Source organism: Parabacteroides timonensis (genome assembly GCF_900128505.1).
In the GTDB taxonomy this organism is placed as follows: Bacteria; Bacteroidota; Bacteroidia; order Bacteroidales; family Tannerellaceae; genus Parabacteroides; species Parabacteroides timonensis.
The window spans coordinates 634388-865073 of record NZ_LT669941.1; the positions used below are offsets into that span (position 1 = coordinate 634388).

General features: G+C 42.1%; 182 protein-coding genes and 8 tRNA genes (2 of these 190 cut by a window edge). 127 read left to right on the plus strand and 63 right to left on the minus strand.

Features of this window, described 5'->3' with window-relative positions; all coding sequences use genetic code 11:
* From BQ7394_RS10155 to BQ7394_RS10195, 9 genes are all read left to right on the plus strand, one after another.
* Positions 1 to 2668 carry the 3' portion of an efflux RND transporter permease subunit gene (locus BQ7394_RS10155; protein WP_075557339.1) on the plus strand. The gene continues 509 nt to the left of window position 1, outside the view, so only the last 2668 of its 3177 coding nucleotides appear in the window; the start codon falls outside the window, past its left edge; its stop codon occupies positions 2666 to 2668.
* 2 nt (positions 2669 to 2670) lie between these two features.
* Entirely contained in the window at positions 2671 to 4032 is a 1362-nt protein-coding gene (locus tag BQ7394_RS10160) for an efflux transporter outer membrane subunit (RefSeq protein ID WP_075557340.1), read from the plus strand.
* A gap of 127 nt (positions 4033 to 4159) precedes the next feature.
* Positions 4160 to 5515 (plus strand): dipeptidase, encoded by a 1356-nt coding sequence (locus tag BQ7394_RS10165; RefSeq protein WP_075557341.1) that lies wholly within the window; start codon positions 4160 to 4162, stop codon positions 5513 to 5515.
* Entirely contained in the window at positions 5512 to 6822 is a 1311-nt protein-coding gene (locus BQ7394_RS10170; RefSeq protein ID WP_075557342.1) for a DEAD/DEAH box helicase, read from the plus strand. The genes BQ7394_RS10165 and BQ7394_RS10170 overlap by 4 nt, the downstream gene beginning before the upstream one ends.
* Positions 6819 to 8075, plus strand: coding sequence for an amidohydrolase (locus tag BQ7394_RS10175; protein WP_075557343.1), 1257 nt, complete (start codon positions 6819 to 6821; stop codon positions 8073 to 8075). Before BQ7394_RS10170 ends, BQ7394_RS10175 begins: the two co-directional genes overlap by 4 nt.
* Before the next feature lie 48 nt (positions 8076 to 8123).
* Entirely contained in the window at positions 8124 to 8945 is an 822-nt protein-coding gene (locus BQ7394_RS10180) for a purine nucleoside phosphorylase I, inosine and guanosine-specific (protein WP_075559965.1), read from the plus strand.
* A 137-nt stretch (positions 8946 to 9082) separates the two neighbouring features.
* A tRNA-Gly gene (locus BQ7394_RS10185) sits at positions 9083 to 9155 on the plus strand.
* Between the two features lie 49 nt (positions 9156 to 9204).
* A tRNA-Leu gene (locus tag BQ7394_RS10190) sits at positions 9205 to 9289 on the plus strand.
* 3 nt (positions 9290 to 9292) lie between these two features.
* A tRNA-Leu gene (locus tag BQ7394_RS10195) sits at positions 9293 to 9379 on the plus strand.
* Between the two features lie 78 nt (positions 9380 to 9457).
* Here the strand turns inward: BQ7394_RS10195 and BQ7394_RS10200 are convergent.
* Positions 9458 to 9982, minus strand: a complete 525-nt coding sequence (locus BQ7394_RS10200) for a TlpA family protein disulfide reductase (RefSeq protein WP_075557344.1) — start codon at positions 9980 to 9982, stop codon at positions 9458 to 9460.
* A gap of 754 nt (positions 9983 to 10736) precedes the next feature.
* Here BQ7394_RS10200 and BQ7394_RS10205 point away from each other — a divergent pair.
* The 7 genes from BQ7394_RS10205 (at position 10737) to BQ7394_RS10235 (ending at position 19077) form a co-directional block, all read left to right on the plus strand.
* Entirely contained in the window at positions 10737 to 11702 is a 966-nt protein-coding gene (locus BQ7394_RS10205) for a hypothetical protein (protein WP_075557345.1), read from the plus strand.
* A gap of 211 nt (positions 11703 to 11913) precedes the next feature.
* Positions 11914 to 12879 carry a helix-turn-helix domain-containing protein gene (locus BQ7394_RS10210; RefSeq protein WP_075557346.1) on the plus strand — a complete coding sequence of 322 codons (966 nt, stop codon included), beginning with the start codon at positions 11914 to 11916 and terminating at the stop codon, positions 12877 to 12879.
* Positions 12880 to 13071: 192 nt separating this feature from the next.
* Positions 13072 to 13156: transfer RNA gene (locus tag BQ7394_RS10215), tRNA-Ser, on the plus strand.
* Between the two features lie 68 nt (positions 13157 to 13224).
* A tRNA-Ser gene (locus BQ7394_RS10220) sits at positions 13225 to 13312 on the plus strand.
* 199 nt (positions 13313 to 13511) lie between these two features.
* Positions 13512 to 14540 (plus strand): peptide-methionine (R)-S-oxide reductase MsrB, encoded by a 1029-nt coding sequence (gene msrB, locus BQ7394_RS10225; protein WP_075559966.1) that lies wholly within the window; start codon positions 13512 to 13514, stop codon positions 14538 to 14540.
* Positions 14541 to 14611: 71 nt separating this feature from the next.
* Positions 14612 to 17029: a TonB-dependent receptor gene (locus BQ7394_RS10230; protein WP_075557347.1), complete on the plus strand. Its 2418-nt coding sequence runs from the start codon at positions 14612 to 14614 to the stop codon at positions 17027 to 17029.
* A gap of 233 nt (positions 17030 to 17262) precedes the next feature.
* Positions 17263 to 19077 (plus strand): glycoside hydrolase family 127 protein, encoded by a 1815-nt coding sequence (locus BQ7394_RS10235; RefSeq protein ID WP_235848828.1) that lies wholly within the window; start codon positions 17263 to 17265, stop codon positions 19075 to 19077.
* A 2-nt stretch (positions 19078 to 19079) separates the two neighbouring features.
* Here BQ7394_RS10235 and BQ7394_RS10240 read toward each other — a convergent pair whose 3' ends face one another.
* A complete protein-coding gene (locus BQ7394_RS10240; protein WP_075559967.1) occupies positions 19080 to 19967 on the minus strand; it encodes an AraC family transcriptional regulator in 888 nt (295 codons plus the stop codon).
* A gap of 94 nt (positions 19968 to 20061) precedes the next feature.
* Between BQ7394_RS10240 and BQ7394_RS10245 the strand changes: the two genes are divergently transcribed.
* The 11 genes from BQ7394_RS10245 to BQ7394_RS10295 all read left to right on the plus strand — a co-directional run bounded on the left by BQ7394_RS10245 (position 20062) and on the right by BQ7394_RS10295 (position 36541).
* Entirely contained in the window at positions 20062 to 21537 is a 1476-nt protein-coding gene (locus tag BQ7394_RS10245; RefSeq protein ID WP_075557349.1) for a rhamnulokinase, read from the plus strand.
* Between the two features lie 12 nt (positions 21538 to 21549).
* The gene (locus tag BQ7394_RS10250; protein WP_075557350.1) at positions 21550 to 22806 is read left to right on the plus strand and encodes an L-rhamnose isomerase; all 1257 of its coding nucleotides are present in this window, start codon (positions 21550 to 21552) and stop codon (positions 22804 to 22806) included.
* 4 nt (positions 22807 to 22810) lie between these two features.
* Positions 22811 to 23839: an L-rhamnose/proton symporter RhaT gene (gene rhaT / locus BQ7394_RS10255; protein ID WP_075557351.1), complete on the plus strand. Its 1029-nt coding sequence runs from the start codon at positions 22811 to 22813 to the stop codon at positions 23837 to 23839.
* A gap of 306 nt (positions 23840 to 24145) precedes the next feature.
* Positions 24146 to 24946, plus strand: coding sequence for a rhamnulose-1-phosphate aldolase (gene rhaD, locus BQ7394_RS10260; protein WP_075557352.1), 801 nt, complete (start codon positions 24146 to 24148; stop codon positions 24944 to 24946).
* An 81-nt stretch (positions 24947 to 25027) separates the two neighbouring features.
* Positions 25028 to 26788 (plus strand): alpha-L-rhamnosidase-related protein, encoded by a 1761-nt coding sequence (locus tag BQ7394_RS10265; RefSeq protein ID WP_075557353.1) that lies wholly within the window; start codon positions 25028 to 25030, stop codon positions 26786 to 26788.
* Between the two features lie 23 nt (positions 26789 to 26811).
* Positions 26812 to 29013 (plus strand): alpha-L-rhamnosidase-related protein, encoded by a 2202-nt coding sequence (locus BQ7394_RS10270; protein ID WP_075557354.1) that lies wholly within the window; start codon positions 26812 to 26814, stop codon positions 29011 to 29013.
* Positions 29014 to 29121: 108 nt separating this feature from the next.
* A complete protein-coding gene (locus tag BQ7394_RS10275; protein ID WP_075557355.1) occupies positions 29122 to 30129 on the plus strand; it encodes a DNA/RNA non-specific endonuclease in 1008 nt (335 codons plus the stop codon).
* A 161-nt stretch (positions 30130 to 30290) separates the two neighbouring features.
* Entirely contained in the window at positions 30291 to 31343 is a 1053-nt protein-coding gene (locus BQ7394_RS10280; RefSeq protein ID WP_075559968.1) for an efflux RND transporter periplasmic adaptor subunit, read from the plus strand.
* Positions 31344 to 31354: 11 nt separating this feature from the next.
* Positions 31355 to 34396, plus strand: a complete 3042-nt coding sequence (locus BQ7394_RS10285) for an efflux RND transporter permease subunit (protein ID WP_075557356.1) — start codon at positions 31355 to 31357, stop codon at positions 34394 to 34396.
* A gap of 5 nt (positions 34397 to 34401) precedes the next feature.
* Complete coding sequence (locus tag BQ7394_RS10290) at positions 34402 to 35682, plus strand: TolC family protein (protein ID WP_075557357.1); 1281 nt, start codon at positions 34402 to 34404, stop codon at positions 35680 to 35682.
* A 322-nt stretch (positions 35683 to 36004) separates the two neighbouring features.
* Positions 36005 to 36541 (plus strand): GNAT family N-acetyltransferase, encoded by a 537-nt coding sequence (locus tag BQ7394_RS10295; protein WP_075557358.1) that lies wholly within the window; start codon positions 36005 to 36007, stop codon positions 36539 to 36541.
* A 45-nt stretch (positions 36542 to 36586) separates the two neighbouring features.
* Here BQ7394_RS10295 and BQ7394_RS10300 read toward each other — a convergent pair whose 3' ends face one another.
* Positions 36587 to 37705 carry a hybrid sensor histidine kinase/response regulator gene (locus tag BQ7394_RS10300; RefSeq protein ID WP_075557359.1) on the minus strand — a complete coding sequence of 373 codons (1119 nt, stop codon included), beginning with the start codon at positions 37703 to 37705 and terminating at the stop codon, positions 36587 to 36589.
* A 110-nt stretch (positions 37706 to 37815) separates the two neighbouring features.
* A complete protein-coding gene (locus BQ7394_RS10305) occupies positions 37816 to 38997 on the minus strand; it encodes a glycosyltransferase family 2 protein (RefSeq protein WP_075559969.1) in 1182 nt (393 codons plus the stop codon).
* A 173-nt stretch (positions 38998 to 39170) separates the two neighbouring features.
* Between BQ7394_RS10305 and BQ7394_RS10310 the strand changes: the two genes are divergently transcribed.
* Genes BQ7394_RS10310 through BQ7394_RS10320 form a run of 3 tightly spaced genes read left to right on the plus strand, consistent with a single transcriptional unit; the run spans position 39171 to position 43580 of the window.
* Positions 39171 to 40334, plus strand: coding sequence for a glycosyltransferase family 2 protein (locus tag BQ7394_RS10310; RefSeq protein ID WP_087880598.1), 1164 nt, complete (start codon positions 39171 to 39173; stop codon positions 40332 to 40334).
* A gap of 7 nt (positions 40335 to 40341) precedes the next feature.
* Entirely contained in the window at positions 40342 to 42144 is a 1803-nt protein-coding gene (locus tag BQ7394_RS10315) for an asparagine synthetase B family protein (RefSeq protein ID WP_210436530.1), read from the plus strand.
* A gap of 11 nt (positions 42145 to 42155) precedes the next feature.
* Positions 42156 to 43580: a lipopolysaccharide biosynthesis protein gene (locus BQ7394_RS10320; protein ID WP_075557360.1), complete on the plus strand. Its 1425-nt coding sequence runs from the start codon at positions 42156 to 42158 to the stop codon at positions 43578 to 43580.
* Between the two features lie 63 nt (positions 43581 to 43643).
* Here BQ7394_RS10320 and BQ7394_RS10325 read toward each other — a convergent pair whose 3' ends face one another.
* From BQ7394_RS10325 to BQ7394_RS10380, 12 genes are all read right to left on the minus strand, one after another.
* Positions 43644 to 44963, minus strand: coding sequence for a right-handed parallel beta-helix repeat-containing protein (locus tag BQ7394_RS10325; protein WP_139317698.1), 1320 nt, complete (start codon positions 44961 to 44963; stop codon positions 43644 to 43646).
* 303 nt (positions 44964 to 45266) lie between these two features.
* Positions 45267 to 46280: an acyltransferase family protein gene (locus BQ7394_RS10330; protein WP_075557362.1), complete on the minus strand. Its 1014-nt coding sequence runs from the start codon at positions 46278 to 46280 to the stop codon at positions 45267 to 45269.
* A complete protein-coding gene (locus tag BQ7394_RS10335) occupies positions 46273 to 47160 on the minus strand; it encodes a glycosyltransferase family 2 protein (protein WP_075557363.1) in 888 nt (295 codons plus the stop codon). Before BQ7394_RS10335 ends, BQ7394_RS10330 begins: the two co-directional genes overlap by 8 nt.
* A 5-nt stretch (positions 47161 to 47165) precedes the next feature.
* Positions 47166 to 47774: an acyltransferase gene (locus BQ7394_RS10340; RefSeq protein ID WP_075557364.1), complete on the minus strand. Its 609-nt coding sequence runs from the start codon at positions 47772 to 47774 to the stop codon at positions 47166 to 47168.
* A 10-nt stretch (positions 47775 to 47784) separates the two neighbouring features.
* On the minus strand, positions 47785 to 48966 hold the full coding sequence (locus BQ7394_RS10345; RefSeq protein ID WP_075557365.1) for a glycosyltransferase: 1182 nt from the start codon (positions 48964 to 48966) through the stop codon (positions 47785 to 47787).
* 12 nt (positions 48967 to 48978) lie between these two features.
* On the minus strand, positions 48979 to 50091 hold the full coding sequence (locus tag BQ7394_RS10350) for a glycosyltransferase family 4 protein (RefSeq protein WP_075557366.1): 1113 nt from the start codon (positions 50089 to 50091) through the stop codon (positions 48979 to 48981).
* Entirely contained in the window at positions 50088 to 51326 is a 1239-nt protein-coding gene (locus BQ7394_RS10355; RefSeq protein WP_075557367.1) for a glycosyltransferase family 2 protein, read from the minus strand. The genes BQ7394_RS10350 and BQ7394_RS10355 overlap by 4 nt, the downstream gene beginning before the upstream one ends.
* A complete protein-coding gene (locus BQ7394_RS10360; RefSeq protein WP_075557368.1) occupies positions 51323 to 52777 on the minus strand; it encodes an O-antigen ligase family protein in 1455 nt (484 codons plus the stop codon). Before BQ7394_RS10360 ends, BQ7394_RS10355 begins: the two co-directional genes overlap by 4 nt.
* Positions 52778 to 52785: 8 nt before the next feature.
* Positions 52786 to 54942 carry a GumC family protein gene (locus tag BQ7394_RS10365; RefSeq protein WP_075557369.1) on the minus strand — a complete coding sequence of 719 codons (2157 nt, stop codon included), beginning with the start codon at positions 54940 to 54942 and terminating at the stop codon, positions 52786 to 52788.
* Between the two features lie 2 nt (positions 54943 to 54944).
* On the minus strand, positions 54945 to 55712 hold the full coding sequence (locus BQ7394_RS10370; protein WP_075557370.1) for a TolC family protein: 768 nt from the start codon (positions 55710 to 55712) through the stop codon (positions 54945 to 54947).
* 11 nt (positions 55713 to 55723) lie between these two features.
* A complete protein-coding gene (locus tag BQ7394_RS10375; RefSeq protein WP_075557371.1) occupies positions 55724 to 56890 on the minus strand; it encodes a sugar transferase in 1167 nt (388 codons plus the stop codon).
* Between the two features lie 34 nt (positions 56891 to 56924).
* On the minus strand, positions 56925 to 57290 hold the full coding sequence (locus BQ7394_RS10380) for a response regulator (RefSeq protein WP_075559972.1): 366 nt from the start codon (positions 57288 to 57290) through the stop codon (positions 56925 to 56927).
* Between the two features lie 193 nt (positions 57291 to 57483).
* Here BQ7394_RS10380 and BQ7394_RS10385 point away from each other — a divergent pair, with 193 nt between their 5' ends.
* Positions 57484 to 59952 (plus strand): alpha-L-arabinofuranosidase C-terminal domain-containing protein, encoded by a 2469-nt coding sequence (locus tag BQ7394_RS10385; protein WP_075559973.1) that lies wholly within the window; start codon positions 57484 to 57486, stop codon positions 59950 to 59952.
* 233 nt (positions 59953 to 60185) lie between these two features.
* On the opposite strand, the gene BQ7394_RS10390 is transcribed toward BQ7394_RS10385, so the two are convergent.
* Positions 60186 to 62534 (minus strand): family 20 glycosylhydrolase, encoded by a 2349-nt coding sequence (locus BQ7394_RS10390; protein WP_075557372.1) that lies wholly within the window; start codon positions 62532 to 62534, stop codon positions 60186 to 60188.
* Positions 62535 to 62706: 172 nt separating this feature from the next.
* The gene (gene glyA / locus BQ7394_RS10395) at positions 62707 to 63987 is read right to left on the minus strand and encodes a serine hydroxymethyltransferase (RefSeq protein ID WP_075557373.1); all 1281 of its coding nucleotides are present in this window, start codon (positions 63985 to 63987) and stop codon (positions 62707 to 62709) included.
* 177 nt (positions 63988 to 64164) lie between these two features.
* Between glyA and BQ7394_RS26625 the strand changes: the two genes are divergently transcribed.
* Positions 64165 to 64311 carry a hypothetical protein gene (locus tag BQ7394_RS26625; RefSeq protein WP_394333695.1) on the plus strand — a complete coding sequence of 49 codons (147 nt, stop codon included), beginning with the start codon at positions 64165 to 64167 and terminating at the stop codon, positions 64309 to 64311.
* A gap of 38 nt (positions 64312 to 64349) precedes the next feature.
* Here BQ7394_RS26625 and BQ7394_RS10400 read toward each other — a convergent pair whose 3' ends face one another.
* Together BQ7394_RS10400 and BQ7394_RS10405 are read right to left on the minus strand one after the other, a co-directional pair.
* Positions 64350 to 65408 carry a Gfo/Idh/MocA family oxidoreductase gene (locus BQ7394_RS10400; RefSeq protein WP_075557374.1) on the minus strand — a complete coding sequence of 353 codons (1059 nt, stop codon included), beginning with the start codon at positions 65406 to 65408 and terminating at the stop codon, positions 64350 to 64352.
* 34 nt (positions 65409 to 65442) lie between these two features.
* A complete protein-coding gene (locus BQ7394_RS10405) occupies positions 65443 to 66639 on the minus strand; it encodes a DUF4272 domain-containing protein (protein ID WP_075557375.1) in 1197 nt (398 codons plus the stop codon).
* A gap of 290 nt (positions 66640 to 66929) precedes the next feature.
* On the opposite strand from BQ7394_RS10405, the gene BQ7394_RS10410 reads away from it, so the two are divergent.
* The 14 genes from BQ7394_RS10410 (at position 66930) to BQ7394_RS10475 (ending at position 88448) form a co-directional block, all read left to right on the plus strand.
* Positions 66930 to 67988: a DUF362 domain-containing protein gene (locus BQ7394_RS10410; RefSeq protein WP_075557376.1), complete on the plus strand. Its 1059-nt coding sequence runs from the start codon at positions 66930 to 66932 to the stop codon at positions 67986 to 67988.
* Between the two features lie 104 nt (positions 67989 to 68092).
* Positions 68093 to 68917: a 3'(2'),5'-bisphosphate nucleotidase CysQ gene (cysQ, locus tag BQ7394_RS10415; protein WP_075557377.1), complete on the plus strand. Its 825-nt coding sequence runs from the start codon at positions 68093 to 68095 to the stop codon at positions 68915 to 68917.
* A 104-nt stretch (positions 68918 to 69021) separates the two neighbouring features.
* A complete protein-coding gene (locus BQ7394_RS10420) occupies positions 69022 to 70575 on the plus strand; it encodes an SLC13 family permease (protein ID WP_075557378.1) in 1554 nt (517 codons plus the stop codon).
* Positions 70576 to 70593: 18 nt separating this feature from the next.
* Entirely contained in the window at positions 70594 to 71202 is a 609-nt protein-coding gene (cysC, locus tag BQ7394_RS10425) for an adenylyl-sulfate kinase (protein WP_075557379.1), read from the plus strand.
* 28 nt (positions 71203 to 71230) lie between these two features.
* Positions 71231 to 72142 (plus strand): sulfate adenylyltransferase subunit CysD, encoded by a 912-nt coding sequence (gene cysD, locus BQ7394_RS10430; RefSeq protein WP_199715384.1) that lies wholly within the window; start codon positions 71231 to 71233, stop codon positions 72140 to 72142.
* Between the two features lie 10 nt (positions 72143 to 72152).
* Positions 72153 to 73616, plus strand: coding sequence for a sulfate adenylyltransferase subunit CysN (cysN, locus tag BQ7394_RS10435; RefSeq protein ID WP_075557380.1), 1464 nt, complete (start codon positions 72153 to 72155; stop codon positions 73614 to 73616).
* Positions 73617 to 73619: 3 nt separating this feature from the next.
* Complete coding sequence (locus BQ7394_RS10440) at positions 73620 to 74723, plus strand: sulfotransferase family protein (RefSeq protein WP_075557381.1); 1104 nt, start codon at positions 73620 to 73622, stop codon at positions 74721 to 74723.
* Between the two features lie 84 nt (positions 74724 to 74807).
* On the plus strand, positions 74808 to 75710 hold the full coding sequence (locus BQ7394_RS10445; protein WP_235848829.1) for a PCMD domain-containing protein: 903 nt from the start codon (positions 74808 to 74810) through the stop codon (positions 75708 to 75710).
* An 87-nt stretch (positions 75711 to 75797) separates the two neighbouring features.
* On the plus strand, positions 75798 to 77792 hold the full coding sequence (ligA, locus tag BQ7394_RS10450; protein WP_075557383.1) for an NAD-dependent DNA ligase LigA: 1995 nt from the start codon (positions 75798 to 75800) through the stop codon (positions 77790 to 77792).
* Positions 77789 to 78307 (plus strand): DUF6913 domain-containing protein, encoded by a 519-nt coding sequence (locus BQ7394_RS10455; protein ID WP_075557384.1) that lies wholly within the window; start codon positions 77789 to 77791, stop codon positions 78305 to 78307. The genes ligA and BQ7394_RS10455 overlap by 4 nt, the downstream gene beginning before the upstream one ends.
* A 53-nt stretch (positions 78308 to 78360) precedes the next feature.
* Positions 78361 to 79254 (plus strand): 4-hydroxy-tetrahydrodipicolinate synthase, encoded by an 894-nt coding sequence (dapA, locus tag BQ7394_RS10460; RefSeq protein ID WP_075557385.1) that lies wholly within the window; start codon positions 78361 to 78363, stop codon positions 79252 to 79254.
* A gap of 704 nt (positions 79255 to 79958) precedes the next feature.
* Positions 79959 to 80732, plus strand: a complete 774-nt coding sequence (locus tag BQ7394_RS10465) for a DUF4469 domain-containing protein (RefSeq protein WP_075557386.1) — start codon at positions 79959 to 79961, stop codon at positions 80730 to 80732.
* A gap of 190 nt (positions 80733 to 80922) precedes the next feature.
* The gene (locus BQ7394_RS10470) at positions 80923 to 84726 is read left to right on the plus strand and encodes a T9SS type A sorting domain-containing protein (RefSeq protein ID WP_075557387.1); all 3804 of its coding nucleotides are present in this window, start codon (positions 80923 to 80925) and stop codon (positions 84724 to 84726) included.
* A 2-nt stretch (positions 84727 to 84728) separates the two neighbouring features.
* The gene (locus BQ7394_RS10475; RefSeq protein ID WP_075557388.1) at positions 84729 to 88448 is read left to right on the plus strand and encodes an InlB B-repeat-containing protein; all 3720 of its coding nucleotides are present in this window, start codon (positions 84729 to 84731) and stop codon (positions 88446 to 88448) included.
* Positions 88449 to 88560: 112 nt separating this feature from the next.
* Here the strand turns inward: BQ7394_RS10475 and BQ7394_RS10480 are convergent, their stop codons facing one another.
* Together BQ7394_RS10480 and BQ7394_RS10485 are read right to left on the minus strand one after the other, a co-directional pair.
* A complete protein-coding gene (locus BQ7394_RS10480) occupies positions 88561 to 90123 on the minus strand; it encodes a sulfatase family protein (RefSeq protein WP_075557389.1) in 1563 nt (520 codons plus the stop codon).
* A gap of 20 nt (positions 90124 to 90143) precedes the next feature.
* Positions 90144 to 91808 carry an AMP-binding protein gene (locus BQ7394_RS10485; protein WP_075559974.1) on the minus strand — a complete coding sequence of 555 codons (1665 nt, stop codon included), beginning with the start codon at positions 91806 to 91808 and terminating at the stop codon, positions 90144 to 90146.
* Between the two features lie 329 nt (positions 91809 to 92137).
* On the opposite strand from BQ7394_RS10485, the gene hypD reads away from it, so the two are divergent.
* Together hypD and BQ7394_RS10495 are read left to right on the plus strand one after the other, a co-directional pair.
* The gene (gene hypD, locus BQ7394_RS10490; RefSeq protein WP_075557390.1) at positions 92138 to 94576 is read left to right on the plus strand and encodes a trans-4-hydroxy-L-proline dehydratase; all 2439 of its coding nucleotides are present in this window, start codon (positions 92138 to 92140) and stop codon (positions 94574 to 94576) included.
* A gap of 84 nt (positions 94577 to 94660) precedes the next feature.
* Complete coding sequence (locus BQ7394_RS10495) at positions 94661 to 95569, plus strand: glycyl-radical enzyme activating protein (RefSeq protein WP_075557391.1); 909 nt, start codon at positions 94661 to 94663, stop codon at positions 95567 to 95569.
* 98 nt (positions 95570 to 95667) lie between these two features.
* Here BQ7394_RS10495 and BQ7394_RS10500 read toward each other — a convergent pair whose 3' ends face one another.
* Entirely contained in the window at positions 95668 to 96120 is a 453-nt protein-coding gene (locus BQ7394_RS10500) for a NanQ anomerase/TabA/YiaL family protein (protein ID WP_075557392.1), read from the minus strand.
* A gap of 207 nt (positions 96121 to 96327) precedes the next feature.
* On the opposite strand from BQ7394_RS10500, the gene BQ7394_RS10505 reads away from it, so the two are divergent.
* The 3 genes from BQ7394_RS10505 to trhA are packed head-to-tail and all read left to right on the plus strand — an operon-like array spanning position 96328 to position 99432.
* On the plus strand, positions 96328 to 98538 hold the full coding sequence (locus BQ7394_RS10505; RefSeq protein ID WP_075559975.1) for a heavy metal translocating P-type ATPase: 2211 nt from the start codon (positions 96328 to 96330) through the stop codon (positions 98536 to 98538).
* 20 nt (positions 98539 to 98558) lie between these two features.
* Positions 98559 to 98765 carry a heavy-metal-associated domain-containing protein gene (locus BQ7394_RS10510; RefSeq protein ID WP_075557393.1) on the plus strand — a complete coding sequence of 69 codons (207 nt, stop codon included), beginning with the start codon at positions 98559 to 98561 and terminating at the stop codon, positions 98763 to 98765.
* 7 nt (positions 98766 to 98772) lie between these two features.
* A complete protein-coding gene (gene trhA / locus BQ7394_RS10515; RefSeq protein WP_075557394.1) occupies positions 98773 to 99432 on the plus strand; it encodes a PAQR family membrane homeostasis protein TrhA in 660 nt (219 codons plus the stop codon).
* A gap of 154 nt (positions 99433 to 99586) precedes the next feature.
* Here trhA and BQ7394_RS10520 read toward each other — a convergent pair whose 3' ends face one another.
* The 7 genes from BQ7394_RS10520 to BQ7394_RS10555 form a co-directional block, all read right to left on the minus strand.
* A complete protein-coding gene (locus BQ7394_RS10520; RefSeq protein ID WP_075557395.1) occupies positions 99587 to 99796 on the minus strand; it encodes a DUF6722 family protein in 210 nt (69 codons plus the stop codon).
* 129 nt (positions 99797 to 99925) lie between these two features.
* Positions 99926 to 101245: a TldD/PmbA family protein gene (locus tag BQ7394_RS10525; protein ID WP_075557396.1), complete on the minus strand. Its 1320-nt coding sequence runs from the start codon at positions 101243 to 101245 to the stop codon at positions 99926 to 99928.
* Position 101246: 1 nt separating this feature from the next.
* A complete protein-coding gene (locus BQ7394_RS10530) occupies positions 101247 to 102779 on the minus strand; it encodes a TldD/PmbA family protein (RefSeq protein WP_075557397.1) in 1533 nt (510 codons plus the stop codon).
* Positions 102780 to 102785: 6 nt separating this feature from the next.
* The gene (locus BQ7394_RS10535; protein WP_075557398.1) at positions 102786 to 104027 is read right to left on the minus strand and encodes an anaerobic sulfatase-maturation protein; all 1242 of its coding nucleotides are present in this window, start codon (positions 104025 to 104027) and stop codon (positions 102786 to 102788) included.
* A 96-nt stretch (positions 104028 to 104123) separates the two neighbouring features.
* A complete protein-coding gene (locus BQ7394_RS10540; RefSeq protein WP_075557399.1) occupies positions 104124 to 105137 on the minus strand; it encodes an N-acetylmuramoyl-L-alanine amidase family protein in 1014 nt (337 codons plus the stop codon).
* 321 nt (positions 105138 to 105458) lie between these two features.
* The gene (locus tag BQ7394_RS10550; RefSeq protein ID WP_075557401.1) at positions 105459 to 106283 is read right to left on the minus strand and encodes an exodeoxyribonuclease X C-terminal domain-containing protein; all 825 of its coding nucleotides are present in this window, start codon (positions 106281 to 106283) and stop codon (positions 105459 to 105461) included.
* 100 nt (positions 106284 to 106383) lie between these two features.
* Complete coding sequence (locus BQ7394_RS10555; RefSeq protein WP_075557402.1) at positions 106384 to 106944, minus strand: NUDIX hydrolase; 561 nt, start codon at positions 106942 to 106944, stop codon at positions 106384 to 106386.
* An 88-nt stretch (positions 106945 to 107032) separates the two neighbouring features.
* Here BQ7394_RS10555 and sucC point away from each other — a divergent pair, with 88 nt between their 5' ends.
* From sucC to BQ7394_RS10585, 6 genes are read left to right on the plus strand one after another with little or no spacing between them, the layout of a single operon-like run.
* Positions 107033 to 108181, plus strand: coding sequence for an ADP-forming succinate--CoA ligase subunit beta (gene sucC, locus BQ7394_RS10560; protein ID WP_075557403.1), 1149 nt, complete (start codon positions 107033 to 107035; stop codon positions 108179 to 108181).
* A 5-nt stretch (positions 108182 to 108186) separates the two neighbouring features.
* The gene (sucD, locus tag BQ7394_RS10565) at positions 108187 to 109050 is read left to right on the plus strand and encodes a succinate--CoA ligase subunit alpha (RefSeq protein WP_075557404.1); all 864 of its coding nucleotides are present in this window, start codon (positions 108187 to 108189) and stop codon (positions 109048 to 109050) included.
* Positions 109051 to 109091: 41 nt separating this feature from the next.
* Positions 109092 to 110540, plus strand: a complete 1449-nt coding sequence (locus BQ7394_RS10570) for an SGNH/GDSL hydrolase family protein (protein ID WP_075557405.1) — start codon at positions 109092 to 109094, stop codon at positions 110538 to 110540.
* Positions 110512 to 111900, plus strand: coding sequence for a GDSL-type esterase/lipase family protein (locus BQ7394_RS10575; protein WP_235848727.1), 1389 nt, complete (start codon positions 110512 to 110514; stop codon positions 111898 to 111900). The genes BQ7394_RS10570 and BQ7394_RS10575 overlap by 29 nt, the downstream gene beginning before the upstream one ends.
* Positions 111890 to 113419 carry an MBOAT family O-acyltransferase gene (locus BQ7394_RS10580; RefSeq protein WP_075557406.1) on the plus strand — a complete coding sequence of 510 codons (1530 nt, stop codon included), beginning with the start codon at positions 111890 to 111892 and terminating at the stop codon, positions 113417 to 113419. Before BQ7394_RS10575 ends, BQ7394_RS10580 begins: the two co-directional genes overlap by 11 nt.
* A 24-nt stretch (positions 113420 to 113443) precedes the next feature.
* Positions 113444 to 115057 (plus strand): energy transducer TonB, encoded by a 1614-nt coding sequence (locus BQ7394_RS10585; RefSeq protein WP_075557407.1) that lies wholly within the window; start codon positions 113444 to 113446, stop codon positions 115055 to 115057.
* 66 nt (positions 115058 to 115123) lie between these two features.
* Here the strand turns inward: BQ7394_RS10585 and BQ7394_RS10590 are convergent, their stop codons facing one another.
* Both BQ7394_RS10590 and BQ7394_RS10595 read right to left on the minus strand, forming a co-directional pair.
* On the minus strand, positions 115124 to 116395 hold the full coding sequence (locus BQ7394_RS10590) for a mechanosensitive ion channel family protein (protein WP_075557408.1): 1272 nt from the start codon (positions 116393 to 116395) through the stop codon (positions 115124 to 115126).
* 87 nt (positions 116396 to 116482) lie between these two features.
* Positions 116483 to 117652 (minus strand): mechanosensitive ion channel family protein, encoded by a 1170-nt coding sequence (locus tag BQ7394_RS10595; RefSeq protein WP_075557409.1) that lies wholly within the window; start codon positions 117650 to 117652, stop codon positions 116483 to 116485.
* Positions 117653 to 117856: 204 nt separating this feature from the next.
* On the opposite strand from BQ7394_RS10595, the gene BQ7394_RS10600 reads away from it, so the two are divergent.
* The 9 genes from BQ7394_RS10600 to BQ7394_RS10640 all read left to right on the plus strand — a co-directional run bounded on the left by BQ7394_RS10600 (position 117857) and on the right by BQ7394_RS10640 (position 129013).
* Complete coding sequence (locus BQ7394_RS10600; RefSeq protein ID WP_075559977.1) at positions 117857 to 120721, plus strand: M16 family metallopeptidase; 2865 nt, start codon at positions 117857 to 117859, stop codon at positions 120719 to 120721.
* A gap of 2 nt (positions 120722 to 120723) precedes the next feature.
* On the plus strand, positions 120724 to 121179 hold the full coding sequence (locus BQ7394_RS10605) for a DUF4268 domain-containing protein (protein WP_075557410.1): 456 nt from the start codon (positions 120724 to 120726) through the stop codon (positions 121177 to 121179).
* Positions 121180 to 121185: 6 nt separating this feature from the next.
* Positions 121186 to 123735: a M1 family metallopeptidase gene (locus tag BQ7394_RS10610; protein WP_075557411.1), complete on the plus strand. Its 2550-nt coding sequence runs from the start codon at positions 121186 to 121188 to the stop codon at positions 123733 to 123735.
* A 9-nt stretch (positions 123736 to 123744) separates the two neighbouring features.
* Positions 123745 to 124062 (plus strand): DMT family transporter, encoded by a 318-nt coding sequence (locus BQ7394_RS10615; protein WP_075557412.1) that lies wholly within the window; start codon positions 123745 to 123747, stop codon positions 124060 to 124062.
* 249 nt (positions 124063 to 124311) lie between these two features.
* Positions 124312 to 125163 carry an ATP phosphoribosyltransferase gene (hisG, locus tag BQ7394_RS10620; RefSeq protein WP_075557413.1) on the plus strand — a complete coding sequence of 284 codons (852 nt, stop codon included), beginning with the start codon at positions 124312 to 124314 and terminating at the stop codon, positions 125161 to 125163.
* Positions 125164 to 125166: 3 nt separating this feature from the next.
* Entirely contained in the window at positions 125167 to 126447 is a 1281-nt protein-coding gene (gene hisD / locus BQ7394_RS10625) for a histidinol dehydrogenase (protein WP_075557414.1), read from the plus strand.
* A complete protein-coding gene (gene hisC, locus BQ7394_RS10630; protein ID WP_075557415.1) occupies positions 126444 to 127475 on the plus strand; it encodes a histidinol-phosphate transaminase in 1032 nt (343 codons plus the stop codon). Before hisD ends, hisC begins: the two co-directional genes overlap by 4 nt.
* Positions 127476 to 127477: 2 nt before the next feature.
* On the plus strand, positions 127478 to 128605 hold the full coding sequence (gene hisB, locus BQ7394_RS10635) for a bifunctional histidinol-phosphatase/imidazoleglycerol-phosphate dehydratase HisB (protein ID WP_075557416.1): 1128 nt from the start codon (positions 127478 to 127480) through the stop codon (positions 128603 to 128605).
* A gap of 9 nt (positions 128606 to 128614) precedes the next feature.
* On the plus strand, positions 128615 to 129013 hold the full coding sequence (locus BQ7394_RS10640) for a lipocalin-like domain-containing protein (RefSeq protein ID WP_075557417.1): 399 nt from the start codon (positions 128615 to 128617) through the stop codon (positions 129011 to 129013).
* A gap of 238 nt (positions 129014 to 129251) precedes the next feature.
* Here the strand turns inward: BQ7394_RS10640 and ybaK are convergent, their stop codons facing one another.
* Entirely contained in the window at positions 129252 to 129734 is a 483-nt protein-coding gene (gene ybaK / locus BQ7394_RS10645) for a Cys-tRNA(Pro) deacylase (protein ID WP_075557418.1), read from the minus strand.
* Between the two features lies 1 nt (position 129735).
* Complete coding sequence (locus BQ7394_RS10650; protein WP_075557419.1) at positions 129736 to 131862, minus strand: Tex family protein; 2127 nt, start codon at positions 131860 to 131862, stop codon at positions 129736 to 129738.
* Between the two features lie 148 nt (positions 131863 to 132010).
* Here BQ7394_RS10650 and BQ7394_RS10655 point away from each other — a divergent pair, with 148 nt between their 5' ends.
* A complete protein-coding gene (locus tag BQ7394_RS10655; protein ID WP_075557420.1) occupies positions 132011 to 133519 on the plus strand; it encodes a PAS domain-containing sensor histidine kinase in 1509 nt (502 codons plus the stop codon).
* Here BQ7394_RS10655 and BQ7394_RS10660 read toward each other — a convergent pair.
* The 6 genes from BQ7394_RS10660 to BQ7394_RS10680 all read right to left on the minus strand — a co-directional run bounded on the left by BQ7394_RS10660 (position 133512) and on the right by BQ7394_RS10680 (position 139487).
* Positions 133512 to 134885: an ATP-binding cassette domain-containing protein gene (locus BQ7394_RS10660; protein WP_075557421.1), complete on the minus strand. Its 1374-nt coding sequence runs from the start codon at positions 134883 to 134885 to the stop codon at positions 133512 to 133514. The genes BQ7394_RS10655 and BQ7394_RS10660 overlap by 8 nt on opposite strands.
* On the minus strand, positions 134882 to 135799 hold the full coding sequence (locus BQ7394_RS10665; RefSeq protein WP_075557422.1) for a substrate-binding domain-containing protein: 918 nt from the start codon (positions 135797 to 135799) through the stop codon (positions 134882 to 134884). Before BQ7394_RS10665 ends, BQ7394_RS10660 begins: the two co-directional genes overlap by 4 nt.
* A 218-nt stretch (positions 135800 to 136017) precedes the next feature.
* Positions 136018 to 137577 carry a sodium:solute symporter family protein gene (locus BQ7394_RS10670; protein ID WP_075557423.1) on the minus strand — a complete coding sequence of 520 codons (1560 nt, stop codon included), beginning with the start codon at positions 137575 to 137577 and terminating at the stop codon, positions 136018 to 136020.
* Positions 137574 to 137714, minus strand: coding sequence for a symporter small accessory protein (locus BQ7394_RS26630; protein ID WP_195371355.1), 141 nt, complete (start codon positions 137712 to 137714; stop codon positions 137574 to 137576). The genes BQ7394_RS10670 and BQ7394_RS26630 overlap by 4 nt, the downstream gene beginning before the upstream one ends.
* A 14-nt stretch (positions 137715 to 137728) precedes the next feature.
* Positions 137729 to 138154, minus strand: a complete 426-nt coding sequence (locus BQ7394_RS10675) for an acetolactate synthase (RefSeq protein ID WP_075557424.1) — start codon at positions 138152 to 138154, stop codon at positions 137729 to 137731.
* Positions 138155 to 138185: 31 nt separating this feature from the next.
* Positions 138186 to 139487, minus strand: a complete 1302-nt coding sequence (locus tag BQ7394_RS10680) for a phenylacetate--CoA ligase family protein (protein ID WP_075557425.1) — start codon at positions 139485 to 139487, stop codon at positions 138186 to 138188.
* Between the two features lie 206 nt (positions 139488 to 139693).
* On the opposite strand from BQ7394_RS10680, the gene BQ7394_RS10685 reads away from it, so the two are divergent.
* The 3 genes from BQ7394_RS10685 (at position 139694) to guaD (ending at position 143414) form a co-directional block, all read left to right on the plus strand.
* The gene (locus BQ7394_RS10685) at positions 139694 to 141346 is read left to right on the plus strand and encodes an ATP-binding protein (RefSeq protein WP_075559978.1); all 1653 of its coding nucleotides are present in this window, start codon (positions 139694 to 139696) and stop codon (positions 141344 to 141346) included.
* Entirely contained in the window at positions 141343 to 141894 is a 552-nt protein-coding gene (locus tag BQ7394_RS10690) for a DJ-1 family glyoxalase III (protein WP_075557426.1), read from the plus strand. The genes BQ7394_RS10685 and BQ7394_RS10690 overlap by 4 nt, the downstream gene beginning before the upstream one ends.
* A 179-nt stretch (positions 141895 to 142073) precedes the next feature.
* Positions 142074 to 143414 carry a guanine deaminase gene (gene guaD, locus BQ7394_RS10695; protein ID WP_075557427.1) on the plus strand — a complete coding sequence of 447 codons (1341 nt, stop codon included), beginning with the start codon at positions 142074 to 142076 and terminating at the stop codon, positions 143412 to 143414.
* Here the strand turns inward: guaD and BQ7394_RS10700 are convergent.
* On the minus strand, positions 143379 to 144353 hold the full coding sequence (locus BQ7394_RS10700; protein WP_075557428.1) for a 4Fe-4S binding protein: 975 nt from the start codon (positions 144351 to 144353) through the stop codon (positions 143379 to 143381). The two genes, guaD and BQ7394_RS10700, sit on opposite strands and share 36 nt — an antisense overlap.
* Before the next feature lie 26 nt (positions 144354 to 144379).
* A complete protein-coding gene (locus BQ7394_RS10705; RefSeq protein WP_075557429.1) occupies positions 144380 to 144604 on the minus strand; it encodes a putative signal transducing protein in 225 nt (74 codons plus the stop codon).
* A gap of 792 nt (positions 144605 to 145396) precedes the next feature.
* On the opposite strand from BQ7394_RS10705, the gene BQ7394_RS10715 reads away from it, so the two are divergent.
* A complete protein-coding gene (locus tag BQ7394_RS10715) occupies positions 145397 to 146233 on the plus strand; it encodes a class I SAM-dependent methyltransferase (protein ID WP_082211845.1) in 837 nt (278 codons plus the stop codon).
* A gap of 75 nt (positions 146234 to 146308) precedes the next feature.
* Here the strand turns inward: BQ7394_RS10715 and BQ7394_RS10720 are convergent, their stop codons facing one another.
* Positions 146309 to 147577 carry a type IX secretion system plug protein gene (locus BQ7394_RS10720; RefSeq protein ID WP_075559979.1) on the minus strand — a complete coding sequence of 423 codons (1269 nt, stop codon included), beginning with the start codon at positions 147575 to 147577 and terminating at the stop codon, positions 146309 to 146311.
* Between the two features lie 132 nt (positions 147578 to 147709).
* Between BQ7394_RS10720 and BQ7394_RS10725 the strand changes: the two genes are divergently transcribed.
* From BQ7394_RS10725 to nqrF, 6 genes are read left to right on the plus strand one after another with little or no spacing between them, the layout of a single operon-like run.
* Positions 147710 to 149059 carry a Na(+)-translocating NADH-quinone reductase subunit A gene (locus tag BQ7394_RS10725; RefSeq protein WP_075557432.1) on the plus strand — a complete coding sequence of 450 codons (1350 nt, stop codon included), beginning with the start codon at positions 147710 to 147712 and terminating at the stop codon, positions 149057 to 149059.
* A gap of 22 nt (positions 149060 to 149081) precedes the next feature.
* On the plus strand, positions 149082 to 150284 hold the full coding sequence (locus BQ7394_RS10730; RefSeq protein ID WP_075557433.1) for an NADH:ubiquinone reductase (Na(+)-transporting) subunit B: 1203 nt from the start codon (positions 149082 to 149084) through the stop codon (positions 150282 to 150284).
* Between the two features lie 13 nt (positions 150285 to 150297).
* Positions 150298 to 151095: an NADH:ubiquinone reductase (Na(+)-transporting) subunit C gene (gene nqrC, locus BQ7394_RS10735; protein WP_075557434.1), complete on the plus strand. Its 798-nt coding sequence runs from the start codon at positions 150298 to 150300 to the stop codon at positions 151093 to 151095.
* Positions 151096 to 151099: 4 nt separating this feature from the next.
* Positions 151100 to 151729, plus strand: a complete 630-nt coding sequence (locus tag BQ7394_RS10740) for an NADH:ubiquinone reductase (Na(+)-transporting) subunit D (RefSeq protein ID WP_075557435.1) — start codon at positions 151100 to 151102, stop codon at positions 151727 to 151729.
* Between the two features lie 25 nt (positions 151730 to 151754).
* On the plus strand, positions 151755 to 152372 hold the full coding sequence (gene nqrE / locus BQ7394_RS10745) for an NADH:ubiquinone reductase (Na(+)-transporting) subunit E (protein WP_007656841.1): 618 nt from the start codon (positions 151755 to 151757) through the stop codon (positions 152370 to 152372).
* A gap of 27 nt (positions 152373 to 152399) precedes the next feature.
* A complete protein-coding gene (gene nqrF / locus BQ7394_RS10750) occupies positions 152400 to 153689 on the plus strand; it encodes an NADH:ubiquinone reductase (Na(+)-transporting) subunit F (protein WP_082211848.1) in 1290 nt (429 codons plus the stop codon).
* A gap of 819 nt (positions 153690 to 154508) precedes the next feature.
* On the opposite strand, the gene BQ7394_RS10765 is transcribed toward nqrF, so the two are convergent.
* Positions 154509 to 154964, minus strand: coding sequence for a type I restriction enzyme HsdR N-terminal domain-containing protein (locus tag BQ7394_RS10765; protein ID WP_075557439.1), 456 nt, complete (start codon positions 154962 to 154964; stop codon positions 154509 to 154511).
* A 58-nt stretch (positions 154965 to 155022) separates the two neighbouring features.
* On the opposite strand from BQ7394_RS10765, the gene BQ7394_RS10770 reads away from it, so the two are divergent.
* The 6 genes from BQ7394_RS10770 (at position 155023) to BQ7394_RS10795 (ending at position 162200) form a co-directional block, all read left to right on the plus strand.
* Complete coding sequence (locus BQ7394_RS10770; protein ID WP_075557440.1) at positions 155023 to 155799, plus strand: AMP nucleosidase; 777 nt, start codon at positions 155023 to 155025, stop codon at positions 155797 to 155799.
* Between the two features lie 16 nt (positions 155800 to 155815).
* Positions 155816 to 156838 (plus strand): DNA polymerase III subunit delta, encoded by a 1023-nt coding sequence (gene holA, locus BQ7394_RS10775; protein ID WP_075557441.1) that lies wholly within the window; start codon positions 155816 to 155818, stop codon positions 156836 to 156838.
* Positions 156839 to 157753: 915 nt separating this feature from the next.
* A complete protein-coding gene (locus BQ7394_RS10780; protein WP_075557442.1) occupies positions 157754 to 158203 on the plus strand; it encodes a helix-turn-helix domain-containing protein in 450 nt (149 codons plus the stop codon).
* A gap of 63 nt (positions 158204 to 158266) precedes the next feature.
* A complete protein-coding gene (locus tag BQ7394_RS10785) occupies positions 158267 to 159049 on the plus strand; it encodes a dihydroorotate dehydrogenase electron transfer subunit (protein ID WP_075557443.1) in 783 nt (260 codons plus the stop codon).
* Positions 159037 to 159948 (plus strand): dihydroorotate dehydrogenase, encoded by a 912-nt coding sequence (locus BQ7394_RS10790; protein WP_075557444.1) that lies wholly within the window; start codon positions 159037 to 159039, stop codon positions 159946 to 159948. The genes BQ7394_RS10785 and BQ7394_RS10790 overlap by 13 nt, the downstream gene beginning before the upstream one ends.
* Positions 159949 to 160040: 92 nt before the next feature.
* The gene (locus tag BQ7394_RS10795) at positions 160041 to 162200 is read left to right on the plus strand and encodes an alpha-galactosidase (RefSeq protein ID WP_075557445.1); all 2160 of its coding nucleotides are present in this window, start codon (positions 160041 to 160043) and stop codon (positions 162198 to 162200) included.
* A gap of 77 nt (positions 162201 to 162277) precedes the next feature.
* Here BQ7394_RS10795 and BQ7394_RS10800 read toward each other — a convergent pair whose 3' ends face one another.
* Positions 162278 to 163459: an MFS transporter gene (locus BQ7394_RS10800; RefSeq protein ID WP_075557446.1), complete on the minus strand. Its 1182-nt coding sequence runs from the start codon at positions 163457 to 163459 to the stop codon at positions 162278 to 162280.
* Between the two features lie 143 nt (positions 163460 to 163602).
* Here BQ7394_RS10800 and BQ7394_RS10805 point away from each other — a divergent pair, with 143 nt between their 5' ends.
* A complete protein-coding gene (locus tag BQ7394_RS10805; RefSeq protein WP_075557447.1) occupies positions 163603 to 164307 on the plus strand; it encodes an MgtC/SapB family protein in 705 nt (234 codons plus the stop codon).
* 4 nt (positions 164308 to 164311) lie between these two features.
* Here the strand turns inward: BQ7394_RS10805 and BQ7394_RS10810 are convergent, their stop codons facing one another.
* Genes BQ7394_RS10810 through serB form a run of 3 tightly spaced genes read right to left on the minus strand, consistent with a single transcriptional unit; the run spans position 164312 to position 166341 of the window.
* A complete protein-coding gene (locus BQ7394_RS10810; RefSeq protein ID WP_075557448.1) occupies positions 164312 to 164785 on the minus strand; it encodes a C-GCAxxG-C-C family protein in 474 nt (157 codons plus the stop codon).
* Positions 164786 to 164794: 9 nt separating this feature from the next.
* Positions 164795 to 165097, minus strand: a complete 303-nt coding sequence (locus BQ7394_RS10815; RefSeq protein WP_075557449.1) for a Dabb family protein — start codon at positions 165095 to 165097, stop codon at positions 164795 to 164797.
* Between the two features lie 17 nt (positions 165098 to 165114).
* Entirely contained in the window at positions 165115 to 166341 is a 1227-nt protein-coding gene (serB, locus tag BQ7394_RS10820; protein WP_075557450.1) for a phosphoserine phosphatase SerB, read from the minus strand.
* 156 nt (positions 166342 to 166497) lie between these two features.
* Here serB and BQ7394_RS10825 point away from each other — a divergent pair, with 156 nt between their 5' ends.
* The 3 genes from BQ7394_RS10825 (at position 166498) to BQ7394_RS10835 (ending at position 170349) form a co-directional block, all read left to right on the plus strand.
* Positions 166498 to 167019, plus strand: a complete 522-nt coding sequence (locus BQ7394_RS10825; protein WP_075557451.1) for a hypothetical protein — start codon at positions 166498 to 166500, stop codon at positions 167017 to 167019.
* A gap of 421 nt (positions 167020 to 167440) precedes the next feature.
* A complete protein-coding gene (locus tag BQ7394_RS10830; RefSeq protein WP_075557452.1) occupies positions 167441 to 167941 on the plus strand; it encodes a thioredoxin domain-containing protein in 501 nt (166 codons plus the stop codon).
* A 104-nt stretch (positions 167942 to 168045) separates the two neighbouring features.
* On the plus strand, positions 168046 to 170349 hold the full coding sequence (locus BQ7394_RS10835) for a family 20 glycosylhydrolase (protein WP_075557453.1): 2304 nt from the start codon (positions 168046 to 168048) through the stop codon (positions 170347 to 170349).
* Between the two features lie 511 nt (positions 170350 to 170860).
* Here BQ7394_RS10835 and BQ7394_RS10840 read toward each other — a convergent pair.
* Complete coding sequence (locus BQ7394_RS10840) at positions 170861 to 172234, minus strand: aminopeptidase P family protein (protein ID WP_075557454.1); 1374 nt, start codon at positions 172232 to 172234, stop codon at positions 170861 to 170863.
* Positions 172235 to 172347: 113 nt separating this feature from the next.
* Here BQ7394_RS10840 and BQ7394_RS10845 point away from each other — a divergent pair, with 113 nt between their 5' ends.
* From BQ7394_RS10845 to BQ7394_RS10870, 6 genes are read left to right on the plus strand one after another with little or no spacing between them, the layout of a single operon-like run.
* Complete coding sequence (locus tag BQ7394_RS10845) at positions 172348 to 172692, plus strand: hypothetical protein (RefSeq protein WP_075557455.1); 345 nt, start codon at positions 172348 to 172350, stop codon at positions 172690 to 172692.
* 18 nt (positions 172693 to 172710) lie between these two features.
* Entirely contained in the window at positions 172711 to 173133 is a 423-nt protein-coding gene (locus tag BQ7394_RS10850) for an ATP-binding protein (protein WP_075557456.1), read from the plus strand.
* A gap of 6 nt (positions 173134 to 173139) precedes the next feature.
* Complete coding sequence (locus BQ7394_RS10855) at positions 173140 to 174519, plus strand: [Fe-Fe] hydrogenase large subunit C-terminal domain-containing protein (protein WP_075557457.1); 1380 nt, start codon at positions 173140 to 173142, stop codon at positions 174517 to 174519.
* Entirely contained in the window at positions 174506 to 174844 is a 339-nt protein-coding gene (locus tag BQ7394_RS10860) for a DRTGG domain-containing protein (protein WP_075557458.1), read from the plus strand. Before BQ7394_RS10855 ends, BQ7394_RS10860 begins: the two co-directional genes overlap by 14 nt.
* Positions 174841 to 175590: a PHP domain-containing protein gene (locus BQ7394_RS10865; protein ID WP_075557459.1), complete on the plus strand. Its 750-nt coding sequence runs from the start codon at positions 174841 to 174843 to the stop codon at positions 175588 to 175590. Before BQ7394_RS10860 ends, BQ7394_RS10865 begins: the two co-directional genes overlap by 4 nt.
* Before the next feature lie 2 nt (positions 175591 to 175592).
* Complete coding sequence (locus BQ7394_RS10870) at positions 175593 to 176117, plus strand: ATP-binding protein (protein WP_075557460.1); 525 nt, start codon at positions 175593 to 175595, stop codon at positions 176115 to 176117.
* Here the strand turns inward: BQ7394_RS10870 and BQ7394_RS10875 are convergent, their stop codons facing one another.
* Positions 176118 to 177515, minus strand: a complete 1398-nt coding sequence (locus tag BQ7394_RS10875; protein WP_075557461.1) for an MltF family protein — start codon at positions 177513 to 177515, stop codon at positions 176118 to 176120.
* 11 nt (positions 177516 to 177526) lie between these two features.
* Positions 177527 to 178942, minus strand: a complete 1416-nt coding sequence (gene rlmD / locus BQ7394_RS10880; RefSeq protein ID WP_075557462.1) for a 23S rRNA (uracil(1939)-C(5))-methyltransferase RlmD — start codon at positions 178940 to 178942, stop codon at positions 177527 to 177529.
* A gap of 193 nt (positions 178943 to 179135) precedes the next feature.
* On the opposite strand from rlmD, the gene ppdK reads away from it, so the two are divergent.
* The 16 genes from ppdK (at position 179136) to BQ7394_RS10960 (ending at position 196891) form a co-directional block, all read left to right on the plus strand.
* Complete coding sequence (gene ppdK, locus BQ7394_RS10885) at positions 179136 to 181856, plus strand: pyruvate, phosphate dikinase (RefSeq protein WP_075557463.1); 2721 nt, start codon at positions 179136 to 179138, stop codon at positions 181854 to 181856.
* Positions 181857 to 182033: 177 nt separating this feature from the next.
* Positions 182034 to 182252, plus strand: coding sequence for a hypothetical protein (locus BQ7394_RS10890; protein WP_075557464.1), 219 nt, complete (start codon positions 182034 to 182036; stop codon positions 182250 to 182252).
* A 146-nt stretch (positions 182253 to 182398) separates the two neighbouring features.
* Positions 182399 to 183361 (plus strand): fimbrillin family protein, encoded by a 963-nt coding sequence (locus BQ7394_RS10895; protein WP_075557465.1) that lies wholly within the window; start codon positions 182399 to 182401, stop codon positions 183359 to 183361.
* Positions 183362 to 183574: 213 nt separating this feature from the next.
* On the plus strand, positions 183575 to 183973 hold the full coding sequence (locus BQ7394_RS10900) for a LytTR family DNA-binding domain-containing protein (RefSeq protein ID WP_075557466.1): 399 nt from the start codon (positions 183575 to 183577) through the stop codon (positions 183971 to 183973).
* Positions 183963 to 184616 (plus strand): FHA domain-containing protein, encoded by a 654-nt coding sequence (locus tag BQ7394_RS10905; protein ID WP_075557467.1) that lies wholly within the window; start codon positions 183963 to 183965, stop codon positions 184614 to 184616. The genes BQ7394_RS10900 and BQ7394_RS10905 overlap by 11 nt, the downstream gene beginning before the upstream one ends.
* A 131-nt stretch (positions 184617 to 184747) precedes the next feature.
* Complete coding sequence (locus tag BQ7394_RS10910; RefSeq protein ID WP_075557468.1) at positions 184748 to 184990, plus strand: hypothetical protein; 243 nt, start codon at positions 184748 to 184750, stop codon at positions 184988 to 184990.
* A complete protein-coding gene (locus BQ7394_RS10915; protein WP_075557469.1) occupies positions 184987 to 185502 on the plus strand; it encodes an FHA domain-containing protein in 516 nt (171 codons plus the stop codon). The genes BQ7394_RS10910 and BQ7394_RS10915 overlap by 4 nt, the downstream gene beginning before the upstream one ends.
* 14 nt (positions 185503 to 185516) lie before the next feature.
* Positions 185517 to 186320, plus strand: coding sequence for a PP2C family protein-serine/threonine phosphatase (locus tag BQ7394_RS10920; protein WP_075557470.1), 804 nt, complete (start codon positions 185517 to 185519; stop codon positions 186318 to 186320).
* A gap of 45 nt (positions 186321 to 186365) precedes the next feature.
* Positions 186366 to 188225, plus strand: a complete 1860-nt coding sequence (locus BQ7394_RS10925; protein ID WP_075557471.1) for a serine/threonine protein kinase — start codon at positions 186366 to 186368, stop codon at positions 188223 to 188225.
* A gap of 8 nt (positions 188226 to 188233) precedes the next feature.
* Entirely contained in the window at positions 188234 to 189175 is a 942-nt protein-coding gene (locus BQ7394_RS10930; RefSeq protein WP_075557472.1) for a hypothetical protein, read from the plus strand.
* Between the two features lie 11 nt (positions 189176 to 189186).
* The gene (locus BQ7394_RS10935) at positions 189187 to 191370 is read left to right on the plus strand and encodes a Kelch repeat-containing protein (RefSeq protein WP_075557473.1); all 2184 of its coding nucleotides are present in this window, start codon (positions 189187 to 189189) and stop codon (positions 191368 to 191370) included.
* Between the two features lies 1 nt (position 191371).
* Complete coding sequence (locus tag BQ7394_RS10940; protein WP_075557474.1) at positions 191372 to 192259, plus strand: serine O-acetyltransferase; 888 nt, start codon at positions 191372 to 191374, stop codon at positions 192257 to 192259.
* A gap of 102 nt (positions 192260 to 192361) precedes the next feature.
* Positions 192362 to 192760, plus strand: coding sequence for a (2Fe-2S) ferredoxin domain-containing protein (locus BQ7394_RS10945; protein ID WP_075559980.1), 399 nt, complete (start codon positions 192362 to 192364; stop codon positions 192758 to 192760).
* Between the two features lie 24 nt (positions 192761 to 192784).
* On the plus strand, positions 192785 to 194578 hold the full coding sequence (locus BQ7394_RS10950; RefSeq protein WP_075557475.1) for an NADH-ubiquinone oxidoreductase-F iron-sulfur binding region domain-containing protein: 1794 nt from the start codon (positions 192785 to 192787) through the stop codon (positions 194576 to 194578).
* 30 nt (positions 194579 to 194608) lie between these two features.
* Positions 194609 to 196399, plus strand: a complete 1791-nt coding sequence (locus BQ7394_RS10955) for an NADH-dependent [FeFe] hydrogenase, group A6 (RefSeq protein WP_075557476.1) — start codon at positions 194609 to 194611, stop codon at positions 196397 to 196399.
* Positions 196400 to 196402: 3 nt separating this feature from the next.
* Positions 196403 to 196891 carry an NADH-quinone oxidoreductase subunit NuoE family protein gene (locus BQ7394_RS10960; protein ID WP_075557477.1) on the plus strand — a complete coding sequence of 163 codons (489 nt, stop codon included), beginning with the start codon at positions 196403 to 196405 and terminating at the stop codon, positions 196889 to 196891.
* Positions 196892 to 197389: 498 nt separating this feature from the next.
* On the opposite strand, the gene BQ7394_RS10965 is transcribed toward BQ7394_RS10960, so the two are convergent.
* Positions 197390 to 198373: a TPM domain-containing protein gene (locus BQ7394_RS10965; protein WP_075557478.1), complete on the minus strand. Its 984-nt coding sequence runs from the start codon at positions 198371 to 198373 to the stop codon at positions 197390 to 197392.
* Between the two features lie 21 nt (positions 198374 to 198394).
* Positions 198395 to 198994, minus strand: a complete 600-nt coding sequence (locus BQ7394_RS10970) for a LemA family protein (protein ID WP_075557479.1) — start codon at positions 198992 to 198994, stop codon at positions 198395 to 198397.
* A 163-nt stretch (positions 198995 to 199157) separates the two neighbouring features.
* Here BQ7394_RS10970 and BQ7394_RS10975 point away from each other — a divergent pair, with 163 nt between their 5' ends.
* From BQ7394_RS10975 to BQ7394_RS26475, 10 genes are all read left to right on the plus strand, one after another.
* Complete coding sequence (locus tag BQ7394_RS10975) at positions 199158 to 200051, plus strand: HEPN domain-containing protein (RefSeq protein ID WP_075557480.1); 894 nt, start codon at positions 199158 to 199160, stop codon at positions 200049 to 200051.
* A gap of 525 nt (positions 200052 to 200576) precedes the next feature.
* Positions 200577 to 201950, plus strand: a complete 1374-nt coding sequence (locus BQ7394_RS10980; protein ID WP_075557481.1) for a cytochrome c peroxidase — start codon at positions 200577 to 200579, stop codon at positions 201948 to 201950.
* A gap of 26 nt (positions 201951 to 201976) precedes the next feature.
* On the plus strand, positions 201977 to 202441 hold the full coding sequence (locus tag BQ7394_RS10985) for a septal ring lytic transglycosylase RlpA family protein (RefSeq protein WP_075557482.1): 465 nt from the start codon (positions 201977 to 201979) through the stop codon (positions 202439 to 202441).
* A gap of 103 nt (positions 202442 to 202544) precedes the next feature.
* Positions 202545 to 203813 (plus strand): TolC family protein, encoded by a 1269-nt coding sequence (locus BQ7394_RS10990; RefSeq protein WP_075557483.1) that lies wholly within the window; start codon positions 202545 to 202547, stop codon positions 203811 to 203813.
* Positions 203814 to 203834: 21 nt separating this feature from the next.
* Complete coding sequence (locus BQ7394_RS10995) at positions 203835 to 204923, plus strand: efflux RND transporter periplasmic adaptor subunit (protein WP_075557484.1); 1089 nt, start codon at positions 203835 to 203837, stop codon at positions 204921 to 204923.
* 7 nt (positions 204924 to 204930) lie between these two features.
* Positions 204931 to 208056 carry an efflux RND transporter permease subunit gene (locus BQ7394_RS11000; protein WP_075557485.1) on the plus strand — a complete coding sequence of 1042 codons (3126 nt, stop codon included), beginning with the start codon at positions 204931 to 204933 and terminating at the stop codon, positions 208054 to 208056.
* A gap of 40 nt (positions 208057 to 208096) precedes the next feature.
* The gene (locus tag BQ7394_RS11005) at positions 208097 to 208774 is read left to right on the plus strand and encodes a response regulator transcription factor (protein ID WP_075557486.1); all 678 of its coding nucleotides are present in this window, start codon (positions 208097 to 208099) and stop codon (positions 208772 to 208774) included.
* Positions 208771 to 209949: a sensor histidine kinase gene (locus BQ7394_RS11010; protein ID WP_075557487.1), complete on the plus strand. Its 1179-nt coding sequence runs from the start codon at positions 208771 to 208773 to the stop codon at positions 209947 to 209949. The genes BQ7394_RS11005 and BQ7394_RS11010 overlap by 4 nt, the downstream gene beginning before the upstream one ends.
* 80 nt (positions 209950 to 210029) lie before the next feature.
* Positions 210030 to 210230, plus strand: coding sequence for a DUF6722 family protein (locus BQ7394_RS11015; RefSeq protein WP_075557488.1), 201 nt, complete (start codon positions 210030 to 210032; stop codon positions 210228 to 210230).
* 2 nt (positions 210231 to 210232) lie between these two features.
* The gene (locus BQ7394_RS26475; RefSeq protein ID WP_262497543.1) at positions 210233 to 210364 is read left to right on the plus strand and encodes a hypothetical protein; all 132 of its coding nucleotides are present in this window, start codon (positions 210233 to 210235) and stop codon (positions 210362 to 210364) included.
* A 20-nt stretch (positions 210365 to 210384) separates the two neighbouring features.
* On the opposite strand, the gene BQ7394_RS11020 is transcribed toward BQ7394_RS26475, so the two are convergent.
* Positions 210385 to 212382 carry a biosynthetic peptidoglycan transglycosylase gene (locus BQ7394_RS11020; protein ID WP_235848729.1) on the minus strand — a complete coding sequence of 666 codons (1998 nt, stop codon included), beginning with the start codon at positions 212380 to 212382 and terminating at the stop codon, positions 210385 to 210387.
* Positions 212383 to 212426: 44 nt separating this feature from the next.
* Between BQ7394_RS11020 and BQ7394_RS11025 the strand changes: the two genes are divergently transcribed.
* Entirely contained in the window at positions 212427 to 213425 is a 999-nt protein-coding gene (locus BQ7394_RS11025; protein WP_075557489.1) for a 2-hydroxyacid dehydrogenase, read from the plus strand.
* An 87-nt stretch (positions 213426 to 213512) separates the two neighbouring features.
* Positions 213513 to 214367: a patatin-like phospholipase family protein gene (locus BQ7394_RS11030; protein WP_075557490.1), complete on the plus strand. Its 855-nt coding sequence runs from the start codon at positions 213513 to 213515 to the stop codon at positions 214365 to 214367.
* A gap of 3 nt (positions 214368 to 214370) precedes the next feature.
* Here BQ7394_RS11030 and thiC read toward each other — a convergent pair whose 3' ends face one another.
* The 4 genes from thiC to thiD are packed head-to-tail and all read right to left on the minus strand — an operon-like array spanning position 214371 to position 218225.
* Positions 214371 to 216077: a phosphomethylpyrimidine synthase ThiC gene (gene thiC, locus BQ7394_RS11035; protein ID WP_075557491.1), complete on the minus strand. Its 1707-nt coding sequence runs from the start codon at positions 216075 to 216077 to the stop codon at positions 214371 to 214373.
* Between the two features lie 11 nt (positions 216078 to 216088).
* Positions 216089 to 216793, minus strand: coding sequence for a thiamine phosphate synthase (locus BQ7394_RS11040; RefSeq protein WP_075557492.1), 705 nt, complete (start codon positions 216791 to 216793; stop codon positions 216089 to 216091).
* Entirely contained in the window at positions 216784 to 217380 is a 597-nt protein-coding gene (locus BQ7394_RS11045; protein WP_075557493.1) for a thiamine phosphate synthase, read from the minus strand. Before BQ7394_RS11045 ends, BQ7394_RS11040 begins: the two co-directional genes overlap by 10 nt.
* Positions 217377 to 218225: a bifunctional hydroxymethylpyrimidine kinase/phosphomethylpyrimidine kinase gene (gene thiD, locus BQ7394_RS11050; RefSeq protein WP_075559982.1), complete on the minus strand. Its 849-nt coding sequence runs from the start codon at positions 218223 to 218225 to the stop codon at positions 217377 to 217379. Before thiD ends, BQ7394_RS11045 begins: the two co-directional genes overlap by 4 nt.
* A 243-nt stretch (positions 218226 to 218468) precedes the next feature.
* Here thiD and BQ7394_RS11055 point away from each other — a divergent pair, with 243 nt between their 5' ends.
* Both BQ7394_RS11055 and BQ7394_RS11060 read left to right on the plus strand, forming a co-directional pair.
* The gene (locus tag BQ7394_RS11055) at positions 218469 to 219017 is read left to right on the plus strand and encodes an AAA family ATPase (RefSeq protein ID WP_075557494.1); all 549 of its coding nucleotides are present in this window, start codon (positions 218469 to 218471) and stop codon (positions 219015 to 219017) included.
* 133 nt (positions 219018 to 219150) lie between these two features.
* Positions 219151 to 221703 (plus strand): DUF5686 and carboxypeptidase-like regulatory domain-containing protein, encoded by a 2553-nt coding sequence (locus BQ7394_RS11060; protein WP_075557495.1) that lies wholly within the window; start codon positions 219151 to 219153, stop codon positions 221701 to 221703.
* A gap of 65 nt (positions 221704 to 221768) precedes the next feature.
* On the opposite strand, the gene BQ7394_RS11065 is transcribed toward BQ7394_RS11060, so the two are convergent.
* The gene (locus BQ7394_RS11065; RefSeq protein WP_075557496.1) at positions 221769 to 223004 is read right to left on the minus strand and encodes a BamA/TamA family outer membrane protein; all 1236 of its coding nucleotides are present in this window, start codon (positions 223002 to 223004) and stop codon (positions 221769 to 221771) included.
* A gap of 82 nt (positions 223005 to 223086) precedes the next feature.
* Positions 223087 to 224703 carry a PAS domain-containing sensor histidine kinase gene (locus BQ7394_RS11070; RefSeq protein ID WP_082211853.1) on the minus strand — a complete coding sequence of 539 codons (1617 nt, stop codon included), beginning with the start codon at positions 224701 to 224703 and terminating at the stop codon, positions 223087 to 223089.
* Between the two features lie 195 nt (positions 224704 to 224898).
* On the opposite strand from BQ7394_RS11070, the gene BQ7394_RS11075 reads away from it, so the two are divergent.
* The 4 genes from BQ7394_RS11075 to BQ7394_RS11090 all read left to right on the plus strand — a co-directional run bounded on the left by BQ7394_RS11075 (position 224899) and on the right by BQ7394_RS11090 (position 227591).
* Positions 224899 to 227220 (plus strand): patatin-like phospholipase family protein, encoded by a 2322-nt coding sequence (locus BQ7394_RS11075; RefSeq protein WP_075557497.1) that lies wholly within the window; start codon positions 224899 to 224901, stop codon positions 227218 to 227220.
* A 76-nt stretch (positions 227221 to 227296) separates the two neighbouring features.
* Positions 227297 to 227373, plus strand: a tRNA-Arg gene (locus BQ7394_RS11080).
* 33 nt (positions 227374 to 227406) lie between these two features.
* Positions 227407 to 227483: transfer RNA gene (locus tag BQ7394_RS11085), tRNA-Arg, on the plus strand.
* Positions 227484 to 227517: 34 nt separating this feature from the next.
* Positions 227518 to 227591: transfer RNA gene (locus BQ7394_RS11090), tRNA-Arg, on the plus strand.
* A gap of 76 nt (positions 227592 to 227667) precedes the next feature.
* On the opposite strand, the gene BQ7394_RS11095 is transcribed toward BQ7394_RS11090, so the two are convergent.
* The 3 genes in view from BQ7394_RS11095 to BQ7394_RS25395 are tightly spaced (at most 34 nt apart) and all read right to left on the minus strand, a layout consistent with a single transcriptional unit that may run on beyond the window.
* Positions 227668 to 228957 (minus strand): ATP-binding protein, encoded by a 1290-nt coding sequence (locus BQ7394_RS11095; protein WP_075557498.1) that lies wholly within the window; start codon positions 228955 to 228957, stop codon positions 227668 to 227670.
* A 12-nt stretch (positions 228958 to 228969) separates the two neighbouring features.
* Entirely contained in the window at positions 228970 to 229515 is a 546-nt protein-coding gene (locus BQ7394_RS11100; protein WP_082211855.1) for an eCIS core domain-containing protein, read from the minus strand.
* A gap of 34 nt (positions 229516 to 229549) precedes the next feature.
* Positions 229550 to 230686: the 3' portion of a contractile injection system tape measure protein gene (locus BQ7394_RS25395; RefSeq protein ID WP_082211858.1), read on the minus strand. 1680 nt of this gene lie beyond the right edge of the window; 1137 of the gene's 2817 nt are visible here — the last part of the coding sequence; the start codon falls outside the window, past its right edge — the gene reads right to left on this strand; the stop codon is at positions 229550 to 229552.

The window sequence follows — 230686 nt, forward strand, 5'->3', positions numbered from 1 at the left end:
TGCCGGAGTAGGGCAGGTTATGCAATTCGGTTCCAATTATAGTATGCGTATCTGGCTCAAACCGGATAAGATGGCACAGTATAAACTGGTTCCGGGAGATATCTCGGCTGTATTGGATAAACAGAATATCGAGGCAGCTACGGGAGCATTCGGAGAGAATCATGATAATACCCATCAGTACACCATGAAGTATCGTGGACGTTTCTCTACGCCGGAAGAGTTCGGTAATCTTGTGATACGTTCTTTGCCGGGGGGCGATGTGTTACGGTTACGTGAGGTTGCTGATATTGAACTGGGAGATGAGGCTTATAATTATGCAACGGAGGTAAATGGTCATCCGGCTGCACTGGCAATGGTGTTTCAGACTGCCGGGTCGAATGCTTCAATTATCATTAATGAAATCGATGCCACACTAGAAGAGATAAGCAGTGATCTTCCTAAAGGAATGGAGTTTATAACACTGAACGACACGAACCGTTTCCTGTATGCTTCGATCCATGAGGTGATAAAAACGTTGTTGGAGGCTATCTTGCTGGTAATCCTGGTAGTATATGTCTTTTTGCAGGATATACGTTCTACGTTGATCCCGACTATTTCAATTTTTGTTTCCATTATCGGTACGTTCGCCTTTATGTCGGTAGCCGGGTTCTCGATCAACCTATTGACATTGTTTGCTCTGGTATTGGCCATTGGGACGGTGGTGGATGATGCGATAGTGGTGGTCGAGGCTGTCCAGGCGCGGTTCGATGTGGGATATCAGTCCTCTTATATGGCAACGAATGATGCAATAAAAGGAGTATCTTCGGCTATTCTTACCTCAACCTTGATCTTTATGGCTGTATTTATACCTGTGTCTATGATGGGAGGGACTTCGGGAGCATTCTATACCCAATTCGGTATAACAATGGCTGTTGCCGTCGGTATTTCGGCAGTCAATGCCTTTACATTGTCTCCGGCACTCTGTGCTTTGTTATTGACTCCTTATATAGATGAATCCGGAAATGTAAAGGATAATTTTGCAGCCCGTTTCCGTAAAGCGTTTAATGCAGCTTTTGATGTGATGACCAAACGTTATGTACAAGGGGTATTATTGTTTGTCAAACGTCGTTGGCTGATGTGGGGCACATTGGTGACTGCCCTTGTTTTACTTGTTTTTCTGGTACAACATACCAAGACAGGACTGATTCCAGATGAAGATACGGGAACCGTAATGATCAGCATGAACTCCAAGCCGGGTTCATCTCTGCCTCAGACTCAACGGGTGATGGAGCAGATGAACGAACAACTTAAAGGGATTCCTGAGGTAGAATACAATGCCAATGTGGTAGGTTATTCATTTTCAGGTTCGGGACCTTCCATGGGTATGTATTTCCTTTCGCTCAAACATTGGGACGAACGAAAGGAAGAAGGCCAGTCTGCTGCCGATGTAGTGAATAAGATTTATGGTTTGTCGACTGAAGTTCCGGATGCGCAGATATTTGCTATGACGCCACCGATGATCCCTGGTTATGGTATGGGTAGCGGTTTTGAACTTTACATACAGGACAAGACTGCCGGTGATCTGAACGCTTTCAAGAAAGTGACAGATAATTTTGTGGCCGCACTTAGCCAACGTCCCGAGATTGAAGCCGTTTATTCTGCTTTCGAGACAAACTATCCACAGTATTGGGTAGATATCGACGCGGCCCAATGCGAACAATCTGGAATTTCTCCGGGTGAAGTATTGGAAACGCTTTCAGGCTATTATAGCGGCGGATATGTATCCAACTTCAACCGTTTCTCTAAATTGTACCGTGTGATGATCCAGGCAGATCCTGAATATCGTGTCACATCGGAGTCGCTGAACCATCTTTATGTAAGGGTCGGTGAGGAAATGGCACCGCTGAGCCAGTTTGTGAAGTTGACGAAAACGTATGGCCCGCAGGATTTAATGCGTTTCAACCTCTATAATTCGATCTCGATCAACGGTTCACCGGCAAACGGTTACAGTTCGGGAGATGCATTACAGGCCATTAAAGAAACGGCGGATCAGGTGTTGCCGAAGAATTATGGATATGAATTCGGAGGTATCTCACGTGAAGAAAGCAAGACGACTAACAATGTCGTTATTATTTTCGGTATCTGCCTTTTGTTGGTTTATTTGATATTAAGTGCTTTATATGAGAGTTTTCTTATTCCGTTCGCAATTATTCTTTCGGTGCCTTGCGGATTATTGGGCAGCTTTTTGTTTGCCCAGTTGTTCGGGTTGGGGAATGATATTTATATGCAGACCGGATTAATCATGCTTATCGGATTGCTGGCTAAGACAGCTATTCTTCTGACGGAATATGCGACTAAGCGTCGGGAAGCAGGAATGTCACTGACGCAGGCTGCTCTTGCTGCTGCAAAAGTTCGTTTGCGTCCGATCCTGATGACGGCTTTGACAATGGTATTTGGCCTGTTGCCATTAATGGTGGCGCATGGGGTAGGTGCAAACGGAAGCCGTTCGTTGGCGTCCGGTGCGGTAGGCGGTATGCTTGTCGGAACGTTGGCTTTATTATTCCTTGTCCCGGGTCTTTTCATTGTATTTCAATATCTACAGGAGAAAGTCAGACCGATACAAGCCTCCAGGGAAGATGCCGATTGGTCTATACAAACGGAATTAGAAGAAATAGGAAAGAAAAAGTGAGTATGAAACAGTTATTTATTTTAAGTCTTGCAATCTGTCTGATGACAAGTTGCAGGATATATAAACCTTATTCTCGTCCGGAGGTCAATACGGACGGACTGTATCGGGATATGACAGTGGAAGATACGACAACAGTCGCTTCTCTTTCCTGGAAAGAACTTTTTACGGATAATTTATTACAGAACCTGATCGAAAGGGGATTGGAGTATAATACCGATCTGAATATCGCTCATCTGCGGGTGAAGGAAGCCGAAGCTGTCCTGATGAATGCCCGTCTTTCCTATCTTCCTTCTTTATCGTTGAATCCGGAGGGCGGAGTTAGCAGCTTCGATGGCTCTGCTCCTGGTAAGACGTATAATTTAGCTTTGTCGGCAAGCTGGGAAATAGATGTTTTCGGTAAAGTAACGAATGCGAAAAGAGGAGCGAAAGCTGCACTTGAAGGAAGCCGTGCGTATGAACAGGCTGTACAGACACAGTTGGTGGCTACCATCGCGAATAGTTATTATACTTTGTTGATGTTGGACAGACAACTTGTAATCAATAAAGAAACATTGGAAAGCTGGTCACGTACGGTAAAGACTTTGGAAGCATTGAAACGGGCAGGGGAATCGAATGATACTGCTATCCTTCAGGCAAAGGCAAATCATTTGGCACTCGAAGCTTCTATTCTATCCATACAGAAAAGTATCCGTGAAACGGAAAATAGTTTGTCTGTTTTACTGGCTATGGCACCACAAACGATTGAACGGAAGACGCTGGAGGAACAGTTGTTTCCGGAAGAACTAAAGGTCGGGGTTCCTTTGCAGCTTTTATCTAATCGTCCCGACATATGGCAGGCGGAATTTAACCTGATGCAGGCTTTTTATTCAACCAATGCAGCACGTTCAGCTTTTTATCCGAACATAATGCTTTCCGGTACTGCCGGATGGACAAATAACGGTAGCGGTGTGATTCTGAATCCCGGTAGTTTGTTATTGAGTGCAGTAGGATCGTTGGCACAACCATTATTTAATAAAGGTACGAATATCGCGAATCTGAAAGTGGCGAAAGCGCGGCAGGAAGAGGCCTCTCTTTCATTTCAACAATCTGTTTTGAATGCAGGAAAAGAAGTGAACGATGCTCTGGTGCAATGGCAGGTTGCCCAACAAAGGATAGAGATCGGAAAGCAGCAGGTTGGTGCTTTACAGGAAGCTGTACATAAAACGGAGTTATTGATGCAATATTCTTCTACGAATTATCTGGAAGTATTGACTGCACAAAAGTCCTTATTGGATGCGGAATTAGTACAGGCGCAGGATCAATTTGATAAAATACAAGGGGTTATTAACCTGTTCCATGCACTTGGTGGTAGTAGATTCCAGTAAACATAGGAATGGAAAGTTAACATTCTGATATATTTTATAGGACAATAAAAGGTAGATTTAAGTAATTTATTCGTAAACTTGTAACCCTAAATAAAAACGTTAAATTTAAAATTAAATCTCCAGTTTTATGACAGTAAAATCGTATATAGAATCCAATAAAGATCGTTTCCTGGAAGAGCTGTTCAGCTTGATCCGTATTCCGTCAATCAGTGCAAAACACGAACATAAACCGGATATGACAGCCTGTGCCCAGCGGTGGACAGAGTTGTTGTTGTCTTCCGGTGCAGACAAAGCGGTAGTTATGCCGACAGAAGGAAATCCGGTAGTTTATGGTGAAAAGATCATTTCGCCGGATGCACAGACCGTACTTGTTTATGCTCATTATGATGTAATGCCTGCCGAACCGTTGGAACTGTGGAAAAGCCAGCCGTTCGAACCGGAAATACGCGATGGTCGTATCTGGGCGCGTGGAGCCGATGATGATAAAGGCCAGTCGATGATGCAGGTGAAAGGTTTTGAGACAGCATTGAAGCTCGACCTGCTGAAATGTAACGTGAAGTTTATCTTTGAAGGAGAAGAAGAGATCGGTTCTCCCAGCCTGGAAACCTTCTGCCGCGAACATAAAGAATTGTTGAAAGCAGATGTGATCCTGGTATCTGATACCAGCATGGTTAGTTCTGAAACACCTTCATTGACAACCGGTTTGCGTGGTCTGGCCTATTGGGAAATCGAAGTGACGGGGCCTAACCGTGATTTGCATTCCGGTCATTTCGGTGGGGCAGTAGCTAACCCGATCAATGTATTATGTAAACTGATGGCGGATATAATCGATGCCGACGGACGTATCACGATCCCCGGATTCTATGATGATGTAGAAGAAGTTTCTCCGGCAGAACGGGAGATGATCGCACAGATCCCGTTCAATGAAGAAAAATATAAAGCGGCGATCGGTGTGGATGCCCTGTTCGGTGAAAAAGGTTATTCGACACTGGAAAGGAACAGTTGCCGTCCGTCATTCGACATCTGTGGTATTTGGGGTGGTTATACGGAAGAAGGAAGCAAGACTGTGTTGCCGTCGAAAGCCTATGCAAAAGTTTCCTGCCGGTTGGTTCCGCATCAGGATCATACGAAAATATCTCAGCTATTCGAAGATTATATAAACCAAGTGGCTCCTGCCTGTGTTAAGGTAAAAGTCACACCGAAACACGGTGGACAGGGTTATGTTTGTCCGATCGACCTGCCTGCTTACCAGGCAGCGGAGAGAGCCTGTACGGTTGCTTTCGGAAAGAAGCCGCTGGCTGTACGCCGTGGAGGAAGTATTCCTATTATCTCCACTTTCGAACAGGTATTAGGCATAAAGACCGTCCTGATGGGCTTCGGACTCGAACAGAACGCTATTCATTCTCCTAACGAGAGTTGCATGTTGGACTTCTTCTATAAAGGGATTGAATCGGTTGCCGAATTTTATAAAGAATACAAATGACACAAAATGAGATCGTAGCCCGTGCCTTATCGAATACAGGTATCGAGGCGTTGAATGAAATGCAGCAGGCCGTGCTCAATGCCGGTACAACCAAAGATATGGTTTTGCTTAGTCCTACGGGATCAGGTAAAACCCTGGCATTCCTGTTGCCTTTACTTACTACATTGACTGACGAGGAGAAAAAGATACAAGCGCTTATCATCGCTCCGTCGCGTGAACTGGCTTTACAGATAGAGACGGTATTCCGTTCTCTGGGTGCCGGATACAAGGTGAATTGCTGTTACGGCGGTCATCCGATCCGGACGGAAAAGAAGAGTCTGGAACATGCGCCGACCGTATTGATCGGAACTCCGGGACGAATTCTCGACCATCTGGAACGGGGTAATATCGATTTGGATACTGTCCGGACATTGATTCTGGATGAGTTCGATAAGTCTCTGGAATTAGGCTTCCAGGATGAGATGAAAGACATTCTGGCACACCTTCCGGGCGTGCGTCGCAGGGTGTTGACTTCGGCAACGGAAGCTGTCGAAATACCACCTTTTACCGGTATTACGGCACCGGTACGTTTGTCATTCCTGACAGGTGTAAAGGAAGCGAAAGGTTTGACTTTGCGTATCGTGAAATCTCCGATCAAGGATAAACTGGAAACGTTGTACAAACTGTTGGGCGAACTGAAAGGCGAATCGGCTTTGGTGTTTTGTAACCAGCGTGAGTCGGTGGAACGTGTCAGCAATTACCTGACCGAGATGGGTGTGGATAATGAATATTTCCACGGAGGTATGGAACAGCCGGAACGTGAACGAGCTTTGTTGCTTTTCCGTAATGGCAGTGCTTCTGTCTTTATTTCCACCGATCTGGCTTCCCGTGGACTGGATATTCCGGAAGTGAAGAATGTCATTCATTATCATCTCCCGATCAATGAAGAGGCGTTTATCCACCGAAACGGGCGAACGGCCCGTATGAATGCGGAAGGAAATGCCTTTATGATCCTGAACGAAGTGGAGACTGTCCCTGAATATATCACCCGTGAACCGGATGAGTTTTTCCTGCCGGAGAAAGCCAAGAAGCCTCTTCGTTCGGAATGGGTGACACTGACGATCAACCGCGGTAAACGGGACAAGCTGAGTAAAAAGGATGTTGTCGGTTTCCTTTTCCAGAAAGGCGGTTTGGAGAAAGAGGATCTCGGCGTTGTCGAAGTAAAGGAAAGTTGTGCTTATGCGGCAGTAAAACGCGATAAGAAAGCAGACTTGCTGGCACGTATCCGTGAAGAGAAGATAAAGAATATGAAAGCGAAATTTGTATGAGTATATTGATTAAAGAGGTAGAGCAGAATGGAGTTGCTACCGATATTTATATAGAAAACAAATACATCAAACAGATAGGTGCAAACCTTCCTGTGACGGCCGATACTGTTATAGACGGTCGTCGTAAAGCCGTAATTCCCGGTTTTGTGAATACACATGGTCATGCTGCAATGACTTTGTTTCGTGGTTTTGGCGACGATATGCCGCTGATGCCCTGGCTGGAAGAAAAGATATGGCCTAACGAAGCCAAGCTGACAAAAGAGGATGTTTATTGGGGAGCCAAACTAGCTTGTCTGGAAATGATAAAAAGCGGGACAACCACATTCTTTGATATGTATCATAAGTTCCATGCAACAGCAGAGGCTGTGGAAGAAATGGGGATCAGAGCCAACATCTCCAGTGCCTGCTTCGACCATTTTCAACCGGAGCTGGCAGAGAAAAGTAAAAAGACTGTCCAGAAGCTTTATGACGAGATGGACAGATATAGCACGCGTGTTCAGTTTTCTGTCGGTCCGCATGCTATTTATACTGTTTCCGGTGAATTGCTGCAGTGGGTACATGCTTTTGCAACAGAACATAATGTTTTGCTTCAGTTGCATCTGGCGGAAACGGAAGGAGAAGTGGAAAACTCTGTAAAACAATTCGGACTGACACCGGTACGTTATCTGTATAAACTGGGTGTATTATCTCCCAAATTACTTATTTCACACGGTATTTATATCGATAATGATGAAATCAGGATGCTGGCAGATCATGGAGTTAAAGTTGCCCATAATCCGGCTTCTAATATGAAGCTGGCATCAGGTATGCACTTCAAGTACAATGAAATGCTGAATGCTGGAATTACAGTCGGATTAGGGACGGACGGTTGTTCTTCCTCTAACAATCTGGATATGGTTGAAGCCATGAAGTTAGCCTCTTTGTTAGGAAAGGCCTGGCGGAAAGATCCGGAAGCTGTTACAGCCGGTGATATCTTTCATTCAGCCACGGAAAGTGGTGCTGTTATTGCGGGTCTTAAAGCAGGTCGGATAATAGAAGGTTATCTTGCCGATTTATCTTTAGTCGATTTGAATATACCGGCATTTACTCCAAACTTCAACTTTATCTCCAACCTGGTGTATGCCGCCAATGGTAATTGTATCGATACGGTTATTTGTAATGGAAAAGTCCTGATGCAAAACAAGAAAGTACCAGGTGAAGATGAGATCATGGAACGTGCGGCTCAAACTGCCTATGATTTAATGAAACGATAAATAATGTGATACGGCAATATTGACAATATGTCGATAATAGAAATGATTATGAACTATACGAACGAACAATATCAGGAAGCGGCAGCATTTATAGCTGCACGTATTACCGGGAATCCGGAAACAGCCATTATTCTGGGTAGTGGATTAGGATCTTTAGCCGACCGGATAGAGGAGGCTATTGTTATTCCTTATGCCGAAATCCCTCATTTCATGCATTCGACTGCTGCAGGACATAAAGGAAACTTTATCTGTGGTAAGTTAGGCGGAAAGCTGGTACTTGCTATGCAGGGACGCTTCCATTATTATGAAGGCTATTCCATGCAGCAGGTAACTTTTCCGGTTCGTGTAATGAAGTTGCTGGGTATTAAGAATCTGTTGGTGTCGAATGCTGCCGGTGGAATAAACAATACTTTCAAAGTGGGTGACCTGATGATCATTCGTGACCATATTAATATGATGCCGAACCCGCTGATTGGTCCGAATAATGAACTGTTCGGAACTCGTTTTCCGGATATGACCCGTGCTTATGATCGCGAATTTGTCCGTTTGGTGGAGGAGATTGCCGATTTGCACGCTATTTCTTTGAAAAAAGGAGTATATGTCGGATTGACCGGCCCGTCTTTTGAGACTCCTTCCGAATATACTTTTTATGGTCGCGTAGGAGGGGATGCCATCGGTATGAGTACGGTCCCTGAAGTTATTGTAGCGCGCCACGCCGGATTAAGAGTATTCGGAATGTCGGTTATCACGAATGAAGGATATCATTTTGCAGACGATTTTGTGAATGACGGAGCTGACGTAATCGTTGCAGCGAACAAGGCTGCAGCTGTTATGACAACTTTGTTCAGTGAATTGGTTTCCCGCATCTGATTTTTTTTTCAGAGTGGAAGTTGCTGTATTAAAATAAGATAGGATTTTGAACGGGTGAGGAAGGGAAAATTAGTATAAAAAAAGTATCTTCCGGTTTTGGAAAATAAAAAAATACCTATATCTTTGCACCCGTTATCGCGAAAGTAGCTCAGTTGGTAGAGCATAACCTTGCCAAGGTTAGGGTCGCGGGTTCGAATCCCGTCTTTCGCTCTCAGATAATAAGAGCGGTAAGAGGCCGCCTTTTTTATATAATGGAAATGCCCAGGTGGCGGAATTGGTAGACGCGCACGTTTCAGGTGCGTGTGTCGCAAGGCGTGCAGGTTCGAGTCCTGTTCTGGGCACCATTGGCGCGGATGGTGAAATTGGTAGACACGCTACTTTGAGGGGGTAGTGCCGGTTCCGGTGTGTGAGTTCGAATCTCATTCCGCGCACCATTCTTATAAAAAGTTGTCCGTAAAATTAATTGCAGAGATTAATTTTACGGACATTTTTGTTTTTATACGGTTGCTCTTCTATTTTAATCCTTTGATCTTCTGAATCAACTCTTTGGCGGAAATATCCAGAGATTCAACAGACATCCAGACAACTTTGTTATCCGGATTAATAACATATATTCGCGGAATAGTATTGTTGGCGAAGAGAGAGAAAACGTCACCATGAGTAGGATCTATATAGAAAGGCATTGTAAATTGATTGTCTTTCCAGTATTTGGATACGGTTTCGGTTGGTTCTTCACGTGAGATCGTTACCAATAAAAATTTAGGGTCGTCTTTTAGTTCTTTCCATACTTCTTCTATCACTGGCAATACCTTTTTGCAGTCAGGGCAATATGTTCCGAAAAACACCAGTAAAGACTCTTTGCCGAGAAACTGTTTAGAGTTGAATGTTTCCCCTTGAGCATCCTCTACGACAAATGGAGGGACTTGGTCGTTGATATTGACGTAGTTAATGGCGCCTTCGTCTCCATCCTCTTTGATACAGGAAGAAAGTAGGAGAGACAGTGAGAATATGAATAGATATGTTTTATTGATATTCATGTGTTGTATAATTTTAGTTTACGAAGATAAACAATGTCTTTTAATCTATGAAAGAAAAAGGACCGCCGTTTTGTAGATTTCACAACCTGTTATCAAAATGGACAGTCCTTTAAAGCAGCATCCCCTTTTTACCGCTTTATAATTACTAGTTCGCGATAATCTTTGCAATTTTTACTTACCACCGAGAATGGTTTTGATCAAATAAAATTGATTCGGATTCACATGTACTTGAGGTGAGGATGCCCGCTTGCTACTGGTATATAACATCTGTCCCCAGAGATTATATATCTGCAAGTTTTCGATGATCCTGTCTGAGATTTTATGTAGGGTTCCATTGTTCTTTCGCCTTTTATTCAAAAGTAAAAATATAGTCTTCTTTTTGATAAAAGACACCCAATAGCAAGTATTTAAATATGTATAAATAGCAAACTGAAAAAAGTAGGAATTTATTTACCGCCTATTTTGATGAATTAGGGAGCCTTCTTGCAAATGTTACGATTTCTGTCATTGAAAATGACAAACTATATTCTTTTAGTTGTTTTGATATAGATAAAATGATGCTGAATGTAAATATGGCTGTTTTTTATATCTTATTCATTAACAAACCGGATCTCTGGCCATATTATTTTTTTTAATGTAAAAATGGTCTGTTGTTTTATTTTTATATAGTCTGGTTTCCTGTGAATCTGACAGTTATATTTGTGATAACAAGAACGACAACCATTCCGGATTATCCGGAAAAACAGATTGATCTATGAAAAAGGATTTATTATATGATACTATCCTGAATGCAATACGGGAAAAGATTCCCAATAGGATCATACTTGCAAATACACTTGCAGAGCTGTTGAATATTGAGAAGGAGGCTGTCTATCGCCGTTTACGTGGCGAGGTTGCATTTTCTTTTGTCGAGATTGCTACAATATCGAGTTCTCTGGGCATTTCGCTCGATAATATAGTGGGGGCACGTTATATTAACAGTCGTCCTTTCCAGTTGAAGCTGGTAGAATATATTGATCCGGTAGACGTTGATTATCGTATGCTTGAACATTATATCTATATATTGAATTTGGGTAAGGATGATCCTAATTCGAAAGTGATGGATTGTACCAGTATTTTACCGCAATCGCTTTACCTGAACTATAAAACGATTGCACGTTTTTTTCTTTTTAAATGGATGTATCAGTGTAAAGATTTTGATGTAGTCCTGCGTTTTAAGGATATTCGTCCAACCGAACGGTTACTGAAAATACAGGAAAGGAGCGCTGCCTCCTCTCAATTGATCAGGCAAACATATTATGTATGGGATCCTCTGATATTTCATTACCTGGCCAATGATCTTAATTACTTTTTAAGTATCAATCTCTTGGAGCAGGAGGAAATGCAATTATTAAAAGAGGAACTGCTTTTATTTTTGGATGATATGGAAATTCTTGCAGCCCAGGGTAAATACTTTGAAACAGGCAACAGTATTTTCTTTTATATATCGAATATTAATTTTGATACCAGCTATCGTTGTGTGGAGGTTAAGCAATTTCGTGTTAGCCTGATTCGGGCATTCACCTTGAACGCTGCTGCCTCCCTGGATAAGAAAACGTATGAACGTATAAATAATTGGATTCAGGCAGTATTGAGATCGTCGACCATGATTTCCGTAAGTGGTGCAAAGCAACGCATACAATTTTTTGAAGAGCAGCGTGTAATTATAAATACTTTATAAACTTTTATGCGAAGAGAGTTATATATTATTAACGAAGGAACCATATTTTATAGGGTCACCCAAATTCAAAGGCTACTTGTTTTATTAGTCTTTTTTTAGATGACAATTATCCTGTTGTCAGGTTATTAAGGGCCATTTTTATAAGTTCCTTATCTATCTTTGCGTGAGAAAACGGTGAGTCCATTAATATCAAAACTTATAATTCTGTGGCATGAAAAAGGATCTTTTGTATGATAATCTACTCAATGCGGTCAGAGAGAAAATCCCCCAGAGAACAGTCCTTGTAAATACACTGGTCGATTTGTTGTGTATCGAAAAGGAAGCTGTTTACAGGCGTTTAAGAGGAGAGGTTGCTTTTACATTTGCAGAGATTGTCACAATAGCGAATGAATTCGGAATTTCTTTAGATAATCTGATCGGTACGGTAACAGCAAAAAGCAGACCGTTCCAGTTAAAACTGGTAGACTTTGTAAATCCGGTCGATATCGATTACGAAATGCTTGAGCAATATATTGATATACTTGGTTTGGCACGTGAAGATGAGCAATCGGAACTGATCGATTGTACGAATATCCTTCCGCAACAACTTTACATGAAATATAAGTATATCTCCCGTTTTTATCTTTTCAAGTGGATGTATCAGTGTGGAGGCCCCGGAAAGTCAAAGCGTTTTCAGGATATTGATGTAACGGAACGTTTTGAAGGAATACAACTGGCAGGGGTAGACGAGTCGAGATACATCCGGAATACTTATTACATACTTGATCCCTTGATCTTTCATTATTTGGTGAATGATATCAATTATTTTCAGAGCATCCATCTGATTACAGTTGAAGAAGTAAGATTGCTGAAAGAAGAGTTATTGAAGCTTCTCAATGAAATGGAAGTACTGGCTACCCATGGCTATTTTGAAGAGACCGGAAATAAAGTTTTTCTTTATATATCGAGTGTTAATTTTGACACCAGTTATTGGTGTGTACAGGTGAAAAATTATCATATCAGTATGATAAAAACCTTTATACTCAGCTCGGTAGCTTCACTTGATGAAGGTACCTACGATAAGTTACGCAAATGGCTACGTGCTCTGATCCGTTCTTCTATTATGATTTCGGTAAGTGGAGAAAGACAACGAATACTATTCTTTGAAAAGCAACGCGAACTGATCAGTAACTTATAATACCAAGATTATAAGAAACTTAAATGATATAAAGACGCTTTGTATCAATCGAAAGAGAAAAAAATATAGAAAATAGTTCCTAAATATTTGGAACGTATTATTCTTTTCTCTACTTTTGCACCCGTAAACAAGAGAGGCCAAGGCATTGAAAAGCAAGACTGGGAAAGGTTTTGGCGTTGATTTTGATTTATTGGAGAGATGGCAGAGTGGTCGATTGCGGCGGTCTTGAAAACCGTTGAACCGAGAGGTTCCTGGGGTTCGAATCCCTATCTCTCCGCAAAGCAGCATAAAAGCTGCTTTTTTGTTTTATGGAGGGCCGTATGTCCTTCTCCAACCTTCCCAAAAGGAGAGATGCTCGAGTGGTTGAAGAGGCACGCCTGGAAAGCGTGTAAACCCCTAAAGGGTTTCGCGGGTTCGAATCCCGCTCTCTCCGCGTAATTCCTTTTATTCTTATCATTTTATCCATTTTAAATTATCAGATATCCGAAGTTTGTTAACCTTTCGGGACTGATTTTTGTTTTATATTTGTGTGTAACATTCTTTTCAGAGAATAGGAATACAAATCATATATATATTCAAGATTTATGAAGAATGTAGTTATAGCTCTAGTATTAATGATAAGTGGTGTATTTATGTGTAATGCACAAAATGAAACAAGTAAAAAATCAAATAAACAAAATGATATGTTAATGAAGAATCTAAGTGAGATATACTTTGCAGGAGGTTGTTTCTGGGGTACAGAGCATTTCATGAAACAGATCAACGGTGTGAAAAGTACAGAAGTGGGTTATGCCAACGGTCATACGACAAATCCGACCTATCAGCAAGTTTGTACAGGTGATACAGGTTTTGCTGAAACCGTAAAAGTAAGTTATGATCCACAGGAAGTAGACCTTGCACTTTTGATAGACCTGTATTTTAAGACGATCGATCCGACCAGCCTGAATCGCCAGGGAGGTGATCGAGGGACACAATACCGTACTGGAATTTACTATACTGACAATAATAATCTGCCAATAATAGTGCAGGCAATAAAAGATTTGTCCGTAAATTATAAGAAACCGATTGTAGTTGAAGTGGAGCCTTTGTCTAATTTCTATAAAGCGGAGGGATATCATCAGGATTACTTGGATAAAAACCCGGGAGGATATTGTCATATCGATCCGTCATTGTTTGAATATGCCAAAAAAGCGAATGCCAATGTAGTCAAAGGGGTTACTTACCAAAAACCGGATGATGCCACTTTGCGTAAGAGATTATCCGACGAACAGTATGCCGTAACCCAAAAGAATGCAACCGAACATCCTTTCCGTAACGAATACTGGAATGAATTCCGAGAAGGTATTTATGTCGATATTACCACAGGAGAACCTTTGTTTATATCTACCGATAAATTCGACTCCGGTTGCGGTTGGCCCAGCTTTTCTAAACCAATCGACAAGAATCTGATAAAAGAAAACCTGGATAAATCCCATGGAATGACACGAGTAGAGGTGCGCAGTTATACAGGCGATGCTCACTTGGGACATGTGTTTACCGATGGTCCGTCCGAACTGGGTGGATTACGCTATTGCATTAATAGTGCTTCCCTGCGGTTTATTCCCAAAGATAAAATGGAAGAGGAGGGATATGGCAAATATCTCCATTTATTAGATAAATAGCCTGAATAATTGCAAAGAAGTGATGAAAATACTATCTTCGTGACTTGTTAACAAATGACTGATGTGAAGAAATGAAGAAGTGTTTTTATCTCATTGTGACCTTATTGTGTGTTTCTCTGTCTGCAACTGCCGCTCCCATATCCCGTATTAAGGGAAAAATTGTGGATGCCGGGACCAATAAGCCATTAGATTTTGCAGATGTTCTTCTTTTTAAGAAAGGAGATACCAATCCTGTGTTCCATGCTTTGCCCGATGTGGATGGTAGCTTTGGAATTGCAGATATAAAAAACGGTGAATATAACCTGATGATCCGTCTGGTAGGTTACGACCTGTTTACCCGGCTGGATATTGTCTTATCCTCTTCGTCTTCAGTGGTCGATCTGGGTACGATTGCCATGAATCCGCTGGAAGTAGGCCTGGCAGAGGTTGAAGTGGTGGCCCAAAAGAAGCAGGTGATATACAAACTGGATAAGAAAGTGATCGAAGCTTCGTCGAATATGCTGGCAAGCGGCGGTACGGCTGTCGATATCCTGGAGAATACACCGTCTATTCGTGTAGATGCAGAAGGGGAAGTATCCTTCCGCGGAAGTACCGGATTTACAGTTTATGTGGACGGAAAGCCAAGTGTGTTCAGTGGTACGCAGGCTTTGGAACAAATACCTTCCGGACATATTGAAAACATAGAGATTATCACAACCCCCTCTGCCCGGCATGATACGGGAGGCGATGTGGGTATCATCAATATCATTACAAAGAAGCATGCACAACATGGGTTCAGCGGTATGGTCAACCTGACTGGAAGTACTTTTCTCTCCCGGGGGGTAGACTTCTTACTAACCCAACAGAACAAAGCTTCCCGTCTGTATTTCGGCGGTGGATGGACCGACCGTTTGCGTAAGAGCCATTTCGATCAGGAAAAGACAACGATCGTAGCCGATACAGCAACGACATCACATTCCAACGGTCCACGCGAAAGTAATAACTTCAACTATTCTCTGAAAGCCGGCTGGATGTATACATTACCGAACACAACCTTCAATGTAGATCTGGAAGGTGGCTACGGTGGACGTACCCGCAAAGGAGACCTGGATTATACCGAAGAACGTGTCGTCAATAATAAACCTTTTGCCAACGGCGATTATTATAGTCGCGACGATTACGATCTCCACGAAACATATTTCCAGGGAAACGTAGGTTTCGATCATAAATTCAATGATAAAGGTCACCAACTGACCGGCAGCTTTTACCTCAAATATGGTGGTAATGCCATGGAGTATTTCCAGAGCGACCTGTTCAATAAAAAGAATGAGCGCGAGCAAGGTCACCGGGCCTGGGAGGACGAACATCGTTGGACGGTGCGTGGAAACCTTGATTACATCTATCCGTACAGCAAAACCGGACATATCGAAGCCGGTTACCAATATTTTTCTTATCTGGAGGATGGCGATTACAGCATGCAGTTCTGGAGTCCGGAGAAAAAAGAATTCTACTGGCGCGACGATATTTATAATACCTTCTATTTCCAGCACGAGATCAATTCGATCTATGCTATTGTGGGCGATAGTTATAAATCATTCGACTTTCAGGCTGGAGTAAGAGGGGAACATACGCATCGTGTGCTTCGCAGCTCCATCCCCGGCAAAGACCGTGAATATAATAAGTTCGAATTCTTTCCTTCGGTCCATTTAGGATATACTTTCCCGAAAGATCATAAACTGATGGCTTCCTATTCACGTCGTATCACGCGACCGGAGCTTTTCTTTATGGAACCTTATATTACCTATCGCGATTACTACTCTGCGGAGATCGGTAACCCGGATATCCGTTCCGAATACATTAACTCCTTTGAACTCAACTATAAGAAGAATATAGGCGAACATACCGTTTCCGCCACAGTGTTCCATCGTAGCCGTAAAGACAAGATTGAACGTCTGCGTGTCCCTTATGAGGCAGGTGTAACGCTCGACTCTATGGCCAATGTCGGTCACGACTATTCAACCGGGCTGGAACTGAGCGGCCAGGTACAGTTGACCCGTTGGTGGAATGTGAATCTGAACGGTAGCCTGTATCATTATAAGGTAAAGAACCAGTATAAGTTGAACGGTACGAACGAAAAAAGTACCAACTACGATATTATCTGGAACAATGCTTTCGATCTGGGTAAATCCACCCGTATCCAACTGGATGGAAACTTCGTGGGGCCTTCCGTAACCACGCAGGGACGTACAGATGCTTTCTGGTATGTCAATCTGGCGGTCCGTCAGCAGTTGATGAAACGTAAACTTTCGGCTACACTGGCTTTTCGTGACGTGTTCAACTCGGCCCGTTATGTAAGTAAGATCACCACATCCGACTTACAATCGATTACCCGCATCCGTCCGAATTACCCGCTTATCACTCTGACGTTAAGTTACACCTTCAATAACTTTAAAGCAAAGTCTTCGCAAAAGAAGGAAGATCACGACCTCTTTGAAGGGACGAATCATTAATACAAACCTGCTTCTCTTTTGTTATATTGAACAATAATAAAAGGAGAAGTAGTATGTATACTGTATCAGTATATATTATCTACAGAATAGCTCTATCAAATTTGAAACATATTTTGTCATTTTTATAAGTTTGAAAAATAGAGGGATATCTATTTTTGCTTTCATCCATTCTTAGATCGGTTATTATGAAAGCAAAATTAGTTATCCCTTCTTTTCTGTTAAGTGTGGCGACTATGTCTGCCTGGGCACAGGTCCCTACCCAATCATCTGTAACACATGTCACGATATCCGGCTATGTCGGAGAGCGTATCGACGATTGTATCGAACATCGTGTGAAAACACAGGATGTCGATCATCTGGTAGAACCATTCCGACACCGGGAAGAAAAATCGCGCTGGCAATCGGAGTTCTGGGGAAAATGGATACAGGGTGCGATCGCTTCTTATCGCTATAATCAAGACCCGGAACTTTATCAGATCATAAAAGATGCGGCTGAATCGTTGATGAAAACCCAGACGATGGACGGATATATCGGTAATTATGCACCGGATGCACAGTTACAGCAATGGGATATATGGGGTAGGAAATATACCACGCTGGGATTGATCGCCTGGTATGATCTTTCCGGCGATAAGAAAGCATTGAATGCTGCCTGTCGTGTCGTGGATCATTTGATGACACAGGTAGGGCCCGACAAAGTGAATATAGTCTCGACGGGTAATTATATAGGAATGCCTAGTTCCTCTATTCTGGAGCCGGTCATGTATTTGTATAACCGGACAAAAGAAACACGTTATCTGGATTATGCGAAGTATATAGTGGAACAATGGGAAACGCCGGAAGGTCCGCAATTGATCAGCAAGGCGATTGCCGATATTCCTGTCGCTAGCCGTTTTCCACATCCTAAAGTATGGTTTTCACGTGAAAACGGGCAGAAAGCCTATGAGATGATGTCATGCTACGAAGGTTTATTGGAACTATATAAAGTGACGGGTAATCCACTTTATCTGTCTGTTGTGGAAAAAACGGTAGGGCATATTGTACGGGAGGAGATTAATATAGCCGGGTCGGGGAGTGCATTTGAATGTTGGTATAGTGGGAAAGTACGTCAGACAATCCCTACTTACCATACGATGGAAACCTGTGTAACTTTTACATGGATGCAGCTATGTAACCGTTTGTTACAAATGACCGGAAATTCCCTCTATGCAGATTACATGGAAAGCGCCATCTATAACGCTTTAATGGCATCCCTGAAAGCCGATGCTTCACAGATAGCCAAATATAGTCCCCTGGAAGGTTGTCGTCATGAAGGAGAAGAGCAGTGTGGCATGCATATCAATTGTTGTAATGCGAATGGACCACGGGCATTTGCCATGATACCGCAATTTGCCTATCAGGTGAAGGATGATTGCATCCGGGTAAATTTCTACGGAGAATCGGAAGCGGAGATAATGTTGCCAGGGAAAAAGAATGTAAAGCTAAGACAGGTAACAGATTATCCGGTTGCGGATGAAATAATACTTCAGGTGGAGTTGGCAAAAGAGAGTTCGTTTACGATTGCATTGCGCATTCCGGCGTGGAGTCGTCTGGCTACGGTTCAGGTTAATGGAGAATCGGTAGAAGATGTATTGCAAGGAGCTTATCTGCCTATAACCCGGAAATGGAAAGCGGGAGATAAGATTACAGTCCGGTTAGACCTGCGTGCTCGTTTGGTGGAGATGAACCAGGCACAGGCCATTGTACGGGGGCCTTTGGTGCTGGCGCGCGACAGCCGTTTTAATGATGGGTTTATAGATGAAACGACAGTTGTCGTAAGTAAAGATGGCTATGTGGAGCTAACCCCGGTCAAAGCGCCTGATTTTGCGTGGATGACATTTACGGCACCACTGATCTTAGGAACCGATCTGGAAGGCAATAGTGTTGCACGTCCTATTCATTTCTGTGATTTTGCATCGGCAGGCAATACCTGGGACAAGTCACAACGTTACCGTGTATGGCTGCCCAGGACATTGAATGTGATGCATGCTCCTTATAAACCGTATTAATATTAATGTGCCCTTTCCCTAAACTCGGAGGGCGTTACGCCCTCTTTCTTTTTAAAGAAGGTAGAGAACTGGCCTGCATTCTCAAATTTCAGGTTATATGCGATCTCGGAGATATTCAGGTTACTTCCCGTAAGAAGTTCTTTGGCACGGAGGAGCTTTTGTTGCAACTGGTATTGGGCAGGTGAGACGCCAGTATATTCTTTAAACATACGGCGGAACCAGGAATAACCTAATCCTAATTGTGAAGCAATCTCTTCCGGCGACATCGGGTTTTCGATCTGCTCTTTCATCAGGATGCGGGCTTCGTTGATCTTGTCTACTACGTATGTATTCGTAAACGAACTATTCTTTTTCTTATAATAAACCGTTCCTAATATATGGAGTACGATACTGGATATCATCTGTTGATATCCCGATTTCTCCTGTGAGGCAAACTTTAATATATCTTCATATAACCCTACAATAGTGGCACTTAATCCGATTTTATGAAGCGGTTCTTCTTTTGTGAAGAAACGCTTTTCCACTCGTTTGTCTATATGTATACCACGAAATCCGACCCAATATTCATCCCATCCTGTGTCTTTATCCGGATAATAGCTATGCCATTCACCCGGGAAAAGCAGGATCATGGTACCGGCATTTATTTTTTGCATTTTGCAGGACTGGGAGGAGAAGTAGCCGCTTCCTTTCGTTATATAGACAAGCTGGTATTCGTTAAGGATACGTCCTGTCTGCGGTTTAAAATTATAGCTATCCGGATGGCAGGATAACGGATACTGACCTTTAGGAGGGATAAATTGATAACCGATGGTGGTGACAATAATTCCCCAGTCTTCGTCTGATGCTCCGATAGTCAGATAACGCAGTTGGTCGCTGATGTGTTTATTCATGTCAGAATTGAAAGGTTTAAAATCATTTTCGTAAGCAAATATAGTAATTAACCATATACTTTTGCTATCAATAAACAAATAACTTTGTTATATCATGAAGAAACATACCTTTTTAGCGTTTGATATAGGTGCAACCAGCGGACGAGCTGTCCTGGTAGTACTAATTAATGGCAAATTTGAAATGCGGGAGATTCACCGTTTCCCAAATAACCTGCTCGAATTACATGGGAAATACTACTGGAATATATATAGTCTGTATGAAGAACTAAAGAAAAGCCTTTCTCTTTGTGCACAGCAACATATCGTACCCGATTCGATCGGTATCGATACCTGGGGTGTCGATTTTGGTTATCTGGCCTCGGACGGCTCTTTATTGGGATTACCCCGGGCTTACCGTGATCCGTATACGGAAGGGGCACCGGAGGACTATTTTCGGCTGGTTTCACGGGAAGAGGTATATCGTCTGACCGGGATTCAAATTATGAACTTTAATAGTCTTTTTCAGCTTTACTGCGCCCGACAGGAGGAATATGCTCCTTTGAAAAATGCTAAAGAAATACTTTTCATACCTGATCTATTATCTTATCTATTAACGGGTAACAAAGTCTGTGAATATACTGATGCTTCTACTTCCCAACTATTGAATCCGGTTACCCGACAATTTGAAGCCTCCTTGCTGGAAGCTGCGGGGGTATCGCCTTCTATCGTGCGGCAGGTGGTATTACCCGGAACACTTGTAGGCGAACTGACAGATGCACTAGCTGAAGAGACCGGTGTCGGCAAAGTTCCTGTGATTGCTGTGGCAGGCCACGATACGGCATCGGCAGTAGCTGCTGTTCCTGCTCAGGATATACATTTTGCTTATTTAAGTAGTGGTACCTGGAGCTTGATGGGGATCGAATCGGAAGAACCTATAATTACAAAAGAATCATACGAAAATAATTTCACGAACGAAGGTGGTATTGAAGGTACGATCCGGTTTCTGAAGAATATTACGGGTATGTGGCTGTTGGAACAATGTCGGAAGGAATGGGAAAAGGCCGGTCGTACTTATACGTATCCGCAGATCGTACAGATGGCCGAGCAGGCAGTACCTTTTGTACGCTTCGTTAATCCGGATGATCCCCGTTTTGCTAATCCATCCTGTATGACTAAAGCTATTGTGGAGTATTGTGAAGAAACAGGGCAATCAATACCGGTAACGGATGCCGAGTTTATCCGTTGTATTTTCGAAAGTCTGGCACTTCGTTATAATGAAGTGATCCGGATGCTGAAAGAGATGGCTCCTTTCCGTATCGACCGTCTGCATGTGATAGGAGGAGGTTCAAAAAATGCTTTATTAAATCAATTTACAGCGAATGCGATCGGCATGCCGGTAATAGCCGGGCCGTCGGAAGCTACTGCTATTGGAAACGCAATGATCCAGGCACGTTCAGCAGGTATTGTCTCTACCCGCTGGGAAATGCGCCGGTTGATAGCCGATTCTATCCAAACGGAAACATTCATGCCACAGGATGAATCGATTTGGAAAGAAGTGTATGAACGATATATTCAGATAGTAAAACAATAAAAAACGAATATCATGAACACAGAAAAAAATGTAAAACAAGCCTTTGAGTTGGCGGCAGCACGTTATGCAGCCTTGAATGTCGATGTAAACAGTGCATTGGAGAAGTTACAAAAAATCAGCCTATCGCTTCATTGCTGGCAGGCGGATGATGTGACAGGCTTTGAAAACCCGGATGGATCGCTTTCGGGAGGTATACAGGTGACAGGTAATTATCCCGGTAAAGCCCGGAATATAGACGAGTTGCGTGCCGATGTGTTGAAAGCAAACTCTTTTATTCCTGGTACTCATCGATTGAACCTGCATGAGATATACGGTGACTTCGGCGGAAAGAAAGTTGACCGTGATGAAGTGGAGCCGGCTCATTTCCAAAGTTGGATGGAATGGGGGAAAGAAAATAATATGAAACTCGATTTCAACTCTACTTCTTTCTCGCATCCGAAGAGTGGGAACCTGACATTAGCAAATCCGGACAAGTCGATCCGTGATTTCTGGATCGAACATACGAAACGTTGCCGTGCCGTCAGTGAAGCGATGGGTGAATTCCAGAATGATCCTTGTATGATGAACCTGTGGATACATGACGGTTCGAAAGAGGTGCCGGCCAGCCGTATCCAATATCGTCAGTTATTGAAGGATTCGTTGGACGAGATATTTGCAACCGACTATAAAAATATGAAGGACTGTATCGAAGCTAAACTGTTCGGTATCGGCCTGGAAAGTTATACAGTAGGTTCGTATGATTTCTACCTGGGGTATGGCGCGAAGAACAACAAGATCGTTACATTGGATACTGGTCATTTCCATCTGACGGAAAGTATTGCCGACAAGATTTCGTCGATGTTGTTGTTTACTCCGGAGATCATGCTTCATGTAAGTCGTCCGATCCGTTGGGATAGCGACCATGTAGTTATCCTTAGTGATGATTTGTTGGATCTTTCCCGCGAGATAATCCGTTGCAATGCGTTGGATCGTGTACATATCGGCCTTGATTATTTCGATGCAACGATCAACCGGATCGGAGCTTATGTGATCGGATGCCGTGCCACCCAAAAAGCATTCTTACAAGCTTTGCTCGAACCGTCTGCCACGCTGCAACAGTATGAAGCTGAAGATAAATTATTTGAACGCCTGGCCTTGCAGGAAGAATTGAAGAGCCTTCCATGGAATGCCGTATGGGATATGTTCTGTCTGAAAAACGATGTACCTGTAGGTGAAGACTATATCGGCGAAATAGAAAAATATGAAGCGCAGGTAACAAGCAAACGATAATTTCATGAATATACTAATAGGTTTATTAATCATAGCCGTCGGTAGCCTGGGACAAAGCAGTTCGTATGTGCCGATCAATAAGGTGAAGAACTGGAGCTGGGAAAGCTTTTGGCTGATACAGGGTATCTTTGCCTGGCTCGTCTTCCCGTATCTGGGGGCACAACTGGCTATTCCTGAAGGACAGAGCTTGACAGAGTTGTGGAGCGCCGGAGGTAGTACCGGTGCTTTGATCTACGGAATGTTGTGGGGAGTCGGAGGTTTGACCTTCGGCCTTAGCATGCGTTATCTGGGAATCGCGTTGGGACAAAGTATTGCACTTGGTACCTGTGCCGGTTTCGGTACGCTTTTTCCGGCAGTATTCGGAGGAACGGATTTATTTCATGGTGACGGATTGATCCTTTTACTGGGTGTTTGCGTAACGTTGGCTGGTATCGCAGTGATCGGTTATGCCGGTAGCCTGCGAGCCCGGAACATGACAGACGAGGAGAAGAAGGCGGCAGTGAAAGATTTTGCCCTGACAAAAGGGTTACTGGTTGCGCTGTTGGCGGGTGTGATGAGTGCCTGTTTTAACCTGGGGCTTGAGTCCGGAACTCCGATACTGGAAAAGGTAAAAGCTTCCGGTTCCAGCGAACTGTTTGCACTTAATCCGGTAATCCTTTTGGTTACAATGGGTGGTTTCCTGACGAATGCCGTATATTGCCTGTTCCAGAATATAAAAAATAAATCAGGAAAGGATTATTTCTCCGTTACAGGAAAGATATTACTGAATAATGTCTTATTTTGTGCGTTGGCTGGTGTCCTGTGGTATTCGCAGTTCTTCGGATTGGGGATGGGGAAAAGCTATTTTGCAGACTCACCCGTCATGCTTGCCTTCTCGTGGAGTATCCTGATGTCGCTGAATGTCATATTCAGTAATATGTGGGGAATCGTATTGAACGAATGGAAAGGTGTCAGCAGGAAAACGATCATTGTTTTAATATCCGGGATGTGTATCCTGATATTTTCATTGTTATTACCTAACTTATTAGGATAATAAATAACAAAAACGATCGTTGGCAATACTCCCGAAGGCTTGTGAGTGGCAAAAATGATCATTGGCAACACTGCCGGAGGCTTGTAAACGATAAAAGAGATCGTTGGCAACACTTCCGAGGACTTGTGAATGATAAAAACGATCGTTGGCAACACTCCCAAGGCTCAGGAAATAGTAAAAACGATCGTTGGCAATACTTTCAATCCTTTCGGAGCTAAAAAACGATTGTTTTCATAACTCCGGAGGCCTTGTACGGTCTGAGAACAATAAACTTAAGATGATTTTTTAAAATATATCAAGTAAAAAATGACAACAATTAGAAACAACAGCCCTCTGATGGCTGAAATAGGACGTATCGCCGAAGTGGCCGGTTATCTTTGGACTAAAGGATGGGCCGAACGTAACGGCGGGAATATCTCTGTGAACCTGACCGGTTTGCTGACTGACGAAGAAATGGCATTGCCGGCACTGGCTCCGGCTATCGAATTGCAGGAAGCTATGACCTCTCTCGGTGGAAATGTATTTTATGTTACCGGAACAGGTAAACGCATGCGTTATGTGGCACAAGATCCCTTTGCCAACGGTGCGCTGATACGTATAGCAGCCGATGGGAAAAGCTATGATATCATTGCCGAACAACCTGTCAGGCCGACATCAGAATTGCCTTCTCACCTGATGATGCATAATTATCTTCGTTCGTTGGGACGCGACAACAGAGTCGTTCTGCATACACATCCGACCGAACTGATCGGTATGACGCATTGCAAACCTTTTCTCGATTCGAAGGTAATAACCCGTACTTTATGGAGTATGATTCCCGAGTGTCGTATCATTGTGCCGAAAGGGGTAGGGATTGTTCCTTATGAAATCCCCGGAACGATCGAACTGGCACATGCCACGATCCGGCAACTCGAAAAGCATGATGTCGTATTCTGGGAAAAACACGGAATCCTGGCAGTGGGTGAAGACCTGATCGAATGCTTCGATGCTATCGATACACTGAGTAAATCAGCCCAGATTTATATCAGTGCCCGTATGGCCGGATATGAACCGATAGGAATGACCGACCAGCAACTGGACGATCTCGTTCCAGCTTTTGGATTATAAACAAATGATAATCGAAAGATGTGTCGGAAATGTGTTTCTGACACATCTTTCGATTATTCAAACTAGTTTGTGAAAAAGACCATGAAAAAGATACTTATACTCTTTACTTTATTTTGTATCCTGTCGGCAACAGCCCAGCAGCGGGACAGTCGTGTACGCGAATATCTTTCTCCAACGCGTATCGTATGGCAGCAACACAGCGAACAAATACAAGATGCCGATAATTTGCTTTTACCGGGCAACGGACAGGCTGGATTGGTCAATCGTGCAATCTGTAAATTAAAAAGTACTGCACAGCAACATCCCGCTATTCTATTTGATTTTGGCAAAGAGCTGCAAGGTGGTATCCAACTTGTGACAGGAGGTTTCCCAGTCAACAAACCTATATCTGTGCGTATCCGCCTGGGAGAATCCGTAAGTGAAGCCATGTGTGAGATCGATGGAAAGAATGGGGCGAGTAACGACCATGCCATGCGCGATTTTATCGTTTCGCTTCCCTGGATGGGAGTGATGGAAGTGGGCAATTCCGGCTTTCGCTTTGCCCGTATCGACCTTGTTGACGATTCTACCGAACTCCATTTGAAAGAGGTGCGTGCTATTTCCACCTATCGGGATATACCTTATAAAGGATCATTCCGAAGCAGCGACGACCGTCTGAATAAGATCTGGCAGACCGGAGCTTATACCGTACACCTGAATATGCAGGAATATTTATGGGATGGCATCAAACGCGACCGTCTGGTCTGGCTGGGAGATATGCATCCGGAAGTAATGACTGTCAATACCGTTTTCGGCTATAACGAGGTAGTCCCTAAAAGTCTGGATCTGATCCGTGAAGCGACTCCGCTTCCCGACTGGATGAACGGAATCAGTGCTTATTCAATCTGGTGGTTACTGATCCAGCGCGATTGGTATTATTATCAGGGAGACGAGGCTTATCTGAAAGAACAACAACCTTATCTGAGTGGCCTTTTACGTCAGTTGGTATCGAAGGTAGATGCCAGCGGACATGAGAAGCTGGATGGATGGCGCTTTCTGGATTGGCCTTCCAGTGAGAATCCGGAAGCGATCAATGCCGGTTTGCAAGCATTGGTTTTGCAAGCGATGAAAGCCGGTGACGAACTGTGTACTGTTTTAGGAGATGAAACCCTGGCTACCGAATGCCGGGAAACAGCAAAAAGAATGATAAAGGTTGCCCCTCAGGTAACAAAAACATTACTTAAGTCGAAAATAGCACCGGACGCACCAGGCTCTAAACAGGCTGCTGCTTTACTGGCATTGGCCGGATTGATGAAACCGGAAGAGGCTGATAAAAAATATCTTTCGGTAAACGGAGCGCAAGGATTTTCTACTTTCTATGGCTATTATATGTTGCGTGCCATGGCAACGGCTGGCAACTATCAGGGTGCAATAGATGTGATCCGTCAGTATTGGGGAGCGATGATCGACCTGGGAGCTACTACGTTCTGGGAAGATTTTAATATGACCTGGTTACCTGATGCGGCGGGTATCGACGAACTTGTTCCGGAAGGGAAGAAAGACATTCATGGCGATTATGGTGACTATTGCTATAAAGGCTTCCGTCATAGTTTATGTCATGGCTGGGCTTCCGGTCCAACAGCTTGGTTGAGCGAATATGTACTGGGTGTACAGGTGGTGGAACCTGGTTGTCGTGTAGTTCGTATCACTCCGCATTTGGGAGATTTGGATTGGGTGGAAGGAACTTTCCCTACACCTGAAGGAATCATTACTATCCGTCATGAAAAAGGAACGGACGGCAAGATAAAGAGCGATATAAAAGCTCCGGCAGGCATACAAGTTATCCTGGAAAATGATAAATAGTATATACCTTAAATAGCAATGAGATGAAAAAATATCTTCTGTTACTCGCATGTATCGGTATTTTTGCTTCAGCAGAAACAAAGACCGATTGGAAAGCACAATGGATCAACACTGAGCGATGTCAAAGTGCAAGCAACACCTGGTTAGCCTATCGTAAGACCGTATCTATAGATGAAGTGCCGGCTACTCTGACAGCCCATATAGCTGCCGACAGTAAATATTGGCTGTGGATCAATGGACGTATGGTTGTCTTTGAAGGCGGTCTGAAACGTGGCCCTTCTCCCTACGATACCTATTATGATTCGGTGGAGATTGCTCCTTATCTTGTTTCAGGAGAGAACACTCTTGCTGTTTTGGTGTGGCATTTCGGAAAGAATGGTTTCAGCCATATCAATAGCGGAATGGCAGCTTTACTGTTTGAAGCCATTGCACCCGGAGTAGAGATTGTTTCGGATAAGAGTTGGGCATGTTCCGTTTATGATGCTTATCAAAATACGGAAGCTCCTTTCCCGAATTATCGCTTGTCGGAAAGTAATATTCGTTTTGATGCCCGGATAGCAATGGATGGTTGGAACCAGCCTGATTTTAACGGTGGTTTCCCAGGTGCAGAAATTGCATGTGTGGTGGGGAAGGCCCCATTGGGTAAATTGGTGGAACGTCCGATACCGATGTTTAAAGATTTTGGTTTGAAAGCATATCCAAATGTCCGGCAGTCGGCAAAGGGCGATACTTTGTTTTGTCGTCTGCCTTACAATTGTCAGTTTACACCCTATCTGAAAGTCGAAGCATCCGAAGGTAAGACTATCTATATGCAGACAGATAATTACTGGGGAGGTGGTCCGGAAAATATCCGTGCCGAATATATCACCCGTAAAGGAGTACAGGAGTATGAAAGTTATGGATGGATAAGCGGTCACGAAATGTGGTACATTATCCCTGATGGTGTAAAGGTATTGGATGTGAAATACCGTGAGACGGGATATGATACCGAATTTGCCGGAGCTTTCCGGTGTAATGATCCTTTCCTGAATGAACTATGGAAACGTTCCGCCCGTACATTATATATAACGATGCGCGACAACTATATGGACTGTCCCGAACGTGAACGTGCTCAGTGGTGGGGGGATGAAGTGAACGAACTGGGCGAAGCTTTCTACGCTTTGTCTACCTCTTCTCATCAATTGGCCGTAAAGGGTATCCATGAGTTGATGAACTGGCAACGTGCCGATGGTTCGCTGTTTGCTCCGGTTCCTGCCGGTAACTGGTCGAAGGAATTACCTTTACAGATGCTGGCTTCTGTCGGTTGGTACGGTTTTTATACCCAATATTATTATAGCGGTGACAGTACTTTCATTCCGACTATCTACGACCGTCTGCACCGTTACCTGCACGAAACTTGGAAGGTGGACAAGAGCGGTCTGCCTATTGAACGTAGCGGGGAATGGAGCTGGGGCGATTGGGGTGAACAGATCGACATGGGAGTACTGACCAATTGCTGGTACTATCTCGCACTGAAAGCAGAAAAAGCTTTTGCCCTTCAACTAGGGAAGAAGGCCGATGCCGAAGAGATCGGTCGTATGATGTATAGCATTGAGAAATGTTTCAATACGAAGTTCTGGACAGGAACAGCCTATCGTTCTCCCGGCTATCATGGTGAGAATGACGACCGGGCACAGGCAATGGCAGTCCTTTCCGGTTTGGCCCCGAAAGATAAATATCCTGCTATACTGAAACTGCTGAAGAAAGAGTATCATGCCAGTCCCTATATGGAAAAATATGTACTGGAGGCTCTTTTCCATATTGGGGCTCCGGATGCTGCGTTGCAGCGTATGCGGGATCGCTATGCCGGTATGCTGGGTTATAAGGAATATACGACCTTGTTTGAAGGTTGGGGAGTAGGAGTCGATGGCTTTGGTGGCGGAACGATCAATCATGCATGGAGTGGCGGTCCGTTAACATTGCTCAGCCAGAAAGTATGTGGTATAGAACCGACTTCGCCTGGATTTAAAACTTTCCAGGTAAAGCCCCAGATGGGTTCTTTGACAGAAGCGTCGGCTACGGTAGCGACTCATTATGGTGAAATCAAAGTAGATTTACGGAAATCAGGTCGTAATATTCTTGTTGAAATTCAGGTACCCGAACAAACAACTGCAATAGTGATTTCGCCCAAAGGAAAAGCTTATAAAGTTGGCGCTGGCGCCCATAATTTAAAGTGTCCCTTTTAATACGGGCACTTTTTATAATAAAATTGACGAATAGATTTAAGATTTATATATTGTTTGGTAGCCTCACATTATCTACTTTTGCCGGGGATAATGTGAGGCTATTGGTCGATGGTGAAAGGAAAAAGTAAAACAAAGTCGAAATCGAGGAAAAAGAAAAAGCAGGTATCATCGTTTGTTCTGGCTGTCAAACGGGTATTTGTCGCTATTTCTATAATACTTGCCTGCCTGATAGGCGTTTTATTTTTATATGATTATCTGTATCCTGTAACCGGAAAACAACCAGTTGTGGAGGAACAGCAAAAAGCGGTTGCTAAAGAGCAGAAGAAGTTTGCGACTCCGAAAAAGCCGGTTCCTGAGCAAAAGAAAAAAGACGAGCTATCCTCAATAAAGCCTTCCCGTCCCAAAACAACAACCTTCAAAATCCCCGCAAACGCAGAGATTCCCAAGTTACAGGCTAAACGGTCTGAACAGGTGATTCGCCATGAAGGTTACACCGTATCCTATAATTCTGATTACAAAATAGCAAACTGGGTAGCCTACGAATTGACTCCCGAAGAAGCAAAAAGTAAAAAGACGGAACGTTCGAACAAGTTCGTTCCCGATCCGTTGGTAAAAGGAGCTACTGCCACCAACGATGATTATACCCGTACAGGCTACGACCGTGGCCATCTGGCTCCGGCGGGTGATATGAAATGGTCGGCTAAAGCGATGCGCGAATCGTTTTATCTGAGTAATATTTGTCCGCAGGAGCCGGGGTTAAACCGTGGTATCTGGAAAGATCTGGAAGAATTAAGCCGGATGTGGGCGAACGATTACGGAGCTTTATTGATTGCTACCGGCCCTGTTATGACAGACGACATGAAGCGGATGGGAAAGAACAGGATAGGAGTACCCGGTGCATTTTACAAAGTGATTTGTTATGTTTCAGGTGAAGAGTATAAGGCTATCGGATTTATTTTTGAGAACAGGGACTATAAGAAAACAGCATTGAGATCCATGGCAATCCCTGTCGATAGTGTAGAGAAAGTAACGGGAATAGATTTCTTCCCGGCCGTTCCTGATGAACAGGAAAAAGTAATGGAAGCAAAAATAGACTGGGACAGTTGGTCCTTTTAATTATGTACAAGCAAATGGTATTCCGCTGGTAAAAAGGTAGGTAATATCCGAACAATTATAAAAAAATGAATGTTGTAATGCTATGACTTAACGCATAGTATTATATGACTTTGTATTAGCATATAATTAACAAATAACTAAATAAGTAAATGCAAGTTATCATGAATGGTAAATTAATTCCCGTTTTTGTATTGGCAGCATTGATGTCTTGTAGCCGACCGCCGGTAAAAGAGCAAGGGCCTCGTCCGGTAAAGTTGACTGAAGTAGCATCATTAAATGTGGTGGAGAAGTCGTTTAGTGGTGTAGTATCTCCTGACCAGTTCAGTGACCTGGCGTTTAAAATGTCCGGACCATTGATCTCCCTGAACGTGGAAGAAGGGCAGAAAGTACGTACCGGACAAATAGTGGCAGAAATGGACCCCCAGGATTTCAAGTGGGATTTTGAAGCAAAGAAGGCTTCCTTCCAGACTGCACAGGCCCAGTTGCAACGTGCTGAAAGACTGTTGGCAAAGCAAGCGATCTCCCAGCAGGAATATGAAACGACAAAAGCTTCTTATTCCAATGCCCAGGCAGCATTTGAAAACTCTCAGAATACATTGGAGCAAACCAAACTTCGTGCTCCTTTTGACGGTTTTATCCAGAAGAAGTATGTAGAGAACTATCAGAAAGTACAGATGGGGCAGGGTATTGTCTGCCTGATCAATCCTAATAAACTGCAAATCCAGTTTACGATGCCGGAAACGAACATTACCTATTTCTCGACTCCTTATACGATCTATGTGGAGTTCGACAACTATAAAGGTGTCCGTTTCAAGGCTAAGGTAAAAGAATATGTGGAAGCATCTCCCGACGGTTCCGGTGTTCCTGTATTCCTGTATATTGACGATCCTGCGTTCGATCTCAATAAGTATAAGGTGGCCGTAGGTTTCTCTTGCCGCGTTGTACTGAATATCGAAAGCCAGAGTTTCAATGAAGGAGCTGTATTAATACCCCTGTCTGCTATTGTTGCCGACGAAGCGAACAGTAGCGATAAGTTCGTTTTTGTCTTTAATACGCAAACCCAGCAGGTTGAACGCCGCATGATCACGGTAAGAGAACTGGTTGGTAAAGACAATGTGATCATTCTGGAAGGATTGAAAGCCGGAGAACGTGTCGTTACTGCCGGAGCAACCCGCCTTGTAGACGGACAACAAGTAAAAGTATTAACAGATTAAGAAGAGAAACAATGAATATTCCAAAATATTCCTTAGAGAATAGTAAGATTATATACTTCTTTCTGGCTGTGATGCTGATTGGTGGTATATACTCTTTCTTCAAACTACCGAAGAAGGAGGACGCCCCCTTTGTAATCAAACAGGCTGTATTGGTTACACAATATCCGGGAGCAACTCCTTTTGAAGTGGAAAAACTGATTACCGAGCCGATCGAAAGAGAGATACAGTCTATGTCGGACGTGTATCAGATTAAGTCGGAGTCTTATTTCGGGATGTCGAAGATATCGATCGAACTACAACCGACGCTTGCTCCCGACTATATGCCTGTTAAGTGGGACGAACTTCGCCGTAAGGTGGCAAATATAGAACCCCGTCTTCCGAGCGGTGCCTCTTCCATATCGGTCAGTGATGACTTTGGTGATGTATTCGGTATCTATTATGCCTTGACTGCCGATGATGGGTTTACCTATGACGAATTGCGCGACTGGTCGCAAAAGATCAAGACAGAATTGTCTCCGGTACCCGGCGTACAGAAGGTGTATCTGTTTGGTGAACAAACACAGGTTATCAATGTAAGGATCTCGGTACCGAAACTGGCTAACCTCGGGATTGATCCTAACTCTATCCAGCAGGTACTGCAAACACAAAACCTGTTGGTCAATACCGGAGACATCAATACCGGCAGCTATCAGTTACGTTTGAGAGCTGAAGGAACTTATAAAGATATACAGGATATACGCGACCAGTTGATCGTTACCAAAAGTGGAGGTGAAGTGCGTTTGGGAGATATCGCAATCGTTGAACGCGGTTATATGGATCCCCCTTCCAATCTGATGCGTGTGGATGGCAAGCGCGCTATCGGTATTGGGGTTGCAACAGGATCGAATGATGATGTGGTTGCAGTAGGTAACGATGTCGCTGCCCATCTGGAAGAAATGGAACAGCTTTTCCCTATCGGGATGGAGTTGAAGACGATCTATCCGGAAAATAAGATTGCCGATGAAGCGAACAATGGCTTTATCCTTAACCTGATCGAATCGTTGCTGATCGTTATTGTAGTGATCTTCCTTGTCATGGGATCGCGTGCCGGTATGCTGGTGGGTAGTTCGCTACTCTTCTCCGTAGGGGGTACGTTGTTGCTTATGCTTATCTGGGGTGTAGGATTGAACCGAACTTCGCTGGCTGCATTTATCATCGCGATGGGTATGCTGGTGGATAATGCCATTGTGGTAACAGATAATGCGCAGGTAGGTATCAAGCGCGGGTTATCCCGTTACCAGGCTTTGGTAGACGGAGCAACCAAGCCACAATGGGCCTTATTGGGTGCAACTTTTATCGCTGTCTGTTCATTCCTGCCGATGTATCTGGCTCCTGCTTCCGTAGCAGAGATCGTTAAACCATTGTTTATCGTATTGGCTGTGTCGTTGGGGTTAAGCTGGGTATTGGCATTAACGCAAACAACGACTTTCGGTAACTTTATCCTGAAAGAAGCGAAACCGGGTGAAGCGAAAGATCCTTACGATACGAAGTTGTATCATAAGTTTGAAAAGGTTCTGGCCCGTCTTATTAAACGCAGATGGGTAACCGTTTCTTCTGTCGTAGCAACCCTGTTCCTTTCCTTATTTATTATGGGGATCATGCCGCAGAGCTTCTTCCCGATCATGAACAAGCCTTATTTCCGTGCCGACCTGATCTTCCCGGAAGGTTACAGTATCTACGATGTGGAGAAGAGTGTGAAAGAGATCGAAGGTTACCTGAGTAATAATAAGAACATCAAATCGTACTCATTTACCCTGGGAGGTTCCCCGGTTCGTTATTACCTGGCAAGTTCATCGGTGGGACCGAAGCCTAACTTTGCGAATGTATTGATCGAAACTCAAAAGGCGGAAGATGCACAGGCGGAAGAAGGTAAATTCTACGATTATATGGTGGCAAACTATCCGAACATCCTCACTCGTTCGGCCCTGTTCGCTTTGTCTCCCGTGCCCGATGCCGCTATTGAGATCGGTTTTATCGGAGATAATGTGGATACACTGGTGGCTTTGACGGAGAAAGTCAAGGAGATAGCCCGTCAGTACGACCAGGTGATGGAAGTGCGCGATAGCTGGGGCAATAAGGTACCGGTATGGAAGCCGTTGTATTCACAGGAAAAAGGTTTGCGTCTGGGCATCACCCGTCAGCAAGTAGCTTATTCCCTTCGCTCGGCAACGAACGGTGTTCCGCTCGGCGAGTATCGTGAAGGCGATGTTTTTATGCCTATCCTGATGAAGGATGCCGACCGCGACTCAATGAACCTGAATGATATTAAGACGTTGCCGGTTTATAGTGCCAAAGGACGTTCAGTCAAGGTTGAGCAGGTAATCGACGATTTCTCTCTCGATTACGAATACAATGTCGTAAGGCGTTTCAACCGTCAACCGTATATGATGATGCAGTGCGAACCGAAACGCGGTGCCAACACAATGGCTGCATTCAGTCATCTTTGGACGGAAGCCCAAAAACAAATACAGGTTCCCGAAGGTTATAAGATGACTTACTTCGGAGAACAAAGTGAACAGGATAAAGGTAATAAGGCTATTGCAGCCAACATTCCTTTGATGTTTGGTCTAATCTATATCACCTTGCTGTTCCTCTTTCCGAAATATTACCGGAAACCGGTATTGATCATGGCAATGCTTCCATTGATCTTTATCGGGGTAGTACTGGGATTGCTGGTCTTCGGAAAGTCGCTCGACTTCTTTGCGATGTTGGGACTATTGGGTCTGATCGGTATGAACATCAAGAATGCCATTGTGCTTGTCGATGAGATAGGCCTTCAGATGAATAGCGGACTGGCCCCTGTCAATGCTATCATAGAAGCGACCAAGACACGTATCGTGCCTGTGACGATGGCATCGGGTACTACGATCCTGGGTATGCTTCCTTTGTTGGGGGATGCGATGTTTGCCGGTATGGCGGCTACGATCATGGGAGGTTTGTTTGTATCGACCATCCTGACCATCTTCGTGCTTCCGGTTACCTATTGTATATTCTTTAAGATTAAATCGGAATAAGTAATATGAAAAGTAAACTGATAATAGGTTGTATGCTGTTGGGTGCTTTATCTGCGAATGCGCAGGTACAGCCCATCACGGCAGCCGAATATAAAGAAAAAGTGCTTGAATACAGCCGTCAGATCAAGCAGAGTTCCGAAGAACGGATCGCTATGCAGCACGCTATTAAAGCTGCTAAGACTGCCTTTTTTCCGGCGGTTGATTTCTCCGGTAGTTACCAGTACCGTATTAATAAGTACGAATTGATGCCGGGCTATGAAATGGATCATAACACTTATAGCCTGGGAGCAACTGTCAGCCAGCCTATCTATGCCGGAGGACAAATTTACAACAACTATAAGGCTGCCGAGATACAGGGACAGATTGCCACTGAAGCGGAAGAACTGACAACCGATAACATTGTTTATGCCGCCGATATGAACTACTGGTCGGTAGCCGCCCGCAAAGGGATGTATGATGTAATGACCCAGTATGTCGATATCGTGCAGGAGTTGGCCAACGTATTGACCCTTCGTTTCCAGGACGGACAAATCAGTAAGACCGACCTTTTGCAGGTACAGGCCCGCCTGAAAGAGGCGGAGTTGAACAAAAGTTCTGCCTATAAAGACTATCAGATCGCCTTACAAAATCTCAACGTCCTGATGGGGGTTCCCCCGATGGAAGAGGTAGCTATTGCCGACTCTATCACAATGGATCAACCGTTACCTCTGCGTGTGGGTGAGTCTGCAGCGTTGGATAATCGTCCGGACTTTCATATAGCCCAGTTGAATATCGAGTATCAGAAACGGCAGATCAACCTCTCCAAGGCAAAGTATAACCCGAACCTGTCTGTCGGATTTCAGGGATCATGGGGAACTCCTATGCTGAACATGAAAGGTTCCGACCAGCTATGGACACCGGCAGTCTTCGCTTCCCTGAAAATACCTTTGTTCCGTTGGGGAGCGCGCTTCAAGGAAGTGAATTCGCAAAAAGCGATCCTGCGTAGTAAAGAGTATGCGATGGACAATACCCGCGATCAGATCGGCCAGGAAGTAGCTAATGCCTGGACCAGTCTGACTGAGAACACCAAGCAGATCGATGTTGCTGAAGATGCCTGCAAAATAGCTGAAGAGAATCTCGACCTGAATACATTCAGCTATAACGAAGGTAAGCTTCCTATTGTCGATGTACTCTCTGCCCAGCTATCATGGATACAGTCTTACAGCAGTCTTATCCAGACCTGGTATCAGCAGAAAGCCTCTCTGGCTCAATATAACAAAGCTATCGGTATCCGTCGTATGCAGTAAGAAGCGATCGGATATACAGGAAACGAAAAGGCGGCTATCGGGAAATACAACCCAGTAGTCGCTTTTTTTATTGTTTACATCCCTACCTTTTAGAGTAAAGTATACTATCAATTAGTTCAAGAGTCCCGACCTGCTATCGTCACCCTGTACACCCTGGCCAACTACCCTGTACATGCTGACAAACCAGGGTGTACAGGATAATCGGCCATGGTGTACACCGTAGCAACAATAAGTCCCTTCTTTTCATATAATAAGTAGTGACTTATTGATTAGTTTGTCATAAGCTTTATCTTTGTGCCTGCTTAAATAAAAAAAGAATCGCATGGAGATTGTAAGAATAACAACAACGGATGAATCGCTGTATAAAGCATTTAGGGAGATATATGATATTAGTTTTCCTGTTTTTGAACAACGGACTGAAGTGCAGCAGAAGGATGCTTTTGCGGATAGCCGCTTTTATCTGGATTGTTATGTCGGTAAGAATACCGGTTTCTTGCAAGGCTTTATTGCTTACTGGAGATTTGATGGTTATATATATGTGGAGCATTTCGCTATTCATCCGAATGAGCGTGGTAAAGGTTTGGGTGGATTTATCCTGAAAAATCTGATAGAGCAGGAGGGTGGACGTGTACTATTGGAGATAGACCCTGTGGTTGATAGTATATCTGCAGCCCGGTTACGTTTTTATCAGTCGTATGGATTTGTGGAAAATCCGTTCCCGCATATTCATCCGGCTTACAGAAATGAATATCCGGATCATTCGTTAGTTGTTTTATCTACGGAAGGTGAGATGACCGCCTCTGAATATAATAAGTTCGCCTCCGATCTGAATATGATAGTAATGAAAAAGGGAATGTAACGAATACATTCCCTTTTTCATTCTCTTTTCTATATTGAATGGTATTTATTCTTTATTCAATGCTTTCAGGGAGAATAAGAAAGTTGAACCTTTACCTTCTTCCGACTCGAACCATAATTTACCATCATGCAGTTCCACAAAATCTTTACAAAGCATCAATCCCAATCCTGAACCCTTTTCGTTGTTTGTTCCGTAAGAAGTAAAATGCGTGTTGGCTTTCAGTAATTTCTCCTGGTCTTCTTTCTTAATTCCTTTACCGGAGTCTTTTACGCTGACAATTACATTATTACCTTCAATACTAGTCGAAACTTCAATTGTACCTCCTTCGAAACTAAACTTGATCGCGTTTGAAATAAGGTTTCTGACAACTGTCTTTATCATGTCTATATCGACAGAACCAACAAGTTCCTTATCAACATTTATTAATTGCAGGCTAACGCCTTTTTGGGTAGCCATCGGAATGTAAATTTCAGCGGTGCTGGAAACCAAGCTGTTGATATCAGCCTCTTGTTTATATATGTTCTGCTTTTTCAGGCGGTTCTTTGCCCATTTCAACAAATTGTCAAGCAGGAGGAAAATTTCTTCTGATGTTTTATTCATCATCTGCAGCATTTCGAATACTTCGGGGCTGACTTGGCTCTTGTCTACCATCATAAGGATAGCATTATTCATCATTTTCAAAGAACCGAGTGGAGAACGAAGATCGTGTGCTATAACAGAATAGAGTGTATCGCGTGATTCAATTGTATTTTCCAGTTCCTGTTTTATGCGTTTAATACTAAATAGTTCATAACGATGGGCAACGCGTTTGACCAGTTCTTCTCTTTGGAAGGGTTTTGTGACATATTCGGTAGCTCCTAACTGGTATCCTTTCACTATACTCTGCATATCGCTAAGTGCAGACATGATGATTACAGGAATATCATTGGTGTCCGGGGCACTCTTGAGGTGTTGTAATACCTCGTATCCGTCCATTTCCGGCATCATGATATCTAGCAGTATGAGATTGGGATGTCTGTCATGAGCAATGCGAAGAGCTTTGGCGCCGCTATCACAGGTCAATAGTGTATATCCTTCTTTTTTTAATATAGCCTGTACTAACATGACGTTGGTTGGAACATCGTCAACGATCAATACTGTATACTCTGATGCTAAATTATCCATATTAATTTTACACTTTTCTTGATATTCAATCACTATCAGTACACAAATGTATTAATAATGTTTGAATTTACAGAGGTTTTCATTGTTGCATTTTAGAAATATTTTTCTTATTATATTCTCTTTGCTTTTTCCCAGGCCCCATTCCCTTTATTTCCAGATAAATAGAAAAATCCTCTTATGACATTTATATTCATAAAAGAAAAGTAATAAGGAATGAAAAGCAGTTTATTCCGTAAATTTCGCTGTTCCATCAAATAGCCTGCATAAGCCATTATATAGAATGCAACTTGTAAAAGTAGTAAAAATATATATGTAAACTCACTCTTACATGTTAATATTATATTTAAAGGAATTAACAGGAATAAGACAATCGGTGTAATGGTCCATCGTAAGACCCGGTGGCTTATGAACTGGAAGCTCAATGTGCCGTAACGGAATATGTTAAACAAGCTCCGTAAACGCCATACCGATTGCAAACCGCCTGCGGCAATACGTATTTTACGCTTTTCTTCTTCTTTCATATTCAATGATGCAGTTTCGGTTGCGTAAGCTTCTTTGCAATAAGCGATTTTATGTCCTTTCTGCGCAATACGGAGAGAGAGGATGAAATCATCCAGGAGTGTGTCGGGCGGCATTTGTTCGAATAGTTCAGTTCGTACGGCAAATAGTTCGCCGGCAGCTCCTACAGCGGAGTATAATCGATAATCCAGTGATTTCAATGCCGATTCATATTTCCAATAGATTCCTTCTCCAGCAGTTGCACCTTGTGCGGTTGCTGTTTCAACTCTTTTTTCTCCCGCTACACAACCCACTTTTGGATTGGAGAATTGACGGACGATCTCTGTGATCGCATCTGCATTCAACATTGTATTGGCATCTGTGAAAACGACATAAGGAGTGGTTACATACTGTATTCCACGGTTTAGTGCAGCTGTCTTTCCTCTGCGTTCCGGTTGAAAGAGAACGGTTACTTCCGGATATTTTTTCAGGTATTCATTCGTATGATCGTTTGAGCCGTCGGTCACCCAAACTATTTTAAGTTTGTCGGCAGGATAGGAGAGAGCATGGCAGTTCTTCATCTTGGCCGCAACAATATCTTCTTCATTGTATGCGGCAATGAAGAGGGTTACTTCGGGGAGCGGATCTGTTAAATCGCATCTGACCGGTTTGTGAAATGTTTCTTTTATCCGTACCAATATATATAATAATATACCATATCCGAGATATGTGTAGAAAACGATAAATATTCCTATCCAGAATAAGTACTTAATAGTCAGATAAAATGAATCCATACTCATATTTTAATATAAATATATTTTTATAGTTTGCAAATATAATAAAGTTTTATAACAATTCATCAAATAAAGAAATTTTTAAAAGACTATGAAAAATAACGTGTTTTTGGTTTTTATGTTCTGGATTTTATTATTTTTGCAGTTTCTACGTTTTTGTAAATTTATAAAATATGGTGGTGTTGCATTGGTTGGAAATAATTTTATTTGTAGTAGCTGTTCTGAACGTTGTTTATTTACTAATGTTCAGTATTGCCTCTCATCTGCATTTGGAACGGAATAGCTCTTTATCTTCTGTTACAAAGCGGATTGCAATTTTGATTCCTGCCTATAAGGAGGATCGGGTTATTATGGAATGTGTTGCGTCTTGTATGAATCAGAACTATCCAACCGATAAATACGATATTGTGGTTATCTCAGATCGGATGAAAGAGGGTACCGATCAGATATTGTTGTCTCTTCCGGTTAAGTTGGTAAATGTCCATTTTGAAAATAGTACTAAAGCCAAAGCTCTAAACTTTGCAATGGATCAAATCGGTGATCTTTACGATATTGCAGTAGTATTGGATGCCGATAACGTGATCTATGCTGACTTCCTGCAAAATATCAATAACTTTTTTTCGGCTCCTGGGGTTAGGATCGTTCAGGCACATCGTAAAGCAAAGAATCTGAATACAAACTTATCTGTTTTGGATGCAGTCAGTGAAGAAATTAATAATAGTATTTTTAGATTGGGACATGCTACCATGGGATTATCTGCAGCTTTGATCGGTTCAGGTATGGCATTCAATTATACTTTATTTAAGGAGATTATGCTTTCAATAAATGCCGTAGGAGGATTCGACAGGGCATTGGAATTGTCTTTAATAAAAGAGGGTGAAAAGATTTATTACTTACAGGATGTTGATGTATTGGATGAGAAAGTTCAAAGCCATGCAAATTTTTCTGATCAACGGCGCCGTTGGTTATCGGCCCAGTTACACTATTTGGTGGAATTTATAGCAGACGTTCCGAATGCTATAAAAAAAGGTAACTGGGATTTTTGTGATAAAGTCTTTCAACAAATGAGTATTCCCCGAATAATATTGCTGGGGGTAATTTTTATAATATCTTTAGTCTTCTCTTTTATCAAATGGACCATGGCATTAAAATGGTGGATATTATTCTTGATTCTGGTGTTAGCTCTATTTTTAGCTATTCCTAGAACCTTATTAAATAAAAGGTTATTTGTAGCCTTATTTGAATTACCCTATTCCTTTTTACTGATGTTTTGTAATTTGTTTCGTTTAAAAGGTGCTAATAAAAAATTCATCCATACATCTCACGGAGTAAAATAAAGAATCTATGTTTATCGGTAAATTTGAAAATAAAGGAGTCTTGCCACAAAAGTATTTGTCAAAGACTTATGGTCATATTATATATGATGAATCCTGCTCTGTTTATAAGACTAAAAAAGTTGAGATATACTTTTGGGGTGTTCTGTATAATAAGAAAGTCTTAGGGTATACATCTGACCAATCAGATGCCGAAGTGATTTCCGTGTTATATGAATTATACGGTTTGAAAGGATTTGCAAAGGCAGATGGATCATATACATTGATGATACAAGAAGGCAGAGACATTCTTATAGCCCGTGACCATCATGGGACGAGCAAACCGGTCTATTACACTGATCGTTATTTTGCCTCTTCATTATCTTTGTTGCAGGAAACAGATGGATTTATAGCTGAACCAGATTTTCAGGCACTAAGCCGTTTTCTTAATATAGGCTATATTGCAACACCTTTTTCAGCAATGAAAGGTATACATAAACTTGGTGGAGGAGAAATACTGATATATAAAGAAGGTAAACAGAAGGTAGAGAATTTGTATTGTACCGACGATATTATACCGGTTTTGAGTGATGGAGATCTAAATGAACTGGCAGAAGAATATGGTCGTTTGCATATAAAAGCGATAAAAAAACGTATAGACAATAAACAAGATGTTGGTATCTTATTGAGTGGAGGATATGACTCCGGATGTAATCTGGCAGCATTACGTAATATATATGCCGGCAATATTCGTTCTTTTTCCATTGGATTCAAGGGAGATAACTGGACAGAATTACCTTTGGCTCGTTGTATGTCTGATACTTTTGGTACTATGCACACCGAATATGAGATTGATGGTAGTGAACTTTCCGGATTACCCGATATCGTTGCACATCTGGGAGATCCTTTTGTTGAAGGCGGATTAATGGTTAATTATGCAGTAATGAAATTAATTGGTAATAATAAACCGGAGATTATTCTGGGAGGAGATGGCAGTGATCAATATTTTGGAACTTCCGGTCGTGAAGTCGCTCTTCATTATCTTATTTCCAAGTATAAGATGACTCCGCTTATGCGGCTTGTTTATCGTTTATTATGCCAGTCGGGCTTCGATAAGAATAATTATTTTTACCGTGTTCGGTTTCATTTGGATAAAGTACTGAATATCCTTCAGGGAGATTTGTTTGGGTTCCCGGAATTTCGTTTGAAAGAGATGTTACAGGAAAAGTCTTTTTTGAGTACCCCTGATACGATCAAACCGGATATTCGTAGTTTTGAACATCTGTACGTTCAACATGCATATAAAACGGATTTGGAAAAGATTATTAATCAGGTGATATTATTTAAAGCTGCCAGAATGGCGGAAATGTTTGATAATAGAATTGCATTTCCATATATGGATCTGGATTTGTATCAGTTTTTACAAAAGTTGCCTGTAAAATATAAATGTAAAGGGGAAAATGTAACTGATATTGCTAAAGGGCATGCTACCGCGAAATATTTATTGAAATATCATTATAAACCCATGCTGCCTGAAGCAATAACATCCAAAAAGAAACAAGGTGGTTTTGCTCCTATGCCATTGTTTTTTAAGAATGATCTTCAACGAACCAAGGTGGCAGATTATATCATGAATTCTTCTGTGTTTGATACATTTCTTGATCGAAATGTAGTTGAAGTTTTTATAAGGCAATATGATAAGGAAGTACACGAAGATGGTAACTGGTTCTGGTACAAACAGAATAAAGCTATCCAGTATTTCAATTTACTAACTTTAGCCATCTGGTGGGAACGATTTGTAAAGGGGGAGGATAATAGTACTGTTTTGAAATAAATAAGGGTAATATGTCTGTTAAACAACAAGTTACTAAGAGTGTGCTCTGGAGTGCCATTGAGCGGTTTTCCGTGCAGGGAATTCAATTCCTGTTAAGTATCGTTATTGCCCGTCAACTTCTACCTTCAGATTATGGGTTGGTTGCCATGCTCAGTATTTTTATGGCTATCGCTCAAACTTTTATAGATGGTGGATTTGCCAACGCTTTGATACAAAAGAAAGATCGCTCGGAAACAGATTATAGCACAGTTTTTTATTTTAATATTCTTATTGCTCTTGTTCTTTATATATTGTTGTATTTGGCTTCTCCCTTCATTGCTGTTTTTTATGAAGAAATGCAGCTAGAAGAGATAGCCAAGGTGGCGGGTCTAGTCCTTATTGTGAATTCTTTTGGAATAGTGCAACAAGCAAAGTTGACGGTGGCGCTTGATTTTAAAAGGATGGCTTTTGCTTCGTTGATCGCTGTGTTGGTTAGTGGGTTAGTGGGGGTTTGGATGGCTTATTCCGGTTATGGAGTCTGGACATTGGTATATCAGTCACTATTTAATAATGTGATGAGAGTTATTTTGATTTGGGTATATTCCCAATGGAAGCCACGTCTTTCTTTCAGTGGCCAATCTTTTTATGTCTTGTTTCTGTTTGGATCTAAATTGTTGTTGTCTTCATTGCTACATACTATCTATACAAATCTATATACGTTGATTATAGGGAAAAAATTTGCTTCGGTAGAATTAGGTTATTATAATCGGGCTTTTACATTAGCTCAGTTTCCATCTACAAATTTGACCAATGTGATAGTACGGGCTGTTTATCCCATCCAATGCCGGATACAGGATGATGATGAGCAATTATGCAATATGTTTCTTAAATATATGCGTATAGCTTGTTATCTTATTTTTCCCATAATGATAGGCTTTTGTGCAGTCGCTGAGCCTTTGGTTCGTATTATTTTAACTGATAAATGGTTGCCTGTGGTTCCTTTGCTTCAAATACTTTGTATTGCTTATATGTGGGATCCGGTGATGAAGATCAATCATACTATTTTGAATGTGAAAGGCCGTTCCGATTATTTTCTGTATGCAGAGATCTTAAAGAAAGGGATTGCTTTTATAATACTTTTTGCAACACTCCCTTTTGGAGTAATGGTTATGTGCGCCGGATTAATAGTCTATGCTTTTGCTGATATTATGATTATTACCTATTTTACATATAAACTGACTAATATAAGTTTGAAGACTCAACTAAAAGAATTATTACCTGTACTATTTCTCTCTTTTTCAATGGGTGGGCTAGTGTATGGTTCTATCTGTTTATTCGGGAATGCCTGGATTCAACTGTCTGTTGGTATTATCGTAGGTATTTCTTACTATCTATTTATTTCAGTTCTTTTTCATTTTAAAGAAATGAAGATACTCCGTTCTTTTGGTCGCTGCTGAACCGCTGTAAGCTCTTTTTTCGTTTAAAACGAAAAATAATGACACGAATCAATAACAGTTAGATTAATGCTTGTATCCGGCATTTCCTATGGAAGAACCAGGGAGTGGTTGATAATAGTTCTGTGGATCTATTTTTGCATTTATTAGTGTGTCAAATCGTTTATTACCAGAGTCTTCCACTCTTCCGTTATTCATTATTCGTATATAGTTTATTGATGAAGGGTCTTTTTGATAACATTCAATAAAAACATTATTGTTCAACTTAACGAAGGTTTCGTAGTATTTCCCGTTTACCTGAATAGCAAAAAGTTGGCATCCGGCAATGGTATTATTAGTAATATTAACGGTTGCGGCATCAATTAAACCATAAATTCCCATCCCATTGGATTGCGAATTTACGAAAAGGTTGTTGTGGATGATGTGGGATGAATTGTTCTCTCCGGATCCGTGAAATTCAATGATCTCTCCTGACCCGTCATGTACATAATTATCGTGGATATTTGTATCAGTTGTACGTCCGCCGACAATTAGACCTATATTTTGCCCCCATGCACCTCTTGTCCCGAAATGGGCTATTTCGTTTTCATAAATTTCTAATTGATCCGTTGCGGATACCTGTATTCCATCATATCCTGTATTAGAGATATGATTTTGGTATATTTTTACATTTTTCCATTTAACAGGCATTACATACGTATGGCTTGGATTCTCAGGTTTTGGTCCGGCATTGTATCCTTTTCCTGTTTCGTCCCATCCCCACCATACGGCTGTGTGCCCTATGTACATCGCTTCGGTAGAAACATCGGTTATGATGACATTATGGATAGATAAGTTTTCGAGTACGGTATTAGGATACCATGTTTTCGGATCATCTATCTCGGGATCGGTTTTTGCAAGAATACCGGTTCCTCCATTTTTGATTGTTATATTTTTAACCTCTACATTGTCTGTGAAAGGTCTAAGATTGATCCCAAAGTATGAAGAGCGTGCCTTCGATGTAGAACCATCAATCACGAAGTCTGCCGCGTCATTTTCACTGCCCAGTATGATATGTTGACATTCAAATAGTTGGATAGCACTGGAATAAGCTCCCCCTGTCCAGTCGGGATTTCCGATCACTAGCTTTTTCCCCGGATAGTTTGTGATGCGGATAGGATGTTCGGCACTCCCCTTTAACCCTGTGAAGCGAGCACTTAAGAAGTTCCCATCCAGGTAAATCGTACTACCTGGAAGAATATCTTTTGTTTCATCGGAATACATATCTATCCGTCCTCTTGAATCAGGAGTGATAATATGTACATTCACATCAGAATCTATCGTTGTTGCCTTTGAACATGAAGATAGTATGAATGTAATAATAAAAGTAGTGACTAATTTTATCATATATATAAACAAATTATGCTTTAGACCCCCATTTACCCTTCTTTTACACCCGGATGTGAACGATGCTGAGACCTGGGTGTAAAGGGTGAAGAGACCCGGGTGTCAAAAAAAATATATAGCTACTTTTTTGAAAATAAGACATATACACTCGCTCTTTTAATAAGCTGTTTTGTGATAGTATGATAGTTGAAAATGGCACTATCACACGATCTATCACTTCTTGCAAGAATTGAATTACAATATATACGATCTGATTAGTGATAGTGTGATAGTTGTTTTCCAAAATGTCATATGTTATTTCATTCATTTCTTCCCCAGAAAAAGTACTCTTGTCGGTTGCCATTTGTCGATTACCTTTTCGATCAGAATAGGCAAAAATAAAGCAATGACCGTAGCTATTATGAATATGAGTAAAGATGAGCTTATACCTAGTTTAGTTGCTATGATTCTTCCGCCGGATGTACCGAAACCATGAAACAGATAAATGCTATAGGCAAAACTGCCCAGCCAGGTGAAAAATTGACAACTGCGATTAGTATGAAGCAAAAGCATAAGTGCCGAGATTACCCAAAGAGGTAGTAAAGCCTTATACCAGAAAGAAATTTCTTCTCCGTTTACCGTATAGTACCATTTATATTGGAGTAAAGCCAGTCCTATACATGTGAGTATAAGATAAGTGTAAATAACAACTTTATTTTTATATAATTGTTCGGAAAACCGGTGTATGCCGACTCCGGTAATAAAATAAGGTAATTGTGCTAAAGCTCCCTTATAACTGAAAAGATTCGGTATATCTGACGGTATTATCTTTATTATCAAGCTTATTCCCCATGTGGCTGCAAATAGAACTAACCATGTTTTTGTCGATTGGCATAATTTGTACTTATCTATGATATACATGCTTATAAAAATAAGGAAGAGAGACGGCAAATACCAGTAAATTGTATAAGGAAAAATATATATTTTCCATATGTCAGCTAAGTTCCCTTTCATATTTGTACCGGGAGTTAGATATTGGATAATGAAATACAATGTTCCGACCGTAGCCATAGGGATGAGTAATCTGATGGCTTTTTTATAAGCAAATGCGTTGAATTTGTAATTTATGGCCGGCTTAATAGCATATACCCAACCGGCAATTCCAGTGAACAAAGGCATTTGTATATAGTCGATCCATAGATATAGGTATCTCCAGAATGAGGGATAGTCGATTTTCATTCCTCCAGCCGGAGTTGAACCGATGACATGTCCTACAACGACCAGCAGGATTGCTATGCCACGTAGACTTTCGATGTGAGCGACTTTGGGCTTATCCATGTATTTTCTTTATATTATGGGTGAATCCATGAAAACTTCCTTTTATAAACGAACCCAGCATGTTTTTGTCTCCATGAACCGAGTAGAGTATTATGTTTTTAGGGATGACAATCGCCAGCTGATACAATAAAGCAGCTATTTTCAGGAAAAAACTAGAATTTCGCCTTGTAAACAGCAGCCGGCTACGAGTAAGGTAATATAGACGTAACGGAGTACCGCGTCTGGCAGTCATGCTTTCTTTGTGTAGGACACATGCTCCCGGTTCATACCATATTTCATATCCGGCACGTTTTAACTGGATACTCCAATCGATCTCTTCATAAAAGAGAAAGTATATTTCAGTCATCATCCCTACTTTTTCTATGACCTCCTTTGAGGTAAGCATACAAGCCCCATGCGCATAGGCGGTAGGAGAGGGCTGGTCATATTGCCCTTCATCTTTTTGGTTAACCCCGATCAGGTTATTACTGATCCGGATAGGGTTCATAGAGGTATATCCTGCATATTGAATCGTATCCGGATGATGTTCGTATTTGATTTTGGGCGAGACTAAACCGATCTCTTTTCGGGATTGGATTCTTTTTACCAGTGTTTTCAGAAAAGGAGCGGTGATGGTCATGTCATTGTTCATATAGAGGATATATTCCCCTTGGGCATATCGGTATCCTAAATTGTTACCACCGGAGAATCCCAGGTTTCTATCACTACAAATAACCGTCAACTCAGGAAACCTTTCTTTCAACCGCGGGCCATCCCCGTTCGGTGAATTATTATCTACAACAATGATTTCATAGGGATAGTCTTCGTATAAACGCAAACTATCCACAAGTTCACAAGTCTCTTTGAAACCATTATAGTTTATTGTAATAATTGACACCATATTTTCTATTTCTTTTGAACTTTAACCCATTCTTTTTTATCAAAGTCATATTGCTTTAATATGCGGGCAGGATTTCCTCCGATAACAGAATATGGCGGAACAGATTTTGTCACCACACTGCCGGATGCAATGATACAATGCGTTCCAATCGTGATACCTTGGTTTATACATGAGTTTCCGCCAATCCACACATCATCTTCTACAACGGTTCTGTTAGGGGTGACACCTTGCTTGGCAATAGGACGGTTAACATCCATGTAGTTATGTGTCAGTCCTGTGATTTGTGCTCCGCTGCCTATTGTTACATAATTGCCTAAAGTGACCGGACCTACCAGTTTAACACGTGAAGTAACATGTGTATAATCGCCAATGATAATGTCTCCCATGCCATTATTGATGATTGTGTAGTCTTCTATTACACTTTTGACTCCTACTGTTATTTTCTTGGAAGGAATAATATCTAATCTGGCTTTTCTTCTGATAATGGCACCTTTTCCTCTTTTAATTACAAACGGAATGAGGAAAACCCTAGCCCACCATCGTGGACGCGAAGTGTATGGATGCACCAGGCAATAGTGCAGAAACTTCTTTAATTGTGGATGATTGTTCAGCATATCTCTTGTATTATAAGTTTATGTGTGAATATAGTTTACGTACCGAATTTTCCCAGGTATGTGTATGAGCAAATTCAATTCTGCGTGAAGACTGTTCGGCAGAATGCGCCTGTAATGCTTTCTCTATGGCTGCTACATATTCGTCGGCATTCGTGCAATTCCAGACGTAGTCTTCAAATATGCTCATTGTTTTTGTTCGTGTCGCAATGACCGGCTTTCCTAATGCCAGGTATTCGTCTATTTTGCGAGGATAATTACCGATCGTAATTTGATTGACTTTTTGAGGATTCATACATACATCGAAACTTGCTACGTATGCAGGGATGCAACTCTGAGGCTTCTCGCCTGCAAAGAAAACATTGCACAGGGTGTGCAGCTTATGTGTTTTGAAGTATTCATCTTCTCCTCCTACCATTGCAAATGATAAGTCGGGACATCTTCGGGCAACTTCGTAAATCAGATCGGCATCAAGTCGGCGATTGGTAATCCATCCTACATATCCTATTATAGGACGCTTCATATCACTTATATCTTGCGGCAAAGGATAATTCTTTTTATAATCATATTGACTGAGATCTAATCCTTGTCCTATATCGAATGTGTTGGGATTATACGGTAAAACAGCTTCGGCCAGCTGAATCGAGTTAGTTGCTACCAAATCACTTTTTCGGCACAATAACGGTTCTAACCTCGGTGCATGCTTTTGCCAATAAGCGGATATCAGGTTATCTCGCCGGTAATAAATCGAATAGACCGGTTCGAGTATCTCCCGGGCATAAAAACTACGATAAATATCATTGTCCATAAACAAGATGTATTCATTGAAATGCAACTGCTTCAATATTTTCTTGACAAATGAATACATACGCTTGTTATTCCTCTTGTTTGCCCAGTCGAATACGGGACCGTCCGGTAAAAAGTTGACAGGCCAGATTGTAAAAGGGAAATCCAATATCCATAGATTGGAATTGATTTGTCTTAATTCCGGTGATTTGCCCTCAATAACATTCTTTCGCTGAATAAATTCCGGCGATTGACTCTGATTCTTATATGTCTTTTTATCTAGTGGCGTATTGATATAAAGCACTTTATTGTGTTTTGATACTTCCAACGCAATATCTTTGGCGTTCGAACCGATAGGGATGTCCCAGGGTTGTAAGCCGGTAAATATGAAATTCTTTCCTTTTATCATATTTTTAAGGACTTAAATATGTTGGTAGATTGATAGTAAATTCCGGGCTGTGCTCTCCCAGGAAAATAGTTTAGCCCGCTCAAGTCCATAATCGACTTGTTGCCGGTAGATCATCGGATCATTTTCCAGTAAAAGCAGTTTGTCGGCTATATCTTCTTCCCGGGTCGGGTCTGACAACAGAGCATCGGTTCCGCCTATTTCCGGCATAGAAGAGGTATTAGAGGTCACGACAGGAGTCCCACAGGCCATGGCTTCCAATAGAGGTATACCGAAACTCTCTCGCAATGACGTGTATAAAAATGCAAAAGCACCGCTATACAGGTAGGGAAGATCTGTGTTAGGTATGTATCCGGGACTAGAAATGAAAGGACGTATGTCCTCTATTTCGAGTTCCTTTAAAAGGGCATTCAAAACATCTTCCTTGATATCTGCAATTAACAGGGGAAGAGGATCTTTGGATTGTTTTCGGTATAAGGCATAGGCTTTTAATGTGCGTGGAACATTCTTTTTAGGATCTGTATTCCCCAAGAAAAACAAGAAGTGATCGGATGGTATATACTTCTGTGTCACCGTCCGGGTCTCTTCGCGGGGGAAGAAATGACGACTATAACCGTTGTAAACAGTAACGACCTGGTCTTCCGGAAGTCTTAAAGACTCTTTGATGCGATTTCGTTCGAAATGGGAAACCGTAATAATCTTTTTACAGGTTGGAAGTATACGGGGTACGACCAGTTTGCGATAATACCATCCCATATTCTGATAGAGCGATTTATTACCGCTTTGTCGAGGTTCTAAAAAGATAATGTCGTGTAAAGTAAGTACTAATGGAACCGGACAATTGACCGGTGCTGTATTACTTGTACAATGTAATAAATCGGGTTTTATTTTGGATACAGCCTTGGGCAACGCCAGTTGTTCCCATAACGGATAGGTTGGGCATTTCAACTCAATGATGTGTATATTGTCTGATTCGGTTAAGCAACGGTCTTCTCCCGGACTGACAAAGATGAAGTATTCGTTTTCTTTATCGATCCGTTGTAGCTCCCGTATGCTTTCCAAGGCTACAAAATCCATCCCATGCTTATTAGGACGGAATATCCGTTGGGCTTCTATGGCTATTCTCATAATGACGTGTTTGAAGGATTTGACCTATTTGAATGTTGTGTATGAATAAATTCTTTATTAGCCCCTTTCAAGCGAAAAAAGTTTAAACACATAAGCATAAAGAGCAGAGGTAGAGAGGCTAATGCCTTTTTAAAACGTTTGTCTACCAAATAATCCGGAACAGCCAGACTGAACGTTATGCATAGCAGAAGAAACAATCCCCACCATTTAATGGCTAAAGACCAGTTTATTATTGTCATAATGAATGCAATAATGACTATAAGACCGAATAGGATGATCCGCGGAGGCATCATCCATTGGAATAGTTTGTTACAATAATCCCAGTTACCTCTTAATATGGCTAATGGAATGTTTTTTAGTCCGTAACATAGATTATGCAACTGGTTGGACAACCATCTTCTACGTTGGTCATAGAAACTATTTTTATTGGCGACTTTTTCGTCATATGTATAGACGACTTCCAGGTATTCGATGTATATATTTTGCAACAACAGGATTTGTTCCAATTGTTTATCCACCCCGATGTGCCTGGAAGACATGATACATTCTTTAAACAGATCATATTCAAAAGCCATTCCGGAGCCGATCAATGCCGAAGAGAATCCGATCTGTGTATGTCCTTTTCTGAAAATAGAATTGTTTATTTCTTCACTGACAGCATCGAGAACTGCAATATTCGTGTCTCTATTTTTAGCTACCCTGTGAGTCTGGACAGCCGAACAACCGGAATAGAAGGCATCATTGATTTTCTCCAGGAAATCATTATCCGTCAGGTTGTCTGCATCTAGGATAACGACTATATCATATTTTACATCTCCATTGTCGATATACTCCACGGCTTTTCTCAACGCATTGGTTTTAGTGCTGGGGGAATTGGTTATTTCTATGACTTTGGCCGAGAGATCGGATAGTTTTTTATTCGTATCTTCCGACATCTGGTCGGATATGACAATGACATCATATAAATCCCGTGGATATTCGTTCTTTAAAAAGTCTTCAACGGAGTGTAATATGACAGAGTCTTCTTTATACGCCGGGAATAATACGGCAAAGCGGTATTTTTTTCTGGCAGTAGGGTAGGTGTAAGTTCTCTTTTTTTGAGAGAACAAAGCGAAAACAAGTAAATACAGAACCGATACGAGGAAGATGAGAAACAGAACAGCATCTCCTATATTAAAGAGCTTTTCGTTATTACTGGTCCAGCTTGTTATTATCTGTAATATTTCTTCTATCATATATGTTGTGTTATTTGATTATTATTGTTTCTTGTTATTTCTTTGTCAAAATAGGCTCCTTTTAATACCAGGGCCAACCCTGTAAAGGCTATAATGGGAGTGGGATATTGCCCCCAAAAAGCGTTTCCATAGGCACTGAGCAACATACCGGTTACTCCGCATAAAAAGGCGGAAAGTACCCCTTTGAGCTCTTTGTTCTTTATACGGAACATGATGATCCACGCACCATGTGCTATCGAGAGAAATAAAAAACCGAGATAAAGCGTAATGCCTGCTATACCGGTTTCCACCCATATTTTCACATACCAGGAATCGTGTGGAATGGAGGTTGTAAAGCGATTGGACATTTTCTGGTTTTCCACTCCGGAAAGCCCCAACCCCTCTCCAAACGGTTTGTTTTTTAGGTATTCTCCTAAGCGAGCTTGATTTTCACGACGAACATTAAAGGAGCCATCTTCTGTCGGTGTGAATGCGGTACGCATTCGTCGTATCTGTGCATTATTTTGCCCGATCATTGTAAAAGCAAAGAATATATAGATAAATAACAGGCTGAAACTTCCTATTGCCATTATTTTGATATTTTTACTCAAGACCGTGAATAAGGCTAACCCTCCTAAAGGGACAATCAGTGCACCGCGAGTTCCTGATAGGAACATAGCATATAAACTGGCTACTGAGACAATTGCATAATAGATCTTGAAAGGTTTGGATTGAATATAGTAGGCTGCAATGGCAAAAATAACACCTGTGCATCCCAGGTTAGAACCAAAGTTTCCTGCATCGGTAAAGAAAGAAAAGTAACGTGTGCCACTGGCTATTAAATGGGTTAAAGCTCCTCCCCGATTTAACCATAATTGTTCGCCTCTGTCAAATCCGATAAACTTTTGCATGGCGGCTTTAAGAAATGCGGTCAATGCAAAAATAGATAACATAAACAATATTACTTTAACAGTCTTATATTTGACACATAATAACGAAACGACTAATGAGATAATGAATCCGTTTATGATTAATCCTCTCGATAAAATCCAGGCTTGAAGCATACCTGACGGATTGAGAATTTGGGCTAAACAATAAAGCATCCATACGAAAGATCCTATCGTAAGTGTGTTGAATCCATATTTCCATTCGATATTTTTTAGAATGGCACTGTGAACAATAATAAGTAGTAAAGTGAATGCCATTAAAATATCCATCAGAAAACTGATCCCGTCTAAATTGACATATCGTGTTAATCCCATCAAGTAATAGTTGATGGTGAATATAATTAAGAATAAGATGATCGGTCTACATAATACTTGATAGCAGGTAATCAGCAGGATGGGAAAACAAATCAGTCCGCTTAATAAAGCCATGTTATTGGTAAGCAGTGATATGACAATACCGGTTAATCCCAATAGTAAAAGTATCGGGAAAAATCTCATTTGTATTGTGCCTGTATTATCTTCCATATGTGATTTTATTTGACAGCAGTATTATGAGTCGTTAATCCCAAATACAATAGTCTGCTACTGAGACTTCGCATAGACGAATAGGGGGGAAGCGGCCCGGTAAAGTCTTCTACGGCTTCTCTGGTAGCATTGTTTAAATAAATATACAGTGGCACGGAGCCGGATCTTTCTTTTAAATGATTTAATGCAACTTCATCGCTGTTTTTCCAAACCCTACAGGCATTGGTTACAACGATGTTGAAGGAGGCCTGGTCGAGTAAAGAGGTCGGTAAATTGCTCTTTAAAATAGCCGGGTATTCTATTAGCAGGATGTTGGGTCTCTTTTCTTCTGTTAAAAAACGATCGAATCCTTCTGCTAATAAATAAGACGGATCTAATCGGAAGTCTTTGCCGGCTATTAAATATTTGACCGTTAATCCCTGCTCTTCCCATTCTTCTTTCAGGTAGTTGGCTACAAAGGTTTTACCTTCTTTCTCTTCTAAACTTATCAAATTGATAATCATTGGTTTTACGGCTGTCAATTTGCTGTTTAACTTATTACAGGCGTAACCGGCAGATATTCGGTTGCATGCTTTTCTGTAACCGCGGAATCTTAATTGCATATTTCCTGTAAATGCACCTAAAACAGGCGTATTGGTCAGCCGTTGCGTGCGCTCTGCATCCCGTAAGGTTCGATCCAGTAATTCTATGACCAGATTGCATCCGATGATAAAAATAATGCTACCCATAAATGCCGCTATAACTAAAATCGCACGTTTACTTCCATCACTTATCAAAGGGAAAGTCGCCGGTGTAATTACATTCAATGTTGCTGAGGTTAGTTGAATATTTTTTTGTTTCAGCTTTGCCAGGTTTAATCCGTGCAACACTTCCAAATAAGATTCTTCGGTAATGCGTATTTCACGTTCTTTTCTGTTTATCTGCGTTCCGATAGGAGAGTATGTCTTATACTGTTCTTCAAATTCTTTTTTTCTTTTATTAAGTATTTCCAGTTCGGCTTTTGCTTTTGTGTTTCGTATCACTTCTGCCAACCATTGATCAACCATGGTTTCAATAGCGATACCTTCTTTTGTATATTTATATTCGTTTATATTATTAGAAAGTTTTTCTATTTCTTTTTCGGTTTCACTCATTTTTTCTTTGTATTGTAGTAACTCCGGATTATTATCTTGGGTATTATTACTACTGAATGTTTCGATTTCCGTTATTTTTCCATTGATAGTTGAGACACGATCTAAGGCTTCAATAAATTCGGTATTTGTTTTGAACAACTTCGAGCGTGTGTCCATTCGTCCTTCTAATAAAGCTATCAGCTTGGATGAACTTTCATATTCTCGTAAAGACGCTTCATACCGATCCTCATAATTGGTGTAGGCAATAGCAATTGCTTTTGTTTGTTCGGTATAGTTGATTACCTTATTGTCAATATTATATTCGGTTAATGAATTTTCCATCTGATCAAGTTTACTACGTAATACTTTCAGCTCTTTCTCATAATATAAAACTACATCATTCGCTGATTTATAGCGTATTCCATCATATGATTGCATTAGTTCTTCTGTGATCAACTTTACGGTATTCATTGCTATGCCCGGATCCGTCGATTGAAAGGATATTTCAATCAGATCACTGTTGTTTATGCGTTTTACATTTACAGATTTAAGTGCATTATAGCTGTAATTCGGGTGGCTCCAGTTAAAAAGACCGAATAAGAAATTACCGGGTTCCTCTTTTTTATATTTATTCAGATTGTCAATTGTTTTATCTAACGACTTTTTATCGATCAACTTTGTAACCTCTTCCGGAACAATTTTGGTTAATGCGTTGTAATTCTTGGCAGTAATATAAAGATTGTCTTTTTCCGGGTCTCCATTTATCATGTTTATGGCAAATAGACGGGTCGAAACTTTTTCCAGGGTTCCTTTGGCTTTTGTCAGATTAATAAGGTTGTCAAAAGTACTGTTTAATTCAAAAAAGCTTAATTTATTGTCATCCTCTAATCCTGAAGTAGAAGCGATACCGGTATATATGCTGGTATTTACTGTATATTTTTTTTGAATAAATTGTGAAAAGTAGGCCACTAAAGCTGTTACTATCAAACTGCCAAAAATTATTTGATAGCGTATTCTATGTAGAAAACGTACTATATAAAGGGGTACATTCATATTTATTTATTCATTATTTTTACGTTTGTCAGCATTTCCAATAATGTAATGGAATTATGTAGGGCTGCTCGTCCTTCCTGATAAGAAACGACGGCTGACGAACGTCTGCTTCTTTCCAGCGAGAGGTCGATAATACTGATTTTTCCATTGATGAAATCTTGTTCGGAGATTTTCATTTGTGCATTATATAATGCTGCTGCATCCGATTTTGCTTTCAGTACAGCCAATTGTTGAACAACTTGATTATACGCTTCCAGGATTTTTAATTTTCTTTCTTCAATAGATATTTCATATTCATATTCTATTTGACGAAGTCGGGCTTTTTGGGCTCGGGTCTTTTGCTTTTGTCCGAATAAATCACCAATAGGAACAGATAAGACCATTCCTATATTAAATTGATTTTGAGCTTTGGTGTCGAACGCATACATTGAGCTTTCCATATCCGTATTTTTGCTGAGAGCTGCCAGTTGTCCGTATTGGTATAAGCCTGAGATACGGAAATAGTTAAGCCATTTACTTTGAGCATCTTTTAAAGTAGCCTGTTCTTCATCCCGCTTAGCTTCAAATATCTGAACAGAGGGATGGTCGTAGGCCGATGCCAGGAATACGGAAAGCGGAGGTAATTCGACGTGCTCGTAATTATCTAATACCGATTGGATAGAGTCTGTATTTGTTGCAGATATATCATTTTTAACTGTCGTTATTTTATCTTGTCCGAAGTTATATGATATATAAATAAATAGGAATATGAATATCAGTAATTTTTTCATGGTATTTGCTATTACACATTCTCTTTCTGGATGAATGCAGTAAATGTTTTGAAAATGATCTTCATATCCATACGAAAAGAGAATTCTTTCGCGTACTTGATATCCAGTTGTTTTCGTTCCTCGGCAGACATCTTTCCTGCACCACCGCGTTTCTCAACCTGCCAAAGTCCTGTTAGGCCGGCGGGAGCCATGAAGCGTTTCACATATTCATCACTGGTAAGTAATTCTGCTTCATAAAGGGGGAGAGGACGATTTCCTACAACAGACATATCACCTTTTAGTATATTGAACAGTTGCGGAAGTTCATCTATACTATATTTTCTGATGATGTGACCGATATGGGTTATACGCGGATCATTTTCTATTTTGAAAAAAGCGTTAGAACGCTCATTTCGTTTTGTTTTTAGGTAATTGTTTTCAGATGTACTTAAATTGTCGGAAAATAGAAGGATATCCTGGTCATTATCAGCTAAAAGTGTCTCCTGAGATATCTCAGGAGCTGAAGAAGAGTCTTTGATCTCTTCTTCAGACGTTTCTTTGGTATATTGATTCAGCTTTTTATATTCAGCAAGTCGCTTATCTGCGTCCGAATACATTGAACGGAATTTATAAAAATCGAAAATTTTATAGTTACAACCAACCCGTTTTGATTTGTACACAATTTTACCATTACTTTCTAATCTGATGAGAAGAGCCGTCGTTACTAATATGGGAAATAGCATAAGGATAGCTGTGGAAGAAGCCAGAATATCAAATGTTCGTTTCCATATAGGTAGTTTGAACTCTGCTAAAGATATTTGTTTTTCTCGTTTGATTTTGGCTTTTTTCTTGAAATCGCTAATAACAGATAGTAATTTTTGTAAGTCTTCCTTTGACGATTCCTTAGAGATCATACAATCAATACCTGCTTTCAGATAAGGTATCTTATCTTCTTTTTTTAGGTTGTCACTAATTAAAATAATATACAAGTCAGGATATAGCTTATGGAGCTGAGTAATTGTAGGTATGTCTGTTTCCATTTCTTGCCTCTCAAGAAATACGCAGAAATCAATCTCTCCTATAGAGGATAAACTTGATTTTATTTGCAGGAAAGTGATACATTCAGAAATTTTGCACTGCAGAGTTTCCCGCAAATGAGCAGCCAAAGGAATATTATTCCCCCAAAAAATGTACTCCATACAAGTTTAATATTAACCCTAGTGTGTTTATTATTTATCTCAATAGCCTTTTAACCCTTACCCTTAATTCTTCGGGGTTAAAAGGTTTCAGTATAAAATCTTCAGCACCTTCCTCAAATAGACGTATTCTGTTAGAACTGCTTTCTACGCTCGATAGAATCAGTACAGGGATATGACTGAAAAGTGCATTTGCTTTTAAATAACATAAAAACTCCTCTCCGTTCATCTCCGGCATATTAAGGTCGGAAATAATTCCGTCCGGCATGTTACCTTCATTGAGCCATGTGATTGCTTTAATAGGATTCTCTTCATATCTGACATCATATAATGAGGACAGATAGAGCATTATAATCTTCGCTATCTCAGGCTTATCATCAACCAAAAGAATCGACTTCTTCATGCTTTTTTGTATATATTGCAGTTTTTTATTTTCTCTACAGTACAAAAATAGAACAATAATTTGATAAAGCATATAAATTTCAATGGTTTTTATGAGCGAATACTCTTTATTGTAAAGAATAATATATATGAAATTTATTCTTTAAGTTTGCAGGGTGAAATTCTATCGTGCTCTTGATTTGATAAATATTGATATGAATATACCCATTAAGATATTAAGTATAAGTGTAATACTTGTTTTTTTCTCTTCCGGATGTCAGCCGGAAATGCCTGTTACTTCTTCAATAACAGTTGATGTAGATGGTTTTTCTGTACCTGTTAATAAAAAATTGTATGGATTGACCATCGAAGAAATTAATCATGCTATTGAAGGAGGTATTTATGCGGAAATGATACAAAACCGCAGTTTTGAAGAAGGCATACCTCCTCTGAATTGCCCATATGATGCAAACCGTAATGTTTTGATCACGCCTAATGGCTGGACTATTCCTTTTATGCGTTCAGATTCCGTTCCGGGATGGCGTCGTATTTCAGTCAGTACATATATGTGGCCGGATAATCAGGAGCTGATCAACGATAAAAATCGCCGTTCTTTGTTGGTGTCAGCCTCTGTAACCCCTGAGTCGGGCAGAGGAGGGGTTGTTGCTACAGGATATAACGGGCTTTCCATACGTAAAGGGGAGAAATATGAGTTGTCGTTATATATGAAAGGGGCGACAATAACTCCAAAAACAATAAATATTGCCTTGGCTGATTCGATCGTTGAATCGACATTGAGTGATGTTTTTAAAATATCTACAGTTTTCGGATGGAGAAAATACAAACATACCTTTACTGCAACGGAGGATACGGATAATGCTGTTCTTGCTATTACTTCAGATAGTTCTGCCGTTTTCTGGCTGGATGTTGTTTCATTATTTCCACAGAAAACATGGAATGACAGGCCTAATGGCTTGCGTCCTGATCTTATGGAAAAGATAGCTTCACTGAAGCCTCAATTTATCCGTTTTCCGGGAGGTAGTTTTGTGGAAGGGTATACTGCCGGAACGTATCCTATTTGGCGTGAAACTGTTGGAGATATTGCTGAGCGTAAACATTTCTGGAATATATGGGCTTATGGTTCGACGAATGGAATGGGTTACCACGAATATCTACAGATGTGCGAGGATTTGAAAGCCGAACCTTTATATGTGATTAACAGTGGAGTAACGAGCCAAAGCCGTCGTCCGCGTTATGAAGATATAACAGCTATGAATAAATTGGTACAAGATGCTTTGGATGCAATAGCCTATGCTAATGCACCTGTCGATTCGACTTTGGGAGCTATGCGTGCTAAATCAGGACATCCGGAACCTTTCAATTTGAAATATATAGAGATCGGAAGTGAGAACTACGGGCAGGAGTATTCCAAACGCTTTGAACTTTTTAAAAAAGCGATCAATGAGACTTATCCGGAGATAACAGTTATAAAAAGCGCGCCGATATCCGGACAGCTCCGGACAGAATGGACTGATTATCATTTTTATTCGGGAGAAGATTTCCTGATAGCCAATCATAACAGGTATGAAACCGGGCAGTATTTGCGGAGATTTCCGGCTATTTTTATCGGTGAGTTCAGTATGGGAGATGCTTCCTTGCAAGGGACTCTGCGTGCAGCGATAGGAGAGGCCTGCTTTCTTGCCGGAGTCGAAAATAGTCCGGAAGTTGTGAAGCGTCTGGCGTATGCTCCGGTATTGGGCAATGTAAATTACGAATTTCAGCGGTATCCTGCTCTTTCATTCAATAACCACCAGGTGGTGGGATCACCGTCTTTTTATATGATGCAGATGTTTGCCAATAACCGGGGAGATGAATTGCTGAAAACAGACGTCGATACGTATAGTCGTCCACAGGTGACTTTCGGTCGCGCTTCGATAGAGCTATTTGATAACAGTTATGATTTTGAGGATGTGCGAATCGATGATAAACCAGTCACTGATGCTACCGTAAAAAGTGGAGGCTGGGATGTAAAAGAAGGAAGACTTATTCCGGTTCCTAACCGTTGGAATTATTTGTTAATGGGGGATTCGACGGCCCACGATTATACATTGTCTATGCGGATCAGGCGAACGAAAGGCAGCGGACAAATCCAGCTTCGCGTTCGTGATAATGGTAAGGATGGAGAAGCAAACGATCATATAGCCCTGTCGATAGCTCCCGGTTCATGCGAGTTATACCGTCAGGCAGGTGCGGTGAAAGATACGTTATGTTCTCCCCGCGCTCATTCTTTTGAAAGCAATCGCTGGTATGATATAAAAATAGTCTGTAAAGATGAAACTATCAGCTGTTATGTGGATGGAACACAGATATATGAGGTCGTATTACCTCCGTTACCATCGCTGGTTTCTGTTGCGACCTTGGATAAAGAGATGAATGTGATACTGCTGAAGGTGATAAACACGACTCGCCATGAAGAAAAAACGGAGTTGGATATAAAAGGTGTCGGCATAAAAAACAATGCGGAGATCATTCAACTGACAGGGGATCCTTTGGGACGTAATACATTCTCAGAACCGGAAAAGATCGTTCCCGTACAGAAAGAAATATCTTTTTCTTTGGGAGGCCCGATAGTCTATTCATTCCCTCCGAATTCGATTACAATCATGAAACTGCAGATTGACTAAACAAATCTGGGAACTTCGTTTAAATGGTGAAAGTTGGTTCCTTGCTTCGTAGAAATGGCTTTCAAACGTTTAATGTGGGTTTCTTAGGTCAAGGAAATGGCTTTTAAACGATGAAAGTTCATTTCCTAGACCTAAGAAATGAACTTTCACCGTTTAGAACAGCTTTCTTACACCCAGGAAACCCACTTTAAACGTTTGAAAGGGGTTTCTTAGGCGTAAGAAGCAATTTCCAATTAATGTACCAGCATTTCCGGAGTAATGCGAGTGAATTTATCTGCATCTGCTTTGCGTAGTTTCACGCTTCCGTCATTCCAGTTAGAAGGCCAGCCACCAATGATGTGTCCAAGGAATACAACTTTGATTTCGTGTAAACCGGCAGCTAATGCAACAGATGTGTCGTGACGTGAGAAACGTTTCACTTCACCGCCATTGTTGATAAGCAGTTTGCCATCGATCCAAACTTCTTCGTTGTCGGAAGAAATATAATAAACGCCATCTTCCGGGATATTTACATAACCGGTTGCAATAGCGGCATATTGTTTTACGCCTCTCATAGATTCGCTGCTCTTAACAACAGTAGTAAGTTCGCGAAGATCTTTCATTGTAGATTTCTTCCATTCCTTAATGTCAGCCAGTTTGGATGATTCAAGGAACATACCGTCAGTCACCTGCATTTCCAGTCCCGGAGTTGTCTTAGCGACTTCTTTAGCCGGAGCCAATGCCTGTTTTTCCACTGTGATCGTACGAGTCTTGCTCATTTTACCGGAAGGTAAAACAGAACGGATCTTCAGTATGCCGGATTCAGTGAATTCGATAGGAGCAGAGTAAACGGTTGATTCAGCAGTCGGTTCTGTTCCGTCGATTGTATATACCATCTTGATAGGACGTGTAGTCTTAAACTCAAGAGATACTTTATCTGTGAACGCTACAAAATTGGAAGAACCGTTCGGCTGTTCCGGTTGCGGGATATGATAGTTGATATTGTGTGCATCCAGACGAACCAGTGCGTTATCCAGTCTGCGTTCGAAATCCTTGTAGTCTTTGCGGTTAAGCGGACTCCATCCGATTTCAGACAAAGCAAGCATACGCGGATACATACGATATTCCATCAAATCTGTATTATACATGTATTCAGACCAGTTGTTGCATTGAACGCCTTTAATATGCTGAGCTTTACCTGTTGTAACCAATGTGTCGGGAACCGGATTATAGTTATAAACTTTCTCTATCGTAGCGTATCCACCGATAGTTACCGGTTCGATCTTTGCATCTCCTTGATATTGGTCGAGATACATACCAGCACTTCCCGGAGTCATGATCACATCATGTCCCATATTAGCAGCGGCGATACCGCCTTCTTCACCACGCCATGACATAACTGTTGCGCTCGGAGCCAGACCACCTTCCAGGATTTCGTCCCATCCGATAATCTTCTTGCCGTGCTTTTCAGCCAGATATTTTTCCATGCGTTGAACGAAGTAGCTCTGCAAGCGTTCTTCAGCACTGTGTTCCTTCGTAGCTTTCAGACCTTCTGCCTGGATGCGTTTCTGGCAGAGCGGGCAGGCTTTCCAGCTGATCTTCGGACATTCGTCGCCACCGATATGGAAGTATTCGCTCGGGAACATCGGGGCCAGTTCGTCGATTACATCTTCCAGGAATTTGAACGGTTCTTCCTTGCCGGCACACATTACGATGTCTTCAACACCCCAGATGATACGCGGAGAGCCTTGTTCGCCACGGCAAGACAGTTCGGGATAAGCTGCGATAGCAGCCATTTCGTGTCCCGGCAGTTCCAGTTCAGGAATAACAGTGATGAAACGGTCGGCTGCATATTTCACAACTTCCTTGATCTCTTCCTGGGTGTAGAAGCCTCCGTATTCAGTTCCTTCGCCTTCGATACGTTTCGAACCGATTTCAGTCAGTTTCGGATATTTCTTGATTTCAACGCGCCAGCCCTGGTCATCTGTTAAATGCCAGTGCATTGTGTTGATTTTGAATAAAGACAATGCGTCGATCTGTTTCTTTACGTTTTCAACCGGAATAAAATGGCGGCAGGGGTCAAGCATAAAGCCACGGTATTCGAAACGCGGTTCGTCTTTTACGGATACACATGGAGTAGTCCATGCAATACCGTTTACAACAACCGGGCTTTCGATTTCTGCGGGTAATAATTGCATGAATGTTTGCATACCGTAGAATAATCCCTGCGGAGTTTTAGCTTTTACAATTGCACCATTAGCAGTCACGTCGAGTGTATAACCTTCGTTGTTTACATCCAGTGATTCGTCGATAATTAAAGAAATGCCATTAGAGACTTCTTTATCTCCGACTGTTACCTGATAACCTGTGGCCAGGTTCATTTTAGATGCAAAAAATTCAGCAACAATCTTTGCTTCCGGAGTGGAAGCCTGGAAAGCCATGTTTTTGCCGATTTTAAAGACTCCTTCGTTCTGAGTCAGACTTACAGGTACGGGAATTACATTGATACCCTGGTTGTAAGGCATCTGCTTTGTAGGCCCTTCACTGCATGACGCAAGAATACATAGTGCTGCGCCTGCACACATTGAAACGAGCTTCTTCATGTTTTAAATGATAAGTTTATTGATAATTGTGTATTTTGTTTTTCGTAGGGGCGGCCCTAGCGGTCGTCCCGGTATTTATGCCGGTTAAACAGAAATTTGTGCCGCTTATACGGTATGTATATAATATAATGTATAGGAGCTGTGTTTTAGGCAGCCCCTATACAATGTGTTTTTACCATGCGAAGATAGGGTATTCTTTCATGATGCTGTTTACTTTTTCGCGAACAGCAGTGATTGTTTTATCACATTCAGGTGCAGAAAGAACTGTATCGATCAATTCCACGATTTCAGCCATCAGCGGTTCTTTGGCACCACGGGTAGTGATAGCCGGAGTACCGACACGGATACCTGAAGTCTGGAAAGCCGAACGACTGTCGAACGGAACCATGTTTTTATTTACTGTGATGTCAGCTGCAACCAATGCTTTTTCTGCAACCTTACCTGTCAGTTCCGGGAACTTCTTGCGCAGGTCGATCAGCATGCTATGATTGTCCGTACCATCGGAAATGATCTTATAGCCTTTATCGATAAAAGCTTTCGCCATCGCAGCTGCATTAGCTTTAACCTGAGCCTGATATGTTTTGTATTCCGGCTCCAGCGCTTCACCGAAAGCAACGGCTTTAGCAGCGATCACGTGTTCCAGCGGACCTCCCTGGATACCTGGGAATACAGCTGAGTCCAGTAATTGAGACATTTTCTTGATCTCGCCTTTCGGAGTCTTTTTTCCCCATGGGTTTTCGAAATCTTTGCCTAAAAGGATGATACCACCACGCGGACCACGTAAAGTCTTATGGGTGGTTGATGTTACGATATGAGCATATTCCAGTGGATTGTTCAGCAAACCAGCTGCAATAAGGCCGGCAGGGTGAGCCATGTCGATCATCAACAGAGCACCTACTTTGTTGGCGATTTCGCGCATACGTTTGTAGTCCCACTCGCGTGAGTAAGCAGAACCGCCACCTACGATCAAACGAGGTTTTTCACGTAGTGCAACTTCTTCCATCTGGTCGTAGTCTACACGTCCGGTGTCTTCTTTAACGTTATATTCTGTAGCTCTATATAAAATACCTGAACTGTTTACTGGAGAACCATGAGAAAGGTGACCACCATGTGACAGGTTTAAGCCGAGGAATGTATCCCCTGGATTAAGTACTGCCAGGAATACGGCTGCATTAGCCTGTGCCCCTGAGTGCGGCTGAACGTTTGCCCATTCAGCATTGAAGATTTGTTTCAACCGTTCGATAGCGATGGTTTCGCTCTGGTCTACAACTTCACAACCTCCATAATAACGCTTACCGGGATAACCTTCGGCGTATTTGTTGGTCAGACAGCTTCCCATGGCTTGCATCACCTGGTCGCTCACAAAGTTTTCAGAAGCAATCAGCTCGATACCTTTCAACTGGCGCTGATGTTCTTTCTCAATGATGTCGAAAATGATCTTGTCTTGTTTCATTACATGTAAAATTGGTTATTGCAATGAGTTCTCTGCTTATTAAAATGAGAGAATCGTCGCAAATTTACGATAAAAATCTATATAAATGGCTAGATTGTTGTCAAAATATAATTGCAACTTGCAGCTAAAGAGCCTGTTTTTGGATTACCTTTGCCAAAACAGTAAAAAAGAGGATTTATGAAGGAGAATAAGTATGATGATGAACAGTTTTTCAATCAGTACAGCCAGATGTCACGTTTGGTGGATGGCTTGAAAGGAGCTGGTGAAATGGCATGTATGGCTGTGGAGGATTTTGTCATATATTGTGATAACATATTCGCATAATATGTGAGAATAAATTATCACAATATATGATACTTTCACTAGAACAGCTTAATTACTTTTCCTGATCTGCTGCTTTCCCAGGCTGCTTCAATCAAACGGATCACATCTACCACTTCCCGTGCATCGCTTAACAAAGGCATGCCATTCCTGATATGCTGGTAAATATTTTCGTACAAAGCATTGTAGTCTCCGGGGAGGCTTGGATATTTCTCCCTTACATCCACGCCGTTATTGTCTGTATGAAGTAATCCCCACAGTTCTTTTTCTTCTTCACCCCAATGAGGCATATCGGGCGTGAGCCCATCCGTCAGATCCGCTTCCTGCCTGTCGAGCCCATATTTTACAAACGAACCATTTGTTCCGTGAAGCACAAACCTCGGCTCACGTTCACACATCAGGTAGCTGGCTTTAAGTGTTATCTTTATGTTTGGAGCCAGGGAAGGACGAAGCAGATGAATGATGAAATAATCGTCTACCATGCCACCTTCACGTAAAATCGCGATATCAGCAAATACAGCTTCCGGCACACCGAACAATTGTACAGCCTGATCGATCAGATGTGCTCCGAGATTATATGTTATGCCTCCTCCGGCTTCCCCTGTTTCTTTCCATGTCCCCGGCTTGATGAAATTGCGGAAACGAGGGAAAGTGGATTCGAATTCAACCAGATGTCCTAATAGGTTTTTATGTAATATTTCTTTGATTGTCAGGAAATCACTATCCCACCTTCGATTCTGGTAGACACTCAGGCTTAGTTTCTTTTCTGCGGCAAGGGCAACCAGCTCGTTTGCCTGTTCTACGGTTGTTGTGAACGGCTTTTCTACAAGTACATTCTTTCCGGCTTCCAATGCCCGGCGTGCATATTCGTAATGAGAACTGTCTGGCGTGTTTATCACGATCAGTTCCAGGTCATCCACTGTAAGCAGTTCGTCGAAACTACGAACGATACGTGCCTGTGGATAACGTTCTTTAGCCAGATCCTTGCTGCGCTCGGAGATAGCCGTCAATTCAAAATGCGGGTTGGCATTTATGAATGGAGCATGAAATACCTGCCCCGACATTCCGTAAGCAGCTAATCCTGTTTTGATCTTATTCATATCTTACTAAGAGATTATTTGAAACAAAAGTTTATCAAGTATTCGGTTGGATGTCATCCCAGTCGGCGCCGCTGTTCGCTCCGATAATCCAGTTGAAAGCATAATGACGTTCTACGACAATTCCGCTATCAAGGCCACCAGGAGTTTCTTTGCCATGAATACGTGCATCCACACAAGCCCAATCATAACGCAATGTCAGGTCTGCCGCATCCAGTATTTCTGTTTCCGGGCGCGAGTATCCTTTAGACAACAAATCCTGTAATCCTTTGTGTTGCCAGAAGATTGCAGCCAGGACAGGTACGTCGATTATCTCCGATGGGTACGAAAGGTCGTCAACGACTCCGGCTGCCCAAAGCAATACTCCGCAACATTCGTAGCGCCAAACGAATTGAATACAGGTTTGCTGTTCCGGTTCCGAATCATCGATATAGGCTGTTTCTTTCTCTGTCAGATATGACTTAACACCGTACAACTCATTCATCTTATTAAAGTAGAAGAGTGCTTTTTCCCGGTCTGAGTCTTCGGATAATATTACTTCGGAGTAAACAGCAACCGCAAACAGAGCCGTCGCTCGCTTCACCATCTCTTCCCGGCTTTTCAACTGGACTTCGCTTTCTAGCGCCTCACTACGTAAATGTTCCATATAGGGAATATCTTTCTTTTTAAGTTGCGAGATAGAACGAAGGCGTCTTTCCGTATCGGCTTCAGACTCTTCGGGGCGGTTGCCGTCCAGTAGATCGGCATTGCCTATCGGAATGAATTCTGTCAACTGACTTTCTCCCTGAATGGAGAATAACAGCTTACCTTCCTTAGTGTATATCTGCATGCTGGGATAAAGCAGGAAGCCGTTTACGTCGTTGGCTATGGCAAATAAACAGTTGATAATATAGTTTGTCCGGTCCTCGTTGTCTTCTATATCGAATGTAATGCCGGTTATACAATTGAAGACGCGAATCTGGCGTAGCACATTTTCTTTCAGTTCTACCAGTGGCGTTTCTGCAGAAGAAAAATAATTAGCCATACCGGCTGTGTGGGAGGCAATGAAATCTGCTTTGTCTAGTTGGTGGCTGATATTGAATGTGATGTTCGAGTCATCCAGGAGTGTCAGGATGATATTTCCGTTTTCTGATGTGATCTCTTTGGTCATTTCTTTGTAACGGTCCTGAATGGCTGTCGCAATACGTCTGGGATCACCGATAACTGTGTATAGCGTGATATTCGCTTTTTCCATGATTCTATAATTTTTTATCCGGTTATGATGCCGGGGTGTTGTTTCGGACAAAAATAAGAAAATAAAGATGTACTTTATAATTGATATGGGTGAAAAGTTTACCTTTGGCCTCCGGAAGATGATAAACAAACTCTGAATACGAAAACAAAAACGCATGCCGGCAAATGCACAGAATTCAGTTGTTTCACATTAAGAACAAATCTGTAATTCTGGTATATTTATCTGTAAAATGTATACTAATCGTTTGTCTGGAACCAGATATATTTGTAGCATAAACAAATAGTATTATTATGAGTGAAAAAAGAAAGGTATCACAGGTAACACGGCGTAGTTTTATTAAATCTTCAGTAGCAGCCGGAGGTTTCTTATTGGCTTCTAATTTGGTTCCGTTGGCTGCTTGTTCGGCCAATAGTGGGCGAGACAAAGAACCTGATAATAATGAAGGTTCGACCAGTGGAGGGGCAGCCGAGGCTTCAACGGTTTATATGTTAACCGAAATTTCTTCCGGGAGTTTGTTACGTATTTATGAGGCGCTTGAGCGTCCTGTGTCAGGTAAGGTTGCAGTAAAACTGAGTACAGGAGAGCCTGGTGGAAATAATTATCTGAAACCGGCACTTATTGGTGATCTGGTACGAAAAGTGAATGGCACTATCATAGAATGCAATACGGCCTATGCCGGTGGCCGTTCTGATACGGAAAATCATTTGAAAGCTGCTGCAGATCATGGCTTTACAGCTGTTGCTCCAGTGGATATTATGGATTCGGAAGGAGAGATCAGTTTGCCGGTCAAGGGAGGGAAGCATCTAAAGGAAGATATTGTTGGTTCACATTATGCGAACTATGATTTCACAGTTGTGCTATCTCATTTCAAAGGGCATGCGATGGGTGGTTTTGGTGGAGCGATAAAGAATATTTCGATAGGCATTGCTTCTTCATCGGGGAAAGCCTGGATTCATTCGGCCGGAAAGACCAGAAATGCAGCCGAGATGTGGGGAAATCTTCCTGAACAGGATGACTTTCTGGAATCTATGGCTGAAGCTGCTAAAGCGGTTGTAGACCATTGTGGAGATAAGATTCTTTATATAAGCGTGATGAACAATCTTTCGGTAGATTGCGATTGCGACTCGCACCCGGCTGATCCCCAAATGGCGGATATAGGTATTCTGGCCTCACTCGATCCGGTAGCTTTGGATAAAGCTTGTGTAGATAGGGTGTACAACTCTCCCGATGAAGGACGTAGCCATTTGATCGAACGCATGGAATCACGTCACGGCATTCATACACTCGAACATGCGGAAGCAATCGGGATCGGTAGTCAGAAGTATAATTTGGTTATGCTGGATACATAAAAACGGTTATCCGAAAGAGATAGCTTGAAATAATTCGGCTCAGAACTGATTTGTATGAAAAAAACATTATATTTGTATATTCAGAAACTAAATAGATATGAGTGATGATGAACTATTCGAACTATCTTTACATTGCTATCCGGGCAGCAATAGATGCCGGTAAAGCTATCATGGATATTTATACAGATCCTGCATCTGATTTTGAGATTGAACGCAAAGCTGATAATTCTCCGCTGACAAAAGCAGACAAAGCAGCTCATAAGTTGATCGTGAATGTTCTTTCCGTAAGTCCGTATCCAGTGTTGAGTGAGGAAGGAAAAGATATTCCTTATGCTGAACGTTCTTCCTGGGAAACATTCTGGCTGGTCGATCCGTTGGATGGGACCAAGGAGTTTATCAAAAAAAATGGTGAGTTTACGGTAAATATCGCTTTGATCCAAAAAGGAGTGCCTATTTTAGGAGTGATCTATGTTCCGGTACGGAAAGAATTGTATTTCTCTACCGATTCTTTAGGGGCTTATAAGCTGGCTGTAGATTGTGACCATCAGCCCTCTATGGATGAGATCATACAAAAGGGAATTCGCTTACCTGTCTCTATGGGGCATCAGGGTATTGTTGTTGTTGCTTCTCGTTCTCATCAGAGTCCGGAAACAACGGATTTCATAGAAAATTTGAGAAAGCAGGGAAAGCCAGTTACGCTAATCAGTAGCGGTAGTAGCTTAAAAATCTGTCTGGTTGCAGAAGGAAGCGCGGATATATATCCTCGTTTTGCACCGACAATGGAATGGGATACAGCAGCCGGACATGCTATTGCTAAAGGGGCGGGATGTGATGTTTTTCATATCGATGGCCGAACGCCGTTGAAATACAATAAGGAAGATTTACACAACCCTTGGTTTATCGTAAAACCCCTTTCTTCCATATCCTGATTATTTTGGTCAATAAGATTAAAATAGCACATTGGCGTACGAATAACGTTAATTTTCTTATTACATTTGCACCTTATCTGAAAAACTAGACAGATTAGGAACGCATGAATTTTGAAATATTATTTGTATTACTAGCCCTGGCCGGTATGGTTGCGGCGTTAATATGGGATAAGATGCGACCGGGAATGATACTGCTTTCTGTAGTAGTATTATTCTTGGTGGCAGGTATATTAAGTCCCAAAGAGATGTTGGAAGGGTTTAGTAATAAAGGTATGATAACCGTAGCCATGCTCTTTTTGGTGAGTGAAGGTATCCGTCAGAGTGGTGCTTTAGGGCAGGTAATCAAGAAACTTCTTCCGGAAGGTAAGACCACAGTGCTGAAAGCACAGGTACGTATGTTGCCTTCTATTGCTTTTATATCCGCTTTCCTGAACAATACACCGGTAGTTGTGATTTTTGCCCCGATTATCAAGCGTTGGGCCGAAACGGTAAAACTTCCTGCTACTAAATTCCTTATTCCCCTTTCTTATGTTACTATATTAGGTGGTATTTGTACATTGATCGGAACTTCGACCAATCTGGTAGTACATGGTATGGTTATAGATGCCGGGTATGAAGGGTTTACAATGTTTGAGCTTGGAAAGGTCGGTATTTTTATCGCCATAGCGGGTATTCTTTACCTGTTTGCCTTTTCAAATAAGCTGCTTCCCGATTCCCGTCAGGATAATTATGTCGATGAAGGGGAAGAAGAAGGACCTGGAAATTTGCATCGTGTGGAGGCTGTATTGGGTTCCCGTTTCCCCGGTATCAATAAGACATTAGGTGAATTTAACTTTGCACGCCATTATGGTGCTATCGTAAAGGAAGTGAAGAGTGGGGGCGAACGATTCACACACGATCTGGATAAAGTGACCCTACACGAAGGGGATACGTTGGTGCTTTGGGCAGACGATTCATTTATCCCGACCTGGGGAGAATCAAGTGTTTTCCTTATGCTTGCCAATGGTAGTGAAAATACGGAACCCGTATCGAAAGGAAAACGTTGGCTGGCACTGGGACTATTGATCTTTATGATCGTAGGCGCAACAGTCGGAGAACTGCCGGTCGTGAAGGAGGCTATCCCAGATATGAGACTGGATATGTTTTTCTTTGTCTGCATCACAACTATTATTATGGCCTGGACAAAGATATTCCCGCCTAAAAAGTATACCAAATATATTTCGTGGGATATTCTGATCACGATTGCTTGTGCTTTTGCGATCAGTAAAGCAATGGAAAACTCCGGTTTTGCAGCGTTGGTGGCCAGCTATATTATCAATATGGCCGATAGTTTCGGACCTTACGCATTACTAGCAATTATATTTATTATTACAAATATATTTACGGAATTGATAACGAACAATGCGGCAGCCGCTTTAAGCTTCCCGATTGCATTATCGGTAGCCACACAATTAGGAGTAAATCCGACTCCGTTCTTTGTTGTGATCTGTATGGCGGCTTCGGCCAGCTTCAGTTCGCCGATCGGTTATCAGACGAACCTGATCGTACAAGGTATCGGTAGCTATAAGTTTACCGACTTTGTAAGGATAGGTCTGCCGCTGAACCTGATCACTTTCCTGATATCTGTATTTGTAATTCCAATGATCTGGAAATTCTAATTAAAGGGGTAATTTATAATGAGTAATACACAAACGAATAACATATATCCGATCTTTGACAGAATGATGGGCAGGGAGGATAAGGAAACTCTTTTGAAACAGCGTAGTGTGATGGTCTGGTTTACGGGACTCAGTGGTTCCGGTAAAAGTACTGTTGCCATTGCGTTGGAGCGTGAGTTACACCAGCGCGGATTATTGTGCCGTATTCTGGACGGTGATAATATCCGTAGCGGTATCAATAACAACCTCGGTTTTTCTGCCGAAGACCGTGTGGAGAATATCCGTCGCATAGCCGAGGTAAGCAAACTATTTATTGATACGGGTGTTATAACAATAGCGGCTTTTATCAGTCCGAACAACGAATTAAGGGAGATGGCTTCATCTATTATCGGAAAAGAAAATTTCCTCGAAATTTATGTGAACACACCGATCGAAGAATGCGAACGGCGTGATGTGAAAGGGCTGTATGCTAAAGCTCGTAAGGGAGAAATAAAAGACTTTACAGGCGTTTCGGCTCCGTTCGAAGCTCCGGAACATCCGGCTTTGTCGCTGGATACGTCCGTGTTGAGCCTGGAAGAGTCGGTAAACAAGTTGTTGGAATTGATTTTACCCAAAGTGAGGGTTTAAGAAGGAAATATAAATAATAACAAATATAATTATGTCAGACTACAAATTAAGCCATTTACAGGAACTGGAAGCAGAATCCATCCATATCATACGGGAGGTTGCTGCTGAATTTGAAAATCCTGTAATGCTTTATTCTATCGGTAAAGACTCATCGGTGATGGTCCGGTTGGCTGAAAAGGCCTTTGCTCCGGGCAAAGTACCGTTTCCATTGATGCATATCGACTCCAAATGGAAGTTTAAGGAAATGGTGCAGTTCCGTGATGAATATGCAAAGAAATTCGGATGGAACCTGATCGTCGAATCCAATATGGAGGCCTTTCACGCTGGTGTCGGGCCTTTTACACATGGTAGCAAGGTGCATACCGACCTGATGAAGACACAGGCTTTATTGCATGCCCTCGATAAATACAAGTTCGATGCCGCTTTCGGCGGAGCCCGTCGCGACGAGGAAAAGAGCCGTGCCAAAGAACGTATCTACTCTTTCCGTGATAAATTCCACCAGTGGGATCCGAAGAACCAGCGTCCGGAATTATGGGATATTTATAATGCCCGTGTTCACAAAGGCGAAAGTATCCGTGTATTTCCTTTGTCAAACTGGACAGAGCTGGATATTTGGCAATATATTCGTCTGGAAAACATTCCTATCGTTCCGTTGTATTATGCAAAAGAACGTCCTATCGTAGAACTGGATGGTAACCTGATTATGGCCGACGACGACCGTCTGCCGGAACAGTATCGCGATCAGATCAAGATGCGCATGGTACGTTTCCGTACGCTAGGCTGTTGGCCCCTGACCGGAGCCGTAGACAGTGAGGCCGATACAATCGAGAAGATCGTGGAAGAAATGATGACAACCACCAAGAGCGAACGCACTACCCGTGTGATCGATTTCGACCAGGATGCCAGCATGGAACAGAAAAAGAGAGAAGGATATTTTTAATTAGAAGAATATGTCAACATTAAATATAAAAGAGTTCCTGGATAAGGACGAACAAAAAGACTTGCTCCGTTTCCTTACTGCCGGTTCGGTAGACGATGGTAAATCGACATTGATCGGACGTCTTTTGTTTGATAGTAAAAAGTTATATGAAGATCAGCTGGATGCTCTTGAACGCGATAGTAAGCGTATGGGGAATGCCGGCGATCATATTGACTATGCATTACTGCTCGACGGTCTGAAAGCGGAACGCGAGCAGGGGATCACGATCGATGTAGCTTACCGCTACTTCAGCACGAACAACCGTAAATTCATCATTGCCGATACTCCGGGACACGAGCAGTATACGCGAAACATGATTACCGGCGGTTCGACTGCTAACTTGGCGATTATCTTGGTGGATGCCCGTACAGGCGTGATTACACAGACCCGCCGCCATACCTATCTGGTATCCCTATTGGGTATCAAGCATGTGGTATTGGCAGTAAACAAGATGGACCTGGTCGATTTCGACAAAGAGGTATTCGATCGGATCGTAGCCGACTATAAGGAGTTTGTTGCTCCGTTGAATATCTCGGATATTACTTACATCCCGCTTTCTGCACTGGATGGAGATAATGTGGTGGATAAGAGTGACCGTACCCCCTGGTACGATGGCCCTTCTTTGCTCGACTTCCTTGAAACGGTTCCCATCGACCAGGATCGTAACTTCGAGGATTTTCGCTATCCGGTACAGTATGTGTTGCGTCCGAACCTGGACTTCCGTGGTTTCTGCGGTAAGGTATCCAGCGGTATCATCCGTAAGGGAGATACAGTGATGGCGTTGCCTTCACGTAAGACATCCAAAGTCAAAAGCATCGTTACCTATGACGGTGAACTGGATTATGCTTTCCCTCCCCAGTGTGTTACCATCACCCTGGAAGACGAGATCGATGTTTCCCGTGGCGAAATGCTGGTGCACCCGGATAATCTGCCGATAGAAGACCGTAACTTCGAGTCCATGTTGGTATGGATGGATGAAGAGCCGATGGATATGTCCAAGCAGTTCTACATCAAGCATACGACGAACCTGACTCGTGCCCGTGTAGACAGTATCCGTTATAAGGTGAATGTCAATACTATGGAACAGTTGTCGGTTGAGAATGGACAGTTGACACAGGAAACGATACCGATGAAACTGAACGAAATTGCTCGTGTTGTCTTTACAACGGGTAAGGAACTGATGTTTGACCCGTATCAGAAGAATAAGCAGACAGGTGCGTTTATCCTGATTGACCCGATCACCAATAACACATCGGCTGTCGGAATGATTATCGACCGTGTGGATGCAAAAGATATGGTAACAGAAGATGCCCTTGCCGTATTGAACCTTCCTGAACTGGGAATAGGCAAAGAACATTACGATGTTGTTCGCACAATATGTAAAGAGTTGGAGCGCCAGGGCGTTCCTGTAAAATGTATAACAGATAAAGAGTAAATTATGGGGTTGATGGAGTTTGATAAATTACCGATCAACACGCTGGTAGGAGCGGATTGGAAGACTTTTAAGGCTGTGACAGCCAACAAAACGATCGACAAAGGTTTTCGCAACAAGTATTATCTGACCAAGTCGGTTTGCCGTCTGCTCAGTTTACTGCAACCTTTAGAAGATATCCGTTACCGTAAGATTGCGGACAAACCGCTGGAAATGGACCCGGTATTCATACTGGGTCACTGGCGTAGCGGAACCACCTTCGTCCACAATGTGTTTTCGTGCGACAAGCATTTCGGATACAACACCACCTATCAGACGGTATTCCCGAACCTGATGCTTTGGGGACAACCTTTCTTTAAGAAGAATATGTCATTCCTGATGCCCGACAAACGTCCGACCGACAATATGGAGTTGAAGGTCGATCTTCCGCAGGAAGAAGAGTTTGCCCTGGCTAACATGATGCCGTATACTTATTATAACTTCTGGTTCTTCCCTAAACATATGTTGGAATATTGCGACCGGTATCTGTTGTTTGACAATACGACCGAACAGGAACTGGAAGTGTTTAAGGAAACCTTCCTGAAACTTGTCAAGATATCGCTTTGGAATACACACGGTTCACAGTTCCTGAGTAAGAACCCGCCGCATACCGGACGCGTAAAAACGTTGCTGGAAATGTTTCCGAATGCCAAGTTTATTTATTTGAAGCGTAATCCTTATACCGTATTTGAAAGTACGCGCAGTTTCTTTACAAATACAATACAGCCGCTTCGTTTGCAAGACATCACTAATGAACAGATTGAAAGTAATCTTATTGAAGTATATCGCCGCTTGTTCTATAAATTTGAAGAACAGAAAGGGTTGATCCCTGAAGGAAACCTGGTGGAAGTGAAGTTTGAAGATTTCGAACAGGATGCTTATGCAATGACTGAAGATATCTATCGTAAACTGAACCTGCCGGGATTCGAATCGTCTAAAGCCGAGATTGAGAAATATCTGGGTAAGAAAAAGGGATATAAAAAGAACCAGTACAAATACGACGACCGTACCGTGCAGATTGTCGAAAAAAACTGGGGCATGGCTCTCAAGGAGTGGGGATACTCTTTATAATATTCTTTCAACTTTTAAGCAAAGCTTATGAATTATATAAAGAATATATTGTTATTTTTGTTTGCAGGCAGCCAGCTGTCTTCCATGACCGGGCAGGAAAAGGTCGTACCTTTTGCTTTCGGCGATATGGATCAATGGGTTGTTCGTGAAATCCAGGAGTCGGGAATCATTGGTGGAAATAAGAAACACCTGTATGAGTTGGGACCGACCGATACAATTGTCGGCAATGTTGCTTATCGTAACCGGGGCGGTTCTCCGTGGGCTAACTCGAACGTAATGGCAAAGGTGGCCGGAGTAGTAAAGACCAATACATCTGTTTTTCCGGAAAGGAGAGGAGATGGATGGTGTGCACGCCTGGAGACACGTATGGAAAGTGTGAAAGTATTAGGTTTGGTCGATATCGAGGTCGTAGCTGCCGGTTCCGTATTCCTGGGAGCGGTACACGAGCCGATCAAAGGAACGAAGAACCCGCAAAGTATGCTGGGTAGCGGCGTTCCTTTCACCAAGAAACCGGAAGCGATCCGTTTCGATTATAAGATCAAGGCGGCGCCGGAGAAAGAACGTATCCGTAGTACAGGATTCAGCCGTAAGTCGAAAGTGGCCGGACAGGACTCGATCGCAGCTATTCTGTTCTTACAGAAACGTTGGGAAGATAAGGAAGGAAATGTATATGCCAAACGGGTAGGAACAATGGTGCAACGTTATGTATCGTCGACAGACGGTTGGGTAAACGACGCTACTTATCCGATCCTTTACGGTAATATAACTTCCCATCCCGATTACAAACCTTATATGTGCATACAGGTTGAAGAACGTTATACGCTGAACAGTCAGGGAAAAAGTGTTCCCATTCAGGAGATCGGCTGGGCAGAAGAAGGAGAGGAACCGACACATATCGTGTTGCAATTCACATCCAGCCATGGCGGTGCCTATATCGGCTCACCGGGTAATACGTTCTGGATTGATAATGTAAAACTGATATATTAATCAGTTGACAGTTGACAAGTGACAATTGACAGTTCTCCAAGCTGTTTTATTTGTCAACTATCAACTGTCAACTGTCAACTTTTTTATATGGAGGCAAAGATTAAAGCACTTCGTGATGAACTGGAACAACATAATTATAATTATTATGTGCTTTCCACACCGACTATATCAGACCGCGAGTTTGATGAGAAGATGAAAGAGTTGCAGGCATTGGAAGAGGCCAATCCTGAATTTGCCGATCCGCATTCGCCGACGCAACGGGTAGGAAGCGACCTTTCGAAAGAATTTGAACAGGTGGTGCATCAATACCCGATGCTATCTTTAGGAAATACCTATTCTGAAGAAGAAATACGTGATTTCTACGAGCGGACGGAACGTGCTTTGAACGAGCCTTTCGAAATCGTTGCCGAACTGAAATACGACGGCACTTCTATCTCGTTGATCTACGAAAGCGGTCGCCTGGTACGTGCCGTTACCCGTGGTGATGGAACCCGTGGCGACGATGTCACGGCAAATGTAAAAACGATCCGTTCCGTCCCTTTGAAGTTGCGTGGCGACAATTATCCGGCTAACTTTGAGATACGTGGGGAGATCCTGCTTCCCTGGGCGGAGTTCGATCGCCTGAATAAGGAAAGAGAGGAACAGGAAGAGCCTCTTTTCGCCAATCCGCGTAATGCCGCATCAGGAACCTTGAAACAACAGAATCCGGCTATTGTGGCTTCCCGTAAACTGGATGCTTACTTCTATTATCTGTTAGGAGAACAACTTCCGGCAGACGGACATTACGAAAACTTACAGATCGCCCGCACCTGGGGATTTAAAATACCGGATGTTATCCGTAAATGTAACAGCCTGCAGGATATTTTCGACTATATCGCTTATTGGGATGCAGAGCGAAAGAACTTACCGGTTGCTACGGATGGTATTGTTTTAAAGGTAAACTCACTCCGTCAGCAGAAAAACTTAGGATTTACAGCCAAGAGTCCGCGTTGGGCTATTGCTTATAAATTTCAGGCCGAGCGTGCCGTTACCCGCTTGAACTCCGTTTCCTTCCAGGTTGGACGTACAGGGGCGGTTACTCCGGTGGCTAACCTGGAACCGGTATTGCTGGCCGGAACAACCGTAAAACGTGCCTCCTTGCATAATGCCGATATTATCGAAGGGCTGGATTTGCATCTGGGGGATAATGTCTATGTAGAAAAAGGAGGGGAGATCATCCCTAAAATAGTTGGCGTGGATGTAGATTCGCGCTCTATGTTACTGGGAGCAAAGGTTACTTTTATCAAGACTTGTCCCGAATGCGGTACACCGCTTTATCGTCCGGAAGGGGAAGCAGCCCACTATTGTCCGAACGAATCGGGTTGCCCTCCGCAGATAAAAGGCCGTATCGAACATTTCGTTACCCGGCGTGCCATGAATATAAATATCGGCCCGGAAACGGTGGAAGACTTGTTCAATGCCGGTCTCATAAAGAATGTGGCCGACCTGTACACCTTGCAGGTTCCCGATCTGCTGCGTCTGGAACGCTGGGCGGAGAAAAGTGCCCGTAACCTGATGGTCAGCCTCGAAGAATCTAAACAGGTTCCTTTCGAACGTGTACTTTTCGGACTGGGAATCCGTTATGTTGGTGAAACCGTAGCCAAGCGTCTGGCATCCGCTTTCCATTCCATGAAACAACTGGAAGAGGCCTCTTTGGAAACGCTTACGGAAGTAGATGAAATAGGGGAGCGTATCGCCCGCAGTGTGGTAGATTATTTCGCCGACGAGGAAAACCGTACATTGGTAGCCCGTCTGGAAGAATATGGTTTGCAAATGACGGTAGCCGAAGAAGTACTGGCAAACCGCTCGGACAAACTGAAAGGATTGTCTATTGTGATCAGCGGAACATTCACTCAGCATTCGCGTGACGAATATAAAGCGATGATCGAACAACATGGCGGAAAGAACAGTGGTTCCGTTTCCGGAAAGACTGATTATATCCTGGCCGGAGAAAACATGGGACCGGCTAAACTGGAAAAAGCTGCCAAACTGGGCGTAAAGATCATCAACGAAAACGAATTCCTAAATATGTTAGCAGAATGAGACTGACGAACCATTTTATCCGAAAGAAAGTAAAAGATCTGGCTGGCGCTCCCAAACGTCAGAGTCATTTCTGTACGCTGAAAGAGGCCCGTCATATCCTTGTCCTGTTCAATGCGGAAGACCGCGATATTGTCGAGCCATGCCTTGAAACATTACGCATGTTGCATAAACAGATCGATGTTTGTGTCTATGTGGCAGGAGATACGGTTCCTGAAATGGATCCGGCATACACTGTCATACGCGGAAAGACCGATCTGGATATGTGGTATATCCCTAAGAATGAAATACAAAAGAAATTTTGTACCCGCAATGCCGATATTCTTATCGATCTCACCCGGGGTGATAACTATGTGATGCAATATCTGCTGTTGCAACACCCCGGGACATTTAAAGTCGGAGCGCGAAGCAGCGAATTAGACTTGTACGATCTCACTATTTCTGTGACAGAAGATGCTGATATTAAGCATATATTCGGACATATCTTATTTTATTTGCAGACAATCCGTTCTAAATGATATAAATTCGTTATTTTTGCAGTGCTAAATAACAAAAAAGGAATATTTTCCCCATGGCAGACATAAATTTAAAAGGAATGGGTGTGGCACTGATCACTCCCTTTAAGGAAGACGAAAGTGTGGATTATGAAGCGTTAAGCAGACTGGTAGACTATCAGGTGCAGAACGGGACCGATTACCTGGTCGTGTTAGGAACTACTGCGGAAACGCCAACTCTCACTGAAGATGAAAAAAAGAAAATAATCAGCCTCGTTGTAACTAAGGTCAATGGCCGTATCCCTATTGTCCTGGGTGTCGGTGGTAATTGTACCCGTTCCATCGTAGAGAAATTAAAGAATGATAATTTCGATGGTATCGACGCGATCCTGTCTGTCGTGCCTTATTATAATAAGCCTTCCCAGGAAGGTATCTATCAGCATTACAAAGCCATTGCAGAAGCTACCAAACTTCCGATCGTATTATATAATGTACCGGGAAGAACAGGTGTGAATATGACTGCAGCCACCACCCTCCGCATTGCCCGCGAATTTAAGAATGTGGTAGCAGTGAAAGAAGCATCCGGCAACATTACCCAGATGGATGACATTATCAAGAATAAACCGGCTAACTTCAATGTTATTTCCGGTGATGACGGCATCACTTTCCCTTTGATCACTTTAGGTGCGATTGGGGTTATCTCTGTTATCGGAAATGCTTTCCCGCGTGAATTCAGCCGTATGGTTCGTCTGGCATTGGCTGGAGATTACGATCATGCCCGCACCATTCACCATCGCTTCACCGAATTATTCGAACTGCTGTTTGTAGACGGTAACCCTGCCGGAGCAAAGAGTATGTTGAATGCAATGGGATTCATTGAAAATAAATTACGTTTGCCGCTGGTTCCGACACGTATCACGACGTTCGAAAAGATCCGTGATGTGTTGCGCGAATTGAGTATTAAATGCTAGTTAGTTGTATACATTGAATATCTCCGCTCTAAGTAAGAGTGAAAGGGATATAATCTTATAAATAAAATAAGCGATGAAGCCAAATATATACTTTGGTAGCATCGCTTTTATTAGTTAATCTAATGCAAAAAGCGCCAAACATCCAGGTCAAGCGCTTTTCGATTTCCTTCGCTCAAATGAGTGATGAACTTTGCTTCAAAGATAATTTATTTGTCTTTTGCTACCAAATAACTTGTGTCTAATTTTGTGTTTTTAAGCTATTTCAATATTTGGAACGTAAATACAGACTTCATTCTATGTTGATGTCAAGAAACTGAAAAACGATATTCAAACTGTACAAAATGAATCCTTTGGTTAATGTGATTATTTAATATTAAATAATTAGATGAGAGGTTTGTTAATGAGAAAATCTCTTGGTAAGTCTGATATTGTTCATAAATAAGCCATGAAAAACATCTTAAGACTGGTGAGTGGCTAGTAAAAACGTTCCTTTTTTCTAGTCATCAAATGTATGAAATATTTTTATTAAACCAAGCTTTAATTTAAAGAATATTGTTCTCAGACTCAATTTGTTCTATGCATCAGTCGATTTTATGGAAAATTCCGGCCTACCTCAGAAAACATGACTAGAAAAAAGGAACGATTAATCTAGTCATTCCTTTTGGAACGAGTATTAATATTAAATCTCTTAAAACTAATATGTTATGGCTGTAATTAAAGCGTTCGCCCACGAGAATTTGTTAACTAAGGATGTAACGAATGATCATTACCTGACTCCCGAAGTTAGAGGTACACTTTACACGGAAGATATTATTAAACGATTGGCCGATAAAGAGATAGCAACTAAAAATGTCAATGGTACTTCTTTTGTCACACTTTTCCTGAATGAATGCATTTTAGCCGTTCTTGAAGGATATAACGTTGTTACCGATCTTTTTCAAGCTTCTCTGAGCATTCAGGGTATTGTTTACGATTATGACCTGGGACATCCTGTTTCGGCTGACCGATTAAATATTTCAATTAATTTAACACAAGGAGTAAAGGCCCGTGAAGGTGTCGGCAGCTTGACTGTTGAAGTTCACAAAGAGGTTAGCTCCGGTAAACCGGTTCTTCAAAGTGTTATGAATCCAACCAAACAGGTTGCCAATACATTGAATCTCGGAAGTATGGTATTGATACAAGGGCTCAACATTGCTTTACGAGGTGATGATCCTTCGGTGGGGATCGTCTTTACCCCGGTTGACGATAGTTCCGGAGACGACCGCCCCGTTATCGAGAGTCTGGCGGCTAATGAAGTAATGATACCTCCTGCCGATGTCTATCCCAATACTCCTTCAAAATTACAATTCACATTGCCTGCCGAAGTTACGGCCGGTAAATGGAAAATCAGTATCTGCACACAGGCCGGCAGTAGTAATAAACATTTGACAAAGGAACCTCGCACTCACGAATATCCGCATATTATTACGGTCGTTTAATGTTCCACCAGGGAACCTTACCACGTTCCGGTGTGGTACCTTATAACGTTCCGGTCGGGAACCTTAGTACGTTCCCGACCGGAACCTGCTTACTGAAACAAATACACACTTTTTCGGAAAGAGGCATTCCTTATCGGTGTCTCTTTCTCTTATCGGGTAAAGTTTTTAACAATCACATAATTATATTCTGATGAAACAGACAAAATTTAATCTAACAGCGGCAACTCTTTGCCTACTGCCTGTATTCTTTATACAGTCGGTATCGGGAGGAACTGGGGCGGGAGCACCATTAGAGGTTGTACAAATATTGTCGACCGGCTCCGAAAACGAAGGTGAGATTACCACACCCACCAATTTTGACTCGCAGGAAGTCGAAGCTTTAAAGGCTATTGCTAAGGCTAATCCGGGTAGTACGATATTACAGGATTTTATTGCCCAAGAAGGGTGGAAAGAGAATCGGGAAAATACAACAGATGATAGAGTGGGAGTTAGTTGGGATACGCAATCTCCAGCGCATATAGAATCACTTTTTATTGTAGGGGGATATGGTGCACCGACAGAGCTGAATTTATCGGCTTTTAAGTATCTGAAAAACCTTGATATCAATTATAATAAGTCATTATCAGAATTGGATCTATCTCAACAAACAGCATTAGAAAGTCTTAATATCACAGGAACCTGTTTGGTTTTTTCTAAAGTAAAGTTAGCGAATGGTGTTCAATTGAATTATTATAATAATCATTCTACTCTAAAAGGAATAGGTACTCCTATAGATGATTATACTTCTTTAGTTGCTAGTGGAACAGAAATAGACCTTTCATCTGAGGCATCTATAAACGGGAAAGCAACTACTTATAATTGGTATAAAGAAATTGTAGATGAAAATAACGAAAAAACGTCAAAGTCTGTAACCATGCAGCAAACTTCAACTGGTAAGTTTATGCTAGAAGGGCAACCAGACGAAATTTATTGCTGTAGTATGACAAATCCTACTTTTAATAATTGGACAGTGACTACAATTCGTATTAAGATATCCAGAGAAAATGTACAATATTCGGAACAAGATATTAATGGCCTGAAAAAATTAGCAGAAGATAATCCCAAATTTACCAAATTGCAGGAATTTGTAGATACGAAAGGTTGGCAATTGGAAAACTGGGGAAGTTATCAGGATGAAATAAAAACAGATTGGAAGGTTGAGAATAATGTTGCGCGTCTTACTCATTTATATATTCAACCAGATTATGGACGGGATCAAAATTATATCGACCAATTAGATATTAGTGCTTTTGATGAGTTATTGCATTTGGAATGTGAAAGAAATAATCGAATTTCGTCTTTAGATTTATCTAAAAATAAGAAATTAGAGGTATTGCGTATTTATACTGAAAAGCTAGAATCATTGGATGTTTCTCCTTGTCCGGATTTGAAGGAACTAACTTTTAGAGATGAAAGATCTAGGGAATTTGGCTATTCACGGAATTTGTTAGCATCACTAAATATTGCCGGTTGTACGAAACTGACAAAATTACAGCTTGTTGGTTCTCCGCTAACAAATCTCGATATATCTAATCAGCCTTTACTTGAAACGCTTTTTATCGAAAACTGTAAAGAACTACAAATTAAAGGTGATATAAGCAGTTTGGAGCATTTGCAGGAATTGGGGTTAAATTATACGACACAGTTCGAGCAATATACAACGAATTTACCGAAATCGGTAATCCGTTTGCGTTATATGGGAACAAATTATCCATTACCTGGAGACGAAGTTCTAGCGCGCTTAGAAGAGTTGGATTTGCCGCTGAATACGAAATCTTTCGATTTGACTAAAACACCGAAGTTGGAGGGGCTTATCTTATGGAATTCGGAAATGAAATTTTCAACATTAACACCTGCTGATAAAGCGTCTAATCTTTTCCGGTTTAGTAGTGAAAGTTATTATATACTACCTGGTTGTTCCAGGGACAATCGGCCTGTATTAAAAAAAGGAGATAAAATCGATCTGTCATCCGAAGCTGTGATCAATGGTAAGAATACTACTTATATGTGGGTTAATCGTAAATATAATATAGAAGATACCGAGACATTTACGGAAGATCCTGAGCATCCGGGTGTTTTTGTGGTTCGTCAAGATGCAGAAGCTGGTGATTATACTTGTATAATGGGTAATCCTTGGTTTACATGGAATTCGACGGTTAATTCCTTTGGCGGTTGGCGAGTTGTATTTGACGTTTCAATAGAAGGCGAACCCGTAAAAGAAAACTTCTCTGAATCGGATGCAGCAACTTTAAAGAAAATCGTTGATGCTTCTTCAAGTGATCTTTTGAAATCGTGGTGGAATGAAGGTGCCTGGAAGACGAATGATTATTATCAACAACAGATCTTTGCAAACTGGAACGATGAGAATCCGCGTCGTTTGGTTGAATTGGTATTCATGAATTTAGGTAAAGGTTTGACAACTGTTGATGTTTCTAATTTAGATGCATTGATATTCTTGAATTGCTCAAATAATGCTCTTTCCAAAATAACATTACCTAAAAACGCTACGAATTTAATGTCTTTATTTCTTTCTGATAATCCGTTGGAAACACTAATACTATCATCTTATGTGAATTTAGAGAATTTAGGTATTCAGGGTACCGGAATAAAGAACATTGACCTTTCCAACAACCGTAAATTAAAAACTTTATATTGCAACAGAACCGATCTGGCACCAATAGAAGATTTATCTGCTTGGCCTGTTCTGCAAGAATTAGGAGTGCCCGCACAGCAAAAGACGATAGATTTGCAGCAGGTGCCAAGTTTGAACCAATTATCTGTAAATGGTTCTCAACTAAAATTCTCGGATATACAAAACCCGCGCCAGTTGGAAAATGTGGAATCGACGGTATCTATCGTTGTAGGTGATATTAAAAATCAAGCAATGACTTACGGATCGACAATGGATTGTAGTGCCGAAATGAATATCGGAGGAACTGCTTCGCAAATAAGCTGGCATCTCACTTCTCCTGCAGGTGCTGAAAGTACATTGGAAGGAGGAACAGACGGAGCATACAAAATTACTGAAGTGTTAGCTCCGGGAAGCAAACTCACAGCTTCATTAACTAACTCTTTGTTCCCCGGTTGGAAGTTGATCATGGAAACCACCATATACTCCTGTGCCGGAGACGCCAATCTGGATAAAACAGTGAATGTGCAGGATATTACCGCTTCCATCAGTGAAATATTGAAGGATACAGAAAATAAAGTAACTCCATTCGGAGATCTTGAAGCCGATGTAAATGGTGATGGCGTATTGAATGTTTCCGATGTAGTCGGTATTGTTGGGATTATTCAGAACAAACCGGTAGTTACAAAAAACACTCTTCGCTCCGAATATGAACCGGTAATCCGGTTAAGCAAAGATGAAAAAGGATTCCTTTATATGGAAGCTCCGGTGGCTATTGCCGGTATTCAGTTGACCTTTACCGGTGTGAAAGGGACAATCCCATTATTAGGAGAAGCCGCCCGTTTTGTTCAGGCATCGGTTGAAGGAGATACCTTGCGGATGTTGGCGTATAGTACCGATGGAACAACACTTCCTTCCGGGAAATCCGTTCTGATGCAGTTGCCGGAAGGTGCCCGTTTGGTAGACGCTGTCTTTTCAGATGTAAATGCCCGTTCATTAAAATCTGAAGGGGAAGATATTGCAACCTCTTCTGAAATCATCAGGCCGGAGGCTACGGTAACATCGATCCGTAATTATCCGAATCCGTTCCGGAGTACGACCACCTTCCTGTATACATTAGAGGAAGATGCACAAGAAGCAACGATTCAGATATTCTCTGCAAATGGAGCGTTGGCAAAGACACTCAGCGGACTGCCTGCCGTTGCCGGGCAAAATTCTTATCCTTGTACGCTCTCGTTGCCGGCAGGTGTTTATTACTACCGTTTGTCGACAAAGAATGCAGGAGTTGTGAAAATCAGTAAGTCGAACCTGTTTATAATAAAGTAACTATGTATATCAAATCTATTAAAACAAATATAGCGGCTTGTTTACTATTGATGTTTTCGGCAGTGACAACGGCTACCGCCGCTAATACCTGGAAGATATCCGACCAGGAAGTAAAAGCCGGTACACAGGCAACCATTCAGTTGCAATTGGAGAATACCGATGAAGTGGTTTCTTTCCAGATGGATATAACCTTGCCGGATGGTGTCCTGTTGGCTGCTACTCCGTCATTGTCGGCCGATCGTACGGATGGACATGTATTCGATTGGAGTAACAAAAGTAATAATACTTATCGTTGTGTAGTTTATAGTACAACTAATAAGGCTATAAAAGGCAGTGAGGGCACTCTCTTGTCGATCCCCGTACAGTTTGTCAAAGGATTTAGTTCAGGGCAGATTAAACTGTCGCAAATCGTGATGGCAGACAAAAAGTCTCAGAGCCTCACATCATCGACAGAGATAGGTACATTTACCGCAGAAAAGGAGCTAAAGAAAATTGTCCTGAATATATCCGGATTGGAACAGGTTGTGAATGAACAAAAAGCAGCTGTAATTACACTGGCTACTTTTCCGGTATCTTTATCTCCTGAATGTACTATTACTTATTATAAAGATCAGCAATTGCAGGCAACAGCAGATGAAGAAGCCCGAAAAAAAGCCGGTATCTTTTATGTAAAGATCACACGTGCGGCAGATGATACCTATCTGGCTGTATCGGAAACTTATATGATGTCGGTAAACGATAAAAAGGAAGTTACACTGACTGCTCCCGCGAGTGTTACTCTTACCGCCGGTTTACCTTTGTCGGCTGCCGTTCTTACCGGTGGTAGTGCAAAAAATAAAAAGGAGGAAACTATTCCTGTTCCCGGCTCTTTCGTATGGACAAACGGCGGAACCATTGTAACGGAGAGTGGTGATTATAGTGCAACTTTTATACCGGCTGATAACCTGACTTACAATTCCCAAACCATAGGTGTACATGTAGAGGTTCTCCCAACCTGCTTTATCTCTGTGATCGATCCTACCGCAGGTGGACGGATCCAGGCAAAAGGTAAGAATGACAAGGATGTCTATATAAAAGGGCAGACTTTGGAATTGGCGGCCATCCCGGATGCCGACTATGAATTTACCGGTTGGACGGGAATTAGCGACAATTCTAAGAGTAAGACAGTAAGCGTAAAAGCCGATGGCAAAGATCTTACTATTTCAGCCAATTTCGAACGTAAGATGTATACGGTTTCTTTCAGCCAGCCGGCAAATGGAGGGAAGATAGTTGTTAAAGACGAAAACGGTGTTTCAATAAGTTCGGGTGATTCACGTCCTCACGGAACTGTTTTATCTATTTCGGCAGAACCTGAAGAAGGTATGAAAGTGGATGAACTAAAGGTAAACAATGTCTCTTTTACAACGGGTAAATATAAATTGGAAGCAGCGATCAGTTCCATAGCGGCAACTTTCAGTAAAATACCTGACTCTGCCTATAAATTGATAGTAGAAGGACTTACACACGGTTCTGTTCGTTTGTATAAAACGGATGGTTCAATGATCCCTTCCGGCAGTTCTTTGCCCGTCGATACGAAATTTACGGTAGTCGTTCTTCCCGAGAACGGATATGCTGCTGGTGCGCCTGTCGTTAAAAGCAATAATAATGTAATATCCCCCACAGAGGGAGTCTTTACGGTAACAGGTAATATTTCCATATCGGCTACTTTTACAGAAAAGACTTATGTTGTGAAAGCAAGTGTTACGGGATCCGGAAAGCTTGAGTTGAGCCAGACCGGAAAATGCCGATATGGTACACCGGTTACAATCAAAGAGGCAAAAGAAAGCAGTAGCCGTCTGGTTCGCATCGTTGCAAACGGTAAAGAGGTAAGGGTTGGAGAAACATTAACCGTTACGAGCGACCTGACGGTAACTGCCTTATTCGAGAAACGGGTGGATATTAAACCTGAATATATTATCCAGACTCCTCAGAGATATGTGTATAATGGCATTTCACGTGACTTTATAGCTTATGCAACGCAGACCTATGCTTTCTACTCGTTCGATGTAAAATATAAAAAAGAGGGAAAGGGTTCCGAACTGAACAATGCAGTAGATGCAGGTAATTATGATGTTATTGTCAGTCGCAATGCGGACGAACTTTATAATGCATTCAATCATACTTATGATAAACGCTTAATCATTGATAAATCACGGATATTGGTGACTGAAGCACCAACTTCAGAAAGTGAGGATGGTAAGACACGCCCTTCAACCGGCGTAAAGGTAACTAAAGAGACAAATGGACAGCTTATAAAGTTCACTTATAGTCCTGATGATGCAACTGTAAAGAACAATTATGAAAGCACCGTCTATTATCTGTCGACGAATACCAGTACGGTTGCTTTAAATTTTAATGCGAGTATTTTGCGCAATACTTCTTCTGATGAAGTTAAAGGCTATGTCCGCGTTACGAATGGTAATCTTCCTTATACGGCAGAACAATTAAAAACGATACCGGAAGGAACGATTGTAACTGCAGAGGCAGTGCCTGCTAACGGGTACAAATTTGTAAGATGGTCGGATGATAAGACTGATAACCCCCGGGAAATTACGGTAGGTAGCGAGAATATGAATTTCACACCTGTATTTGATGGAAAAGCAGAACTTAAAAATATAACTCTGAATCCTTCAAGTGCAGAGTATAACGGTCAGGTTCAGGAAGTGAATTTGTCCGGTCTGCCCACAGGTATAGAGGGCTGTATCGTATCTTTCTATTCTGATGAAGACTGTACACAGTCTGTCGAAATGAAAAATAGCGGGACCTATTGGATTCGTATTTACCGTCCCGAAGATGAACAATATAAAGAGTTGAATACCAAATTGTCTTACACTATTACCCAGGCCTCTGTCGGGACATTAGTATCTCCGGTAGCTTCTGATGTAGTGATAGGAGAGAGTCTGAATCAATCTGAGTTATCGGGTGGAAATGCAGGAGTTGTTCCCGGTGTTTTCCAATGGGAGAATGCTACAACCAAAGTGGATAAAGAGTCAAATAGCTTTAATGCTAAATTTATTCCTTCCGATCCGAATTATAAGGAAACGACTGTTGCCGTAAGTGTAAAAGGCATACCTGCTACAAAAAGTACCGGAACAGACCCTGATCCGGAAGAACCTGTAATTCCTGACAATCCGGGTGATGAAGAAACTCCGGATACAACGGTTGAAGCTCCCGTTATCACTACCCGTGAAGCTGAAACGGCTGTTATTAGCTGGACAAAGGTGGAACAGGCCGTCAGTTATAAGCTGAATTTATATACTGATAAGAATAAGGCGACTTTACTTCAATCTCTTGATTTCGATAAAGACGGTAATTTGCGTTCTGCTACGATCTCATTCCGGTTGACAGGCCTGAAAGCTGATCAGAAGTATTATATAGAAACAATAGCTTATAATAAAGAAGGGAAGGAGATTGCAAAGAAAGGTATTGACCTACCGTCTGCTGTTACTACATCCATAGAAGCGATCAAAGAGAATGTGCTTTTAACTGTAGACAATAAAACGCTACATATTGGTTTGTCGACACAGGCAGATATTACAGTATTCAACATAAGCGGCGAACAAGTATTCAGAAAAGACAAAGTGAACGGTTCGATTGATGTCACATTAGACCAATCAGGTTTATATGTTGTCGTTTTTAGAACGAATGAAAATCGTTATGCCAGAAAGGTACTGGTGAAATAAGAGTTTCTTTATAAATAGAAAGCTGCAAAAGAAGTAATATCATTTACTCTCTTTTGCAGCTTTCATTTTATACTATAACTGGTGATGGATCATTTAGTAATCTATAATCGGTTTACCTGAAAAGGTAATTATGCTCATTCCGTTTGAAGCGATAGCGATGCCGGGGAACAGGTAATGGATCCTGAGAGGAAATATCCCATCGCAGTAGTCCTTCTATCATTTCATTTCTGGTTTCTTTGCAGGAGGGATCGTTAAAACGATTATTCACTTCCGATGGATCCTGCTTCAGGTTGTATAACCAACCGTTCCCGTCCATATCATAGACCAGTTTCCAGTCGTCTTTGCGAAGCATACGCATGGTTCCGCTTTGTGTCCAGGTATTCAGTTCATCGAAGAACAGTCCTTGCTTGCCGACGGCTCCTTCTTTCTGGTAATCTGTGGCGTCCGCTTTTGTGTAATACATGCCGCCGAAGCCATCTTCTGCCATCACACTGGCGAATTCTTCTTTTGGATACTCTTTTCCTTGCAGCATCGGCCATAAACTACGACCTTGTACCCCAATAGGAATTTCCGCATCCATTATTTCGCATATTGTCGGGAATATATCGACGATACTTACATGCGCCTCTTGCGGGAGAGTAGAAGCCTTTATGCCTGGCCCGGTCCATTGCATAGGGATACGGGTGATAGCATCGTCCAGTCCTACGCCTTTTTTCATTAAACCGTATTCGCCGGCATAATCTCCGTGATCGGCTATAAATAAGATAATTGTATTATCGTATATATTCTGTTTCTTCAGTTCATCGACAAGGCGAGCCAGTTGATCGTCGATCATTCGGAGCATTCCATGATATATCGAACGCAGGCGAGGAAGATTTTCCTGAAAACCTTTATGTCCTTGTGCCATCATTTCTGCTAATAATTCATATTCTTCTCCTTTGGCTTTCCGATCCTTTGCCGAACTCTTCAATGGTGGCAACGATTCGGGAGGGAACATGGAATAATAAGGCTCACAGATTTGATAAGGATTGTGAGGCTCTGCCATTGAAAACCACATCAAGAAAGGTTTACCGTCCAGGCTGTCGATCCATTGCGAAGCATCGTCTACCATACGATAAGGTAATTGTCCTTCCACTCCGTAGGGAGAGGGTTCCAGGTTGGAATACATATCTAATGTCCCAAGATATTTGTCGAAGGCTTCTCCTTTTTCACTTTTTTGCTTGGCCTCCTGTCCGCCATGATTGTATGGGCACCAAAAATCCACCCGTTCTTTCGAAAGGTGAGAATGATTTTTTCCCACAAGGGCTGTTGTATAGCCTTGCTCATGAGCCACGTCGAAAAGATCTTTTGAATAGAATGCATCCTGGATATTATGGTTCGAACGAACATGGGTTGCGTTCGGGAACCGGCCTGTCAGCATACAAACTCTTGCCGGTCCACTGGCCGGAGCTGCCGTATAGGCTTTATTGAACCATGCTCCGCTCTTAGCCAGCTTATCGGCAAAAGGCATCGTGTTTAAGGCATATCCCTCCCTTTGCATAAGATCCGCACGTAGCTGATCTGCCATAATAATGATAATATTAGGACTCTTGGATGAATTCCCTGCAAAAGTTGATAAAGCGACTGTTGATGTTGTAATATTTAATAATAGTGTTTTTCTAATTGGTATAGACATAATGATTGAGATTTATAAAACTAGTTTTCTTCTGCCGGCTGGTATAAATACCGTTTAATACTACGTTTCGGAGTCTTTTCGAACTCTTCCTGGTAGAGTTTGAAGCAAGTCACTTTACTGTATGACGGCATTTCTGTATTCAACTGGTCGATGTTCTGTTGCATCAGTTTCTCTATTTCAGAATGCTGGATGCCGGCTTTGTCTACCTGCTCCCAGTCTGGATAGATCAGGGCGACTAGTTTACCTCCTTGCGAAATGATCAACGATTCAGCGACATAAAGCATATTGTTCAGACGATCTTCGATCTCTTCCGGATAGATATTCTGTCCGCTCGGACCGAGTATCATCGTTTTACTGCGACCGCGGATATAAAGGAAGCTATCGGAATCGATTGTACCCAAATCGCCGGTACGCATCCAACCGTCAGGCATCATAACAGCTTTTGTCGCTTCCGGGTTCTTATAATAACCCAACATTACATTCATTCCGCGAACCAGTATTTCACCGACTTCGTTGGCCGGATCAGCTGAATCGATACGGGCTTCCATACGATCGACAATACGACCGACCGAGCCTTGTTTGAATGTATCCCATTGTTCATAGGCAACTAGCGGGCCGCATTCTGTCATACCATAGCCGACCGTATAGCGGAACTTGATCGAACGAAGGAATTCTTCCACTTCTCTGTTTAGTGCTGCGCCACCGATCACAACTTCTCCAAACTTGCCTCCGAACGAATCATTCAGTTTCCTGGCGATCGTATCGAGAACCTTCTGGTCGAGATAAGGCACCTTCAGCAGTAATTTGATCAGAGGCTTTTCCAGTTCAGGGAATATCTTGTTTTTGACTATCTTTTCAATAATAAGAGGTACAGCCAATATCAAAGCCGGTTTAACGCGGGCAAAAGCTTCTGCAATAATCTTGGGGCTGGGGGTACGAGTCAGGAAATGTACGTGACATCCTTTGTTTACACAATTCAGTATCTCGAAAGCCAGACCGTACATGTGTGCCATTGGAAGCATACAAACAACACTATCGCCCGGATGGATAAACGGCAGGTTATCATAAGCAAACTGTGTATTGCTCCATAGACTGCGAAAAGGGATCATCACCCCTTTGGAAAAACTGGTCGTTCCGGATGTATAATTCAATACAGCCAGTTCTTCCGGTTGCTCGGTATGATATTTCACATCAGCAGCCGTGAAGGAGCGGGGATATTTCTTCCCGAAATATTCATTGATTCTGTCGCGTACGATACGTACATCTTTGTTCTTACTTTTGATAATGGAGAAATTATCCAGCATCATGAACAACTTGACATCGGGCATCATCTGTTCATTCATGTTCTCCCAGTTGTTAGCTCCGGCCAGAACAGCTTTTGCCCCGGAATGATTGACAATATGATGGATGTTATCCGGCTTAAACTCATGCAGGATTGGTACGGCAACAGCGCCATAAGCCAATATACCGAAGAAACAAATAGCCCAGTTGGACGAGTTACGTCCTACCAATGCCACTTTATCTCCTTTCTTTATTCCTGCGTGTTCGAGAATTATATGAAATTTTTCTATACGACGGGCCACATCTTTATAATGGTATGTATGTCCATTATAGTCAGAGAAAGCAGGTAAATCCCAATGTTCCTTGATGCTGTTCTCTATAAGTCCTAAAAAACGATTTTCCATGTAGATATATTTATATGAATAACCATGAAATCTGAACGAATGTTGCAAATATACTAAAAAATACAGACGCTATTATTTTGTTTATTCATGAAAAGTTTTTATGTTTGCGGTGTTCATGTAACACTTTGCAAATAATATGATTATAAAAGGCTACAGAAAACTCTTCAATTGTTTAATGTTCTATCTTTAAACAATCCTTTCTCTCCCGGGTCTTGCTGCCTGAGGTGCGGCAAATTCTTTTGTTATTCTTAATTATTTCTTTAAAAATACAGTGTGTCATCGGTATGTAGTAGCGTATGGTGTATGCACGAATAAATAAACCATTCAAAATGAGTACAACAACAGCTCAACGTGCACCTCTGAGTGCATCAAACTTTGCTCCCACAGTAGAAGCAAATGCTTATGGTATGAACGACCGTATCAAACGGTTACGTCAGCTTTCTTTCGAAGCTGAACCTTCTTTATCGATCGAACGGGCATTGATCGAAACTCGTTTCTACAAAGAAAATTACGGAAAATATCCTATTCCTATTCTGAGAGCACTGAACTTTCTGGAAATATGCAAATATAAGACTATCTATATCGGTAAGGATGAACTGATCGTGGGCGAACGTGGCCCGGCTCCTAAAGCAGTTCCCACTTTCCCGGAATTGACTTGCCACAGTGTGGAAGACCTGCATGTGTTAAATACCCGTGAACTGCAACGTTATACTATCAGCCAGGAAGATATCGATACCTACGAACGTGAAGTGATCCCTTACTGGAAAGGACGTACACAGCGTGAACGTATTTTCAGCCATGTTCCGAAAGAATGGAAAGAAGCATACGAAGTGGGTATGTTTACAGAGTTTATGGAACAACGTGCTCCGGGCCATACAGCTCTCGACGGAAAGGTTTATCAATATGGTTTACTGGATCTGAAAGAACGTATTGCCAAAGAGCTAGCGGATCTTGATTTTATGAATGATCCCGAAGCAACAGATAAACAGGAAGAACTGACTGCTATGTCTATCTCCTGCGATGCGGCTATCCTGTTCGCAGAACGTCATGCCGACCTGGCTGACGAAATGTCGATGACGGAGAAAGATCCGAAGCGTGCTGCCGAACTGCGTAAAATAGCTGAAGTGTGCCGTTGGGTTCCGGCTCATGCCCCTCGTTCTTATTGGGAAGCTATCCAGATGTACTGGTTTGTCCATCTGGGAACTATTACTGAACTAAATGGTTGGGATGCAATGAACCCGGGCCATTTTGATCAACATCTGGCTCCTTTCTATGAAAAGGAAATAGCTGCCGGAACGCTAACCCGTGAAGAAGCGAAGGAATTGATGTCATGTTTCTTTATTAAGGTAAATAACCATACGGCTCCTCCCAAGGTTGGTATTACAGCTAAGGAAAGTGGTACATACAATGACTTTACCAACCTGAATATCGGTGGTGTAAAGGCTGACGGTAGCGATGGCGTAAGCGAAGTGTCTTATATCATGCTTGAAACGATTGAAGAACTGCATATCCTGCAACCGGGTAGTGCCATTCATGTAAGCGCCCGTACGCCGGAACGTTTCTTACGTGCCGGATGTAAGGTGATCCGTCAAGGACACGGTTATCCTTCTGTGTTTAACCCTGATGTCTATATTCAGGAACTGATGCGCCAGGGTAAATCATTGCATGATGCACGTGAAGGCGGTTGCAGCGGTTGTATCGAAGTCGGTGCGTTCGGTAAAGAAGCCTATGTGTTGACGGGGTATCTGAATGTGCCGAAGATTTTGGAAGTGACGCTGCATAATGGTGTCGATCCGGTGTCTGGCCGTAAAGTGGGATTAGAAACAGGTGATCCGTGCAGCTTTGCAAGTTATGATGAACTGTATGCGGCTTTCATGAAGCAGATTCATTATTTTGTGGATATGAAGGTGCGTGTGAGCAATTATATCGACCGGATGTTTGCTAAGTATGCTCCGGCAACCTTCCTGTCGCTGTTTATCGACGATTGCATTGCTAAAGGGCGCGATTATTACAACTGTGGTCCGCGTTATAATACGACTTATATCCAATGTACCGGCCTGGGTACGATTACCGACAGCCTTTCTTCACTAAAGAAACATGTGTTTGAAGACAAACGTTTTACCATGGATGAAATGCTGAAAGCGATGGCAAACAATTTTGTCGGAGCGGAAGTTATGCGTCAGACGATCTTGAACCGTACGCCGTTCTTTGGTAATGATGATGAATATGCCGACTCGATTGCTGTTCAGATGTTCAACGACCTGTACGATGCTATTGAAGGCAAACCGAATACGAAAGGAGAATGTTTCCATTTGAATATGTTATCGACAACTTGCCACGTCTATTTTGGAAAAGTTATGGGAGCCACTCCGAACGGTCGCTTGGCTGAGAAAGCGATTTCCGATGGTACTTCACCATCGCATGGTGCCGATACACACGGACCGTCTGCTGTTATAAAATCATTGGGTAAACTGGATCAGGTAAAGAGTGGTGGTACGTTATTGAACCAGCGCTTCCTGCCGAGCCTGTTGAAACGTGAAGAAGATATTTCGAAACTGGCCTCCCTGATCCGTAGTTACTTTGCACTGGGCGGACACCATATCCAGTTCAATATCGTAGATACGGAGACTTTATATGCAGCTCAGAAATGTCCCGAAGATTATCGCGACTTGTTGGTACGTGTAGCCGGTTACAGTGATTACTTTAATGATATGAACGCTGACCTGCAGGCTGATGTGATTGCCCGTACGGAACAGGATAACTTTTAATTAGTTGGCAGTTGACAAGTGGCAGTTGGCAGGTAAAACACCTCAATGCTGTCAACTGTCAACTGTCGATTGTCAACTGAAAAAATGAGTTTGATATTCGATATTAAGCGCTATGCAATAAACGATGGGCCGGGTATCCGTATTACTATCTTTATGAAAGGATGCCCGTTATCGTGTGTGTGGTGCCATAATCCGGAAGGATTGTCCAACCGGAAGCAGAAGTTGTATACAAAGAAAAAATGTATAGGATGTCGTACCTGTGTGGATAATTGTCCGCAAAAGGCACTGACTTTGACACCTGATGGGATTGTTACCGACTCCTCTTTGTGTGATCTGTGCGGTAAATGTGCAGAAGTTTGTCCGGCTATGGCAATGGAAATTTCGGGAACGGAATATTCCATCGACTACCTGATGAAGGAAATTGAGAAGGAGACGGTTTTCATGGATCGATCGGAGGGAGGTGTTACTTTCTGTGGAGGAGAACCATTATTACATCCGGACATGTTGCTCGAATTGCTTCATCGCTGCGGTGAGTTGGGCATTCATCGTGTTGTCGATACGACATTGTATGCTAAACCGGATGTTGTACAGAAGGTGATGGAACATACCGAACTTTTTCTGGTGGATTTAAAGCACATGGATTCTATTAAACATAAGCTTTACTGCGGAGTTCCTAATGAGTTAATACTATCTAACTTACGTATGATAGCAGATGCCGGTCATGAGTTTTATATCCGTATCCCTTTAATAGAAGGAGTGAATGCAGACGAAGAAAATATAACCCGGTCGGCGGAGTTTTTAGCTTCTTTACCCTGGCAGTATCATACGGTAAACCTGCTTTTATATCACAATATAGGTAAGAACAAACATGAGAAACTCGGGACGGTTTATAACCCGGATCATTATCCGATGGAAACCCCTTCGGAAGAAACGGTACAACGTTGTAAGGATATATTTAGTCGTTACGGAATAGATGTTATAATAGGAGGATGACGGTTGTGACTGCTTCCTGCAAAAGCAAGCCGGTATCTTCCATAAAGATTAGATTGATCTTTTTTCGGAAAATACCGGCTTTGTCGTATCTGGCAATATTATTCTTCTACCTGTACTTTTACAATCACTTTACGGATACTTCCTTCACCGATGCCGGGTGCATGACCGTCTTCAGGAAAATAAACGGCAAACTGTCCGGGATAGATTTTTGTATAGGCTGTGGGACGGTCTACATAAAAAGCAATATCTTTCTCTTCATCATAAGGAATAGAAACTTCCTGCAATTCGCAACCGGGTTTCCATCCGATCTTTTCTACTCCTAATAAAGGAAGCTGTATATCGATATACTTTTTATGTGTTTCGATAGCAGCCTCTTTTTTGTCTTTACCGAACAGGGTTACAATGCTCACGAACAAACGTGTTCCATCCAGTTCATACTTTCCGTCTTCTATCTTCGAGAAATCCGTAGCTTTTATGTAATCGAATGCTTTTTTGAATAAGGGGTGCAAGCGTTCTACCTTTTCTGTGTTGTTTAAGGATTCAAGTATCATACGTATTCGTTTTTTAATTCATTCGTTAATTATGTTTGACAAAGATCGTATATCCGAATGTTAAATAATAGGACAAATATACCAAATAAATCTATTTATTTAGTACATATCTTAAAGGGCAGATTTGAAAATCCGCAACTTTGTTGCAACTGTTTTATTCGTATCTTTGTTCTTCTTTTAAGAGGTAGAATTAAAACATAAGATATGATGAAAGAGATAGAAAATAAGGTCTTACCTGTACTTGAGATGAGTTGTGCGGTTTGTGCCAACAATGTGGAGAGTACCGTCGGAGCACTAAGCGGAGTAGAAGAAGCAACTGTCAATTTCGCGGCTAATACCTTGTCTGTTAGGTTTCGTCCATCCGTTATCACTTTACAACAGATACAAGAAGCTGTACAGGCTGCCGGATACGATTTAATTATTGAATCGGAAGATCCGCTGGCCGAGCAGGAGGAAATGTCGCGCAAGCATTATAAAAAACTGAAGCGTAATACAATAGGTGCATGGATCTTATCTGTTCCTTTGGCTTTATTGGGAATGGTATTTATGCATCTGCCGTATGCCAATTGGATTATGATGGTGCTGGCATTGGCCATTATGTTGCTGTTCGGGCGATCGTTTTATGTGAGCGGTGCACGCCATGCTATCCAGGGGAAAGCCAATATGGATACGTTGGTTGCGCTCAGTACATCTATTGCTTTTATATTTAGTTTCTTCAATACCGTATATCCTCAGTTCTGGTATGAACGGGGATTGGAACCGCATGTTTACTATGAGGCTTCCGGTGTGATCATAGCATTCGTCCTGTTAGGGAAACTGATGGAGGAACGGGCCAAGAACAGTACTTCTTCGGCCATTAAAGGATTGATGGGGCTGCAACCTAAAACGGCTCGCCGGATTATAGACGGAAAAGAGGAAGAAGTTCCCATCTCTTCCTTACAGAGAGGGAATGTATTGAGTGTGCGTCCCGGCGAAAAGATTCCGGTGGACGGACTCTTGCTGCAAGGTTCATCTTCTGTGGATGAAAGTATGCTGAGCGGTGAACCGATCCCGGTAGAGAAATCCGCCGGCGACCGCGTACTGGCCGGAACGATCAATCAGAAAGGTGCTTTTACGATGGAAGCTACCGGTGTAGGGAATGATACCATCCTGGCACAAATTGTGCAAATGGTGCAGGCGGCTCAGGGAAGTAAAGCCCCGGTGCAGCGTATAGTTGACAAAATAAGTGGTATATTTGTTCCGGTCGTCGTACTCCTTTCCGTTATCACGTTCGTGTGTTGGATGGTGATCGGCGGCAGCAGTTATTTCTCTTATGCACTTCTTTCGGCTGTCTCTGTCTTGGTAATTGCCTGTCCGTGTGCTTTAGGTCTGGCAACGCCTACCGCTTTGATGGTGGGAATGGGCAAAGGGGCTGAAAGACATATCCTGATAAAGGATGCGTTCGCTTTGGAGAATCTCTGCAAGGTGGATACAGTCGTGTTGGATAAGACCGGAACATTGACAGAGGGAGTTCCTGTTGTGACGGAATCCTGTTGGCTGACAGAATCAAATGTTTGTTATCTGAATACCTTGTATACGGCGGAATTAAAGTCGGAACATCCATTGGCTTCTGCTATTATCCGCTGGCTGGAAGATTCAGGGGCTTCCACTTGTGAAGCCGAAGGTTTTGAAAGTCTTACAGGCCGCGGTATCCGTATGGAAGTCGAAGGCATTACATATTGGGTGGGAAGCCAGGGATTACTCGAAATGTTCGGGGCCGAAATCCCTGAAAAGACAATGGAGCAGATTCTTCACTGGCAGGAAGATGGCCAGAGTGTTGTTTATTACGGAAAAGGGAATGAACTGCTGGCTGCATTAGCTATATCCGACCGTATTAAACCGACTTCGGCTGCTGCTGTAAAGGAACTGACTGCAATGGGTATCGAAGTTCATCTGTTGACCGGGGACGGGATAAAAACAGCAGATAGAGTCGCTCATTCTTTAGGTATAAAATATTTCAAGGCAGAAGTGATGCCGAACGACAAGGAAGAGTATATACTGTCTCTCCAGAAGTTAGGAAAGAAAGTGGCGATGGTCGGAGACGGCATTAACGACTCGCAGGCGCTGGCTCGTGCCGATGTGAGTATCGCGATGGGAAAAGGAACGGATATAGCTATGGATGTAGCTATGATCACATTGATCACATCCGATTTGTTACTGTTGCCCGAAGCGATTAAGTTATCCAGAAGAACTGTGCGCCTGATCCATCAGAATCTGTTTTGGGCATTCATATATAACCTGATCGGTATTCCGTTGGCAGCCGGTGTCTTGTTCCCGATAAACGGATTGTTGTTAAACCCGATGCTGGCAAGTGCTGCAATGGCTTTCAGCTCCGTGTCTGTCGTTCTTAACAGTTTGAGATTAAAATTTATGAAGTAATATTATAAACATATTGAATTATGGCAACAATGAAATTTAAAACAAATGCAAAATGTGGTGGCTGTGTGGCTGCCATCGGTGCGAAACTGAATAAGTTGGTAAAGGAAGATGAATGGTCTATCGACCTGAAATCACCGGAGAAGGTATTGGAGGTAACAGCTAATGTTTCGGCCGATGCTGTTATTACTGCGGTAACGGAAGCCGGCTTCAAGGCAGAGCAATTGTAAGCCAGAGATGGTCAAGGCCCAACAAAGACAAACTTATGGTGAAGAAGTAGCCAATGTGCTGACTCATGGGGCGGGGATGATTTTCGGAATAGTGGCTATCATTGTGTTATTGGTGGCTTCTATCCGGAATGGAAATCCCTGGGTCGTGGGTAGTTCGTTAGTTTATGCGTTGAGCATGACATCTTCTTACGTTACTTCAACCTTTTACCATGCATCTGCCAATGCACGTAGTAAAAGGTTGCTTCGTCGTTTTGACCATAGTGCTATTTATCTGCATATAGCAGGAACTTATACACCTTTTACCCTGATTGCTCTTCGCAACGAAGGCTATTGGGGATGGTTGTTATTTTCCATTGTCTGGATTGCAGCAGTCATAGGTATTATCCTCAGTTTCCGAAAGATGAAGAAGACGGATCATCTGAAAACAGCTTGTTACCTCGCCATGGGATGGGTCGTTATTATTGCCTTTAAGCCGTTATTGGACGTCTGTCGGCAAACCGATTCGATGGATGTATTGTATTGGCTGATAGGAGGAGGATTGTTCTATACAGTAGGATGTATTTTTTATTTCCTCGATAAATATAAATATATGCATCCGATATGGCATTTCTTTGTGTTGGGCGGCAGTGTTTGTCATTTTGTTTCAGTCTATTTATTGGTAAGATAAAGAAAGGAGAAAGTTTATGAGCTTTCTCCCTTTATGAATGTTTATTACTTCTTTTCCGGATGTTTCTTTTTATACTGCCAGTCCTCATAGGTAAGGTAAGCAATCATTATCAATCCAAAAATGCTCATTCCACCAAATAAGTAAATCGCTTCCATTATTTCCTTTTTTTATAAAAAATAAATCCTAGTTTGACAAAAACGATGGTAGTTGATATTCCCAATAGTAATACTGATTGTCTATCAACTTTCATGTCCAATAAAGTGCTGAGTACAACCCCGGCAAATACCAACTTCGCAATATCGACAAAGAAATCGCCAAGCTTTTCATTAATAACCACCTGTGGTGGAATAGTCTTTTGTTTCATAGTTATAAGTTTTATTAAATGTATTGGCAAATATAAAGATTCCGATAAGAAAAAACAAATGTTTGAATAAAAATAAAGGCTGGAAATAGTTTCCAGCCTTCGCATATAAAGAATTTGTATGAATATACGTTATAGCCCACTGAAATCAACCCCATCAAACAGAAGTGACGGAATGCGCCAGCTGGAGAACAGGCGTGGATCGTTTCCGGTTTCAGTCAGATTGTTCCATAACGAAATCATATTACCTGTTGCATTCATTTCTGAAATAGGTTGGGTCAGTTTTCCTTTTTCAATCAGGAAACCTTCAATGCCATAGGAGAAATCACCGGTTGTACTGTTGCAGTTACCACCATTGAAACCTGTAATTAGGATGCCTTTGTCGACAGAAGCAATCAGACCTTCCGTATTTTTGTCGCCCATCTGCATCGTTAGAATGGAAGGGGAGGCGATAGTAGGCTTCACATCCATTTTATTAGCAGAATAGGTATCGATATAATACGTTTTTAGTACACCGTTCTCAAATACCGGCAGACGCTTGGTTGCTACACCTTCACCGTCGAAATAACGGGCGCCGGAAGCTTTAGCTATATGAGGTTCGTCTATTAACGTCAATTTTTCACCCAGCACTTTCTGATCCAGTTTATCCAGCAAGAAAGAGTTCTTTTGCTGAATGGAAGAACCATACAAGGCATCGAATATGGGAGATAACAGGCGAGCGGAATTCATGTTGTCGACAACCATTTGGTATTTGCCGGAAGCCACTTTTTTCTGTCCCAGTTTACGGAATACACGTTCGAGAGCTTTCGTTCCCAGTCCTGTTTTCGTCATTGTGTCGTAATACAGTGAAGAATCATACCAATACGATTCGGGACGGGCATCGCCTTCGCCGCGAATGCTTACGCTGGCCACCAGGCTGAAAGAAGAGCCGCAAGCTTCCCCTTCAAAACCGTTGCTGGCTACCATGTATTTAAAGTCTTTCTCGTCGCTGTAAGAAGAATTGGCAGAAATGATACGGTCGTCTTTCCCCATCATTTCATTACAGGTGTTCATTGCCAATGCCACTTTATCGTCGGGAAGGATAGCATCGAATTTCGGATCGAGCAGTTGCAGGTCGGCGTCTCCTCCTTTATAATAAAGAGAAGCATCGGGCAACGTGCGGGCTTTATCTTCGGCCAGATAACGGGTCGAATCGATGCCGTTGCGGATAAACTTTTCCAGTTCTTGTTTATCCAGGCGATTGGTGGAAAATGAACCGTAACGACCATCCACAAACAGATGGATCACCAGACTGTTTTCGGAAGCCTGTTGAAGGCGGTCTATTTTCATATCCCGTATTTCAAACGAACTACTTGAACCATTGTACAGACTTACACGTGAGGCCTGGCAACCATTCTTCAGAGCGAACTCCATGGCCCATTGAGCCAGTTTTTTATTTTCGTTAGTTATCATATCAATTTTCTCCTCCTACTGTAAGTTTACTAACCAGAGCGGACGGCATACCGCAAGTTACCGGACAGGATTGTCCGTCTTTACCGCAAGTCCACGTGCCGTTATCCATTTTGTAATTGTTTCCGACCATCGTGATGTCGGCCAGTGCTTTCGGCCCGTTACCGATGATATTGATATCTTTGATCGGTTGTGTCAGTTTACCGTTTTCAATCAGGTAACCGTCTTTTACAAAGAAAGTAAAGTCACCGGCACCGATTTGAACCTGTCCGTTGGTAAAGGTTGAAGCGTAAATACCTTTCTTCACGGTCGAGATCATTTCTTCTTCCGTTACGTTTCCGGCTTCCATATAAGTGGCACGCATACGAGGAATAGGCATTTGGCGAAAAGACTCGCGGCGACCGTTTCCCGTTGAAGGGATACCATAATGCTTGGCGCTGATACGGTCGTGCAGGTAACTTGTCAGGATACCTTCTTTCACGATATATGTCTTTTGTCCTTCCACACCTTCATCGTCGATGTTAACAGAGCCACGGTTGAATGGGATCGTGCCGTCGTCCACAACATTGATATGTTCGTTGCAGACCTTTTTGTTCAACTGGTCGGAGAAGATAGAGGTGTTCTTACGATTGAAGTCCGCTTCGAATGCATGTCCTATCGCTTCGTGCAACAGGATACCTGAACCTCCGGCACCCATTACGACAGGCATTTCGCCCCCTTTAGGTTTTACGGCCTGGAATAGGATAGCCGTTTTCTCTACTGCTTCCTTAGCTATTTCGCTGATAATATCGTCTGTCAGAAATTCGGCACCCATGCGGAAAGCACGTGAAGCGTATGAATTCTCAATCTTCCCGTTATCTTCCATAATACATACGGCAGCCAGTGTGACCATCGGCCGGTAATCATAATACATCTGTCCTTCCGTATTACAGAAAAGGATGTGCGAAGTCGTATCACCCAAAGATGCCATTACTTTATGGACACGTTTGTCGAGTGCAAATATCTGATCGTTCAACTTTTGCAGATAAGGCGTTTTTTCTTTAACGGCTATTTCGTCCCACGGAGTTTGTACACCGTAGAAGTTGTTGATGATTGGTTCTTCAGTCAGTTTGGCCGGCCCTTTTCCTGCTGTGCTATCGGCGATACGAGCAGCTGTACGGGCAGCTTTCAACATTTCATCCAATGAAATATTTTCCACATAAGCATAACCTGTCTGGTCTCCGGCAAGGACACGTACGCCCATTCCGAAGTCTATATTCGAAGAGGCACGGTTTACTGCACCATCTTGTAATCCTATATTGTTCCGGTAAGAATGTTCGAAGAAAAGGTCGGCATAATCTCCTCCCTTTTCCAACGCGGCAGTCAGCACCTTCTTCATATCATTCTCACTTAAACCAAAGTGGTTTAATGCAAATGAGATACCGGCAGCTTTGTCTTCAGTACTTCCGGCACAACCCTCTAAAAAAGAGGGAACCGCTATCGAACCAAGCATAACCATACCTCCTGTTTTAATAAAATCACGTCTGTTGTATTTCATGTTGTTTTACAAAATCTCTCTGTTCTCTTTAGCCCATTGCATCACATTTGCGGGCGGACGCTGGGCTAATAATTCTTTTTTCATAAAATCCATATAAGGAGCTACATGTTTAAAAAACTTCTTGTATCCTTTGCATAGATAGTTTAATCCCGGTTCGCCACTGGCTGTATGCAGGAAGCGGTTTTTAGGACATTCGCCGTTGCAAGCAAAAAGAAACTCACACTCTTTGCATTGAGTGGGGAGTTTATCATATTTGTCGGCCCCAAACTTCAGTTGGTGCTGGCTGTACATCATTTCCGTTAAAGTTTGCGTGTAGATATTCCCCAACTTATATTCGGGGAATACGAAGTGGTCGCAGGCATACAAGTCACCGTTGAATTCCATCACACCGGCATGTCCGCAGGTGCGTGCCAGGGTACATATACCCGGTTGTTCGCCTACCCAGTTTGCCAATGTTGCGTCAAACAGCTGGATGTAATAGTTGCCGACATCTTCTTTCAGCCATTCGTCGAAAATAGCACAGAGGAAATCTCCCCATTTCCCGGAATCGACGGAGAAAGAAGCCAGTTCGATATTGGCATCCTGCTGTTCCGGAGAGGTGAGTTTTGTCCCGTCCGTATGTGTCCCCAACCGTTCTACGATAGGGGCGAATTGGATAAAATGGCAATCCAGTTCTTTGAAAAATTTATAGAATTCGAGCGGATAATCGACGTTGTAATCGTTTACCACAGCCATTGCGTTATATTCAACCTGATGTTTTTTCAATAGTTCGATCCCTTTCATCACTTTGAAGAAGGAGGGAAGTCCCTGTCGGTTACGGCGGTATTCGTCGTGAAACTCCTGCGGGCCATCTATCGAGACACCTACGAGAAAGTTATTTTCTTTGAAGAAGCGGCACCACTCATCTGTAAGCAAGGTACCGTTTGTCTGGATGCAATTATCGATCTGTCGTCCACGGCCATATTTCTTTTGAAGCTCAAGCGCTTTCTTATAGAAACTGATCGGACGCATCAATGTTTCCCCACCGTGCCAGGTAAAAAGTACTTGTGGCATGGTTTGGCATTCCAGATAGTCTTTGATGAATTTCTCCAGCAATTGCTCGCTCATGATATGATTCTTTACCTCCGGATACAGTTTACCCTTCTCCAGGTAATAACAGTATTCACAGGCCAGATTACAGACTGACCCTACCGGCTTTAACATCACATAAACGGGTTTTGCAAATGGAGATATATAAGAATTATTCATGGTGTTTTAAAACGATTCGATTATAAATACACAAAGGTACAATTTCTCCGTGGATTTATCTGCAATTTTTACTCTATAAATTCAATATCAACGATCTTATTTGAGTTTTTTTCTGTAACGTTTGTAATCTGTTACGAAACCTTCACACAGCCAGTTTGCCAATGCCTGGCGGTTATCACTGAGAATGAAACGTTTCTGGTCAAAACTGTTTTGTATGTTGCCCAGTTCCACAAACACGGAAGGGGGAGTTGTTTTTCTTAAAACATACAATCCGCGCTGGCCTACTGTGCCTGTAAATCCGCGTCCCGGTTGATGTCTGTTATATTTATGCTCAAAAGTCGATTTCATGGTCTTTGCCAGGTGTTTGCTTTCAGAGTTTTTATCCTGATAATAGAAGAAAACATCTGTCTGGTGACTTTTACTGCGACTGTCGATATGCATGAAAATTGCGCGTTTGTAAAGCTCTTTATCCTTTTTGAATAATGAATTGATCTTTTCGCTCCGTTGTTCAAGGCGTCGCACCTGGTTGAACGGGATCGGGTCACCCATACAGGTTTCACGCTTGGTGTTGTTCAGGAAACGATCGTTACGGATACCGTCTCTGGCATCCTGGATAATGATATGCACTTTGGCGCCCCGCATAAGCAGATTACGCGCCAGGCGCAACATGACGTCGTAGGCATATTCGTCTTCGTGAAGTTCGACGTTCCCCATTTTCCCGATGGCTCCAGGGTCGGGGCCGCCATGTCCGCTGACCAGATAAAAGCAACAGCCTTTCAATTCGGAAGAGGTTACCTGATATTGAGCTAAATCCTTGCCAAATAAGGGCTCGTAATTTGGCTTCTTCGCCGCGGTAGCCGCTGCTCCCTTTAAAGGCGGCAAATGATATTTAACGCCCATTCTCAGCGAGTTCCCACTGCCGAGTCTAGTCTTGTTTAATTTGATAAATTCATCGTGATACTCTTTTCCTACACGGTTATGACGTTTCAGGAAAAGGGTAATTCCTTCTCCACTTTTAGGAAATGCTTTTTCCTGAGCAACAAGAGTCTCGTTGAATATAAAAAGCGTAACGAAGATTGATAGTATGAGTGTTATTTTTTTTGCAAACATGTTTTCCGGTTATAATGCGGTAAAGATAAAAAAAGATGTTGAATCACAGAAATGTCGAAAAAGAAAATGGCAGGAAGTTTTTGCTCTCCGTGGCTCTCTCGCACGCGTGTGTATGCGCATTGTTGCTGTTGTTATAATTTTCTTTTCTTTCCTTTACTTTTCTTTGTGTATTTTCTCAAAAATAAAATTTTCATCTTGGTTTGTGCAGAAAAACATACATTCGGGAGAAACTAAATTTTCTTCCGAATGAAATCGAAATTCCTTTCGGAAGAAATTAAAAATGGATTCGAATGGGATTTTATCTGATAAAAGCTTATTGTATTATTTAAACTTTACATACCCCAATTTCGTATATCGTATATTCCGCGACGTATAATGTTTGATTACCTTGGCAGAACGTATATGCAGTTTTTCTCCGATCCGGTAAGCGTGATCGGCATTACTTAATTTTCCGCTTTCGAGGCTCCGGTCGGTTGCCCGGATAGTAAAGAAAAAGAGATTACCCGACTCGTCGGCCGCTACGATCTTCTGATCGACATAAAAGTGGGTGGTTCCCCGGATTATACTGGTTTTGTAAGGATTGTCTTCAACCTTGATCCGTTGGATGGTAAGATGGATATCACTCAGTTTTTCGTCGATGGTCCCGACAAAACGGCTGATGGGCATTTTGTGTATCCTGGATGTGTTAAGATCCTGATACACCCATGAATAGGTGGCTGCTAATTCTTTAAAGCGCCGTTCACTTTGAACACGGGCTTCGTATTTGACGGCAATCCAGGTTACATATTTAGGATCGATGGCGGCTACTTCGAACAAGTGGTATCCGCGATATTTGCCGAAAGATATGATATCGTCGGCGTTATGGGAAATAGAATCGATACGCATTTTGATCGTCAGCTGTGCGAAAGAGTTGATTACCGCTTTCATCGCTTTCTCAACCGAGTTGATTACGTTGACATCCAAAGTCGAAAGGAAAATATTCGGATGATATTCCGCTCCGGGATTGTAGAACCATAGCGTATAATAGGCGGTCTTTTCATTGGGTAACATGATATAGTACATGCCTTTATCCGTATTTCTTCCTTCGTTAAACGTTTCCAGTTTATCAAGGACAAATTGTTCGATATAGTCTGAAATGTTACTCATAACTCATCCTCCTCATATTCTTCCCTAACAAATATATGAAAAGAGGATGAATTATCCTAATAAAATCGTGATTATTACAGGGAAGTAACCCCTTTTCCGATTATATCAAACGATTCTCCGCAAAGTATTTCCAAAGCGGGGCAGCGTGTATAGCCTGTTTGATCTGATCTGTTTCCAGTAGCTCCTTTACTTCGTCGAGCGTAAGGATATGGACGGTCAGGTCTTCCGTATCTTCCAGATGTTGGGTGGTGACTTGTTCGACATCGGTCGCCAGGAAGCAGTGGGTTAGATTTGTATGTGTTCCCGGATTGGCGGAAACTGTCATATATTCAGTCCATTCTCCGTTGCCAAAACCAGTTTCTTCCAATAATTCACGTTGGGCGGAAACGAGTGGGGAAGGGTCTTCCTTTTCGCAGACTCCTGCGCATAATTCGAAAGAGGTTTCGCCTAATCCATGACGATACTGGCGCACGAAGACAAATTTATGCTCTTTGGTAATTGCTATGACATTGATCCAGTCCGGGTATTCAAAAACATAATATTCCGGTATCTGGTTGCCGTTAGGAAGTTCTACACGTTCGCTACGGACTGTCAACCAAGGCTTACGGTGAAGATAGGTACTTTCAAGCACTTTCCATTTTCTATCATTCAAGTTTTTCATATATTTGTATCAAGTTTTTTTGTTACTTAAACTAACGGACAGCCGGATTGTTTATTATAAAAGTAGGAACCACTAAATTTATTATTCGATGAAGATACACGAATATCAGGCGAAAAAACTCTTTTCTGATTATGGAATACCGGTCGAACGGCATATTTTATGCAGTACACCGGATGAAGCCGTGGCTGCATTTAGCCAGCTGGGAGAAGAAAAGGTTGCCATCAAGGCACAAGTACTGACCGGAGGCAGGGGCAAAGCCGGCGGTGTGAAACTGGCAGGTAATGCAGAAGAAGCCCTTCGGTATGCAGAAAACATTCTAGGTATGACGATCAAAGATTATCCCGTAACCCGGGTAATTGTCAGTGAAGCCGTGAATATCCATCTGGAATATTATATCAGTTTTGTGATCGACCGTAATTCCCGCTCGGTCGTTTTGATGATGAGTGCCGAAGGTGGCATGGATATAGAAGATGTCGCTCATCGCACCCCTGAAAAGATCTTTCATTTCCGGATCGATCCGATGATCGGAATTCCGGATTATCTGGCCCGACGTTATGCTTTTACTTTGTTCGATAAGTTGTCGCAGGTGAATCAATTAGCTGGTATCATACAAAATATGTATCGTTTGCTTGTCGGGAAAGATGCTTCCCTTGTGGAGATAAATCCGCTGGTAATGACCCGTGAAGGAGTCTTGATCGCCATCGATGCTAAGATGACTTTCGATGATAATGCGTTGTATCGTCAACCTGGCGTATTGTCTCTTTTCGAACCAACGGAGGAAGAAAAGATAGAAGTCAGGGCGAAAGAAAATGGTTTCAGTTATGTGCATATAGGCGGTGAGATCGGCTGTATGGTGAACGGTGCCGGTTTGGCAATGGCGACAATGGATATGATTAAGCTTTATGGTGGCGATCCGGCCAATTTCCTTGATATCGGAGGAAGTTCTAATCCGGAAAAGGTGATTGAAGCCATGAAGTTATTGTTGAAAGATCCCAACGTAAAAGTGGTATTGATCAATATATTCGGGGGAATAACCCGTTGCGATGATGTTGCTTACGGTTTACTGAAAGCTTTCGAACAGATAGAGAATGATATTCCCGTTATTGTCCGCCTGACCGGAACTAACGAAAAGGAGGGGCGCGACCTGTTGTGCAATACGCGTTTTAAAGTGGCTGAAACAATGGGTGAAGCAACCCGGATGGCCGTAGAATTATCAAAAAACAGTAAGAAAGGATAGTCATCATGAGCATACTTATTAATAAATCAACCCGCTTGATCGTGCAGGGAATTACCGGACGCGACGGCCTTTTCCATGCGCTGAAAATGAAAGAATACGGGACGAATGTAGTAGGAGGGACTTCGCCGGGTAAAGGTGGAACCGAGATAGAACATATTCCGGTATTCAATACGATGTATGATGCTGTACAGCAAACACAGGCAAACACATCTATCATATTTGTTCCCGCCCGTTTTGCTGCCGATGCGATTATGGAGGCCGCCGATGCGGGCATAGGATTAATTATTTGTATCACAGAAGGAATACCGACGATAGATGTGATCAAAGCTTATCGTTTTGTACAGATGAAAGGGGCGAAACTGATCGGACCGAATTGTCCCGGCCTGATCTCGCCGGGAGAGAGCCTTGTCGGCATTCTTCCCGGAAAAGTGTTTACGAAAGGACATACAGGTGTGTTAAGTAGAAGCGGAACACTCACTTATGAAGTCGTTTATCATCTTACAGCTAATGGAATGGGGCAATCTACAGCCGTAGGAATGGGGGGCGATCCGGTCGTAGGACTTTACTTCCGTGAATTGCTGGAAATGTTTGAAAATGATCCTGATACGCATTCGATCGTGATGATCGGCGAGATAGGTGGCAACGCGGAAGAACTGGCGGCAGAATATATCCGCAAGCATGTGACCAAGCCTGTCGTCGGATTCATTGCCGGACAATCTGCCCCGCCGGGTAAACAAATGGGACATGCCGGGGCAATTATCTCCGGAGGAACCGGCACAGCCGTTGAAAAAATACGGGCGATGGAAGAGGCTGGCATACGAGTTGCCAGCGAGCCTTCTGAAATACCGGAACTTTTAAGTAATAAATAGCAACTTTATCCCTATCTTTGCACCTTCGTAAGAATGAGTAAATGAATAGAGATGATAATTTCGGCAGATTGCTGGCGTTGCTGTTAATCACGCTATGTATCTGTCTGGGGCTATATTACCTGCCGGACCAGTTGTTCGGACAGAAAATAAAAAAGGTTGACTTACTTTCGGATTTGCGGGTAAAGACGCAATCACTATCAATGGATTCATTGCGTAAGCAGCTTGAACAGCCGGATACGTTGCAGATAGACTCGGTTGCTTTGCGTGATTCGATTATCCGTTCTACGGGGATCGATTCGGCGGCACTGGCTTTGCGCGATTCTTTGTACAATGTGATGTATTCCGTTCAGGGAGCCGATTCGCTCGGTACGCATATCGAAGATTATTCGGTCGGCCATATCGGGTTGAAGCGCTTTTTTGCCGCACTCAAAAAGGGTAAAGAATTAAAACGTCCGGTTCGCGTTGCCTTTCTTGGCGACTCGTTTATCGAAGGGGATATTGTTGTTGCAGACTTGCGTTCGGCCTTGCAGAAAGAGTTTGGCGGCCGTGGAGTCGGCTTTGTTCCGATTGCATCAGTAGCCTCGCAATTTCGTCCGACTGTTGAACAGCACTCGGAGGGATGGCATACCTGGTCGATGTTGACCGATCATGATCATGGTTATACGCTTTCGGGTATGATGTTCGAACCGAAGGGAGAAAAAGCATCGGTTTCTGTTAAGACAACAAACCGTTATCCGGAGTTGCAGACTGTCTCTTCCCTGAAATTCCTGTATGAACAGAATACGGCAACCCGTATGAAACTGCTTTGTAACGGCGAATCGGATACAATCAGCGAACTATTGCCGACAACGACCGAAATAACCCAATACGAAAAGAAAGGAACATTTACCGAAGCTTCGTTCTCGTTTACAGAGACGGATGGTTTCCGGGCATTAGGTGTTGCGATGGAAGATAATTCGGGTATTGTGGTAGACAATTATTCTTTACGGGGTAATTCCGGAATAATTCTTGCCCGTCTGGACAGTGCCCGCTGCCGGAGTCTGAGTAAGGTGCGGCCGTATGATCTGATCATTCTCCAATATGGTTTGAATGTAGTGAGCGACAGTGTCCTGCATTACGGATGGTACAATAGCCGTATGACGGAGGCTGTTCGGCGTGTTCAGGTTTGTTTCCCGGAAGCAGATATATTGCTGCTCGGCGTTTCCGACCGCAGCCATCAGGAGGATGGCGCATTTGAAACTATGCCTGCCGTATTGGCTTTACTTCATACACAGAGACAGATTGCCCGTAAGACCGGTATCCCGTTCTGGAATACATTCGGGGGAATGGGTGGAGAAAACAGTATGGTTCGTTTCGTCGAAAATAACTGGGCGAGCAAGGATTATACGCACCTCAGTTTCCGTGGAGGACGCGAAATAGCTACGGCGTTATTAAAAGCATTATTGTTAGAAAAGGAGTTTTATGATGAAGCAGACAAAGTGGTTAATTAACCTGTCGGTCTTATCGGCATTGATTGCGATCACCGTAGGGGCGAAGAACCTTTCGCCAGCCCGTTCGTCTGTTCGGGATACAGGAATGGTTTTGCAGGATACACTGGCCGCACCGGACACTGTTGCGTTGCCTTCTGCCTCTTATAAGATAGGTGTTGCCGTCGATTCTATCCTGTTGCCTGCATCGGATAGCGAAAATGAATATGCTCCTTTAATGGACTTCTTCGCCGCGCTCGATTCATTACGTGCCGGAAAAGATACAGTCGTTACAATCGTTCAGCTGGGCGATTCACATATCCAGGCTGGCCATTACAGTGGACGTATGATGCGTCTTTTACAGCAACAGTTCGGAAATGCAGGGCGTGGCTGGGTGGCTCCTTTTAAATTGAGCAAGACGAATGAACCGGACGATTATTTTATTTCATCTGTAGCCAAAGAATGGGTTGCCGGACGTTGTATACAGAATAACAGGAAGGCTCCGATCGGGCCCGGTGGAATCGGCATCCAGTCCGTATCGCCTTCTATTAACTTCGATATCAGTATGGCTCCGAACAATGGGGCGGGATACTCTTTTAACCAGGCTGTTATTTACCGGGGAGAAAAGTCTATGCCGATGCTTCCTGCTGGTAAATTGAAAGATTCGATCAGGACTACTCTAAGTACGGCCTCGTGTGCACCGGGTGTTGTGGCCGATACATTCCGTATCTCGTGCCTGGCTGATACATTGCAGTTGCACAGTACCCGCCGGAAACAAGGGACGGATAATCTGTTGCCTGCTTCTTCTTTTAAGAATGTTTATTATGGTTTCAATCTGACCAATGGCCAACCGGGTATATTATATCATTCGGTTGGAGTGAACGGAGCCATGTTTGTTAATTATACAGACGAAAATTATGTCCGTCAGCTGGCTTTATTGAACCCATCGTTATTGATCATATCGCTGGGAACGAACGAGACGTTCGGCAGGCGTTTTACCCGCAATGAGTTCGCCGGACAGATCGAAGACTTTATCTCTTTGGTAAAAAAACAGATGCCACATACTGCTATCTTGCTTACTACGCCGCCCGAATGCTATAAACGGGTGACTGTAAACAAGAAACGTACTTATGTGCGCAATGAAAATACAGAACGCGCGGCAAAAGCTATTATAGAAGTAGCCCGTCGTGAAGGCCTTGCCTGTTGGGATTTATTTGCTGCCACAGGTGGAAAAACTTCGAGTTCCAAATGGCATAAGGCCGGACTGATGGGGCGCGACCGTGTTCATTTTACTAAAGAAGGCTATCAGGAGCAGGGACTTTTATTGTATCGCGCCCTGATGCAAACATATAACCGATATATTACAGGCAACGATGTTCGATAATCTGGATTTCTCAAAACTGGGCGAGATACTTACCTATCACCGTCTTTCACCGATACTGTTCAGCAGCGGGCTGTTCTTCTTTTTATTCATAGGCTTCCTGATTATTTACATGTCACTTAGGAAGCATTTACTGGCCCGTATCATATATGTAACGCTTTTCTCCCTTTATTTCTATTATAAGAGTAGCGGACTTTGGTTCTTCCTGTTGTTGTTTACTGCCACGTCCGACTTTTGTATTGCACAGGGGATATTCCATGCTTCTGCCCAGTGGAAACGTAAGTTGCTGGTAGTAGTAAGTTTATGTATAAACCTCGGTTTGTTGGGATATTTCAAATACTTCAACTTCCTGTTAGAGATTATTGCGACTGTTACACGGGAGTTCGGTTATCAGTTTGGAAATACTTCCATGCAAAGTGTCACTTATCAGCCGATGGATATTTTCCTGCCTGTCGGTATTTCTTTTTTCACCTTCCAAACGATCAGTTATGTCATTGATGTATACCGGGGAAAGATAACACCGTTAACCCGTTGGATCGATTATGTGTTTTATGTATCGTTCTTTCCTCAGTTGGTGGCCGGTCCGATCGTTCGTGCCCGCGATTTTATCCCACAGATTTATAAGAATCCGACTGTTACACGCTCAGAGTTTGGAGAAGGTTTGTTTTTGGTATTGTGCGGTCTGTTTAAGAAAACGGTGATTTCCGATTATATCAGCATGAATTTCGTAGATCGTGTTTTTGATGCGCCGTTGCTTTATACGGGAGTAGAGAATCTCTTGGGTGTTTATGGCTACGCGCTGCAGATCTATTGCGATTTCTCCGGGTATTCGGATATGGCGATCGGTATTGCTTTATTGCTGGGATTCCGTTTCAATATGAACTTTGACTCACCCTATCAATCGGCCACTATTACAGAATTTTGGCGACGCTGGCATATTTCTCTTTCTTCCTGGCTGAAGGATTATTTGTATATCTCGTTGGGAGGAAACCGGAAAGGGAAGGTTCGCACTTATATAAATCTGCTGATTACAATGTTGCTGGGTGGTTTATGGCATGGAGCTTCTATGAGTTTTATCATTTGGGGCGCTATACACGGAGTGGCACTGGCTATCCATAAGTTTATCATGGGGCGATTCAGTAGTTTCAAACAATTAGGTTCGGAGATGAAGCCCTGGCGCAGGGTGTTGGGTATATTTATCACTTTCCACCTGGTTTGTTTCGGTTGGATATTCTTCCGCGCCGATTCACTGCAAACGGTAAAAGAGATGCTTACGCAAATCTGTACAAACTTCCATCCGGAAGTATTTACTCAGTTTGTAACCGGTTATAAGGGAGTTTTTATATTGATGATAATAGGTTATGTGTTGCACTTTATGCCTAAGTCGGTAGAGAATGCTCTGCAGGGTGTGGTAACCCGGTCTCCACTGTTGGTACAGGCGGTTATTCTGGCTGTCATGGTTTTTGTCGTGGTACAATTTAAGAGTGCCGGCGTGCAGCCGTTTATCTATTTCCAGTTCTGATGTAAACTAAATATTTCTATAATTATGAAAGCGACCCCGATACTTTTTCTACTCCTGACTGTTTTTGCCAGCGGAATATCTGGAGTAAAGGCGCAACAAAACAATTTGCCGGAAGAGCAACTTCGCTTGCGGCAGGAGGTCAGACCTTATCTGGATAGTCTGATCATTGAAGAACCCAAACCGGAAGATACGGACATTTCTCTGTTTCGTTTGGAAGCGATCTTTCCGGTCAATAAATTGACTCGTTTCGGAACGAACGAAGGTGAATTTACCGCCTTTACGCCTGATAATCCCAAAATGAAAGGGCTTGTAACAGAGCCTATTCCATTGTTGGGTGATGCCAGGATCGCTCTGATCTATTCTTTTGCAGATGATTATAAAAATGCAGTTCCTATTGCTTGGAAATACCGGTTCGAGAGTGTCCGTCAGAAAGGAGTGTCCGGAGAGGAAATGGCTTGCCAGTCGCTTTATCTACATGTATTGAATAACCTGCGTTTTTCCAGAATTAAAGTAGGATTGATGGATGTCGTGCTTTTGCCACCTGATAATGACGGAAAACAGATAAATAATGTGCCTAAACTGGGATACCGCTCTATGAGTTTCAGCCGCACGGATGGCGATCAGTATATGCTTACTTATTTGTTAAAGACGAATGAAGGTGTATATAGCCCGATCGACCGTGCGGAAGGTTCAGACCGTACTTTCCCTGAATATGTGGGTGGATCGTCGGCTCAATTCTGGTTTATCCGGCAAAATATGGAATATCCGGAGAAAGCCATTGAGGAAGAGGTGAGTGGAACCGTTCTTATTGCTTGTACGGTAGAACCAGACGGTTCTGTTACTAACCCGCATGTCTTTCTCGGTTCGGAACCGCTATTGAATGAAGAAGCGATCCGTCTGGTCGGTTTGACAAGCGGGAAATGGATTCCGGCAACCCGTAACGGAGAGAATATTGCCGATGAAAAAGTTATTCCTGTTACTTTCAATCTGAATGACGATGGGATAAAAATAGTGGAAAATACGAAAAAGTCCAATAAGAAGTTACCAATCAAAACTTATCTGTTTTGGGGAGCAATAGCTGTTGTTATTATTCTCTATTTGAAGAGTAAGTTCCGGAAAAAAGACAGAAAGCCAGACCCGGCTCTACGTCCCAATATCTCTGTCAGCAATGATAAGATAGTGATTGTTGCCGGAGTAGAGGAGGCGGATGTGGAACAGATGTTGCGTTCATTTACCGATATATATAATAGTCGGCAATATGATGCGATTATTCGTATCCATCCGATGGGAAAACAGGTATTTGCATTGACTTTCCCGTATGATATCAGTTGGGAAGTTTTCACTGAGTTGATGGATCACCTGCTTTATTTTGACGGGAGTGAATATAAAGCGCAGATCAGAGCGTGGCTGACTTTGCCGAAAGAATGTGAACCGGTTGGCGGTGAACATGCCATGCTGTTCTTTAAAGAAAATGATGAAGATTTTGAACCTCTTTACGTCACTACTCAAAACAATAGAAACTGGAAGGTCGACTACGAAACCGAAACGTTGAAAGAAGCAGAGGGGGGAGAAGAATATGTCAAATCTCCGTTTACCTATAACGAGATTGTACAGAAAAGTTTTATAGAAATAGACTAATATAATAGACTGTCTCAAAAGCATCTTTGTTATGAGTGACTTTTAAGACAGTCTATTTATTTTTTATTAGTTTGAAGTTTGGATTCTTAAATGATGCAGATCGGAGCCTGACACCTCCTGGAAAACCTGCAACCCGAACTCCGGTAACACAGCCAGGATATGATCGAATACGTCGGATTGAATCCCTTCGTAAGGTATCCAAACGGTTGTTGCGGCAAAGAAATATAACTCCATCGGTATCCCTTTTTCTGTCGGTTGCAGTTGGCGTACCATGCACGTCAAATCTTTGTTCACGTCAGGATTATTTTTCAGGTAATTCACCAGATAAGCACGAAAAACACCGAGGTTGGTTTGGCGGCGTCCGTTCACTTTGATAGAATCATCTATATTATGCTCTTCATTATATCTTTCCAGTTCCTTTTGCTTTGTGTCGATATATTCGGTTAATAAGGATATCTTGCGGAATTTGGCAAGCATTTCCGGGGTACAAAAACGTACACTGTTCATGTCGATATTGATCGATCGTTTAACGCGTCGACCGCCTGATTCCTGCATGCCGCGCCAGTTTTGGAAAGAGTCGCTGACAAGGGCGTAAGGCGGTATCATGGTGATTGTATTATCGAAATTCCGTACTTTGATCGAGTTCAGTGTCACTTCGATCACAGTTCCGTCTGCGCCGTATTTAGTCATCGTGATCCAGTCGCCCGGACGGAGCATATCATTGGCCGATAGCTGGATACCGGCAACGAATCCGAGTATCGTATCTTTGAATACCAACATAAGGATAGCCGCGGATGCCCCCAATCCGGCAAACAAGGTAGCGGGTGATTTCCCTATCAGTATACTAATGATAATGATAAACCCGACAAAGAATACAAGCACCTGAATGATCTGCACAAACCCTTTCAGCGGCTTATTCTTAAAGGCTTCTTTCCTGTTGTATATTTCGAGGAGCAGATTTAATGCTGCATTGATAAAACGCAATATGACGGCTACGATATAGATACTGCAGATCATTTGAAGAATTCCCAGCAATGTAGGCATTTCTTCTCTCGGAAGCGCAAGCGGTAGCATGATATACACCAAAATGGCCGGTATCAAGTGCATTAGCTTATTGATAATCTTGCGTTCCACGATCAGATCGTCCCATTGGTTCCGGGTCCTTTTGGCAAAACGTTTAAATAATCCGAGGAAGATGTAGCGGCAAGTATAATCGATCGCGACGGTTACTATTATAACAAGGAACAGCACAATCAGGTTATCCCATATATTTGCCGAATCGTGTACTAAACCCCATTTAACCAGATAACTGTTAATCCATTGCTGTAATTCACTCATAAATATGTCTTTAAAGTTATGAATACAAATATATGGAAAAAATCAGAGCCTCCCAAAAGTCTATCAAAAGTCTCCCGGTACTTATTGTTAGTCCGAATACTGATAGACCTTCAATTCGAACTTGGGGATCATCGCAAAGAAATGATCGAATATATCAGATTGAATGCGTTCGTACTCTTTCCATACTTTATTGCGGGAGAAGAAGTAGATTTGAATAGGTACACCATATTCTGTCGATTGTAACTGGCTGATGATTAAATCCAGATCCGTATTGACTACCGGCAGGCTAGTCAGATACTTTTCGACATACACGCGGAACATTTGCGAATTGGTCGGTGTAACGCCTTCGTCCGGTTGATAATCTGCCAGCAAGGGTATTTCTTTACGGAAAGTATCTATCATTTCAGGTGTGCAGAATTTAATTGTATTCAGATCGAGGAAGATCGATTTCATAACCCGCCGTCCGCCGGATTCGACCATTCCCCGCCAGTTCTGGAAGGAGTTATTGACCAGCGTATAAGGCGGAATAGTGGAAATGGTATTATCGAAGTTCTGTATCTTGACTGTGTTCAGCGTTATTTCCTGTACCACACCGTTGGCATTCGATCCCGGCACCGTGATCCAGTCGCCCGGTCGCAGCATATCGTTGGCCGAAAGTTGTATACCTGCCACGAATCCGAGTATCGTGTCTTTGAACACCAGCATCAGGATAGCAGCCGAAGCACCCAGTCCGGCAAATAAAGTGGCCGGTGACTTCCCCATCAGGATTGCAATAATAACAATACCGACGATGAAGAAAGCCAACACCTGGAATACCTGTATGAAACCTTTTATCGACAGGTTCTTGTTTACTTCCCGGTGATTATAAATATCCATGATAACCAGGAGAAAACCGTTAATGGCCAACAGCAATACAAATACAATATAAACAGCACAGACTTTCTGTGAAATCAGCAGCAATTCTTTTCCCCGGATAAAGGCCATCGGAAGCAACGCATAGACAATAATGCCGGGAATGGCATGTACCAGGTTATGTACAACTTTACGCTTGATCAGCAATGTATCCCAGAAATAATGGCTTTTCTCCGACAATTTTCTAACACTGCCAACAAAAATATATTGACATAAATAATCGACCCCGACTGCTACCGCAATCAATAACACGGCAATAATAATTTCATCGAATGTATCAGCAATCTTCGGTTCTACGCCCCAACCAATAAGAAGTTTGTTCATCCAGCTACCTAAGTTCACCATAATTTGTATCGTTTTTTATATTGATAACATTTAACTAGGCATTTGGTTGAGTCATCAAGTAAATAGATTCGTTTAAACAGAGTTTGTCATCGGATATTTAAAATAAAAAAGCCTAATCATTCCTGATAACAGAAAGGAATCCGGTATCTTTGTAAACCATATATAATTAGTGGTGGTAAAATATCCATGAAAGCATTATTGATGATGATGTTATTTGCAAATACAACGAATCTGTTGGCTGCTCAGAATTCAAAAGCACTTGAAGTAAAAGAATATAAACTGGAAAACGGACTGACCATTTGGCTGAATGAGGATCACAGCCAACCGAAAGTGTTTGGAGCTGTGGTTGTAAAAGCAGGAGCAAAAGATTGTCCGGACACAGGGATCGCTCACTATTTCGAACATATGATGTTTAAGGGAACCGATAAGATCGGAACCATCGACTATGAAGCTGAAAAAATTCTGCTCGACTCTATCTCTGAGAAATACGACGAGCTGGCTATTACTGAAGATGAAGAAGCCCGCACCCGCATACAGCAGGAAATAAACGAATTAAGTATTCAATCTTCCGATTACGTCATACCGAATGAATTCAATCGTTTGATCTCTAAATATGGAGGCTCGGGGTTGAATGCGGCTACATCCTACGATGCTACGATCTATTTCAATACCTTTTCTCCTCAATATATGACTCAATGGGCGGAGATAAACAGCGAACGTTTATTGAATCCTGTTTTCCGCCTGTTCCAAAGTGAGTTGGAAACGGTTTATGAAGAAAAGAATATGTATGGCGATTTTATCGGTGGCCCGGTAATGGATCGTCTGCTTGCCCGGTATTTTGCTCCACATCCTTATGCGTATCCGATCATCGGTAGCACAAAGAACTTGAAGAATCCGCGCCTGACGGAGATGCGAAAATTCTTTGAAGAATATTATGTCGCATCCAATATGGCATTGGTTCTGAGCGGTGATTTTGATACGGAAGCTGTGTTGCCCATTCTGGAACGTACTTTTTCGCGTATTCGTCCGGGAGAAGCTCCAAGGAAAGATATTGTGACTTTACCCCCCTTCAAAGGGAAAGAAAAGATGAAGGTCAAATTCCCTGTTCCATTAGTAAAAGTTATGGGATTGGGGTTCCGTGGTGTTCCGGCTAACCATGAAGATCAGGCGGCGCTCGCTATTGCCGTTAATATGCTGAATAATGCTAACGGTACCGGATTTCTTGACAAACTGATGGTCGACCGGAAAATAACGGCCTGCATGGCTCTAAACGAAAGTATGAATGAAGCCGGAATATTGGCTGTCGCTGTTGTACCCAAGCTGATGCTTCAAACTTATGGTGGAGCAGAAAAGCTTGTCTGGCGTGGGATCAACCGGATCAAAGAAGGCGATTTCACCGATGAAGTATTTAATAGCCTGAAGCAGGAACAGCGGCGTCAGTATGCATCCAGCCTTGAAAATATCGATTCGCGTGCGCGGATCATGATGTCTCTTTATTCGCAGGGTAAAAGTTGGGAGGATTATTTGCAGGAAGTGACAAAGATCGATGCTCTGACACGGGAGGATATCATGCAGGTTGCTCGCAAGTATTTCAGCGAAAATTATCTCTGTGTGACGAAAAAGACCGGCAAATATCCAAAAGATAATTTGAAGAAACCGGATTTTACTCCTGTTGTCCCAAAGAACTCGGAGGCCAGTTCCGAATATGCCAAACAATTGGAACAAATGCCGACCCAGACAGTGGAACCTCGTTTTATCGACTTTGAGAAAGACGTACAAATAACAAAACTTAATCCGCTGGCAACTTTATATACGACTACTAATCCGGTCACCGATATATTTTCGCTTAACCTGATCTATCAGGTCGGGACATTGGAGCAGCCGCAGTTAAACTATCTGGCTAATTATCTCCAGTTTCTTGGGACAGACTCTTTGTCGTTCCAGGATTTCAGAACCCGGTTGCAGGTGTTAGGCAGTACCATGTCTTTCGAAGCAAACGACAAGCAGTTTGTTATTCGTATAACAGGCTTTGATACTCATTTCAAAGAAACCGTTCTTTTGGCCGGCGATTTCATTACACATGTCAAAGCCGACGATAAGCAGATCCGCCAGGTTGTTAATGATGCGAAAGTAATCGAAAAAGCTTTTTTCGAGTCCAGTGATAATATTGCAAATGCTTTACTCGAGAAAGTGAAGTATGGTGAACGGTCGCGTTATCTCCGTAAACTATCTCTTTCTGAGATAAAGAAGCTGAAAGGAAAAGACCTATTGGCTATTTTTGCAAACGTCCGCCAGACGGAGTGCGACCTGCATTATTGCGGAACGTTATCTTCCGATCAGGTGGAAGAGCAGTTAAAAGCCTCTATACCGCTAAAAGAGATAACGATTGCAGCCGGTTCTGATTATTATCGCGATCCGGAAGTGTATGACAAGTCCGTCGTTTATTTTATGGATATGCCGACAGCGTCGCAAAGTATTGTGTACGGTTTTGCGAAAGGAGAGGTGACGGACGATTTATGGTCGCGTCATGCCTCCCGTTTGTTCTCTGTTTATTTCGGTGGAGATATGTCGTCGTTGATGTTTCAGGAGATAAGGGAATTCCGTTCGTTAGCCTACCGTGTTAGCGGGCGTTATTTATTGCCGCCTCATAAACTGGAAGGAAAAGCCGGTGAGTTTGTTACGATGTTGTCAACTCAAAGCGATAAGACATTGGATGCAATGGAAGTGATGAGCTCTCTGATCAGTGACATGCCGGAAAAGCCTGATAGAATATCGACGGTCAAGCAATTGATCACCAATCAGGTGAACAACGATTACCCATCCTTCAGGGAGTTGTCGGAAAAGGTGGCAGGATATAAAAGGAATGGCTTTGAAAGTGATCCGAATGAAGCTCTATTGTCCGGCATCTCGGATATGGATATGAAAGATATTGTCCGCTTCTACCGTCATAATATCCGGCTGAAGCCCATTGTTTATGTTATTGTAGGCAATTCCAGCCGTATAGATATGAAGAAGCTGGCTGAGTATGGAGAGATTATCAGATTGAGAAAGAAAGATATTTATAAATAATAATGTATAGTAAAGACGAATTAAAGAACCTGAAACTGGAATTTTGGGAAAGCTTTGCCGCCTTTTGTGAAGTTCAGCCAAACCTGAGAGGGCGTAAGAAGATATGGACGCTATATGATACCAAGGTGAAAGGCGTGGAACTGAAGTTTGACGCGAACCGTACAGGCGCTTATGTAATCCTTGAAGTGAATCATAAAAGGGAAGATCTCCGGTTGGAAATGTTCGAGCGCCTTACATGGTATAAGGATACGCTGGAGCAGGATTTTCCAGAAGGTTTGATCTGGGATATTTGTTTTGTAAGGGAAACAGGCAAAGAAGTTGCCCGTATTTATATAGCTAAAGAAGGAATCGATTTCCATCGTAGACAAGATTGGGGAGAATTCTTTACTTTTATGGCGTCGCAGATGTACATTCTGGAACGTAATTTTATGTCGATCGCTGAATATTTGAGAGAGTAAAAATATATGGAACACATTCACACGATATGCCATATTGCTGGAATAGCAGCCATTGGCTTGTTAACAGCCTGCGGAACACAGCAAAGAGACGCTGCGTTGCAGGAAGCCGGAGTAAGTCGTGAACTGGCACAGTTCAGAAAAGAGCATTTCGGGCAGGTCAAGTATAATCTGTTTTTCTCCATTCCGGAGACGAAACAGGAACCTGTCAAAGGTAATGCCGAAATTCAATTGTCCTTACAGAAAAAACAGCCGATTATCATAGATTTTCGTGAAGAATCTTCGCAAGTTGCATTGGTATTGTTGAATGGGCAACCTGTTCCCTATGAAGTCAAGAATGAACATATTCTTATACCGGCAGAAAGAAGTGTTGTCGGAATGAATAAAGTGACCGTTGATTTTATTCCCGCCGACCAGTCTTTGAATAGGAGGGACGAGTTCCTTTATACTCTGTTGGTTCCTGATCGGGCACGGACTGCTTTTCCCTGTTTCGATCAGCCGGATATGAAGTCCCTGTTTACCCTGACACTGGAAATGCCGGAAGAGTGGCAGGCGGTGGCAAACGGGGCAATCGAGAGTACGGATACAGTATCTGTTCCTGGTCGTAAGATCATTTCTTTTAAGGAAACGGAGCCGTTAAGCACTTATTTGTTTGCTTTCACTGCCGGAAAGTTTGTTCGCGAAACATATACGCGGGACGGAAGAGATATATCTATATATCACCGGGAAACTGATCCGAAAAAGATAGCCCAGTGTCCGGCAATCGCATCAGAGGTATTCGATGCATTAGCCTGGATGGAAGAATATACGGATGTCCCGTATCCTTTTGCCAAATATGATCTGATCATCCTTCCCGGATTTCAGTTTGGCGGCATGGAGCATACAGGAGCTACATTTTATACGGATCGGAGAATGTTTCTTAACGAAAGTCCGACGTTGAACGAGCAATTAAGCCGTAGCGCACTGATTGCCCACGAAACGGCTCACATGTGGTTTGGCGATTATGTCACCATGCAATGGTTTGATGATGTGTGGACGAAAGAGGTTTTTGCCAACTATTTTGCTTCACAGATCGTGACACCTTTGTATCCGAATGTGAATCATGCACTGAGCTTTATGCAGGATTACATTCCACCGGCCTATTCAGAAGACCGTACTGCCGGAGCGAATCCTATCAAGCAAAACCTGGATAATCTTCGTAATGCAGGTTTAGTGTATGGCAACATTATCTATGATAAGTCGCCGGTAGTCCTTGAAATGCTGATCAAGAAAATGGGGAAGGACGCTTTTCGTCAAGGTATTCAGGAGTATCTGAAAACTTATGCTTATGGGAATGCAACCTGGGACGGGCTTATCAGTATTCTGGATAAATATACTGATGATGACCTGGCCTCCTGGAGTCATATCTGGGTGAATGAAAAAGGAATGCCGGAAATCACAGCTTCGCTCGTTGGCGATAGTCTGATCGTGACTCAGAAAGATCATTTTAACCGTGGCCTTAACTGGCCGCAGGATCTGTCTTTCCTGATTGTTCCTAAAAATGGGGATCCGAATGAAATTTCAGTTTCTCTCGAGAGAAATTCAAATTCCATCCGAGAGAAACTAAAAGTGCTCCCGGAAGAAGGAAGTTTCATTATTCCTAATATAGATGGAAAAGGATATGGTTTTTTCCATCTGAATGAAACGGATGCCCAAGCATGTGCAGCTTATCTGCCTGGTTGTAAAAATGAGTTGTTGAGAGGTTCTATATTGATCACTCTGTATGAGAATCTGTTAAACCAGGCTATTACTCCGGCGTTATTTATGGAAACGATGCTGAACTATTTACCGAAAGAAGATAACTCATTACTATTTTCCGCTGCTTTGAGTTATATCGGGAATTGTCAGCGTCTGTATCCGGCGGAGACGGAGACTTTAGAAAAGACTTTGTGGCAAATCGTAACTACATCCTCTGTCCCGCAGCATCGCCTGCAGGCTTTCCGTTCATATCGTTCTTTGGCCAAATCTCCGGATGCGATTACTACATTATATAATATATGGAAAAAAGAGCAAGCTCCGGTTAGTTGTATTTTAAGTGAGAATGATTATATCAGTCTATCTTATGTGTTGGCACTTCATTTACCGGAACAGGCTGATAATATCGTCAATACTCAGCAATCGCGTATAACAAACCCTGACCGGAAGCGCGAATATGCATTTATATCCCCATCTGTATCTCCCCACAAAGAGGTGCGCGACAGTGTCTTTGCCTCTTTGTTGATAGCTGAGAATCGTCGTGTCGAACCCTGGGCTTCTACTGTATTGGCAAACCTGAATAATCAATTACGACAAAAAGAAGCTATTACATATATTCGTCCGGCTTTGGAGGAAATGCAGGAGATACAGCGCACCGGTGATATATTTTTCCCGACAGCTTGGGCGCGTGCGTTATTATCTGGGCATATTTCGCCCGAAGCTAGAGCTGAAGTCGATGCATTCTTTATTAGTTATCCGGATTATCCGCCGATGCTGGCAAATAAAATACGGCAACAAGCCGATCATTTATATAGAATTAAATAAGAATAAATTATGGGATGGATTTATTTGTTGCTGGGAGGCCTTTTTGAAATGGGCTGGCCTGTAGGCATGAAACTGGCACAAACAACGGGATCGCGTTTTCTTTATCTTTCGGTTGCCGTTATTTCTATGGCACTAAGCGGATACTTTTTATATCTGGCACAACGGACAATTCCGATCGGCACTGCTTATGTAGTGTGGACGGGAATAGGAGCTGTGGGAACTTTATTGATAGGGATTTTCTTTTTTGGAGACTCGGCAGGTATATGGCGTATCCTTTCAGCCATGTTGGTTATATGTGGGATTATCGGAATAAAACTGGCCTCGTAGAAAAAAAGTAAGCTTATTTGCTAATCTTTTGATAGATTTATTTGCAATTTCAATTATTATTGTAACTTTGCGGCATCAATAAAATAAAAAATGAAAACAAGAGTATCTCATCATCACCATCATTACAACGGGCAATAGTTCGGTGGGCTGTGAGGTGTGTAGATACGCATAAGAAATAAAATAAGGCTTGCCGTCATTCGGTAAGCCTTATTTGTTTTTGGAGAATATAATTTTAAAATAAAGATAAACATGTTACGAATTGCAGTACAATCGAAAGGTCGTTTATACGACGAAACAATGCTATTATTGGAAGAAGCGGGTATCAAACTGAACAGAGGCAAACGTATTTTGCTTTTATCGGCAAAAGGGTTTCCTGTAGAAGTTTTATTTCTCCGCGATGATGATATTCCTCAGTCTGTGGCTAACGGTGTGGCAGATGTAGGTATTGTCGGTGAAAATGAATATGTAGAAAAAGGGGGAGAAGCCCGTTTGGTTAAACGGTTGGGATTCAGTAGATGCCGTGTGTCTCTGGCTATTCCGAAAGATGAAGATTATCAGGGAGTGGAATGGTTTGAAGGAAAAACGATTGCTACTTCATATCCTGAAATATTGAAAACCTACCTGAAAGAAAAAGGAGTAAAGGCCGACCTGCATGTGATCAGCGGTTCTGTAGAAATAGCTCCGGGTATCGGTCTGGCAGATGCTATCTTTGATATTGTAAGTTCCGGCAGTACGCTGGTTAGCAATCGTCTAAAGGAAGTAGAAGTCGTTATGCAGAGTGAAGCTCTTTTGATTGCAAACAATGAACTTTCAGAAGAAAAGCTGGCAATCCTCGACGAATTATTGTTCCGCTTCGAAGCTATACAGGTTGCCGAAGGTAAAAAATATGTCTTACTAAATGCCCCCAAAGATAAATTGGATGATATTATCGAGGTTCTGCCCGGTATGAAAAGCCCGACAGTAACACCGTTGGCTAACGGCGACTGGGTTTCTGTTCAGTCTGTTATCGACGAGAAACATTTTTGGGAGATCATTGGCAAACTGAAATCGCTGGGTGCTGAAGGTATTTTGGTTATTCCGATTGAAAAGATGATACTTTAAACTATGGAAGTAATTAAATATCCGTCAAGAGAGGACTGGCCCTCTTTGGTCAAACGTCCGGCATTGGATGTGACGACTTTATTCGATACCGTACAGACCGTTTTGAATGAAGTGCGTAACGAAGGGGATGTGGCCGTTAAGCGTTATGAAGAGAAGTTCGATAAGGTGAAACTATTGGCTCTTCAAGTGTCGGAGGCCGAAATGCAAGAGGCTTACGGACTCGTTTCCGACGATTTGAAACAGGCTATCCGTACGGCTAAAGATAACATCGAAAAATTTCATGCTTCGCAACGTTTCTCCGGGCAAAAGATAGAAACGACACCAGGTGTAACTTGCTGGCAGAAAGCCGTTGCTATCGAAAAAGTCGGATTGTATATTCCGGGAGGAACGGCTCCTTTGTTTTCAACGGTGCTAATGCTGGCAGTCCCGGCACATATCGCGGGATGTAAAGAAATCGTATTGTGCACTCCTCCGGATAAAGAAGGTAAGGTACATCCGGCTATCCTGTTTGCTGCGAAGACGGCAGGTGTCGGCAAGATCTTCAAAGCGGGTGGGATACAGGCTATCGCTGCTATGGCGTATGGAACAGAGTCGGTGCCTAAAGTCTATAAAATATTCGGTCCCGGAAATCAGTATGTGACAGCAGCCAAACAGCTTGTGAGCCTGAAAGATGTCGCTATCGATATGCCTGCCGGCCCTTCCGAAGTAGAAGTAATTGCCGATAAGACTGCTAATCCTGATTTTATTGCAGCCGATTTTCTTTCACAGGCAGAGCATGGAGCTGACAGTCAGGCCATATTGGTCACTTCGTCTGAGGAGATTGTTACTCCTGTGATCGAGGCCATTCAAGAGCAATTGTCGAAATTATCCCGCAAAGAAATTACAGAAAAGGCATTGGACCATAGTCGCATAATCGTCTTGAAGGATGAACAGGAAGTGATCGACTTCACAAACATGTATGCTCCGGAACATTTGATCATACAAACAGCGAACTATCCCCATATTGCCGGACAGATCGAGAACGCCGGTAGTGTCTTCATGGGCCCTTATACACCGGAAAGTGCAGGAGATTATGCCTCCGGAACAAATCATACTTTACCGACCAACGGATATGCCAAGGCATATAGCGGTGTAAACCTGGACAGTTTTATCAAGAAGATAACTTTCCAGGAGATCACAGCCGATGGTATTAAAAACTTAGGTGAAACCATTCAGATCATGGCTGGGAACGAACAGCTGGATGCTCACCGTAATGCAGTAACTATTAGATTGAATACAATATGATGGATTTAAAAAGCCTGGTAAGACCCAATATCTGGGAATTGAAACCGTATTCTTCAGCAAGAGACGAGTTTCACGGAAGTGCATCTGTTTTTCTGGATGCCAATGAAAATCCTTATAACGAACCTTATAATCGTTATCCCGACCCGTTGCAATGGGAGCTGAAAGACCGTATCGCTGAATTGAAGGATGTAGACCGTAATTCGATCTTCCTGGGAAATGGAAGCGATGAACCGATCGATCTTCTGATTCGTGCCTTTTGCGAACCGGCGGTAGACTGCATAGTCAGTATAACTCCTTCGTACGGAATGTATGAAGTGGCCGCTAATGTAAACGATGTGGAATTCAGGAAAGTTGAATTGACGGCAGACTTTGAACTGGATGCAGACAAATTACTGGAAGAAGTGGACGAGTGGGTGAAAATCATCTATCTTTGTTCTCCGAATAATCCGACAGGAAATAGTCTTGACCGGGATGAGATTTACAAAATACTGAAGAATTTTGAAGGGATTGTCGTATTGGACGAGGCTTATATCGATTTTTCAACGGAACCATCCTTTGTTCCTGAACTGAAGAAATTCCCGAACCTGGTCGTTCTGCAAACGCTTTCCAAAGCATGGGGAGCTGCTGGTATCCGTTTGGGCATGGCATTTGCATCTCCTGAGATCGTTGCAATCCTGAATAAGATCAAGTATCCGTACAATGTTAATACTCTGACGCAGGAACGTGCTTTGGCTATTTTGAATAACGAAAGCGAAATGTTAGGACAGCTACGTCGTATCATGTCGGAACGTATTCGTTTGCAGGCGGCGTTACCGGAACTTCCCATTGTACATAAAATGTATCCGACCGATGCCAACTTTATTCTTGTTAATGTTGGTAAAGCCGACTCTGTCTATAATAAATTAGTTAAGAAAGGCGTTATTGTACGTAACAGAAATAATGTAACTTTGTGTCATGGTTGCCTGCGTATTACTGTTGGTACACCTGAAGAAAACGATGCATTACTTAAAGCATTAAAAAGTATATAAGGATGAAAAGAGCCCTCTTTATAGATAGGGACGGGACGTTGGTGATAGAACCGCCGGTAGATTATCAGCTGGATAGTCTGGAAAAGCTGGAGTTCTACCCCAAAGTGTTCCGTAACTTATATTTCATACGTAAACAGTTGGATTTTGAATTTGTCATGGTGACAAATCAGGATGGACTGGGTACGGATTCTTTCCCGGAAAACACTTTCTGGCCTGCTCATAACAAAATGCTCAAAGCGCTGGAAGGTGAGGGGATTGTCTTTGATGACACGTTGATCGATCGTTCTTTCCCGGAAGATAATTCGCCCAATCGTAAACCTCGTACAGGTATGCTCGGTAAATATCTGAGTGGAGAATACGACCTGGAAAACAGTTACGTGATCGGCGATCGTCTGACTGATATGGAACTGGCCGTGAACCTCGGTTCTAAAGCGATCTGGTTACGCCCAGCCGACGAAGAGGCCGACCGGTTACTGGCCGAACATCCCGCAATTTCACCGGTGTTGATCACTGACGATTGGGATAAAGTAACGGAATATCTTTTTGCCGGTGAGCGTCGTGCAGTCGTACAACGTACAACAAAAGAGACAGATATCTATGTAGAAATCAATTTAGACGGAAACGGAAAAACTGAAATCTCGACCGGATTAGGTTTTTTTGACCACATGTTGGATCAGATAGGAAAACATTCCGGAGTTGATTTGGTTATACGTGTAAAAGGAGATTTGAATGTAGACGAACATCATACGATAGAAGATACTGCAATCGCCCTTGGAGAAGCCTTGTTGAAAGCTCTTGGCGACAAACGGGGAATTGAAAGGTATGGCTACTCCCTTCCTATGGATGATTGCCTGTGTAGTGTGGCTCTCGACTTCGGAGGACGTCCCTGGTTGGTTTGGGATGCCGAATTCCATCGTGAAAAGGTAGGTGATATGCCTACCGAAATGTTCCTCCATTTCTTTAAAAGCCTGAGTGATGCAGCGCGCATGAATCTGAACGTTAAAGCGGAGGGAGCAAACGAACATCATAAGATAGAAGGAATCTTCAAAGCTTTGGCACGATCTGTAAAAATGGCGATACGCCGTGATATTTATAAATATGAATTGCCCAGCACAAAGGGCGTCTTATAAAAAAGTTATATGAAATACTGGTTAATAGCCGCTGTCGCAATCATAATGGCAGCATGTAATGATGATATCGAACATAAGCTGGAAGGCAAATGGCAGTTGCAGCAGGTGGAAGCTGACGGAGAAGTGATACTGGCTGATACAGTGTTTTATAATTTTCAAAATGTGCTGTTTATGTATCAGGTGTATTTGCCGGATTCAAATATGTATGTGTTGCAACATGGTTTTAATACATTAAAAGATGAAAATCAGTTAACACTGGAACTTTCCAATGTTCCGCGTCAAGCAACAAATTTTATTAAATATACAGATTGGAAAGAAACGGTACGCACATTTACCATTGAAGAGTCCAACAGAAAACATTTGATCCTGAATAGCGAAGGGAAAAGATATACTTTCAGAAAGTTCTGAAAACACTTTTTGACCGAAAAAATGGTAGCGCCCGCAGTTTCTTTCATCATTTGATCAAAAAAATGATAGAAACTGCGGGCGATCTTATTTTTTGACCGGAAAAATGAAATTGTCCGGTGATTCTTTTACTTTTTGAATGAAAAAATGAAATTGTTTGCTGACAATCTTATTTTTTGATCGAAAAAACGATATTGTCAGGTGATTCTATCGTTTTTTCGGTCAAAATGAGTTTGTGCAGCTAGTCGCCGCTTACCAGATCGGCCAGCGAAGCATTTGTTTCGCGAATGAGGTCGGCCGGAGCCAATAAAACTTGCAAACCGCGTTGTCCGGCACTTACATAGATATTTTCGAAATTCTCCGCACTGAGATGGATATAAGTGGGAAAATGTTTCTTCATCCCGATAGGAGAACATCCTCCCCGGATATAACCGGTCAAAGGCAACAACTCTTTAACGGGGATCATTTCGCATTTTTTATTACCCGACACTTTGGCTGCTTTCTTTAAATCCACTTCATCCGCTCCGGGAATGACACAAACGAAATATCCGCTTTTGTCGCCATGTAAGATCAATGTTTTGAATACCTGTTCTACATTTTCTCCCAGTTGTTCTGCAACATGGGTGGCGCTTAAATCATTTTCATCCACTTCGTAAGGCACCAGCTGATAAACTATTTTAGCTTTATCCAACAGCCTTGCTACATTTGTCTTATTAATTTTCATATCATAACCCTTTCATAGATAGTTGAACCCGCTTACGGGCCAGGTCCACACTCATAACTTTCACCTTGACGTGCTGATGTATGGATACAACCTGTGTCGGATCGCTGATGAAACGATCGGCCAGTTCCGAAATATGAACCAGTCCGTTCTCCTTGATACCGACATCGACAAAACATCCGAAGTTCGTAATATTCGTTACGATTCCGGGCAATACCATACCTTCTTTTAAGTCTTCTATCGTTTTGACGGTAGGATCGAAAGAAAAGACCTGTATCGCCTGGCGAGGATCTCTTCCCGGCTTATCCAGTTCTTCCATAATATCGAGTAAGGTCGGCATACCGACTTTCTCTGTGATATATTTGGTAAGATCCAGCTTTTTCTTCAACTCCTTATTGGTGATCAGCTCTTCTACCGTACATTTCAAATCTTTCGCCATCTGTTCTACGATCGGATAACTTTCCGGATGAACGGCCGAATTATCCAAAGGCGTCTTCCCGTTTTGGATGCGTAAGAATCCGGCACTTTGTTCAAAAGCTTTTTCTCCCATGCGGGGCACTTTCATTAACTCGCGTCTCGATTGGAAAGGACCGTGTTCTGCACGGTAATCCACAATATTTTGTGCCAGGGTGGGGCCCAGACCTGAAATATACGTGAGTAGATGTTTGCTGGCCGTATTCACATTCACCCCAACCATATTTACGCAACTTTCTACCGTCTGGTCCAGGCTTTTCTTCAAAGCTCCTTGTTCCACATCATGTTGGTATTGACCGACACCAATGCTTTTCGGATCGATTTTAACCAGTTCGGCCAGCGGGTCCATCAACCGGCGTCCGATACTGACGGCACCGCGTACCGTTACATCATATTCAGGAAATTCATCCCGTGCAATTTTAGATGCGGAATAGATAGACGCTCCGTTCTCGCTGACAACAAAGACCTGTACCTTCCTGTCATAACGGATATTGGTAATGAATTGCTCCGTTTCACGACTGGCCGTTCCGTTACCTATCGCAATGGCATCGATTGCATAAGTCGATACCAACTGGGAAACCTTGGCAGCCGCTTTACTTTTCTCGTTCTGTGGCGGATGGGGATAGATCGCTTCATTGTGAAGCAAATTTCCTTGTGCATCCAGGCACACCAACTTACAACCGGTACGATATCCCGGATCTACGCCTAATACACGTTTTTGACCCAATGGAGGAGCCAGTAAAAGTTGCCGGAGGTTCTCTGCAAAAACACGGATGGCTTCTTCGTCTGCTTTAGCTTTGCTCAGATTGGCATATTCCGTTTCAATGGAGGGCTTAAGGAGCCGTTTATAAGAATCGTCTACGGCATCGGCTACCTGGTCGGAAACTTCGCTGTTACCTTTTACGAAACGCCTTTTCAAACGATCGAGTGTCGTATCCGTATCGGGAGATATACTGACTCTGAGGATACCTTCTGCTTCTCCGCGACGAAGAGCCAGCAGGCGGTGGGAACTGCATCGGTTCAGTGGTTCGCTGAAATCAAAATAGTCCCGATACTTAGCCCCTTCTTCCTCTTTTCCTTTGATTACCTTCGATGAGATCATCCCGGTATGAGCAAAAGAGTTACGCACAGCATTACGAGCTCCTTCATTTTCATTCACCCACTCGGCAATGATATCACGTGCCCCCTGTAATGCCTCAACGGCATTTTTCACTTCTCCTTTGATAAAACTTTTCACACGTGCCGCCAAGTCATGTTCATTTTGTATCATGATGATCTTAGCAAGCGGCTCTAACCCTTTTTTACGGGCTATTTCAGCTTTTGTAACTCGTTTTGGTTTATAAGGAAGGTAGATGTCTTCTATCTCCGTACTATCCCATGAGTCTTCTATGCGTTTCTTTAGCTCGGGAGTCAGTTTACCTTGTTCCTCTATGGAGCTTAATATCGTTTCTTTACGTTTTTTGAGCTCGGTCAGTTTATCCAGCTGATCTTTGATATTTCCTATCTGAACTTCATCGAGCCCTCCGGTAACCTCTTTCCGGTAACGGCTTATGAAAGGGATTGTCGCCCCTTCATTAAGTAGTCCGATCGTTCTTTCAACTTGTCCTGCCGGAATACCTAAAGAATGGGAGATAAGCGAATGGAATAATGTCATCATACTTATATACTATCTGTTTATAGTCTACAAAGATAATCTTTTACCGATTATTTTACTTTCCACATCAAGTTCTTTCTTGCATTATTTGCTACTTTCGTTTATTTTCAAGACTTTTGTGAAGACATAATCATCTAGGAATTTAACATGTATGATACCAACCAATTCTGATATAAATTTATTGGAACAAAAATATAAGGATTTGTCCGGATTGTTGTCGAATATAGTCAATTCGGTACCAATGTATTTTTTTGTGAAAGATACGGGGGATGACTTTCGCTATGTATATTCAAGCCCAATGATGAATCAGATTTACGGCCGTTTTCATAACGATGTTGTGGGAAAGACAGACTTTGATTTGTTTATTGATCCGGTTGCGGCACAAAGTTTTCGTGACATGGATGAGAGAGTGCTTCGTTCCGGTAAAATGCAACGTTATGTTGAACAAATGCTCGATCCGAGGGGAGAACTTCGTTCGATGGATACGATGAAACTACTTGTTCCCCGGGAAGGAAAAGCCCCTTATCTGCTGGGGATGTCGTGGGATATCACCAAACAACGCAGAATAGAAGATGAATTACATGAAAACAATAAGAGGCTGGCCCTTTCTTGTATGGCCGGACGCATATACCCGTGGATATGGGATGTAATAAATGAAACGGCTGAGTTATCTCTGGTAAAAGACGGAGAAATGATTCACACTTATATTTCTCATGAAAGTTTTACGGAAAAGATTCATCCGGCCGATCAACAGATGTACCGGGATATAGTCAATGCTTTTGCCCGTGGAGAGATAGACTCATTGAAGTTGAGTTTTCGTTGTAAATATTTCTCTGATGAATATGTCTGGCTCGAAAAGATAGGTGAAGTTTATGAGTCTGGAGATGATGGAAGGCCTTTGAAGGCAATTGGCATTTTAAGAGATATAACGGTAGATAAGCGGCATGAGGCTGATGTACAGGCCAAACGTCTGGCAGAAGAAAGTGACCGTATGAAATCGGCTTTTATTGCCAATATGAGTCATGAAATCCGTACTCCGCTGAATGCTATTGTCGGCTTTTCTACATTAATGGCACAGGTCGACAGCCCGGAAGAAAAACAAGAATATCTTAAGATTATTGAATCCAGTAATGATTTTCTATTACAACTAATTAATGATATCCTCGATATTTCCAAGATAGAATCGGGTAAACTTGAGTTTATATATACTAACTTTAGCTTGAATGACCTGTTCAAACCACAGGAACATGCATTCACACTAAGAGCTGAATCCGAAGTGAAAGTGATTTTTGAAAATGATGGCAACAACTATTGCATCATTTCTGAGAAAACAAGGCTTACCCAGGTATTGACAAATTTCTTATCCAACGCCATCAAGTTTACTTCATCCGGTTCTATCCGGTTTGGGTATAAACTAACGAAAAATGGTATTTATGTTTATGTAACCGATACCGGTACAGGAATCAGTAAAAAGGATCAAGCCTCTATTTTCGACCGGTTCGTGAAACTGGATAAATTTAAACAGGGAACCGGCCTTGGGCTGTCGATCTGCAAAACGATTATAACTATGCTAAATGGTGAAATCGGGGTGGAATCAGAAGAAGGTTCCGGTTCTACTTTTTGGTTTACAATCCCCTGTAATCCTGTGAAGATTAATTGATCTCGGGTAACTGAATTGTTACTGAGGCCAGAAGTGTCAGCTCCTCCGGATTATGAGAAGTGAAAATAATTATTTGTCTGGTTGTTGCTTGTCGTGAGAGTATCTGCCTGATAATGCGGAAGGTCAATGTTTTATCCAATCCTTTGAAAGGCTCGTCCAGAAGCATGATTGTAGAAGGAAAAGCCAGTGTGCGTGCTAAAGCGACACGTTGTTGTTGTCCGTAGCTAAGTTCATTCGGATATCGTTCAGCCTGCATATCCATTTCAACTAATTGCAACATTTCCATTGCTTTTGCTTCAGATGTGTTTTTGTTATAAACAGAGGCCAAAGGAAGAGATACATTTTGTAATATAGTCAGATGAGATAGTAATTCCGGTTCCTGAAACACATTGGAGATATTTTGATCCTTAAGATCGATCATTCCGTTTGTGGGTTTCAATGAACCGTTAATTAGGTTCAGTAATGTTGTTTTTCCTGTTCCTGAAGGAGCTTTTATACCATAAATAATACCAGGTTCGAAAGTATAAGAGAAACTGGACAAGACCTTTGTTCCGGCATAATGAAAGGTTATATCTGTTATTCTTATAGGAGAGGGAAGTTTACTCTTTACATCATGACTTGTACTGTTGTATAGTATATTCCATTTTACTGAAGCCATTTTACTGATTCCTTTATCAAACAGAAAACTAATCAGAATCGCAATGATGGTCCATGCTATCAATTCAGGGACAGCAATAAAATTTTGTGCCCGTTTCATCTCACCTCCGATCCCCAGGCTACATTGGGAAAGAACTTCTCCCATTATAATTGCCCGCCAGCCGAATCCTACCGCAGATGCCAGCCCACTGAAAAGAAAAGGATTTAATTGAGGATAAATAACCTGCATCAATTTATTTCTTTTGTTGACTTTAAATTGATCAGCCATCAGGGATAGGCCCGGACGAAGATTCAAGATACCTTTTGTCAGATTTTCTGTCAACAGAGGAAACATAGTCAAAAAAGCAATCATTAATGGAATACTTTCCGGATTCAGAAATATCAAAGCCAGCAAAATAAAGGAGATAACCGGAACAGATCTCATAATTGTTAATAACGGCCTGAATAGTTCATAGAGCAATTCGTAGCGTGCAAACAAAAAAGCTGATAATAAAGCGATAACCAATGACAGGAGTATTCCTGATATACCACGGAATACCGTTGCACATACGTGTTGATAAAATGTCTCGCTACCGAATAACTGGAGTAATGTTTTTAAAAGATCAGGGACGGAAGGTATCAGTTCCGGCTGATTCATATAAGATGCAGTCAGTTGCCAGAAAAAGAGTAAAATGCAAACTGATATTAATGATATTATCCCTTTTTTCATTGCTTACCTGATAAAAAAGCGTCATCCGGAAGTTTTCCTCCTATGGCTTTGGGTTCATATTCTTTTATCAAACGCAGGAAATCGAGAATACTTTCTTTAGCTTCTCCTATTGATAAATATTTAATGCGGCATCGTTCAATACTTTCCGGAGTCAACGCACCGGGAGTAAATATTTTCCGGCTTTCAAGGATGCGTATGGCTTCCTCCGGTTGATATATAGCGAACCTGCAGGATTTATTCAATAAACTGTCCAGTACTGTTCTTTTATCACTTAACGAAGGAGCATAAACGATAGCGGTCTGGGCAAATCCTGGTGAAGTACTGTCCGGATTGTTCAGGTTTGATTCAATATATATAGTACTGTCTTTTTTCAATGCAATACTTAAGAATGGTTCAGCCAATACAGCCCTCCGGATCTGATTACTAAGCAATCCCTGGGTTATTTCAAGAGGTGTAGTAAAAGAGTAATTCAAAGAGCAAGATAGACCTTTCTGTTTCAAATAGTAGCGGGTTAAAATATCAGGAGTAGTACCGGCTCCGAAAATATGTAATGTTTTTGTTTCTGATGTTTGAGCATGATCTCCCTTTTTACCGACGATATAAAGATTTCCCCAAACCGGACAGCCCAGTAAGGAGTATTTCAGGCCTTTATTATATAAGTTCGCGGCATTGATCATAGGAAGTGCGGCTATTTCTGCTTCCCCTTTTATCAGGAGGGCCTGCATTTGTTCCGGTGAATCAACGATATCGACAGATAACCGCCTTCCTTCTATTTTCGGACTATCCTCGATTATTTTAGCAAATGCAATAACAGACGGACCTCTAAGAACAGATACATGAATAGTATCACTCTCTTTGGGCTTATTATTGCAACTGCATAAAATCAGAAAGAGTAAACAAAAGTATTTGATCATCTTTTTTCTTGCAAAGGTAGGAATTTTACCGGAAAAGGAGAGGTCTATAAATAATTAAAGCCTGTCTCACGACAAGCCCTAACCAACTTTGTTAACCTTAAATCTAATACTATTATGAAAAAACCACGATGCAAATATCGTGGTTTTTCTATAAATAGCAATAGTTAAAATGCTAATTTATGTTTTCTAGCATATAAGAAAAACTAACATAGTTCAAATTATATGTTATCTGATTTCTTTTGTGTCAACAGACTCACTACAATAATCGCAATAATGGATAATGGGAGTGCAAATAATATAGGATCTATGGCAAACCAAGGATATACATCGATTAATACATCCTTCCCTGTCAATGTTTTACACAAACCGATAGCACTTGCTTCTGCTTTGTGAAAAAACAACATGGCAACCAAACTGGCTAATGCTCCGGTCCATAAACTGGCTAAAGCACCTTCCTTTGTTGCTTTTTTCCAATATAAAGAACAAAAGTAAGTAGGCAGGAATGTAGCTGCACATATCCCCATAAACAAAGCTGTTCCACGTGCAATAATTCCGGCACTCAATGTGTAGCAGATAATATAACTAACAAGAATGGAGCATAAAACACCAATACGAACCCCCATAGTTGAGTTATTATTTTTATTGCGTCCTAAATAAGGAAAAGCATCAGCACCGAATGCAGCTCCCATTGTATGGAATTGTGCACTCAACGTAGACATACTGGCTGATAAGATACACAACATAAAGACGGCACCGAACCATTCAGGCATGGCACGATCGATAAACAACGGTATGATCTTATCCATGTCTTTTATTGCTTCTGAAGCTACAACACCTTCTGTTTTAAGAAAAAACAAATTAGACAAAGCACCTACGTGATAAATGGCTCCTACCGTAACAATCAGGAATACACAACCGATTAATACGCCACGATTCAATTGCTTGGTACTTTCCACCATCATAAATCGTACGACTAACTGAGGTTGGGCCAGGCATCCTATGCCGACACCCATAATCAATGAAGTAACCAACGTATACCATTGTGGAGAACCTGTCACCGGCATCGCAGTCCATCCCTGATGTCCCAGTTCCTTAAAACGATCGGGAACCAATGGGGAAATCTCGGATAGCTTCTGGTTCGCTTCTACAAATCCCATATCCATTACATGATAGAACCAAACGAGCAGGAACAACATGCATACGAACATAATTACAGCTTGTAAAGCATCTGTATACAAAACGCCTTTAATCCCTCCGGTAATTACATAAGCTGCAACAATCAAAGTAAAAATCAATAATGCCAGATGTAAATCGATATGAAACATCTGTTCGATAAATACGGCACCGCCTTTCATTACCACGGCGGCATATAAAGGCATACCGATGAAGATGATCGCAGCTATAAATATTTGTATACTGCGTGAATTATAATGTAATCCCAATAACTGAGGAAAGGTGCGCGCATTATGTTCTTCTCCTAATTTACGGGTTCTTCTTCCGAAAAAGATAAATGCAACGACAACTCCCATAAACATGTTCAGCAGGCATAACCATTGAATACCCATACCAAAGGTCGCAGCCACTCCGCCAAAGCCAACAATGGCTGAAGCTGAAATAAATGTTGCTCCGTAAGACAGAGCCATGATAATGGGGTTTACCTTTCGTCCCCCTAATAAATAATCACTGGCATTTTTTGTCTGTTTATATCCGATATACCCTAACCAGGCGATAACAAACATGTAAACTATAACAACAATTCCAAGGGTAAGCGTATTCATTTATCGGGTTGTTTAGGGTTATCACTCTCTTTATCTCCTTTATTCCAATTGGCAATACCGAACCATAAAGAAAAAATTAAACATGCAAAGGCTAACAAGTAGGCTAACCAGATACCAGGATCGTCTATTCCGAACATTTGTTATTTGTTTTTTATAATTTCATTAAGTCGCTTTCGCAGATGTATTCCAGACTCTGATGGCGAATCACTTCCCGGGCAACTTCCCGGTTGTTAGTGCGGAGGATCAGAATCGATTTTTCATTCATAGAGAAGCAATACATATATTCGATTGTTAAACCAGCTTTTGTAAAATGCCTCAATGTTTCGGCAAAACTTCCGGCACAGGAGTTTGTAACAATAGCCAAAACATCTGTAAGGTTGGCACTCACATTGTTGCTTTTCAATATCTTATATGCTTTTTGAGGATCACTAACAATGATACGCAAAATACCATATTCAGAGGTGTCTGCGATCGTTGCGGCAATGATCCGTATTTTTTCTTCAGCAAGCAGAGCCAGGATTTCACTTAGCTTTCCATACTTATTTTCCAGGAAAATAGAAATTTGATTTACTGTCATAGCTGTATCTTTTTATTTATTGAACAATCATTTAAGAAAATCTACGTAAGTCTTTTACTCTTATGGCTTTACCTTCCTGCACAGGCAGTGAACCTTTTGCAACCAATTTTAAGCGGGGAGTAAGCAATAACTCGTCTTTCAATTGTCTTGTGATATCTTTAGCCAGACGTTGCAATACGCTATAATCGTCTGTAAACAGATCACTTAATTCTACCTCTATCAACATTTCATCACTATTGTTTACCGTCTCGATAGTGATCAGATAATTACTGCCTAATTCTTTGAACTGCATCAAAATCTTTTCAATCTGGATGGGGAACAGGTTCACACCTTTCAGGATGATCATATCGTCGCTACGACCTTTGAAACGGGCAAGACGTTTATGAGTTCTCCCACAAGGGCATTCGCCGGGAATAATACAAGTCAAGTCGCGGGTACGATAACGTAGAAGCGGCATAGCTTCCCGGTTTATAGTAGTCAGGACCAATTCACCGACCTCTCCATCCGGTACAGGTTGTAATGTTTGCGGGTCAACTATCTCTACAATCGTATAATCTTCCCAGATATGCAGACCGTTTTGTTCCGTACATTCAAAAGCGACGCCGGGCCCGTTCATTTCCGACATACCGAAACAGTTGTAAGCTTTTACTCCCAATAACTGCTCGATACGTTTACGTTGTTCTTCCGAATGAGGTTCGGCCCCGATACAAACCGTATGCAATTTAGTATCTTTTCGCGGATCTATTCCTATTTCATACATCACTTCAGCCAAACGGGTTGCATAACTCGGGATGATATGCAGGCAGGTTGTTCCAAAGTCTGTAATAAACTTGATCTGGCGTTTGGTATTTCCGGCAGCTGCCGGAACGGTTAAGGCTCCTAGCTTTTCTGCCCCGTACTGGAACCCCAAACCACCGGTAAACATGCCATAGCCTGATGTATTCTGGAATACATCGGTATCACGTAAACCGACCATATACATACAACGGGCTACTTGATTGGCCCATTGTTCCAGGTCTTTTGCTGAATGTAATACAACTGTCGGATTACCGGTTGTTCCGCTGGAAGAGTGAACCCGCACGCAATCCTTGATAGGAATAGAGGCCATGCCAAATGGATAATTACTGCGTAAATCGTCTTTTGTAGTAAATGGGATTTTTTGCAAATCATCCAATGATTGTATACTGTCGGCTGTTATACCGCTATCTTTCAGTACTTTGTTGTAGAATGGGGAGTGTCCGGCTAATTCTATTGTCTTTTTTAATCGCTCCAACTGGAATTTACTCAGTTCTTCACGACTCATAGTCTCAATATCTTTCTGCCAATACATCATAGCTTTTTCGTATTATATTGTGTTTAATTCATGAAATTAGACTGCAAATGTATCTTTTATTTTGGATTATAGCTGCATTTTATGTCAAAATTATAAAAACCGGTTATTTAAATGCTTATTTATCAACGTTCATTAGAAATTATAATTACATTTGCCATCAGGATACACACCGGTGTGAATTTTATACAAACCTTGAATTATATTATATGGATACATACGAAAACCTTTCCAGGGAAGAGTTGATAAATCGAATAAAAGTTTTGGAGACAGATATTGCCCAATATGCTTTGAAAGATGCTGAAATAGAGAAAATGAACGAAAATCTTCTGAATCAGCGGAAAATAAACTTTCTGAACATATTAATGAATACTATTCTCTCTAATATTTTTGTGGCAATTTCAGTAAAAGACGTTTTTGATAGTTTCAAATATATCTATTTCAATCAGGCTGCAGAAGATTTTATGGGGGTGAATGCCTCTGAGGTGATCGGGAAAACAGATTTTGATCTTTTCTCCGATCCGCGGAGAGCCCATGAAATCCGTACAGAAGATTATTCAACCATAAATCATGGAAGATCGGATAAGTCGATGATCGAATATGAGAAGCCTAATGGTGAGATCCGTGTTGTAAATATGGTTCGCCTTTTAATTACGAATCCGGACCCGGGAGCTTCCCCTTTATTGTTGGCTATGCTTTGGGATATTACTGAACAACGTCAAAATGAACTGGACCTGATTAAAGCGCAAGAGGCCGATAAGATGAAGAATGCTTTTATTGCTAATATGAGTCATGAAATACGAACGCCTTTGAATGCAATTGTCGGTTTCTCAAGATTAATCACAGAAACGGATAATGCAAGTGAACAGCAAGAGTTCCTTACAATAATCAATAATAACAGTGATCTGTTACTCCAGCTGATTAATGATATCCTTGATTTTGCAAAAATAGAATCAGGAACATTGAACTATAATATTTCATGGGTAGATTTGAAAGATATTTGTCATGAAGTATATGTTTCACAATCCCTGAAAATGACATCGGATGTCGCTTTATTGTTTCATGGGGATTTACTGCCTTCTGTTAGAATACAGACAGATACACAGCGTGTTGAGCAGGTATTGCTCAATCTTCTTTCCAATGCAATAAAATGTACTTATCAGGGTTTTGTCTCTTTGTCATACGAAGTTGAAGGAGAGTTTGTCCGTGTTTCTGTTACCGATACCGGGATCGGAATTGCAAAAGAGAAGCAGGCTTCTGTCTTTGACCGGTTTGTAAAACTGGATGATTTCAGGCAGGGGACAGGCTTAGGTTTATCCATTTGTAAAATGATCATAGAAAAACTGGGTGGAGAAATAGGACTCAGGTCGGAATTGGGAAAAGGCTCTACTTTCTGGTTTACTTTGCCTATAACCGATTCAACAGCTCCTGCACTAAATGAAAAAGACGATAAGGTACCTACAGAGATTATTCCGGATGCTTTACCGGGTCAATTTACTATTCTTGTTGCAGAGGATGTACTGGAAAATTACCTTTTGTTGCAGGCTGTCCTGAAGCAGCAGTATCGCCTGATCTACGCGGAGAATGGGGAAGTAGCAGTACAGATGTTTAAAATTTATAAACCCGATTTAATCCTGATGGATATAAAAATGCCTGTAATGGATGGATTTTCTGCAACCTGCGATATACGGAGGCTTTCCTCGGATGTCCCAATTCTGGCTCTCTCTGCATTTGCATTCGATAAGGAAAAAGAGAAGGCTAAAGATTGTCAATTCGATGATTATCTGGTCAAACCGGTTGACATACCTTTGTTGAAATATAAAATCAAATATTACCTAAATAAAAACAAAGAGAAGATATGAAACAAGCATTTGTGTTCCTGGCAACAGGATTTGAAGAAATTGAAGCACTAGGTACTGTCGATATATTACGCAGAGGAGGTATCAGGGTATCGACTGTCTCTATTATGGGAGAATTGAAAGTAATGGGAGCACATAACATTCCTGTTGTAGCTGATTTTGTTTTTGAAGAAGCGGATTTCAGTGCTGTGGATGCTTTGATCCTCCCCGGAGGTATTCCCGGTAGTAATCACTTGAATACCTGTACACGCCTGAAGGAACTTATCCTGAAAAAATATCAGGAAGACGTAATATTGGCTGCTATTTGTGCCGGACCTATGGTTTTAGGAGGCTTAGGCCTGTTAAAAGGCCGTAGGGCTACTTGTTTTCCTAATTTCGAACCCACCATGATAGGAGCAACACCAACCTATACCGGTGTAGAACAGGATGGTAACATCATAACCTGCAAAGGTCCGGGATTTGTTTTTGAATTTGGATTAGCCATTCTGAAATCTCTCCGCGACGAAGAAATCGCAGATGAAGTGGCTGCAGCTTTACAAGTCAATATGTAATATATAGTCAGGAGTTTTGTTTTCAAACGAAACTCCTGAACCATCACCACCTTTTTACAGTTCTTTCATTGGGGTATATAAGATTGCCTGCAAATTCTTATCTTTGAAGTGTTGTTTCTTGTCTTCAGAAGAAAGACGAAAGCATTATATTCATGTTGAACTAATAAAAGTGGTTGGAAATGAACGATTCAATACAAATATTTAAAGGAGAAGTCTTTTATTTCAAAGATTCACCTCTGAAAAGAGAAGATTCTTATTGTTATTATCCGGACGGAGCCTTGGTTGTATCGGAAGGAAAAGTGATGGAAGCGGGGCTATATGATAGACTCAAAGAAAAATATAATAACGCATATCTGACAGATTATTCAGAGAAATTGCTGATGCCCGGATTGATCGATTCGCATATCCATTATCCTCAGTCGGAAATGATCGGTATGTATGGAAAACAGTTACTTGACTGGTTGAACCAATATACATATCCTACAGAAGAAGCTTTTGCATCACAAGAGCATGCAGAAAGAGTTGCCAGGCTTTTCGTTAACGAACTATTTAGAAATGGAACGACCTGCTGTATGGCTTATGCAACAGTTCATAAAACCTCGGTAGATGCGCTCTTTTCTGTTGCTTCAGAATATAATATGAGGATGCTTACCGGAAAAGTTATGATGGACCGTAATGCCCCTCGGGCATTAACAGATACGGAGGAGAGTGGTTATACAGATAGCCGTGCACTTATCGAATCCTGGCATAAGAATGGGCGTAATCTTTATGTTGTTACTCCCAGGTTTTCAATAACATCCACACATGGTCAATTGATCACTGCCGCCCGTTTACACGAAGAATATCCGGATACTTATATTCAAACACATCTTTCAGAAAACAAGGGAGAAATAGACTCAACTCTTTCTTTGTCACCTGAATGTCAGGATTATCTCGAGGTTTACGAACGTGCAGGATTGGTGACGGATCGTTCTGTATTCGGACATTGCATTCATCTTTCTGACTCAGAATGCCGACGAATGGCTGAAGCAGGAGCTATCATAGCTCATTGTCCGACATCTAATCTGTTTCTTGGAAGCGGTTTATTTAATATGCAGCAGGCTAATCGTATAAACATACAAACAACGCTTGCCACAGATGTGGGTGGTGGAACTTCTTTTTCTCTTTGGAAAACAATGGCAGAATCTTATAAGATACAACAGTTGAACGGTTATTCGATGTCTGTATTCGAATCTTTATATAAATGTACACGTGGCACGGCTAAAGCTTTGATGCTGGATGATAAAATAGGTAGCTTTGAACCTGGCCGCGAAGCCGATTTTATTGTAGTGGATTGTACGGCTACATCTTCTCAACAAATGCGGAAAGAGTATCTTCAACGTATTGGAAAATGGACTCTTGAAAATAAGCTGTTCGGACTTCAAACATTGGGTGACGACCGTAATATAGCGGCAACTTATTTGATGGGAAGTCCTGTGTATCTTTCAGATACGGGCAATCATCAGGAAACAGGTGTGTAACACAACGGTTATAATGATCCAGAGCCGTTCGGCGGTTGCCGGGCGCAGCCGCAAAAAACGGTATTCGAGTCCTCCATGTTTGCAGGCGGAAAGGCAATCTCCACAATAGGTACAGGTGTATCCGATTTGTCCTTTTTCTATGTTTTCTTTATGTAAAGCATCATATTTGCAGGATTTTAAACAGGCCATGCAATGTGTGCAATCGTTATTCAGTTTTACCCGAAAAGGAGAGAGGTATTTCATAAATGAGACTAATGTCCCGATAGGGCAATAACTGCTGCAATGGATCATTTTCTTGTATCGTCGCGATAACAACAGCATAATTATTAGTCCGATCAATCCTACGGCAATTCCAGCAAGTGTAGCTGTCCAGCCTTCAGCTCCGGTTAATCTTAAAATAATTGCCCCTGCAATTACCAGAAACAAAACACTGTAACGTAGCTGACGATGAAAACGAAAAGGTTTTTTATCCGTCTTTCCTTTCGCACTCCAGGCATCAAATGCCCCAAAATAACAAAGTTGACTGCACCAAGCCGGTCCGGAAAGCAATAATGTACTCAGGAAAAGAATTGGCATAAATAATCCTTCCATCCTGTATAGCGGGCCTGCAAGAATAATAGCCGGAACAGGCAGGTGTAGCTTTCCGGTCATGAGGAATACGGAGTTAACCAAAATACTCAGCAACAACTGTCCGAAAAAGACAACCGAGAAAAGCAACCAAGCCCTTGTTCTCCATTTGGGACGTTCTTTCCTGTCCTGCATTTTATAGCAAAGCAGTGCTCCATAAATAATGGCTATGCAGATTTGTATCCAACCACCTAAAGGGAATAACCGTTCCAGTAAAAGCAAAGGCTTAGATGGAACGACTTGCACAATAATCAGCAAAACTGCTATTGAAAAAGCCGCTATGGCAGAAGAATAGAGATATTGTTTGTTCATTCAGGATTATAAAATAAGCTATACGTTTATTCGCCCACCAATTGTGGAAGAGCTTCTTTCAGAATTTCATTAGCCCTCTCATAATCCTTTTCAAAAACATATATCTCTAGCTGAAAACCGGAGATATTCCCCAATACATTAGATATGTTTTCGTTCTTAAAGAAAGACTCTATACCTTCATTGATCAGTAAATCCTTCAAAAGACCTGCCTGGAAACTATTTTCTAATGTTGATAAAAAAACTGTTTTCATGATAATTGTGTTTTAGGACTCTTATTCTTACAAAGATACTTTTTTATTTCATCTTTTTATAACCGAATAAAGAAATGATGGGCGATATTATATATATCCACAAGTATGCTAAAAGCTGGTTGCTCTGTTAAATCGATGGTGCTGTTTTGATAAAATGATGCTAATATCTTAGTTTTGGTGTTAATATGCCGAGTATTTGCCGTAGAAAATATCCATGAGTAGTTTCAGAAATACGTTTTTAGAAGATGTATTGTTACAATAATTAACAAATGTCATCTTAGATCCTTTTTTCAGACTTGTTTTAAAGAAATTATCAGTTCGTTTAAAACGAGTTTTTTTTCCGTTTAAACGAAATGGTGCTTTGTCTAAAGCGGGAAATATGTTAAAAGGTGTTGCTTTGCTAGTGTTTGAATGCATCGTTTTGCTTAAATAGTATGTTTTTGAGCAGTTTTATTCTCCAGATGATCTCTTGAATGGACCTGAAATAGAATGACAAAAATATAATTATTATCTATTTTCGCAATAAAAGGACATAATAGGCGAAATACTAATACCGGTTTATCGTAATGTTATTGCATAATGAAGCTATCTGATATATAGTAACCTTGTGAGGATTTGATAAAACATGGTTGTTGCGTCTCTTGTCGGGTACAGCCGATCTATATATAGGCAGAAATAACAATTTGACACATTGGATATTCAGGTAAATATTCAGTTGCTCTATATAATATTTGTATTGACTCTTCGTTTACTAAAGAATGATTGTAACAAAAAATTTAAAGTGATGATATTATGAAAATAGCAAGAAAGCTATATTATGCTTTTCCACCCTCTTTACGCTTTGTGGTGAGAAGATTGTTCTATCTCCCTATTGATTTTTATGAAGGCCTTACAGGAAAAAGGGATAAAATGACCCCTATGCGCGGAATGATTTTTATCGGATCGGGCGATTTTAAAAAGCAAGGGGGTCATTTGCTCGATCTGGTTGTTAAGTATGCCGATTTAAAACCGTCTGGCAAAATTCTGGATGTGGGTTGCGGTATCGGACGTTTAGCTGTTCCCTTAACCCGTTATTTGAATGCAGATGGGCAGTATGATGGTTTTGACATTGTAAAAAAAGGAATAGATTGGTGCAAAAAGAAAATAACGGTTAGTTTCCCCAACTTCCATTTTTTATACATAGACTTAAAAAATGACCTTTATAATTTGAGTACGGATGATAAAGCTAAGGACTTTAAATTTCCTTATCCTCAGAAAACATTTGATTGTGTCGTGCTCACTTCCGTTTTTACGCATATGATGCCGGATGACGTCGATAATTATCTGGGGCAGATTTCCAAGGTAATGAAACAAGATGGAAAATGTTTGGCTACATTCTTCTTATTAACTCCGGAGATAAAACAACAAATGAAGGAAGATGTGATTGAGTTTAAGTTTCTTCATTCCTTTAACGGTTATAGCTTGATGGATAAAAAGGTTAAGGAAGCTAATATTGCTTTTGATGAATCATATCTGGATTCTCTGTTGGAAAAGAATGGTTTATTCGCAGAATCGAAATATCAGGGAAGTTGGTCTCATGGCGCTTCTCCGCTGGATTTTCAGGATGTAGTTATTATAAGGAAGAAATAATCACATTGGCTTTTATAAAAACGAATATCCCGATATTTCAATGAATAAATATCGGGATATTCGTTTCATATATCTTTAAAATACCTGCATTGCATTTTTTACCGTCGTTACGCCGATTAAACGGTCATATTGAGTCCCCATCGGACGGTAATAAACATAAATACTATATTCGTTTTCCGTTTGGTAATAGTTTCCTTCAATAGGACCGGTTTCGCCCACAGTGCTGCCATTCGGTACATAAAGATACTGATAATTGTAACTTCCCTGTTTAAGCAGTACTGCCTTTTCATATTGATGGGTTTCAAAATTATATCCCATTTTGCTCTTTTCATCCAGTACGTTATGGAATAGTTCGCCGTTCAGGTAAACATTTCCATCGAGGAAAGGATCACAGGCTAAGGCAAAATGCACTATACAATAGTCCGCTTCCGTGTCCGGATCGTCACAACTACTACACCGGATGAAAAAGCGCCCGTCCTGATCCTGATCGTACTGATAGGTCTGGTTACTGCGTTTATGATCGGTCATCAACTCCACATTGTAATAAGGATTATGGTAAGATATATTTTCAATATGCATCCCGTTGTATTTAGTACTCAGGAATTCCATGCGCCGATACTCATTACCTGCAGAAAAAATAAGATTGCGGTTGTAAGTATATGATATCTGATTTTCTTGTATCGACATCGGTTGTAAGCCAGAGACTGCATTATCACGACGATTATCCTGATAAACAAATATCTTCAGATCCGTCTGAGGATATGGGATCGGGAAATTCTTGTTGTTAATAGTGAAGCTTACCTGTTGGTGAGTCTGGTTAGTATCGATATCCGTGTTTCCACTGACAGATGCCGCAATATTGATCATCGGTTCTACAACAGAGAAGCAGGCGGTCAGAACAATCTGGTCCGGAATATCTTCATTGTAGATCTGTACTGCATAATTCCCGGAGATTTTGAACTGCACGTCGTCATTCGGCAACAGCAGATTATAGTTTGTGTACTGCGTCGTGGTGTTAATGGAATTCGCGAAGTCATCTATTGTTAATCCCTGAAAACCACTCATATATTGAATGGGAGAGAGGATGGACTTCTGCCAGTTGGCATCACAATGGATGATAGAATAGGAGTAGCGGACACCACCCTGTTCCAACGCATCGAAGTTGATCTGGATCTGCTGACCTCCGTTCAATTCGATATAAGGCTCGGAAATAAACTCTCCTGCCACCTTCACCTGAAGGGTTTTTATCAGCTTGCTGTTAACGTCGGTAAAGTACGTTTGCTGAGCATTGGCCTGCATTACAGCGGCACAAAACAACAAAAATAATAAACAATATACTCTCATTTTCATGTCTCTTTCTTTGACGGTACAAAATTATGGAATTATTTCTCTAATTATTTCTTTAATCCTGCTTTAAAGCATAAAAATTTATGTACTTTTGCGGGAAAATTACATATAAACAATTTTAGTTGTATCATGGCAAATGTGATTAAGATTAAAAAGGGTTTAGACATTAATCTGAAGGGCAAAGCTTCGGACGTACTGTTAAACACCGGGAAAAGCGACAGTTATGCTATCGTCCCCGATTATTATAACGGTATTACCCCCAAAGTTGTTGCCAAAGTAGGAGAAAAAGTCAAAGCCGGTTCTGTATTGATGATCGATAAGAACCGCCCGGAGATCAAGTTCGTTTCACCCGTTAGCGGTGAAGTAACTGCCGTAAACCGAGGAGAGAAGCGTAAAGTGCTTAGCATCGTTGTTAAGCCGGACACGCAGATCGAGTACGAGGATTTCGGTAAGAAAAATGTGTCTTCGCTGAAAAGTGAAGAGGTAAAAGAAGCCCTGCTCAATGGTGGTATGTGGCCTTTTATCAAACAGCGTCCGTACGATATCGTAGCTACGCCGTCAGATGAACCGCGTGACATTTTCGTGTCTGCGTTCTATTCTGCACCGTTGGCTCCGAATTTCGATTTCATTTTGAAAGGACAGGAAGCTGATTTCCAGACCGGGTTGGATGCACTGGCAAAACTTACCAAAGGTAAAGTGTATGTCGGTGTCAGAAAAGGTTCTTCCGTGAATGTGAAAGGTGTTGAAACGGTTGAGTTTGAAGGACCACATCCTGCAGGTAACGTAGGGGTACAGATCAACCATATCAAACCGGTGAACAAACTCGAAGTAGTTTGGGTGGTAAACCCGGCAGATGTGATCGTTATCGGTCGTCTGTTTAACAAAGGTGTAGCTGATTTCAGCCGTTTGGTTGCTATCACAGGTTCTGAAACAACAGAAAGAGGATACGTTAAAACTATTTCCGGTTGTACGATCAACAGTTTGGTTGCAGGAAAGATCCTGGAAGGCAAGGAAGATCTTCGTATCATCAGCGGAAATGTGCTGACCGGAACGAAAGTTCGTAAAGATGATTATTTGGGTGCTTACGATAATCAGATCACCGTGATCCCTGAAGGAGACAAAACTTATGACTTCTTCGGTTGGGCAACTCCGGGATTCGGAAAATACAGTGTAAGTCATTCTTTCTTTACCTGGTTGGCTCCGAAGAGCAAAGAATATGTAATCGATGCACGTATCAAAGGAGGTAAACGCGCCATGATCATGTCGAACGAATACGAAAAAGTATTCCCGATGAGCATCTATCCCGAATACCTGCTGAAAGCCATTATCGCTTTCGATATCGATAAAATGGAAAATCTGGGTATCTATGAAGTTGCCCCGGAAGATTTTGCACTTTGTGAATTTGTTGACACTTCCAAGATCGAGATCCAGAAGATCGTACGTCAGGGATTGGATCTGTTATACAAGGAAATGAATTAATAACATAAAAAATTAGAATACATTGAAAGCGTTAAGGAATTACCTCGACAAGATTAAGCCTAACTTTGAGGAAGGCGGAAAGCTGGCGATGTTCCGTTCTGTATTCGAAGGTGTTGAAACATTCTTATTTGTTCCGAGCACCACTTCGAAATCAGGCGTGCATATTCACGACTATATCGATTCTAAGCGTACCATGACTGTGGTTATTATCGCTTTGTTGCCTGCTTTGCTTTTTGGTATGTACAATGTCGGCTATCAACACAATCTGGCTGTTGGTGCTGATCCCGGATTTTTGATGACATTCATCTTCGGTTTCCTGGCTGTACTGCCTAAAATTATTGTTTCGTACGTAGTAGGTCTGGGTATCGAGTTTGCTGTTGCCCAGGTGAAAAAAGAAGAAATTCAGGAAGGTTTCCTGGTTTCGGGTATATTGATCCCGATGATCGTTCCTATCGATACTCCGCTGTGGATGATTGCTGTGGCTACTGCTTTTGCGGTTATTTTTGCTAAGGAAGTATTCGGTGGTACTGGTTACAACGTGTTTAACGTTGCATTGGTAACACGTGCGTTCCTGTTCTTTGCTTATCCGGCTGCCATGTCTGGCGACCAGGTATTCGTTCGCACAGCCGATACATTCGGACTGGGTGCAGGAACAGTAGTTGACGGTTTCTCCGGAGCCACTCCGCTGGGACAGGTTGCTATTGCCGGTAAAGATATGATCGGTTCATTCCAGACAGTTGACGTACTGGGTAACCCGATGACTACCTGGGATATGTTCCTGGGACTGATTCCGGGTTCAATCGGTGAAACATCCGTATTGGCTATCCTGATCGGTGCTGTTATCCTTCTGTATACTCAGATCGCAAGCTGGAAGACCATGCTGTCTGTATTTGTAGGTGGTGCTGTTATGGCTGCTATCTTCAATATGATCGGTACAACGGTGGCTATGTGTGTATCTCCGATCGATCATTTGTTCCTGGGCGGTTTTGCTTTTGGTGCCGTATTTATGGCTACCGACCCTGTGACATCTGCACGTACTGAAACAGGTAAATATATCTATGGCTTCCTGGTAGGAGCAATGGCTATCATTATCCGTGCATTAAACCCGGGTTATCCTGAAGGTATGATGCTTGCTATCCTGTTGATGAATGTATTTGCTCCGCTGATCGACTACTATGTGGTAGAAGCTAACATCAACCGCAGATTGAAACGTGTAATCAAATAATGTAAGAAGGAGTATGGCAAAATATAAATGTAAAGTATGTGGATATATCCACGAAGGAAATAAAGCTCCGGATGTTTGTCCTGTATGTGGCGTTCCTGCTTCTGAATTTGAAGAAATCAAAGAGGCTGCTGCCGGTAAGAAGGGATTGGATAGAGATAGCAACGTATATACAGTAGTTTATGCTTCTGTAATGGTTGTTTTGGTAGCTGTTGTATTGGCATTTACTTCTCAATCGCTGAGAACTTTCCAGCAGAAGAACGAAGATAACGACAAGAGACAGCAGATCCTGCGTTCAATCAATGTATCTGTTCAGCCTAATGAAGCTGAAGCAAAATACAGTGAACTGATCAAAGAATCTTTCCTTGTGAATGAAAATGGAGAAAAGGTAGAAGGTGACGCATTTACTGCAACACCAGATCAACATCCGGTATTCGTAGCCAATGTAGATGGTAAAAACAAATATATCATGGCTTTGTCAGGTGCAGGTTTGTGGGGACCTCTGTGGGGATATCTTTCCGTTGATGAAGACAAGAATACAATTTTTGGTGCAGACTTCAGCCACCAGGGAGAAACTCCGGGATTGGGTGCTGAGATCTCAAAACCAGAATTCAGCAAAGAATTCAAAGGTAAAAAATTGTTCTTCAACGGTGAATTCAAATCCGTAGCTATTGTTAAGCCGGGTAAGAGCGTAGCCGGTCAGGACTATGTTGACGGTATTTCAGGTGGTACGATCACCAGTCAGGGGGTTGACCATATGTTGTTCAATAGCCTGAATGGTTATGTTAAGTTTTTAACCTCACAAAATCAGTAAGAAGATGGGATTATTATCAAGTAAGAATAAAGAAGTTCTGTTAGGCCCGTTGAGCACAAACAACCCTGTCATCGTACAGATGTTGGGTATCTGTTCTGCATTGGCTGTAACATCAAAACTTGAGCCGTCTATTGTAATGGGTATTTCCGTGACGGCTGTGGTGGCGTTTGCCAACGTGATTATTTCGTTACTGCGTAATACAATTCCTAACCGTATCCGTATTATCGTACAGTTGGTAGTTGTTGCCGCATTGGTAACTATTGTAAGTGAAGTATTGAAAGCATTTGCCTATGATGTAAATAAGCAGCTTTCGGTGTTCGTTGGTCTGATCATTACCAACTGTATCCTGATGGGACGTCTGGAGGCGTTCGCCCTGGGTAACGGTCCGTGGGAATCTTTCCTGGACGGTATTGGTAATGGTTTGGGGTATGCTCTGATCCTTGTGATCGTAGGTTTCTTCCGTGAATTATTAGGTTCTGGTACGTTACTTGGATTCCAGGTGATCCCGCAGGCATTCTACGACTTCGGCTATGTAAACAATGGTTTGATGATCCTGCCTCCGATGGCTTTGATCGTGATTGCCGTGATTATATGGGTTCACCGTTCTAAGAACAAAGAGCTTCAAGAAAATTAATACAAACTATTAAACGAATAATAGAATGGAAGAATATTTAAGCACGTTTGTCCGCTCGATCTTCGTAGACAACATGATTTTCGCATACTATCTGGGTATGTGTTCTTTCCTGGCTGTTTCCAAGAACGTAAAGACTGCTTTAGGATTGGGTATGGCTGTAACGTTCATCTTGGTATGTACGTTGCCGATCAACTATATGCTCGAAAATTATATATTGAAAGAAGGCGCCATGAGCTGGTTAGGCGCTGAATATGCAGGAGTGAATCTGAGTTTCCTTTCTCTGATCATCTTCATCGCCATCATTGCTTCATTTACGCAGTTGGTTGAAATGGTTGTTGAGAAATTTGCTCCGGCATTGTATGCATCTCTGGGTATCTTTTTGCCGCTTATCGCTGTGAACTGTGCTATCCTGGGTGGTTCTCTGTTTATGCAACAAAGAGCATTTCCTAATGTAGGAGTTGCTACTGTATACGGTTTAGGTTCTGGTATCGGTTGGATGCTGGCTATCGTTGGTATGGCTGCTATCCGTGAAAAATTGGCTTATTCGGATATACCGAAGCCTTTGAAAGGTCTGGGTATTACCTTTATCATTACCGGTCTGATGGGTATGGCATTTATGTGCTTCTCAGGACTTAAGATCTAAGTATTAACGCATTAAACAAGAATAAAGATGATTATATTAATGTCGGGCGGACTTACCATTGCAGTTGGAGCAGTCGTTTTCCTTGTGATTACACTGATCCTTGTTGGTTCGCTTTTATTTGCGAAAGCAAAATTAATACCATCGGGCAATGTGAGGATGGTTGTTAACGGAGAAAAGGAATACGATGTTCCCATTGGTGGAACTGTATTGAATACGCTTCAGAGTGAAGGTATTTTCCTGTCGTCTGCTTGTGGTGGTAGCGGTAGCTGTGGACAGTGCCGTTGTCAGGTGCCGGAAGGTGGCGGAAACATTCTTCCTACGGAAGTTGGTTTCTTCTCTCGTAAACAAATTAAAGATCATTGGAGACTGGGTTGCCAGACCAAGATAAAAGAAGATATCAAGATCAAAGTTCCTGATGAAGTATTCGGAGTTAAGGAATGGGAATGCGAAGTGATCAGCAACAAGAACGTGGCAACCTTTATCAAAGAGTTTATCGTTGCTCTGCCTAAGGGTGAACACATGGACTTCGTTCCGGGTTCTTATGCACAGATCAAGATTCCTGCATATACTATGGATTATGACAAGGATATCGATAAAGACCTGATCGGTGAAGGTTATCTGCCGGCATGGAAGAATTTCGGTTTGTTCGGTTTGAAATGTCAGAACACTGAACCGACTATCCGTGCTTACTCAATGGCCAACTATCCTGCAGAAGGAGACCGTATCATGTTGACTGTACGTATCGCGACTCCTCCTTTCAAACCGAAAGAACAGGGTCCTGGATTCCAGGATGTAATGCCGGGTATTGCTTCTTCTTATATCTTTACCCTGAAACCGGGTGATAAGGTAATCATGAGCGGTCCTTACGGTGATTTCCATCCGATCTTCGACTCTAAGAGAGAAATGATGTGGGTCGGCGGTGGTGCTGGTATGGCTCCGTTGCGTGCTCAGATCATGCACATGACTAAGACATTGAAAACAACAGATCGTAAGATGTCTTACTTCTATGGTGCACGTGCATTGAATGAAGTGTTCTATCTGCAAGACTTCCTGGAAATAGAAAAAGAATTCCCGAACTTTACTTTCCATCTGGCGCTTGACCGCCCGGATCCTGCAGCTGATGCAGCAGGTGTGAAGTATACAGCTGGTTTCGTTCATCAGGTAATTTACGATACTTATCTGAAGGATCACGAAGCTCCGGAAGATATCGAATATTACATGTGTGGTCCGGGCCCGATGTCGAAAGCGGTAGAAAATATGCTTGACAATCTGGGTGTACCTCGCGAAATGTTACACTTCGATGACTTCGGTGCATAAAAAACGGTAGGTATTTACAAGCCTCAATAAATAAAAAGGGAAGAAATAATATTTTCTTCCCTTTTTTTGTAATATCATGCAGCATTTTCCGTTCTTATTACATCTTAGCTAATATAGACATAAAATTGAGCAAGATTATGAAGTTGTTGATTCTATCTTTTTTCGCAGTAATACTAGGTTATTCTCTTCTTTTCAATGAAAAAGAAGAGATTCAGCAGCCTATCCATGGTGTTGACAATTCCGTGTATATTCAAAAAACAGATACACAGCGAATTGACTCTATTGAAATTTATCGCGACAGAACAGCATACGCGTTATAGACTTTTTTTTAAAATACTCATAATAGCAATATTTATTCGACAAAAGTTTGTTTTTTAAATAAATATTGCTACGTTTGTTCCGTATAATTGTTAATATACGGAAATGCTACATTCTTTTATCACTATATATACTTCTGATTTTTGGATAACTATGCTCCTTGGGGTATTGTTTTTTTTGTGTTTACCAGTATTTACTGGTAAGATAAACCGACTATTTCAAATAAATAATGTGATTTGTATTATTCCGGTTATTTCTGATTCTGTTTTTGCGGGGAAACAGGACAGGTTGGCAGGGAATAAAATGATCATTATTCCTCATACGTCACGTAACAAATATCTGATAAAAAATTCCAGGTACCGATTGGGGGAATGAACCCTTATCCGGCAGAGATGTGCTGAAGGATAAGGGGAGAGGCTTTGTGGAAGAAACTAAATACTTGTTTATCTGTACTCTTTTCAGGTAAATAAGAATGATGTTATTGCCTTTTCCTTCCAATTTTCAGACTTCCAGAATCCCATATTCGGGAAGCCCATCCAAAAAAGAATAAGTAAGGTTTTCATAATTGATTTTGCAGCAAAAATGGTTGATGCCATTACTGACTGTCAGGTAACGTACGCGCAATACCATGTTATAACGTACTATTTGGTCGAAAACAGCCTTCGTTATCTCTATGGTGGGGGCTTTATACTCCACAATCATTAAAGGGGCTAAAAAACGGTTATATGCAACTGTGTCACATCGTTTGGATGTACCATTCAGTTTCAGGGGAACTTCATTCGCCAGAAGTTCTTTCGGGTATCCTTTGTCTGTTATCAGATAATTGACAAAATGCTGACGTACCCATTCTTCGGGTGTCAGGGCTACATATTTGCGGCGTACCGGATCGAATATAACAGGTTTCCCGTCTTTTTCCTTTACTTTCGCTGCGAATGTTGGCAGGTTTAATGATAGCATTTATTATATTTGTCGTTTATATTATACACTATAATTCTACCCTCAAAGGTAATGATTTATGAAAACAAAACAAGAAATCGTTGAAAATTGGCTGCCTCGTTATACCGAGCGTAGGCTGGAAGATTTTGATAAGTATATCTTACTCACAAACTTTACCAAATATGTCGAGCTATTTGCTGAAAATTTTAATGTCCCGATACTTGGATTGAAAAGCTCTATGCCGAATGCTTCGGCCGAAGGCATTACCATTATTAACTTTGGAATGGGAAGTGCAAATGCGGCAACGATCATGGATTTGTTGTCGGCTGTTAGTCCAACTGCGGTTCTGTTTCTCGGTAAATGCGGTGGTTTAAAGAAAGCCAACAATCTGGGTGATTATGTTCTGCCGATCGCTGCAATCCGTGGTGAAGGAACTTCCAACGAGTATTTGCCGGCAGAAGTTCCGTCGCTTCCTGCATTTTCAATGTTGCGTGCTATTTCCTCTGCTGTTCGCGACCAGGGAAAAGATTATTGGACCGGTACGATTTATACAACAAACCGCCGTGTTTGGGAATACGACACTTCGTTCAAGGACTATTTGAAGCGTACGCATGCCACCGGTATCGATATGGAAACAGCGACTTTGCTTACGGCAGGCTTTGCCAATAAAATTCCAACGGGGGCTTTATTGATGATATCAGATAAACCTTTAGAGGAAGATGGGGTTAAAACAGAGGCGAGCGACCGGGCAGTTACCCGCAATTTTGCTCCGGAACATGTAAAATTAGGAATAGAAGCCCTTCATCAAATTATAGATGATAAAAAAACAGTCCGTCATATTCGGTTCAGTTGGTAATATTTAATGCTTTATTATGGCAAAAAAAGAAAATACGTTTGAGGAAATATGCCGGGATATCGTTGCTAAAAAGTTTCAGCCCGTTTATATATTAATGGGTGAAGAACCTTTTTTTATGGACAGGATAACAGATCTGCTCATAGAGAATGTGTTGGGTGAATCTGAGCGGGATTTCAATCAAATGGTGATGTATGGGGCCGATACGGATGCGGCTATGATTATAAATGCAGCCCGTCGGTTTCCGATGATGTCGGAATATCAGTTGGTAGTCGTACGTGAAGCACAACTGGTCCGCGATATAGAATTGCTGACCAACTATGTCAAAAATCCACTTAATTCGACGGTACTGGTTGTTAATTACAAATATAAGAACCTGGACAGAAGAAAGTCACTGGCAGCAGCGACTGAAAAAACAGGCGTTTTGTTTGAATCGAAAAAAATACCGGATTATAAAATGCCGGCATTTATCGTTTCGTTTATGCAACAGCGTTCCATCGGGATCGATCCAAAGGCCGCTCAAATGCTTTCAGACTTCCTTGGAAACGATTTAAGCCGTCTAAGTAAGGAATTGGACAAGCTGGCATTGATCTTGCCTGAAAAGGCCCCAAAACGCGTCACTCCGGAGTTGATAGAACAGAATATCGGAATAAGTAAAGAATACAATAACTTCGAGTTAATAAAAGCAATTGCAGTAAAGGACATATTAAAGGCAAACCGGATTGCTCAGTATTTCGAAAAGAATCCGAAAAGTAATCCGATACAGATGACCCTTCCTGTAATTTTTAATTATTTCTCCAACCTGTTGATCTGCTATTATACAAAGGACAGATCGGAAGGTGGTTTAATGACGGCTTTAGGTTTAAGGGGAACTTTTCAGGTAAAGGATTATATGACTGGATTAAGAAATTATCCGGCCATGAAAGTTTTTAATTTGATCAGTGACATTCGAACAACTGATGCCAGGTCAAAAGGAGTAGACAATTCTTCTGTATCGGATGCTGATTTACTCAAAGAATTATTATATAAAATACTTCATTAAAAAATAGAATCAGTAGTGTAAACTGCACATGGCGATAACTCTAGAATTCGCCATGTGCAGTTTTTTCGTTTCTGGCCGTAACAAGTCCTAACAACGGCTTTTTGTCCTTATTTTTCTAGAATAGTCAGATTTCCGAACATGAAAAAACAGAGTGCCTATCTTGTTTTTCAATGATTCCACCTGCATTTTACCCCTCTGAGAATTTAATATTTATTTCTTCTCGTATAGTTGTTTACAAATATCACGAAAAAATAAGCTTTTAGGGTATAGGATACAAAAGTATATCAGGTAGAGAAAGAGTTGTAACAAAAAACAAGACATATTGACAGTGGAGCCGTCTAAGTGAAAGATGTTAATTTATTAATGTGTACAGTTCTAAATGAGTTACATTTGTGTCTGGGAATATTTGTATACATTAGAACATCCTTAAAGGTTACTTTTGTGTCGAATAGAGTGATGATACAAATGTTTCAGTATACATTACTAATATAAATCAATAAAAATAGGTTTAAATACTGTTACAGTAAACATATATGATAATATATCAAAAACCAGCTAATTACCCTAATATATTAATTGTATACATTAATTCCTGTCAATTATTCCGTATATAAATGTGAAATGGCAACTTTATTGCATAATAAATGATATAATAATCCATTATGCAACAGGTATTTATTATATAAATTCATTAACACTACTTTAACCTCGTTTTGTGCCCCTTTGTATACGTTTACAAACGTATCAGACACAAATGTTTATAGATGGTCACAATTCTATCTGTTTATGATTATAAATATAAATTGCACAATTGGAAATAATGTGTTATATTTGTGTCATGGTTTAATTCTGTATCAAACCCTTGTAAACAGTCATATTGGCAGTTCTTTTTGATATATAATCCGCATTTTGGTTATGAAAGATCGTATTTTAGCAGTAATGGAACATGAAGGACTAACTCCTTCCAAATTTGCCGAAGCAATCGGTATCCAGCGATCAGCTATGTCACATATTATATCCGGTAGAAATAACCCCAGCCTGGATGTGCTGGTAAAAATTCTGGAACGGTTTACGTATGTAGATTCCGACTGGCTTTTATTCGGTAAAGGCAATATGATGCGCGAACATGTGTTAACTGAGCCCGATTTGTTTACAAAGACAACGATAAATCCGTCCAATCAGCCGGATTCTCCCGAATATCGCAAGGAAATTAGGGTTGAGACACCTGTAAACATGCCTAAACAGCCTGTAATAGAACAAATTGTGCTTCCTGAACAACCTTCCAGAAATGTGAGTAAAATAATGATATTCTATTCAGATAATACATTTGAGACTTTTACTCCTGAAAAAAACAAGAAAGACTAGGTCAGCATTGCTATATACATCTTATTCATGTATCTTTGTATAGAAATTGAGTAATCATATTATATGAAGAAGTACATGTTAGATATGAAGGTTACTGAAAACAACCACCTTCATAAAAATTATTGCCTGCTAAAATTAACCAGCGACGATACTTTGCCGGAAATGCTTCCCGGTCAGTTCGTTCAGGTGCTGGTGGATAACTCTCCTACAACATTTCTTCGCCGACCTATTTCAATTAACTTTATAGATAGAACAACCAATGAATTGTGGTTGCTTATCCAGTTGGTTGGCGATGGAACACGTCGTATGGCAGAATACCGTCCGGGAGATATTGTAAATATTATGTTGCCGTTGGGTAACAGTTTTACAATTCCTACCAGTGAAAGTAAAAATCAGAAGTTGCTGTTAATTGGTGGTGGTGTTGGTACTGCTCCGATGTTATGTTTGGGGGCAGCCTTAAAGAATGCCGGTTTTGAACCTGTATTCCTGTTAGGAGCACGCTCCAAGGATGATGTATTGCAACTGGATGAGTTTACGAAAATAGGAACTGTTCACATAACTACCGAAGACGGTTCTCTCGGTGAAAAAGGCTATGTAACAAACCATTCCGTATTGAAAAACGTTCATTTTGATAAAATTTACACATGTGGACCAAAGCCGATGATGGTAGCTGTCGCTAGATATGCCGCTACTGAATCGATCACATGCGAAGCCTCGCTTGAAAATACAATGGCCTGTGGTATAGGTGCTTGCCTATGCTGTGTGGAGAATACGAAAGAAGGTCATGTATGTGTTTGTACTGAAGGTCCCGTATTTAATATAGAGAAATTGACATGGCTGAGTTAAATGTAAACATAGGTAATTTGCAGTTGAAAAACCCGGTAATGACTGCTTCGGGTACATTTGGATACGGAGTAGAATATTCAGACTTTATGGATATTTCAAGATTGGGTGGTATTTTTGTAAAGGGAACAACTATTCAGCCACGCGAAGGAAATCTGTATCCCCGTATGGCGGAAACACCTTCCGGGATGTTGAATGCAGTAGGTCTGCAAAACAAAGGGGCCCAATATTTCGTGGATCATATTTATCCTTCTATTAAGGATATCGACACAAATATGATCGTAAATGTAAGTGGATCGTCTGTCGAAACATACGTGGAATGTGCAGAAAAGATTGCAGGATTGGATAAAATTCCAGCTATCGAACTCAATATTTCATGCCCGAATGTGAAGCAAGGCGGTATGGCTTTTGGCGTAACGACTTGCGGTGCGGCCGAAGTTGTAAAGGCAGTTCGCAAGGTTTATCCCAAGACCCTTATTGTAAAACTTTCTCCTAATGTAACCGACATAACCGAGATTGCAAAAGCAGTCGAAGCCGAAGGAGCAGACTCTGTTTCGCTTATCAATACCATGCTCGGAATGGCTATTGATGCAGAGAAGCGTAAACCTATATTATCTACAATAACTGGTGGTTTATCCGGTCCTTGTGTGAAGCCGGTTGCCCTCCGGATGGTATGGCAAACATACAAGGCAGTAAAGATACCTATCATCGGTTTAGGAGGTATTTCAAACTGGAAAGATGCGGTAGAATTTATGTTGGCCGGGGCCACGGCGATACAGATCGGAACTTACAATTTTGTTGATCCGACCGTATCGATAAAAGTGATTGACGGCATGAATGAGTATCTCGACAGACATGGATTTAAATCCGCGAGAGAACTTATTGGAGCTTTAGAAATATGATATTTCAATAAGAAAAGTGTCTGTTATAACCAAAACAGGCACTTTTCTTCGTTTTAGTAAAATATAGACCACAATCAAGTAAAAAAAGGAACATGAAAAACAGACTATTTTCTTTGATATGCCTACTGGTCATATCTATGTCGCTAAAAGCAGGTGACAACGTTATTATTCCAATTTCGACCGATAATATCAGCCTTATATATAAGGTAGGTAATAATGGCCGTTTATATCAATCGTATCTAGGCCAGAAGCTCCGGTTCAATAGTGATATCGATCAACTACCTTTGGGTGGGGAAGCCTATCTTGCACATGGTATGGAAGACTATTTTGAACCGGCTATCCGCGTTTTGCATAATGATGGTAACCCATCTCTATTGCTAAAATATATATCTTATGAGACTAAACAACTTCAGCCGAACGTAACGGAAACAATCATCAAACTTAAGGATGATGTATACCCTGTAACAGTCGATCTTCACTTTGTTTCTTATGCAAAAGAAAATATCATCAAATCTTTTACAGAGATTTCGCACCAGGAGAAAAAGCCCGTCACGTTATATAACTATGCTTCTTCACTTCTCTATATGAATAGTGAAAAATACTTCCTGACTGAATTTGCAGGAGATTGGGCACATGAAGTAAATATGACCGAACAACAACTTTCATTTGGAAAAAAAGTATTGGATACAAAGCTTGGAAGTCGTGCAAATATGTTTAATTCTCCATTCTTTTTATTGTCTTTGAACGAAAATGCCAGGGAAAATGAAGGAGAAGTTCTTTTCGGAACGATCGGTTGGACTGGAAATTTCCGTTTTACATTCGAGGTTGACAACGAAAACAAATTACGTATCCTATCAGGTATAAATAACTATGCATCAGAATATTCACTAAAGTCCAATGATATATTCCGAACTCCTGAATTTATCTTTACTTTCAGTGCAGAAGGAAAGGGCAGAGCTAGTCGTGATTTTCATAAATGGGCTCGCAAATATCAGGTAAAAGATGGTGATAAATCACGTCTTACTTTGCTGAATAACTGGGAAGCTACCTATTTCGATTTTAATGAAGACAAGCTGGTCGATATCATGGATGAAGCAAAGGAGTTGGGTGTCGATATGTTCCTACTGGATGATGGTTGGTTTGCTAACAAATATCCCCGTAGCAGCGATCGTCAGGGATTAGGAGACTGGGGAGAAACCGTAGAAAAATTACCGAACGGCATCGGTAAACTGGTGAAGGAAGCAACTGATAAAGGTATAAAATTCGGTTTGTGGATCGAGCCGGAGATGGTTAATCCGAAGAGTGAATTGTATGAAAAACATAAAGATTGGGTAATCCATTTACCTAACAGAGACGAGTATTATTTTAGAAATCAGTTAGTATTGGATCTTAGTAATCCGAAAGTACAGGATTATGTATTTGGAATTGTTGACAACCTGATGACAAAATATCCGGGTATTGCCTATTTCAAATGGGATTGTAACAGTCCGATCACTAATATTTATTCTCCGTATCTGAAAGACCAACAATCTCATCTTTATATTGAACACGTAAGAGGATTCTACAATGTGCTTGAACGTGTTAAGGCCAAATATCCCAACCTGCCGATGATGCTTTGCTCCGGTGGTGGTGGACGTACGGATTATGAAGGTTTGAAGTATTTCACGGAATTTTGGCCGAGCGATAATACCGATCCTATTGAACGTATCTTTATCCAATGGGGATATTCTCATTTCTTTCCTTCAAAGACAATGGCTGCACATGTTACAAGCTGGAATAAGAGTGCCAGTATAAAGTTCCGTACTGATGTGGCTATGATGGGTAAACTCGGATTTGACATCCGCACTCATGAGATGACTCCGGCAGAGCAAGAGTATTGTAAAGGAGCGGTTAAGAACTTCAATCGCTTAAGTGGTACGCTTATGGACGGTGACCTGTATCGTTTGGTCTCTCCTTATGACGGCAATCATTCTGCAGTTATGTATGTTAATGAAACCACCGATAAGGCTGTCCTTTTTGCATTTGATGTTCATCCCCGTTACGGTGAGATTTTACAGCCGGTTCGTCTGCAGGGATTGAATCCAGAAACTCAGTATGAAGTAAAGGAAATCAACCTGGTACCGGGAACAGAGTCAAACCTGAGATGCAACGGAAAGACTTTTTCCGGGGAACTGCTTATGAAAGTGGGTATTCCAGTGTTCTCGGGCAAGCAATTGACAAGCCGGGTTATTGAAATTTCGAAAGTAAAGTAATCAATATAAGTTGATAAACAAAACGGAGAGGCTTACCTGATAAACCTCTCCGTTTTTATTCCCTAATAAGTAAACCATCATCTTTCTTCCTTCGCCAGCAGAGTCACACTTAAAGAGGCGCAACATAGTAATACTCCAACGCCGGCTGTTCCTGCCCAACCGAACATCTGCCAAGCCGTACCGGAAAAGAATGTGCCTAACGAACCTCCTATAAAATAAGTTGTCATAAAGATTGTATTGACCCGGTTTGAGGCAGACGGACATAATTCAAAAATACTTGATTGGTTACTTAACTGGATACATTGCATACCTATATCGATAATAATTATACCTATTATAATAGAAGTATAATAGTTTCCACCCCAATAAAGCAATAACCAGGAAAACAGGATCAACCCGCATCCCCAGAAATTAAAACGCCTGACACCCACTTTTTTTACATATTTTCCTACAAGTGAAGCCGATAAAGCCCCGGCTACTCCGCAAAGTCCCAACATCCCGACGACATCGCTATTTGCAAAAAAAGGAGCCTGTCCCATCTTAAACGCCAGGCACGACCACATGGCCAGAAAAGAACCGAATGCGAACCCGGACCGGATTGCATAAATCTTCAGGGAAGGGAATTCTTTCAACAGCGAAAACAAGGATTTCATAAGTTCCGAGTATTTCCCTTTAAAAGTAGGTTGTATATCAGGCAGAACCGTAATTACAACAATACCACATACAACCATCAGGCCAGCAGCAATATAATACATTTCCCGCCAACCAAACAGGTCACCGACCAGCCCACTTATTACCCTCGATACCAATATTCCGGAAAGCAATCCGGAAACGACCAACCCTACATTTCGTCCCTTATTTTCCGGTTTGGAGTAAAGAGCTGCTATAGGAATAAATATTTGCGGTATCATTGAACAGATCCCTGTAAACAAGGATGCAATAAGAATGATCTGAATATTGGGAGCCAAAGCAATACTTAGCAATGATACGGTCAGGATAGTGAAGTTCGTAATAATGATCGTTTTACGTTTATACATATCAGCCAATGGCACAACGAACAATAACCCCAATGCATAACCAACCTGTGTAATCATAGCAATCAGATTGGTGGTAAATTCGGATACGTCGAGATCCTGACGTATCATGTTCAGAAGTGGCTGATTATAGTAAAGATTGGCTACCGAAATGCCGGCTACAATAGATAATGTCCATAATATCAATGGAGGAAGGCCTCCGTTTTCTTTCAATGTTTGTTTCATATACCACTTTTTAATGCGGCAAATTTACCCCAAATATTTGAAACTCCGAAGTCTTTACCCTATGTGATATACCTTCTCTGTAAGTATATAGAGATATTCAAATAATTAGCTATATTTGCCAGTAACTAAAACAAAAAATAAATATGCTTGATCAAATTAACGAGATACTCCAAAATACAACTATTACACCGGCTACTGCGGCTGTAAAACTATTTGTCAGCTTTTTGCTGGGGGCTGTTATTGGTATAGAACGCCAGTTTCGTCGTCGTGAGGCAGGAATGCGCACCTTTACCTTGATTTGTATGGGATCAGCGGCAGCCATGCTTATTTCCATCTGGATACCTCAATGTTATCCTGACTTTCTGAATGGAGATCCGGGACGTATTGCCGCACAAGTACTTACCGGAATCGGCTTCTTGGGAGCAGGCGCTATTATGCAGAGTCACGGAAGTATTCACGGACTGACTACAGCGGCTTGTATCTGGGTCGTTGCAGTTATCGGACTGGCTGTAGGAGCAGGGATGTATATTCCGGCATTAATCGGTACGGGCTTGACACTTGTTATATTAGTCAGCCTGGAAAGACTTGAAAGAAGGATGTTCCTGAACGGTGTAAACAAAATACTGACAATTATTTGTACAACATCGACCCCGGATTTGAAAGCAGTCCGTAAAATACTGGAAGGAAAAAACATTTATATCGTAAGTGTTTCGTTTGAATCTATGTATGAGCAGAATAAGGCGATCATTACCTATAAAGTAAATGTTAAGGCACAGTCTTCTTACATGAATTTATTTAGTGAGATAAGAACCTTGGGATATGTTTCTCAAATAAGATTGATGGCCTAAGCCATCAATCCAATTCATCTTTCAGCATTCGTCCTGCTATCCGGGCTGCATCAGCCACATATTTGCTGCAAGGACGTTTGGCATAATATTCTTTTGTTCTTTCGGAAGGGGCAGGAGCTGTCTGGTTGGCTTGAGCCTCGGGCAAAAGACTGCGGCAAATAATCGTACCATGTTTTTCCTTGAAAATGTTAGACATTTTCTGCACCATTGCATAATTCTTTGTTCTGGCTTCCTGGTCATTCTGGTCCAATACAGGATATTTAAACCCGGCTAGCATAGCCATAGCACTTACCGTTCCACATACTTCCCGCATCCGGCCTACACCGCCACCGAAAGAGACAGACATTTTTTTTGCCATATTCAGATCCAGTTCGAAAACATCCGAATAGGCCAGGAATACAGACTGTGCGCAGTTGTATCCCGATTCAAAGTTCTGAACAGCGCTTTTTGCCCGCTCTTCAATATCAAAATCTTTCATAAAGCCTTATTAATACTCGTAGTCAACACAAGCTCTGTCTGCTTTTACCGGACCGATAATACCCTTTGATACTGCTACGTGTTCGGGGTGGTTTGCGTATGTCTTCACATCCTCCAGTGAATCGAGTTCCGTTGTAAGGATAACGTCCCATGTTTCTTCCGGATTTACATTAAAATCGACACGGATCATACGTAATATGTCGATCTTGTCGATCAAAGCTTCCAAACCAGTTTTAATTTCCTGCATTTTAGCCTGTTTGTCGGCCGGAGTTGCAAACTCTGTCAGTTTAAACATTACAATGTGTCTTATCATAAACGCTTTTATTTAAATTACATTTGTTCTTCCAAATATGAATCTTTGTATCCCAGGAAATATAATATTCCGTCCAGCCCGATCGTTGAAATCGACTGTTTGGCGGTTGCTTTTACTTTTGGTTTCGCATGGAAAGCAATGCCCAAACCGGCTATACTGATCATAGGCAAGTCGTTGGCACCGTCACCAACCGCTACGGTCTGACGGATATCCACATTTTCAACCTGAGCGATCAAACGAAGCAATTCAGCTTTCCGTTTACCATCGACGATATCTCCGATATGGCGTCCCGTCAACTTACCGTCTACCACTTCAAGCTCGTTTGCATATACATAATCTATATTGTATTTCTGTTTCAGGTAGTTTCCGAAATAAGTAAATCCCCCGGAAAGGATTGCGATCTTGAAGCCCACCTTTTTAAGAATACGCATCAGGCGATCAACCCCTTCAGTGATAGGCAAATTTTCTGCAATATCCTGCATAACAGAGACATCCAATCCTTTTAATAAGGCGCAACGTTGCCGGAAACTTTCGCTGAAATCTATCTCTCCACGCATAGCCGATTCCGTAATAGCCTTCACCTCGTCGCCAACACCGGCACGGATAGCCAACTCGTCGATCACTTCCGTTTCGATCAGGGTCGAATCCATATCAAAACAGATAAGACGGCGCATACGGCGATACATACTTTCCTCCTGGAAAGAGATATCCATTACTTGTTCGGAGGAGAGTTTCATAAACTCAGCCTTCATCAGCTCTTTATCACGCGGTGTGCCGCGAACGGAAAATTCCACACTCGCCTTGGGAGTCCGTGAGTTTTCATCCAAAGGAATACGTCCTGTCAGACGTTTGATGTCATCGATATTCATTCCCTGGTCGGCAACAATACGAGTGACACCCGCTATTTGCTTTGCCGTCAGCATACGTCCCAGAATGGTTATAATATACCGGTTCTTTCCCTGCATATTCACCCATTTGGAATATTCTTCTTCTGTAATAGGATTAAAACGAATATTTACATCCAATTCATAACTTTTGAAGAGTAATTCTTTCAAAATATCACCTGAATTTCCTCCGCAACTCTGGAAAAGAATACCTAATGATAAGTTGTTGTGAATATCAGCCTGACCGATATCAAGAATGACAGCATTATTCTTTGCCAGAATTTCGGTAAGGGCGGCGGTGACGCCCGGACGGTCAGCTCCGTTTATATTTATCAGTATAATTTCGTCTTTTAGTCCCATGTTTTTTGTTTTATAAGGCAAAGGTAAACAAGTTATATGCAAATTCAGGCATTCGAATAAACAAAAATTCAAATAGAATTGTTATTTTTACAGAGATGTTATATATAATTTAGAACCTGGCAACCTTAATAAGTCCTGACTGGCAGGCAAATCGAGATGAAAATTCAGTTTGAAATTAAGGAAAAACTGCCTGAGATTATTGCCGAAATACGGCATTCAGACAAATGGCAAACAAAAGTGGTTGAAAAAACACATGGCTTGGAAAGAGTTACGATTAAAGATCCTAACTATGATTCAGAAGCATGTATTGAAATCTGGGAACATGAGATTCACATCCGAACAGCATGGTCTAACTACACGTATCGTGTTTTTAAGCAAGGCAACGCTTACTGGTGTGAATATATCGGTGCTTATCGCGGGTTGTTGGAGCAGACGTTACTACCTACATTGACTCCCAAAATGAACATCCTCGACTCTGTAGTTGTGGAAAGTTCATTGACAGGAAACAAAAAGGAAACGTTGCGTACTTACAGTACGGAAAACCTGAAGTTGAAAAACTTCCGTCGGGATAATTTCAAAGCAGAGTATAATATGACATCACTGCAAGACCATCCGACGATCGTTTACGACGAATATATAAAAGAGGGAATGCCTATGCCTTCTCCTTATAAAGAATAACAAAACTAAGATAAAGTCCGATTTATAGTCGGACTTTATCTCCTTAAAACCAGACTTAATGTTCTTATTTTTCCTTCTCATGTTAAAATAGCATCTATTCTACCCCTGTTTTAAAAGCAAATTATTGTTAACTATCTGCTATAAAACAGCTATTTTCCTAGATTTTCATGCAATAAAACATATAAAAAACCTTGCATTTCACTCGATTTATGTTATATCGTTTGGAAGGAGAGACTCTTTACCTGTATCTTTGCCACCGTTAAAAACAAGAACGTAATTCCTTAGCGAAGGAAAAGCACTTGTTTACTTTCCTGAAAATCAGGAGTCGGGCATAAAGGAAAACTGACAAAGAACCGCCTGCAGACCGGTAATTATCCGTAGGAGATTATGTTCCGATTAAGTTTAACGTAAAAATTACATTATGAAGGTAAGAGCTTATGTTCTCATTGTAACGGTTGCATTGGCAACAATGTCGTCCGCTACAAAAGAAGCGAGACCTACCGTGGGTACTAATCCTGGTGATCTGGCTCCGAGAATAGAGTCTTTAGGAAATGAAAGTAATATTAGTTTCCAAAATCATTCCGGGCGTTACACGTTGCTGAATTTCTGGGCAGCTTACGATGCTGAATCGCGGGCCCGTAACGTTAAATTATGGAATGAAGTTAATAAACTAAGTTCGGATAAAATTGCCATGTATTCTGTTTCTCTCGACGAGAAAGAATCAATCTTTACCGAGACGGTAAAGGCAGACAAGCTTAGCGGCACAAAGCAATTTCGTGAAGAACTGGGGAAAAAGTCAGAGTTGTATGGAAAGTTTAACCTGCAAAAAGGTTTGAAGAACTTTCTGATAGACGACAAAGGAGTGATCATTGCCGCAAATGTAACTCCGGATCAATTGGCTGAAGTTATGAATAAGATTTAATCAGTAGATTATTATTTAAAAAGAGCTGTTCTACCCAACAAGAACAGCTCTTTTTTTTGTATTTTTGCTTCCAATTTATTACCAAACAAATAAACACAATAAAAATGTACAAACAATTTTTTGCAGCTTGTTCCCTTACCGGAGCATTATTGCTGAGTGCATGTTCGCCCACAACGCCTGTGGCACATGATGTATCTATTATTCCTATCCCCAAAGAGATCAAGAATGTCAATGGCGAGTTCACTTTGAAAGACGGCATGAATATCGGTGTTGCCGACAAGCAATTATTACCGGCAGCCAACTATCTTTCCGGCCTGTTATCCCGTGCAACCGGCTATATATATAATGTACGCGAAGGAGATGGCGACATTTCCCTTGCAGTCAGTGATATTGCAGGGCAAAACGAAGGAGCCTATACTTTGGATGTGTCTTCCGGTAAAATTCAGATCAAAGGAAATACGTATGGCGGCGTAATCTCCGGTATCGAATCGCTTCGCCAGCTTCTTCCGGCAGAGATCGAATCACCGGAAGTTGTAGCGGATATTACCTGGAGTGTTCCGGCCGTCCGGATCACAGACGCACCGCGTTTCGGTTGGAGAGGGATGATGCTGGATGTTTCACGTCATTTCTCAACGAAAGAAGAAGTGAAAGAATTGCTCGATATGATGGCTCTCTATAAGCTGAACAAATTCCACTGGCATCTGACCGACGACCAGGGTTGGCGTATCGAAATAAAGAAATATCCGTTGCTTACGGAAAAAGGAGCCTGGCGTACCTTTAACAGCCAGGACCGCGAATGCCTGAGACGGGCTAAAGCGGAGGATAATCCGGACTTTGAATTGCCGGCAGAGAAGCTGCGCATTACACAAGGTGATACTTTGTACGGAGGTTTCTATACCCAGGATGATATCAAAGAGATCGTGGAATATGCCGGCGTTCGTGGTATCGACGTAATTCCTGAAGTGGATATGCCAGGGCACATGCTGGCTGCTGTAAGCAACTATTCAGGTGTTTCCTGTTTCAATGAAACTGGCTGGGGATCTATTTTTTCGTCGCCGGTTTGTCCGGGTAAAGACTCGGCCCTCGAGTTTTGTAAAAATGTTTACAGCGAAATAATCCCTCTTTTCCCTTATAAATATGTCCATCTGGGTGCGGATGAAGTGGAAAAGACAAACTGGAAGAAATGTCCGGATTGTCAGAAACGGATGAAGGATAACGGGCTGAAAACAGAAGAAGAGTTGCAGGCCTGGTTCGTTCATAATATGGAAAAATTCTTCAACGAGAACGGAAAAGAGATGATCGGTTGGGATGAAATCCTGGAAGGCGGACTTTCTCCGACGGCAACAATTATGTGGTGGCGTACCTGGCATCCGCAATCGGTTCCTGATGCAACGGCACAAGGCAACCATGCTATTCTTTCACCGAACGCTAATTTCTACTTCGATTACCAACAGGATAAAAATTCACTGCCGGGCGTTTACAACTTCAATCCGATGCTCGAGTCGCTGAATGATGCACAAAAGGCTTTGATCATGGGTATTCAGGCTAATCTGTGGTGTGAATGGATTCCGTCGTTCGAACGGGTACAGTATATGATTATGCCCCGTATGATGGCAATGGCCGAACTGGCATGGAGCGATCCTTCCGTAAAGAGCTGGGACGGTTTCAAAGAAAGAATGGTGAAACAGTTTCCGCGCCTGAACATCATGAATGTAAATTATCGTATGCCGGACCTGGAAGGTTTCAACAACACGAATGCTTTCATTGGCGAAGGAACTGTTACGATAACCTGTCTTGATCCAAGTGCGGAAATTCATTATACAACCGACGGCAGTATCCCGACATTGGAATCTCCGCAGTATACAGAACCGATCAAGGTAACGGAAACAACCGACTTTACCTTCCGCACTTTCCGTCCGAACGGGAAGAAAGGCGATATCGTAAAGACCCGTTATATCAAGAGCGAGTATGCTCCGGCTGTAGAAGCAACTCCTTCAAAGAAAGGTTTGCAGGCGGTATGGCATGAGTTCAAAGGCAATAAATGTGCAGATATTGAAAAGGCTCCGGTCAATGGCACTTATGAAGTGTCTGAAGTAACTATTCCGGCAGATGTAAAAGGTAATATCGGTCTGGTTGTATCCGGTTATTTCAATGCTCCTGAAGATGGTATTTACACCTTCAACCTGATGTCCGACGATGGCAGTACGCTGACGATCGACGGGGAAATGGTTGTCGATAATGACGGCCCTCATTCTCCGCGTGAAGTGGTAGGCCAGAAAGCATTAGCGAAAGGTTTGCATCCGATTCAGGTGAAATACTTCGACAGCAACGGCGGCCTGCTTCAATTGAAGGTACTGACTGCCGATGGTAAAGAAATACCTGTTAATGCTGATATGTTTGTTTATTAAGAAAGATAAGGCATAATCTCAAAAATCCCCGTAAAGAAAGGTAATAACTTCTTTACGGGGATTTTCTATTATTTCTCTTATTGCTTATTATCTTTAAACCTACTACCAACTAATCCTTTAGTTATAACTTATAAACTGAAAGACCTTCGTCGTCAAGCTTTGCGACGGCCATCGTTAAGCTTGATGACGGTGCTCGGTAAGCTTAACGACCAAGGTCGTTAAGTGAATAGGATATAATGTTCGACTTAATCGGTCCTGACTTACGGGCTAATGGTCATAAGTATAAGTACTAATAATAAGTAATATGAAAAAAATAAAGGTGAAGGGTTTAAGCCAACCCTTCACCTTTTCAGGAAACCCTTCACCTGTATTTTGAACGTTTTATAGACTGTTTTACAACGCATTAACCTCTGAAAGGTGAACGGTGAACAGTTTGAACGTTGTTTTTACTATGTAGAGTAAAGAACGAGTGATAAAACAAGTTCATTTATTCCAGACAACAGCATAATGTTTATCTCAGTGCTTCCACTTCTTCCGTGTGCAAAGGTATCTTTTTACCGAGCAGACGGGCACCGTCTTCAGTAATCAGGTAATCTTCTTCGTTACGGATACCGCTGAAATCTTTATAAGTTACCAGTTTTTCGTAATTGATAAATTCGGTAAACTTATTCTGGCCTCTCCACAAATCCATCAGTTCAGGGATAAAGTAAACACCCGGTTCGATAGTAAGAACGAAGCCCGGTTCCAGTTTACGTCCCAGGCGGAGGGACTTACGACCGAATTCCGTACTCTTCGGCTGTCCGTCGTAACCAACATATACTTCACCCAGATTTTCCATATCATGTACATCCAATCCCATCATGTGCCCCAGTCCACACGGCATGAACATAGCGTGAGCACCAGCCTTTACAGCTTCCATCGGATCCCCTTTAACGAAGCCAAGATCTTTCAGACCTTCCATGATCACTTTACAAGACAACTCATAAACATCTACAAAAGGAATGCCCGGACGTAATGCTGCCACAGCAGCCTCGTGTGCAGCCACCTGGATATCATAAATATCTTTCTGACGGGTAGTGAATTTTGAGTCGGCAGGAATGGTAGACGACATATCACCGGCATAACCCATTTCTGTTTCTGCACCGGCATCCAACAGCAGCATATCGCCACTCTTAATCATATTACTATGATCATGGTTGTGCAATGTCTGGCCATTGATCGTTGCAATAATAGGGAAGGACAGTTGATAGTCGTTTGCAAAAGCCACTTCAGCAACAGCTGCTGCCACTTCGCTTTCCCGGATTCCCGGACGAACGGTACGCATTGCAGTCAAATGCATATCGGCTGTTACCGTACAAGCCTTTTCTATTTCAACGATTTCTTCGGCCGTCTTATAATTACGCTGGTTAACAACGCCCATGATAAAAGGAACGGAAGGTTGTTCTGTGCCCGGTACTATACCCAGCCATTGGAACAGTTTGATCTGATGTTCGGCACGGTAAGTAGGCAGGTAATGAACACGCTGGCTTTTCTGCTGTGCAGCTTTCAGGTATGTTTCTATTTCTTTAAACGGACGAACTTCGGTAATACCGGCAGCTTCACTCTTTTCTTTCAGGGTAGGCTGCGTACCCATCCATACGATTGCATCGATGGTCAGTTCGTCGCCGAAAATAATTTCTTTATCGTTGTCAATATCGATGATGGCAGACAATCCGGCGTAGGGAAGTCCGAAGAAATATAAGAAGGTGGAGTCCTGGCGGAAGTGGTATGTATTATCTGCATAGTTCATACCCGATTCATCATTTCCGAGGAAAAGCAACAAACCTGAACCGATAGTCTGTTTCAGTTTAGCCCTGCGGGCCATATACGTTTCTTTGCTAAACATAACTTTAGGATTTTATTTATTGCTACCAAAGATAGTAATTAATATAAACTAACAGGCATCTATTAAAAAATATTTCTTACATTGGCGTCACGAAATTAAACCTTGCATACATTATGAAGATTCAGCAGATACAAGAACTTACTGAAGCGACCGTAGCATGCGGAAGCGATAAGCTAGACTATGAAGTGCAATGCGCTTTTGCCAGCGACCTGATGAGCGATGTGCTGACGGTGGATTGTAATGAAGTAATTCTCATCACCGGACTATGCAATCTGCAAACGATCCGTACGGCCGAAATGGCAGATGTTTCCTGCATCCTTTTCGTCAGAGGGAAACGGGCGACGGACGAGATGTTGACAGTAGCGGCGGAAAACAATATGATTCTGCTGGAGACGGAACATTCCATGTATCATACAATAGGGGAGTTATACAGTTGCGGCCTTTTGCCTGTATTTTAAAGAAAGGAGAAAATCTGTATGCAATTTAGTTTTGAACTGGAAGGGGGAAACTTCTCAAAAGCCGGATACGCATCCAGCCAGATAAAGAAGGTGTTGAAGCAATTATCAATCGATTCCCGTATCATAAAAAGGATCGTTGTCGCTTTATATGAGGCGGAAGTCAACGTGGTAGCCCATGCCTGGCGCGGAAATGTATCTGCTACATTGGATGCCGACAAGATAACTCTGGTACTGAAAGACGAGGGACCCGGTATTCCTGATATATCCCAGGCTATGCAGGAAGGTTTTTCTACTGCTTCACCGGCTGTACGGGAGATGGGATTCGGTGCCGGAATGGGGCTTCCTAATATGAAGAAAAATGTGGACGAACTAACAATAGAGAGCCAGGTAGGCGTAGGAACGACTGTACGCATGATTACCTGGTTCGCAACAAAGGAGTAATGCATCATGGAGAAAACCAAATTTTATCATGCCCTGAAGATCGATAACGATCGTTGCATCGGCTGCACCCATTGTATGACGAAATGTCCTACACGGGCAGTCCGTATCCGCGATGGAAAAGCTGTGATCCGCAAAGACTGGTGTGTCGATTGCGGTGAATGCCTGAAAGCTTGTCCGACGGAAGCGATCTCTGTGGAACAGGATGACTTCCAGAAAATATTTGGTTACGAGTGCCGTGTGGCCTTGGTTCCTACGGTTTTTATCGGTCAGTTCTCGAAATATACAACAGAAGAAGAGATATTCAGTGCGCTGTATGAGCTTGGATTTACTCATGTCTATCAGGTCGAATTTACAGCCGACATGATACATCGCGAAATGCTCCGGCAAATGGAACTTGCCGAAGAGAAGCCGGTAATCAGTTCTTTCTGTCCGGCTATTGTGCGCCTGATACAGATCCGTTTCCCGGCACTGGTCGATAATATCCTGCTGGTGAAAACTCCGGTGAATGCGACGGCAACTTATTACCATCAGGTATTGACGGAAGAAGGATACGAGCCGGAGCAGATCGGCCTCTTTTACGTCACACCTTGTGCCGCCAAAATTGCAGCCCTGAAAGGGGAAGATGGATATTCTTCCACAATCAACGGGGTGATCAATATGGATACATTATATAATAAGGTATATCATATCCTACAAAACCGTTCGAAGGGCTACAAACCCGAATGTGTTCTTCCGCCGGCACTCACTAAGAAAGAAATGCGGTGGAGCCAGACAGGAGGGGAGGCTAAACACTTCTCCGGACGTTGTCTTGCCATCGATGAAATACATAATGTGATCGATTTCCTGGAACGGATGGAAACCACCAACGAGATTCGTAATGTTGACTTTCTCGAACTTCGTGCCTGCGACCGTAGCTGTGCCGGAGGTGTACTTGCCGTTGCTAACCGTTTCCTGACTTCCGAGCGGATCATGAAACGGTCGATGAAACGTGACAAGGCTCCGCTTATCTATGCCTCCGAACGTTTCGGCGCTTTGGCTTATTTGAAACAGCACATTACCATCCGTCCGCTTCAGCCTAATCCGAAACTGCTTTATGATGGCAGTATCGAAGAAGTATTGAAGAAGATGGAACAGGTGCGTCGCCTGATGTGTTACCTGCCGGGTATCGACTGCGGGGCTTGTGGAAACCCGAACTGCCAGAGCTTGGCTGAAGACATAGTACGCCATGAAGCTCAGTTCAGCGACTGTGTCTTTATGCAGCGTAACATGGAGAAGCATGGTAAACTGGATCAGGAACATGCCTTCCGTCTGATTGAAAAGACCTGGGGGAAAGATCGTTTAAATAAGGATTGTTATAAGAAAGGAGCAAAATATGAAGGTCAGTGATCTGATAAAAGAACTGGAACTTACAGTTTTCTGCGGAGAGGAGAACCTGAATACGGAGATAAAAGGTGGTTATACCAGTGATCTGTTGAGTGACGTAATGGGACATATGGAAGAGGGGATGCTGTGGATAACCATGCAAACCCATCAGAATATCGTAGCTGTCGGCACACTGAAAGATGCAGCAGCCGTGTTGGTAGTCAACGGAGCTTCACCGGATGAAGAAACATTGCAGAAGGGCAGAGAAGAAGGAATTCCCGTTTTGGGCACATCGCTTTCTGCTTTCATCGCTTCCGGTAAGATCTATCAACTCCTGCAAAAGACATGACGCTTTACCGGGCTGATTTACACATTCATACTTGCCTTTCGCCTTGCGGAAGTCTGGATATGAGTCCTACGGTCATTGTCGAAACAGCGCTTGCCCGTGGATTGGATATCATTGCCATAACCGACCATAACAGTACTTTGCAATGTTGCGAAATACAGGCCTTGGGGGCAGAAGCCGGACTGACGGTCTTTGCCGGTGCGGAAGTTTGTACCCGTGAAGAAGCACATTGTCTGGCTTTGTTCGGAACTGAAGATTCCCGGGCTACTTTTCAGGAATACCTCGACCGGCATCTTCCGCCTGTCCCGAATGATCCCGAACGTTTTGGCGATCAGGTTTGGGTGAACCGGAACGATGAAATAATGGGAGAGGCTCCGTATCTTCTGATCTCTGCACTCGATCAAAATGTAAATCAGGTAGCTGCCTTTGTCAAAAAGCTGGGCGGACTCTTTATTGCGGCGCACGTGGAGCGGCCTTCTTTTAGCCTGATCAGCCAACTGGGGTTTATCGATCCGTCATTGCCTTTAGATGCTATTGAATATACGGATGCTTCACGTTTTGCCCGTTTACAATCCGAACAGAAGTATCTTTCGAACTATACGTCGTACCCGGCTTCCGATGCTCACTACCCGGAGCAGATCGGAACTAAACCTTGTCTGATACAGGCTTCGGAACCTTTATTCGATAACCTGAAGATGGCTTACAGGAAGAGCCGGGGCCATGCAATATATTCCGCTAATCCGCTATAATAATGAATACGCTCACATTCCATATTACCGATATAGCTTCCAATAGTGTACGTGCCGGAGCAACCCGGATTCTTTTGGAGATCCGTATCGATGAAGATTCCGCAACGATCCGTATTGCCGATAATGGCTGTGGGATGGATGCCGAAACAGTCTCACGTGTTACCAGTCCGTTTTATACGACCCGTACAACCCGCAAATTCGGATTGGGAATCCCTTTCCTTATTCAGAATGCGGAGCAGACAGGCGGGAGCGTAAAGATTGTATCCCAACCAGGCGAAGGTACGGAGGTTACGGCATGTTTTAATATCTCTCATATAGACTGTCCGCCCTGGGGAGACTTGCCAGGAACCGTAGCTATGTTGATAACCGGTAATCCTGGGATCAATGTGCGTTTTATGTATAAAAAAGGAGAGCAGGAATTTGAACTGAGTACGGAAGAACTTCTAAATGTCTTTGAAGACATCCCACTCAATCATCCAAGAGTCATACTTTCAGTGAAAGAAATGATTGCTGAAAATCTGACTTGATTAGCGATGACCGGTCTTCGCTTTGTAATAGTCGAACCGTTGTATAACTTCGCGAACATAATTGAATGTTTCCGATCCACGCAGGTAACCATGCTTGCAGACCGGATCGTTATAGTATTCCGGATCGCTTTTTAGACGGATATATTCTGCCACATTATCTTCCCAGACCAACGGGTTCTTCCCGTATTTTTCCGCCAGCCGTTGTGCATCGTAAATATGTCCGATACCTGCATTGTAAGAAGCCAGTGTAAATTTGATCTTTTCCTGTGGGTCTGTTATTTCTGAAAAACCTTGACGAAACTTTCGCAGGCAGTCCACTCCGGTACGGATACCGATATCGGGATCTTTCAGTTCGTGCGGAGTAACACCAAGTGCCCGGGCTGTGTTCGGCATAATACCCATCAGACCTTCGGCACCTGCCCATGAAACAACCGAAGGATTGAAATGCGACTCCTGATAAGAAATGGAAGCGAGTAGTTGCCAATCCCATCCTATATTCTTGGAATGCTTTTTAAACAGGTCGTCGTATGGGGAGATATGTCCGTTCTTTACGGGGGGCAGATCGACGGTCAGCGGTTGTTTACTTAACTCGAAATATCGCTTCATCGCAGCTTTATAGACATGTGAACCTGATTTATCGGAGGCCCAGGCATTGATTGCTTCTGCCAGCTTCGGACTGGTTTTACGAACCAACCAGGAAGAGCGTTGCATAAAGCTGACTTTCAGTGAAACGTTGATGTTCCAGAAATAAGTCTTATTCAGGCGGGCAATGTTATCGTCGCTGATAGTGTAAGGGATCTCTCCCTGCGAAACCATCGATATCAGGTCTTCGGTGGTGATCGTGTCTTTTTCTATATCTTTTATATGGATACCACCACCCAATTCTTCATCCAGGTTTTTCAAACGTTGGAAGTATTTGGTCGCCGGCTTTACATAGATGTCTTTGCCGATAAGCTGTGTTACGTCTGTAAGGATTGTGTCGCCTTTGTTGGCACGCTGCACCAATACCTGGCTGGTTTGTTCTTCACGTCCACAATAAAGGTAGTCTTCTTTCAATTTATTGTTCACCAGGATAGGGTAAGCTACGACATCAGCTTCACCCGCTTCGAGCATTTCGATCAGCCGGGTTGCGTTTTCCGCCACTTTGATATTCAACTTTAAGCCTTCGGAACGTGCAAAGTCTTTGATCAGATCGTATTCGTATCCCATCGGTTCCATCTTATACTGGAAGTAAGAGGTGGAACTGTAAAGTGTAACGGCCGTGATCTCGCCGGCAGCCTTCAACTGAGGAAGGTCCATAGATACCAAATCGTCTTCCTTTTGCTCTTGTTGCTTATTGCCGAAACAGCTACTCAAAAGCAAAGCGATATACAAAAGGGAGACGATTTTCCTATACATTGTTATATATGTTATTCTTTCTTTTCCAGTAATACTACATTTTCCACATGATGCGTATGTGGGAACATATCTACGGGCTGTACCTTTTTTACGGCATATTTCACATCGAGCAGGCTTAAGTCGCGTGCCTGTGTTGCCGGGTTACAGCTGACATAGACGATACGCTCCGGTTCGGCAAAGAGGATGGTGTTGATTACATCATCGTGCATGCCGGCACGTGGCGGATCAGTAATAATAACATCCGGACGGCCATGTTGGTTTATGAAATCGGCTGTAAGAATATCTTTCATATCGCCTGCATAGAAGAGTGTATTTTCAATCTTATTCAGGGCTGAATTTACTTTTGCATCTTCAATGGCTTCAGGAACATATTCTATCCCAATGACTTTCTTAGCCTGGCGTGATACGAAATTAGCGATCGTACCGGTTCCTGTATATAAGTCGTACACCATTTCGTTTCCGGTCAGTCCGGCAAACTCGCGGGCTATCTTATACAGGTTATAGGCTTGTTCGCTGTTTGTCTGATAGAATGATTTTGCTCCGACTTTGAATTGAAGGCCTTCCATCTCTTCGATGATATGGTCTTTACCACGGAAAACACAAATCTCCTGATCGGTGATCGTGTCGTTACACTTTTCATTTATTACATATAATAAGGAAGTGATTTCCGGGAATTGTTCAGCGACATGGGATAATAAAGCTTCCCGGCGCTCTTTGTCTTCATGATAGAATACAACGACTACCATCAAGTCGCCAGTCGATGCTGTGCGGATCATTAATGTACGCAGGAAACCTTCCTGATTTCTCAGATCATAGAAAGGATAACCTTCGTGTGTCAGGCTATAGTTCTTAATACAAAGACGGATGCGGTTTGAAATATCATCCTGCAACCAACATTTGTTGATATCTAGCACTTTGTCGAACATTCCGGGAATATGGAAACCGACACCGTTCATGCAATCGAATGTAGCTCCGGACTTTACTTCTTCTTCCGTCAGCCACTTCTTATTGGAGAAAGTATATTCAAGTTTGTTCCGGTAGAAAGTGGTGCGTTCAGATCCCAGGATAGGGAAAATCTCTTCCATTTTTATCTTTCCGATACGAGTCAGATTGTCGATTACCTGCTTGTGTTTATACTTTAGCTGCTCCTCGTAGGGGAGATGTTGCCATTTACACCCGCCGCAAACACCGAAATGTTCACAGAAAGGGGTACTGCGTTCCGTAGAATACTCGTGGAAGTATACTGCTTTACCTTCGGCATAACTATTCTTTTTACGGGTGAGTTGGATATCGACAATATCGCCGGGAGCGACGAAAGGAACAAAAACCACTTTGTCATTCACTCGTGCAATCGCTTTACCTTCAGCGGCTACGTCTGTAATTGTTACCTTTTCCAACAAGGGTAACTGCTTCTTATTTCTTGCCAATTTTATCTGTGTTTAAAATTTTCGCCACGCAAATGTACATATTTAGCTGATATGAATACTAAGGAATGGTTATAAAACATATAAAATTAATTAACTTTCCATATCCTGTGTACTCGCAAATAGCATATATTTGCATCATTGCAATGTAGAGATAGCAAAACTGAAATCTAATAAATAAAAACAGTCTGACAACATGGAAAAGAAAAGAGTTTACACATTCGGAAATGGAAAAGCCGAAGGTAAAGCGGATATGAGAAATCTGCTGGGTGGTAAAGGTGCAAACCTTGCCGAAATGAATTTAATTGGTGTTCCGGTTCCTCCGGGATTTACAATCACTACAGATGTCTGCTCGGAATATTATGAACTGGGCCAGGAGAAAGTAGTAGAGTTACTGAAGTCGGACGTTGAAAAGGCTATCGCTAATGTAGAAACGTTGATGAACTCCAAGTTCGGAGATGTAGAAAACCCATTGTTGGTTTCTGTCCGTTCAGGAGCACGCGCTTCTATGCCGGGTATGATGGATACGATCCTTAACTTGGGATTGAACGACGAAGTAGTAGAAGGGTTGACACGTAAAACAGGCAATGCTCGTTTTGCATGGGATTCTTATCGCCGTTTTGTGCAAATGTACGGTGATGTTGTTTTGGGTATGAAACCGACCAGTAAGGAGGATATCGACCCGTTTGAAGCCATCATCGAAGAAGTAAAAGAGGCCAAAGGCGTGAAGTTGGATAACGAACTGACCGTCGACGACCTGAAAACATTGGTGGTTAAATTCAAAGCTGCCGTTAAGAAGCAAACCGGAAATGACTTCCCGACATGTGCCTACGAACAATTGTGGGGTGCTGTTTGCGCTGTATTCAACTCATGGATGAACGAACGTGCTATCCTCTATCGCCAGATGGAAGGTATTCCTGCCGAATGGGGAACAGCGGTTACTGTTCAGGCTATGGTGTTCGGTAATATGGGTGAAACTTCTGCAACAGGTGTGTGCTTCTCTCGCGATGCCGGTAATGGTGAAGACCTGTTTAATGGTGAGTATCTGATCAATGCGCAGGGTGAAGACGTTGTAGCCGGTATCCGTACTCCGCAACAGATCACAAAAATCGGTTCACAGCGTTGGGCCGAACGTGCAGGTATTCCTGAAGCAGAAAGAGTAGCTAAGTATCCTTCTATGGAAGAGGCTATGCCGGAAATCTATAAGGAATTGGATGCTTTGCAAACAAAACTGGAAAATCACTACCGTGATATGCAGGATATGGAATTTACTGTGCAGGAAGGCAAACTATGGTTCCTTCAGACTCGTAACGGTAAACGTACCGGCTCTGCTATGGTTAAGATCGCTATGGATCTGCTTCACCAGGGTATGATTGACGAAAAAACAGCATTGGCCCGTATCGAACCTAATAAGTTGGATGAACTGCTTCACCCGGTATTCGATAAGGCTGCTCTGAAAAAAGCGAAAGTACTGGTTAAAGGATTACCCGCTTCTCCGGGTGCTGCTACCGGCCAGATCGTGTTCTTTGCTGAAGATGCTGCCGAATGGCATGCTGCAGGAAAACAGATCGTATTGGTTCGTATCGAAACATCTCCTGAAGATCTTGCCGGTATGGCTGTGGCTGAAGGTATCCTGACTGCCCGTGGTGGTATGACATCACATGCTGCCGTAGTTGCCCGTGGTATGGGTAAATGTTGTGTATCCGGTGCAGGTGGCCTGAATATCGATTATAAGAAAAAGACAATCGAAGTAGGAGGTGTTACACTGAAAGAAGGTGATTTCCTTTCTATCAACGGTTCTACCGGAGAGATATTTGAAGGTAAAATAGAAACGACTGCAGCTGAACTTTCTGATGACTTTGCAGAATTGATGAAACTGGCTGACAAATATACAAAACTACAGGTTCGTACCAATGCGGATACTCCTCATGATGCAGAAATAGCCCGTGCATTCGGTGCCAGTGGTATCGGATTATGCCGTACGGAACATATGTTCTTTGAAGGTGAAAAGATCAAGGCTATGCGTGAAATGATCCTGGCTGAAGATGCAGAAGGACGTAAGAATGCATTGAAGAAAATCTTACCTTATCAGCAAGCTGACTTCAAAGGTATTTTCAAGGCTATGCATGATCTGCCTGTCACTGTCCGCCTGCTCGATCCTCCTTTGCACGAGTTTGTTCCTCACGATCTGAAAGGCCAGGAAGAAATGGCTGCTGCTATGGGAGTTTCTGTAAAGACTATCCAGCAGCGTGTAGAATCGCTTTGCGAACATAACCCGATGTTGGGGCATCGTGGTTGCCGTTTGGGTAATACCTATCCTGAAATCACAGAAATGCAGACACGTGCCATCTTAGGCGCAGCATTGGAATTGAAGAAGGAAGGTATTGTTGCTAAACCGGAAATTATGGTTCCGCTGACAGGTATCTTGTATGAGTTTAAAGAACAGGAAAAAGTAATCCGTGATGCTGCAGAAAAGTTATTTGCTGAAGTTGGAGATCGTATCGAATTTAAAGTTGGTACAATGATCGAAATTCCGCGTGCTGCTTTGACTGCCGACCGTATCGCATCTTCTGCCGAATTCTTCTCATTTGGAACAAACGACCTGACTCAGATGACATTTGGTTATTCTCGTGACGATATCGCCTCTTTCCTTCCTATCTATCTGGAAAAGAAGATCCTGAAGGTAGACCCGTTCCAGGTATTAGACCAGAATGGTGTTGGTCAGCTCGTAAGAATGGCAACAGAAAAAGGTCGTGCCATCCGTCCGGATCTGAAATGTGGTATTTGCGGCGAACATGGAGGTGAACCTTCTTCTGTTAAGTTCTGCCACAGAGTCGGTTTGAACTATGTTTCCTGCTCTCCGTTCCGTGTGCCTATTGCACGTATCGCAGCGGCTCAGGCAGCGATAGAAGATTGAGATTTACTTGTAATAAATAAGTGATAAATCGATAAATTAAGAAGGGTATTTTTTTTGAATATCCTTCTTAATTCGTTTTAAAATATTACTATTATAAGGCATTTATTTCGTTATCTTCAAATTATAATTACATTTGTATTAAATATTTCATTTTATCTATTAATATAGTAAAGACTTATGGCACGTAAAGTAAATTATTCAAAGAAGATCGAGAAAATTAAAGCTCAGCTAGATGAGTTATCTGTAGAAATTGAGAATGGAGCTAAGAATGAAGATGTTGTGGTAGAACAGAAAATAAAAATATCCGACATCGATTTCGAAAGTGAAGAAGTTGCAACATTGATGAAAATCCAGGCTCGTTTATTACGCGTAATTCAAGCAAAACTAAAAGGATAAAACTTTGTATTTATACCTGTTAAAGAAGGATATTCTATTTCAGAATATCCTTCTTTTGTGTTAATAAGCTTCATATCCTACGCTTGATTGAACCAAAACATATTTCTAAATGTATTATGTAGACAAATAATTAAAAATAGTTGGTTATGAAAGCTGATTTATTCAAAGTAACGCAAGTAATGGCATTAATAGGTATGATCCTTTTTTTTGCAGAATGTAGTAAAAACACAATAATACTGGATATCGGAAATGAAAACAAGCCATCGGGATCGGGTGGAAGTAATCCGGATGGCACAAGCCTGATCACATTTAATGCCTCTATTGAAGATCGTAATTTACTCACGCGGGCTATGTCGCCAATGAATCAAGGTATAAAAAGTACATTATATGCCTTTGAGCCCTCTGCACAAAACGGTACAAAACAAACACCATCGGCTCAGGGATTGTATGTAACATCTTCTCCGGGAGTATTAGCCGGAGTAAATGGATACAAAATGTATCTGGAAAATGGCGTTTTCGATTTTTATGCAGTGTCTGATAATTTCTCAACCATACCTCCGAGATTTTTATCAGGAAAGTCGGAGCCTTTATTTAACGGAATAGATTATTTATGGTGGCACAGTCCTAATCTGGATGTGGCAAGTACTCAGGTAAATATTCCAATCGTATATTTACACGCAGCAACCCAGGTCGTTATTGAAGTAACGGAAGGAGATGGTATTAAATTGAATAAGCTGGTTTCAGCAATGATAACTCCTCCGTACCCGGGGGCCAGTATGGATTTGGCAACCGGAGCTATCTCTCCGGCTACAACTTTGGATTCTCCAGATAAAATGGGTGTAAATGGCTCTTTGGCGCAATACATTATGCTCCCTCTGAAAATTTCGACTCCTTTATCTCTCACAATGGATGTGATGGTTAATGGAGAAAATACATTACGAACTTATGCAGTGGATGTTCCGGTTCCGGAAGGAGAACTAAAAGCGGGTAATTCCTATTTGTTTAATGCAATAATAGATGGAAATACGGTTACATTTTCAAGTGTAAATGTGAAAAACTGGACAGAAGTGGATGAAACGGGAAACCCTCTTTATCCCACTTTGAAGTAATATTTCCCCCTCGTTTGCCTCTTTTAGACAGAGCGATTGAAATTTAAACGATAACTAATCTTTGTCAAACGACTTAAGATTCAAGAATAAAAGAGGAATACTTCAGATAAATGTTCCTCTTTCTATTTATATTTCTTTATAAATTATTGCCGGTATAAAGATAAAATACCGTATATTTGTTACTTGATGAAATAAAAAAAACAATATCAACGTATGGAGCGGTATTTAATAATTAAGACGAGGGATGAGTTGTTACGAATAAAGATAGGGCAGATACTCTACTTTGAAGCTGACAGAAATTATACTAAATTACTATTATCCAATGGGATCCAATTTACGTTTGCTATTAATATCGGTAAAATAGAAGAAATTCTTGAAAAGCAGGTAGCCGGCTGTAACAAGATATTAATGAGAGTTGGAAAAAGTCATATCATCAATAAAAATCATATTTTGCAGATCAATTTACCTAAACAAAAACTGCTATTATTAACTGAAGAGGGTAAACCTCGTGAACTTATAATATCAAAAGATCCTTTAAAAGTGCTAAAAGAATCGTTGGAAAAGGAGATGGGTAAATCAGAAGAACCAAAAGAAATTAAAGATGAAGATTAAAATTGGTAAAGCTGAAGATAATGATTTTATAGTTAATGATCCTCATGTAAGTAGACATCATGCTTGTCTGGTTCGTGAGGATCATGGCTGTTGGTTGTTGGAAGATCTCGGCTCTACTAACGGAACTTTCGTCAATGGCTCACAGATCGTCAAAAAGCGTGTTACACCGACAGATAAGATCGTGCTTGGAACCGGATATATATTGAACTTGTCTGAAGCATCGAAATCTAATAATGATTATAGTGAAGAGTTTGCAGCATTGAAGAATGTATATGATAATTACATTCAAGCAAAAGTTAAGATACAATCTGCTAACCAATTCAAAACAAGGTTATTTCAATCATTACCATTTGCTTTACCTGGTATAATAGGCGTTATAATAGGTTTCTTAGGCAAGGGGAGTCCTGAGTTGTTTGGATTGAGTTTGTTCATTACTATTTGTGCACCAACAGTAGGTATCTACCTGGGTGCGAAGCAAGCTTCCAAGACCCCACAGCAGCTGCAAGATATAGCAAACCAGTTCAAAATAGATTATGTTTGCCCTAAATGTGGTACTTTTCTTGGTGAAATACCTTGGGAATCGCTAAGAAACAGAAAGCAATGTCCTGTTTCTTCCTGTAAAGCGAAGTGGGTCAATGAATAAGTTTCGTATCTCAAAAGGGCACCGTTTGTACAGAAAACCCAATCCTTTGATTATAAGAGAGAATTAGATATTTATTAATCCATTACTTTTCCTACTTTTGTTTCCAGAAAGATTATTTAATTCAAACCAGTATGCAAGAGGAGGAATACACATTCGTTACACTCGACGGTGACGACTCCGTATTTAGTGATGCGGTAGTTGTAGATGTGGATGGGGAAAATGATTTATCTGATGTCGTGGTTATCGACAACGATAGTATGGATGTTTCAGATTTTATTACATTATCTGATGATACTATAATGTTGTCTGATGCTGATATGCATGATACTTTCTCTACTGATATCGATGAAGCTGATTTATCATTTATGCTATGATTTCAGTTAGATGTCCACATTGTCACGTAGGATTAAAGGTAGACGAGGGGAAATTACCCCTCGATCTTACCTCCTTTAAATGTCCGAAGTGCAAACAGCCGATTCCTGTCTCTTTGCTTCAACTGGGAAAGAATGATATTGATGCAGATCAGGATACAATTCTTGTTAATCCGGTATCGAACAGTACGGGACAACTAACAGTTGTGAGTGATTCGGCAACTCCCGAACAAATTTTTCCTCTCTATGAAGGTATTGCAATCGTTGGTCGTAAGTCTAATGCGTCCAGTGCAACAATAGGAATCGTGACCGCCGACAAATCAATGAGCCGGGAGCATATACGAATAGAAGTTAAAAAAGACCCCAAAGGGGGATATAAACATTATCTTTCTGACAATAATAGTAAGAACCATACGTTATATAATAGCAATTACCTGGAGAATGGAGAAGTAGTAGTGCTAAAAAATAATGACGAGATCATTATCGGCCATACTGTTCTTCGATTTAATGAATAAAATTTGTTCGTGCTATGATTATAACGATTGGTAAACCTTGGGCCGTTTGTGAAAAAGGCGGCAGACAAAACAACGAGGATTCTATCTATCCGTTACCAGAAATGGTAAATTCCAATCAAAAGCTATTTCTGGTCTGCGATGGAGTAGGCGGATCGGAAAAAGGAGAGATTGCCAGCTCATTAGCTTGCGAATCTTTTCAAAGTTTTTTCTCTACCTTTCTGGAAGAAGAGCCGTCGGAAGAATTTATCAATAAAGCGATCAGGTATACAGAAGCACGTTTTGACGACTATGTAAATTTACATCCGGAGGCTAAAGGAATGGCTACTACATTAACGATGGTGTCTGTCGGGATTTCAGGTATAACGCTTGCCCACATCGGAGATAGCCGGATCTATCAGTTTCGTCGGGGGGAGATTATCTACCAGACAGAAGACCATTCATTGGTAAATTCCCTCGTCAAGTTAGGAAAAATTAGTAAAGAAGAAGCGCTCACCCATCCTCAGAAAAATGTAATTATTCGTGCAATACAAGGAACGGAACATCCAACAGAAGCTGATGTAGCCTTATTAAACGATATACAAGCTGGCGATTTCTTTTTTATGTGTACCGACGGTGTGTTGGAACGCCTTAAGAATGAGGATTTATCATATATCTTTTCCACTCACAACAATCCGGAAGACATTAAAGATACTATCATGGCCTCTTGTTGCGGAAAAACCAGGGACAACTTTTCTTTTTATATTTTACCAGTTCAAAATGTTGGTGAATCTATCGGAATAAAACAAAATATTCTCTCTTTCCTTTATTCTTTTATATAAATAACGTAATTTTGGCAGATTAAAAAGAGAATTGCACGAGAAGTTATGAATTTGCCAAACGGACATCTTCTTCAAAATGGAAAATATAGGCTTACCCATATAGTTGGTCAGGGCGGCTTTGGTATAACTTACAAAGGCGTTTGGTTTACAGAGGTTAAAGGACCGCTGGGAACTATCAAAACCGAGGTTCCTATATGCGTAAAAGAATATTTTTTCAAAGATTACTGTTACAGAGATCCTGAGTCTTATGCTGTCAGGGTGCATTCTGAAACGGGAAGGGCTCTTTTTGATAAGTTCAAAGAAAAGCTGATCAAAGAAGCGAAGATATTATCTGAAGTCCATCATCCGCATATTGTTAATGTATTGGAAGTATTTGAAGAAAATGATACTGCCTATATTGCTATGGAGTATATTTCGGGTAATAGCCTTAAATATATGATGGATAAGGAAGGCGTTTTATCTGAAGCTAAAGTGTTGAGATATGTTCATCAGATCGGGGAGGCTCTACAGTTTGTTCATGAGAAAAATATTCTTCACCTGGATATCAAGCCCAGTAATATACTGATCGATCAGAGTGGCAAAGCCCGACTGATTGATTTCGGTGTAAGTAAACGATATGATATCGAACAGCAGGAAACGAGTACTACAATGTTAACCTTATCGAAAGGTTTTGCATCTATCGAGCAATACGACAATGAGGGGACCCAAAATTTTTCTCCATGTCCGGATATTTATTCGTTAGGAGCAACGATGTATAATCTGTTGACCGGAAAGATACCAACGGAATCTATTCTGCGGGCAACACGTCCCTTACCGGCTCCCAGTGAACTGAATCCGGCTATTTCTGCTAAAACAGAGGCTGCTATTATCAAAGCGATGCAAATTATTCCGGCAGACCGTTTCCAGTCTGTATCGGAAATGCTTGCGGAACTAGACTTTCCCCAGATTGAAGAAGAGACAGTAAAGAGAAATATATCGTCACCTGAGTATTTTGAGGAAGACGAGACAACAATCTTATTTACAACTCGTCTGCCTCAATCAAAAGGAGTGGAAGACGATGAAACGGTATTGAATAACATTGATATACCCGCTGTGCCTAAAAAGAAAAAAAGAAAAGTTACGTTAATATCTTTACTTATTATTATATTTGCAAGTATAGGTTCGGCGGTAGCTCTCTTTGTACAACGGCATAAACCGACACCTCCGGTTGCAGAGATGGTAAATGCGACACCGGAAGGGAAAACAGATCCTGTAGAGGAGCCGGTTATATCGGATGTGATGGAAGAAAGTGATATGCCCGAAGTTATTGAAGAAAAAACAAAAACTGAAAGTGTAAATGATGGTAAAACAAATAAAGATCAACAGGAAGCCCAAACCAAACCGGAAATTAAGCCTGAGGTTGTTGCACAACAACCGGCTTCTGTAAAACCGGAGGTTAAGCCCGAAGTGAGAAATGTTGAACAACCGGTAACCAGGTTGCCGGAACGCTCGAAAGAAGAAATTAATGCAGAATATCTATCTTTGATCAATTCAGGAAAAGAGAAGATGACAACTGCTGATTTCTCTGGTGCAAAAGCTGATTTTACTAAGGCTTCAGAGATCAAAATGACACAGGAGTTGTTTGATCTTATTGGAGATTGTAAACTCAAAGAAAATGAAAGTAATCTGGCAAAGCGAAAAGCCCAATACGAAGAAAAGATGTCTTTTGGAAAATATACAATTGTACGAAAGAAATCAACCGGGAATTATGGTGCTATTGATGCTGAAGCGATGGAGCACATTCCTTGTAATTACAAGAATGTAGGAAAAGCAGATAATGGACGGGCATTTGAGCGTGCCGACGGTTTGTTTGACATATATAATACAGAAGGAATGTTGATTAATCAAGGTGTACCGTATTATTAAATGTGTTTATGAAAAGACTTTGGATACTTATCTTACTCGTTATTGTGCTTCCGGAATGTTTATTGGCACAACAACGGACAGAATACAATAGAAAAGGCGACGAAGCAATGAAGCGCCAGGATTATAGTGATGCAAGGATGTGGTACGAAGAAGGGATCAGCAATTGCGATTCATACAGTATCAATCAGTTGACCGCTATATGGAAGACAAATAAAAAAATGCGTGCCTCTATGCGCAGTTTAATGACCAAATGCTTGAACTGTCTGACTGTAAAAGCAACAGACAATGACTCGACGGCAGTTGCTCAACTAATTGTATATTATAATGAAGGTATAGGAACTCCTATCAGTGAAGAGTTAGCTTCCTATTGGAGTGACCGGTTGGAAGAACTTCGTAAACCGGTAGAACCGATAACCTATGTTCCCGTACAAGAGAGAAAGCCGAGAGAACCTATGAAGTTCTTCGCCGGGTATGCTTTTTCTATTGAAGCACCTTATGGTCTGACAGTAGGAGGGGTAGGTGAAAGATTTGGCTGGTATGCCAGGTTCAGGACGAATATGTCTTTTGATGATTATACGGGTGAGTGTCGGGGAGATAATGAATTGCTTCCTCTACCGGAGAATGAAGCATATCAGTTTAGCAATAGGAAAAAGTCTAATAATATGGCTGCTTTAGCAGGGGTAGTTATCAAATGTACACCGTGGTTATACACTTCTGTTGGATTAGGATATGGAAAACGAGAACTTTTATACGAGTATACAACAACCGATCGTTCAGACTCTAATAATAAGAATACCATTTGGGCTAAAAACACAGATTATTCTTATGAAGGAATTGCTGCCGATCTGGATTTTATGGTGAAGTTCGGTTCTGTATTTGTTAGTGCAGGTTGTAATACCCTGAATTTTAAGTATATTGATCTTAATGCCGGTATTGGTGTATTCTTTTAATTGATAATAACATGAAACAATTATACTTACTATTATTCACATTGTTTGCTATAAGTTTATCCGGATGTCTGGAAGAACCGGACATGGATCCAACTCTCCAAAATGCTTTTGCTCCGGAGTTAGAGAAATTTACACCTGCTAACGTTGATATCACAGCTACAACGATTGTTGCAAGAGCTACAGTAAAAAAAGAAAATGGTGATCCGGTCATAGAGCGTGGTTTTATCTATTGGTTGAAAAATACTGACAAAGTTGAGACTAAAAAAGAGACTAATGTAGAAAATGGAAAAGGAGAATTTAAACAGGAAATAGAAGGATTGAAGAATGATACTGTTTATTACATTAGTCCATTTGCAAGGAATAAGAAAGGTATAACTTATGGAGATACCTTAGATATTAATACGAAAAAAGGAATTGGTAACGTCATTACTTCAGAAGTTACAGGGATAACAGCAACTTCTGCCATAGTAGGAGGTACAATCAGGGATAAAGGAGAAGGTGAAATCAAAATGATAGGTTTCAATTTATATAAGAACTCAGAATTAGATTCAGTTATCAAGATTGATATAGATGAAATGTTAACAGATTCTACATTTATCCATACACTAACTAAATTGGAACCTGAAACCGATTATGTCATTGAAGCTGTTGTTAAGAATGACTTCGGACAATTCAATACAAATAAGCAAAGCTTTAAGACACCGGATGGGCATCCAGAGCTCGGATTACTCTCTCCAATAGAATTTGATTATACAACCGTAACTGTCAGAGCCAAACTAATAGAAAAAGGGGATGGAGAGTTAGATTCAATAGGTTTCTGCTGGAGTGAAGTCAAAGATATAAACAGACCTAATATTGAACAAGACTCAACTATAAAATGTACAGTAGATGCAGAAGGCTTTTTTGTAGGTGTAATACCTAATCTAAAGGCGCAAACACAGTATTTTGTACATGCTTATGCCGCAAATGATTTTGGTGTGGTTTATACTTCTGAGAGTATAGTTGTTTCGGCTAAAAGTGATGCACCTACTATTTTTATGGATGAAGCTTTGAATTATAAGATGGAAGCAGGTACAGTAACAGTAACCGGCGTTTTGCAGAACGATGGCAGAAGTGAGGTTTCTGAGATTATCATTTGCTGCTCATCATCCGAAACACCTAAGCCTGGAAAAAATGAAAGGGAAATATGTTTAAATAGAAAAAATCTGGACGCTGATAATAAGTTTGAAGTATCTTTCGATAAACTGAAAGGTAATAAAACATATAAAGTTGTAGCTTATGCTACAAATGATTTCGCTAAAGAAACACCTAGTAACATTGTTTCGTTTACTACTCCGAATATTTTTTCAAGTTTAAAAATGTTTGAAGAAAAAGGACGTACACAGTTTGCTGCCTTCTCTTTAGGCAATATGGCTTTTGTTTTGGGTGGTGATATGGGAGCTGAACGAACAGATGAATTGCAAGGATATGATGCAGATTCAGGAGAGTGGATAAAACTTATCTATCCTAAGAAAGCTTCAAATATATCAGTTTGTACTAATGGAAATACAGTTTATACATTTGGTGGAAAGCAGTCAGGTATAGGTCTGGCACATATACAGGAATGTTATTCATATTCGTATGAAGAGAATAGCTGGAAAGATCTTCCAAAGTTGACTCTAGATAATCTTCGGTATGATGCTGTTAGTTTTGTTTCTAATGATGAGATTTACCTTATTGGAGGAGTTAATTTGAATTCAGTAGTTACGGATACAATCTATAGTTACAATATTAATACAAATACGGATTGGAAACCGCATGGTAAATTCCCTGCTCATATAAAAAATGGTATAGCATTAACGAATGGTGAGAATGTTTATGTTGGCTTAGGGGATAAAGGTGCAAATGAAAGTGACTTTGGGTTATGGACTTCTTCCGGAGATTTCCAGACTTGGGTCAAACTTGATGCTGAATTGCCAGGGGTAATGGGCAATGTATCCTCCGGAGTTATCTACAATAACAGTATATATGTTATTGATGACTTTGATATAATCTGGCAATATGATATAGCTAAAGATGAATGGTATAAGCGTTCCACATGTTCTTTGGGCAGTAAAAATAACAAGTTATATGTCTTGAATGATACGATTTATATTTTAGGCATGAATTATTTTGTCAAAAAACTAATGACGTACGACCCATCATGGGACAACTAATATGACTAGAGCCGATATATTAAACCAGATACAAAAAAACGTAGAGCGTTTGTCGGCTTCTGATTTGCCGGAATATAAATACATTCCGTTGCATCAGAAGCCGTCACCTTCCGTTCATTCGCTTCGGGAGATCATGCAGCTATTGCAGAAGGTGATCTTTCCGGGATTCTTTGGTTCTGAGCAGGAAGCGCAGTTTGATTCTATACAATATTATACAGGGGTATATCTGGAGCAGATATATGATTTGTTGCAGGAACAGATATACAATGGATTATGTTTTGAAGTAGATCGTTGCTGCGACTCCAAAGACCGTTCTTCGGAGATAGCGATCAGCTTTATCAATCAGATACCTCATATCAAATATCTTCTTTCGACAGATATTAAAGCAATCCTGGATGGCGACCCGGCAGCAAAGAGTATTAGCGAAATCATCTTTTGCTATCCGGCAGTACGTGCCATCCTCTATCAACGTGTAGCCCACGAATTATTGAAACTCGGAGTACCTGTTCTGCCACGTATCATTACAGAAATGGCACATTCGGATACCGGGATCGATATTCATCCGGGGGCACAGATCGGTGAGTACTTCAGTATAGACCATGGAACCGGTATCGTTGTCGGCCAGACTGCCATTATAGGAAATCATGTGCGTTTATATCAGGGAGTCACTTTGGGGGCGAAAAACTTTACGTTGGACGAAGAAGGATTACCTGTCGATATTCCCCGACATCCTATTCTTGAAGATTATGTAACTGTTTATTCCAACGCTTCGATACTTGGTCGTATCACGATTGGAGAAGGATCTGTGATAGGAGGTAATATCTGGTTGACCCATAGCGTACCACCCAACTCTAAGGTATTGCAGTCTCGAGCCGTTGAAGATAAATAAACCTTTTTCTTTTTTTAGGTCAAAACACTACTGTAAATTAAAGAGAAATACGTATGTTTGCGTTACACCCTGACAGGGTTTAATACCTTAAATGCATACGTGATGAGCAAAGTAAAAACGTTAGATGACCTTCGGAAGATGCGCGAGTCCTTACGCACCTCCCTCGATTTACGCGAGAAAAGTAATAATCCCGAACAAATGGTTCAGATCAAGGTCGCGATGGCCACCTGTGGAATAGCGGCGGGTGCCAAAGAAGTGATGAGTTACTTTATTGAAGTACTCGATCGTGAACGTGTGGATGCACTGGTTACCCAAACCGGCTGTATGGGATATTGCTATGCAGAACCCACAGTTGAAATTACTGTTCCCGGTAAAGAACCGATCGTATTCGGGCGTGTCAACAGGACAAAAGTTGAAGAGATCGTTACTAATTATATCAAACAAGGTATTTTGGTGGATGATATTATACCTGTCAATTATAACTCGGTCGGTCCCGAATAACAAACCTATCCAAATACTTACATAATGGCACAATTTAGCAACTATATTCTGGTGTGCGGAGGAACAGGCTGCCGTGCATCTCAAAGCGAACTTATACTAGAAAACTTAAAGGAAGCAGTCAGGCAAAACGGTTTACAGGAGAGCGTACAGGTGATCCGGACCGGTTGTTTCGGCTTCTGTGAGAAAGGTCCTGTCGTAAAATTGATACCGGATAACACCTTCTATGTAGAAGTCAAACCGGAAGATGCGGAAGATATCGTGAACGAGCATCTGATAAAAGGGCGAAAAGTAGAACGTCTGCTCTACGTAAATCCGGAAACAAAAGAACTGATATTCGATTCCAAACATATCAACTTCTATAAAAAACAATTGCGTATCGCCTTGCGTAACTGTGGTTTTATCAATCCTGAGAACATCGACGAATACATTGCCCGTGACGGTTATATTGCTCTGGGTAAAGCCCTGACGGAAATGACACCCGATGAAGTGATCAAAGAGATCATCGATAGCGGACTGCGTGGCAGGGGCGGCGGTGGTTTCCCGACCGGACTCAAATGGCAGATCACCCGTAAGGTACAGGCTCCTCAGAAATATGTAGTCTGTAATGCCGACGAAGGAGACCCCGGTGCATTCATGGATCGTTCCATCCTGGAAGGCGATCCGCACTCCATTGTTGAAGCAATGGCTATCAACGGATACTGTACCGGAGCCAATAAAGGACTGGTTTATATCCGTGCCGAGTACCCGCTGGCCGTCGAACGGCTGAGAATAGCGATCCGGCAAGCCAAAGAATACGGCCTCCTGGGAGAAAACATCTTCGGAACGGATTTCTCTTTCGATATTCAGATACGTTACGGAGCCGGAGCATTTGTCTGCGGGGAAGAGACTGCGCTGATCCACAGTATGGAAGGTCTTCGTGGTGAAGCAACCGTGAAGCCGCCGTTCCCCAGTGAATGCGGGTATAAAGGCTGTCCGACCAATGTTAATAATGTAGAGACCTATGCCAATATCCCGGTTATCCTTCTGAAAGGAGCCAAATGGTTCAGTAGTATCGGAACGGAGAAAAGCAAAGGAACTAAAGTATTTGCCCTGGCCGGTAAAGTCAACAATGTCGGCCTGATAGAGGTACCGATGGGTACAACCCTTCGCGAAGTCATATTCGGCATCGGCGGGGGTATTAAAGACGGAAAGAAATTCAAAGCTGTACAAACCGGCGGACCGTCGGGTGGCTGTCTGACCGAGAAGCATCTTGACCTGCCTATCGACTACGACAACCTGATAGCTGCAGGTTCAATGATGGGATCGGGCGGTATGATCGTTATGGACGAAGACGATTGCATGGTCGCTATGGCCAAGTTCTATCTCGACTTCACGGTAGAAGAGTCGTGCGGTAAATGCGCTCCCTGTCGTATAGGGAATAAACGTCTGCATGAAATGCTGCAGAAGATCACGACGGGAAGGGCTACTATTGAAGATCTCGATAAACTGCGTAATCTCGCGATGGTGATCAAGGATACCGCTCTTTGTGGACTGGGACAAACCTCGCCCAACCCAGTTCTTTCTACTATGGACAACTTCTATGAGGAATATCTGGCGCATGTCGACGAACAGCGTTGTCCGTCTCACCAGTGCCGCGAACTTACTCAGTACTTTATCAATCCTGAGAAATGTAAGGGATGTACCATGTGTGCCCGTATCTGTCCGGTACATGCTATTACCGGCAGCCGGAAAGTTCCTCACACGATCGACTCGGAAATATGTATCCGTTGCGGATCATGTATAGAGAAATGTAAGTTCGATGCTATTTACGTACACTAAAAGGCCGTTGACAATTGACAGATTAAAGATATGGAAAATATAAAACTAACGATAGATAACAGAGAAGTGGAAGTCCCCAAAGGCACCACCGTTCTTGACGCAGCAAGGAGTATGGGTATCCGTATCCCGACACTTTGCCACATGAAACTTGAAGATTTGAATTATGAGAATAATCCCGGAGCCTGCCGTATCTGCGTAGTGGAGATAGAAGGCCGCCGTAACCTGGCACCGTCCTGTAAAACAGAATGTACGGAAGGAATGGTTGTCAGAACCCATACGCCGCGAGTAATGAATGCCCGTAAGACCGTGATGGAACTGATCCTGTCGAATCATCCGGCCGGATGTCTTACTTGTAGCAGTAACGGTTACTGCGAACTTCAGACAATAGCTCACGACCTAGGTATTCGAGAGATAAGATACCAGGGCGAACAATCCACCTTCGAGATCGACCGTTCGCCGTCAATCGTACGCAACATGAATAAATGCATCATGTGTCGCCGGTGCGAGACCATGTGCAACAGTATACAGACCGTCGGTGCACTGACAGCCGTCAACCGTGGTTTCAATGCTGCCGTGTCGACTGCCTTTGAACGCGATATAGCCGGAAGTACCTGTTCTTATTGCGGACAATGTGTATCCGTTTGTCCGGTAAATGCCCTGAGCGGACGTAATACGCAGCAGCCCGTACTCGATGCCTTGGCCGATCCGACCAAGATCGTGATTGCACAAACCGCTCCTGCCGTCCGCACCGCCTTGGGACGTGACTTCGGTTGCGAACCGGGAACGCTGGTCACCGGAAAGATGGTATCGGCCCTCCGCCAGTTAGGTTTCGATTATGTGTTCGATACGGATTTTGCAGCCGACCTGACCATTATGGAAGAAGGTACGGAGCTATTGCAACGTCTGGGCAAATACCTGTCGGGTGACGAGGAAGTAAAGATACCGATGATGACCAGCTGTTGTCCCGGCTGGGTAAGTTTTGTTGAGCAGCATTTCCCTGAATTACTAGGTAACCTTTCCACAGCAAAGAGTCCGCAACAGATGTTCGGGGCCATAGCTAAAAGCTATTTCGCTGAAAAGCTGGGGGTAGACCGAAAGAAGATCGTGGTGGTATCCATCATGCCTTGCCTGGCTAAGAAATACGAAGCCAGCCGTCCCGAGTTTGCCAGCGAAGGAAATCCGGATGTCGATATCTCCATCTATACCCGCGAACTGGCCCGTCTGATCCGTTATGCGAATATCAACTTCAACGAGCTTCCCGACAGCGATTTCGACCATCCTCTCGGCGAGTCGACCGGTGCGGGAGTTATCTTCGGAACAACCGGAGGCGTAATAGAAGCAGCCTGCCGTACAGCTTACGAACTATATACAAAGAAGCCTCTAGAGAAAATTGAATTTAAGGAATTACGCGGTTTGGAGGGTATCCGCAGTGGAACGATCAACTTCGACGGTACACCTGTGAAGATCGGTATCGCTCATGGCCTGGGTAATGCCCGCAAACTGGTAGAAGAGGTGAAGAGTGGCAAATCTCCTTATCACGTCATTGAAGTAATGGCCTGCCCTGGCGGCTGTATTGGAGGAGGCGGACAACCGTTCCATCAGGGACGCATAGAAGTTCTTCGCAAACGGGCAGCTGCCCTTTATAGTGAAGACGAAAGCAAGCCGCTTCGTAAGAGCCATGAAAACCCTTATATTCAGCAGTTATATAAAGAATACCTGGGTGAACCTTGCGGACCAAGGGCTCATCAGTTATTGCATACTCACTACTTCGACCGTAAAGAAGTAGTCAATATGTTTTTGGAAACCGATAAAGACGAATAAGCCATGGAAAAGATACATTTGCCCCAGTCAAAAGTAAAAGAACTGCATGCCGTATGCAAAGATCACGACAACGATCCCGGTGAACTAATCAATATACTGCATGCCGCACAGGAAATATTCGGTTACCTTCCCCGTGAAGTACAAGAGATGGTTGCTGCCGAACTGCATATCCCGGTGTCACGTGTGTATGGCGTGGTTACTTTCTATTCGTTCTTTACCATGACTCCGAAAGGGAAATACCCGATCTCCGTCTGCCTGGGAACAGCCTGTTATGTGCGTGGAGCAGAGAAAGTACTGGATGAATTCCAACGTCAACTGGAGATAAAAATAGGGGAGACTACTTCCGACGGACTGTTCTCCTTAGATTGCCTCCGTTGTGTGGGTGCCTGTGGACTGGCCCCCGTTGTAACGATAGGAGGTAAGGTATACGGAAGAATTACCCCTGAAAAGGTAAGGGATATCTTGTCGGAGTATTACATTCGCGAAGAATAAAAGTTTTTCCGAAAAATGCATTCATGCCTTCATTTTGCTTATAATGACTTAATTATCAACGAATAGCGATATGAAGGCAAATTGAAAATTGGGTTCATATCTGCCTTCATAGATGACAGATGGCAGATACAATTGCAAATAAAACAGCAGTCTGTCATCGTATAATAGATTAGTTATCAGTATGATATAAAGGATTATGACAGATGACAGATAAAATCATAAAACTTTTGTGTAGGAAGAAGTTGCATATCTTGATGGAGTAGGAAGCTCCCGGTTAATCCGTAGCATACGACTAACTAAGATCAAAGACGGCAGCAACTAGTACAAAGGTCGTAACAAACTAAAAATACCCTGTACACCTTGGTTCCCTAGGGTGTACAGGGTATTTTATTATGGTGTACAGGATGATCGGGTAGGGTGTACACCCTGGTAATAAAAGGTAATAACCTTTATCTTAGTACCTACCGACTTTTATTTTAGTTAGTGCCTACCTTATGGTTAGAAACGGCTAATAGAACCGCCACCTCCTGAGCGTCCTCCGCCCCAGGAACCTCCACCACCGCCAAAGCCTCCACCGAAACCGCCGCCTCGTCCGCCACCACCAATGATGACAGGGCCTGTACTGCGTCTCAGCCGACTGATATTACGGTTTTTCTTTTCGGTATAGCCGCAATTTTTACATCGGTAAGTCTCTTCTGCCAATCCTTCTGCGCTGTAAGTCGCTCTCTGTATAACCTGCTGACCTACATATACCAATGTCTTTTGTCCGCAACGGGGGCAGATACGCGGACGGTATTTCAGATAAGAGACAAGGATAAAGATTCCGGCAGGGAATACGACAATCATAAAGATGAACAGCCACATAAAAAGGCCGTCATCCTCTGCCTGCCGGTTATGACCGCCACCTGTCATGGCAGCACGCTCATAGTCGCTCGCCATCAGATATTCCTTTACGGCGGCAACGCCTTTCAGCATACCTGTACTATAGTCTCCGGCTTTCAGGTCGGGGATCATATATTTTTGTTGCAGGCGGTAGGTAATAGCGTCGGGAAGTACCCCTTCCAGACCGTAGCCTGTCTCAAAAACGACAGAACGCTGGGTAGGCTCGGTGACAAGCTGGATCAATAAACCGTTATCTTTTCCCTTCTTTCCTAATCCCCAATGTTGGAACAGGTCGGTTGCGAACATGCGGGCATCGTTATCGCCAATGCTTTCAACGGCAACGACGGCGACTTCTATTCCCAGGCTGTCTTCGACAATCTGCAAAAGGCGATTGATACGATCCACGTCCTGCGGTTGGATAATTCCATCCGGGTTACTCACATGGTTATATCGGTCGGAGAGGCGTACATTGGGTATCGTCTCGACAGTATAATCCTGAGCAGCCAAAAGATGCAAAGGGAAAAGGGAAATCAGCAATATGCCGGTAAGCAGGACAGCCAGTAGGTGCCGGCTCACCGGTATTCTATTCAGATTATTCATTCTTTATCCGGACTTATTGGATTAGAATTCAACCTTTGGAGCTTTCTCCGCACCACTTTCCGCACTGAAATAGGCTTTAGGCTGGAAACCGAACATGCCGGCCAGGATATTGGTAGGGAAAGTACGGATGTAGGTATTATAAGATTGTGCCGTTTCGTTGAAACGTTTACGTTCCACAGAGATACGGTTTTCCGTTCCTTCCAACTGTGCCTGCAGTTCCAAGAAGTTCTGATTGGCTTTCAGGTCCGGATAACGTTCCATTACGACCATCAGGCGGGAGAGGGCACTGCTCAATTCACCCTGCGCAGCCTGGAATTTCTTCATCGACTCTTCATTCAGGTTAGAAGGATCGATCGTCGTCTTGGTTGCTTCAGCGCGGGCACTTACTACCCCTTCCAATGTTTCTTTTTCGTGTGTTGCGTATCCTTTTACGGTATTTACCAGGTTGGGGATCAAGTCCATACGGCGTTGATACTGGTTCTCGACCTGGCTCCAAGCTGTTTTTACTCCTTCATCTTGCGTTACCATTGTGTTGTATGAGCCTTTCACCCAGGAGTAACCGGCAAATAAAAGTACCACGATAATGGCGAGCGTAATCCACAAAGCTTTGTTCTTAAACATTTTCTTTTTGCTTTAATTGTTATACATAGTTGTGCAAAGCTATATAAAAAACAGGATAGTATAAAGTTTGGTTTTATAGATTTAAGGATTGGTTCGAATATTACTAAATGTAAAACAATCTTTTTGTACTTTTGTTCATTCAACGTTACATAATGAAGACATCATGAAAGACTCGATAGCTTACTTACCTAGAGATAAACAGGAGGATCTGAACTTTTTGGTTAAAGAGATACTGAAAAGGTTACCTCAGACGGAATTTATTATTCTGTATGGTAGTTATGCAAGAGGGAATTATGTGCGCCGGAGTGTTCGGATTGAAGATGGCGGTATTCCTACCGTTAAAATATCTGATTATGATATTTATGTGGTAACGAGTGGTATCAACAGTAAGAAGGCGGATACTGTTCTGGATAACGTAGAAGATGTCTTTTTCGCCGGAAAGGATTTTGACCGTGACACGCCTGTTGAGTTTATCAACGATGATATCAATATGCTTAATAAATACTTGGAAGAGGGACGATATTTCTATACTCAAATTAAGCAGGAAGGAGTAGTCTTGTATGACAGCGGGAAATATAAGCTGGCTCGTCGTCGTAAACTTAACTTTGCGGAGATAAAAGAGCAGGCTCAGGAGTATTTTAAGGAGAAATTAAATGAAGCAAATGAGTTTTTAGTAGATACTATCAATGCGTATAATAGAGAAAACTATAAAAGAGCTTCTTTTTATCTTCACCAAGCTTGTGAGAATTACTACTATGCTATCCGTTTAACTTTTACATTACGAAATAATAAACAACATAACCTATCTAAACTATCCTCTTCCACTAAAAGGTATTCAGAGGATTTAGTAACAGTTTTTCCTCAGCATACTCTTGAGGAGAAACGACTTTTTACATTACTTAAGGCGGCTTATGTAGAAGCCCGGTATAATCCGTACTTTGTTGTTACTAAAGAGGATATTGATGCGCTTGTCCTGAAAGTAGAATTGCTCAGAAATATTACGATACGGATTTGTGAAATGAAGATCAAGGAGTACGAAGAGAGTGCTAATATGTAGAATGATATTTCTGAAATCTCTTTTGGGTTATCAATTGTTTTAGTTATTGTCAAATATGAGGGTTTCTATTATTATCAGAAATGAGCTATCTTTCATTACAAGGCAACGCCTTGTGCCACAGGCTCTATTTTGCCGTCGGTTTTTAACCGACGGACACAAAAGAAGAGGCTTTGCCTCCTGTCTTTTATGGGCTTCAGCCCCTTTAAGACAGGGATTAGCATTATATATCAAAGGGGTTAAAACCCACAGAGGAATCCGGCTTAGCCGGAGCATTTAATCTATCCGTCGGTTAAAAACCGACGGCAAAAGAGAGCCTACGGCATGAGGCGGAGCCTCATAAAAAAGACTCAAATATTGCTCCTACTTGAAGCTCACATTTTTCTAAATTGGCACATTAGTTCCTTATTACTCATTTCCTCATAGACTATGCTTATCACCCGATAAATAAAACCTATCGGCTTGCTGAACATATATTAATAAATATATCTACTTTTGCACTAAACAAATCTTAAACAACCAATAATTATGCGCAACACTAGTCTTAGTAAAATGGCAGTACTTCCTGTCGGACTACTTACATTAGCTTTAACGATGCCTTCATGCTCATCCAATGAGTATAAGAAACTTGAAGGCGACAAGGCAAAGCAGGTAGCCTCTATTATCCGTAATAACGGGTGTCTGGAATGTCACTCTGCCACGGCAAACATTCCATTCTATGGTAAACTTCCGATTATCGGCCCGGTCGTACAGGCTGATATGAAAGAAGGAACACACTATCTGGACCTGACCGCCATGATTACGGCCCTTGACAACGGACAAGCTGTGTCCGAAGTGGATTTGGCAAAAGTAGAGAACACTGCACTCAGCGGTTCAATGCCTCCTGTTAAATATTACACCATGCACTGGGGTACTAATCTGAACGATGACGAAAAGGCGGTTATTATCGCTTGGGCGAAAGAAGCTCGTAAAAACAACTATGTATCGCCTACTGTTGCCGAAGAGTTTGCTAACGAACCGGTTCAACCGTTGATGGCTTCCATCGCAACCGATCCGGCAAAAGTTGCTTTAGGATTTGATTTATATCACGATACTCGCCTGTCGGGTGATAACACGATCTCTTGTGCAACCTGTCACGGACTGAATACAGGAGGTGTCGATCGCAAACAATATTCAGAAGGTATCCACGGACAGTTCGGTGGAGTGAATGCTCCGACGGTGTACAATGCTGCACTTAACTTCGTTCAGTTCTGGGACGGACGTGCTGCCGACCTGAAAGAACAGGCTGCCGGACCTCCATTGAACCCGGTAGAGATGGGAAGTGCTTCATTCGATGAAATTTGTGCCAAACTGGCTGATGATAAGGAACTCAGCAAACGTTTCCTGGAAGTATTCCCGGAAGGTTTTACCGAATCGACCGTAACGGAAGCTATTGCTGAATTTGAAAAGACATTGCTTACCCCGAGCCGTTTCGACAATTACCTGAGAGGTGATAAGAATGCGCTCACTGCTGAAGAACTGGAAGGTTACCAGTTATTTAAAGACAACAAATGTGCAACTTGCCACGTAGGTATGAACCTCGGCGGACAGTCATACGAATATATGGGTATCAAAGATAACTATTTCGATTACCGTGGTACCGGGTTGACAGATGGTGACAACGGACGCTGGTCTGTAACGAAGAATGAATCCGATCGTCATAAATTTAAAACACCGACATTACGTAACGTAATGCTTACGGCACCGTATATGCACGATGGTTCGATCACTACAATTGAGGATGCTATCCAGGTAATGCATGAATTCCAGATCGGACGCCATATTTCAGATACGGAAACAGCTAAGATCGTAGCCTTCCTGAATACGCTGACCGGCGAATATGACGGAAAACTTCTCCAATAAATACAAATTAGTTATTATATTTGCACATGCCCTTCCGCCTGTCCCATATAATACTCCTTTTCATCGCTTTACAAAGCGTAGGGGGTGCGTGGGGGCAAGAGGAAGGGCTTGCTTCTTATTATCACGAACGTTTTCACGGTCGAAAATCGTCCAGTGGTCGTGTTCATGACAAAGATGAACTGGTAGCAGCCCACCGCACATATCCTTTCGGTACTTTCCTTCGCATCACCAACCTCGATAATATGAAAAGCGTTATCGTATGTGTCACCGATCGTGGTCCGCATCGTAAAGGAAGAATTATCGATGTGTCTGCCAGTGCCGCCCAATTGCTGGGATTTAAGAAAAAAGGAATTGCCCGTGTCCGCCTGGAAGAGGTTCCTTGTGCGATCGATCTGCGTTATTTAGATCTTATCTATCCCAAATGTCCTCCTTATCTCGATACCGACCATTTACAGCCAACCCCTCCTTACCGTATGAAAATAGGTCGATGACAACCTTCTAATCAAAATCTAATTTCACTTAAGAATATTCTAATCGGATACACAAGGCCAAAACACCCCCTCCTTATACCTTTGCTTCCAAAAAAAGAAGCAAATGAACAAACGAGTCATTCTCCTATTATTTATTTTACAGGTGTTTACCTTTAATATGCAAGCTGAAGACCAGACGATAAAACTTAATTTGCAGGAAGCCGGACAACGTTTCACCACCTGCAACCTGGAACTGATTGCCGAACGTTACAATATCGACAGGGCCGAAGCCGAAGTCATTCAGGCACGTCTCTTTGAGAACCCTGTTATCTCACTTGAACAGAATGTTTACAACCGTCTGAACGGTAAATATTTCGATGTAGGACGGGAGGGAGAGGCTGTTGTCGAGGTTGAACAACTTATCTATATTGCCGGGCAACGCAACAAACGTATCCGTATGGAGAAGCTGAACAAGGAAATGGCTGTCTATCAGTTTGAAGAAGTTCTACGAACTCTACGCAGCGAGCTCAACAGCAAATTCATCGAATTATACTACACCGGGAAGTCGCTTTCCGTCTACGATAAAGAGATTGTTTACCTGCAACAATTATTGGAAGTAATGAAAGAACAGAATGCGAAAGGAAATATCTCGTTACTGGAAAAGTCGAGGATACAGGCTCTACTGTTATCCCTGCAGCAGGAGAGGAACGAAGCATCCAATCAATTGATCTCCCTACAAGGCGATATGAAACTATTGTTGGGACTGAATGCCTCCGAGTCTTTCGAACCTGTTTTCGATGAATCCGTATTGAACCAGGTCGACATTGCCTCCATCCCTTTTATTGAACTGAACAATCGTCTGGCTGAACGTCCTGATATAAAGATGGCACATACTAATATACAAGTGTCACGTGCCAATGTTAGTCTTCAAAAATCGCTTGCCTTTCCCGAAGTCAGCCTGAAAGGTTCTTACGACCGGGCTGGTAATTTCTGCGATAATTACTTTGCGATCGGCCTGAGTGTATCGGTTCCGATATTCAACCGTAACCAGGGAAATATCAAATCGGCCCGTCTTTCCGTCCTGCAAAATACCAATAGGGAGGAACTTGCACGGAAGCAGGCGGAGAAGGAACTCTTCACCAGCTATGCCCGTCTGGAAAAGGCTGTGAAGCTGTATAATACATCGAATTACGAACTGGAACGCGATTTCGAAACGATCATCGACGGAGTAAACAGTAATTATCGTAAACGTAATATCAGCCTGCTTGAATTTATCGATTACTATCAGGCATATAAAGAAACTTGCCTGCAATTATACCAGACACAGAAAGACGTATTCCTCGCCATGGAAGAGATCAACACCGTGACAAGCAGCGATGTATTTAATTATTAATGAATAACAAGAAGTAAATATATGAAAAATAAGCATTGTATAGTAGTAACACTCTTACTTCCACTGCTCGTAGCATGCGGCAGTAAAACCACCGGACAAGAAGATGGCACGGCCCCTCTCATATTGACTGACAGCCTGCTGAAAGTCGTATCGGTAGAAACGGTACACGAAATCCCTCTCAACAACGAACTGATCCTGAATGGCCGTGTCAGCTTCAACCCCGAACAGGTGGCGAATGTGTATCCCATTTTCGGAGGGAATGTGTCGGAGGTAAACGTAGAAGTGGGCGATTATGTAAAGAAAGGCGATATACTTGCTGTGATCCGCAGTTCTGAGGTGGCTGATTATGAAAAGCAACGAAAGGAGGCAGAACAGCAACTGATCCTGGCAAACCGTAACCTCGACGCTACACGGGACATGTTGAAAAGCGGAATGGCTTCTGAGCGCGATATGCTTCAGGCAGAGCAGGAGGTAAGTAATGCACTGGCCGAACAGAAACGGATCGGGGAGGTGTATTCCATCTATCATATCACCGGTAATTCCGTTTATGAGATAAAAGCTCCTGTTTCCGGCTTTGTCATCGACAAGAATGTAAGCCGGAACATGCAGATACGTTCCGACCAAACCGAGGAACTCTTCACGATCTCCGGCCTCGACAATGTATGGGTGATGGCTGATGTGTACGAAAGTGACATCAGCAAGGTTCGCGAAGGTGCTCCAGTACGTATCACTACACTGGCATATAGGGATAAGGAGTTCACAGGAACGATAGATAAGGTATATAATATCCTGAATGATGAAAGTAAGACCATGAGTATACGCGTCAAACTGAAAAACGACGATTATATGCTTAAACCGGCTATGTTTACCAACGTTTATGTGCAAAGTAACCAGGAAGGCGAAATAATGCCTTGCGTAGATGCCCGTGCCGTTATCTTTGAGAACGGACGGCATTATGTGGTGTGCGTTGACGAAAATAATGAACTGCATGCCTGTGAAGTAACCGTATTCAAGCAAACAGAGAAAAACTGCTACCTGCAGTCAGGCCTGAAGGAAGGCGATCGTATTATCGACAAGAATGCTCTTTTGGTTTATAACGCTTTAAAGTAACGGAACGATGCATAAATTCATAGACAATATAATAGCCTTCTCATTAAAGAATAAATTCTTTATCTTCTTCTGCACCGTCATTGCCATTATCGCCGGCGCCGTCAGCTTTGTTCATACCCCCGTTGACGCCTTCCCCGATGTTACCAACACGAAGGTAACGATCATAACCCAATGGCCGGGACGTAGTGCGGAAGAGATAGAGAAGTTTATCACGATCCCTATCGAAATCGCTATGAACCCGGTACAGAAAAAGACGGACATCCGTAGTACCACCCTGTTCGGACTTTCAGTAATCAACGTGATGTTTGATGATGATGCCGACGACTTTTATGCTCGCCAGCAAGTGTATAACTTATTGAATGACGCCGATTTACCCGAAGGTGTTACACCTGAGGTTCAACCTCAGTACGGACCTACGGGCGAGATATTCCGTTATACCCTGCGAAGCGATAAGCGTTCTGTCCGCGAATTGAAGACCTTTCAGGACTGGGTGATCGAACGTAAATTGCGTGCCGTTCCGGGAGTAGCCGATATTGTGAGCTTCGGGGGTGAAGTAAAGACATTCGAAGTGAGTGTCAATCCGAACCAGCTGATCAATTATAATGTAACTACCCTCGAACTCTATGATGCCATAGCCAAGAGTAATATTAATGTAGGCGGCGACGTGATTACCAAAAGTTCACAGGCCTATGTGGTACGAGGTATCGGCCTGATCAACGATACGAAAGAAATAGAGAATATCGTTGTCAAGAATATCAACGGTACGCCTATCCTGGTAAAACATCTGGCTACCGTAAGCGAATCGAGCCTGCCGCGTCTGGGACAGGTGGGGCGTATGGAGGAAGACGACGTCGTTCAGGGAATTGTTGTTATGCGGAAAGGAGAAAATCCCGGAGAGGTTATTGCCGCCCTGAAAGAAAAGATTACGGATATCCAGGAGAATGCTCTTCCCGAAGATGTAAAGATCGTTGCTTTTTATGATCGTGAGGACCTGGTAGATCTGGCTGTACGCACAGTAACACACAACCTGATCGAAGGCATTTTGCTTGTCACTTTCATTGTGTTGATTTTTATGGCAGACTGGCGTACAACAGTGATCGTATCCATTATTATCCCGTTGGCGCTACTCTTTGCCTTTATCTGTCTTCGGGCGATGGGAATGAGTGCAAACCTGCTTTCGATGGGAGCTATCGACTTCGGTATCATTATCGATGGGGCAGTCGTCATGGTGGAAGGACTTTTCGTCGCACTCGACAAGAAAGCACGCGAAGTAGGTATGCCGGCTTTCAATGTGATGAGTAAGATGGGACTGATCCGCCATACGGCAAAAGACCGTGCGAAGGCGGTATTCTTTTCCAAACTGATCATTATTACAGCACTGGTTCCTATTTTTGCTTTCCAGAAGGTGGAAGGAAAGATGTTCAGCCCGTTGGCTTATACGTTAGGCTTTGCTTTGTTGGGAGCGTTGATCTTTACCTTGACACTGGTTCCGGTACTCTCGTCGATGTTATTGAAGAAGAATGTACGTGAAAAACATAACCCGTTCCTGTCGTGGGTAAACCGGGTATCCGTTTCTATATTTGACCGTTGCCATGCCCATAAGAAAACGACGATCGGTATTGCCTCCCTGGTTGCCGCTGTCGGTTTATGGAGCTTTACGTTACTGGGTACAGAGTTTCTTCCCCAAATAAATGAGGGTTCTATCTATATCCGTGCAACCTTACCACAAAGTATCTCACTCGACGAATCCGTTAAGCTGGCCAATCAGATGCGCCGCAGCCTGGCTTCCTACCCGGAAGTTCGTCAGGTTCTTTCGCAGACGGGACGGCCTAACGACGGTACGGATGCTACCGGCTTCTACAACATCGAATTTCATGTGGATATCTATCCTGAAAAAGAATGGGAAAGTAAGCTGACCAAGGCTCAGTTGATTGAAAAGATGGAAGGAAACCTGGATATCTATCCGGGCGTCGACTTTAATTTCTCCCAGCCGATTACCGACAATGTGGAAGAAGCGGCAAGTGGTGTAAAGGGTTCTATTGCCGTAAAGGTGTTCGGTAAAGACCTTTACGAATCGGAAAAGAAAGCCGTGGAAGTCTACAAAATACTTCAAACCGTCGAGGGTATAGAAGACCTCGGTGTGATCCGTAATATCGGACAACCGGAACTGCGCATCGAGCTCGACGAATCGCGTCTGGCACGTTATGGAGTTGCCAAGGAAGATGTACAATCTATCATCGAGATGGCGATAGGTGGTAAAAGTGCCTCTTTACTTTATGAAGATGAACGGAAGTTCAATATTATGGTTCGTTATGAATCTTCCTTCCGCCGGAGTGAAGATGAGATCGGAAAGATACTCGTCCCTGCCCGCGACGGAACGATGGTTCCTATCAAAGAACTTGCCGATATCCACACGATAACCGGTCCGCTGATCATTTATCGGGATAACCATGCCCGTTTCTGTGCCGTGAAATTCTCCGTGCGCGGACGTGATATGGGGACAGCCGTAGCCGAAGCCCAGCAGAAGGTGAACAAACAAGTGAAACTGTCCGACGGCTACACATTGAAATGGACGGGAGACTTTGAAAACCAGCAACGTGCTACTAAACGACTGGCGCAGGTGGTTCCTGTCAGCATTGCTATTATCTTCGTGATCCTGTTCGTGTTGTTCGGTAATGCCCGTGATGCCGGATTGGTATTATTGAATGTGCCTTATGCAGCGGTAGGAGGGATCATTGCCCTGTTGATTACCCGTTTTAACTTCTCTATCTCGGCAGGGATCGGTTTTATCGCCTTGTTCGGTATCTGTATCCAGAACGGGGTTATCATGATTTCTGATATTAAAGGGAACCTGAAAGCACGAACGCCCTTGCCGGATGCTGTCAAATTGAGTGTGAAAGACCGTGTCCGTTCTGTACTGATGACGGCTTCAATGGCGGCAATCGGTTTGATGCCGGCGGCACTTAGTCATGGGATAGGTTCCGAAAGTCAACGCCCGTTAGCTATTGTTATCATTGGTGGGTTGATAGGGGCAACCTTCTTCACCCTCTTTGTCTTCCCGCTTATGGTCGAAGCCTTTTATAGCCGGATGTTATATGATAAAGAGGGAAAGTTAATACAACGGAGGTTGTAAATTTACGTATATTTGTGCTCCTAAGTAAACAAGATATCAGATGGCAAAAATATTATTAGTAGAAGATGAAGTGAATATCGCCTCTTTCATTGAAAGAGGACTACAGGAATTCGGTCACGAAGTAAGTGTCGCTTACGACGGTGTAGCCGGCTGGGAGTTATTGCAGAAGGAAAACTTCCAGCTTCTGATCCTGGATATCATCATGCCTAAAATGAACGGTTTACAGCTATGCCGTCAATACCGGCAACTATATGGCTATCAATCGCCAGTCGTTATGCTGACCGCTTTAGGAACTACCGACGATATCGTCAGCGGCCTCGATGCAGGGGCCGACGACTATCTTGTCAAGCCTTTCAGTTTTCAGGAACTAGAGGCGCGCATAAAGGCTCTTTTACGTCGATCGGGAGTTGAAACAACCACCACTTCTTTGCAGTGTGGCGACTTGAGTCTCGATCCGACCGGCCATCGAGCGACACGGGGAGAGAAGATCATCGACCTGACCGTAAAGGAATACCGTCTATTGGAATATTTTATCCTGAACCAGGGAACGGCCCTCAATCGTCTGACGCTGTTGAAGCATGTATGGGATAAAGATTTCGATACCAATACGAATGTAGTGGATGTCTATGTTAATTATCTCAGGACTAAGATAGATAAGGATTTCGACCATAAACTGATCCGTACCGTTGTGGGTGTCGGCTATATGATGGAAGCATGAAAACGGGAAACAAGATCGCATTCTTTTATACGGCAATAACCGTCGGCGTTATTGCCTTTGTTACTATTGTTTTCTATTTTATTGCTACAAACTATATCAGCCGCCTGTATTATTCCTACCTGACTGAAAAAGCTTATGCCACCGCAGAGAAGCATTGGGAGAAGGATGAAGTGGACGAAGAAAGTTATGCTCGCATACAAAAACGGTATGAAGAAACCTTGCCGGTGGCTACTGAAATACTATTGAATGCCGATAGTATAGCCGAGTCACATACGGCATTATCGCAATATATGACCGAGAAAGAGGTTGCCCGGCTTTATTCCGGCGAAGTGATTACCTTTCATGAAAAAGAGAAAATGGGTGCCGCTCTTTATTATCCGGATAACGAAGGAAACTTTATTGTCCTGGTGATATCGAACAATCAATATGGGGGTGATATCCAGCAGCGTATCGGTTGGCTATTGCTAGCCCTGATCGTTATCAGTGCCATACTTATTTACTTTGTCGGAAAATTGTATGCAACCCGTATGGTCGATCGTATCGATGCCGCTTACCAAAGTGAGAAAGCTTTTATAAGCAATGCGTCGCATGAGTTGAATAATCCGCTTACTGCTATACAGGGAGAGTGTGAAATCAGCTTATTAAAAGAACGGACTCCGGCAGAATACCAGGCTGCTTTACAGCGTATCGCTTCGGAAACTAAACGTATCATCCAGTTGATGAAACATCTTCTTTTCCTTTCTCACGGTGATAAAGAGATATTAAAGAATGCCACTGAAAATATTATGCTGGCTGATTTTCTGATGCAGTTTGTCGGTAACCGGATCCGTTTTACTACCGATACCTTTGCCTATTGCCTGGAAGCGAATCCCCACCTATTAAAGATCGCTATCGGCAATATCTTGAACAATGCCTGTAAATACTCAGGTGAGAAGCCCGTCGAAATGCGTCTGAAAGGTCCTGTCCTGACCATCGAAGATTCAGGCATTGGCATTCCTTCGGAAGAGATGAAACGTATCTATCAGCCATTTTATCGTGCGAGTAATACCCGCGAGTTTGCCGGACATGGTATCGGCCTTAGTTTGTCACTACGCATTTTGAATTCCTATGGGGCTCAGGTGGACATACATTCCGAAGTGAACAAGGGTACAAAAGTTGTTATAGACTTTGGATAATAAATGTTCGTTCTCATTTGTTTATTGGCAAACTATCTTTATCTTTGATGCCATATTTAACTTATTAAAACCATGTAACTATGAAATTAAAAGAAAGAGTAGGAGAATTCTTCCTCGACATCTCCAAACTGGTAATAGGAGGAATTATCTTGAGTAGTATTGTAAAGGAACCTATTAATAGATGGGTAATATATAGTTTAGGAGCATTTTTCTCATTTTTCTTAATACTTGTAGGATTTGCTTTAATTAGTAATTCAGAAAATAAAAAGAAGGAGGTATAATTATGAATATATATGTATATATGATTATCACAGGGGTAATTATTATCGGTTTATCTTTTGTCTGGTGGGAAGATCGAAAAGAACGTAAACTGCAAGAAGGAAAGCCTGAGAATGATAAACAACAAACCGAATAAATGATAAAGGCTTTCAGTCATTAATTTGTCTGATCATTATCGGGTCCTGCTAAGTAATATTTAGCAGGGCCTGTTATTTTCAAATCTTCCGGCCGTACACCTTCAGCCTCTTCGGGTGTTATTAATCCACGATCAACCAGACGGCTAAGTATCACCTGATAAAACTCCGTATAATAAGGTTTCAGTTGTAAGCCGTCAAAGCAGTAACGGACATGTTTCGGTTTGGGTATGATACTGGCAAGGAAGATACATTCTCCTAAAGACAGAGCCGATGGCTCTTTGGCAAAGTAAAAATGCGAAGCCTCGGCCGCACCGTAAATAAGCGGTCCCCATTCGACTATATTCAGGTAAACTTCAAACATCCGTTCTTTAGAAGTAAGATGGTTGCTCTCTATGAGCCAGACAATCAATATCTCTTCCAGCTTACGGGCAATCGTCTTGTTACGGCTCAAAAAAACATTTTTCACCAGCTGCATACTTAACGTACTTCCACCTCGGGCAAAACGTCGCTCTTTCAGGTCCAGTATCAGGGACTCGCGAATCGCACTCGGGATAAAACCATTATGGTAAAAGAAGCCTGCATCTTCACTTTGCATAATTGCCAGTGGCAGATAACGCGATACCATAAGGAAAGGGCGGAAAGAGGGATTGCCTTCACCTACCTCGAATGTGCGTACCGGTTCATCATTCTCGTAAACTGTATATTCGAAGGGTTCGTTCATCTTGCGTAGATCGGTATTCCCATATTGAGTGATCTGGAAATTCCGGGCAGTAAGCGATGACTCCAGTTGCAAGCTATCCAATGAGGCAAAGTCGACATCCAATAGAAAGTGATAAGATAATGTTCCGTTAGCCCTCAGTCCTTCCAGATTATTAAACAGTCCCTTCGGAAGGGAGGCAAACAAGTCATTCGCAGGAAAATCCTGTTTATTTACCGAAGCGGTTATATGCCAGTTATTACTTTTCTCTGCTTTTAAATAGAGATGGAAATCCAATTGGTTAAAGTTTATCTGGGAGACACTATCCAGCTCCAAATAGTTCTTACCGATATTCACCTGACAATCGAATGTTCCCCGGTCGAGTAGAACCGTATCGGGAGAGATACGTTGTTGATGAAGCGTCAACCCACTTATATGTGCCTGCCCTCGGACAGCGTGTAAATCATTCTTTTGCAATATTTCCTCCAATTTGAACGCCAATGTATCAAACTGTATTTGTGCTCCCCAACGGTAGTTCAGGAAAGGGAGAGTGATCTTTGTATTCTCTTTGGCATGTAACCGGGCTTCAATCTTCTTTTCCCTGTCCTGCAGTATACCCTCACAAACCCATTCGCTTTGTACTCCATTTTCCGTACTACGTATTCCGGTCGTGAAACGACTATCTTCAATGACCAACGAAGGTACCTCGATCAGGAGTTCATCCCCTTTATTTAGATAAGAAACACTTAGATTACGTAAAGTTGCATTATCAGGAAGTAACTTAAAAAGTAGACCGAATAGCCGGCTTGTCTTTCGTGCAAAATTCTGTTCTGTTTCGGTATGGACTGTTACATCTTGGGATGTAGCAGTATGATACAGAAAATCGAAATTAGAAGTTGTGTCCTTTTTAATAAAGGAAATGTTCACCCCATCGGCTTCAATACTCTTTACAGAAATTTTAAAAAGAAGAAGAGAAGAACAGTCCAATTTCACCCGGAAAGAATGGCTTTGCAGAAAAGTGTCTGCATCCTGCGGAATCACAGATAGCCCTTCGATCTGTATACCACTCAGGCCGACCATACTAATATCGTCATAGTGAATGGATATTCGGCGTGCTTCTTCCAACTTCTCCAGTTTATGCCCAATGTATTGCCGTACGAATATATTCCGTACGAAAAACAAAAGTAAAACCAATGCCGTTAAAAGAATGACACCTGTTACTATTACTTTCCTAACAGGTTGATGCATATATTCTTCTTGTTTAAAACGGGAGTAAAAGTAGATGTATTTATTAAATATACCAACGCTTTTCTTCAACATTCTACCTCTTTATTCTGTTTTAATAAAAAACAAATAAAACGAGTATGTCATACAAGATTGCATTTTTTGGAGCTAAGCCTTACGATATAGCTTCTTTCGATAAAGTAAATGAGCATTTTAACTACGACATCAAATATTTTAAGGGACATCTTAATCCTAACAATGTTGTCCTGACGAAAGGGGCCGATGTGGTCTGTATCTTTGTTAACGATACGGCTGATGCGGCTGTTATCGACGCAATGGCAGAAAATGGCGTTAAGCTGTTAGCTCTACGTTGTGCCGGTTTTAATAATATAGACCTGACAGCAGCCAAAGGAAAACTTCCGGTAGTACGTGTTCCGGCTTATTCACCGTATGCAGTTGCTGAATATTCAGTGGCATTAATGCTTTCGCTAAACCGGAAAATACATCGTGCTTACTGGCGTACCCGCGACGGTAATTTCTCACTGAATGGGATGATGGGATTCGATATGCACGGAAAAACAATCGGCATCATCGGAACGGGGAAAATCGCCAAGATACTGATTAAGATATTAAAAGGCTTCGGTATGCACATTCTTGCTTACGACGTATATCCTGACCATAAATTCGCAGAAGAAGAAGGGATCACTTATACAACACTGGATGAATTATACCATAAATCGGATATAATCTCATTGCATTGCCCGCTGACGGAGGAAACCCGTTATCTTATCAATGACCAGTCGATCGATAAAATGAAAGACGGCGTGATGATTATAAATACCGGGCGCGGTCAGTTGATTCATACCAATGCACTGATAGAGGGACTCAAAGAAAAGAAGATCTCGGCAGCCGGACTGGATGTGTACGAAGAAGAAGGTGATTACTTCTATGAAGATAAATCCGACAAAATTATTGATGACGATGTACTGGCACGCCTGTTATCTTTCAACAATGTGATCGTGACTTCGCATCAGGCCTTCTTTACCAAGGAGGCAATGCATAATATTGCGGAAACGACCTTACAGAATATCGAAGATTTGCGTCTTAATCGTCCATTAGTGAACGAAGTTATTCTATAAAGAGACTATTTTTTATCGCTGATTTATTATATTTTTGTGGCCATTGTCCGGTGTGAACCAGGCAATGGCTTATTAATTTAAAGAGTTATGGTAATAGATAATCAAACAGGACTTGTATTGGAAGGCGGGGGGATGCGTGCCATCTTCACGGTCGGTGTATTAGACTATTTTATGGATCACGATATCTGGTTTCCCTATACGATCGGCGTATCGGCTGGAGCCAGTAACGGTATTTCGTATGCTTCCCGGCAACGGGGACGCTCAAAGTATAGTAATATCGATCTATTGAAAAAGTATAATTATATTGGCCTTCGACACTTTCTGAGTGGCCGGGGATATATTGATATGAAATATTTGTTCTATACATATCCGGAGCGGGATTATCCACTCGACTTCGATACTTACTTCAAGTCGAAAGATCGTTTTGTGATGGTTACCAGCAACTGTTTAACGGGTAAAGCGGAGTATTTTGAAGAGAAACAAGATAAAGACCGTCTGGTAGATATCTGTTGTGCTTCCTGCTCATTGCCGGTATTGTGTCCGGTTGCGTATGTGGATGGTATTCCGATGGTAGACGGTGGCGTTTGTGATGCTATACCTATCCAACGCGCTATTGATGACGGTTTCCCTAAAAATGTTGTTATCCTAACCCGCAATAAAGGATACCGCAAAAAAGATAAAGACTTTTATCTTCCCGGTTTCATTTATAAACAATATCCTGCTATACGCGAACAACTAAAACTAAGATATAAACGATACAATGAGGTACTCGATTATATCGATCAACTGGAAACAGAAGGAAAGGTATTTGTGATCCGTCCGGAAAAGAAGATAGAAGTAGGACGGACGGACAGTAATCCGGATCGGTTGGAAGCCTTATATAATGAAGGGTATGCGCTTGCAGAGCGTTTAGTAGGGGCGGCCCTTACGACCGCCCGCTAAGTATTAATCTTTACATTCTTTGTGTAAATCTTTGCTCAAGCGCATGGCACAGAAGTTCGGACCGCACATCGTACAGTATTCACCATCGGTAACTGCACTTTCTTTATAATATTGCAAGGCACGTTCCGGATCGAGAGACAAGTTGAATTGGTCTTTCCAGCGAAAATCGAAACGGGCTTTACTTAATGCGTTATCGCGAACCTGGGCACCGGGATGTCCTTTTGCCAAGTCGGCAGCGTGAGCAGCAATCTTATATGCGACAACTCCGTTGCGTACATCTTCTTTATTAGGTAATCCCAGATGCTCTTTTGGTGTAACATAACAGATCATAGCTGTACCATACCAAGCTATCTGTGCTGCACCGATCGCAGAAGTGATATGGTCGTAGCCGGGAGCAATGTCTGTAGTAAGCGGGCCTAACGTGTAGAAAGGTGCCCCGTGGCAGGCATATTGCTGTTCTTTCATATTCTCGTGGATCTTATTCATAGGAACGTGTCCCGGACCTTCAATGATAACCTGTACGAATTTCTCCCAAGCAATTTTTGTCAGATCTCCCATAGCATGTAATTCAGCAAATTGGGCTGCATCGTTTGCATCATAAATAGAACCCGGACGAAGTCCGTCGCCAATGGATACTGCGACATCGTAACGGCTCAGGATATCACATATTTCAGCAAAATGGGTATACAGGAAGTTTTCCTGATTATGCAGTTGCATCCATTTGGCCATAATGGAACCTCCGCGCGAAACAATACCTGACAGGCGGGTGGCAGTCAGGTCCACATGTTTCTTCAACAGGCCGGCATGAATAGTAAAATAGTCGACACCTTGTTCTGCCTGTTCAATCAGAGTGTCACGATAGACTTCCCAGTTTAAAGCTTCCACATCACCGTTCACTTTTTCCAAAGCCTGGTAAATAGGTACGGTGCCCATCGGAACCGGACAGTTACGGATAATCCATTCGCGGGTTTCATGGATATTATCGCCGGTAGAAAGGTCCATCAATGTATCGCCTCCCCATTTGCAACTCCATACTGCTTTCTCTATCTCTTCGCTGATACCTGACGACAAAGCCGAGTTACCGATATTGGTATTGATCTTTACCAGGAACTTCTTTCCGATAATCATCGGTTCGGCTTCCGGGTGGTTGACATTGGCCGGGATGATAGCACGTCCGGCTGCAATTTCCTTGCGGACAAAGTCGGGTGTTATATATGATTTTAAACCTAGCGCTTCTATCTGTTGGTTCTCGCGGATAGCCACATATTCCATTTCGGGAGTTATGATGCGGCGTTTAGCGTAGTACATCTGGGTAATGTTCTTCCCTTCTTTAGCACGATAAGGCAAATGATGTTTGGGGAAACGGATCTCATCCAGGGTCTTGTCTTCCAGGCGACTACGGCCATACTCGGATGTAAGTTCGCTTAATTGTTCGATATCTTTACGTTTACTGCACCATTCTTCACGGATACGGGGAATACCGGCTGTTATGTCGATATTTATCTTCGGATCAGAAAAAGGACCGCTGGTATCGTATACAATTACCGGATTGTTCTTTTTGAAGATCTTTTCTCCGTTCTCTTCAACAGTTACAGTATCCAGCAATTTGATTTTACGCATTCCTACCTTGATCTTATTGATCTCGCCCGGTACATATATTTTCTCCGACGACGGATAAGTTATACGCATCGTATTCTTCTTGTTTGCCATTGATTTATATTTTAGTATTTATTTATTTCATTAATAAAGCGACGTGTTTCTTCTACAGGATCATCCGCATTGATTATTGCGCCGGAAACAGCTATACCAGTTATGCCGGTTTGCATCAATGCCCCGACATCTTCCAGGCAAATACCTCCGATTGCAAATATCGGTATATTATAGCCAGCATCCTTGCATTGCTGTATTATTCTTCGATATCCATCCAATCCCAGGACCGGACTTAATTTCTTTTTTGTCTCCGTATGACGAAACGGGCCTAATCCGATGTAAGAGGCTCCTTGTTCAACGGCACGTTTTATATCCTCAAAAGTATTAGCCGTGGCACCAATGTAAAAAGTTTCATCCGGCGTAAGGAACTCGTCGGTTTTCTTCCAGGCCTCAGACACCGGAATATCTTCTTTTCCCAGGTGGACAGCTGTTGCACCACACCGTAAAGCTATTTTTATGTTGTCATTGATGCAATATACACATGGGGTAGTATGCATATTGATTAACTGACCGATCTCCCTGGCTGTGAAAATATTCATATTCTCTTTCATCCGGAGTTGAACCCATGAACAACCTCCGTCCAGAACCATTTTAACTTCCTCGGCTTCTGTATACTTGGATGTCCGGTGAGTGATAAACATCAAACGTTCCCCATTGGTATGAGGAATGAAACGGCCTCTGTTTGCAGGTTCGTTTATTTTATATTCTATTGCCATAAAGCTAATTGTTTATATCGTTCTATAATTGATTCAATTTTGTTTCCGGAAGGTTCATTTCCCCATAAGGCTCCCAAAACAGCTACTCCGCCAAAGTTAAGTGGCTTTATCAAAGGGATAGTCGTTTGGTCCATCCCTCCGAGAGCTATCACTTTTTCATTGATAATACCATCAGAGGCCGCTTTTTGCAGTACTTCCATCGGGAATCCACTGCCATAACCCTCTTTGGATATGCTTTGAAAAATAGGACTGAGGAATACATAAGCCAGTTTCCGGTTCTCATGGATTTCCTCCAGCGAGTGACAAGAGCGGCTGATGCTTCCTTTAAATCCTTTCGGTATCGAATAATTCCGGCTGTTCAGATGGATACCAGCCAGTTTATATTCCGGAACCAGTTCGAAATGATCGTGTAATACAATACGTGGATAGTATTCCGGTGGTATAGTCTCCAGCAGCCGTCGTAATTCATCAATATTACTTTGGGGTTTACGTAGATGCAATCTTTCCATACCTTCCTGAAACAGAAAGGATAATATCCGGCTTTCACCTTCAAAGAAGTGAGGTGTTGTAATAACGATCAGTTTCATAACCCATTCGTTTTTATTTTTGCCAAAGGTATCGGAGCAAAGAAATGATTCAAAGGCCCGTGTCCATGACCGGTTGTTACATCTTTTCCGGCAAAAATAGCTTTTGTAATATACTCTTTGGCCAATTTCACTGCTTCCTGTAGATTTTTTCCTAATGCTAAATAAGCAGCAATGGCGGAAGACAATGTACAACCGGTTCCGTGCCCGTTTGTTGTTGCTATTGTTTCTGCCGAAAGTCGGAGAGGGGTTGAATTGGTAACATATAATATATCAGTCATGTTATCTCCTTTCAAATGACCGCCTTTCATCAGGACGGCACGACATCCCAACGCAAGTAGTTTATTTGCAGCCTGCTCCATTTCTTTTTCAGAGGAGATCTTCATACCCGAAAGAAATTCTGCTTCATCGATATTGGGTGTCACCAATGTCGTTCGTTTGAATAGTTCGCGTACAATAATATGAATAGCATCATCGTGCAATAACTTATTACCGCTGGTAGAGATCATCACCGGATCTAAAATTATATAGGAAGGAGAAAATTTATCTATCGTATCTACAACAATCTCCGCAGCGGCTTTATTATGCAGCATGCCAATCTTGACAGCGTCAATTGTAATATCTTCAAAGACTGCATCCAACTGTCCTTTCAGTATCTCGGGAGAAATAGCTTGAATGCCTCTGACTCCCTGTGTATTCTGGGCTGTAACGGATGTTATCACAGAAGCGCCATAAACTCCTAATGCAGAAAATGTTTTAATATCTGCTTGTATACCGGCTCCGCCGCCGCTGTCTGAACCGGCGATTGTAAGTGCTGTCGGATAGCGATACGTTGTATCTGTTTTCATTTTTACACGCAAAAGGAGGGAAAAGCCTTTGTCTGTCTTTCCTACGGCGGCATTACCCGCATCAGGTTCACAGGGTATAATCTCAGCCCGTTTACAGTATGGCACCCCCTTTTCGTGGGCAAAGGTAACAAGATTGACAGGAGAAAACAAAAGTGAATTGTTAAATTTAAGAGAGATTTTATAGCAGTAACGAAATAATCTCTTATATTTGTCACTGCAATTCGGGTCTAAAATAAACAAATCATGCAGAAGCAAACAGGTTTGTATGTTATTACTGGTGGACCAGGCACGGGTAAAACATCACTAATAGAAGAACTTAAAAGGTCGGGATTTAAAGCTGTAGAAGAAGTTGCACGCGAAATAATAAAAGAGCAGATGCAGCAAGGCGGAGAAGCCCTTCCGTGGAAAAATACAGGATTGTACACAAAGAGTATGCTGGAACGTTCCATTGAATCGTATCTGGCTAATGCCGGGAACGATGGCATATTATTCTTTGACAGAGGAATCCCCGACACATTGGCTTATGCCCGGCTGATCGGGTTGGTGGATACTGAGAAAATAGAACAAGCAGTAGATCAGTACAGATATAACAATCTGGTATTTATACTGCCTCCCTGGGAAGAAATATACTGTACGGATAAAGAACGAAAACAATTGTTTAATGAGGCAATAGATACTTACTATGTAATGAAAGAGGTTTACGAAAAAGCAGGCTATACATTAATAGAAATACCTAAACTACCGGTAATGGAGAGAAGGAATTTTGTTATTAATTGTATAAGAGTATCCTAATTATTCTATATAGAGAGTCTTTTTAATGGGATTTGTTGTCAATTGGAATATATTCGGTTCAATTTGGAACATTAAGAAAGAAGAATCTGTTATAATTTTGCGGAGTCTTAACGAGAGAGTTAAATAAAAGGTGATGGGGAAGAAGATTGTTTTTATTCTGACATTTGTAATGATAGCATTAGCTTCAAAGGGTCAGAACACTATAATAAATGGAGTTGTAACGGACTCAATAACTGGAGAATCGTTACCGTATGTTTCAGTTATACTTAAAGGTACAACGATAGGGGCGACAACTGATGATGATGGTAAGTTTACATTAACGACATCGTCTAATGCCCGTACTTTATCGATATCCTATCTGGGATATGAAGAAAAAGAGTTTAAAGTAGCTGTTGGGAAGAAGAATTACTTCAAGGTGGCTCTGGCTCCTTCCAGTATCGCTCTTAACGAAGTTATCGTCAAACCGAAAAAGGAGAAATACAGCAAGAAAGAAAATCCTGCTGTTACTTTCGTGAAAAATGTTATCGATTCACGGGAAAGTAATAATCCGCGTAATCATGATTACTTCAGCTACAGCCAGTATGAAAAGATGGTGTTTGCCATGAACGATTACCACCCGAAGCCCAAAAAGGAAAACGGGAAAGGTGGTAAGTTTGACTTTTTGGTTGATTACATCGACACATTGGATGTCGGTAAAACAATCCTTCCTGTATCGGAAAAGGAGAAAGTGGAAGGTGTCTTTTATCGTAAAGATCCTAAATCAGAAAAGCGGGTTGTACTGGGAGCAAAGGCTGCCGGGGTGGACGAGATTTTCTCCCGTGATGGTATGCAGCAATTCCTCGGCGAAGTATTTCGTGAAGTGGATATCTTCAAAAACGACATACCTCTTTTCCTTCAACGTTTCGTGAGTCCGCTTTCTACAATGGGGCCGAACTTCTACAAATATTATTTGCTGGATACTGTTCAGGTAAACGGAAAGCAATGTGTCGACCTCGGCTTTGTACCGTTTGTTTCGGAAGGTTTCGGTTTTACCGGCCACCTCTTCGTTACACTCGACTCCACTTTCTTTGTTCAGAAGGCAATCCTGAATGTTCCAAAGAATATTAACCTGAACTTTGTCAGTGGAATGACCATCGAACAGACATTCCAACGGACAGAAGACGGCACACGTATTATTACCAAAGACGACATAAATGTAGACTTCAAACTGACGGAGAAATCAAAAGGTATGTATGCCCGCAGATTGAACATATATAGCGATCATTCATTCCTGCCTCCCGAAAATCAGGATATATTCAAAGAAAGTGCACCGATAATCACTTTGCAGGATGCTTACAAGCAACCGGATGACTTCTGGGATCTGAATCGCCCGGAAGAAGCAGGAGCACGTAAACAAAACACCGTTGAAAAGTTGATGGCGAAGTTACGTTCGGTTCCCATCTTTTATGTAACTGAAAAGATCATAACCATTCTGACATCAGGATACATTGGAACTAGCACTGATCCTGTAAAGAATAAGTTTGAATTTGGACCTGCCAATACCTTTATCAGTGGTAACGCCATTGAAGGAGCTCGTTTCCGTGTAGGAGGAACTACCACTACCGCATTCAGCAAACGTCTTTTCCTTGAAGGATATGCTGCATACGGAACTACGGACAGAAAACTGAAATATGACGGATTAATTGAATATTCCTTTAATGATAAAAAGGAATACCGTAAGGAGTTCCCGGTTAACTCAATCCGGTTACAGTATACTTATGATATCAATCAGTTGGGACAACAATATATGTATACTAACAAGGATAATATTTTCCTTGCCTGGAAACGACAGAGAGATACCCGTGCTACTTATCTGAGAAATGCGGAACTGGCTTATTACCGGGAACATTATAATGGTATCGCTTATGGTGTGACCTTTCGTAACAAAAAAGAAATCGCAACAGATTATGCTGTTTTTGACAGAATCGAGGCCGATGGTCATATCTCTCCAATCAAGTCCTATTCGATGACAGAGATGGAGTTTAAATTCCGCTTTGCCCCGAACGAGAAGTTCTATCAGACACGTAACTATCGATATCCGATCACTTTCGATGCCCCGATACTTACATTAAATCATATTACTGCCAGAAAAGGTGTGTTGGGAGCTGATTATACATACAATCGTACAGACATCGGCATTCAGAAACGTTTCTGGTTTTCCGCTTTCGGATATGTAGACATTATCGGTAAAGCAGGTAAGGTGTGGGATAAAGTACCTTATCCATTGCTGATTTTACCGAATGCCAACTTGTCTTATACCATTCAGCCGGAATCATATACCAATATGAATGCGATGGAGTTTATCAGTGATGAATACGCTTCATGGGATGTAACCTATTTTATGAACGGGCTTATCTTAAACCGCCTCCCATTAATCAAAAAGTTGAAATGGAGAGAAGTGCTATCATTCCGTGGAATGTGGGGGAACCTGACAGATAAAAACAATCCTTATTACGGTGGCAAAGATCTGTATCTGTTCCCAGAAGGTTCATATACTTTAGGTAATACTCCATATATGGAAGCCGGAGTTGGTATTGAAAATATCTTTAAGTTCCTTCGTCTTGATTATGTATGGCGTTTGACTTATCGCGATAATCCGGGTATACAGACAAAAGGTATTCGCTTCTCAATGAAACTATCATTCTAATATAAAGACTCTGCCATGCCCGTGGCAGAGTTTTGCCATGCCCGTGGCAAAGACTCTTTCTCTTATCAAAATGCTTCCGTCATATTCATATAAACCTGAACTCCATCCAGACCAGGTTCTTTTCCGATATCCAGTCTGAAGTTTTTACCTGGCTGCATCTGAACACGTAATCCGGCACCGAAATTCAGTTTCCACTTATTCCAGTCAAAAGGGGTATTTCCAATTGTTCCGGTCCCCATCCAGGCTACAAAACCACATTTCGCCCAAAAGTTACCGCTACTGTATTTTGCCGGAGAACCGAACATATGCCGATATTCGAGGATACCATAGGCCATCGATTTATCTCTGTATTTACCCCAATAGTATCCACGCAGGTCGAATGGTGAACCGAAGGAAGGTAATTCGGAGTAGGGGACATCCCCCATACCTATCTGACTCTTAGCAATCCACGCCAAGGTACTTCGGGGACGAAAGACATTTACAAAGTGACGGTATTCGAGTTCCAGTATCTCGTAATTATATGCTCCTCCAAGATACTTCCCGAATGCTTTAATATTTCCACTGAGCAATACACCCTTTGTCGGGGTTGCCACATCGTTCCTCGTATCGTACTGAATTAAACCTCCGATACCTACATTCAGATATTTCAATTTGAACTCATTGAAATAAGGATCTTTTTCCATTACCGGATTTATATCGGATGCTTTCGTATAGTTGATATCAAACAAACCTCCCAAGTAAAAGTGCGGTCGTACTTCCCAGACAAAACGGGGATAGAGTTGGAAATAACTTCTGTGATAACGGGTAGTCGAGTCACTTCTATCCACATGATCGATCGTTTCGTATCCTTTCCCATAATAATGGGCAGGCTCATTCCTGTATCCATAGCTGGCATAAATACGGAATTTATTCTGATTGAAAAAGAAAGTACCGGCACCGGCAACAACGATTGTTCCATTTAAAGAAAGGTTTATACCGGCAGGTAAGAAAGATCGTTGGGAAATCGTATCGTTTTTATTGAGTCTGAAGCTAGCTAATACAGCACCGCCAACGCCTAAAGAAGCTTCAGGGGTATAAGAAGGACCGCCCAGGACGGACCACCATATTTTTTTCTGTGCACGAATGGAATCTTTGCGCAACTGTTTATAATAGCGCTTCAACTGTTTATCGTTTAGTTGCTCTCCATCAATAATAACAACCTCTTTAGAGACAGTATCGGATGGCGTTATATTCTGTGCCTTTCCGGCCAAAGCAGAAACAGACAGGATCACTCCTGCGAAAACTATTACATGTTTAAACATCGACTGTTTTGTGTTTTAGGTTGCAAAAGTATGAAAAAGAAAACACATAAACAGCTTTTTTTGTTTACAGCCTTTGGAATACTTAAGGTTTCTGCACAGGAATTTTCAACCAGAACAAGGAACCTTCTCCTACACAGGATTCTACGCCTATACTTCCTCCGAATTTCTCTGCAATCATTGCGCAAATAGGAAGTCCGAGGCCTGTACCTTGTGCGAAGGTATTCAACTTTACGAAACGATCGAAGATCTGGTCTTTCTTATCTTCCGGTATGCCTATTCCGGTATCTTTTACATAAAAGCGAATCTCAGCGGCGGATTCATCCATCGTGTATCCGAATAGAATAGAGCCTTTCTCTGTGAATTTTAAAGCATTGGTAAGGAAATTGATTATTACCTGCGTCAGACGGCTTCGGTCTGTATTGATCACACATTGGGGTAACTTTTGGTCGAAAGATATAAGGATTGCATCCGATGTGTTTTTCAGCTTTATCTGATGGCAGATATCTTCCATCAATTCATTTATATCCACTTGATCGTATGTGAAGTCCAGTGAGCCTGATTCTATTTTTGCCATATCGATAATATCATTAATCAGTTGAAGCAAAAGATCATTATTCATCGATATGATATGGATGAATTCTTCTTTTTCCGAAGGATCATCTGTTTCTGTCAATAAGCTAGAAAAACCAACTATTGCATTTAACGGAGTACGGATCTCATGACTCATATTGGCCAGAAAAGCGGATTTCAGGCGATTGGCTTCGTCTGCTTTTTTAACCTCATACATCAGGTGTTCAATCCTCTTTTTATCAGAAATATCTTCGATTTTCATCAATCCTCCCAAGACATTGGTTTCGGTATCGTCAAATATCGGAATAGCACTGATTTCAACCGTAGTGTCTCCCTCTGAAAATTCATGGCGTACCGGTTCTTTCTTAGTCATGGCCTCACTCAAGGCGCAACGGGGGCATGGCTCTTTTCTCCCCATAACAGTTTCATAACAGACTTTTCCGGGAGTGTATCTGCGACCTTTGGCCAGTTCTTTCAGGTTAGCAGTAGATTCCCATTGTACTTTATAATCTTTATCTGTATAGATCAGGCCGAAGTTGATACTGTTAAGTACCATATTCTGGGTTTTAGCCGCATTTTCCAATTCTTCTTTTGCCTGAAGGAGTTTTTTTTCATATTCCTTCATTTGTGTAATCTCCCAGCGAACAATCAGAAGCCAACGGTTCCCTTCGTGAGAGATGATCGATTTATTAACTATTGTATTATGTAATACACCATCAGTAGTTACATAGTCCTCTTCAGCCCGGTAATTCTGTCCTTTACTTACCAGTTCTTCATCTATCCGGCGATATTTCATACCTCGTTCGGGACCATAAAGTTCCATGTCCGATTGTCCCAACACCTCTTCCCGCCTGATACCCGATTGTACTTCAGCCTCTTTATTCCAGTAGGCATATTTATAATCGTCGTCTATATTCTTTACAAAAACAGGGAAAGGAAGATTATCTAAAATATCCAGACTAAAAGAATGTGTGTCGGTTTTATAAGTCTTATTTTCACGAATGAGTTTTTGATTTTTAGATATTAGTAAGACTATTATAATTGATAAAACCAGAAACACCGGGATACAGATGGCCATATCCGAGGTTAGCATCAAGATTATAAAGTTTATCACGATGAGTATTCCCATATCTGTATTATTACTTTACCCTTTACAAATCTTCGCAAATGTATCATTTATATTTCAATTAATTTCCGAATACTGTTGAATTTCATAATAATTTTCTATTCTACCTCTATTTCTTAACAGAATAAGCGGCCGAGTCTCCTTGTTATCTGAGAAAATAACTTTACTTTTGAAGATGTAAACAGAGAAGGAGTAAGTATGAAGAAAGTAGCTGTTCTGATAACCATTTTGTTGATATTCTTACAACCGGTTAATGCGCAGAAAGTTGGATTGGTTTTAAGTGGAGGAGGAGCAAAAGGTGCTGCACATATAGGAGTCATTAAGGCACTTGAAGAGAATGGTATACCTATCGATTATATAGCCGGTACATCCATTGGTTCCATTATTGGCAGTTTGTATGCTATGGGGTATTCTCCTGAAGAGATGCTGGAACTGATGTTGTCGGAAGAATTCGGTTATTGGCAAACCGGAACAGTAGAGAATGAATATAAATATTATTTTAAAAGACCGGATCCAACACCTGAGTTCGGCCATTTCTCTATTGACATGACAGATTCGTTACAGATAAAAGCAAATTTTCTGCCACAAAGCCTTATCAACCCGATCCAGATGAACCAGGCATTTATGGCACTCTTCTCGCAGGCAACAGCTAAAGCCGGATGGAATTTCGACAACCTGTTTGTTCCATTTCGCTGTGTAGCCTCCGATATTTACAGTAAGAAAGCGATCATATTCAAGAATGGAGACTTGGGAGATGCAGTGCGTGCCTCTATGACTTTCCCTTTCTTTTTTCAACCTATCTGGAAAGATAGCATTCCTCTTTTTGATGGCGGTATTTACGATAATTTTCCGGTAGGCCCAATGAAAGAGGCTTTTCATCCGGATTTTATTTTCGGATCGACAGTTGCCGGTGGTAATAATAAGCCTTCCAGCAACGCATATAGTCAAATTGAAACAATGATCATGCAAAAAACGGAGTATGACGTTCCGGAAGAAGATGGTATGATGGTAAAGTTTAGTTTCCCTACTGTTTCATTACTTGACTTTCAGAAAGCAAAAGAGTTGATGGATATAGGCTATAAACGAACGATGAGTATGATGGATTCCATTAAACAAAGGGTTCCTCGCAGGGTTCCACTCACGGAAGTTAATATGCGAAGAGTTGCCTATAAAGAAAGTTTGCCTCCACTGATTTTTCAGAATATATATGTGACAGGCGTTTCGGAATCGCAACGTAAATATATCGAAGCACAGTTACACCGTGATATAAACCATGAGTTCTCAATGGAGGAGTTCAAACGGGCTTACTTCAAAATGCTTACTTCTTCAAAGATCAAAGAAATCATGCCCCATGCCGTTTACAACCGAAGAGAAAAGAAGTTTGATCTTTATCTGGATGTTAAAATGAAAGAAGAAATCACCGTTGGTTTCGGAGGAAATGTCTCGTCGCATCAGGCAAACCAGTTATTCCTGGGTTTAGGTTATCAATATTTAGGTCGTTATGCAGCCGATGTGAATGCAAACTTTCAGGTCGGTAATTCTTTTAGCGGCATCATGCTCAGCGGACGCATTTATTTACAAACCAAGATACCTACTTATCTGAACTGGCAGGGAGTGTACTCTGACAAAAGATATTCAGAAAGCCAATCGCTGTTTTATGAAGATGTGTTACCGGCTTTTATCAAACAAAAAGAATTATATATGAAGCTTAAGCTCGGATTCCCGTTCCTTAACAGGGCTAAATCGGAAATAGGCTTTGCTTATGGACGCCTGAATGATTATTATTTTCAGAGTACGAGTATGATGTTTCCAAACTCGACATTCGATCATAGCCGGTATGACCTTTTTAGTGGTTCACTCAGTATTGAAAGAAATTCGTTGGATGCCAAGCAATATCCGATAGCGGGACGGAAGCAGTTTCTGATTGCCCAATACGTTACGGGTACAGAAAATTATACACCTTCTACATTGACCTCGGAGAACCAACCTGTCAATAGAAAAGTACACAGTTGGTTACAGCTGAAAGGGGAGTGGCAACATTATGAAACATTGAGCAACCGTTTTAACTTGGGATTCCAAGGAGAGTTGGTTATGTCCAGTAAGAATCTGATGAATAACTATACGGCGTCTGTTCTTCAGGCTCCCGCTTTTACTCCCACACCGCATAGTCAGATTGTCTTTAATGAGGCTTTTCGGGCGAATCAATATTTTGCAGCAGGGATTTCACCGATCTATAAGTTCAGTAAATTGCTTCATTTCCGTCTCGACCTGTATGGCTTTGCTCCATTATATGAGATAAAGAAGGAAGAAATCAGAACTACGAACAACTCTTATATGGCAGTTCCTTATTATGGAAAATTTCTTCACTCATTTAAGTATATGGGAGAGGCGGCTCTGGTTCTGCAATTACCTTTTGCCTCTATTAGTCTGTATGCCAATGGATATAGCTATCCAGCGAAGAATTTCAACTTTGGACTGAATATCGGTTACTTGATCTTCAATCCTAAAATGTTAGATTAATTTGAAAAAAAGATGTAGCAAAGTCTTGCAAGTTTAAAAGAAAACACTACCTTTGCACTCGCAATCACGAAACAATGGCCGCGTAGCTCAACTGAATAGAGTAGCTGACTACGGATCAGCCGGTTACAGGTTTGAATCCTGTCGCGGTCACCATTCGAGATTACAGTTTAAACAGAAATAAAGATTGGCCGCGTAGCTCAACTGAATAGAGTAGCTGACTACGGATCAGCCGGTTACAGGTTTGAATCCTGTCGCGGTCACCATCCAAATTACAGTTTAAACAGAAATATAAAGATTGGCCGCGTAGCTCAACTGAATAGAGTAGCTGACTACGGATCAGCCGGTTACAGGTTTGAATCCTGTCGCGGTCACGGAATAATAAAGAAAGCGTTGAAGTAGCAGTATTTCAACGCTTTTTATTTGTTAGGGTTTATGTTTGTTACTGGCCTATAATTTCAGTTTTTCTTTCTGTAGCGCATTGTTCAATATAGATTTGTTGAGAGACTTATCCTTCTGATTTACCAGCGACAACGCACATCGCCTAATTACGTTGGTAATGGCGCCTCCTGAGAGTTCTGTTCCGGCTGCCATGATTATCAGTTCTTCATCTACGCCACCCGGCCAGTTTTTCAACATCTTTCGCCATATTTCCGCACGTAGCTCTTCTGTTGGCATCGGGAAATAGATCACTGACTGGAAACGACGGGAGAATGCTTCGTCGATATTTGAACGCTGGTTCGTTGCCAGAATGATCATGCCGGGGAAATCTTCTATCCGTTGTAAAAGATAAGCGACTTCCTGATTGGCATGCCGGTCGTTGGAAGTGTTGGTAGAGGTACGTTTACCGAACAGGGCGTCCGCTTCATCAAAGAAAAGAATCCAGTTCCTGTTTTCGGCAAGATCGAATACTCTGGCGAGGTTCTTTTCTGTTTCCCCGATATATTTAGATACGATCATGGAAAGGTCTATCCGGTAAACATCCATATTATTTTTTTGACCGAGCAGGGTTGCTGCCAATGTCTTTCCCGTGCCCGGCGGCCCATAAAACAATGAACGGTATCCGGCTTTCAGGATACGGGATAATCCCCAGTCTTCCATGATGGTCTTGCCGGAAGAGATCCAGGTATTGATCTCTTCCAGCTCGGTTGCCACCTGGTAATCCAGTACCATATCGTCCCAGTTCAGTTCCGTAGTAATGCGCTTGGCAGGAAAACCGATATTATAGTCCGGTTTATATTCTTTATCCAGTAAGACACGGCTCAGAAACTCTTCCGATACCCGCAATTGTCCGCTCAGGAACGGTTCCCCTTCACCGGCACCTTCCAGACGGAGAATGTTTTTCATATAGAACCAGTGATCCTTCTGAAAATATTCGATGACAGCCTTCCGCCTGTCTGTATCTTCCCCTGCAATAACGAATACAGCCGTTTCCCCGGTAGGAAGAAAGCCACCATGCGACAAGCCTTTCCAACCGCCAAACTCCGTGTATTGACGGTCGAAGTTCTTGTTCTGCACAAAAAAGATATCCAGTATCTGCGGACAGATGTGTGGCATCAATGCCAGCATCACGACAATCCGCTCCTGAAAGGTAATCTTTTGTACATCTGCCACTTTTTCCATCCAACCGTTGGAGGGTAGGCGAATCTGTTCCAGCGAAGTGTATTCACACTCCTGCTGGAAATAGTGCTGTATGGCAACCGTCAATACCTGATTGAACCAAACAATATATTCGTTCATCCTTTCCTTATCTTACAAGCTGTTAGCCTTTGAACCCATTATATCCGCTTCATGTTCGAGGCCAGCATTGTCGTTGACGGGCATTCCTCCGACTTCCGTTGTTGGCTCTACACGCCCCGCCATTTGTTGGGCTACATGCCAGGCCTCATGGGGCAAATGCTGTTCCTGCCCCGGAGCCACGTGGATATCCGTTCCTTGCGTATAGGCAAGGGCCTGTACTGTAGCCGGCTGGGATGAATTATAATGTACTTTTACATCATCCAGGGAATAGCCTGAGAGGTTCTCCACACCGGCTTTTAGGTTATCGGGCAGTCCGGTATCGTTCGGTTTCCGCTGCATGGTCGTATCTGGTTTCATCTGCAAGGATTCGTCCTCGTCCTCCTCTAGTTGGATTGCTTTGTCGAATTTGCCTTGAAGTGTGTCATCCTCGTCTTCGCCAATCCGCTGCAATGGTAGATTCATTGAGCGGTTGTCGACAAATTGCAAAGATCCGCTACTATCCAGTTTTTGCTGAATGGTGCGAGCTGTCTTTTCCTGATATGCTTTTTCTGTTTTCATACCTGATGTTGTTTATTGTTGTACAAAATCTGTTTTAAAACGTTTGCTTATCGTGCCAGATAACTTGTATATATTTTTCCAACCAGGGATAACGGATCTGTTTGAATGACCATGGAACGGATTCCAGCAAGATATCATATCCCCGCTCTTCTATGGTCAGTAACCATTTTTCTTTCTGCTGTTCCAACCGCCCGTTGCGATGAATGAAGGTTTCCTGAAAACCTCTCATAGAAGTACCGTCCATTTTCCTCCAGTTTGCTTTTACTGCCTTGATCAAACTGTCGGCTGTATTCTTTTCTTCATAGGTCAATTCTAACTGTTTCGGTAGTGGGATGTGCATCGGCAAGTTGACAAGCAGGCGGTTAAACACCAGTTCCATTTCCTGATATGTCTTTTCTTCCAGACAGGTCAGGTATTGCAGCAGGAATACAGCACGGATTTGCGATGCTGTGTCCTTAAATGTTCTCTTATCTTTGTCCAAATAATCAAGCATAATAAATAAGCGTGGAAACCACGGGTTAAACAGACAAAGCCCTGCGTTAGTGATAAAGAAGTTATTGGAAACTTCTTTTTGTTCTTCATCATTTAAATAAGATCTTTCTTCCATAACATTTAATATTTGTTTAACAATATGTTTTGTTTCTTTTCTTTCAACTTCAGTTTTCTCTTGCGGGGTAGGAAGCGGTTGTACGAACGAGCGTATTCCTTCCGTCATATTCGATATTTCAGTAAGCTGTGTTATCGGTGCTCTATTCGATTTTCCTGTATAAACAAGATACAAATACGACAGAAATTTGTGTTCCGTTTCTTCCTTTGTAAAACTTCTTTTACCTAATGTGTCCGTGTCTTGCATATAGAGTAGAAGGGCTTGCGAAAAAGCTGTTGAAAGAACCATACTTCCTCCGGTCAGGAAAGGGTAATCGTCTATTTTGTCCTGTATCCATTGCATTGTCTGTAACAATACCGATGCCTGATAAAAATTCACCCGCGTAATGCTTTGCAAGAGTTGAGATACAGAGATATTGGCAGAAAGGAGAGGAATCATTTTGCTCTCTTTGGGTTGTTTTCGGAGCAAAAGAATCCAATCCAGAGGCTTTTCTACAGCCATCTTTTGCAACAACTCCCGTTTGCTGTCCTGAGAAATATTCGTATCTTCCAGCCAATTGATAAA

What these genes read in the sequence shown, in the direction of transcription:
- BQ7394_RS10160 (WP_075557340.1), top strand. Translation starts at nt 2,671, where the DNA reads ATGAAACAGTTATTTATTTTAAGTCTTGCAATCTGTCTGATGACAAGT.
- BQ7394_RS10165 (WP_075557341.1), top strand. Translation starts at nt 4,160, where the DNA reads ATGACAGTAAAATCGTATATAGAATCCAATAAAGATCGTTTCCTGGAA.
- BQ7394_RS10170 (WP_075557342.1), top strand. Translation starts at nt 5,512, where the DNA reads ATGACACAAAATGAGATCGTAGCCCGTGCCTTATCGAATACAGGTATC.
- BQ7394_RS10175 (WP_075557343.1), top strand. Translation starts at nt 6,819, where the DNA reads ATGAGTATATTGATTAAAGAGGTAGAGCAGAATGGAGTTGCTACCGAT.
- BQ7394_RS10180 (WP_075559965.1), top strand. Translation starts at nt 8,124, where the DNA reads ATGAACTATACGAACGAACAATATCAGGAAGCGGCAGCATTTATAGCT.
- BQ7394_RS10200 (WP_075557344.1), bottom strand. Translation starts at nt 9,982, where the DNA reads ATGAATATCAATAAAACATATCTATTCATATTCTCACTGTCTCTCCTA.
- BQ7394_RS10205 (WP_075557345.1), top strand. Translation starts at nt 10,737, where the DNA reads ATGAAAAAGGATTTATTATATGATACTATCCTGAATGCAATACGGGAA.
- BQ7394_RS10210 (WP_075557346.1), top strand. Translation starts at nt 11,914, where the DNA reads ATGAAAAAGGATCTTTTGTATGATAATCTACTCAATGCGGTCAGAGAG.
- msrB (WP_075559966.1), top strand. Translation starts at nt 13,512, where the DNA reads ATGTGTAATGCACAAAATGAAACAAGTAAAAAATCAAATAAACAAAAT.
- BQ7394_RS10230 (WP_075557347.1), top strand. Translation starts at nt 14,612, where the DNA reads ATGAAGAAGTGTTTTTATCTCATTGTGACCTTATTGTGTGTTTCTCTG.
- BQ7394_RS10235 (WP_235848828.1), top strand. Translation starts at nt 17,263, where the DNA reads ATGTCTGCCTGGGCACAGGTCCCTACCCAATCATCTGTAACACATGTC.
- BQ7394_RS10240 (WP_075559967.1), bottom strand. Translation starts at nt 19,967, where the DNA reads ATGAATAAACACATCAGCGACCAACTGCGTTATCTGACTATCGGAGCA.
- BQ7394_RS10245 (WP_075557349.1), top strand. Translation starts at nt 20,062, where the DNA reads ATGAAGAAACATACCTTTTTAGCGTTTGATATAGGTGCAACCAGCGGA.
- BQ7394_RS10250 (WP_075557350.1), top strand. Translation starts at nt 21,550, where the DNA reads ATGAACACAGAAAAAAATGTAAAACAAGCCTTTGAGTTGGCGGCAGCA.
- rhaT (WP_075557351.1), top strand. Translation starts at nt 22,811, where the DNA reads ATGAATATACTAATAGGTTTATTAATCATAGCCGTCGGTAGCCTGGGA.
- rhaD (WP_075557352.1), top strand. Translation starts at nt 24,146, where the DNA reads ATGACAACAATTAGAAACAACAGCCCTCTGATGGCTGAAATAGGACGT.
- BQ7394_RS10265 (WP_075557353.1), top strand. Translation starts at nt 25,028, where the DNA reads ATGAAAAAGATACTTATACTCTTTACTTTATTTTGTATCCTGTCGGCA.
- BQ7394_RS10270 (WP_075557354.1), top strand. Translation starts at nt 26,812, where the DNA reads ATGAAAAAATATCTTCTGTTACTCGCATGTATCGGTATTTTTGCTTCA.
- BQ7394_RS10275 (WP_075557355.1), top strand. Translation starts at nt 29,122, where the DNA reads ATGGTGAAAGGAAAAAGTAAAACAAAGTCGAAATCGAGGAAAAAGAAA.
- BQ7394_RS10280 (WP_075559968.1), top strand. Translation starts at nt 30,291, where the DNA reads ATGAATGGTAAATTAATTCCCGTTTTTGTATTGGCAGCATTGATGTCT.
- BQ7394_RS10285 (WP_075557356.1), top strand. Translation starts at nt 31,355, where the DNA reads ATGAATATTCCAAAATATTCCTTAGAGAATAGTAAGATTATATACTTC.
- BQ7394_RS10290 (WP_075557357.1), top strand. Translation starts at nt 34,402, where the DNA reads ATGAAAAGTAAACTGATAATAGGTTGTATGCTGTTGGGTGCTTTATCT.
- BQ7394_RS10295 (WP_075557358.1), top strand. Translation starts at nt 36,005, where the DNA reads ATGGAGATTGTAAGAATAACAACAACGGATGAATCGCTGTATAAAGCA.
- BQ7394_RS10300 (WP_075557359.1), bottom strand. Translation starts at nt 37,705, where the DNA reads ATGGATAATTTAGCATCAGAGTATACAGTATTGATCGTTGACGATGTT.
- BQ7394_RS10305 (WP_075559969.1), bottom strand. Translation starts at nt 38,997, where the DNA reads ATGGATTCATTTTATCTGACTATTAAGTACTTATTCTGGATAGGAATA.
- BQ7394_RS10310 (WP_087880598.1), top strand. Translation starts at nt 39,171, where the DNA reads ATGGTGGTGTTGCATTGGTTGGAAATAATTTTATTTGTAGTAGCTGTT.
- BQ7394_RS10315 (WP_210436530.1), top strand. Translation starts at nt 40,342, where the DNA reads ATGTTTATCGGTAAATTTGAAAATAAAGGAGTCTTGCCACAAAAGTAT.
- BQ7394_RS10320 (WP_075557360.1), top strand. Translation starts at nt 42,156, where the DNA reads ATGTCTGTTAAACAACAAGTTACTAAGAGTGTGCTCTGGAGTGCCATT.
- BQ7394_RS10325 (WP_139317698.1), bottom strand. Translation starts at nt 44,963, where the DNA reads ATGATAAAATTAGTCACTACTTTTATTATTACATTCATACTATCTTCA.
- BQ7394_RS10330 (WP_075557362.1), bottom strand. Translation starts at nt 46,280, where the DNA reads ATGGATAAGCCCAAAGTCGCTCACATCGAAAGTCTACGTGGCATAGCA.
- BQ7394_RS10335 (WP_075557363.1), bottom strand. Translation starts at nt 47,160, where the DNA reads ATGGTGTCAATTATTACAATAAACTATAATGGTTTCAAAGAGACTTGT.
- BQ7394_RS10340 (WP_075557364.1), bottom strand. Translation starts at nt 47,774, where the DNA reads ATGCTGAACAATCATCCACAATTAAAGAAGTTTCTGCACTATTGCCTG.
- BQ7394_RS10345 (WP_075557365.1), bottom strand. Translation starts at nt 48,966, where the DNA reads ATGATAAAAGGAAAGAATTTCATATTTACCGGCTTACAACCCTGGGAC.
- BQ7394_RS10350 (WP_075557366.1), bottom strand. Translation starts at nt 50,091, where the DNA reads ATGAGAATAGCCATAGAAGCCCAACGGATATTCCGTCCTAATAAGCAT.
- BQ7394_RS10355 (WP_075557367.1), bottom strand. Translation starts at nt 51,326, where the DNA reads ATGATAGAAGAAATATTACAGATAATAACAAGCTGGACCAGTAATAAC.
- BQ7394_RS10360 (WP_075557368.1), bottom strand. Translation starts at nt 52,777, where the DNA reads ATGGAAGATAATACAGGCACAATACAAATGAGATTTTTCCCGATACTT.
- BQ7394_RS10365 (WP_075557369.1), bottom strand. Translation starts at nt 54,942, where the DNA reads ATGAATGTACCCCTTTATATAGTACGTTTTCTACATAGAATACGCTAT.
- BQ7394_RS10370 (WP_075557370.1), bottom strand. Translation starts at nt 55,712, where the DNA reads ATGAAAAAATTACTGATATTCATATTCCTATTTATTTATATATCATAT.
- BQ7394_RS10375 (WP_075557371.1), bottom strand. Translation starts at nt 56,890, where the DNA reads ATGGAGTACATTTTTTGGGGGAATAATATTCCTTTGGCTGCTCATTTG.
- BQ7394_RS10380 (WP_075559972.1), bottom strand. Translation starts at nt 57,290, where the DNA reads ATGAAGAAGTCGATTCTTTTGGTTGATGATAAGCCTGAGATAGCGAAG.
- BQ7394_RS10385 (WP_075559973.1), top strand. Translation starts at nt 57,484, where the DNA reads ATGAATATACCCATTAAGATATTAAGTATAAGTGTAATACTTGTTTTT.
- BQ7394_RS10390 (WP_075557372.1), bottom strand. Translation starts at nt 62,534, where the DNA reads ATGAAGAAGCTCGTTTCAATGTGTGCAGGCGCAGCACTATGTATTCTT.
- glyA (WP_075557373.1), bottom strand. Translation starts at nt 63,987, where the DNA reads ATGAAACAAGACAAGATCATTTTCGACATCATTGAGAAAGAACATCAG.
- BQ7394_RS26625 (WP_394333695.1), top strand. Translation starts at nt 64,165, where the DNA reads ATGAAGGAGAATAAGTATGATGATGAACAGTTTTTCAATCAGTACAGC.
- BQ7394_RS10400 (WP_075557374.1), bottom strand. Translation starts at nt 65,408, where the DNA reads ATGAATAAGATCAAAACAGGATTAGCTGCTTACGGAATGTCGGGGCAG.
- BQ7394_RS10405 (WP_075557375.1), bottom strand. Translation starts at nt 66,639, where the DNA reads ATGGAAAAAGCGAATATCACGCTATACACAGTTATCGGTGATCCCAGA.
- BQ7394_RS10410 (WP_075557376.1), top strand. Translation starts at nt 66,930, where the DNA reads ATGAGTGAAAAAAGAAAGGTATCACAGGTAACACGGCGTAGTTTTATT.
- cysQ (WP_075557377.1), top strand. Translation starts at nt 68,093, where the DNA reads ATGATGAACTATTCGAACTATCTTTACATTGCTATCCGGGCAGCAATA.
- BQ7394_RS10420 (WP_075557378.1), top strand. Translation starts at nt 69,022, where the DNA reads ATGAATTTTGAAATATTATTTGTATTACTAGCCCTGGCCGGTATGGTT.
- cysC (WP_075557379.1), top strand. Translation starts at nt 70,594, where the DNA reads ATGAGTAATACACAAACGAATAACATATATCCGATCTTTGACAGAATG.
- cysN (WP_075557380.1), top strand. Translation starts at nt 72,153, where the DNA reads ATGTCAACATTAAATATAAAAGAGTTCCTGGATAAGGACGAACAAAAA.
- BQ7394_RS10440 (WP_075557381.1), top strand. Translation starts at nt 73,620, where the DNA reads ATGGGGTTGATGGAGTTTGATAAATTACCGATCAACACGCTGGTAGGA.
- BQ7394_RS10445 (WP_235848829.1), top strand. Translation starts at nt 74,808, where the DNA reads ATGACCGGGCAGGAAAAGGTCGTACCTTTTGCTTTCGGCGATATGGAT.
- ligA (WP_075557383.1), top strand. Translation starts at nt 75,798, where the DNA reads ATGGAGGCAAAGATTAAAGCACTTCGTGATGAACTGGAACAACATAAT.
- BQ7394_RS10455 (WP_075557384.1), top strand. Translation starts at nt 77,789, where the DNA reads ATGAGACTGACGAACCATTTTATCCGAAAGAAAGTAAAAGATCTGGCT.
- dapA (WP_075557385.1), top strand. Translation starts at nt 78,361, where the DNA reads ATGGCAGACATAAATTTAAAAGGAATGGGTGTGGCACTGATCACTCCC.
- BQ7394_RS10465 (WP_075557386.1), top strand. Translation starts at nt 79,959, where the DNA reads ATGGCTGTAATTAAAGCGTTCGCCCACGAGAATTTGTTAACTAAGGAT.
- BQ7394_RS10470 (WP_075557387.1), top strand. Translation starts at nt 80,923, where the DNA reads ATGAAACAGACAAAATTTAATCTAACAGCGGCAACTCTTTGCCTACTG.
- BQ7394_RS10475 (WP_075557388.1), top strand. Translation starts at nt 84,729, where the DNA reads ATGTATATCAAATCTATTAAAACAAATATAGCGGCTTGTTTACTATTG.
- BQ7394_RS10480 (WP_075557389.1), bottom strand. Translation starts at nt 90,123, where the DNA reads ATGTCTATACCAATTAGAAAAACACTATTATTAAATATTACAACATCA.
- BQ7394_RS10485 (WP_075559974.1), bottom strand. Translation starts at nt 91,808, where the DNA reads ATGGAAAATCGTTTTTTAGGACTTATAGAGAACAGCATCAAGGAACAT.
- hypD (WP_075557390.1), top strand. Translation starts at nt 92,138, where the DNA reads ATGAGTACAACAACAGCTCAACGTGCACCTCTGAGTGCATCAAACTTT.
- BQ7394_RS10495 (WP_075557391.1), top strand. Translation starts at nt 94,661, where the DNA reads ATGAGTTTGATATTCGATATTAAGCGCTATGCAATAAACGATGGGCCG.
- BQ7394_RS10500 (WP_075557392.1), bottom strand. Translation starts at nt 96,120, where the DNA reads ATGATACTTGAATCCTTAAACAACACAGAAAAGGTAGAACGCTTGCAC.
- BQ7394_RS10505 (WP_075559975.1), top strand. Translation starts at nt 96,328, where the DNA reads ATGAAAGAGATAGAAAATAAGGTCTTACCTGTACTTGAGATGAGTTGT.
- BQ7394_RS10510 (WP_075557393.1), top strand. Translation starts at nt 98,559, where the DNA reads ATGGCAACAATGAAATTTAAAACAAATGCAAAATGTGGTGGCTGTGTG.
- trhA (WP_075557394.1), top strand. Translation starts at nt 98,773, where the DNA reads ATGGTCAAGGCCCAACAAAGACAAACTTATGGTGAAGAAGTAGCCAAT.
- BQ7394_RS10520 (WP_075557395.1), bottom strand. Translation starts at nt 99,796, where the DNA reads ATGAAACAAAAGACTATTCCACCACAGGTGGTTATTAATGAAAAGCTT.
- BQ7394_RS10525 (WP_075557396.1), bottom strand. Translation starts at nt 101,245, where the DNA reads ATGATAACTAACGAAAATAAAAAACTGGCTCAATGGGCCATGGAGTTC.
- BQ7394_RS10530 (WP_075557397.1), bottom strand. Translation starts at nt 102,779, where the DNA reads ATGAAATACAACAGACGTGATTTTATTAAAACAGGAGGTATGGTTATG.
- BQ7394_RS10535 (WP_075557398.1), bottom strand. Translation starts at nt 104,027, where the DNA reads ATGAATAATTCTTATATATCTCCATTTGCAAAACCCGTTTATGTGATG.
- BQ7394_RS10540 (WP_075557399.1), bottom strand. Translation starts at nt 105,137, where the DNA reads ATGTTTGCAAAAAAAATAACACTCATACTATCAATCTTCGTTACGCTT.
- BQ7394_RS10550 (WP_075557401.1), bottom strand. Translation starts at nt 106,283, where the DNA reads ATGAGTAACATTTCAGACTATATCGAACAATTTGTCCTTGATAAACTG.
- BQ7394_RS10555 (WP_075557402.1), bottom strand. Translation starts at nt 106,944, where the DNA reads ATGAAAAACTTGAATGATAGAAAATGGAAAGTGCTTGAAAGTACCTAT.
- sucC (WP_075557403.1), top strand. Translation starts at nt 107,033, where the DNA reads ATGAAGATACACGAATATCAGGCGAAAAAACTCTTTTCTGATTATGGA.
- sucD (WP_075557404.1), top strand. Translation starts at nt 108,187, where the DNA reads ATGAGCATACTTATTAATAAATCAACCCGCTTGATCGTGCAGGGAATT.
- BQ7394_RS10570 (WP_075557405.1), top strand. Translation starts at nt 109,092, where the DNA reads ATGAATAGAGATGATAATTTCGGCAGATTGCTGGCGTTGCTGTTAATC.
- BQ7394_RS10575 (WP_235848727.1), top strand. Translation starts at nt 110,512, where the DNA reads ATGATGAAGCAGACAAAGTGGTTAATTAACCTGTCGGTCTTATCGGCA.
- BQ7394_RS10580 (WP_075557406.1), top strand. Translation starts at nt 111,890, where the DNA reads ATGTTCGATAATCTGGATTTCTCAAAACTGGGCGAGATACTTACCTAT.
- BQ7394_RS10585 (WP_075557407.1), top strand. Translation starts at nt 113,444, where the DNA reads ATGAAAGCGACCCCGATACTTTTTCTACTCCTGACTGTTTTTGCCAGC.
- BQ7394_RS10590 (WP_075557408.1), bottom strand. Translation starts at nt 116,395, where the DNA reads ATGAGTGAATTACAGCAATGGATTAACAGTTATCTGGTTAAATGGGGT.
- BQ7394_RS10595 (WP_075557409.1), bottom strand. Translation starts at nt 117,652, where the DNA reads ATGGTGAACTTAGGTAGCTGGATGAACAAACTTCTTATTGGTTGGGGC.
- BQ7394_RS10600 (WP_075559977.1), top strand. Translation starts at nt 117,857, where the DNA reads ATGATGTTATTTGCAAATACAACGAATCTGTTGGCTGCTCAGAATTCA.
- BQ7394_RS10605 (WP_075557410.1), top strand. Translation starts at nt 120,724, where the DNA reads ATGTATAGTAAAGACGAATTAAAGAACCTGAAACTGGAATTTTGGGAA.
- BQ7394_RS10610 (WP_075557411.1), top strand. Translation starts at nt 121,186, where the DNA reads ATGGAACACATTCACACGATATGCCATATTGCTGGAATAGCAGCCATT.
- BQ7394_RS10615 (WP_075557412.1), top strand. Translation starts at nt 123,745, where the DNA reads ATGGGATGGATTTATTTGTTGCTGGGAGGCCTTTTTGAAATGGGCTGG.
- hisG (WP_075557413.1), top strand. Translation starts at nt 124,312, where the DNA reads ATGTTACGAATTGCAGTACAATCGAAAGGTCGTTTATACGACGAAACA.
- hisD (WP_075557414.1), top strand. Translation starts at nt 125,167, where the DNA reads ATGGAAGTAATTAAATATCCGTCAAGAGAGGACTGGCCCTCTTTGGTC.
- hisC (WP_075557415.1), top strand. Translation starts at nt 126,444, where the DNA reads ATGATGGATTTAAAAAGCCTGGTAAGACCCAATATCTGGGAATTGAAA.
- hisB (WP_075557416.1), top strand. Translation starts at nt 127,478, where the DNA reads ATGAAAAGAGCCCTCTTTATAGATAGGGACGGGACGTTGGTGATAGAA.
- BQ7394_RS10640 (WP_075557417.1), top strand. Translation starts at nt 128,615, where the DNA reads ATGAAATACTGGTTAATAGCCGCTGTCGCAATCATAATGGCAGCATGT.
- ybaK (WP_075557418.1), bottom strand. Translation starts at nt 129,734, where the DNA reads ATGAAAATTAATAAGACAAATGTAGCAAGGCTGTTGGATAAAGCTAAA.
- BQ7394_RS10650 (WP_075557419.1), bottom strand. Translation starts at nt 131,862, where the DNA reads ATGATGACATTATTCCATTCGCTTATCTCCCATTCTTTAGGTATTCCG.
- BQ7394_RS10655 (WP_075557420.1), top strand. Translation starts at nt 132,011, where the DNA reads ATGATACCAACCAATTCTGATATAAATTTATTGGAACAAAAATATAAG.
- BQ7394_RS10660 (WP_075557421.1), bottom strand. Translation starts at nt 134,885, where the DNA reads ATGAAAAAAGGGATAATATCATTAATATCAGTTTGCATTTTACTCTTT.
- BQ7394_RS10665 (WP_075557422.1), bottom strand. Translation starts at nt 135,799, where the DNA reads ATGATCAAATACTTTTGTTTACTCTTTCTGATTTTATGCAGTTGCAAT.
- BQ7394_RS10670 (WP_075557423.1), bottom strand. Translation starts at nt 137,577, where the DNA reads ATGAATACGCTTACCCTTGGAATTGTTGTTATAGTTTACATGTTTGTT.
- BQ7394_RS26630 (WP_195371355.1), bottom strand. Translation starts at nt 137,714, where the DNA reads ATGTTCGGAATAGACGATCCTGGTATCTGGTTAGCCTACTTGTTAGCC.
- BQ7394_RS10675 (WP_075557424.1), bottom strand. Translation starts at nt 138,154, where the DNA reads ATGACAGTAAATCAAATTTCTATTTTCCTGGAAAATAAGTATGGAAAG.
- BQ7394_RS10680 (WP_075557425.1), bottom strand. Translation starts at nt 139,487, where the DNA reads ATGATGTATTGGCAGAAAGATATTGAGACTATGAGTCGTGAAGAACTG.
- BQ7394_RS10685 (WP_075559978.1), top strand. Translation starts at nt 139,694, where the DNA reads ATGGATACATACGAAAACCTTTCCAGGGAAGAGTTGATAAATCGAATA.
- BQ7394_RS10690 (WP_075557426.1), top strand. Translation starts at nt 141,343, where the DNA reads ATGAAACAAGCATTTGTGTTCCTGGCAACAGGATTTGAAGAAATTGAA.
- guaD (WP_075557427.1), top strand. Translation starts at nt 142,074, where the DNA reads ATGAACGATTCAATACAAATATTTAAAGGAGAAGTCTTTTATTTCAAA.
- BQ7394_RS10700 (WP_075557428.1), bottom strand. Translation starts at nt 144,353, where the DNA reads ATGAACAAACAATATCTCTATTCTTCTGCCATAGCGGCTTTTTCAATA.
- BQ7394_RS10705 (WP_075557429.1), bottom strand. Translation starts at nt 144,604, where the DNA reads ATGAAAACAGTTTTTTTATCAACATTAGAAAATAGTTTCCAGGCAGGT.
- BQ7394_RS10715 (WP_082211845.1), top strand. Translation starts at nt 145,397, where the DNA reads ATGAAAATAGCAAGAAAGCTATATTATGCTTTTCCACCCTCTTTACGC.
- BQ7394_RS10720 (WP_075559979.1), bottom strand. Translation starts at nt 147,577, where the DNA reads ATGAGAGTATATTGTTTATTATTTTTGTTGTTTTGTGCCGCTGTAATG.
- BQ7394_RS10725 (WP_075557432.1), top strand. Translation starts at nt 147,710, where the DNA reads ATGGCAAATGTGATTAAGATTAAAAAGGGTTTAGACATTAATCTGAAG.
- nqrC (WP_075557434.1), top strand. Translation starts at nt 150,298, where the DNA reads ATGGCAAAATATAAATGTAAAGTATGTGGATATATCCACGAAGGAAAT.
- BQ7394_RS10740 (WP_075557435.1), top strand. Translation starts at nt 151,100, where the DNA reads ATGGGATTATTATCAAGTAAGAATAAAGAAGTTCTGTTAGGCCCGTTG.
- nqrE (WP_007656841.1), top strand. Translation starts at nt 151,755, where the DNA reads ATGGAAGAATATTTAAGCACGTTTGTCCGCTCGATCTTCGTAGACAAC.
- nqrF (WP_082211848.1), top strand. Translation starts at nt 152,400, where the DNA reads ATGATTATATTAATGTCGGGCGGACTTACCATTGCAGTTGGAGCAGTC.
- BQ7394_RS10765 (WP_075557439.1), bottom strand. Translation starts at nt 154,964, where the DNA reads ATGCTATCATTAAACCTGCCAACATTCGCAGCGAAAGTAAAGGAAAAA.
- BQ7394_RS10770 (WP_075557440.1), top strand. Translation starts at nt 155,023, where the DNA reads ATGAAAACAAAACAAGAAATCGTTGAAAATTGGCTGCCTCGTTATACC.
- holA (WP_075557441.1), top strand. Translation starts at nt 155,816, where the DNA reads ATGGCAAAAAAAGAAAATACGTTTGAGGAAATATGCCGGGATATCGTT.
- BQ7394_RS10780 (WP_075557442.1), top strand. Translation starts at nt 157,754, where the DNA reads ATGAAAGATCGTATTTTAGCAGTAATGGAACATGAAGGACTAACTCCT.
- BQ7394_RS10785 (WP_075557443.1), top strand. Translation starts at nt 158,267, where the DNA reads ATGAAGAAGTACATGTTAGATATGAAGGTTACTGAAAACAACCACCTT.
- BQ7394_RS10790 (WP_075557444.1), top strand. Translation starts at nt 159,037, where the DNA reads ATGGCTGAGTTAAATGTAAACATAGGTAATTTGCAGTTGAAAAACCCG.
- BQ7394_RS10795 (WP_075557445.1), top strand. Translation starts at nt 160,041, where the DNA reads ATGAAAAACAGACTATTTTCTTTGATATGCCTACTGGTCATATCTATG.
- BQ7394_RS10800 (WP_075557446.1), bottom strand. Translation starts at nt 163,459, where the DNA reads ATGAAACAAACATTGAAAGAAAACGGAGGCCTTCCTCCATTGATATTA.
- BQ7394_RS10805 (WP_075557447.1), top strand. Translation starts at nt 163,603, where the DNA reads ATGCTTGATCAAATTAACGAGATACTCCAAAATACAACTATTACACCG.
- BQ7394_RS10810 (WP_075557448.1), bottom strand. Translation starts at nt 164,785, where the DNA reads ATGAAAGATTTTGATATTGAAGAGCGGGCAAAAAGCGCTGTTCAGAAC.
- BQ7394_RS10815 (WP_075557449.1), bottom strand. Translation starts at nt 165,097, where the DNA reads ATGATAAGACACATTGTAATGTTTAAACTGACAGAGTTTGCAACTCCG.
- serB (WP_075557450.1), bottom strand. Translation starts at nt 166,341, where the DNA reads ATGGGACTAAAAGACGAAATTATACTGATAAATATAAACGGAGCTGAC.
- BQ7394_RS10825 (WP_075557451.1), top strand. Translation starts at nt 166,498, where the DNA reads ATGAAAATTCAGTTTGAAATTAAGGAAAAACTGCCTGAGATTATTGCC.
- BQ7394_RS10830 (WP_075557452.1), top strand. Translation starts at nt 167,441, where the DNA reads ATGAAGGTAAGAGCTTATGTTCTCATTGTAACGGTTGCATTGGCAACA.
- BQ7394_RS10835 (WP_075557453.1), top strand. Translation starts at nt 168,046, where the DNA reads ATGTACAAACAATTTTTTGCAGCTTGTTCCCTTACCGGAGCATTATTG.
- BQ7394_RS10840 (WP_075557454.1), bottom strand. Translation starts at nt 172,234, where the DNA reads ATGTTTAGCAAAGAAACGTATATGGCCCGCAGGGCTAAACTGAAACAG.
- BQ7394_RS10845 (WP_075557455.1), top strand. Translation starts at nt 172,348, where the DNA reads ATGAAGATTCAGCAGATACAAGAACTTACTGAAGCGACCGTAGCATGC.
- BQ7394_RS10850 (WP_075557456.1), top strand. Translation starts at nt 172,711, where the DNA reads ATGCAATTTAGTTTTGAACTGGAAGGGGGAAACTTCTCAAAAGCCGGA.
- BQ7394_RS10855 (WP_075557457.1), top strand. Translation starts at nt 173,140, where the DNA reads ATGGAGAAAACCAAATTTTATCATGCCCTGAAGATCGATAACGATCGT.
- BQ7394_RS10860 (WP_075557458.1), top strand. Translation starts at nt 174,506, where the DNA reads ATGAAGGTCAGTGATCTGATAAAAGAACTGGAACTTACAGTTTTCTGC.
- BQ7394_RS10865 (WP_075557459.1), top strand. Translation starts at nt 174,841, where the DNA reads ATGACGCTTTACCGGGCTGATTTACACATTCATACTTGCCTTTCGCCT.
- BQ7394_RS10870 (WP_075557460.1), top strand. Translation starts at nt 175,593, where the DNA reads ATGAATACGCTCACATTCCATATTACCGATATAGCTTCCAATAGTGTA.
- BQ7394_RS10875 (WP_075557461.1), bottom strand. Translation starts at nt 177,515, where the DNA reads ATGTATAGGAAAATCGTCTCCCTTTTGTATATCGCTTTGCTTTTGAGT.
- ppdK (WP_075557463.1), top strand. Translation starts at nt 179,136, where the DNA reads ATGGAAAAGAAAAGAGTTTACACATTCGGAAATGGAAAAGCCGAAGGT.
- BQ7394_RS10890 (WP_075557464.1), top strand. Translation starts at nt 182,034, where the DNA reads ATGGCACGTAAAGTAAATTATTCAAAGAAGATCGAGAAAATTAAAGCT.
- BQ7394_RS10895 (WP_075557465.1), top strand. Translation starts at nt 182,399, where the DNA reads ATGAAAGCTGATTTATTCAAAGTAACGCAAGTAATGGCATTAATAGGT.
- BQ7394_RS10900 (WP_075557466.1), top strand. Translation starts at nt 183,575, where the DNA reads ATGGAGCGGTATTTAATAATTAAGACGAGGGATGAGTTGTTACGAATA.
- BQ7394_RS10905 (WP_075557467.1), top strand. Translation starts at nt 183,963, where the DNA reads ATGAAGATTAAAATTGGTAAAGCTGAAGATAATGATTTTATAGTTAAT.
- BQ7394_RS10910 (WP_075557468.1), top strand. Translation starts at nt 184,748, where the DNA reads ATGCAAGAGGAGGAATACACATTCGTTACACTCGACGGTGACGACTCC.
- BQ7394_RS10915 (WP_075557469.1), top strand. Translation starts at nt 184,987, where the DNA reads ATGATTTCAGTTAGATGTCCACATTGTCACGTAGGATTAAAGGTAGAC.
- BQ7394_RS10920 (WP_075557470.1), top strand. Translation starts at nt 185,517, where the DNA reads ATGATTATAACGATTGGTAAACCTTGGGCCGTTTGTGAAAAAGGCGGC.
- BQ7394_RS10925 (WP_075557471.1), top strand. Translation starts at nt 186,366, where the DNA reads ATGAATTTGCCAAACGGACATCTTCTTCAAAATGGAAAATATAGGCTT.
- BQ7394_RS10930 (WP_075557472.1), top strand. Translation starts at nt 188,234, where the DNA reads ATGAAAAGACTTTGGATACTTATCTTACTCGTTATTGTGCTTCCGGAA.
- BQ7394_RS10935 (WP_075557473.1), top strand. Translation starts at nt 189,187, where the DNA reads ATGAAACAATTATACTTACTATTATTCACATTGTTTGCTATAAGTTTA.
- BQ7394_RS10940 (WP_075557474.1), top strand. Translation starts at nt 191,372, where the DNA reads ATGACTAGAGCCGATATATTAAACCAGATACAAAAAAACGTAGAGCGT.
- BQ7394_RS10945 (WP_075559980.1), top strand. Translation starts at nt 192,362, where the DNA reads ATGAGCAAAGTAAAAACGTTAGATGACCTTCGGAAGATGCGCGAGTCC.
- BQ7394_RS10950 (WP_075557475.1), top strand. Translation starts at nt 192,785, where the DNA reads ATGGCACAATTTAGCAACTATATTCTGGTGTGCGGAGGAACAGGCTGC.
- BQ7394_RS10955 (WP_075557476.1), top strand. Translation starts at nt 194,609, where the DNA reads ATGGAAAATATAAAACTAACGATAGATAACAGAGAAGTGGAAGTCCCC.
- BQ7394_RS10960 (WP_075557477.1), top strand. Translation starts at nt 196,403, where the DNA reads ATGGAAAAGATACATTTGCCCCAGTCAAAAGTAAAAGAACTGCATGCC.
- BQ7394_RS10965 (WP_075557478.1), bottom strand. Translation starts at nt 198,373, where the DNA reads ATGAATAATCTGAATAGAATACCGGTGAGCCGGCACCTACTGGCTGTC.
- BQ7394_RS10970 (WP_075557479.1), bottom strand. Translation starts at nt 198,994, where the DNA reads ATGTTTAAGAACAAAGCTTTGTGGATTACGCTCGCCATTATCGTGGTA.
- BQ7394_RS10975 (WP_075557480.1), top strand. Translation starts at nt 199,158, where the DNA reads ATGAAAGACTCGATAGCTTACTTACCTAGAGATAAACAGGAGGATCTG.
- BQ7394_RS10980 (WP_075557481.1), top strand. Translation starts at nt 200,577, where the DNA reads ATGCGCAACACTAGTCTTAGTAAAATGGCAGTACTTCCTGTCGGACTA.
- BQ7394_RS10985 (WP_075557482.1), top strand. Translation starts at nt 201,977, where the DNA reads ATGCCCTTCCGCCTGTCCCATATAATACTCCTTTTCATCGCTTTACAA.
- BQ7394_RS10990 (WP_075557483.1), top strand. Translation starts at nt 202,545, where the DNA reads ATGAACAAACGAGTCATTCTCCTATTATTTATTTTACAGGTGTTTACC.
- BQ7394_RS10995 (WP_075557484.1), top strand. Translation starts at nt 203,835, where the DNA reads ATGAAAAATAAGCATTGTATAGTAGTAACACTCTTACTTCCACTGCTC.
- BQ7394_RS11000 (WP_075557485.1), top strand. Translation starts at nt 204,931, where the DNA reads ATGCATAAATTCATAGACAATATAATAGCCTTCTCATTAAAGAATAAA.
- BQ7394_RS11005 (WP_075557486.1), top strand. Translation starts at nt 208,097, where the DNA reads ATGGCAAAAATATTATTAGTAGAAGATGAAGTGAATATCGCCTCTTTC.
- BQ7394_RS11010 (WP_075557487.1), top strand. Translation starts at nt 208,771, where the DNA reads ATGAAAACGGGAAACAAGATCGCATTCTTTTATACGGCAATAACCGTC.
- BQ7394_RS11015 (WP_075557488.1), top strand. Translation starts at nt 210,030, where the DNA reads ATGAAATTAAAAGAAAGAGTAGGAGAATTCTTCCTCGACATCTCCAAA.
- BQ7394_RS26475 (WP_262497543.1), top strand. Translation starts at nt 210,233, where the DNA reads ATGAATATATATGTATATATGATTATCACAGGGGTAATTATTATCGGT.
- BQ7394_RS11020 (WP_235848729.1), bottom strand. Translation starts at nt 212,382, where the DNA reads ATGTTGAAGAAAAGCGTTGGTATATTTAATAAATACATCTACTTTTAC.
- BQ7394_RS11025 (WP_075557489.1), top strand. Translation starts at nt 212,427, where the DNA reads ATGTCATACAAGATTGCATTTTTTGGAGCTAAGCCTTACGATATAGCT.
- BQ7394_RS11030 (WP_075557490.1), top strand. Translation starts at nt 213,513, where the DNA reads ATGGTAATAGATAATCAAACAGGACTTGTATTGGAAGGCGGGGGGATG.
- thiC (WP_075557491.1), bottom strand. Translation starts at nt 216,077, where the DNA reads ATGGCAAACAAGAAGAATACGATGCGTATAACTTATCCGTCGTCGGAG.
- BQ7394_RS11040 (WP_075557492.1), bottom strand. Translation starts at nt 216,793, where the DNA reads ATGGCAATAGAATATAAAATAAACGAACCTGCAAACAGAGGCCGTTTC.
- BQ7394_RS11045 (WP_075557493.1), bottom strand. Translation starts at nt 217,380, where the DNA reads ATGAAACTGATCGTTATTACAACACCTCACTTCTTTGAAGGTGAAAGC.
- thiD (WP_075559982.1), bottom strand. Translation starts at nt 218,225, where the DNA reads ATGAAAACAGATACAACGTATCGCTATCCGACAGCACTTACAATCGCC.
- BQ7394_RS11055 (WP_075557494.1), top strand. Translation starts at nt 218,469, where the DNA reads ATGCAGAAGCAAACAGGTTTGTATGTTATTACTGGTGGACCAGGCACG.
- BQ7394_RS11060 (WP_075557495.1), top strand. Translation starts at nt 219,151, where the DNA reads ATGGGGAAGAAGATTGTTTTTATTCTGACATTTGTAATGATAGCATTA.
- BQ7394_RS11065 (WP_075557496.1), bottom strand. Translation starts at nt 223,004, where the DNA reads ATGTTTAAACATGTAATAGTTTTCGCAGGAGTGATCCTGTCTGTTTCT.
- BQ7394_RS11070 (WP_082211853.1), bottom strand. Translation starts at nt 224,703, where the DNA reads ATGGGAATACTCATCGTGATAAACTTTATAATCTTGATGCTAACCTCG.
- BQ7394_RS11075 (WP_075557497.1), top strand. Translation starts at nt 224,899, where the DNA reads ATGAAGAAAGTAGCTGTTCTGATAACCATTTTGTTGATATTCTTACAA.
- BQ7394_RS11095 (WP_075557498.1), bottom strand. Translation starts at nt 228,957, where the DNA reads ATGAACGAATATATTGTTTGGTTCAATCAGGTATTGACGGTTGCCATA.
- BQ7394_RS11100 (WP_082211855.1), bottom strand. Translation starts at nt 229,515, where the DNA reads ATGAAAACAGAAAAAGCATATCAGGAAAAGACAGCTCGCACCATTCAG.